Raw genomic sequence first — 227,801 nt, 5'->3', positions numbered from 1 at the left:
GCGGCTTCCTGTCCGTCACGCGCTGAACCAGCCCGCGCCATGGAGACTGCCATGAACTTCACCCACGCTTCCCACGCGCAGGCCGCGCCGGCGGGAAGCGACACGCAACGCGCGGCCGCTGCACGGCCGGGCGCCCTGCGCCGCCTGGCGCAGCAGCGCTGGTTCATCGCCGTGCGCGCCTTCGGGGTGTTCACTGCCCTCTGGTACGCGGCGTACCTGTGGAATGCCAATCCGCTGCAGCTGCCCTCGCCGGTGGCGGTGGCGAGCGCGCTGTGGAACCTGGCCGCTGGTGGCGAGTTGCTGCAGCACGCCGGCATCAGCTCCGCACGCCTGCTGATCGCGCTGGCCATCTCCATTGCGCTGGCGGTGCCGCTGGGATTCTGGATGGGCCTGAGCCCCACGGCCGAGGCCTACGTCGACCCGGTGGTCGAGCTGCTGCGGCCGATCTCGGGCATCGCGTGGCTGCCGCTCGCGCTGTTCATCTTCGGCATCGGCGACACGCTGCCCGTGTTCATCATGGTGTACGTCGGATTCTTCCCGATCCTGCTCAACACCATCTCCGGCGTGCGCCAGGTTGACCGCAAGCTGATTGCCGCTGCCAGCACGATGGGTGTCGGGCGGGCTGCGCTGCTGCGCTACGTCATCGTGCCCGGGGCGCTGCCGATCGTGATGGTCGGTATCCGCCTCGCCTTGGCCGCCTCGTGGGCCGCCATCGTGGCGGCGGAGCTGATCGGCGCGCCCAGCGGCCTCGGCTTCGCCATCGAGTGGTACCGCGAACTGCTGATGACGTCCAAGGTTTTTGCCTTCATCGCCGTGATCGGCGTCGTCGGCTACCTGTGCGACGTCGCGCTGCGCGCGCTGCAGCGCCGCCTCACCCCCTGGTCCGAAGGAACGGAGCTCGCATGAACACTTCCGCCATTGCCTTCCGCGCCGAGCCGCGCTGGCGTCCCGCCGCGCGCGCCGTCACCCTGCCGCTGGTGCTGCTCGCACTGTGGCAGGCCTGGGCCGCGACGCTGCCCGCTGACAGCCCGGCGCCGGCGCCGCTGCGCGTGGTGCACGCCGCGGTCGAACTCGTCACCACCGGCGGCCTGCTCAGTGCCACGGCGCAAAGCCTCGGCCGCGTGGTCCTCGGCTTCCTCTGCGCGCTGGCGCTGGGCGTCACGCTGGGGCTGCTGATGGGGTCGAGCCGGAAGGTCCGCGAGAACCTCGACCCGATCATCGAGAGCTTCCGCCCCGTCGCGCCGATGGCGCTGCTGCCCGTCGCCATCCTGTGGTTCGGCACCGGCACGCCGACCGCGCTGGCCATCGTGAGCTACGCCGCCTTCTTCCCGGTGGTGGTCAACACGGTGCACGGCGTCAGCCGCGTCGACCGAAAGCTGGTGCTGGCCTCCCTGACCATGGGCGTGCCGCGCCTGACCATCCTGACGCGAGTGGTCCTCCCGGGTGCAGCCCCCAGCATCCTGCTCGGCGCGCGCCTGGCGATGGGGGTGGCGTGGACCGCGATCATTGCCGCCGAACTGGCCGTAGGAGCGAAGTCCGGCGGCGGCGGCTCCGGCGGCATCGGCCAGATGATGTTCGTCTTCTACTCGTACAACATCGACCTCAACGCGATCGTCGTCTGCATGATCGTGGTGGGCGTCGTCGCGCTCCTCATCGACCGTATCTTTCGCGCCGCCGAGACCCGGCTGCTCCCCTGGAGGCATTGACATGACGACCACTCCCGCGCCCAAGCTGCACCTCAAGGGCATCACCAAGAGCTTCATCGCGCCTCGTTCGGGCCAGCAGACGCTGGCGCTGGCCGACGTGTCGCTCGACATCGAGGACGGCGAGTTCATCTGCATCGTCGGGCCTTCGGGCTGTGGCAAGTCCACCGTCCTGAACCTCATTGCGGGCCTGGACACGCCGAGCGCCGGCGTGCTGGAGAAGGACGGCAAGGCGATCGCCGGTCCCGGTGCCGACCGCGGCGTGATGTTCCAGGACTACGCGCTGATGCCCTGGCAGACCGTCCAGGACAACATCGGCTTCGGCCTGCGCCACGGCACGCCGGGCAAGCAGTTCACGCCGCAGCAGCGCGAGGAACGCATCGTTCACTTCATCGAGCTGGTGGGCCTGAAGGGCTCGGAGAAGAAATACCCGCACCAGCTTTCCGGTGGCATGCGCCAGCGCGTCGCCCTCGCGCGGCTGCTGGCCAATGGCCCCGACATCCTGCTGATGGACGAGCCGCTGGGTGCGCTCGACGCGCAGACGCGCCTGATCCTGCAGATCGAGCTGCTGCGCATCTGGGGCCAGACCGCGCCGCGCTCGCAGCGCAAGACCGCCGTCTTCATCACGCACGACATCGAGGAAGCGGTGTTCCTGGCCGACCGGGTGGTCGTCATGAGCAGCCACCCGGGCCGCGTGCGCGCAGTGCTGGACATCGACCTGCCGCGCCCGCGCGACGAGCACGTCCGCGCTCAGCCCCGCTTCGGCGAACTGAGCGAACAGATCTGGCGCCTGATCCGCGATGAAGCGTACCGCGCCATCGACGGCTCCGAACCGACGCGCACCGAGCCCGCCGAGAGCGCCGCGTAAGGCGCGGACCCCTCACCACCCAAGGAGATTTCCATGTCCAATCCGACTTCCATTTCCCGCCGCCAGCTGGTGTTCGGCGGCGCCGCGCTCGCGAGTGGCGGTGCCCTCGTCGCCGGCGGTCTGGTCGCCGCCCCCGGCTACGTGCGCGCGCAGGGGTCGCGGCGCGCGCTCAAGGTGTCGATCGGCCGCATCCCGTGGGCTGCAGGCAACTCGCCGATGACGCAGTACATGATCAACAACAAGCTGCTGGAAAAGCGTGCCGCCGACTACGGCTACGACCTGACGATCGACTGGCGCGAGTACCCGACGGCGCTGCCTATGGTGGAAGCGATGGTCGGCAACAACCTGGACATCGGCATGTGGGGCAACACGCCGATCATCCGCGCGATCTCCACGGGCCTGCCGATCAGTCCGCTGGTGGTCGGCGAAGGCCACCTTCGCTTCCTCATCACGACGCGCAAGGGGTCGCCGATCCGCAACGCGCAGCAGCTGCGCGGCAAGACGATCGGCGTGTCGCTGGGCGGAGACCCGCAGAGCGCGCTGACCGAGATGCTCAAGTACGAGCTGGGCGTGCAGGACCCGCTCAAGGACGCAGGGATCAAGTACATCAACATGCCCACCCATGCCCAGGCCGCCTCGGTGCCGACCGGAGTGGATGCCACCTGCACGATCTCGCCCGCGTACTACGCCGCGCAGGCCAACGGGACGGTTGCGATCATGAACTCCTTCGGCTACACGGAGGACTACTACGACGGCCCTGCCGGCAAGGGCGCCGGCCACCTGCTGGCCTCGGTGAAGAAGTCGCAGTTCTACCCGGACGGCTATTACCTGCACCGCTCGTTCTGGATCGGGCGCAACGGGCTGATCGAGCAGCACCCGCAGGCGGTCACCGCGTTCCTCGTCGCGCAGCAGGAGGCCGTCGCCGCGCTGTCCGCGATGGACCCCGGCGCGGTTTCGCAACTGGTCAAGCAATACTGGAAGCTGGACCCCGTCTCGGGCGCCAAGGTGGTCAAGGACGACGTGCTGTTCTCGCGCGGCTGGTCGTGGCCCACCGAGAAGGACGCGCTGGCGATCCTGGCCTCCTCGCGCTACATGGCCGGGAACAAGCAGATCGAGAAGGCGCTCACCTGGGAGCAGGTGCGAGCGCCCTTCCAGCGCACTGCGCCGCTCGTGAAGGCTGCCTACGACAAGTTGGGCGCCAAGCCGGCGGCCGCCGAATTCCTCCGTACCGACGTGCCCGACCTGCGCGGCCGCCCGGTGTGGGAGATGAACCAGTGGGGCAATCCCGCCTGAGCGGGCCCCGGTTTCCAGAGCAACCCTCCAACCTGAAAGAGAAGTGATCATGAAAGTCGGATTCATCGGCCTCGGCGTGATGGGCGCCCCCATGGCGCTGAACATCCTCAAGGGCGGCCACGAGCTGACCGTCTACGACAAGAGCCCCCAAGCGATCGCCCGCCTGGTGCAGGCGGGTGCCAAGGCAGCGAAGACGCCCAAGGAAGTCGGCGCGGCCAGCGAGATCGTCGTCACCATGCTGCCGGAGCCGCAGCACGTCGAGCAGGTGGTGCTCGGCGACGACGGCGTGATCCAGGGCCTGCGCAAGGGCGGCCTGGTCATCGAGATGAGCACCATCGACCCCCAGACCTCGCGCCGCGTCGGCGACGCGCTGCGCGCGCGCGGCATGGAACTGGTCGATTCGCCGGTGGGCAAGACGTCCGAGCACGCGGCGACCGGCACGCTCACGCTGATGGTCGGCGGCAACCAGGCCGCGATCGAGCAGGCGACCCCGGTGCTCAATTGCATGGGCACCGACACCTTCTACTGCGGCGGTCCCGGCACCGGCCACGCGATGAAGATCACCAACAACCTGCTGGCCACCACGATCATGATGGCCAACACGGAGGCGTTGGCAATCGGCGTCAAGTCGGGCCTGACGCTGGAGCTGATCCAGCAGGTGATCCGCACGACGATGGGCTGGAACCAGCAGCTGGCCGTCGCCATGCCGAAGAAGGCCTTCGTCGGCGACGACAGCCCCGGCTTCGCGATCAAGCTCGCGTGCAAAGACGTGCGCCTGGCGTGCGACCTGGCCGACAAGCTGGGCTTCGAGCCGCTGGTCGGCCGCGCAGCGCAGAAGACGATGGAGAACGCGATCGCGCAAGGCCTCGGCGACCGCGACACCGCCGCCATCATGTTCCAGCGCGAGAAGGAACTCGGGATCGAGGTGCGGCAGCAGCCGGCCGAACCCACGCCGCTGCGCAAGGCAGCCTGAAGCAGCGGAAGGAGCCGGCCATGCCCGCCTACGTCATCAACGACATGGAAGTCACTGACCCGCAGCTGTTCGAGGAATACAAGAAGCTGTCGCCGCCCACGGTGCTGCAGTACGGCGGCAAGTTCCTCGCCCGCGGCGGCCGCGCGGAGACGCTGGAGGGCGGCTGGTCGCCGAGCCGCTTGGTAGTGCTCGAGTTCCCGAGCGTGCAGCAGGCGCAGGCCTGGATCGACTCGCCCGAGTACGCCCCGGCCCGCCGCCTGAGGCAGCTGTCGTCCAACTCGAACATGATCGTGGTCGAAGGGGCAGCGCCGTCGGCGTGAGGTGTACTGCCCGACTGCGAAGCGCAGAGTGAAGAAGCCCGGCATGCCGGGCTTCTTCTTTTTGCGGGTGGCACGCCAAAAAAAGGCCCGGCCTGGGCCGGGCGTCGAAACCGACTCCTCTTAGTCTCCGCTGACCTGGACCACCTCGGGCTCGGGCAGCGTGCCGTGCTCGCCGATGCCGGGTGCGCTCGGGAATCGCGGTTCGTCCCACTCGGTCACGTAGGGCGGCGCCGGCACCTCCACGATCCTGCCGTGCACGTCCATGCGCCGCGTGCGCAGCTGCGGATGCGTGATCAGGTCGTGCACCGAGTTGATCGAGCCGTAGGCGGTCTGCGCCTCGGTGAGGCGGTCGATCGCCTCGGCATAGGTGAGGCGGCCGAACACGGCCTGCACCGCGGCTTCGAGCGCCGCGCGATTCTGCGTGCGGACCGTGTTGTTGTTGAAGCGCGTGTCGGTCGCGAGCTCCGGCTCGCCCAGGACGATGCGGCAGAAGCTGGCCCACTCGCGCTCGTTCTGGATCGACAGCACCACCTCGCGACCATCGGAGCAGATAAAGGAACCGTAGGGCGCGATGCTCGGGTGCTTCAGGCCGACGCGTTCCGGAGCGCCGGCGCCGTAGCGGGCCTGCAAGTAAGGAACGGCCATCAGTTCGGCCGCCGAATCGAAAAGCGAGACCTTCACGCCGCTGCCGAGGCCCGTGCGCTCACGTTGCAGCAGCGCCTGCTGCACGCCGATCAGGGCGTTCATGCCGGCCGTGATGTCGCAGATCGACACGCCGATGCGGCCCCACGGACCGGGCGCGCCGCTCACCGCCACCAGCCCGCTCTCCGCCTGCACCAGCAGGTCGTACGCCTTGAGCTGCTGCAGCGGCCCCGAATCGCCGTAGCCGCTGATGTCGCAGGTAACGAGGCGCGGATGCTCCGCGCGCAACTCCTCGGAGCCGAAGCCCAGGCGGGCAGCCGCCCCGGGCGCGAGGTTCTGGATGAACACGTCCGCGATGCCGAGCAGGGCGCGCAGTCGCGCCTTGTCGTCGGTGCGCGCGAGGTCGAGCACCACCGACTCCTTGCCGCGGTTGATCCAGACGAAATAGGACGACTCGCCGAAGACGGCGGTGTCGTAGCCGCGCGCAAAGTCGCCGCCCGGTCGCTCGATCTTGATCACGCGCGCGCCAGCATCGGCAAGGCGGCTGGAGCACCAGGGCGCGGCGACAGCCTGCTCCAGCGCGACGACGACGATGCCTTCGAGGGGTTTGCTGCTCATGGTGAAGGTCCTTCCTGGCTTCGGGACGAGTGCGCGTCAGCCGTAGTAGTTGACGACCGTCTTGGTCGTGCTCACTTCCTCGAGCGCGGCGAGGCCCTTCTCGCGGCCGTGACCGCTGCGCTTGGTGCCGCCGAACGGCAGCTCCACGCCGCCGCCGGCGCCATAGCAATTGATGAAGACCTGGCCCGAGACGATGCGGCGCGCCAGGCGCTGCTGCCGGGCACCGTCGCGCGTCCACACGCCGGCGACCAGCCCGAACTCGGTGCCGTTGGCGAGCGCCACCGCCTCGTCCTCGCCCTCGAATACCTGCAGCGCAAGGACCGGGCCGAACACTTCCTGGCACACGAGGGGATTGTCGGCGTTGACCGGACCGAACACCGTCGGCGGTACGAAGTAGCCGTTGGTGTGCTGCGTGGGCACCTTGGCCTGCGTGATGACGGGCAGCCGGTCACGCTTGGCGTTCTCGATGAAGTCGAGCACGCGGCGCTGCTGCGTGGCGTTGATCAAGGGGCCGAGGTCCGCGTCTTCCTCGGGCACGCCGATCCGCAGCGCGCCGAAGCGCGCGGCGAGCAGCCCGACGAAAGGATCGAGCACGCTGCGCTCCACCAGCACGCGACTGCCTGCGGAGCACGTCTGGCCCGCGTTCTGCGTGATGGCCTTGCACACGCTGGTCGCCGCTGCGTCGAGGTCTGCGTCGGCGAACACGACTTGCGGCGACTTGCCCCCGAGCTCCAGCACGACCGGGATGTGGTGGATGGCAGCGGCTTCCTGCACCAGCCGGCCCACTTCGGGCGAGCCCGTGAAGGAAACGAAATCGATGCCCGGATGGCGCGTGAGCGCGGCGCCGGCTTCCTCGCCCAGGCCGGTGACGATGTTCAGCGCTCCCGCCGGGAAGCCCGCGTCGACGGCGAGGGCGCCGAGTTCGAGGCAGACCAGGCAGGCTTCTTCCGCCGGCTTGAGCACCGCGGCATTGCCCATCGCGAGCGCAGGCGCCAGCGTGCGGCCGAACATCTGCGCGGGATAGTTCCAAGGCGTGATGTGCGCCGTCACGCCCAGCGGCTCGCGCACGACAGCGACGTTGTAGTCGTTGAGGTAGGGGATGACCTCGCCGTGCACCTTGTCGGCGGCCTCGCCGTAGAACTGGAAGTAGCGCGCGACGGCGCGGATGTCGGCGCGCGCCTGCGAGATCGGCTTGCCGGTGTCGTGCGCCTCCACCCAGGCGAGCCGCTCGCAGTGCGAGAGCACCAGCGCCGCGAAGGCCTGTAGGATGCGGCCACGTTCGGCGGCGGTGCTGCGGCCCCATGCGCCTGCGAGCGCGGCGCGCGCGGCAGCCACCGCGTCGTCGATCTCCGCGGCGCCGCCTCGGCCGAGCCATGCGAGCGGCCGGCCGGTGGCCGGTGCGGTCACGCCGATCACGGCGCTCGCATCGCGCCACGCGCTGCCGATCAGGTGGCCGTACTGCGGCTGGTGGTCGCGCCAGCGGCGCGCGTGCGGATAGAGATCGGGCTGGGCGGGCTGCATCGAGAAGCTCCTTGGGTTGCGGGCTGCCCGCGTCCTGCACGCGAGTCAACCATGGGAGCGATTCTTCGAGTTGCAGCCGCCAGCGTCCATGGGAATCTGGGCAAGCCGGACTTGTGGATTTTCGAAGCGCGCGGCCAGCGCGCATGTGATCAGGAAGGGCCCGTCGAAACGAGGTATTCGACCAGCTTGGCCACCGACGTGTTCGAGGCGCGCTCCTTCTTCACGCAGACGAGCATGTTGCGTTCGGCCCAGGACTCGGAAAGCGGCCGCACCATCAGGCCAAGCGCGCCGCCCATCACGCTGGCGCCTTCGAAGGGCAGCAGGCCCAGTCCGAGGCCCGCCTGCACCATGCGGCACACTGCCTCGAAGCTGCGCACCTGCACGCGCAGCTGCAGGGTGCGTTCCTCGATCACGGCCTGCTCGGTCAGCAGGCGCATCATCGACGCGCTCGACTCGAGCGCGACGAGGTCGTCGTCGAGCACGTGCGCAAACTTCATTTCGGGCACGTTGGCGAGCGGATGGCTCGCCGGCATCACGACGGCGATGCGATCGGTGCGGTACACGCGCGTTTCGAGCCCGTCGGTCTGCAGGCCCTCCACCACGATTCCGATGTCCGCCTCGCCGGCCTGCAGGTCGTGCACGATTTCGCTGCTCCAGCGCTCCTGCACCAAAAGGCGGACATCGGGGTTGAGCTTCTGGAAAGCGGCGAGGTCGGCGGGCAGCGACTCGGTCATGGCCGAGGTATTGGCGAGGACGCGCAGCGCCCCCTTGCGGCCATCAGCGTAATCGCGCATCTCGGCCTGCATCTCGTTGATCTCGTGCAGCAGGGCCTTCGCGTGCGGCAGAAGCGAGGCGCCGGCCGGCGTGAGCTCCACGCCGCGCGGCGAGCGCTCCAGCAGTGCCGTCTTGAAGCGGTGCTCCAGCAGCGCCATGCGCCGGCTGGCGGCGGCGAGGCCGATGTGCGACGCCTCGGCAGCCTTGGTGAGGCTGCGCAATTCGGCAGCGCGAACGAACAAGGCCAACGAATCGATGTCAGGCAGCATCCGGCACCTCGGCAGTTTTCGCCAGTATGCCCGGGGGACGCGGCTATGCGATCAGGGTTTCGTAGGGGTCGATGCGGATAGGCGCACTGCCGGCAGGGCCGTCGAGCTTGACGTCGACCGCGGTGTCACGCAGGTTGGCGAGCAGCGTGGCTCCTTCCAGTGCCAGCACCGCGATCGATGCCGGGTCGGAGGACTCGCATCGGCGCCAGCGCGTGCCCTGCGTGATCCGACGCAGCACGTCGAACGCAGGCACGGGGCCCTCGGTCAGGTCGAACAGCGTGATCGCCTGAGCACCCGCTTGTGCGAACTGCGCGATATAGCCCACGGCCCAGGCGGCGCCGTACAGTCCGCGCGTGCGTGGATCGCGCCGAGCGAGCGCGAGCCGGCGCGTGCCGTCGGACGCCGGCTGCGCTCCCAGCGGGCTGCGCCACGCGCCGATGCCGCTCGGGCCGACGTGCACCGGAACCTCGCCGTGCCGCTCGCGCAGGGTCGCGGTCATGGCCGGCAGGCTCTGCAGGCCAGCCATGATCTCCTCGTCGTCCGCCCCGTGCACGACCGCGGCGGTGCCGAAGCAGAGGAAGTCGCAGGCGCCGAGATCTTCGATGCGATTCAACTGGGTGAAGAAGAAGGGCGTGCCGCCGCCGATACGGCATTGCGGAAAGGCACGCCGTGCGGCGGCCAGCACGGGCGTCGTGCTGGGGAAGACCGCGACTGCGTGCGGCACGATCGGCTCCAGGGATTTCGCAATGTATGCGAGCTGCGCCGATGCATCCTTTTCAGCCAGGCCCCGGATCTCCAGGTGCAGCGCAGCGTTCTCCGCCGCATCGAGCAGGCCACCGAGCGCGAGCGCGTCGACCGCCTGGCCCGCTTCCAGGCACAGCTGCAGGTGGGCCGGCGCAAGTGCCCGCAGAGCAGATGCGTGCTTTTCCGCTGCGCGCAGATCCGCGCCCGAGAGGGCGGTCCCGATCGAGGGCAGGGCGCCCGCGATCTCGCCGATGCGCACCCGCACGGGGCGGCCTTCGCGCTCGCGCCGGACGGCAGGGGTCGATTCGATTCGTAGCGTGACCGATTGGCGCAGCACGGTCCCGGCACGCAGCACGTAAGGCCTCGGCATCAGGTTGGACCTGCTGTAGGTCTTGAACGAGGCATCGGCGTTGTTGCGCTGGTCCTCCAGCTCGAAGTCCTCTCCGGCGAAGCGGCAGGACGCCCACGCGCCGTCCGCGTACTCGTGACGGACGGCGCGCACCAGCGTGAACGGCGGCCACGGCGCGATGAGAGTCGGGAAGGTCGACATGCTCAGACGTCCGTCCGTGTGCTCGACGTCCACACGGCGGCCGCACACCGCAAGCGGGTGCATGAGCACGATGCCGGTGCGGTTGGTGGCGAGATCGCTGGCCATCGTCGCCGTGGCCTCGTATCGCACGCTGCGTACGTCCGCCTCGATGTGGATCTCGAACGCGATTTCGGCGGCGGCGATGCTGCCGCGCAGGCGGGCGCGGAAGGCGTCGGCCGACTGGCTGTGCTCGAGTGAATCGACCGCAGGCGCCGGCGTGCCCCAGTCCGCATCGCGGTAGAGGAAGTCGATGCCGTGCCAGACCTCGTGTCCCTCGCAGGTGACGGGACCCAGCCGCGTGCCGCGCAGCCGCGCGATCAGCGAGCCGGCGCGCAACTCGAGAGACTCCGCGAGCGCTTCGTCGGTCCCGAACAGCCGCCGCGACTCCAGTGGGTTCATGCGGCCCGGCGCAGCTCCGCCCGGCCGGCGCCGGCAAGCACGTCGCGCACCCGGCCTGCGGTGGCCGCGTCGATGCGCGCGCCATCCAGCGCGAGCAGCACGGTGCGCTCGCACAGTTCCCGATACAGCGGCACGCTCCCGGCATCGAAGGCTTCGAGCGCGGCCACATGCTTGCGCACCGAGGCCACGTCGCCGCGCGAGACCGGCCCCGGCATGCCTTGTACCAGGCCCGCCTGGTCGATCGATGCGACGGTGCCGCGCACCAGCGGCAGCAGCGCCTGTACTGCGGCCTCCTCGCTTGCGCCCCAGGACTGCCACATGACAGCCGCTTCGCGCAGCAGCGCATTGATGAACTGCGAGGTGTAGCCGGCGGCCGCGTGGTAAAGAGGGCGCGCACCGGGCGGCAGGCGATTGACCGCGCAGCCGAGCCGTTCGGCCAACGCGACCAGTACTGCATCCAGCGGGTCCTGCCCTTCCACCGTGACGGTGCAGCCGGGCAGCGACAGCGCCGCGGCTTCCGGGTCGCCGAAGGTCTGCAGCGGATGGAAGCCGCCGATGGACGCGCCGTCCTCCTCGGCCTTCGCGAGGTCCGAGACCTCGGTGGCGCCGCTGCAGTGCACCACGAAAGAGCCGGCACGCCAGCGCACGCTTTCCGCAGCGCGTCGAATGGCTTCGTCGGGTGTCGTCACGAAGACGAGGTCACAGCGGTCGGCCACCTGCTGGGCCTCGAGCACCTCGCAGCCGGGCAGGCGCTGCGCGAGGTCCTCGGCCTCGGAGCGGACGAGGCTGGCGACCGCCGTGACGCGCAGGCCGCGCCGGCCGCAATGCCAAGCCAGGGCCTTGGCAAGGCGGCCGCAGCCGATGAAGCCGATGTGCAGTGCGTCGAGGTCCATCAAGTGCCTCAGAGCATGAGGTGGTCTTCGACCACCAGGCCTTCGATCTTCTCGACGAAGTTGGGCAGGTCGGCCATCAGCGTCACGCCTTCCGGGCTCTTCAGGGCGGCGTTCAGCGCTTCCTCGGAGTCGAACCACAGCTCGGAGAAGCCGTCGTACGGGAAGTTGGGGAAGCGGCCCGGCTCGAGCAGGTTCACCGAATAGCGGCGCATGCCAGGCAGCTTCTTGCACAGCTCGGCGTGCGTGTTGAGCCAGTGGTCGAGGAACTGCTCGCGCGTCATGGATTTCTTGCGCTGCACCAGGCCGATGCGCTTGTACAGGATCTGCTTCGCCATCTTGTCGTCTCCGGTTCGGGTGGGAAGGGATGCTACGGCGGGGTCGTCCCGCGGTCCATCAACTTTCGGGATATGCGGTGTTCGACGAAAGCGAACGCCGATGCCCGCGAACTCAGCCATGGGTCAGGCATCTCCGGATTTCGGAATCGGCGTTCCCCGCGTTGCCGAAATTCAGATGGCGTCCGCCGGGGCCGCGATCTACATTGCCTCGCACCACCAAGGAGACGAACGATGCAGGATCGCAAGCCAATGCCGGGCCAGCAGGCCAAGATTGCGTTCACCGGCGTCAACAAGTCCTATGGGAGCCAGGGTGCGCGCGGCGGCAGCACGCTGGCGCTCGCGGACTTCGACCTGCACATCGCGCCGCAGGAGATCGTATCGATCGTCGGCCCGACCGGCTGCGGCAAGTCCACCTCGCTGAACATCCTCGCCGGCTTCGAGCAGGCCTCGGCCGGCACGGTCACCGTCGACGGCCAGCCGGTGAACGGCCCGGGGCCGAATCGCGGCGTGGTGTTCCAGCAGCCTTCCCTGTTTCCCTGGCTGAACGTGCTCGCCAACGTGGTGCTTGGCGTGAAGTGCCGCGGCGTGCCGCGCGAGGAGTACGAGCCGCGCGCGCGCCGCCTGCTGGAGGAGGTAGGCCTCAAGGGCTTCGAGAATCATTTCCCCTACCAGCTCTCCGGCGGCATGCAGCAGCGCGTGCAGATCGCACGCGCGCTGATCAGCCAGCCCGACATCCTGCTGATGGACGAGCCCTTCGGCGCGCTCGATTACCAGACGCGCCTGCTGATGCAGAAGCTGCTGCTACGCCTGTGGGAGCACTTCCGTCCGACGATTCTCTTCATCACCCACGACGTCGGCGAGGCCATCTTCATCTCGGATCGCGTGATCGCCATGTCGCGCCGGCCGGGGCGCGTCAAGCGCGAGGTGCGCGTGCATGCACCCAAGCCGCGCGACTACGAATTCCTCGCCTCCAGCGAATTCACTTCGCTCGAACACGAGCTGGTGCTCGCGGTGCAGAGCGAAGTCGAAGGCCGTGAGGCCGCCCCCGTCTAAAGGAGCACGCGATGCAACTGCGCAAGCTCTTCTCCGCCGCTGTCACCCTGCTGCTCGCCTGCAGCGTGGCCGGCGCGCAGACCGGCAAGCCGATCGAGTTCAACTACGGCATCCCCAATGCCGACCACGTGACGGTGTTCGTTGCGCAGGACCTGGGGCTGTTCGAAAAGGTGGGGCTCAAGCCGAAGTTCTTCACCTTCACCTCGGGTGCGCCGCTGCTCGCCGGCCTCAAGAGCGAGAGCTTGGACGTCGTGACGGCAGGCCTCGCGCTCACCTTTGCGCTCGGACAGGACATCCCGCTGAAGTTCCTGTTCTGGGAAGCAAACAACGCCGCCGCGGAAGGCCTCGTCGTCGATCCGAAATCCGGCATCAAGAGCTATCGCGACCTCGGGAAGGCGAAGAAGATCGGCGCGGCCGTCGGCACGTGTGCGCAGGTGTCGCTGTACCTGATGGCGCAGAAGGCAGGCATCCCGTGGGACAAGCTCAATGTGGTCAATATCCCGGCGCCGCTGTTCCGCAACTCGTTCCTGAGCAACTCGATCGACGCTGGTGTGGCCTGGCCGCCGTTCTCGCTGCAACTGCAATCGGAGGGTTATCCGGTCGCGAGCTTCGACGAGGCCTACACGCCCGAGGGCGGCGTCTGTCCCGGGCTGACTGCCGCACGGCCCGACTTCCTGAAGCAGCACCCTGAAGTCGGCGTCAAGCTGATCCAGGTAGAGGCGATGGCGCGGGAAGCGCTGGCGAGGAACCCGCAGCTGGGCGTCGACGCCTTCGTCAAGCGGCTGGGCGTCACGCCCGAAGTCGCCAAGGCCACGCTGGCGCGCGAATGCTGCGGCCGCGTGCCGAGCTTCGAGGCTCAGGCCGACCCCCATTCGCCGTACTCGATGACCTCGAAGGAAGGCGGGCTGGCCGGCAAGCTGCTGCTCGCGAGCGACGTGCTGCACGCGACGAAGGCGATCCCCGAGCCGATCCCGCTCGCCAAGATCCAGGCCGCGATCGACCTGGCGTACATCCTCGACTACCTGAAGCAGAACCGGAAATGAACACCATGACCGCCCCCCTCGACCTGGCCCGCTCCGCGGATGTCGAACCGGTTGCGTCCAGGAAGCAGCCAGCTTCCGAGGCGAGCGCGCGGCGGCGCGTGCCCGACGTTGTCTATTCCATCGCCTCGGTAGTGTTCCTGCTGCTGCTGTGGACCGTTGTGTCGCATTCCAGCTTCGTCAAGCCCGGTTACCTGCCGACGCCCGAAGCCATGTGGACCACCTTCCTGGAACTGCTGCGCGACGGCTACCAGGGCCAGCCGCTGTCCGAGCACGTGGAGGTGAGTCTGCTGCGCACGCTGGTGGGCTTCGCCGCGGGCGTTGTCGTCGGCGTGCCGCTCGGCCTGTTGAGCGGCTACAGCCGGCGAGCCGGCGCGATGATCTCACCGATCATGGCCTTCATCCGGCCGATTCCGCCGATCGCGTTCATCCCTATGGCGGTGCTGTACTTCGGCCTCGGTGAGGTCGGCAAGATCGTGCTGATCTTCTTCGTCTCGTTCAATTACGTGCAGGCCAATGCGCACGCGGGCGCCGCGAACTTCCCGATCGCCTACCGGCGCGCTTCGGAGTCGCTGGGCCTCACTCGCTGGCAGACATTCATGCGCATCGTGCTGCCCGGCGCGCTGCCGCAGATCTTCACCGGCCTGAAGGTGGCGCTGGCACTCAGTTGGGCCGTCGTCGTCGCCGCCGAACTGGTCGGCGCGCAGAAGGGCCTGGGCTTCATGATTTCCGACGCCGCGACGCTGTTCCGCATTCCCGTCGTCTACATCGGCATCGCGTTGATCGGCGTCATCGGCCTGGCGATGAACCTGACCCTCAACTGGCTGGAAGCCTGGATCGTTCACTGGAAGGGGCGCTGAAGCGTGTGCACCGAAAACCCGAAGGAGACAACCCCATGAAGTTCAAGCACCTGTTCGCCGCGCTGCTCGCCGCGGCTGGCTTCCTCGCCGGCGGCGCATCCGCGGCCACCGCCTCGGCCCCGATCGAGTTCAACTACGGCTATCCCAACTCCGACCACGTGACGCTCTACGTGGCACAGGACCTGGGCCTGTTCGAAAAGGTCGGCCTCAAGCCCAAGTTCTTCACCTTCACCTCGGGCGCGCCGCTCATGGCGGGCCTGAAGAGCGAGAGCCTCGACGTGGTGACCTCGGGCCTCGGATTGGCCTTCGCGCTGGGGCAGAACGTGCCGCTCAGCATCCTGTACGTGAACATGAACGACGCGACCGGCGAAGGACTCGTCGTGAACAAGGACAGTCCGGTCAAGTCGTGGCACGACATCGGCAAGGCCGGCAAGGTGGCCGCGGCCTCCGGCACCTGTGCGCAGGTGGCGCTGTACCTGATGGCGGAGAAGGCCGGCGTGGACTTCCACAAGCTCAACATCGTGAACATTCCGGCGCCGCTGCTGCGCAACTCGTTCCTGAGCAACTCGATCGATGCCGGCATCGCCTGGTCGCCGTACAGCGCCCTGCTCGCGAACGAAGGCTTCAAGGTGGTGAACTACGACACCGACTACACGCCCGGTGGCGTCTGTCCGCGCATGACCGCCGTGCGTCCCGACTTCCTGAAGAAGCACCCCGACGTCGGCGTCAAGCTGCTGCAGGTCGAACAGATGGCGGTAGAGGCGGTGGCCAAGAATCCGCAGCTCGCGATCGATGCCCTGGTCAAGCGCCTCGGCCTCACGCCCGCTGTGGCCAAGGCGACGTTCGAACTCGTGTACCGGCAGCGTCCCTCGCTCGCCGAGCAACTCGATCCCAAATCCTCGCATTCGATCGTGTCGAAGGACGCCGGGCTGGTCGGCAAGCTGAAGCTCGCGATGGACGTGTTCTACAAGACGAAGACCATCCCCGCGCCGATCCCGCTGTCCGTGATCCAGCAAGCCGTGGACCCCACCTCCCTGGAGCGCTTCGCGGCGGAGCACAAGGCGGACCTGGCGGCGCGTTAGCACCCTTTGGGCGGAGAACTGCAAATGAAGAAAATCGGCATGGTCGGCATCGGCCTCATGGGGCACGGCATCGCCAGCAACATCATCAAGCACGACTACGAGCTGGGCGTGTTCGAGCATCCGGGCAACCAGCCGCTCGATGACCTGAAGGCGGCGGGGGCGAAGGGCTTCACGAGCCTGAAGGACATGGCGGCGCGCTCGGATGTGGTGATCACCGTGCTCACCGGGTCGCCGCAGGTGGAGGCGGTGCTGACCGGCGAAGATGGCATCCTTGCGGGGCTGAGGCCGGGCTGCACCGTGATCGACTGCTCCACGGCGATTCCGTCCTCCAGCGCGCGCATGGCCGACGCCGTGCGGGCCGCAGGCAGCCGCTTCCTGGACGCCCCGATGACGCGCACGCCGAAGGAAGCCGCCGAAGGGCGGCTGAACCTCCTGGTAGGCGGCGACGCCGCGCTGCTGGAGGAATGCCGTCCGCTGCTCAGGTGCTTTGCCGAGAACATCACGCACGTCGGCCCCGTCGGCGCTGGCCATGGCATGAAACTGTTGCACAACTACGTGTCGCTCGGCATGGTGACGCTGCTCGCCGAGGCCGCTGCCTGTGCGCAGGCCAACGCCGTGGCGCCCGAGGCGTTCGTCGATGTGCTGGCCAAGGGCGGCGGCGGCGGAATTGCGCTGGAGCGGATCAAGCCCTACCTGCTGGCGGGCGACCCGTCCGGCCTGCGCTTCTCGATCGCCAACGCGCGCAAGGACCTGGACTACTACAACGTCATGGCAGCCGATGTGGCTGCGCAACGGCAGGTAGCCGCGGCGGTGCTCGCCACGCTGGAGCTCGCGCTGCAACGTTCCGGCCCCGAGGCGCTCGTACCGCAACTCGCGTCGCTGCTGCGCGCGGCGCCGTAAAGTCCCCCTGAGGTCGCTTGCGCTAGCGGCTCCGCGCTGGTTTTCACACAGCCTCGGTCGCAAGCAGCTGTCAGGAAAAGCGATGGCGGCGCAGCATTGAATTCATTGCGTGGAATCGGCAGGGATCAAGCTGCGCAGAGTCGACCTGCGGATTTCTAGTCCGCAGGCTGAAAGTCACATTTGGCCGATTTCGAGCAGCGCCTTAAGGCTGTCGTGGGGCCGGTGACTTCACTTTCTCCCGGGCTCGCGGACGAGGGTCACGGCCGTAGCTTTAGCGAGCGTCTGCCGAGCTTCACCTCCAGTGCGAGCAGACCGGGCTCAATACTTCGACGACTACGAGCGCGGGTCCTGCCAGCTGCGGCCTCAACCGACGCCAGGCATTCGCCGAGCTCCGGTGTGTCCTCCTAAAGGAGGATTCAAGCCCGGAGTTCATTGACCGGAATACACAAGAAGTTCACTATCTCCGGCGCTGTGCTTGGGGGAACGACGGAACAGCTCGATTTCTTGTCGAGGAGCCCTGCGTGCTGTGCGTCTAGGTCGCGGACTTCACGTGAGCTGAATGCTTTGGGACGTTAGTGGTGCGTATTGCCGTGTCTTCCACGGCAAAGCGGAGGAAACACATGACAGAACCCGCTCAGAGCCGGATCACAAGGCTAATTTCCCGTTTGAAGCGACACCCTGTCGTGATTCTCTTGGCTGCCGTAGCTGCCACGGCAACGACGGCCTTTAGCGTCTTTGATGGTTGGCACAAGTTCTCGGAGGCCCAACGGCCCCAGGAGACACCTCCGCCATCGTTTCGCGTTCGTTACTTCGACATCTCGGGTCATGGCATCTCATTCCTGCTGATAGGAAAGCTCGACGCACACCTGCAGGAGGTTCTCGGGGGTCGACCGGTCGTGTGGCAGAACGCTGTGTATGCGGAGCTGCGCGAGCTACACAATGAATTTGCTCAGAGTGGGATGGACCCCGGCTACGAGTTCAGGTCGGAGGCCCTTAGCCAAAAGCAGCTCGCCGAGCTGCCGAAGAATGTTGCACTCTTACCCTACGCAGCGAGCGAGGATATTGATCTTGAGCCCGTTCCTTTTATCGACGAACAAAAGCCATGGACTTCGCGCGATTGGGTCGTTTCTTTTCGCGAGCAGGCCACTCCAAACGAGATCGACAGCGGGCTAAAATCGGGCGAGTTTCCAGCCAGCAGCTTGCTTTTCTCTCGGGATGCTACGTGCTCCGAAGTCGCGGACCTCGTGAGCCATGGGGCAGCTGAGAAGGATGATTTCTTGAAGCATGTAAGCGCAGCTTGCGGGCCGTTCCGTATTCCGTTGCTCGCCTACTTCAAGGACGCGGGGTGCGGCGAAGGGGGTTGGGCGCTGACTGCAATCCTTCCGCGGTTGAGCTTGCGAGTGGCTGTAATCGAGCCAATAGGTGGTAAGCCGATCCGGATTTCGAAAATCGAGCAGGAGCAAACGTTTGGACCGCTCTCAGCCCGGGCAGGTCAGAAGGAAACCACTCTAGGCCGAGTCGGCGACGGTACCTTGGCTCCAGAGGAGCGACTCGTCGTCCCCCTAAACCTCACTTTTGAGGCAGGGGCCCGTGCGGGGACTCCGGAGATCGCCAAGACCATCCCACGGCAGCGGCTGAAGCACACGGAGGGCTATCCGGACCAGGAAGTGAGTTTTGTCGGTGACCTTGTATTCGTCAAGCCGGAGGCTACGGGCCCAGCAGCAGCGGCTTCCGGTGGCTCCGAACCAGGTGCACAGTCCGACCAGCCGGGTGCTGACCAAAAGGGCAGCGAAATATTCAGGATGAAGCCGGCGACACTCTTCGCACGCTATGGAGTTGCACCCGCGATAGACACAAGGGTTAGTCCGGGAATTACTAGCAGTGTGAAGCTCACCGGGATGGTTGTGAACAACGTTAAGTATCCCGTCGAGCAGGTCAAAGCGGGAGCCACCTACATAACTGCGGAGTTTGAGGGTGGCAGCTGTCCGCGTGTGTACATGGAAGGTTTGAACGCGCCAATGGTGCAAGTTGGCAAGATCCTCACTGGCCGAGACTCTCTGGCTAAAGCGGGCAGTAACCGGCTTCATCTGGCTTACTGGCCATCCAGACTTCAAATCGTCGAAAGCGAGCCGGAGACAACACACCTAGAGGATCTCAAAGTCGTCTGCGAAGGCCAGGACGGTGCACGTGAGGTGATCGAAGCCGTTCGAGATGACAAACCCATGACTGCCTGGCCAGTGGTTTTGGAGAAAGGGCAGAGTGCCGCCTTCGTTTTCGAACCTGAGCCTCACGACTGCACGACGATCTTCGTCGACGCGCGCGGGTATTACATTCCATATTCGATCTCCTCAATAAAGCCTCCTTGGGCTTTCGCTCGCCCGGCAGGGCAGCGCTGACGATGTGGGGAGTTGCACTTGGGTGATCAGAGCGTCGGTGATCGGGGCCAGTTGTTGCACCAAAGGGGTGGCTCAGATCTTCGCGGGTACAGTGACACAGCGGCTAGGAGGCTTGCCGGGACCTGGCGGTGACGAGCTGAGAACTCACGGCTGTCAGGGCGCGTTCTCCTTCCCCATCCCGACGTGTTCCCCGTGCGAAAGAGCGCCGTGCGGATTGATACTCCGGCGGTCGGTGGATTGCGCCACGGCCGCCGCTGTTAGAAAGTTGCCGTCACGGCAGCACGGAGGGTTCGCTGGCAATCCCCTCGCCATCTGTTTCTATTTCGCGCTAGGCTTCCCTTTTCGCGAGGAGAACCGCCGTGATCGAAGCCGTGAGCCGGATCCTGTCGCAGTGCGGTGAGCCAGATTCGCCCCTGCCGGCCACCGAGCTGTACAACGAAGGCTGGATGCTGCGCCTAGTGTTGGATTGGCTGCAGCGCCATCCGGGGATCAATCACGTTCTCTCGCCGGTCGCCGGTGCGCGCTGGGCGTCCGAGGTGCTGCTGGCCTCACGATTCCTGCCCACTCGCCGCGGCGATCCCCTCGGGGAGGGCTTCACGCACGCTGACGGTGTGGTGGGGCATTTCGACGTGCGGCCGGCCCGAGGCGACCTGGTGCTGCGGCCGGATGCCACGCAGCTGATCGTCATCGAAGCCAAGCTGGGAAGCCCGCTCTCAGCCGGCACTCGCAACTCTCCGGATTACGATCAGGCAGCACGCAACGTGGCCTGCATCGCCCACGTCGCGCCGCAACTGCAGCGGCCTGCCTTCTTCGTCCTGGCTCCCAAGGAGCAGATCGGCGCGGGCGTTTTCGGGGAGCTTATCAGTCGGGACAGCATCAGTGCGAAGGTAAGTAAGCGCTGCCGGGCCTATGAAGGTGTCCATGACGGTTGGCTCGCTGAGGTCTTTGAGCCGGCGCTCCGGCGCATCGAGCTTGGCCTGTTGTCATGGGAAGATGTGCTGGCGGGCCTCCCCAATGGAGATGGCGGCTCAGAGCTGCGCGAGTTCTACGCGCGCTGCCTGGATTTCAACCCGCTCAGGATGTCCCGCAATGCGGGCCCTGTTCCTTGTTGACGAATCAGCGGACGCTCGGCAGCGCAAGTGTCCTCAATCGGAACCAGGCGCCCTTTCACCTTGACGACTCCTTCAGCTCGAAAGCGTACCGATTGGCGAATTGCCTCTCCGGTTCGAAAATGGAATGAGTACGCGGGACCGCGGATTTGTAGTCCGCTCAGTATCTCTGCTTCCGGCCAGGTGCAGGGATTCCTCCTTGGTTCGAGGTTTCCGTCGCTCATCTGTCGCCTTGGCCGGTGAGCGTTTTGGTGTACATGGCTGCGGGTCTAAACCTATCTGCTTCCGCCAAAGGGCGTGGAACATGGCAGATCGTCGGCGGAGCGTGCGCTAGCTTGTACATTCAGACGCGGAGGTGTTGTGCCGTGAGATCTCGAAAACTGTTTGTCGCGCTCGTGTGTACCGCCATTGTGCTTATGGGGTGCGGAGGAGGAGGGGGTGCCGGAAGCCAGACCAGCAGCTCTGAGAACCCAGTGCCGCAGACAACGCCCACCACCCCGAGTGGGTCCCCGACCTCAAACCCGCCTTCACCTGTAGCGCCTATTGCAATGGCGGGGTAGACCAGGCGTTGAGGGTCGGATCTGTTGTGTCGCTCAACGCTGCCGGAAGCGCGGCCGCCGATGGTGGGCCGGTGACCTACTCCTGGACGCTGAAATCCAAGCCGAATGGAAGCAACGCCGCGATCACTGGCATGGCGACGCAGGCTCCGACATTCTTTGCTGATGCAGTAGGCACGTTCATCGCGGAAGTGACTGTAAAGGACTCGGCGGGCATTGCCACGACCGATTCGGTGCAGATCACTTCGCAAGCGACGTACAAGGCGACGGTTCTTGAGGCAGCGAATGCCACCTTGCACGCGGTCGGCGATTTTAAATGGGGACGGCAGGACGGACTTGGTGGTTGAAGTTGGCTCTGGCAGTCAATTCATTCCCTCCAAGCTGTACGTCTACTTTCAGCAGGCGGATGGAAGCTACGTCCGCTCGAGCGAGTTTGCGCAAGGACCCATTCTCGTTGCGGCAACGGGCGATGTGAACGGCGATGGCCGAACGGACCTGCTCCTGCACGACTTTTCGGGCAGCTCGAAGGTGATGATCTACCTCGCCAGATCCGACTTCACTTTTGATCCACCCCAGAGCGTGCAACTCCTCACGGGCGCTTTCCCAGCGCTGTGGATTGGCGACTTTAATGGAGACGGGTGGACTGACCTGGTGACGCTGCACATGGACGCCACCGCTTTCTTCGGCAGTCGGACGGGAGCGTTCACGCGAGTCATGCCCACGCTTCCGTATGCGTACCAAGGGCGCACCGTGGCCGTTGGCGATCTGGATGGGGACGGTGTGAAGGACCTTCTCGCAATCGGCCCCAACTCCCCTTCTTGGACGCTGTCGATTGCGCTCGGGGCAGGCGCAGCCGACTACAGCAATGTAGCCAACTGGCTCAAGCCGATGACGAGTGGCTGGTCGTCCGAACCCATTGCACACCTTGCGGACGTGAACGGCGATGGTCGACTTGATCTGCTGTATGTCACCGGCGGACGCACCTTCGCAACTCTACTCTCCACAGCGCCCGGTAAGTTCGATGGAGATCCGACGTATTCGAGTATGGACGCTCCGTTCGACTACGCCTTTTCCGACATTGATGGAGACGGCAGAGTGGACGCCGTCGGTGGCTCGTTCATCTCACCCGTTCAAATTCGACGCGGCGACGGCGCTGGCGGTTGGAGTCTGCCTTTCTATTCCCTGCCGGCGCTCGCCACCCCTACAGGCTGGACCGTCAAGGCTTTGGTCGGAGACAAGGATGGGCAGGGGAATGCCACTCTCCTGGTGAGTAACTCGGGAAAGCTGTCCGTCCTGACGCCGCGATAACAACTTGCTTGCATTGCAGGAATCGTAAAGCGCTGTGCCTGTCTGGGCGTTCAGTTTCTCTGAGATCCCAAGTAGCCCACCACGGGCGGGTGTTCGTTCTCTGTGCCTCGTTCGCTGCCGAGAAATACCGGCTCTTCACAGGTTCTGAATCAAGTCGCAGCGGGTAGCCGCCCTGTGCTCGCAATCCCCTGAGCTAATCCAGCAGCTTTCGGAATAGAGTGCAGCCGCAACCACTGGTTTATGGAGCTGCCCATGTTCAACCGGAACATTGCTGTCGCGCTTCTCAGCACGTGCGTCGCGCAAGCGCTCCCTGCCGAGACGTCCAGAGACAATGCAATGCTGGCCAGAGCCGTGTGGGCTGCCTTCGAATGCACATCCTTGGCGTCGGAAGTGAGCGATTCAGCGGAACAGGAGAGGCTATTCCTCTACGGCTACAACGCCGGCAAGCGCTTCATCGCCGCCGTGCGGGCACACCAGATCCAGGAAGATGACTTCAAATCCGAAGTTCCTTGGATCATGGGACTTCTGCTTCAAGGGCCGAGTGCAGACTTCATGCTGGGCAGGATCTATGCAGCTGCCGAACACGAAGCGCTCAAGGACGTGCTCGCGACGGATGGGCGTGTGAACCGTGACGAAATGAAGCTAATGCTGGCCAAGAGTTCCTTTGAAAGGAAGAACTGTCGGCTGCTTGGAAGGTGACGGCGGGTGGAGTGCAGTTCGGCGGAGTCCGGGCGGAAGCCCCCGCCGGGAAAGGTGCGACTGATTATGGGAGCGTGGGACGAGCACGGGCGCGAAGTTCTGATGCTGGAGCGCCTAGCCAATCTCGTTTAGCGCAGAATGTGCCGAAAGGAGGGAGAGATCATGAAGGCTGCCAAAGCCATTCAATTCGCCGCATTCTTTGCCGCAACGTCCCTTGCTGGCTGTGCCTACCACGTAACTATGATGCCCCGCGATAGCGGCCAAGTGCTGGCGGGGGAATTGCGCGGCGCGGGGGGCCAAGGCACGATGACCATGAATATGGCCGGGGGCATTACGTGCACCGGGCCGGTCGCGAGGGTCGGTTCGACCGACACCTTCGGGCTGGTGACAACCTACGGAGCGAACACCCGCGGCGGCGTCGGCACCGGGCTGGGCACAGTGCACAGCATCGGCACGCAGTACCTGAAGGCCATGCTCACGTGCACGGACGGCACGGGCCTGCGCTGCGACATGAGCGGCCAAGGCGCTTCTGGTGGAGGCGTGTGCGCGGACGACCGAGGCCGCGTGTACGACTTCATCGCCACGGTGAAATAGAGGCCGCCGCGCGCGCGCCCGGATGCATGTGGGATAGCCCTTACTCTTCGATTGACCCTGCGTAAGGCGTCGGTGAACGTCTGCTATGAGGTGCTTTGCCGTGTCCAGCCTCTGAGCGAAACGTCCCAGGCCAGACGCCGGGCCACCAGCAGCCTTGGAGCGACGGGCCACTCGCTCAAGTAGATCCTCCTCAGCTCCCGAGCGGTGTGCCCGAGGGATTCTGAGTCCGTCGATTCCATGAGCGTCTCGTCTTGTTGCGCTCACAGCGGCTTGGTCTTTCCACCTGCGCGATCACCGGCACGGCTGCAGTACGGTCTGCCGTTCACTGGCGGGCGCACTCTCCGTCCGTCCGCTGGGTGTTCCGCTGGCGTGCCGGCTTCAACAGACGCACCGCCGCGATGCCTGCCGTAGGAAAGGCCGGTGCACTCAACCTTTATTCACTGATACGCTGTCACAGCTGGTGGGCGACCCTGTGCTGGTCTTTTTGAACAAATCAAGCGTTACTCAATCCCGGGCGCATGGTAGCGGCCATGGCCGGCGAGCTGGAGATCGAGTCCGAAGCACTTCCGAGCTCCGCTAATGCAACCTCAATCCAAACGAATCGGGAGGAACGATCCCTGCCCCTGCGGTAGTGGGACGAGATACAAGCACTGCCACGGGCGTCTGGATCAACCCAGCGTGGCGGTTCGACCGCTGCCGCCTGACATGGGCCAGACCATAACCCGCAGGCACGTCGCAGAGGAGCGGCGGGTGGCCAGCCAAGGCAGGGGCCGCAGTATTAACACTGCCGAGCTGTACGGTTATCGGGGCGTTAGCGTGGGCAACGCCGTGCTCCTCGGCGTGTGGCGCACGTTCCATGAATTCTTGTGGTCTTACCTCTGGCACTGCTTCGGAGGGGAATGGAGGGAGGCGGAGGAGAAAAAACCCGAGCCCGAACGGCACGTCCTTCTCCGGTGGGAGTCGCTGTGGGTGGAACAGATGAGCGCGGGGTCGGCAGAACCGCGGAAGACGCGCTACACGGACATGACCGGAGCTGGGGTGGCATTGCAGACGCTTGCGTACAACCTCTACCTGTTGAAGCACAACGCTGAACTGCAGCGGCGTCTGATCGATCGCCTAAAGCACAGAGATCAATTCAACGGCGCCTACTACGAAGCGATGGTGGCGAGCTGGTGCATTTTGGCCGGCTTCAAGCTGACGTTGCTCGATGAAGTGTCGGGTAAGTCGCGCAACTGCGAATTCAACGCGACTGCGCCGTCCGGCCGGGTGTTCGCGGTAGAGGCAAAGGCCCGCCAGCCAGGCAAGGCTCACACTGACGTTGGGAATCAGCTTGTGGATGCGCTGAGAAAGCATACTGAGCACGAGCGCATCGTGTTCATTGAACTGAGCAGCGAGGATATTCCGTCCAAACAGCTCGTGGAAGAGGTGTCAAAAGCGATCCGAGGGCGGGAAGCGCTGACGTTAGGGGGCAAGCCTGCCCCGGCCGCTTATGTCTGCGTAACCAATCATCCGTATCACCAAACCCTAACAGGCACGGCCATCAAGCGTTTGATGGTGGCCGAGGGCTTCAAGGTGCCGGACTTTGGTACGACATGGTTCCCTACCCTGATCGAGCAGTTCAAGGCGGAACAGCGCCACGCTGAAGTTCTAGCCCTACGCGACGCATTCAAGAACTACCAAGTCCCCGCGACTTTTGACGGCGAAGTGCCCGAGGTGGCGTTTGGTCAGATCGAGCGACGATGGTTAATCGGCGAACAATACGACCTGAATAGATTCGGGTTGGATTGCACTGGTCTGCTCGAATTCGCCTACGTCGATGAAGAATCGGCGGTGGTCGAACTCCGGTTCCGGCTTCGAGAGGGCGACGAAAGGGTGTTTCAGGATTCGCTGAGCGCCATGGAGCTCGCCGCGTATCGGCATCACCCTCAGTCATTTTTCGGCGCCCTTATTGATTTGCCGCCCGAGGTCGACACCCCGTTTGACCTGTTTAAGGCTGTCTACAACGACTGCAAAATGACCCGGTCGCAGATTCTCGAGTTCTGTGCGGCGGCGCCTGACTTGGCTCGGCTGGGGGAGCTCCCGGAGGAAGAGTTGCGGCTGGAATTCTGCGATAGGTACACCCGATGGTTAATGCACAACGGGTTCCTCGACGCAGAGACGGACGCCGGCGACGCTGAGGAGGCACCCCCCAGTGACGGCGCCCGGCCCGTTGCTTAGCCAAGTGCGTCCACACGCCGGAACATGCGGCTGCCGCGCAGAGACCCTCAACATTCCGGTGGCGTTATTTGATCTCTCGCGATTTCGAGCTCGGTACGCGCACGCACGCGAGGTGTCGCACATGAAGTGATGGGCCCGCTGATGGGTCGCGGCCCCAGTGGTCCCGGTCCCGCAGGCCGCGCCAGTGCTGACATGCAGGCGGAGTCCTGCGGCGTCAGAGCCGACGGATTGTTGATCCGATGATCGCTTGGCAAGGCAGGGATGCCACGGTTGACCGAGCGGCGTTGCCAGATGCGGGGGATTCAGACGCCTAGCCCGCTCGGCGCATTCCGTTTGCCACCTGAGAGAGATTTTCAATGCTCTCCAGTAGGCGCTTCAACTGAACATCGCGGGCCTCAAAGAGGGCGCTCAGGCGCTCGATCTCACGCTGCATCAGTCCGAGATCCCAGTCGGCCATCTCCGCGGTTTGGAAGTGCACGCCACATGCCTCGCAAATCTTTGCTCGTCTTCGGAACGTGATCTCACCAACTGTCGGGTTCATCGGAGGGGAGTACGTGTAGACAGCCGGATCCGTCGAAGCCACGGGATGGTGGTCAATGCTCCCGCAATGTGGACACTTCATCCCCAGCGCGGGCTTTCCATATGGATTGGGCATGGCTGAAACCTATTGGTCGGTCAGATCTGCATTCTTCCCCAGTCCTGCTACTTCGAGCGCAACCGCCTAGCCTCCAACCGCTAGGATCCTGTATATCCCGCGACTCGCGCCAGCACCTAGATGACCTTCGCGAGGATGATGCCCATAAGCACCTAACATGGGCGTATTCATTGGATGGCCCTCAAGGCTTGTCGGCGCCGCGGCAGGCGTTCACCTTGGTGACCTTGCCCCCGTCGCCCCGACCAGGGCGTGCACCTGCTGCAGTGCATCGTCGCTGTCGCTAGCGAAGATGTGGTGCTGGATGCTGGAAGCTTCGTCCCAATGGTGCCGCCGGGAACTTGACATCCGCGTTGACTGCAAAGCTCTTGTTCATGGTTGCCCGTGCGTGATTGCATCGACCTGACGGCGTGCTCCAGCACGCGGCGGCGCTAGTCCCACGTTAGCGAGAGATATCAGTGAGGTTCACCTCAGGCTAGGTGATCATTCCGATCACCTCCACGGTCTGCTTCTCGACGACGTGCCGCGTCTCATGCTCGGGCTGAGCATGCGATATGCATCGCACATGACGTCGATCTCGTGCGTCGAGCGCACGCTCACTTCGTAGGCGTCGGGCGTGCCCGTGGCGATTGCGACGATGTAGATGATCGTGACGTTGCCGGGGTTCTCAGCAGCGAGTGCAGGCGGGCGCTCGCCGTGCTCGCAGCTTTAGCGCGCCGTCGGGGAGCGGGGGAATTTCGGCGGGGTGCTCAGGGTCGGCGGCGGTGCCAGACAGTAGAGGTTTCGGGCTTCCGTCCACGCGTCGCTTCGTCCAGGCCCACTGCCTTGAGGCTGTCCATCTCCGCCCGCGTCAGGCGCGCGCAGGCCCTGGATTGCGTGAGCATCTGTTCCCTGCTCATGGCACGCATGCTGCGGGGGAAGTTCGTCCTCCAAAAGTCCAGCGTAGCCTGCTGCATCTCTTCCAGTGTCATCGTTGGCTCCACATTGGGCATGTCTTGCATCTGCGCGATGCGAAGCTCTCGCTCCGACGCTACATGGTGGCCAGCCTTCCGCTTCAAGAACATCCTAGCCGCTCGGCCAACAATTTCTGATCTGACGGTTGCTTCTGCGGAGTGCAGACGCTATTTGGTGAGAGCCTCACAAACTTTCAGCACCGAGAGCGGATCCGGTGGTGAGTCGATCCAGAGCGCCTCAGCCACTTGGCGCAATGGTAGGTCCGAATAGTAGACCTGGTGAAGAACTTGCGCGACGCCCCACGGACTTAAATCGGTTAGGTCTGAGTCTTGGCGCGCCTTGCGCATCGCCGCCGACTCGCCGGAAACTGGGTCTACTTCGATTCGAGCATCCCTGAGCCGCGGCGCGTGGGCGATGCAGTACGCGCGCGTCACCCAACTGGACGCGGCAAAGGTCCGGGGGTACTGCGCTCGACATGATTCTGCGGTGTACCGGCCTGGGTATGTGGCCTCGACGCCTCCCGACATTCGAAGATGCTGACTCCAGCTGCGAGCGGTTCTTTCGCATTGCTCCAAATCGACGGGACCGAAGCGCTGATCGCAAGCTGCTAGCTGGGCGCGTGCTGCGGATTCCGTGCGGGCCGATGATGCTGCGCGAATGCACTCGGCTCGGGTGGTCGGCTCGCAGCCGAATGGATTCAAACACATTGAGTTCGCCGTTCCAGCGGTAGCAATGGCGGCGGCGATGACGATACGCACCGAGCGCTTCACGTTTATCCCCCGGCGCCTTCGATTCGGATCCGGCGCGCTTAGAAGAATACCAATCGCGCACGAGTTTGTCACTCATAGAGCGTGGACCGATAGTGCTCTGATTTTTAGGATGCCCAGCCATGGGGTCCCCTGCGGAAGACGATGTGAAAGTGCGGTTCGGCCGGAGGTTGGCCGAACTGCGCAAGAGCATCGGTTGGTCGCAGGAAAAGCTCTCGTTGGGGAGCGGCGTTGCGCGTAGCTATCTCGGCGGGGTTGAGCGCGGCCAGCGCAATATCGCGTTGATCAATATCTGTAGGCTCGCCGCCACTCTAGGTGTTCCCGCGTACGCACTCCTCGATTTCGACGGGGATCTCGACACCTAACCAGCCACTCCCATCCGTGACGTTGCGGTGGGGCGCTCTGCGGGGCCGGTTTGCTAATAGGAGCAGGACTAGGCGCCCATGGCCCCGTCCCGGATAGAGGCTTATGCAGCACCCGCCGGAGTGTTCATGCGTCCGTTCGCATTGTGGCCAGTGATGCCAGCAGGTCGTCGGATCAGTCGGGATCGGCTCTTTGGGCGTTGAAAGCCGTCCCCGGCGGGAGTGCGTCGGGCCACGGACACCTCGCCCTGCAGTTCGAGCCTTCGTCCGCGCGCTGGGCTGGCGTAGAGACACGGGAGCCTTATGACCGACAAGACTCCTCCACACCAACCGCAAACCTCCTGCCCATGTCAACAAACCACGAGATCCACGCGCAAGGGCAATTTGTAGGGCAGCTTGTGGGGCGCCTCGGAGCGCGGGCACCAGTTGCAGTCTCCTCGGGCTGTAGGAGCGATGAACTCGCTCCCATCCCCCCCAACAGCCCCGGTTCGCAAACTCCCATGACCATTCAGAAGTGCAGCCCGGATTTGGTTCGACTCCCCGTTTTGTATGAACTACACTACATCCTCGCGCGCGCACACGTAGTTCTCAGGTTTGTAAAGCCGGCCGATGAAGACGATCGGTTTGGTGGCATGCTGCGCCACCATAAGCGCATCGCTTTCCCAGCGCGAACGCCCCCGGTTTCCTCGTCTGCGGCCGCGTGTAGCAGGTGGCTGCAGATTGGAGGCATGCCCCCTGAAGTTAGAAGACTACCGTCTCCTGCGCGTGCCGTTGGAGCGCGAGAGCGCGTCGGAGAGTGCGCGTGCCGGAGGTAGCGCACGCAAGTCCCTTAAGGACCTCGCCGCGCCGATGAGTGAAGTCGCAGGATGGCGCACTTGCTGCGCTCTGGGCGGCATCCCACCGTCATGCTGCCTTCCTTGGCTGTGGAACGACCGTTAGTTGAGGGACAGTAGCGGAAGAGGACGTCCGTTGGTCACGATCTGCATTCACTACCCGAGCTTTGTACTTCGGCCAGTCTTCCTGCACCGGGTCCCACAGATCAAAGCCAAGCTCCTGTGCTCGACGCTCAACTCCCGACTGCCTGTCCGACCAGTGCGTACGTTCTGATCCTGGCGGTGCTGCAGGTCGATTAAGCCAATTAGCGCTAAACGTACGCCAAGAGTTCTCGGTGATCAGTCGAATAACGTCTTCCAGCTGTATGCCGGCCTGATCAGCGCTTCGCCTGAATCCCTCCAGGACGGTCGTTGTGATGGGTAGCCTTTGCTTGATTCGAAGTTGTTGAAAGTCGTGCAGCAGCTGTGGCGGAAGGCCTTTGAGGGCACCGTCGACTGCGGACGTTTCCTTGATGGTTCCTGATCGTTGCTTATGGTTAGTGTGCCGCGGTGTCAGCGCTCCAGTGACCGTAGGGCAGTAGGCGGATGACTCAGGGGCATGACATTGAGTTTGCGCGTCACAGGTGCCGCTTTGGCACTCGTGTCCCGATGGCACCGGTTGTAGACAACCGTTAGGCTGGACGATGTAAGTCGAGTGCCGACCATTTGATCGATCGGCCCTCAGTAGATTGGCTGCCTCGAGTTCTTTGATGCCGCGAATGACCGACCTTGTCGAAAGGCAAGTACGCTCGGCTGTCTTCTTTATCGCGGGCCAGCAACTGCCCGCATCGTCAGCTTGATCAGCCATCGACATCAGAACAGCCTTTGCGACCGCAGACACAGTTCGGATTGGCCAGCATTGGGAAGAGATCTTGATGCTCATCTCATTCTTTTGCGCGTGCGATCCGATCCAGGCGTGGCCCTCTGGCGTGAACGTGGCCTCTCACCGTTGAACGGGTCACCACCCTAGTCACTCCCCCGCGTGATGCGACGCATCTGCTCGCAGCAATGCGCTTGCGCGTGCGATCTCGAGAACATACGAGTCGAAGTGGCCCGGTGACGCAAGCCAACGGCCTCCGACCATGAGCAATGCTCCTGCATGAACGAGATTTGCTCGATGCCTTCGCAGGAACCAGTCCAGTGACGTGTCTGATGGGAAAAGGTGCTGGCGACTTTCCCTGTATTGGGCGAGCGGCAACAGGGCCTGCATCTCACAAATCCTCGAAAAGACGGGCCTGACAGTGCCCCACCGCAACAAATTGCGGCGTCTCGAGAATCTCAGAGTGCGGGTGTGTTGGTCAAAGACATAGCCCAGTTCTGCCATGACATAGCCACGGCTATGACATCACTTTTTCGGGATGCCCTGTGCGAACTTGCGTGCGATGTGCCGCGGGCTGTATCCGAAATGCTCCGCAGCCTGCCGCACTGCGACTTCGTACTTCGGGCCCCCCTTCCGGCCGTACCCGAGATCCTCATGTATGAATCTCACGACCGCCTCAGGCGTCGCCTGCTTTGCTGCTTCCGTAGGAGGTCGGGGCTTCCGCCCCACTGCCGACTGCCGAAGCTGACGCAACTCTAGGCAAAGAGTGAACGCGCGTGCGAGAAAATTCGCTCGCGCCGACCCAGGGCCGAAGTGCATAACTCGTTCTCCGGCGCGCCTCGGGACCTCGGCGGCGGCCTCCAGCGTCTCAACAATTTCTACGTACAGATTTTGAGCATCAGAAGTGAGCGCGTCCCAATCGATGCCGGTGTCTTCGCAGGATTTCCGGCACCGGCCGATGGTCCGCACGTAGCCGCGAGCCTGTTTGAGCAACTCGCGCACCGCAGACAGGATCGCCTCTTCCTGGGCATCTTCAGCGGCTTGGGGGCCGATGTAGCCCCGGAGTCCGGTATAGGGTGGGGCAGGGCGCCTGTGGAGGGAAGGCACCTGCAGCCAGTTGTCCGCGCGGTGCCTGTCATCTTCGGGTACTTCGGCCGGCAGGATCGGCGCCCTACCGAAGGGGACGAAACGGCTGAGGTCAATTGGCCCAGTCAGAACCTGCATCGAAGCCTCCCATCATGCGATGTCACCAAGAACGCGATGGAGCAGAGCACTTTTGTGCTGAGTAGTCAGGTGACTGTATCGCTTAGTAACCTGCAGCTGCCTGTGGCCCAACACGTCCGCGATTTCTAAGAGCGTGGCGCCGTTCTGCGCCAGCATAGATGCGCAGGTGTGGCGTAAATCATGGAACCGGAACTCGCGAATGCGTGCAGTGCGGAGTGCGGCGCGCCAGCGACCCTCGTACGAGTACGGCTTTCCGGGGCTCTTCCGTGATGGAAATACGAGGTCTGAAGGTTTGGCGTTCGCGCGATGAGCATTCAGCTCTTGTATGACTCCAGGCAACAAGGGTAAGCCGCGCGGATCCCCGTTTTTCGTGCGCGCGCAGTAAGCAACTTGGAGTTCCAGGTTCATGTCTTGCCAGCGGAGGCGAAGAATTTCGCTCTTGCGAGCGCCTGTGGTCAACGCTAGCAATACAAGGAGATATAGCTTCGGCCACCTCGACTCCCTGCAAGCCTGCAGCAGCCGATGCCGCTCTTCTTCCGTCAGAAATCGAGTCTTCTCGTTGTGCTCTCGCGGTCGGTCCACCGTTTTGCAGGGATGCGCGTACCCCTTCGGAGTGATTCGACGCTTAATAGCCCAAGTAACAACGGCCGCCAGTGCCGCGGCGTAGCGATTCACGCTTGCCGGTGAGAGGGGGCGCCCCTTCGACTTGAAAATCGAGCGACCGTCTGCGTCCTTGCCCATGTAGTACCGAGCCGGCTGCTTAGCGAGTCCGTCCAGAGCGGAATGGACATGATCATCCGATAAGTCAGAGAGCGAGAGCCCTCCGATGCGGTCGACCCACCATTCAAGCCGTTGCATGCGACTGCTGTCGCGGCCGGAATAGCTCGAAAGATAGAGATGTACCAGTTCACGAACCGTCAGCGCGCCGTCGCGCAAGGGGAACTGGGACGCGTTCCCGCCGACCGGGGGCATCCGTAGATCGCGGTCTCGTGCCATGCTGTCAGACATTGCACAGTCACCGCTGGACTGTTTGAACGTTGCCATTTGAGTACTCCAGGTATCAGAGAACCCGCCGTGACCGGCGGACTGAACGTGGAGCCCCGAAAGGCCCGTCCTATCGAGGTAAGTGGTGGGTCCTGTAGGATTCGAACCTACGACCTACGGATTAAGAGTCCGCTGCTCTACCAACTGAGCTAAGAACCCACTGCTTCGAAAATGGTTTGTGGTGGAGGGCAGGAGGATCGCTCCGCCTTCCGCCGCGTGTATCCATGGGCCATGTGCGACAAGGATCCGGCTTGGTTCGGCCAGCCCGTCGACGTCGGCGAGGACAACGCGTTGAAGTGTATCACACGAGGCGGGCCGGCTCGCTGCGGCTCATCAGCGCCGCAAGGGCCCGGCTTCCACAATTTTCACGGCGTCCGCCAACACCGGCGAGCAGATGCGCAGCTTGGGAAGCCTGCCGCTGAGCTCTGCCTCAGATCGGGGTCCGGTACCCATAGAACTCGTGGTCTTCGTTGTAGCCACCCTGGCCGGAGCCGAGGTCGCCGTAATCAGCCACGAACTCGATGGCCGCGATCCACTTGACCATCTTGAAACCGAGCTCGTTCTCGCAGCGAAGGCGCAGGGGCGCGCCGTGCAGGACCGTGAGCGGGCCGCCGTTCATCTCATACGCCAGGAGCGACAACGCGTGCTGCATGTTCGATGTGCTCTGCACGTCGTAGTAGCGGCCACCGCTGCCGCCATCCGCGAGTGAATAGAACACTGCGTAGCGGGCTTGTGCCGTGGGCTGCACGAGCTCGATGATGTGGCGCATGGGGACGCCGCCCCACTTGGCGACGCCGGACCAGCCCTGGATGCAGAAGTGCGTCGTGATCTGTTCCTGCCGCGGCATCGCCTTCAGGTCGGCCAGGGAAAACTCCGCCGGCTGTTGCACCATGCCGCCGACCCGCAGCCGGTAGTCGGCGAAGCCGCCGGCCAGCAGGGCCTCGAATTCCGGCGAGGCGGGCATCGTTCCATTGGGCCAGAAGTGGGGCGAGATATCCTTTTCGGTGAGCTGGCTGGTCGCGTCCCACCACTGGGTCACCGCTCCGAAAGGCCGGGCCATGAACGTCCCGGCTTTCTGCACCACGCGTGCATGGGCCAGCGTGAACGGCGTGGCCCACCACCAGGCCAGGGCGACCAGCAACATGGCCGGGGCGAACACCAGGGACCCGCTCCACGATGCATCGCGAACTCCGGCAAACATCATGTTCAGGTTCGCACGTGCGCCCGTGACGAACACCAGGGTGACATGCGCCAGGATGAACAGGAGGAACCAGCACAGGGCCATGAAGTGGATCGACCGCGCCCGTTGCCGGTTCAGGGCGCGCCCGAACCACCCGAGCGAGTTGGAGATGGCGGGGCTTTGCATCAGGCCGGTGAGGATCGACGTCGGTGCCGCAATGAACACCGTGGCGAAATACGCCAGCTGCTGCAGGCTGTTGTAGCGCGTCCAGCTTTCCTCGGGCGGAAACGTCAGCGACAGGTATTGCAGGGCCGTCGATACCGCATTGGGAAACACCTCCCAACTGTTCGGCACCAGCCGTTGCCATTGGCCGGTAGCGAACAGGAGCACATAGAACACGAGTCCGTTGACCATCCACAGCAAGGTCGTCGAGAAGTGCCACCACCGCGCGAGCCCGATGGAGTGGCGGATGCCCGGAAGACCCAGCCACCCCGGCAGGGTCACGGAGTCGTCCTTGGCCGTCCAGATCCGCCCGGTCGGCACGGCCTTCTGGAAGCGGAACCACTCGGTTCCGGGAGTGCAGTCGCGTTTCCAGTACAGGCGGGGATGGTCCGCCAGGATCTGGATGCCGGCGCGCACGATGAAGACCATGAGGAACAGGTTCAGGAAATGCAGCGACCTGAGCCACGCCGGGAATCCGGTGGTGACGACCGCGGCAGTTGCCGGGACGCCCGGGTACCGCGCCAGAAATTCCCGCACGCTCTCGAGTTCACGCAGCCCTCGGGCGGCCGCCACTGCGGACACAAGGAAGACAAACGCCAGCGGCAACAGCCACAGGACGTTGATCCAGCGCTCGCCGATCCTGATCCTGGGGATCACGCCGGCCTGCGGCGGCAGCCACTCGCTGAGGCGGACGCGGTCATCCGCGCCTTCGAGGCGCGACGCCAGGGCATCGTGTGGGCGCGGATTCGGAGGGTCTTCCGGGGCGGTCGAGCGCATGGTCGGAGCTTCAGCGCGCGTCGCGACGACGGGACTTCTTCGCGAGCTGGCCGCGTTCGAGCAGGTGGATCATCTGGTCACCCCGTGGCTAACGGGGCGGTCTGGGGGAATGCACATCGAGCCCGCCGCGGGGCACAGGAAGCCCTGCGATCATCATCCGGATCTCCTCGATGGCATGCGACGGCTCCAGTCCCTTCGGACAGACTTCCGCGCAGTTCATGATGGTGCGGCAGCGGAACAGCCGGTAGGTATCGTTGAGGTCGTCCAGGCGCTGGCGCGTCGCCTGGTCGCGGCTGTCGACGATGAATCGATAGGCCTGCAACAGCCCGGCGGGCCCGACGAATTTCTCCGGATTCCACCAATACGAGGGGCATTGGCTGCTGCAGCACCCGCACAGGATGCATTCGTACGCGCCGTCGAGCGCTTCGCGCTGCTGCGGCGACTGCAGCCTTTCCCTTTCGGGCGGCGGGTCGAAGTTCTCCAGGCACGGGTTGACCGAGTGGTATTGCCGGAAGAAGTTCGTCATGTCGACGACAAGGTCGCGAATGATCGGGAATCCGGGCAGCGGCCGCAGGACGACCGGCTGCTTCAGGTCGCGCACGCGCGTGATGCAGGCCAGCCCGTTGCGCCCGTTGATGTTCATCGCGTCGGAGCCGCAAACACCCTCGCGGCACGACTTGCGCAGTGTCAGGGTGGGGTCCTGCTGTTTCAGGCGCAGGATCACGTCGAGCAGCATGTGGTCGGCGGGACCGGGCTCGATTTCGTAGTCCTGCAGGCGGGGCCTGGAATCCTCATCCGGGTTGTAGCGCGAGATGGAGAGTTTCATCGGAAGATCCGCAACGGGCGATCAGGCGCCTGCAACGAACAGGATGACGACGACCCATCCCGCGAGGACCGCGAGTGCGGCCGCAAGCAGGGCGAGCAAGCCGTTGCGCACGGCGGCGGGTCTCGCATAGTCGATCAACACGTCGCGAAGCCCGACCCACATGTGGCTGCAAAGCGCGAGAAAGAACACCGCCGCCGCGGCGCTGACGGCGGGGCGGTGAACCCACCCGGCCCACTCCACGAAGGTCACGCGTGGGTGAAGACCCAGCGAAACGAGGGCGACGATCAGGAAGGCCAGCATGTACACGGCGCTGCCACGCTGGACGAACCACGCGGGGAGGCGGGGGAATTGATTCTTCACCACAGCAGACCCGCGGCCACGACGGCAACAGCAAGCGCGCCGAGATTCACCAGGTACGCCGTCTTGCGCGCGATGAGCAAGGGCGAGCCGACGCCAATGTCGGACAGCATGTGACGGATTCCGGCGAGCAGATGATGGGCCAGTGCCCACGCCAGCAGAACGGCGGCGGCTTTCACCGGGAGCGAGCCGGCAAGCGCAAGCGCGTGCTCGAAGCCTGCTTCGCTGCGCAGTGACATGGCGAGCAGGTAAACGGCAGCTGGAATTCCGGCAGCGAGAAGAACGCCCGACACGCGATGGCCGATGGATGCGAGCGCCCCGACCGGCATCCTGATCTGGAGCAGGTTGAGGAAGACGGGTCGGGACGAATGCTGCATGGAGAAGCGTTGGATGCCGGATTCAGCTGCGCTGCAGTCGTCCAAGGTGAACAGGATCGCGTCGGTCGGCCGCATTCAACTCGCTCGACCGCGCACCTTCTTCAGCACTGCACCCTTGTGCATGGCGACGTGCGCGGTCTTGTCGCTCTGGATTTCGTACTGCGGGTCATCGGGGGTGGCGTGGTGGGTGTATCCCTTGTAATCCGTGTCCCTCACGTGAACCCTGGTGATCCTGCCGCTGACCGTCCCGGCTTCGGAGTTCCAGGTCACGTGGTCGCCCACCTTGAATGTCGCAGCCATGTGCTATCTCCCGTGTGCGCGGCGTGCCGCCCCAACTGGCAGCGAAGCTGCGATGCACCGGGGCGAATGATCACAGCGTACTCGCGTCGTGCTCGGCAATGCGAGCGCATCCAGGCCACCGCCTGCAACGCGCAGCGGCCTTCGACGCGCTCACACGCTGCCAGTGAACGCCGATCGGGACGACGGGCCATTGATCCAGCGCAAATGGCGCCCACCCTCAATGTGCGCCAGCGAACAGAGCGGATGCCGCGGTTGACGCACATTGAACAGGCTCGAGAACCACAGTTCATCCAGCAACGACCCAACGATCGGAGGTCAACCATGCACGCCCGCCGTCCTCTTCTCGCAGCCCTTTGCGCGCTGCTCCTGCTGGCCGCCTCCGGCTGCGCCGTCACCCGCGGCCAGGAATCGGCAGGCGCCTACGTCGACGACGCCACGATCACCACGGAGATCAAGAGCCGCTTCGTCGAGAACAAGCAAGTCGATGCCAGCAGCATCCACGTGGAAACGCTGAACGGTACTGTCATGCTTTCGGGCTTCGCGAAGAACCCGGCCGAGAAGTCGACTGCAGAAGCGATCGCGCGCGACACCAAGGGCGTGAAGTCGGTGAAGAACGAGATCGCCGTGCGGCCTTGAGCTTCACGGCCGTCGGGCCCGCAAGGATTGGAAACCCCTAGGAGAAGCACATGAGTATCGGAACCATATTGCTGATCGTCCTGGTCCTGGTGCTGATCGGAGTGATACCGACCTGGCCCCACAGCAGGAGCTGGGGCTACGCGCCCAGTGGTGTGGTGGGTCTGATCGTGGTGGTGCTGGTCGTGCTGCTGCTGATGGGCCGCCTGTAGCAGGCAGGTCGCTCGATGTGACGAGGACGGCCCGCGCCCCGATGGTGGGGACGGCGCCGGTTTCCCGCGTACACGCCGCCGGTGACGACCGCTCAGGGCGGTGGACACCGGCTTCTCCGAAGCGTGCCTGGCTGCATCCTGGGCCATGCACAGCGATCTGTCGCGCGTCGGCTGGTTCGCACGGCTTCGCTGGGTTAGCATGCAGTCCGGAGTACCTGTTTGTGCTTCACCGTACAGACTGTTCGGGGCCGCGCCAGTAGTCTGACCTAGCCGAGCAGTCCGCTCCGCGCCCGGCAAGGAAGCTGATGAACACCGCACCGATCGCGCTGACGGGTGAATGCAGGAAGCACGGAGGCAAGGGTGCGGCTCGCCCGGATGGCCGGGGACCTTGCTTGCCCAACGCCGCTTCCATCGAGGAGCCCTGATGGTGGTTCCCATTTCCATTCGCGGCAACGACGACGCGTCGCGAGTCGCCGAAGCGATCGTTTCGCGCTGGCGCGACATCGAGGAAGCGCTTTCGCCCATCGTCGGCACGCTCGGGGTTGCCACGCTCTATCGTCGCTGCATCTTCCTGGCGGGCAGGACCCATCCCTGGCTGATGCACGGTGAAACCGGCGACACGCCGACCCTCGACCTCGGGGCGCTCCATGCGCTGCTTGCGGGCCGCGACAGCGCCGAGGCGAGCGCAGCGGGCCAACTGCTGCTCTCAACTTTCAACGACTTGATCGGGCGATTGATCGGCACCTCGCTGGCCGATCGGCTCCTGAGCGCACATCCGGACCCATTCGCCGCAGGCGAGGCCCCGCAGGACACATCCAAATGAATCCGAAGGTGAAGATCAACCGCATGGCCACGGGCGTTCCGGGGCTGGACGACGTCCTGGGTGGCGGGCTGCCCGAGTTCTCCTTCAACCTGATCGCAGGCCTGCCCGGCTGCGGCAAGACGACGCTGGCGCACCAGATGATGTTCGCGCTGGCCACTCCCGAGCGGCCGGCGCTGTACCTCACGGTGCTGGGCGAGCCTCCGCTGAAGATGCTGCGGTATCAGCAGCAGTTCGAATTCTTCGATCTCGAGCGCGTCAACGATTGCATCCACTTCGTGAACCTGGGCGACGAAGCACTGGGCGGGAACCTGGACAAGGTGCTGGAGAGCATCGAGGCGCAGGTGCATGCGCACGCGCCGGCCTTCGTGTTCGTGGACTCGTTCCGCTCGGTGGCGATGACCGGCACGACGGACTCCAGCCTGCAGCACTTCATGCAGAAGCTGGGCGTGCTGATGACGAGCTGGGAGGCGACCACCTTCCTGATCGGCGAGTACGCAGCCGACACGGTCACCAACCCCGTGTTCACGGTGGCCGACGGACTGATCTGGCTGCACCAGAGCGTTCAGCGCAATTCGATGGTCCGCAAGATCGAGATCATGAAGATGCGGGGACAGCCGACGCTCGCCGGCATGCACACGTTCCGGATCGGCGCGGCGGGCATCGAGGTGATCCCGCCCGCCAGCGCGCTGGTGAGCGCATCGCCCGCACCGAGCCGGCCGCCGACCGAACGCGCGTCCCTCGGCAACGCCGGGCTCGATGCCATGCTCGGCGGCGGCCTGCCTCGCGGGTACTCGCTGCTGGTCGCAGGCCCTTCGGGGTCGGGCAAGAGCATTCTCGCGGGGTCGTTCCTGCAGGAAGGCGCGCGCAATGGGGAGGCGGGCGTCATCGCGGTGTTCGAGCAGCGCGCCAACCGATCGCACAACGCGGTGCTCGCGCAACTGATTGCAAGCGGGCGCGTGGGTCTCGTGGACAGCCGGGCTGCGGACCTGTCGATCGATGACATCGTCCAACGGCTGATCAAGGAGGTGCGGCGCCTGCATGCGACGCGTGTGGTGATCGACTCGCTGTCGGCCTTCGAACTGTCACTCGCGCCCACCTTCCGCGAGGACTTCCGCGAGTCGCTGCTGCGGCTGGTCAGTGCGCTGGCGCAGGAGGGGCTCACGGTGCTGCTGACGTCCGAGCTGGAGGACCGCTACACCGACCTGCGGTTCAGCCCGTTTGGCACCGCCTTCCTCACTGATGCCATCGTGGTACAGCGCTACATCGAGGTGGACAGCCGGCTGCGGCGCGTGCTGGCGGTGGTGAAGGTTCGAAACAGCTGGCATTCGGACGAATTGCGCGCCTACTCCATCGACGCGGACGGGATTCACGTCGGCGAGATGCTGGCGGACCAGGAGGGTCTCCTCGGCGGCCGCCCGACCCGCAAGGTGGAAGTGATGGACGCCGCGGCGTCGCCGGCCTCCGGCCCGCTGCCGGCGGGCGCAGGCAGGTCGTCGTGAACGCCGCCCGCGCCGCGCAGTTGCTCGAGGCGAACGAGCAATTGGTCCTGGCCGTCATCCGGGCCCAGGACGAAGCCGCGACCGCGGCCCAGGCGCTCGCGGAGGTGAGCCGATGCTGGCACCTGGTGGAGTTGGCCGAGCGCGCCGCCGGCGTGATCCTGTTCGACCGGCTCACTCACGCCATCACCCTCGCCCGGCGCAGCGGCTCCCGCCTGGGATTGCTGTTCGTCAGCATCGACAATTTCAAGGAAATCACGGATGCGATGGGCCACGCGGTCGGCGACCAGGTTCTCACGCTGGCGTCGCAACGCCTGAATGCCGGTGTGCGCGCGTCCGACGTGGTCACCCGCCACGGTGCGAGCGACTTCCTGATACTGCTCGGTGCGATCTCCGACGCCGCCGATGCGATCGCCGTGGCGGAGTCGCTCGTGGCTGCCCTGGCCCTGCCGGGGGTCGTGGGGAGCGCGTCGCCGCGCCTGAAGACGAGCGTCGGCATCAGCGTCTTTCCCGACGATGGCGATGATCCCGATGGCCTGATCGACCGCGCGACCGCGGCGATGTACCGGGCGCGCCGGCGCGGGCTGGGCAGCTTCTTCTTTCGCGGCGAAATTCCCAGCAGCGCCCGCAGCCTGGAACTGCGAGGCCAGGAGGCCGCGAAGTCGTCGGCGGTTGGCCCAGCCAACGCCAAGGATGCCGGCTCGCAAATGCTGCAGCAGCGGGAGGCCAACGAAAACCTGCTGCAGGCCGCACTGCACGCGCACGAGTTGCTCGAGGCCGCCGAGCTCGTCAATCGGCGCCAGCTGGAATTCATGGGCATCGTCGCCCACGAATTGCGCAACCCGCTGGGCCCCATCAGCAATGCCGCGGCGTTGCTGGAACACGCAACATCGGGCGCCAGCGTGCTGCGCACCGTCAAGGGTGTCATCGAACGGCAGGTCGCTCACATCTCCCGGCTGGTCGCCGACTTGCTCGACCTCACGCGGGTGAGCACCGGCAAGATGCGGCTGGAAATCAGTCGCCTGGACATCGTCGAATTGATCGGCGACGTGGCGGACGATAGTCGCGCCGCCGTCAGTGCGCGCGGGCAGAGCTTCGACGTGCGCCTTCCGGACGGCGCCGTGATCATCAATGGCGATCGGGTCCGCCTCGGCCAGGTCACCGCCAACCTGATCGGCAATGCCTCGAAGTACACGCCGCAGGGCGGCGCCATCGAGCTGTCACTGGAAGTGGTCGGCCGTTCCGTGGTGATGACCGTCGCCGACAACGGGATCGGGATCACGCCGGAAGCACTCTCGCATGTCTTCGAGCCGTTCGTGCAGGAGCGGCACGCCACCGAATTCGACGGATCGGGCCTGGGGATCGGCCTCGCGCTCGTCCGCGAGCTCGTTCAAGGGCACGGGGGCGATGTGGCCGCCAGCAGCGCGGGTGCCGGCCAGGGCAGCCGCTTCACGGTGACGCTGCCGGTGCTGCGCGCGACGGAGTGAGGACGCGCACGAGCGAAGGCACGACGGGCAAGCCTCCGGTCGGAGTTCATCGCACGTGCGCCGTCCTCGGCCGGCGGAGCATCTCCACTACCTCGAACAGGACCATGCCGCCGACCATGGCGATCACGAAGATGATCGCCTTCGGTTGGCCCATGCCGAGATCCACGAGCGCCGGTCCGGGGCACAGGCCCACGATCCCCCAACCTACGCCGAACAGCACGCTGCCGGTCACAAGCCTGCGGTCGATATGGCGCTCGGTGGGAAGCCGCATCGGCAGGCCGAGAAAGGACAGGGTCCGTTTGCGAGCGATCGCGAACGCCAGGGTTCCGACGGCGATGGCCCCGACCATCACGAACGCGAGCGACGGATTCCAGGCTCCCCCGAGGTCCAGGAAGCCCAACACCTTGGCCGGGTCAGCCATGCCGGAGACGATCAGGCCCACGCCGAACAGGGCACCAGCGAGCAGCGAAAAGAAAACGGTCATCGAGAAGTCCTGGCTCAAGAGCCCAGCAAATGGCGGGCGACGAAAACGGTGAGGAAGCCCGCGGCCATGAACGTGGCCGTCGCCACCATGGAACGCGGCGAAAGTCGCGAGAGCCCGCAGACTCCATGCCCGCTGGTGCAGCCGGAGCCGTAGCGCGTTCCCACACCGACGAGCAGGCCGGCGCAGATGAGCGCGCCTTGGCCGGCGTTGATTTCCACGCGTGGCACTGCCGCGAACAGGGCGTACAGCATGGGAGCGCCGACCATGCCGGCGATGAACGCCGCGCGCCAGGCCACATCTCCGCGCACGGGGTTCAACAGCCCGCCGAGAACGCCGCTGATGCCCGCAATGCGGCCATTCAGCAATACGAACATGGCCGCCGCCAGCCCGATGAGCACGCCGCCGGCCGTGGCAGCCCCGGGGGTGAATGCATTCCAGTCGATCGTCACTTCTTCTTCACTCCTTCGGACAAAAGGTGCGGTACAGGGCCGCGAGAATCTGCATCAACGTCGGATCGGTCACTTTGTAGAAGACGTTCTTGCCGTCCTTGCGGGGGGCCACTACGCCTTCACTGCGCAGCACCCCGAGTTGCTGGGAGAGGCTGGGCTGGTGAAGGTCCAGCTCTTCCTCCAGCTCACTGACGCACATCTCACGCTGGCTTAGCGTGCACAGCAACAGCATGCGGTCCGGATGGGCCAGCAGCCGCAGCGCCGCGGTGATCCTGTCGGCCTCGGCACGCATGCGGGCCGGATCCATCGTGGTGCGGACTGTCATCGGGCGTTTCACTTTGATTGCATCGTTAATATTATATTGCAAGGTATAATATTGGTCAACCAACGAGCTTCTCAGGAGCATTCCAATGAGCCGACGCATCCTGGTGGAACCATTCTTCGACCCGAAGACCTGGACCGTTTCTTACGTGGTTTCGGACAAGGCCAGCGGAAGGGCAGCGGTGATCGACCCCGTGCTCGATTTCGAGATGAAGTCGGGCAGCACGAGCACGGAATCCGCGGACAAGGTGCTTGCCTATCTCCGCGACAAGAGGCTGAAGGTGCAATGGATCCTCGAGACCCATGCCCACGCGGACCACCTGTCCGCCGCGCGCTATATCCAGCAGGAGGCCGGCGGGCTGGTCGCCATTGGCGAGCACATCCGCGAAGTGCAGGCCGTGTTCAAGAAGCTCTACAACCTGGAGCGCAACTTCCTGCCCGATGGGAGCCAGTTCGACCACCTGTTCAAGGATGGCGAGGTCTTTCGCATCGGTGAGGTGGAGGCGACTGCGCTGCTCGTGCCCGGCCACACACCGGCAGACATGGCGTACCTGGCCGACGGCGACGTGTTCGTCGGCGACACGCTCTTCATGCCGGATGTCGGCACCGCGCGCGCGGATTTTCCCGGCGGCGACGCGCATGCGCTTTACCGATCGATCCGCCGCATCCTCGACCTGCCGCCGCAGACCAGGATGTACGTGTGCCACGACTACCCGCCGAAGGGACGCGGGCCACAGTGGGAAACGACGGTGGCCGAACAGCGTGCGAAGAACGTCCACGTGCATGACGGCGTCAGCGAGGATGAATTCGTGGCCATGCGCAAGGCGCGAGATGCGACATTGGAGGTTCCCACGCTCATCCTGCCGTCGATCCAGGTCAACGTGCGGGCCGGCCACCTGCCGCCTGCGGATGACAACGGCGTGGCCTACCTGCGGATCCCGCTCAACGCGCTGCCACGGACGAAGTGACTGTCGCTGGAGCTTCGCGCTGCGCGTGAGTGCCGCTGCGTTGTCGACATCTCGTCGAAGAGGCGGCGGCGGAAAAGAAAAAGGCCTTGACGGGTCAAGGCCTTGGGAATCGTGTGGTGGAGAGGAGGAGGATCGAACTCCCGACCTTCGCATTGCGAACGCGACGCTCTCCCAGCTGAGCTACCCCCCCACAACGATCGTTATTGTAGCAAAGCCGCGGAGCAGTTTCCGGCGTCCGGACCAGGCTAGCCCAGCCCGTTGCGCGACGCGAGCTCCACGAACAGGGCCGAATGGTCCAGGTCGGCGAGGCCGTGCTGCTCGCTGGCCTCGGCGTAGAGCCGCTCGAAGAGGGCGGTGATCGGAGCGTCGAAGCCGATCTCCTCCGCCGTCGAGAGTGCATTGCGCATGTCCTTCAGCTGCACGGAGATCCGCGCCCGCGGCGTGAAGTCGCGCTCCACCATGCGCTGCCCGTGCAGCTGCAGGATGCGGCTGTCGGCGAAGCCGCCGGCGATGGCCGTGCGCACCTTCGCCATGTCGGCGCCGCCCTTGGCGCAGAGCAGCAGCGCCTCGGCCACGGCGCCGATCGTGATGCCGACGATCATCTGGTTCGCCAGCTTGGCCAGTTCGCCCGCGCCGCTGGGTCCCACGTGCGTGGCCCGGCCGAGCGCCTGGAAGACGGGAGCCGCGCGCGCGAAGTCCGCTGGCTTGCCCCCGACCATGATGGCGAGCGTCCCGTTCTCCGCACCCACCGTACCGCCGGAGACGGGCGCATCGAGCTGGCTCACGCCGCGCTCGGCCAGGCGTGACGCATGGTCGCGCGCTTCGCGCGGCTGGATGGAGGCCATGTCGATGAAGAGCGTGCCCGGCTGCATGGCGTCGGCGGCTCCGCGGCGGAACAGCACGTCGTCGATCACGGGGCCGTTCTCCAGCATGCACACGACGATCTCCGCGCCGCGCACCGCATCGGCGGCGTGCGCGTGGACCGTCGCGCCGAACGCCGCGAGGGGATCGGCCTTGGGGCGGCTGCGGTTCCAGGCGTGCACCGCATGGCCCGCTTCGCACAGCCGGCGCGCCATGGGAAAGCCCATCGCGCCGGTGCCGAGCACGGCGATCTGCATGGCTTCGTCTCCTTCGAAGGTGGTGCGGCCATCATGCGGCCGGACCGCCCCGCGCGCCTGTCACGCGGCTTTCAGCAGCGGCGGCGCGAACCGCGTTTCCAGCTCGCGCCGGATGCGGTACGCGTGCGTTCCGGTGTCCATGGCGACGTCCGCCCAGGCGAGGCTCTGGCCCTTCTTCACGGCGCGCACGACCTTCACGTCGTGCGCCAGCCCGAGCGGCAGGCCGCCCATGCGCAGCGAGGTCTCGGCGGGCAGCAGCTTGCCCCACACGGTGTAGCCGCCTTCGCCGTCGAGGATCTCGCCGGGCTGCAGGTCGCGCTTGGCGGTGGCGACGACGTCCGCGTTCCAGCAGGTCGCCACGCCCGTGGCTTCGCCGCGCAACGCCACGCTCGCGACGGACATGCCGACCTCCAGCCCGATCAGGTGCCAGCGCTTGTAGAGCGTGAAGTAGCGGCCGCTGGGGTCCGTGTGCGCGTTGTATTCCTCGAAGCAGTTCCTGATGTATTCCGTCTCCGCTTCCACCGTCACCCATACGCCCATCCGGATGTCGTAGGGCAGGACGCGTCCGTCGGGCTCCAGCGACGAGATCACTTCCACCATGCCCTTGTGCTCCAGCACGCCGCCTTCGCTGCGCGGGCGCGTCACGAACGGAATGTCGGGCACGCTCGCCGGCGGATAGAGCAGACCGTTGCTGGGGACGGTGAGCCCGGTCGCGTTCGCCACGGCGGTGCTTTCGATGGAGGGCTTGGAGCCGTCCAGGAAACTGTTGAACATCTTCGGGTTCAGGCCGCCGCGCTTCGCCTGCTCTGGCGTCAGGCCGTAGTAGCCCCAAACCGTCTCGGGCGTGGACTCGCAGAAGTGAGGCAGCCACTTGTGCCCGCGCCCGGCGGCCACCACCGGAAAGCCGCAGGTGCGCGCCCAGTCGACCAGGTCGCAGATGAGGGCCGGCTGGTCGCCGAAGGCGAGCGAGTACACGACGCCCGCCTCGGCCGCCTTGCGCGCGAGCAGCGGGCCGCAGAACGCGTCCGCTTCCACCGTGACGTTCACCACGTGCTTGCCCTGCGCGAAGGCTTCCAGGCAATGATCGACCGCGGAAATCGGGTGCCCCGTGCACTCGACGATCACGTCGATCGCGGGATGCCGCACCAGCGCCTGCCAGTCGCCGCCCACGTGCGTGGCACCGGTCTTCAGCGCCTCGTCGAGCGATGCGGCCTGGCTGCGCTCGGCTTTCCAGCCGACGCGCGCGAGGTTGGCGCGAGCGTTGTCCGGCGAAAGGTCCGCGATGCCGACCAGGTGCACGCCGGGCGTGCGGGGCACCTGCGCGAGGTACATGGAGCCGAACTTGCCGGCGCCGATCAGGCCGACGCGGATCGGCTTGCCTTCGGCGGCGCGTTGCTGCAGTTGCGCGTGCAGGGACATCTCAGGCTGCCTTCTTCATCTGGTCGATGGGCCCGGGCGAGGTGACGAGTGCGCTGGCAGGCATGCCGTTCTTCCAGGGCAGGTCCACGGGATAAGGCTTCAGCAGGCAGTCGTCCGGCAGGCACTCGATGGGCGTGAAGTCGCGGTGCGCGATGAACTCCGGCCGCTTGAAGCGCCGGATGTGATTCGAGACGGCGCACAGGCTCAGGTACACGCTCACCCGGTTCCACGGCGACAGGTTGCTGCTGGACGCGTGGACCAGGCAGCTGTGGAACACGATCATCGAGCCGGCGGGCCCCTTCGGGCTGACGATGCCGCCGTTCTTGCCGCCGGCGCGTTCGACCAGCTGCGCGATCAGCGCGTCGTCGACGGTCCACAGCGGATAGCTCGTGGTCGTGAGGTCATGCTTCGCGTCGACCACGCCCTTCTTGTGGCTGCCCGGGATGAACATGAGCGGGCCGTTGTACTCGTTCACGTCGTCGAGGAAGATGGCGACGTTCATGGCGCGCTCGGTGGGCATCAGGTCGTCGTTCAGCCAGGTACCGTAGTCCTGGTGCCATTGCCAGACGTCGCCCTCGAAGGCCATCTTCCCGTTGATCTTGAACTGGTGCATGTAGACCTGCTCCTGGAACAGGTCCATCACCGGCTCCACCATGCGCGGATGGCGCGCGAGCCGCGCGAACGGTTCGCTGTACAGGTGCGCGGCGAAATTGGTCCGCACGGCGTCGCTGTTCTTCTCGCGCACGTTGAACGCCTCGCGCCGTGCGTACAGCGCGGGCACGGCTTCGTTGAGCGTCCGCGTCTCCTGCGGCGTGAACAGGCCGGGGAAGAACAGGTAGCCGTCGCGGTCGAATTGCTGGAGTTGTTCCGGCGTCAGTTTCACGTGGGCCTCCTTGGGTGGCTGGTGTTCGCTGTGGCCGTGCCGAGCACGGCGTCCAGCCGCTCGCCCAGGACGCGGCTGGCATGGGAGCCATGCTCCTCGATCAGGCGGGCGGCGCGCTCCGCGTCGCCGGCAGCGATCGCATCGGCGATCGCCTCGTGTTCGTCCCAGACCGCTTCGCGCTGCCCGGTCTGTTGCAGCACCGCGCCCATCACGCGCTTCAGGTGCTTCCAGTGCAGCTGCGCGGTTTCGGCGATGAGGGGGTTGCCCGCCGCTTCGTACAGCGCGCGGTGGAAGGCGAGGTCGGCATCGATCATCGCGGCGACGTTGCTGCCGCGCGCGGCGAGGCGGCCTTGCAGGATCAGGGCGGGATCGATGCGGTGGCGCCGATGCGCGGCAAGCCGCGCCGCGAGCGCATCGAGCGCACCGCGCACCTGGTACATGTCGCGCGTCCACTGCGCATCGAGCGCGGACACCTGCAGCCCGCGGCCGGGCGCGTCCTGCACGAAGCCGTCCTTCTTCAGCAGGCGCAGGGCCTGCAGCACCGGCTGGCGCGACACCGCCAGCTGCTGGGCGATGTCCTCCTGCGTGATCCGCTGGCCGGGGGCGAGGGACCCATCGCTGATCGCATCCAGCAAACTGCGGTACACCCGGTCCACCAGGTCGGGGGCCGCTTCGAGCTGCAGGAGCTGGGCTGGCATGTCCGTACACTGTATACAGAACGAAGCGGCTTCAACCGCCAAATACCGCACCGACAATCGAAACAGGATGTGTCAAGATGTTGCGAAGAGTGGAACCGGAGACGAAGTTGAGGGATGGAGCCTGGCACGACGCGATGTACAACAACCGGCAGCTGGTCCCGGAGTACGCCGACTATTTCGCCCGCTGGACGAGCGAATCCGCCCGGGCGCGGGCCCAGGGGCCGTGCGAGCTGGACATCGCGTATGGCAGCGGCGCCGGCGAAACGCTGGATGTCTTTCCCGCTCCGAGCGGTGACGCGCCGGTGCTCGTGTTCGTGCACGGCGGCTACTGGCGTGCCATGGACAAGAGCGAGCACTCCTTCGTCGCGCCGGCATTCACGCGCGACGGCGCCTGTGTCGTGCTGCCGAACTACGCGCTGTGTCCCGCGGTGACCATCCCGCAGATCACCTTGCAGGTCGCGCGCGCCGTGGCCTGGACCTGGCACCACATCGGCCGATTCGGCGGCGACCGCCGTCGCATCGTGGTGGCGGGGCATTCGGCGGGCGGGCACCTCGCCACCATGATGCTCGCGTGTCTGTGGCAGCAGCTGGACCCGGCGGTGCCGCGCGACCTGCTGCGCAGCGCTCTCGCGATCTCGCCGCTGAACGACCTCGATCCCATGATGCGCACGCCCTTCCTGCAGGAGTCGCTGCGCCTGACGCCGGAGCAGGTCGCGCAGGCGAGCCCCGCGCGGCTGCCGGCGCCCCGCCAAGGCACGCTCTACACCGTGGCGGGAGCCGCCGAGAGCACCGAGTTCCATCGGCAGAACCGAATGATCCAGGACGCGTGGGGGCCGCGGCGCGTCCCGGTGTGCGAACTGCTGGCCGGACGCAACCACTTCAGCGTCCTCGATGCGCTGGTCGAGCCGCAGCACCGGCTGCACCAGCTGGCGCTGGACCTGCTGCGGGCCTGAGCGGGCGCGGGCACGAGCAATTGCAAAATCCGCCCGCGGAGGTCGAAGCCGAATTTGTAGACGGGCGGTGAGCCGCAGGCGAACCCCAGCTTGCTGCGCGACGCTGGATCGCTGGGGTTCGCTCCGCTCACCGCCAGCCTACACACACCCAGCCACGCCGCGCCAACGACAAGGGGCGCCGAGCGCCCCCTGTTGTTCATCGCAGCCGGCCGCTTACATCAGCAGGTGTTCGCCGGCGTTGTCGCCGCCCAGGATGACGTAGTTCACCTTGCGGATGTCGCCGAGCCTGGTGCCGCCGGCGTAGCTGATGGAGCTCTGCAGGTCCTCCTCCATCTCGCGCAGCGTGTCGGCCAGCTTGCCCTTCACCGGCTCGAGGATGCGCTTGCCTTCCACGTGCTTGTACTCGCCCTTGTTGAAGTCCGAGGCGCTGCCGTAGTACTCCTTGTACAGGCGCCCGTCCACTTCGACGGTCTGCCCGGGCGATTCCTCATGGCCGGCGAAGATCGAGCCGATCATCACCATCGTGGCGCCGAAGCGGATGCTCTTGGCGATGTCGCCGTGTTCGCGGATGCCGCCGTCCGCGATGATGGGCTTGGTCGCCACGCGCGCGCACCACTTCAACGCCGACAACTGCCAGCCGCCCGTGCCGAAGCCCGTCTTCATGCGCGTGATGCAGACCTTGCCGGGTCCGATGCCGACCTTGGTGGCGTCAGCGCCCCAGTTCTCGAGGTCGATCACCGCCTCCGGCGTGCCGACGTTGCCGGCGATCACGAAGGTCGACGGCAGCTTCGCCTTCAGGTGGGCGATCATGTTCTTGACCGTGTCGGCATGGCCGTGCGCGATGTCGATCGTCACGTACTCGGGCGCCAGCCCCTCGGCCGCCAGCCGGTCGACGGTGTCGTAGTCGGCCTTCTTCACGCCGACCGAGATGGAGGAGAAGGCGTCCGCTTCCTTCATGCGCCGCACGAACTTCACGTTGTCCAGGTCGAAGCGGTGCATCACGTAGAAGTAGCCGTTCTGCGCCAGCCAGAGCGCGACGCGCTCGTCGAGCACGGTCTTCATGTTGGCCGGCACCACCGGCAGCTTGAAGCGGCGGCCGCCGAATTCGATCGAGGCGTCGCATTCCGAGCGGCTTTCCACGCGGCACTTGCGCGGCAGCAGCAGCACTTTGTCGTAGTCGAAGATTTCCATGGTTCCAGGCTCCGGAGGTCTGTTGGATGAACAGGTGGACGCTTGGACTGGGACCCGGCGGAATGAAGGCGGCGCTTCAAACGCGAACCGGGCCACAAATGCTTGGGCCCGGTGCCTGATTCTATCGAGGCGTACCTACGGGGTACATGCGGTGCGGCTGATAGCCCTGATATGTCCGCGTGCATCGGCCAGCACCGCGACCAGCCGCAAGCGCTCGGGGCGGGTGCCCGGGTGGATCTGCATCGCCCGGGTTTCCGCCAGCGCGCCGGCCGAGCGCCCGGCCGTCGTCCCCCACTCGGGCCGGAACACGTTGCGGACCAGATGCCGTTCCACCGGGCTGCCCTCGGTGCCGGCCGGGAGGTCCTCCACCAGCAGCAGCCACGCCTGCCATGGCTGGCTGCCTGGCGCCCGCAGCACCATCGACGTGCCGATGTAGTCGTTGAAGGGCTCGCCTTGCGCCAGCCGCAGCGGCACCGGCTTGCCCTGGCGCCGTCCGAACACGGCATCGCTGCGCGCCGGCAGCGGCTTGCCGAGCACTTGCAGCCGGTCGCGCCCGTCCTCCAGGGCCACCGCCGACAGCGGCGCGTCCTCGCCTTGGGCTCCAGGTACCACCCAGTCGACGGCAATCGTGCCCGCGGCGGGTTCCGGCGTCGTGCGGTCGCGCCAGCAGTCCGCGCAATCGGCGCTCACGAAGCGCTCCAGCACGGCCGCAGGTTGCGCCACGCCGTCGCTGGTGCACAGCGCGTGTGCAGCCGGGGGCAGGGCGAGCGCAAGCGGCAGGAGCAGGGCGGCAGGCGATGAGGTTGGCACGGCAGGGGCTAAGGATGGCGGCGGGCCGGTTCCCGCCCGGCTTCCTACAATGCCACATGTTCCCAGAAGTCGCCGCCGACTCGCCGCTGCTGCAGCACCTCAACCCCGAACAGCGCGCCGCCGTGGCGCTGCCGGCCGAGCACGCGCTCATCCTCGCGGGGGCCGGCTCCGGCAAGACCCGCGTGCTGACCACCCGGATCGCCTGGCTGCTGGCCACGGGCCAGATCGGCCCGGGCAACGTGCTGGCCGTCACCTTCACCAACAAGGCCGCCAAGGAGATGATGACGCGCCTGACGGCCATGCTGCCGGTGAACGTGCGCGGCATGTGGATCGGCACCTTCCACGGCCTGTGCAACCGCTTCCTGCGCGCGCACTACAAGCTCGCCAACCTGCCGCAGAGCTTCCAGATCCTGGACACGCAGGACCAGCTCTCGGCGATCAAGCGCCTGATGAAGCAGCACAACGTCGACGAGGAGCGCTTCCCCGCCAAGGAGCTGCAGTGGACGATCGCCGCCTGGAAGGAGGAGGGCCTGCGTCCCAACATGGTGGAGGTGCGCACCGAGGAAGACCGCCGCAAGGTCGAGGTCTACCAGCTGTACGAGGAGCAGTGCCAGCGCGAGGGCGTAGTCGACTTCGCCGAGCTGATGCTGCGCAGCTACGAGCTGCTGCGCGACAACGACCCCATCCGGGAGCACTACCGCCGCCGCTTCCACCACATCCTGGTCGACGAGTTCCAGGACACCAACAAGCTGCAGTACGCGTGGCTGAAGATGTTCGCGGGCGAGGGTAACGCGGTCTTCGCGGTGGGCGACGACGACCAGAGCATCTACGCCTTCCGCGGCGCGCGCGTGGGCAACATGGCGGACTTCGTGCGCGAGTTCCACGTGCAGCACCAGATCAAGCTGGAGCAGAACTACCGCAGCTTCAGCAACATCCTCGATTCGGCCAATGCGCTGATCGCGCACAACAAGACGCGCCTGGGCAAGAACCTGCGCACCGACCAGGGGCCCGGCGAGCCGGTGCGCGTGTACGAGGCGCCCACCGACATGGCCGAGGCGCAGTGGATGGTGGAGGAGATCCGCAACCTGGTGCGCGACGACGTGCCGCGCCACGAGGTCGCCGTGCTCTATCGCAGCAACGCCCAGAGCCGCGTGATCGAGACCTCGCTGTTCAATGCGGCCGTGCCTTACCGCGTGTACGGCGGCCTGCGCTTCTTCGAACGCGCCGAAATCAAGCACGCGCTCGCGTACCTGCGCCTGCTGGAGAACCCGAGCGACGACACGAGCTTCCTGCGCGTGGTGAACTTCCCGGCGCGCGGCATCGGCGCCCGGTCCATCGAACAGCTGCAGGACGCCGCGCGCGCGGCCGGGTGCTCGCTGCACGACGCCGTCAAGGCCACCACGGGCAAGGCGGGCGCCAACCTGGCCGCCTTCGTGCAGAAGGTCGACGAGATGCGCCGGGAAACCGAAGGCCTCACCTTGCGCGAGATCATCGAGGTGATGCTGCAGCGAAGCGGCCTGCTGGATCATTACAAGGCCGAACGCGATGGGGCCGACCGGGTCGAGAACCTGGAAGAACTGGTCAACGCGGCGGAGAGCTTCGTCACGCAGGAGGGCTTCGGCCGCGACGCCGTCGCCCTGCCCATCGACGAACTCGGTGCCAACGTGCTGCGCCAGTCTCCGGCGAGCCAGGGGCTGGACCCGAGCCTGCCGGAAGTGAACGAGCCCGCACCCGACTACGTGCCGCCCGATGCCGACACCGGCGAGACGCTCTCGCCGCTGGCCGCCTTCCTGACCCACGCGGCGCTGGAGTCCGGCGACAATCAGGCGCAGGCCGGGCAGGACGCCGTGCAGCTGATGACGGTGCACGCCGCCAAGGGCCTGGAGTTCGATTGCGTGTTCGTCACCGGGCTGGAAGAAGGCCTGTTCCCCAGCGAGCGTTCGCTGGCGGACTACGAGGGGCTGGAAGAGGAACGGCGCCTGATGTACGTCGCCATCACGCGCGCGCGCAAGCGGCTGTACCTGAGCCACTCGCAGACGCGGCTGCTGCACGGGCAGACCCGCTACAACGTGCGCAGCCGCTTTTTCGACGAACTGCCGGAAGGCGCGCTCAAGTGGCTGACGCCGAAGAACCAGAGCTTCGGCGGATCGGCCTTCGGCTTCGGCATGGGCTACCCCACGTCACGTGCGGGCAATTCGACCGCGACCGGCTACGGCCGCGGCAGCGAGACCTTCGCGAGCCCGCCGGTGCCGCCGCAGAGAGCGGAGCCGGCGCACGGGCTGAGGCCGGGCATGAAGGTCTTCCACACCAAGTTCGGCGAGGGCACCGTGCGCACGCTGGAAGGTTCGGGGCAGGACGCGCGGGCGCAGATCGACTTCCCGCGCCACGGCCAGAAGTGGCTCGCCCTCTCCGTGGCGAAGCTCACGCCGGTGACCTAGGAGCCTGCTCCTGGCGCCGCGCGCCAGTGGGGCGCACGCGGCTCAGGCCACGTACCAGTCGACGTCGCGCAGTGTCTTCAGGTACTCGTGGACCGGGGTGAGGCAGTGGTTCCGGTCGGCCCATTCCAGCTGCTCGTGGAAGGCCATGCGCTTGGCCAGCGGCGGCGTGGAAGCCCAGGCCGAACCCACGACCGGGTCCGGGGGCAGTCCGTCGCGACCAGGCTGATCCTGCAGGATGCGGTACATCTCCAGCCAGCGCGAAGGCTGGGGGCAGACGCGGTTGTCCTTGCGCGTGAGCCCGGTCACCTCGTAGAGCGTCACCTCGATCGGAGCGAGCTCGAGGCCGCCGTACGCCGGCATGTCCATCAGGCCCATGGGCTCGGTCGGCGCGTCCAGGGACGCTTCGAATTCCATCGGCACCGTGATCGGCTGGGTGTCCGGAAAGTCCTGGCTTATCGATGGCTTGATCATCGCTCCCCCTCACTCGCTCGCATCCGGCCAGTCTAACAAAGTCTTACAGTTAGCCAAGGGGGAATTTGCGCTTTCACGTCGACTCCGTCGCGGCAGCCCCATTCCCGTGCCGCCGCCGACGAACGGCCACCGAAGCCTCAGCGCGCCAGCGGGTGCACGTGGCCGGGATCCATGTAACCGGCTCCGTCCTTCACGCCCTTGCGACCGAGTTCCTGCCAGGCGGTGCGCTGGTCGGTGAGGGCCGCGAGCCGCTCCAGCTCTTCGTCCGTGTGGTTGATCGCAGGCGCGGCCGCCAACTGGCGGCCGGCGCGCGGCTGCGGGTCGACCCAGAACGACTGGTGGTACTGCGACCGGGAGAGCGCGCGGTCGGTCATGGTGGAGAGTTCCACCGTGCCGTAGCAGTTGCAGAAATAGGTGCGGCCGTCCGGTGCGATCTCGGTGTACACGCCGGTGCCCCGGATGCCGGCGGTGAGCGTCGGCGTGGTGATCTGGCGCGAGTTGCCCTTGCTCCACACGCTGACGATCGCGCCGGTGATCAGGCGCAGCACGCTGACCGCGTTCAGGGTGGCGCCGCGCTCCACCGTCATGCGCGAGTTCTGCCGCACCAGGAAGGCGGAGTTGCCCATCACGAACACCAGGTGCGAGTCCGGCCCGGTCTCGATCTGGTCGCCGGTCTGGATGTACTGGTCCTGCAGCAGCTTCTGGCCGTTGACGAAGGCATCGCCCGCCAGCTCCACGACGTTGCTGCGCTGCTGTGCGAGTGCGGCGCCATAGCCCCCCATCGCCGTCCAGGCCGCCGCCGCCTGCAGGAAGCTGCGCCGGCGATGCCAGAGCACTTCGGCTTCGGTGCGTCCTTGCAGGATGTGGTGGCTCATGGGTGGCTTTCTTCTCCGGGTGGGCCCGCTTCGCCCGTCGCGTCGTCGGCGCGGAAGCTGTCGCGGAACGTGAAATAGAGCGAGGTGGAAAACATCGCGACCAGGATCAGCACCGTGGGCACCATGATGCTGCGCGCCACCGCCAGTCCGCCGAGCATCAGGCCGACGCTGCTGACCAGGAAGCCGATGGCCACGAACACCATGACCCAGGCGACGCCGTACACCGCCAGCGCGCCGAAGTTGCGGAAGCAGGCGACGACGCTGAAGAACAGGCTCTTCACGGGCGTGACGCCGTGCCAGTGCACGAGCGCCGGCGCATGCCAGAACATCACCACCAAAGGCGAATGCAGCAGCAGGATCAGCAGCGTGCGCGTGTCCACCTCGGGCATCTGCGCATCGGCGGCCGCGCCGCTGCCGGCATCGCCGACCAGCAGCGTGCCCAGGCCGGTCGCGACCAGCGACCCCGCGGTGTAGATCGCGCCCAGGACCAGCATCGCGCGTGCGCGCTGGCGCCCGGCACGGAAGGCGCTGAGCAGCACGGTGGGCATGGGAAAGCGCCCGCTCGACGCCTCCGCGGATGCCGCCATCAGTCCCAGCGTGGCCGCCGGCACCAGCATGGCCCCGAGCATCGGGCCGAGAACGGGGATTTGCGAGATCACCAGCACCACCGCCATGTACATGAAGAACAGCCCCGTGAGCGCGAGCGGCTGCCGGAAGAACGTCCTCATGCCCAGTTTCACCCACTGGAGGCCGGTGCGCGCAGGAACGATGTTCAGTTTCACGGAAGGAGGCTCGGGTGTCGTTCTTCGATCACGGCGCAGTGACGGTTGTCCGCCCGCGTGCCGGCGCGGCGTGACGGATTTGGCGCAGGCCTGCAGCCCGGGTCGCCGTCGCAGTGGCCGTGCGCCGCATCAGGCCAGCACCGCAGCAGCGTTCACCGGACGGCGCACGCGCTCGCGCAGCACGCGCTCGAAGTGGCTCGGGTCGTGCGGCTTGAGCAGCGAGGCTTCGCGCGGAAGGTGGAAGTCCCACAGGCGGGAGATCCAGAAGCGCAGCGCGCCCGCCCGCAGCATGGCGGGCAGCAACTGGCGCTCCGCCGGCGTGAGGGGGCGCACGGCGGCATAGGCTTCGACGAACGCGCGCGCACGCGGAGCGTCGTGCGCGCCGGTGGCCAGGTCGATCGCCCAGTCGTTCAGGCACACGGCCAGGTCGAACAGCCAGCTGTCCACGCCCGCGAAATAGAAGTCGAAGAAGCCGCTGAGCCGCCCCTGCTCGAACATCACGTTGTCGCGGAACAGGTCGGCGTGCACAGGGCCGCGGGGCAGGGCCGCATAGGCGGCGCTCGCTGCCACATGGTTCTGGTACGCGAGTTCGCCGCGCAGGAGCATCGCCTGTTCCGGGCTCACGAAGGGCAGCACCACGGGAACGGTCTCGTTCCACCACGCCAGCCCGCGCAGGTTGGGTTGCCGCCGCTGGTAGTCGCGGCCCGCCAGGTGCATCCGCGCCAGCATGGCCCCGACCTGCGCGCAATGATCCGGCCCCGGCGCGAGTTCGTGCTGGCCCTCGAGCTTGTTCACCAGCGCCGCCGGCTTGCCGCAGACGGTGTGCAGGATGTCGCCACTGCGGTCCGCGGCCGGGTCCGGCACGGGGATGCCGTGCTGGGCCAGGTGCTTCATCAGGTGCAGGTAGAACGGCAGCTGCTCGAACGTGAGCCGCTCGAACAGCGTCAGCACGTACTCGCGCTGGCCGAACATGTCTTCGGCGGTGACGAAATAATTGGTGTTCTCGATCCCGCTCTGGATGCCGCGCAGCGTGCGCAGCTCGCCGAGGTTCAGCGCGCGCAGCAGCGCGCGTGCCTCGTCTTCCGAGACCTCCGTGAAAACAGCCATCTAGAAGCCGAAGACGTTCCAGACCCGCTGCTTGCGCTGCGCGAAGCCGTCGTGGCTGTCGGCGGCGCCAGCAGCGCCGGCCCCGCGCGCCAGGTCGGTGGGCTGCATCTCGTAGGCCGGCGCGCCCTTGGGCTGCACCTTCACGCTCTGGCTCTGCCCGCCGACGCGCACCTCGTCGATGCGGTTGCTCTTGTCTTCCACGGTGAGGTGTTCGATCTTCTGGTTCTTGCGCGGATCCAGCTTTTCGCGCTCCGCCGGCGCCTGTGCGAAGGCGGGCAGGGCGGCACCGAGGAGGACGAGCAGGACGAGACGCGTGCGCATACCCTGATTGTAGGCCGGGGCGAGGCGCGCGCTCCCGGACCCGCGTGGGCCCGGCAGGCACAATGTCCGCCATGAGCGAGACGGACGCAGTCCCCCAACCCGAACCCAAGGTGCTGCTGCTGGTGGACGGATCCAGCTACCTGTACCGGGCCTACCACGCGATGCCCGACCTGCGGGCCGTTCCCGGCGATCCGACCAGCGCCGCCACCGGCGCGATCCGCGGAATGATCAACATGCTGCAGAAGCTGCGCCGCGACATCCGCGCCGACTACGCGGCCTGCGTGTTCGACGCGCCCGGCAAGACCTTCCGCGACGAGGTCTTCCCCGACTACAAGGCGACGCGCTCGCCCATGCCCGACGACCTGCGCGCCCAGATCGAGCCGATCCACGAGGTGGTGCGCCTGCTCGGTTGGAAGGTGCTGAACGTGCCCGGCGTGGAGGCCGACGACGTGATCGGCACGCTGGCCTGCATGGCCACCCAGCGCGGGCTGGTGACGGTGATCTCCAGCGGCGACAAGGACTTGTCGCAACTGGTGAACGAGCACGTGACGGTGATCGACACCATGAACGACCGCAAGCGCGACATGACCGGCGTGGAGGTGGAGTTCGGGGTGCCGCCGCGCCTCATGGTGGACTACCAGACACTCGTCGGCGACTCGGTGGACAACGTGCCCGGCGTCGACAAGGTCGGGCCGAAGACGGCCGTCAAGCTGCTGAAGGAGTTCGGGTCCCTGGACAACCTGATCGAGCGGGCGCACGAGGTGAAGGGCGCGGTGGGCGAGAACCTGCGCAAGGCGCTGGACTGGCTGCCCAAGGGCCGGCACCTGCTGACCGTCCGGACGGACTGCGACCTGAAGGACCACATCCCGGGCTTCCCCGAGCTGGAGGACATCGTCATCGGCGGCCAGGACGTCGAGAAGCTGAAGGAGTTCTACGAACGCTTCGGCTTCAAGGGCCTGGTGAAGCAGCTGGAGGAGCACGCGGTGCCGCCGGAGCTGCTGGAGGAGCACGCGAAGGCGGGCCGCGCACGGCCGGTGCCGATCCAGCGCGGCGGCTACGAAGAGCCGGACCTCTCCGGGCTGTCGCAGGCCACGACGCTGCACTACGAAACGATCTTCACGTGGGAGCAGTTCGAGACCTGGCTGGGTCGCATCGAGGCGGCCGCGCTGGTCGCGCTCGACACGGAAACCGATTCGCTCGACGAGATGCTGGCGCGCATCGTGGGCCTGTCCTTCAGCACCGAACCGGGCCTGGCCGCCTACATCCCGCTGTCGCACGACTACCAGGGCGCGCCCGACCAGCTGCCGCGCGAGGAAGTGCTGCAGCGCCTGAAGCCCTGGCTGGAAAACCCGGACAAGCACAAGCTCGGCCAGCACGTGAAGTACGACCGCCACGTGTTCGCCAACCACGGCATCGAGGTGCGCGGCTACGTGCACGACACCATGCTGGAAAGCTACGTGCTGGAAGTGCACAAGCCGCACGGTCTCGCGAGCCTCGCCGAGCGGCACCTGGGGCGCACCGGCATCGACTACGAAACCGTTGCGGGCAAGGGCGCCAGCCAGATCGGCTTCAACCAGGTGCCGATCGACAAGGCCGCCGAATACTCCTGCGAGGACTCGGACCAGACGCTGGACGTGCACCTGGCGCTCTGGCCCAAGCTGGAGAACGACCGCAAGCTGCGCTTCATCTACGACCTGGAGATGGAGTGCAGCGAGGTGCTGTTCCGCATCGAGCGCAACGGCGTGCTGATCGACGCGCAGGCGCTCGCGCAGCAGGGCAACGAGCTGGGCAACCGCATCATGCAGCTGGAACGCGAGGCGCACGAACTCGCGGGCCAGCCGTTCAACCTGGGCAGTCCCAAGCAGATCGGCGAGGTGTTCTTCGTCAAGCTGGGGCTGCCGGTCGTGAAGAAGACGGCGAGCGGGGCGCCGAGCACCGACGAAGAGGTGCTGGAGAAGCTGGCGGAGGACTATCCGCTGCCGGCCAAGATCCTCGAGCACCGGGGGCTCTCGAAGCTGAAAGGCACGTACACCGACAAGCTGCCGCAGATGCAGCACCCGCGCACGGGGCGCGTGCACACGCATTACGCGCAGGCGGTGGCGGTGACGGGGCGGCTGTCCAGCAACGACCCGAACCTGCAGAACATCCCCGTGCGCACGGCGGAAGGACGGCGCATCCGCGAAGCCTTCGTCGCGCCGCCGGGATCGCGCATTGCGAGCGCCGACTACAGCCAGATCGAGCTGCGCATCATGGCGCACATCAGCGAGGACGAGGCGCTGCTGCGGGCCTTCCGCGAGAACATGGACGTGCACCGCGCCACCGCCTCGGAAGTGTTCGGGGTCGGCCTGGACCAGGTGTCGAGCGAGCAGCGCCGTTACGCGAAGGTCATCAACTTCGGCCTGATCTACGGCATGAGCAGCTTCGGGCTGGCGCGCAACCTCGGCATCGAGACGGCGGCGGCGAAGAGCTACATCGACCGCTACTTCCAGCGCTACCCCGGCGTGAAGCAGTACATGGACGAGACGCGGCTGTCGGCCAAGAGCAAGGGGTACGTCGAGACGGTGTTCGGCCGCCGGCTCTACCTGCCGGAGATCAATTCGCCCAACGGGCCGCGGCGCGGCAGCGCGGAGCGGCAGGCCATCAACGCGCCCATGCAGGGCACGGCCGCCGACCTGATCAAGCTGGCCATGGTGAAGGTGCAGCAGGTGCTCGACGCCCAGCAGCGCCGCACGAAGATGATCATGCAGGTGCACGACGAACTGGTGTTCGAGGTGCCCGAGGACGAGGTGGAGTGGTTGCGCGTCGAGATCCCGCGCATCATGGCCGGCGTGGCGGAACTGCGCGTACCGCTGCTCGCCGAGATCGGCGTCGGCGCCAACTGGGAAGAGGCGCATTGAGCTGGGGTTCGCTGGCGCTCACCGCCAGCCTACCGAATCCGGCCTCTCCCGTAGGCTGGCGGTGAGCGCGAGCGAACCCCAGCGAACCCCAGCCATCCAGCGAGACGTAGGCGCGCACCCACACTGCCCTGCGCGAAACGCGCGCCGCTGTCGCACGACGCCTGCCTAGACTGGGCGCTCCCATCGGGAGAGTCCATGGCAGAGAAAGATCGTCCCGAAGGGGACACCCCGTTTGAATCCACGACGGCCCTGGTGCTGCGCCCCGCAGCGCCGCCCGACGCGATCAACGTCCGCCTGAGCATCAATGGCCAGGTGCGCGAGTTGCAGCTCGACCCACGCACGTCCCTGCTCGACGCCTTGCGCGAGCACTTGCAGCTCACCGGCACCAAGAAGGGCTGCGACCACGGCCAGTGCGGCGCCTGCACGGTGCTGGTCGGCGGCCGCCGCATCAACAGCTGCCTCACGCTGGCGGTGATGCACGAGGGCGACGAGGTCACCACGATCGAAGGCCTGGGCCAGCCGGGCCAGCTCCATGCGCTGCAAGCCGCGTTCCTGAAGCACGACGGCTTCCAGTGCGGCTACTGCACGCCTGGGCAGATCTGCTCCGCGCAGGCCATGCTGCAGGAGCTGCGCGACGGCATGCCCAGCCACGTCACCGCAGACCTGCAGCAGCCGCCCGCATTCAGCGACGAGGAAATCCGCGAGCGCATGAGCGGCAACCTGTGCCGCTGCAGCGCGTACCCCAACATCGTCGCGGCGATCCGCGAAGTGGGGGAAGCGCGATGAAAGCCTTCACGTACGAGCGGGCGAGCAGCGTGGAAGCCGCCGCGCAGGCGGTGACGGGGCGCGAGGGCGCGAAGTTCATCGCCGGCGGCACCAACCTGCTGGACCTGATGAAGATCCAGGTCGAGACGCCCGTGCACCTGGTGGACGTCAACCGCCTGGGCCTCGACCGCGTCGAGGACACCCAGGAGGGCGGGCTGCGCATCGGCACGCTCGTGCGCAACAGCGACCTGGCCGCCGACGCACGCGTGCGTTCGCGCTATCCGGTGCTGAGCCGGGCGCTGCTCGCCGGCGCCTCGGCGCAGCTGCGCAACAAGGCCACCACCGGCGGCAACCTGCTGCAGCGCACGCGCTGCTACTACTTCTACGACCCCGGCAAGCCCTGCAACAAGCGCACGCCCGGCTCGGGCTGCGCCGCCCTCGGCGGCTTCACGCGCAATCACGCGATCGTCGGCACCAGCGAGCAGTGCATCGCCACGCATCCTTCCGACATGGCCGTGGCCATGCGCGTGCTCGATGCACAGGTGGAGACCGTCCAGGGCAGTGGTCGCAGGCGCGTGATCCCGATCGCCGATTTCTACCGGCTGCCGGGCGACACGCCGCACATCGACACCAATCTCGCCCACGGCGAGCTGATCACCTCCGTCGTGCTGCCGCCACCGCCGCCCGGCAAGCAGGTGTACCGCAAGGTGCGCGACCGCGCCTCGTATGCCTTCGCGCTGGTGTCGGTCGCGGCCATCGTCGACGCCGCCGACGGCGCGATCCGCAACGCCCGCCTCGCCTTCGGCGGCATCGCGCACCAGCCCTGGCGCGTGCCCGATGCCGAGCAGGCGCTCGCGAAGGCCCAGCCGCAGCAAGGGGCCGCGCAGGCCGCCGACGCGGTGCTGCAGGGCGCGCGCGGCTACGGCGACAACGACTTCAAGATTCCGCTGGTCCGCCGCGTGCTCGCCGGCGTGCTCCAGGAAGCAAGCGCCTGAGGGGACCCGCATGCAGATGAACCAACCGGCGCCGCGCAATGCGCTGGACGTCAACCGGCAAGGCCTCATCGGCCTGGCCCTCGATCGCGTCGATGGTCCGCAAAAGGTCAGTGGCACCGCGCCCTACGCCTACGAGGTGCAGGAGGCGCCGCAGCCGCCGCTGTACGGCTGGCTCGTGGAGGCCGCGATCGGTTGCGGCCGCATCGTTTCGGTGGACACGCGCGAAGCCGAGCGCGCGCCCGGCGTGGTCTTCGTGATGACGCACCTCAACGCACCGGAGCAGGCGGGCTTCCGGCTCACGGAGAGCCAGCGCTTCGATCGCCCGCATCCCAGCTTGGGCGATGCGGTGGTGCCGCACTACGGCGTGCCGGCGGCCTTCGTGGTGGCCGAGACCCTGGAGCAGGCCCGCGCGGCCAGCTTCCTCGTGCGCGTGGAGTACGAGTCCATGGCCGGCGAGTACGTGATGAAGGAGCATCTAGCCCAGGCCGAGAAGCCCGGCGAGGACGAAGGCAAGCAGCCGGACACGAGCGAAGGCGATTTCGAGACGGCGTTCGCCAGCGCCGATGTGCACGTGGATGTGCAGTACACGACGCCCGTGCACATCCACGCGCAGATGGAGCCGCACGCCACCACCGCGTGGTGGGAGGGCGACCGCGTCGTCGTGCATTGCTCGACGCAGCTCCTGGACAGCGCGCAGAAGCGCGTCGCCAACACGCTGCAGATTCCGCCGGACAAGGTGCGCATCGTCAGCCGCCATATCGGCGGCGGCTTCGGCGGCAAGCTGCCGGTGTGGGACGATGTGATCCTGTCCGTGCTCGCGTCGCGCGTGCTCAAGCGGCCCGTGAAGACGGCGCTCACGCGCCAGCAGATGTTCCACGTGACCAGCCACCGGCCCGACACGATCCAGCGCGTGCGCCTGGGCGCGGGCCGCGACGGCAAGCTGGTGGCGATCGCGCACGAGGGCTGGTGCCACTCGGCGCGCCTGGACGACTACCTGGAGCCGATGTGCACGTCCACGCGCTCGCTCTACGCGGCGCCCAACCGCATGACGCGCATGCGCCGCGTGAAGCTGGACCTGCCGGTCGCGGACTCCTGCCGCTCGCCGGGCGAGGCCGTCGGCATGCCGGTGCTGGAGTGCGCGATGGACGAACTCGCGTGTGCGCTCGGCATGGACCCGGTGCAACTGCGCATCGCCAACGAGCCCGAGGAGGATCCGGAGAAGCACGTGCCCTACTCGACGCGCCAGCTGGTGGCCTGCCTGGAAGAGGGCGCGCGACGCTTCGGGTGGGACCGGCGCAATGCGACGCCGGGTCAGGTGCGCGACGGCCGCTTCCTGGTCGGCATGGGCATGGCTTCCGCTTCGCGATCCAACAAGCTGCAGAAAGGCAAGTGCAAGGTGAAGCTGGGCGCCGACGGGGTGCTGGTCGCGCGCATGGCCATGACCGACATCGGAACGGGCAGCTACACGGTGTTGACGCAGATCGCCGCCGAGATGCTGGGCCTGCAGCCCGGGCAGGTGCGCATGGAGCTGGGCGACAGCGACTTCCCGGAGACGGCGGGCTCGGGCGGCTCCTTCGGGGCGGCCACCGCGGGTTCGGCCTTGTTCGAGGCCTGCGAGGCGCTGCGGCACAAGCTCGCCCAGTCGGCCGGCATCGCGCCGGAAGATGCCGTGTTCTCCGACGGGCAGGTGCACGGTAGTGGCAAGACCGCCTCCCTCGCGAAGCTCGCGGGCGCGGACGGCATCGAAGCCGATGGCGAGATCCAGCCCGGCGACATGGAGGAGAAGTACACGCAGATGTCGTATGGCGCGTTCTTCGCCGAAGTCGCGGTGGACACGCACAGCGGCGAAGTACGCCTGCGCCGCATGCTGGGCGTGTTCGCGGCCGGGCGCATCCTGAACGCGAAGACGGCGCGCTCGCAGTTGCTGGGCGGGATGGTGTGGGGAGTGGGCATCGCGCTCGAAGAGGAAGCGGCGATCGATGGGCGCTACGGCTACTTCGCCAACCACGACATCGCCGAGTACCACGTGCCCGTCCACGCAGACATCCCTGCCATCGAGGCGATCCTGCTGCCGGAAGTGGACGACAAGACCAATCCGCTGAAGATCAAGGGCCTCGGCGAGCTGGGCATCAGCGGCGCCGCCGGGGCGGTCGCCAACGCGATCTACAACGCCTGCGGCGTGCGCGTGCGCGATTTTCCGATCACGCTCGACAAGCTGCTGGCCGGCCTGCCGGAGTAGCGCCAGCGTCCCTTACGACTTCGGCTTGTCCGACCAGAGCACGCCGCCGGTGGCCCAGTCGGACGGCTTGATGTCGAACAGCAGGATGTCCACGGACTCGGGCTTGCTGCCCAGCGTGTCGACGCAGGCTTGCGTGAGTGCCTTGACGAGGTTGCGCTTCTGTTCCGGGGTGCGGCCTTCGAACAGGTCGACGCGAATGGTGGGCATGAGTTCTCCTGGTTGCAAAACCCCGTAGTCTGCTGCAGTCCGGACGCGGCGGGCCGAGGAGTCTGCCCGTCTCTCTGCCGCGTAGACTCCCAGACTCGCCGCTTTGTCCAGGAACGAACTCCCATGTCGAACGCCGACTTCGAGAACGATTTGCGCGCCCTGCTGCCGGGTGGCGCGCCCGCCAGCCGGCGCACGGCCCTCAAGGCCGCGCTCGGCGTGGGCTACGCCGCCGCGGCGGGACGGCTGGCGGCGCAGACGGCCATCCGCACGCCAAGCGAGGGGCTCGTCGCGGGCGAGATCACCTACCAGGTCAACGGCTTCCAGGTGCCCGCCTATCGCGCCGCGCCGGCGGGCCGCACCAACCTGCCCGTGGTGCTGGTCGTCCACGAGATCTTCGGCGTGCACGAGTACATCGCCGACACCGCACGCCGCCTCGCGCACGCGGGCTACCTGGCCATTGCGCCGGAACTGTTCGCGCGCCAGGGCGACCCCGGCGCGTACGGCGAGCTGGCGAAGCTGCAGTCCGAAGTCGTGGCCAAGGTGCCGGATGCGCAGGTGCTGGCCGACCTCGACGGCGCGCTGCACTGGGCGGCGGGCAACGGCGGCGATGCAAGCCGCGCCGGCATCACCGGCTTCTGCTGGGGCGGCCGCATCGCGTGGCTGTACGCCGCGCATGCGCCGGTGAAGGCCGGCGTGGCCTGGTATGGGCGGCTGGTGGGAACGACCAGCGAAGTCACGCCGCGCAACCCGATCGACCTGGGCGCGGCGCTGCGCGCGCCAGTGCTGGGGCTGTACGGCGGGGCCGATCCCAGCATCCCGCTGGAGACGATTGATAAGATGAAGGCGGTGCTGGCGAAGGGTTCGCCGGCGGCCCGTGCTTCGCACTTCGTGGTGTATCCCGATGCGCCGCACGCCTTCCACGCGGACTACCGGGCCAGCTATCGGCAGGGGCCGGCGGAGGACGGATGGAAGCGCGCGCTGGACTGGTTCCGCCAGCACGGCGTGGCCTGAGTGCGGCCAGCAGGAACAACAACAACGAACGGATGCACCGGCGCCGGTGCCGCAACGAGTCCTTGAATCTCCTCATCATCCTCCTTGCCACGTTGTGCGCCGGCATCGGCAGCGTGTGGCTCGCGGCTGCGCTGATGCGCCTGGGCTGGCAGCAGGGCACGGGCGGAGAGTCCCGCGGGCTGGCCGAGCAGCACCTGCTGAGCCTGGCCGCAGGCGCCTTGCTCTCCACCGCGTTCATGCACCTGCTGCCCGAAGCGATGCAGAGCGGGCGCGCGGCGCAACCGCTGTTCGCCACCTTGCTCGTGGGCCTCGTGTTCTTCTTCCTGCTGGACAAGGCGGAGCTGTGGCACCACGGGCATGAACACCACCACGGCGTCGAAGGCGAGCACCAGCGAGTGCACGACCATGCGCATGGCCACGACCATTCGCATTCGGATTCGCATGCACACGCGGACGCGCAGGCGCCGCGCCGTGCCGGCGGCTGGGCCGTGCTCACGGGCGACAGCGTGCACTGCTTCGGCGATGGCGTGCTGATCGCATCCGCGTTCGTCGCCAATCCGCGGCTGGGGCTGGTCGCCGCCTTCGCCGTGCTGGCGCACGAAGTGCCGCACCACATCGGCGACCTCGCCGTGCTGCGCCAATCCAGCGCGAGCCGCCGCGCCGCCCTGGTGAAGGTGTCGCTCGCCGGCGCCGTGACCCCGCTCGGAGGCCTGACCGGGTGGTGGATCATCGACCGGCTCGCGGGCTACCTGCCTTTCTTCCTGGTGGTGGCGAGCAGCAGCTTCATCTATGTCGCGCTGGCCGACCTGATTCCGCAACTGCAGAAGCGGCTGGGCGCGCGCGAAACGCTCGCGCAGATCGCGTGGCTGCTGCTGGGCATCGCGCTCGTCATCGTCGTGAGCACGCTCGCGCACGAGTAGGTGCGACGCGGCACGCCGCGCACCAAGGTTCCGTGTGCACAGGAACGCAATCGCAGTCCTACATGCCATCGGAGCTTGTCCGACAGGAGGGCCTCCTGCGCGGTCCTACGCTGAGTGGTCGATGGAGGACACGGCCCTTTCCATGAGCTGCAAGAAGCCTTCGTCGCAAATGAACCCACATTCATCGAAGGAGAGCATCAACATGGCGTCTCGTGACTACGAAGACCGCGAGCGGCAGGGCCGCTGGGGCAGCAGCAGCGGCAGCGGCAGCGACCCGCAGCAGGATCGCGGACAAGGCTACGGCGGCAGCGAATTGCGCAGCAACTGGCAAGGACAAGGCGGCCAGGGCGCCCAGGGCTCCGGCGGAGCGCAGGGCCGCTCGGGCTCCGAATTCGGCTCGCAGCAGTCTTCGGGCTATGGAGGCTATGGCGGCGAAGCCCATGGCTACGGCCGCGGCTCGTCCGGCTCCGACTACGGACAGGGCCAGGGCGGCCAGGGGCAGGGCGGCTGGGGTCGCGAGTCCGGTGGCATGCAGTCGCCCGGCTACGGCGGCTCGGGTGGCAGCTACGGCCAGGGCGGCCAGACCTACGGCCAGTCCTCTTTCGGCCAGGGTGGTCAAGGTGGCCAGGGTGGCCAGGGCAGCTGGGGCGGCCAGGCAGGCCAGACCGATTGGCAGCGTTATGGCGCCCAGCAAGGCGCCTGGAGCGGTGGCCAGGGCGGCGGCATGCACGGCAGCTACGGCCAGGGCAGTGGCATGGGCGGCAGCAGCTACGGCCAGATGGGCAGCAGCGGCGTCGGTAGCAACAGCAGCTACGGCCAGATGGGCGGCGGCACGTATGGTCAAGGCGGTGGCGGCTATGGCGGCAGCCCGGGCTACGGGCAGGGCGGCGGCGGCTACGGCAGCACGCAAGGCTGGCAAGGTGGCCAGGGGCACAACCAGCCGCCCGGCTACGGCGGCCAGGGCGGCTACGGCAGCCACGGCGGCGGCATGGGCAGCATGGGCCAGGGCCCACAAGGCCAGGGCTACGGCGGCGGCACGAGCGGCGGCTACGGCAGCAGCCAGGGCAACTTCGGCGGCGGCGGCATGGGCAGCTACGGACAGGGCGGCTACGGCGGCAGCCACAGCCAGGGTGGCAGCCAGGGCGGCAGCTACGGCGGCAGCGGCGCGGGCTATGGCCAGAGCGACTGGGGGCAGGGGGGTGGCGGGTACGGCAACCAGGGCTCCAGCTACGGCCAGGGCGGCACGGGCTCGCACACGCACGTCGGCGGCCAGCACCACGACCCGGACTATCACCAGTGGCGCGAGGAACAGATTCGCAACCTGGACAACGACTACCAGAACTGGCGCCAGGAACGCTATCGCAAGTTCAGCGACGAGTTCACCAGCTGGCGCAACAGCCGCAGCGGCGGCCAGGGGCAGAACAGCATGGCCGGCTCGTCCGGTTCGGGCAGCAGCGGCTCGCAGGGCAGCCCGGGCGCGGCCGGCTCGCAGCAAGGCTCGGGCTCATCGGGGGGTTATGGCTCCACCGGCCAGAGCGGCTCGAGCAGCCTTGCCGGCTCCAGCGGCATGGGCGGCGCGGGCAGCACCATGAGTGGCGGCAGCGCCGGCAGTAGCGGCAGCGCCGGCAGTAGCGGCGCCAGCGGCAGTAGCGGCACCACCGGCAGTAGCGGCAGTAGCGGCAGCGGCAGCACGGGATCGAGCAGCACGGGCAGCAGCGGCTCAGGCAGCAGCGGCTCGAGCAGCACGAAGAAGTGAGGCACTGAGCGAGCAATCCGGCGGCGCCGCGCAAGCGGCGCCGCATTTCTTTGTCCGGGGAGAGACCATGCAACAACGATTCATCGCCGCGCCCGTCCTGCTGGTGCTGGCACTCGCACTGCCCGCGGCGCATGCACAGGCAGGCGCGGGCACTTCCATGACCGGCGGACAAGCCGCACCCGCGGCGCAGCCCGGCACCGGCACGCGCAACACCCCGCCGCCATCGCAGAAGATCGCGCGCGGCGACCGCAAATTCATCGAGCAGGCCGCGGACAGCGGCATGTTCGAGGTGCAGGTCGCGCAGCTCGCGGCCAGCAAGGCCACCGACCCGCAGGTGCGCAGCTTCGCCAACATGCTGGTGGACCAGCACACGGCTGCGAACAACGAGCTGGTGAAGATCGCCAACGCGCGCGGCGTGGAGCTGCCGCCGGCGCCGCGTCACTCACTGCGGGGGGAGATCGACAAGCTCGGCAAGAAGAGCGGCGCGGAGTTCGACCGCGACTTCGTGCGCCAGGTGGGCATCAAGGCGCACGAGCAGGACATCAAGACCTTCGAGAAGGCCAGCAAGGACGTCAAGGACCCGGAGCTGAGGGCCTTCGCGCAGAAGTCCCTGCCCACGCTGAGGGAGCATCTCGCCGCGGCGCAGAAGCTGCCCGAATCGGGCCAGAATGCGGCAACGATGGGCGGCAGCAAGCATTGACGCCCGCGCGCTCGTCGGCATGACCCGGAGGTCCCCCATGCCCCGTCCCTCTCTCCCCGCGCTTGCAGCCGCGGTGCTTTTCACGCTCGTGTCCGCAGGCGCTGCCGCGGCCCAGGCCTATGCGCCCTCGGCCGCCGCGCAGGCGAAGCCCTTGCCGACGGTGCAGCGGCTGGAGCGGCGCTTCCTGCAGATCGCCGCAGCCAACCTGCGCTTCGAGGCCGAGGCTTCCCGCCTCGCGCAGGACCGCACGAACAATCCCGCGGTCAAGGACCTCGCCAGCACGCTGCTCTCGCGCCAGCAGACGGTGCAGCCGGAGATGCTGCGCCTGCTGCACGTGCGGGGCATGGCGCCGCCTATGCCGAGCAACCGGCAGTCGAAGGTGCTCAAGCAACTGGGCAAGCTCAACGGCGCCAAGTTCGACCGGCTCTTCGTCGACGAGGTGGTGCTGACCTCCGCGCAGGCGGACATCGCCAACTACGAGAAGGTGGCGGCGCAGGCGGAGGACCCGGTGCTCAAGGCCTGGGCCGAACGCCAGCTGCCGTCGCTGCGCTTCTCCTATGCGAAGGCCGGCAAGGCCCTGCCCAGCGCATCGCTGCGCGGGCAGCGCGCAGTCTGAGCGTGCCTACTCGACGCCGTAGCCGGTCACGCGCCAGTGGCCGTCGGACTCGCGCACCGTGGTCACCAGCTCGATGACCTTCTCCTTCTTGGCGAACTTGGACGTGAAGGCGATCGTCACGTAGTCGCCCGCGGGGCGACCGGGCAGGGTCTTCCGGTAGATGGGGACGCCGGGCTCGCGCTCGACGAAGGCCCCGAAGGGGTCGCGCAGCTTGGGCACGTTGTCCATCCAGGTGCCCAGGGGGACGGAGGCGCGGAACACCTGGCTCGACGCGTCCCAGGCGGTGCCCCAGTCCTTGCGATCCAGCAGCAGCAGCCAGGCGTGCGCCGCGTTGAGGCCGGCCTTCTCATACTCCGGGTTGCTGACAATGCCGTTGTCGGCAGGCGCGGTCGCGGACGCTGCGGCAGCGGCCGGCTTCGCCGGCGTCTGCGCATGCGCGGCCAGCGCGCAGGCCACCAGGCCGGCGGCCACGAGGGAACGGCGGAAACTCGACTTCATGCAATGGCTCCAGGGAAACACGGGGTGCAGTCTAGCGGCTCGCGCCCGCCCTCCTGCCGGGCTGGGATCATTTACCGGGCGTTTACCGCGAGCAGCTCGCGCATCATCCGGGCGCCGACCTGGCCCTGGTCCTCGTGGTTCGTGTTGAAGATCACGTGCACGCGCCGGGCCTGCGTGGAAAGATGCGCGATCTCCGGCAGCATGGCCGCGAGTTCGTCGGCGCTGTACTGGTAGTCGAAGCGGCTCGACGAGGCGGCCAGCCCTTTCTTGTTCCAGGTCTCCTTGTTGCGCCCGTGCAGGCGCACGATGGCCAGGCGCGGATTGGTCACGTCCCACACGCAGGGCACGCAGTTCGCGAAGCCCTGGGGCGAGTCGACCACAGTGTGCACGAGCCCCAGTTCGCGCTCCCAGGCGAGCGTGCGCTCGAGGTGCTCGCCGAAGAACCAGGTGTCGTGGCGGAACTCCGCGGCCACCAGGTGTCCCTGCATCTGTTCGGCGCAGTGCTCCACGTGCGCCATGCTCTCGCGGTTGCGCAGCAGCCAGGGCGCGAACTGGAAGTGCACGGCCCCCAGCTTGCCCGCGGCCTGCAGCGGCGCGAGCGCCGCGCGGAACCGCCGCCACAGCTCCGCGCGGATCTCCGTCGGCAGCTTGTCGTAGTAGAGGGTGCGAGGGAGCTGCGGACCGAGCGCCTTCTGCAGGTCGCGATCGAGCGCCGTCGGCAGCGCCTGGTGGCCCGTGAACAGGCGGAAGGCCTTGACGTTGAAGGTGAAGCCCTCGGGCGTGCGGTCGGCCCACAGCTGCGCGGTCTGCGGCAGCGGCATGGCGTAGTAGCTGGAGTCGACCTCCACCAGCGGGAACTCGCGCGCGTAGAAGCGCAGGCGCTGTTCCGCCGTCGTGCAGCCCCGCGGATAGAAGCGGCCGCAGGCGATCAGCGTCTTGTCGGTCCACGATGCGGTGCCGACGAGGATGTTGGAGTCCACTGGATTAATATACAGCCATCGAGCGCTGGGGTTCGCTTCGCTCACCACCAGCCTACGAGACACAACCCGCATGCAGTCGCCCGACCCCCTCGCCGCCCTCAATTCGCAGCAACGTGAAGCCGCCACCCATGGCACCGGCGACAGCGCGGCCGACACGCGGCCACTGCTCGTGATCGCCGGCGCGGGCTCGGGCAAGACCAACACGCTCGCGCATCGGGTCGCCAACCTGATTCGCCACGGCGCCGACCCGCAGCGGATGATGCTGCTGACTTTCAGCCGGCGCGCGGCGCAGGAGATGGAACGGCGCGTCGGCACCGTGCTGCAGCAGGCGCTCGGGCTCGCCGGCAAGCAGGCCTTGCCCGGGCTGCCCTGGAGCGGGACCTTCCACGCGATCGGCGCGCGCCTTCTGCGCGAGTACGCGGCGCGCATCGGCCTGGAGGACAGCTTCACCATCCACGACCGCGGCGACGCCGAGGACCTCATGGGGCTGGTGCGGCACGAGATCGGGCTGTCCGAGGCGCGCAAGCGCTTCCCGCTCAAGGGCACGTGCCTGGGCATCTATTCGCGGGTGATGAACACCTGCGATCCGCTCGGCCTCGTGCTGCAGTCCACCTACCCGTGGTGCACGCAGTGGGAAGACGAGCTGAAGAAACTGTTCGGCGCCTACGTCGAGGCCAAGCAGCAGCAGAACGTGCTGGACTACGACGACCTGCTGGCGTTCTGGGCCGACATGATGGCCGAGCCCGCGCTCGCACAGGAGGTCGGTGCGCGCTTCGACCACGTGCTCGTCGACGAGTACCAGGACACCAACGCGCTGCAGGCGCAGATCCTGCTCGCGCTGAAGCCCACCGGCCAGGGCGTCACGGTGGTCGGCGACGATGCGCAGAGCATCTATTCCTTCCGCGGCGCCACGGTGCGCAACATCCTCGACTTTCCCCACCGGTTCGCGCAACCGGCGCGCGTGGTCACGCTGGAGCGCAACTACCGCAGCACGCAGCCCATCCTCGACGCGAGCAATGCCGTGATCGCCGCCGCGCGCGAGCGCCACAGCAAGAACCTGTTCACCGACAAGACGGCCAGCCAGCGCGCGCAGCTGGTGCTGGTGCCCGACGAGGCGCAACAGGCGCGCTGGGTGGCCGACCAGGTGCTGCGCCAGCGCGAGGCCGGCACCGCGCTGAAGGGGCAGGCCGTGCTCTTTCGCGCCAGCCACCACAGCGCCGCGCTGGAGCTCGAACTGGCGCGGCGCGACATTCCCTTCGTGAAGTTCGGCGGCCTCAAGTTCCTGGAGGCCGCGCACATCAAGGACCTGCTGGCGGTGCTGCGCTTCGCGCACAACCCGCGCGGGCGCATGGCGGGCTTCCGGGCCGTGCAGCTCGTGCCTGGCATCGGCGCGGCGAGCGCCACGCGCCTGCTCGATGCCATGGGTGAAGCCGGCGACCCGCACCGCGCCTTGCAGGAGTTCGAGCCGCCCGCCGCTGCGCGCGAGGACTGGAGCCGGCTCGCCAGCCTGTTTGCCAGCCTGGCGCAACCCGGGCTCGCCTGGCCGGCCGACATGGAGCTGGCGAAGGAGTGGTACCTGCCGCAACTGGAGCGCCTGCACGAGGACCCGCAGGTGCGCAAGCTCGACATCGAACAGCTCGCGCGCCTGGCCGCCGGCTACGGCAGCCGCGAGCGCTTCCTGACCGAGCTGACGCTCGATCCGCCCGAGGTCACCAGCGACCAGAGCGGACCGCCGCTGCGCGACGAGGACTACCTCATCCTGTCGACGATCCACAGCGCCAAGGGACAGGAGTGGCACGCGGTGCACGTGCTCAACGTGGTCGATGGCTGCATTCCCAGCGACATGGCCACCGGCACGACCGAGGAGATCGAGGAGGAGCGGCGCCTGCTCTATGTGGCGATGACGCGCGCCAAGGAGCAACTGCACCTGCTCGTGCCGCAGCGTTTCTACGTCACGCAGCAATCGGGTGGCGGCGACCGCCATGTGTACGCGGGCCGCACGCGGTTCGTGAGCGAGGGCATGCTCGCGCATTTCGAGCAGGTCGCGTGGCCGCCGGCGCCGGCATCGCTGGGCGCTCCCGGCGTGCAGCCGCAGGCGCCCTTGATGCAGGTGAGGGCGCGCGCCCGCGCGGCCTGGAAGTAGCGGCCACCGGGAAGTTCCAGGCCCGGGCGCATCCAACGATGCCGTCCTACATCGAGCCGCGTGCCGCGCCGACACGAGGCAACAGCACCGTCCCTACAGTGCCGCAGTTGACGGCACGGTGCTGCGCGCCCATGCGCTCCGGAGCATGCGCACCTTGCCCACCCGAGGATCGCCACGGGCAGGGCGATTCCTACGCGGAGCCACCGGGTTGATCCGACAGGGTCCGCGCATGGTCTGCCTAGTGTGAGCAGGTGGCCGCCGGAAGTCATGTGCGGCCGATGATGCATGCAACCAAAGGAGCAAAGCTATGGCATCTCGTAGTTCCTCGCCTTCGGGTTCTTCCAAGTCGTCCTCGTCGTCCTCCTCCGGGAAGTCGAGCCGCGCGCAGGCCGCCAGCAAGGGCGGCAAGGCGAGCACGCAGAACAGCCGCGCCCAGAGCGAGCGCGCCAGCGCCAAGGGCGGCCGCAGTTCCAGCTCCGGCAGCAAGTCTTCGCGCAGCAGCAAGTAAGCTGGAGACGCGCGCGCCCACCGGCGCGCGAGGTGCCTGGCCGGTGCGAACCGCCAGGCATTTTCATTTCCGGACACCGGCGCGCGACAATGCAGGGATGCGTTTCGCCAGTTCCTCGAATTTCCGCCACGTGGGCGAGGCCCGCGGCCCCGGCCTGCCCCTGCGCCATCTCTACCGGTCCGACCATCTCGGCGCGCTGGATGCGCACGACGCGGCGCAGATCCGCGCCCTCGGCATCACGCGGGTGCTCGACTTCCGCGGCGTGCACGAGCGCACGTCGGCGGCGTGCCGGCTGGAAGGCGTGACGGTGCACTCGCTGCCCATCGAGCCGACGATCGTGCAGAAGCTGAGCGAGCTGGTCGCCTCCGGCCACGCCCTGACCGGGGCCGACGTCACCGCGCACATGCAGGACACGTACCGCGGTTTCGTGCGCGACAGTACGCCGCGCTTTGCGGAGTTCTTCCACCACCTGCTCGCGTCGGACGAGCCCACGGTGTTCCATTGCACGGCCGGCAAGGACCGCACCGGCTTTGCGGCGGCGCTGCTGCTGAAGGCGGTCGGTGCGTCGGATGCGGCCGTGATGCACGATTACCTGCTCACGAACGATCGCGTGCGCCTGCCCGACGCCAGCAGCATGGGACTGCCGCGCGAGGCCATGGAGGTGTTGTGGCGCGTGCACCCGGAGTTCCTGCAGGCGGCCTTCGACGAAGTCGATGCCGCGTATGGCTCGCTGGAACAGTACTTCGCGGAGGGGCTCGCGCTGCGCGAGCCGGAGCGCGCACGCCTGCGCCACCTGTATCTCCACGCCGGCCCGCGCTAGCGTAGTCCTTCCTGCCGGGCCTCGCGCCGGCCTCCTACGCGAGCCGCCGGGCAGAGCCGACAGGTCTGCCTTGGCGGCTCACCAAGACTCGGTTGTCAGGACGGGCGACTCAGCCCGGATCCGCAGCAACAAGGAGTCCGTGATGCCCAACCAGGAACAGTCCCGAGACGGGATGCCTCGCAAGGACCAGGACCGCCCCTCGCCGGACGTGGGCCGCTCGGCCACCGAAGGCCAGGCCTCGGCGCGTGGCACCGGCATCAGCCCCGACCTGCAGGAGCCGCGCACCATAGCCCGACCCATGGCCGGTGACGAGAAGGGCATGCCCATGGCCGACGAATCGCCGGCGGACCAGGATTACCGTGGCGACGGCCCGGCGAAGATCGGCGTCACCAGCGACAACCAGCCCGACCTGGTCGCGCCCTCCGGCGTCAACGAGCGGGACCACGGCGCCGCCGACGACAAGCCGATGGGTGGCGGTGCGCTGAACTTCGACGACGGCACGGACGAGATCCATCCGCGCGGCAAGGTGACCGGCGCCGGCGGCACCTGGAACGACAAGAACCCCAGCGATGCCGGCGAGCTCGGCGCCCCGGGGCCGGGCATGTCCGACCGGAATGGTCCCAGTGACCCGGACAACAAGCGCGGTCGCTAAGGCGGTGCGGGGGGGAGGCAACATGGTCTACGCAATCTTCTCCGCATCGGTCCTGCTGGCCATCGGCGCGATCTATGTCGGCGCCATCGGGTGGCTCTACTTCCGGCAGGAACGCCTGCTGTTCGAACCGGCGCCGCTGCCGCTCGACGAGCCGATCTGCGACGACGAGGACACCCGCGAATTCTTCGTCGAGGTGCCCGGCGCGCGCCTGTCGGTCGCGCAGCTGATGCGGCCCAACCCGCGCGGCGTGTTCTTCTTCCTGCACGGCAACTCGGGCAACCTGAAGAAGTGGTTCGTCGAGCTCGACGCGTTCCGCCAGGCCAACTTCGACGTGGTGATGCTGGACTACCGCGGCTTCGGCAAGAGCAGCGGCCAGATCGAGAGCGAGGAGCAACTGCGCTCGGATGTCGTTGCGGTGTGGCACCAGCTCGCGCCCATGTACGAAGGCAAGCGCGTGGTGATCTCGGGCCAGTCGCTCGGCACGGGCCTGGCCGCGGGGCTCGCCGCGCAGCTCTCCTCGGAAGGTCACGCACCCGACCTCACGCTGCTGGTGTCGCCCTACAGCAGCATGAAGGTGCTGGCCGCGGAGCTGTACCCGTGGGTCCCGCTGCAGGTCCTGCGCTATCCGCTGCACACACTGGAACATGCGGCGAAGCTGCTGGGCCCGGTGATGCTGATCCACGGCGAGAAGGATGAACTGATCCCCATCCGCCACAGCGAGACGCTGGTCAAGTCCATGCGCTCGGCCCAGCTGCTGCGCGTCGACGGCGCGGGCCACAGCGACGTGCACCAGTTCCCCACGGTGCGCAAGGCGCTGATGTCGGCCCTCGGCCGCCTCTGAGCAGCGACGCCGGGCCGCCCCGCGCGCCCGGCGTGCCGCTGAAGGTCCTCTTTCCTACATCACCGGCGTCCGCACACTGACAGCGCCCGGCGGGCGCATCTCTAGAGTAGGTCTTCACCGTGAGGCACCCCATGAACGACAGCAAGCGCAAGTCAACGACCCCGCCCGAAGCGCCGCGCAAGGAGCGCGCGCGCTCCGAGCGGCCCGAGGACCTGCAGCCCGCCGCCACCGGCGGCAACCAGGGGTCGCCTGCTGCCCCCGTGATGCCGCAGTTCGTGAAGACCCGCCACGAACGCGGCGGCCGTTCCTGACCCGTCAATCCACAGAGACGCACATCCATGAAGAAACAAGCGCCCGACGCCATCGACCTGCTGGACGCAGACCACCTCGCGGTGCACGCCCTGTTCCAGTCCTACCGCGAGCTGGTGAAGAACCACGCCCCCGCTCTCAAGCGGCGTGCGCTCGCCGAGGAGATCTGCATGGAGCTGACGATCCATGCACGGCTCGAAGAGGAGTTGTTCTATCCGGCCGTGCGCGAGGCGCTGCAGGACGACGACGTGATGGACGAGGCCGAGGAGCAGCACGGCAGCCAGCGCGAATTCGTGGCGCAGATCCTCGCGACCTCGGCCGAGGACGAGTTGTACGACGCGCGCGTGGCGGTGCTCGCCGAATACGTGGAGCGCCACGTCCGCCAGGAACGCGAACAGGTGTTCAACCGCATCATGGCGTCGCGCCTGGACCTGCAGTCGCTGGCACGTTCGCTCACGGTTCGGAAGGAAGAATTGCGCGCCGTTGCAGAAGCGTTGCGTGAGGATGCACTCGCTCACGCACTCGCCTGATCGGCCCGACGCAGCCTTGTCCCGTCCTACAGTCATCGACAGTACGAGACGACACGGCAGGGGAAGCCCCCCACTAAAGTGAGCCGCAGGCAGCGGGAGCCGCTGCCAGCTCTCTCAATACCAGTAGTCCAACACTCAAGGAGTTCCTGATGATCAAGTCCCCGATCGCGCAATGTGCCGCGCTCGCGCTGATGGCGGCGCTGTCGCTGAGCGCCTGCAGCAAGAAGCATGATGACACCGGCGCCAGCTCGTCGAGCTCGAGCACGATGCCGTCCACCTCGACGTCGCCGAGCGACACGACCAGCAGCACCACGGCCAGCGGCACCGGCTCCACGTCCGGCAGCACGGCCACGACCCCCAGCACCGGCACCACCGCGGGCGCCAGCGGCACCGGTTCCGCGACCGGCAGCGGCACCTCGATGGGCGCGAGCGGCACCACCGGCTCCAGCACGGACACCACGTCGTCCACGCCCGGCAGCGCCAGTGGCACCACGGGCAGCACGACTGGCACGGGCACGACCGGCAGCGCCGGCACCGCTGGCACGTCTCGCTGATCGACGATGCGGCGCTCCTGGCCTCTCCTGACTCTCGCCGCTGCTTGTTCGCTTGCGCTCGGCGCATGCAGCAAGCACGCCGAGAACAACGCCGTGGCGCCGGGCAGTCCCGGCACCGGTAACGGCGTGGAGGTCGTGAAGCCCGCAGCACCGGACAGCCCCTCGGGCGGCCCCTCCGGCATCGCCGGCTCCACGTCGCACTCCGGTTCGTCCGGTGGCGACGCGCCGCCCGGCGCCTCGGGCTCCGGCACGCAGGGCAGCAACGTGCCCGGCACCGGGCTCAATGGCGGCCTGGGCACGGGCGCTGCGCAGTCCGCGCAGGGCACGGCCAGCGCCGGCAGTGCGGTCGCAGGTGGTGGATCGCCGAACACGACGACGGGTTCGTCCTACGGCAACCGTCCCTGAACGATTTCGGTGCGTTATCGAATGCCGGGCACTGCCCGGCTTTTTTTTGGCTCTTCGCCGATCTCCGAGACGCACGTAGAGGTTCGCTCTTCGGAAGTCCGTGGGCGTCGCGGCAGGCGGCGTGCGGTGCAGGCCCGCTGGGCATCGGTCGGCGGCTGCGCGCGCCGGCTTCCAGGCGATGCCCTTCATGCGGGCCCGCACCGCACGCCGCCTGCCGCGACGATGGGCAGTCGGGCCCCTGCGGGGAAGACGACGGGCGCCGCGACGGGCGCTCGTAGGCTGGCGGTGAGCAACGCGAACCCCAGCGATCCAGCGTAGCGCAGCAAGCTGGGGTTCGCCTGCGGCTCACCACCAGCCTACCGCGCGACGTCTAACATGGTCATTCCCTCGTCATCCGCAGGAGCCACCATGTTTCCCAAGAATGCAATCTGTCTCTGGTACGACGGCACCGCCCTGGAAGCTGCCGAGTTCTACGCGCGCACCTTCCCCGACAGCAAGGTCGGCGCCTTGCACCGCGCGCCCGGCGACTATCCGGCCGGCAAGGAAGGCGACCCCTTGATGGTCGAGTTCACCGTGCTGGGCATCCCCTGCCTCGGCCTCAACGGCGGCCCCGGCACGCCGCACAACCAGGCGTTCTCGTTCCAGGTCTCGACGGAGGACCAGGCCGAGACCGACCGCTACTGGAATGCGATCGTCGGCAACGGCGGCAAGGAGAACGTCTGCGGCTGGTGCCAGGACAAGTGGGGCATCTCCTGGCAGATCACCCCGCGCGTGCTGATGGAGGGCGTCACGAGCGCCGATCGCGCGGAAGCGAAGCGCGTGTTCGAGGCGATGATGGGGATGGGGAAGATCGACGTGGCGGGGGTGGAGAGGGCGAGGAAGGGGTAGGTCTCGATCGCACGCCCCCGCGCGTGCGCTCAGCCCTTTTCCACCGGCAGCCCCGGCGTGCGCGACCACTCGCTCCAGCTGCCTGCATACAAGCCCGTGGGGGCGTAGCCAGCGAGCTCCATCGCAACGAGGTTCGGCACGGCGCTGACACCGCTGCCGCACTGGTGCACGACGCTGGCCGGATCGCGACCCGCAAGCAGCGCGTCGAATTCGGCGCGCAACGCTTCGCGCGGCTTGAAGCGTCCGTCCGCCCCGATGTTCTGCGCGAACGGCCGGTTGAGCGCGCCGGGGATGTGGCCCGCAACCGGATCGAGCGGCTCGACTTCGCCGCGGAAGCGCTGCGGTGGGCGGGCATCGATCAGCGTCAGCGCGGATTGGCCGAGCGCCTGCGCGACCTCCTGTGTGACGACCAGCCGGCGCAAGGGCTCACCGAGCTCGAAGTTCGACTGGAAGTGCGAAGGCTCGGTGCCCGAGCGCACCTCGCCCCCCGCGGCCTGCCAGGCCTGCAGTCCGCCGTCGAGGATGGCGACGGCCTCGTGGCCTGCCCACTTGAGCATCCACCACAGCCGCCCGCAGTAGTTCGCGCCATTGCGGTCGTACACCACGGCCTGCATGTCGTTGGCGAAGCCCACGCTGGACAACCACATGGCGAACTTCTCGCGGCTGGGCAGCGGATGGCGTCCGCCCGATGCCGCACCAGGATGCGGCTGCGGCGCACCGCTCGCGTCGGGCGTGCCCTTGTCGCTCAAGGCGTGGTCCAGGTCCGCGTACACCGCGCCGGGAATGTGCGACTGCAGGTAGTGCTTCTCGCCGGCGGTGGCGTCCATCAGCTCGAAGCTGCAGTCGAACACCATCACGCGGGCCTTGGCGGCCTGCAAGGCCATCAGTTGCTCGGGGGAGATGAGGGTGGGGTACATCGCAGGGGCTAGGGGCTAGGGGCTAGGGATCAGGGCTGGCGGTATTGTGGCTGTTTCCCTCGTCCCTAGCCCCTAGCCCCTTACCCTTCAATGCTCCTCCGCCGGCGCATCCGGGGCCGCCCCCGAGCGCAGCACCGTGGCGGCGATGCCGCTCGCGCAGATCAGGGCCATGCCGCCCCAGCCGGCCAGCGGGATGCGGTCGCCGAACAAGGCGAGGCTGTACAGCGCGCCGAACACGATGCCGGAGTACTGCAGGTTCGCCACCAGCAGCGTCGCGCCGTGGCTGTAGGCGCGGGTCATGCACCACTGGCCCAGCGACGCGAGCACGGCCATCGGCAACAGCCACGCGGCATGGCCCCAATCCCACGGCGACACGCCGGCCAGCGTCATGCCGATGGCACCGGCGACCGCGGAACCGGCGGCGAAGTAGAAGACCGTGCGCACCTCCGGCTCGCCGATGCGCCCGAGCGCCATCACCTGCAGGTAGGCGAAGGCCGAGAGAACGCCCGAGAGCAGCCCCACAAGTCCGGCGAACACCTGCTGCGAGCCGATCGTTGGCCGCAGCATCAGCACGACGCCCGCAAAGCCCGCGAGCACGGTCAGCGCCAGCGGCCCCTGGCGCGTGATGACAGCGGTGCCCGCGCGCGGATTCCACGCCACCAGCGCGCCGCCGACCAGGAAGGCCGCGATCCAGACGCTGCTCATGTAGTTGAGGGTCATGGCGGTGGCCAGCGGCAATCCGGCGATCGCATAGAACCAGGCGCCCAGCGACAGCACGCCGACCAGGCTGCGCCACGCGTGCATGACCGGATAGCGCGTGGCGAGCGACGTGCGGCGCGAGCGCGCCCACAAGCCCATCACCACCATGCCGAGCAGGCCGCGCCAGAACACCAGCTCGGCGGCGTTGAACCAGGCGGATGCGAACTTGATGCAGACCGCCATGCTCGCGAAGAACAGGGAGGCGGCGAGCATCCACAGCGCGTCCATCAGCGGCCCGGGAACATGCGCGCGAGCCAGGGCTGGCGCGCGAGGCGCTCGGCCTCGAAGGCCGCGATGCGATCGCGCTGCGCGAGCGTCGCGCCTATCCAGTCCACGTCCTGTGTCAGCAGCAGGCGCTGCCGCGGCGTGAGCTGGAACGCGAACGCGTGCGGGCCGGCCGCAAGCCGGCCCTCGTGCACGTCGATGAGGACCTCCAGCGGCCCGAGTTGCGCCAGGTCGAACAGTGCGCGGACCTCGCGCGGCGCCAGGACGATGGGCGCGACGCCGTTCAGCGCGCAGTTCTGGCGGAAGATGTCGCCGAAGCTGGGCGCCACCACCGCGCGGAAACCGTAATCCCGCAGCGCCCACACGGCGTGTTCGCGGCTGGAGCCGCAGCCGAAGTTCTCCTCGGCCAGCAGCACCGTTGCGCCGCGCAGCGCGGGGTCGTTCAGCACGAACCCGGGGTCCGGCCGGCGCCGCGCGTGGTCGCTGTCCAGGTCACCGGGATCGAGATAGCGCCAGTTGTCGAACAGCACGGGCCCGTAGCCGCTCTTCGCGGTCGAGCGCCCGTACTGCTTGGGAAAGATCGCGTCGGTGTCGACGTTGCGCCGGTCCAGGGGCACCACGATGCCGCGGTGCAGGCCTTCGGGAAAGGCCGGCACTCAGGGTCGGGCCGGGCGCGGGCCCATGGCGTCGCCGTACCACTCGTGGAAGTGCTGCATGCCGTCTTCCATGGGGCTCTGGTAGGGCCCGGCCTCGTTGTCGCCGCGCTCCATCAGCGCCTTGCGGCCCGCGTCCATGCGCAGGGCGATCTCGTCGTCCTCCACGCAGGTCTCCATGTAGGCGGCCTGCTGGGCTTCCACGAACTCGCGTTCGAAGGCGGCGATCTCCTCGGGATAGAAGAACTCCACCACGTTCAGCGTCTTCTGCGGGCCCTTGGGGAACAGCGTGGAGACCACCAGCACGTTCGGGTACCACTCGACCATCACGTTGGGATAGAGCGTGAGCCACACCGCGCCGTGCTTGGGCATGCGGCCGTCCTGGTAGCGCAGCACCTGCTCGTGCCATTGCCGGTACACGTCCGAGCCCGGCTTGCCGAGCTTGCCGGCGACGCCCACGGTCTGCACCGAGTATTCGGGGCCGAATTCCCAGCGCAGGTCATCGCAGGTCACGAAGTTGCCCAGGCCCGGATGGAAGGGGCCGACGTGGTAGTCCTCGAGGTAGACCTCGATGAACGTCTTCCAGTTGTAGTCGACCTCGTGCAGCTGGGTGCGGTCGTACACGTAGCCGCTGAAGTCCAGGTCCGCCCTGGGCCCCAGCTTCGCCAGCGCGCGCTGCACGTCGAAGTGCTTGCCGCCGCCTTCGAACACCAGCCCGTTCCAGGTCTGGACCGCGTAGTTGTTGAGGTTGAGGCAGGGGTCCGTCGCGAAGTGCGGCGCGCCCAGCAGCGTGCCCGCCTTGCCGCCCTGGCCGGCGCTGTAGGTCCATCGATGTAACGGGCACACGATGTTCCCCCCGGACGAAGGACTCGCGTTCACCGAGCCGCGCCCGCGCAGCATCACCGCCTGCCGGTGCCGGCACACGTTGGAGATCAGCTCGATGCCGTTGCGGGTGCGCAGCAGCGCGCGCCCCTCGCCTTCCTGCGGCAGTGCGTAGTAATCCCCAGCCTCGGGAATGGCGAGTTCGTGCCCCAGGTACCGGGGCCCGTGCTGGAAGATCAGCTCCATCTCGCGCTCGAACAGCGCTGGGTCGAAGTAGCTGGAAACGGAAAGTTGGCTTGCGGCCTGCTGTAGCTGAAGACTTAAATCAGACATTTCACCTGACCTAGAGACTCCCCCTATGAAGGGGCAGGGCCACGCTTGGAGCGCGACAGAGAAGGGAGGGCGATTCTACCCTCCGGCTGCACTTGGGGGGCGCTCGCCTAAAATCCATGGTTGACCGGAAAAGATTGCATGCCCAAGCCGCCTTTCAAACCTCCTGCCAGCTACGAAGCGGCGATGGAAGAACTCGAACAACTCACCGGTCTGATCGAGTCGGGCCAGCTGCCGCTCGAACAGCTGCTGGCCGGCTACGAGCGGGGCGCCGACCTGCTGAAGTTCTGCCGCGAGAAGCTGCAGGCCGTGGAGGAACAGATCAAGGTGCTCGACGCCGGCGTGCTCAAGCCGTGGGCGGGCGAGTGAGCGCCGCGGCGCTCGGGCCCAGTGACGGCTCCGTGTTCGACCTGAAGTCCTGGTCGGCCGAACGGCTCGCGCGGGTGGAACAGGCCTTGTCGGCGTGGGTTCCGCACGACGCGCCGGTGCGCCTGGGGGAAGCGATGCGGTACGCCGTGCTGGACGGCGGCAAGCGCCTGCGCCCCCTGCTGGTGCTGGGCGCAGCCGAAGCCGTGCGCGGGAACCTGGACGCAGCCCTGCGCGCCGCCTGCGCCGTCGAGCTGATCCACGCGTATTCGCTCGTGCACGACGACATGCCCTGCATGGACAACGACGTGCTGCGCCGGGGCAAGCCCACGGTGCACGTGGCGTATGGCGAGGCCACGGCCTTGCTGGCCGGCGATGCGCTGCAGGCGCTGGCCTTCGAGCTGCTGGCACCGGCGGATGCCGGCATCCCCGATCGCACGCAGGCCCGCCTTTGCCGCCTGCTCGCGCAGGCCGCGGGCGGCTCCGGCATGGCGGGCGGGCAGGCCATCGACCTCGCGGCGGTCGGCCAGAGGCTCACCGAAGATGAATTGCGACACATGCATCGCCTGAAAACGGGCGCGCTGCTGCAGGCCAGTGTCATGATGGGGGCAGCTTGCGGCGAGGCGGCGCCCGAGGCCGCGAGCGGACTTGCGGAATATGGCCGGGCCCTGGGCCTGGCCTTCCAGGTGGTCGACGACATCCTCGATGTGACCGCGGATTCCGCTACCCTTGGCAAGACGGCGGGCAAGGACGCGCTGCAGGACAAGCCGACCTACGTGTCGCTGCTGGGCCTGGACCGGGCCCGCAACCATGCCGCCGAATTGCTGGAACAGGCGCGCGCCGCGCTCGCGACCACCGGGCTGGCCGACACGCAGGCACTGCGCGCGCTGGCCGAGATGGTGGTGCACAGGGACAACTAGAAATGGCAACGCTGCTGGAAACGATCAACGATCCCGCCGACCTGCGCCGGCTGGGACGCGCACAGCTGCCCGTGCTGGCCGACGAATTGCGCTCCTACGTGCTGGAGTCGGTGGCGCGCACGGGCGGGCACCTGAGCTCCAACCTGGGCACGGTGGAACTGACCATCGCGCTGCACTACGTGTTCAACACGCCCTGGGACCGCGTCGTCTGGGACGTGGGGCACCAGACCTATCCGCACAAGATCCTCACCGGCCGGCGCGACCGCATGGCCTCGTTGCGCCAGCTGGGCGGCCTCGCCGGCTTCCCGCAGCGGGCCGAGAGCGAGTACGACACCTTCGGCACGGCGCATTCGTCCACCAGCATCTCCGCGGCGCTGGGCATGGCGGTGGCGGCCAAGCTGAAAGGCGAGCAGCGCCACTCGATCGCCGTGATCGGCGACGGCGCGATGAGCGCGGGCATGGCGTTCGAGGCTCTGAACAACGCGGGCGTGACCGACACGGACCTGCTGGTCATCCTGAACGACAACGACATGTCGATCAGCCCGCCGGTGGGCGCGCTGAACCGCTACCTCGCGCAGCTCATGAGCGGCCGCTTCTACGCCGCCACCAAGGAGCTGGGCAAGAAGGTGCTGCACGTCGCGCCGCCGCTGTTCGAGCTGGCCAAGCGCATCGAGGAACATGCCAAGGGCATGGTCGTTCCGGCCACGCTGTTCGAGAAGTTCGGCTTCAACTACATCGGCCCGATCGACGGGCACGACCTCGAATCGCTGGTGCCGACGCTGGAGAACATCCGCCAGCTCAAGGGCCCGCAGTTCCTGCACGTGGTGACCAGGAAGGGCCAGGGCTACAAACTGGCCGAAGCGGACCCGGTGGCCTACCACGGGCCTGGCAAGTTCGATCCCGCGGTCGGCCTGGTGAAGCCGGCGACGCCGCCGAAGCCCACCTTCACCCAGGTGTTCGGCCACTGGCTGTGCGACATGGCGGCCCAGGACCACCGGCTGGTCGGCATCACGCCGGCCATGCGAGAAGGCTCGGGCATGGTGGAGTTCCACCAGCGCTTCCCGGACCGCTACTTCGACGTCGGCATCGCCGAACAGCACGCGGTCACGTTCGCGGCGGGCATCGCCTGCGAAGGCCTGAAGCCGGTGGTCGCGATCTATTCGACCTTCCTGCAGCGCGGCTACGACCAGTTGATCCACGACGTGGCGCTGCAGAAGCTGCCGGTGGTGTTCGCGCTCGATCGCGCGGGCCTCGTCGGCGCCGACGGTCCCACGCATGCGGGCGCCTACGACATCGCCTACCTGCGCTGCATCCCCAACGTGAGCATCGCCTGCCCGGCCGACGAGAACGAGACGCGCAAGCTGCTCACCACGGCCTACCAGCAGGACCATCCGGTGGCGGTGCGCTATCCGCGCGGCGCCGGCGTGGGGACCACGGTGGAACCGGGCCTGCACCCGCTGCCCTTCGGCAAGGGCGAACTGCGCCGCCAGGGCCATCGCGTCGCGGTGCTCGCCTTCGGCACGCTGCTCTACCCGGTGCTGCAGGCGGCGGACCGGCTGGACCTCACCGTCGCGAACATGCGCTGGGCCAAGCCCCTGGACACCGAACTGCTGCTGCAGATCGCCGCCTCGCACGACGCGCTGGTCACGGTGGAAGAGGGCGCCATCATGGGCGGCGCGGGCAGCGCGGTCACCGAGGCGCTCAACGCCGCCGGCATCGTCAAGCCGGTGCTGCAACTGGGGCTGCGCGACGAGTACGCGCCGCACGGGGACCCGGCGAAGCTGCTGTCGCTGCAAGGCCTCGACGCCGCGGGCATCGAGGCTTCGATCCAGGCGCGCTTCGGCGAGCTGCTGGAACGGCCCGCCCCCAACCTGAAGGTCGTCGGCTGAGAGGGAAAAACCGAACAGCGGTTTCTCCCGGCGCCCGATAACATCCCCGCGCACATCGCACGTCTTGCGATGACGAGGGGGGTGGATGAAGCAGTTCCTGGTGCGGGCGACGCTCGCTTTCGCGTTGCTCTGGATGCTTGTTGGCTGCGGAGGCGGCGGCAGCGGCGGGACCAGTGCAGTAGGCACGTCGTCCAGCCAGACCGCGGACCCGGGCCCCAGCCAGAACGCGGTCAACACGCCGCCCGCCAGCCCGGCGCAGGTGCAAATGCAGCTGTTCGTGACCGATATCGGCCAAGGCACGCTCACGGCGCTGCCGGCGTGGACGTCGAACTCCGGGTCCAGCTTGTCGGCGCAGAAGAATCTCGCCATTTCCAACTTGCGCGACCCGCTCGCCTACGACTCCAGCCACGACCTGCTCTATGCGATGTCGGCGGCGTCCGTGCTTGTCTACGCCCAGGCAAGCGCCCTGACCGAAACCGCGACGCCAGCCCGGACCATCACGCTGCCATCGGACTGGCTCTGGGGGAACGCGATGGTCCTCGATGGCGCCCACGACACCCTGTACGTGGCGGGCAGCCGCAGATACGACGACCAGGTCCTGGTCGTGCCGCAGGCAAGCGGCGCCAGCGGGCCCGTGGTGCCTGCCCGGGTCCTCACGATCAACGACGGCGCGCACGGCATCGCGCTGGATCCCGGCCGCGCCACCCTGTACGTCATCGGATCCACCACGGGAGTTCATGTGTTCCCGAACATCGACTCCGCCAGCGGCACGGTGTTTGCGGCGCGGCACCTGCTCTTGCCGATCGCAGTGACCGGAATCGCCATCGACCCCGGCCGCGACCGGCTGTATGCAGCCGACCCGTCCGGTGGTGTCACGATCGTGAACGGTGCCAGCGCCGCGTCGCCGGTCACGGTCGGGACCGTGGCGCTGCCGAACGCGCGAGTGGTCGCGGTCGATGCCGCCCAGGACCGTTTGTATGTCGGTGCGTATGACAAGGCCTATGTCCTGGGCCACGCGAGCACCCTGGCCGCGGGTACCTCGGTTCCAGGGGCAGCGCTGGTCGGGGCATCGGGAAGCTCGGTCGGCGGCTTCGCCTTCCCCTGAGAAACGTGACGGGCACAGCAGGCGGCGCGACTCCGGACTGCAGCCACGCGATCCGCGCAGGCTGCGTTGCGTGAACGACTGCCTTGCGTGCGTTGTTCACGCAGGGAAAACCCCGGCCTGACGGAATCCTGTCATTCCTAGAATCGGGCGACTCTCGCGCGTCAATACGAAAGTTTGGCAAACGGGGCTCATGCAACCCGAACTTCTTAGAACCAGGAGTCTTCATGGACCGTCGTTCCCTCATCAAGCAGGCCGGCATCGCGGGCGTCCTCGCCACGGGCATCGCGCCAGCCGTGCACGCGCAGGCCGCGATCCGCTGGCGCCTGGCTTCGTCCTTTCCGCGTTCGCTGGACACGATCTTCGGCGCGGCCGAAGTGTTCTCCGCGCGCGTGAAGGCCCTGTCCGGCGGCAAGTTCGAGGTCAGCACCCACGCCGCCGGCGAGCTGATGCCCGCGTTCGGCGTGGTCGACGGCGTGCAGCAGGGCACGGTGGAAATGGCGCACACGGCGCCCTACTACTTCTTCGGCAAGAACGAGGTGTTCGCCCTTGGCTGCGCGATTCCCTTCGGCCTGAACAGCCGCCAGATGACGGCGTGGATGTTCGAGGGCAACGGCCTGAAGCTGATGCGCGAGTTCTACGCCAAGTACAACATCGTCAACTTCCCCGGCGGCAACACCGGCTGCCAGATGGGTGGCTGGTACCGCAAGGAGATCAAGTCCGCCGCCGACATGAAGGGCCTGAAGTTCCGCGTCGGCGGCTTCGCGGGCAAGGTGATCGAGCGCATGGGCGGCGTGCCGCAGAACATCCCGGGCGGCGAGATCTACCAGGCGCTGGAGAAGGGCACCATCGACGCGGCCGAGTGGGTGGGTCCGTATGACGACCTGAAGCTCGGTTTCAACAAGGTCGCGCCCAACTACTACTACCCCGGCTGGTGGGAAGGCGGTCCGCAGCTGGACTTCTTCGTCAACGACAAGGCCTACAACGCCCTGTCCGCGGAGAACAAGGCCATCGTGGAATCGGCCGCGACCGAGGCGCACGTGATCATGCAGGCGCGCTACGACGCCCGCAACCCGGCCGCGCTGAAGACGCTGGTCGCCGGTGGCACCAAGCTGCGCGCCTTCTCCAACGACCTGATGTCCACCGCGTTCAAGCACTCCATGGCGCTGTACAGCGAGCTGAGCGCCAAGAACCCGGACTGGAACAAGATCTACGCCGACTACTCCAAGTTCCGCGCCGAGCAGAACCTCTGGTTCCGCTTCACCGAAGCCACCTTCGACCGCTTCATGCAGGCCCAGAAGCTCTGACCCGGCCCGCGGCGGCTTCGGTCGCCATGGGAACCTTATGATCCGCCCCGGTCATCCGCCGGGGCGTTTTTTTTGCAGGCGGCGTCGATGATCCGCCGCGCCACCGCGGCAGCAGAAGGAGAAAATTCGCCATGGATCGTCGTTCCGTCCTGAGGCGCACTGGCATCGCCGGCGTGCTCGCCGCCGGCATCGCCCCGGCGGTGCACGCGCAGGCCACCATCCGCTGGCGGCTGGCATCGTCGTTTCCCAAGTCGCTGGACACCATCTACGGCGCCGCCGAGGTCTTTTCGAAGCAGGTGAAGGCCATGACCGCCGGCCGGTTCGAGATTTCCGTGCACCCGGCCGGCGAGCTGATGCCTGCGTTCGGCGTCGTGGACGGCGTGCAGCACGGCACGGTCGAGGCCTGCCATACCGTGCCCTACTATTTCTTCGGCAAGGACGAGACCTTCGCCATCGGCGCAGCCATCCCGTTCGGCCTGAACAGCCGGCAGATGAGCGCGTGGATGTTCGAAGGCAACGGCCTGAAGCTGATGCGCGAGTTCTACGCGAACTACAACATGGTCAGCTTCCCGGGTGGCAACACCGGCTCGCAGATGGGAGGCTGGTTCCGCAAGGAGATCAGGTCGCTGGCCGACATGAAGGGCCTGAAGTTCCGCATCGGCGGCTTCGCCGGCCGGATCATCGAGCGCATGGGCGGCGTGCCGCAGAGCATCCCCGGCGGCGACATCTACCAGGCGCTGGAGAAGGGGACCATCGACGCGGCGGAGTGGGTGGGTCCCTACGACGACCTGAAGCTCGGGTTCAACAAGGTCGCGCCCTTCTATTACTACCCCGGCTGGTGGGAGGGCGGCCCGCAGGTCGACTTCTTCATCAATCGCAAGGCCTGGGCCGCGCTGCCCGCGGAGTACAAGGCGATCGTCGAGGCGGCCTCGGGTTTCACGCACGTGGACATGCAGGCCAAGTACGACGCGCGCAACCCCGCGGCGCTGAAGACGCTGGTCGCGCAGGGCGCCAGGCTGCGTCCGTTCCCGAACGACGTGATGGCCCAGTCGTTCAAGGTGTCCATGCAGGTGTACGAGGAGCTGTCCGCGAAGAATCCGAACTGGAAGAAGGTCTACGCGGACTACACCCGGTTCCGCGCCGACCAGAACCTCTGGTTCCGCTTCACGGAGGCGACCTTCGACCGCTTCATGCAATCGCAGAGGTTGTGAGGAGGGCCCCGCGCAGGTTTCGCGCTCCTGTCGAGATGCCAGCTTCCTGACAGCTTTGTGACGCCGGTCGGCGCATCATGCGCGCCACACATTTGTCGATTGCAGTCAGGAGCCGCTTTCCATGGACCGTCGTTCCCTCATGAAGCGCGCCGGCATCGCCGGCGTGCTCGCTTCCGGTGTCGCACCCGCGGTGCACGCGCAGGCCGCGGTGCGCTGGCGCCTCGCTTCCTCCTTTCCCAAGTCGCTGGACACCATCTTCGGCAGCGCCGAAGTGATGTCCAAGACGGTGAAGGATCTCTCCGGCGGCAAGTTCGACATTTCCGTGCACGCCGGCGGCGAGCTCATGCCGGCCTTCGGCGTGGTCGATGCACTGGAGAACAGCACGATCGAGATGGCGCAGACCGCGCCGTACTACTTCACGGGCAAGGACCCGATCTTCGCCTTCGGCTGCGCCGTGCCCTTCGGGCTGACCGCGCGCCAGATGGACGCGTGGATGGAGCACGGCAACGGCCGCAAGCTGATGGACGCGTTCTACGCGAAGCACAACATCAAGAGCTTCAGCGCCGGCAACACCGGCACGCAGATGGGCGGCTGGTTCCGCAAGGAGATCAAGAGCGTCGCCGACCTGAAGGGCCTGAAGATGCGCATGGGCGGCGGCCTGCTCGGCGAAGCGATGGCGAAGCTGGGCGTCGTGTCGCAGAACATGCCGGCCGGCGAGGTGTACCAGTCGCTGGAGAAGGGCACGCTGGATGCCACCGAGTTCGTCGGCCCCTACGACGACGAGAAGCTGGGCTTCAACAAGGTCGCGCCGTATTACTACTATCCGGGCTGGTGGGAAGGCGGGGCGGAGCTGGAGTTCTTCGTGAACACCAAGGCCTATGCCGCGCTGTCGCCGGAGAACAAGGCGATCCTGCAGGCTGCCTGCAACGTGGCCGCGCGCGACATGCTCGCGAAGTACGACGCCGTGAACCCCATCGCGCTGAAGCGCCTGGTGGCCAACAAGACGCAGCTCAAGGCCTTCCCCAAGGACGTGCTGCAGGCCGGCTACAAGGCCTCGATGGAAGTGTTCGCCGAGCACGAGGCGAAGTCGCCCGAGTTCAAGACCATCCACCAGGACATGCGCGCCTTCCAGCGCGACCAGCTGCTGTGGAGCCGCTTCTCGGAGTACTACTTCGACAGCTTCATGATGTCGACGAAAGTCTGAGAGCCGACCCGCGTCGCGAAACGGCCGCCCTCGGGCGGCCTTTTTCTTTTCGCTGCCCGTGTAGGCATCTGCGCCAGATCAGTCTCTTTGGAACGCAGAGGACGCAAAGGTTACGCAGAGGGCGCAGAACATCCTTCTTCAAGGTTTTCTCTGCGTCCTCTGCGTAACCTCTGCGCACTCTGCGTTCTCCTTTTCGATCATCCGTCCCAGCTCCCTCAAAGGCCGCCCAGACCCCGCCCCCAGCCCCCCATCGTTCTAAGGGATCACCCTCATGCGCTAATTCACCAGTTAGTGAATAGTGGCGGGATGACGGAAGCTGCCAAGGACCTGCCCGCGCGCATCGCGGACGTCACCGCGCTGGAGGAATTGCTGAGCCGGCCTTCGCCGGAACTGGTGCAGGCGCTGCAGCAGGTGCCCGGCGACATCATGGTGCTGGGCGTCGGCGGCAAGATGGGCCCGACGCTGGCGCGGATGGCCAAGCGCGCCAGCCCCGAGCGGCGGGTGATCGGCGTCGCGCGTTTTTCCGAACCGGGCCTGCGCGAGCAACTGCAGGCGGCCGGTGTCGAGTGCATCACCGCCGACCTGCTCTCGCGCGAGGCGCTCGCGGGGCTGCCCGACGCACCCAACATCGTGTTCATGGCCGGACGCAAGTTCGGCTCCACCGGCAGCGAGTGGCTGACCTGGGCGATGAACGCGCATGTGCCCGCCTTGGTCGCCGAGCGCTTCCCGCGTTCGCGCATCGTCGCCTTCTCCACCGCCTGCGTTTATCCCTTCGTCCCCAGCGACGGCGACGGCGCGCCGGAGTCCATGCCGCCCACCGCGCCCTCGGGCGAGTACGCCAATTCCTGCGTGGCGCGCGAGCGCATGTTCGAGCACTTCTCGCACGAGCTCGGCACGCCGGGCCGGCTGCTGCGCCTGTCGTATGCCATCGACATGCGCTACGGCGTGCTGCACGACATCGCGCAGAAGCTGCTGCGCAAGCAGCTGATCGACCTCTCCATGGGCCATGCGAACGTGATCTGGCAGGGCGAGGCGAACGACTGGACCCTGCGTTCGCTCGCGCACTGCACCGCGCCGACCTCGCCGTTGAACCTGAGCGGCCCCAGGGTGAGCATCCGCGAGCTCGCCTGCGAGCTGGGCGAGCGCATGAACGTCGCGCCGGTGTTCACCGGCTACGAGGCCAAGACGGCGTGGCTGGTCGACTGCAAGGAAGCCTTCCGCCTGTTCGGCGAGCCGCGGGTGAGTCTCTCGCGCATGCTGGAGTGGACGGCCGACTGGGTGCAGCACGGTGGCGCTTCCCTGAACAAGCCCACGCACTACGAAGCGCGCGACGGAAAGTATTGACCCGCCCTGAAGCGCCTCGGGCGCCTCCCCCTCGCGGAGGCGCCCCAGCGGCCCGGCCAAGCCGGTTCCGCGGCGGCACCGGACACTAGCCTTGAGATGATCGACCATGCGTTGGACTGAACTGCCACCGGAAAGCCTCGCCGTCCTGCGGCGCGGCGCGGCCATCCCCGCGCACCTGCTGGCGCTGGATGCCAACCGCAAGCTCGATGCGCGCCGCCAGCGCGCGCTGACGCGCTACTACCTCGACGCCGGTGCGGGCGGCGTCGCCGTCGGCGTGCACTCCACGCAATTCGCGATCCGCGACGTCGGGCTGTACGAGCCGGTGCTGGAGCTCGCGATGCAGACCGCGCGCGAGTGGGAGCCGCTCGGCGGCCGCAGGCCGCTGTTCATGGTCGCGGGTCTCGCCGGCAGGACGGAGCAGGCCGTGCGCGAGGCGCGCATCGCACGCGGCCTTGGCTACCACGCGGGGCTCCTGAGCCTCGCCGCCATGAAGGGCGCGAGCGAGGACGAACTGGAGGCGCACTGCCGTGCGGTCGCGGCGGAGTTCCCGCTGGTGGGCTTCTACCTGCAGCCTGCGGTCGGCGGCATTGCGCTCTCGATGGATTTCTGGCGCCGGTTCGCGCTGATCGACAACGTCGTCGCGATCAAGATGGCGCCCTTCAACCGCTACCGCACGGTGGACGTGATCCGCGGCGTCGTGGCTGCGCGCGCGGAGGAACGGGTGACGCTCTACACCGGCAACGACGACCACATCGTGCTCGACCTGGTGACGCCGTTCCGGTTCGTGCGCGATGGCCAGCCGGTCACGGTGCGCGTGAAGGGCGGGCTGCTCGGGCACTGGAGCGTCTGGACGCAAGCAGCCGTGCAACTGCTAGCTCGCCTGCACCTGGCCGTGGAGTCCGGCGGCGTGCCGCTGGACCTGCTTGCACTGGACAGCCAGGTCACGGACTGCAATGCGGCCCTGTTCGACGTGGCGCACGACTTCCATGGCTGCATCGCGGGTTGCCACGAGATCCTGCGTCGCCAGGGACTGCTGCAAGGCACGTGGTGCCTCGACGCCGGCGAAGGCCTGAGCCCGGGGCAGGCGGAGGAACTGACGCGCGTGCAGCGCGACTACCCGCACCTGACGGATGATGCCTTCGTCGCCGCGCATCGTGAGCGTTGGCTGGCCTGAACAAAGTGCCTGCGCATCCGGGCAAGCGGCGTTGACAGGCTGGTGGCCCTCACCTTTTAATTAACCAATTAGGGAATTAACCCGGAGACCTCGATGAACAAGCGCTTCTTCCTCCATGCCCTCGCCGCCGGCGCGGTGCTGGCCATTTCGCTGCCGGCTGCCGCACAGAACTGGAAGCCCACGCGTCCGATCAACCTGATCGTGCCCTGGGCGGCGGGCGGCTCGACCGACCAGGTGACGCGCGTCACCGCGGCCGAACTGGAGAAGGCGCTGGGCCAGACCATCGTGATCGTGAACCAGCCGGGCGCATCGGGCGCCATCGGCACCAAGAGCGCGCTGGACGCGCCGAAGGACGGCTACACCTGGACGGCCGGTGCGGCGCAGGACCTGGGCGCGTACCAGTCGCTCGGCTCGGTGAACACCAGCATCAAGGACTGGCACCTGTTCCTCAACGTGGCCAACGTGCAGGTGATCGGCGTGAATCCCTCGCGTCCCTGGCACACCGCGAAGGAGCTGCTGGACGACATGCACAAGCGCCCGGGGCAGATCAGCGTCGCCACCGCGGGCGTGACCTCCGCCGCGCACGCCGCGATGGACGAGATCGTCAAGGCCACCGGCGTGAAGTACAAGGAAGTCTCCTATGACGGCGGCAATCCCGCCGTGGTCGCCACCGTCGCCGGCGAAGCCGACCTCACCACGCAGCTCGCCGTGGAGCAGGCCGACATGATCCGCGGCAAGCGCCTGCGCCCGCTCGCGGTCGTGAGCAACAAGCCGCTCGAACTCGAAGGCTACGGCACCATCCCGCCGCTGTCGGCCACCGTGCCCGGCTTCCATGCCCCGGCCAACTACTTCGGCATCTTCATTCCCAAGGGCGTGCCCGACGAGGTGGTGAAGACGGTGGAGCGCCTCTGGGCGCAGAACATCGCCAAGAGCGAGGCGCTGAAGAAGTACGCGACCAGCCGCGGCGCGCTGTTCGATCCGCTCTACGGCGAGGAAGCGCAGAAGGCCGTGTGGCCCGCGGTGCAGGCCAATGCCTGGAACCTGCATGCGAGCGGCAAGACCAAGGTCTCGCCCGACACCGTCGGCATCCCCAAGCCCTGAGGACGCAGCACCCATGACCGATCCCGCCCTCGTGCCCGAGCACTCGGTCGCCCTCGGCACCGACGAGGAGCCCGCGTCCGCGCGCGCCGACCTGCACGATGCGATCGGCTGGATCGTCCTGGGCGCCGCCGTGCTGGTCGGGTCCATCACCATGGACCGCCTGCAGTCGCAGAACATCAACCCGGTCACGGTGCCCGGCCTGCTGCCCGGACTGCTCGGGATCGCGATGATCCTGCTGGGCGGCGTCATGGGCCTGCGCAGCTGGCGGCGGGGCGCCGCGCACGAAGCGATCGCCGCAGCGACGCCGCACCGGCGCGAAGAGCGCAAGCGCGTCGTCATCGCGGTGCTGCTGTGCGTCGGCTACGGCGTCGTGCTGGTGGGCCACGGCATCCCGTTCTGGCTCGCATCCTCGATCTACGTCACCGCTTCCATCCTGATCTTCCAGCGCATCAGCCCGGACCCCGCCGAGCGCCGCCTCGACGCGAAGTCGTGGGCCAAGGCGCTGGTGATCGGCGTCGCTGCTTCGGCGGTCACCTGGCTCGTGTTCGAGCGCGTGTTCCTGGTCCGCCTGCCCTGACGGGCCCTCATTCCGTTTCCCATGCTGCAAGGACTGCACGACCTCGGCGCCGCGTACTGGAGCTTCATGAACCCGCTCACGCTCCTGTACGGGCTGGGCGGGGCGTTCGTGGGCATCATCATGGGCATCCTGCCGGGGCTGTCGGCGACGCTGGCCATCGCGCTGCTCACGACGCTCACGATCAAGCTCCAGGCCAACGACGCGATCCTGGTGCTGATCTGCTCCTATGTCGGCGCGCTGTACGGCGGCTCGCGCACGGCCATCCTGTTGAACATCCCGGGAACCGCGGCGAACGCGGCTTCGTGCGCGGACGGCTACGCGCTCGCGCAGCAAGGGCAGGCGGGCCGCGCGATCGGCATCGCGACCTCCGGCGCCTTCGTGTCGACGCTGATCGGCGTGCTGTGCCTGGCGCTGTTCACGCCGACGCTGTCGGAAGTCGCCCTGCAGTTCGGCGCTTTCGAATTCTTCTGGCTGGCGCTGTTCGGCGTCACGCTGTCCGGCAGCATCGTCGGCGGCGACCCGCTCAAGGGCTGGCTGATGGGCCTGCTGGGCCTGTTCCTCGCGCAGGTGGGGCAGGAAAGCCTCTATGCGTACAACCGCTTCACGTTCGGATGGGACGAACTGGCGGGCGGCATCGCCCTGATCCCGGCGCTGGTCGGTGCCTTCGGCCTCGCCGAAGTGCTGACGACCCTGTCCGATCCCATCGAGCGCAAGATCGCGGACCTGAAGGACTCGGTGCTGCCACGCTGGCGCGAGATCCTGCAATACCGCTGGACCGTGCTGCGCTCGGGGATCATCGGCGTGCTCACCGGGCTGCTCCCGGGGGTCGGCGAGGACGCCGGCGCCTGGATGTCCTATGCCGCCGCCAAGGCGCTGAGCAAGGAGCCGGAGAAGTTCGGCAAGGGCTCCATCGACGGCCTCATGGCAGCGGAGACCGGCGACATGTCCTCGGTTCCCGGCCACATCATCCCGTGCCTGGCGCTCGGCATCCCGGGCTCCGCGCCGTCCGCGGTGCTGATGGCCGCGATGATCATCCACGGCGTGCAACCCGGCCCGATGCTGATGATCGAGCATCCGCTGTTCATCTACCACGTGGTCGCGATGACCACGCTGGCCTCGATCACCATCCTGCTGTTCGGCCTGTTCGGCGTGCGGCCGCTGCTGCAGGTGCTGAAGGTGCGGCGCGGCATCCTGATGCCGATCGTGTTCCTGCTGTGCACGGTGGGCGCGTTCGCGACCGCCTCGCGCCTGTTCGACATCTACGCCATGCTGGCCATCGGCATCGGCGCGTATTTCCTGCGCCGCCGAGGCTACGAGATGGCGCCGCTGGTGCTGGGCCTGGTGCTCGGTCCGTTGCTGGACAAGAGCCTGCGCCGCGGCCTCGTGCTCTCCGACGGCAGCCTCGCGCCCTTCTTCACGCGGCCGATCGCCGCCGTGTTCGCGGCTGTCACGATCTTTACCATCCTGCTGTATGTGCCGCCTTTCAAGGCGGGCGTGAACCGCGTGCGTGCCGGCGTCATGCGCCTGCTGCGCGGCGGGCGGCCGCGACGCGCGTAAGCTGCGTCCATGCGATTCGCGCTCTGCAACGAGGTCCTGCAGCCTCTTCCATTCCCGCAGCAATGCAAGCTGGCGGCCGACCTGGGCTACGACGGCCTGGAGCTCGCGCCCTTCACGCTGGCCGACGACCCGACCGAGCTCACCGACGCCGAGATCGCGGGCTACCGCCGCACGGCGGAGGACCACGGCCTGACGATCTTCGGCCTGCACTGGCTGCTGGTCGCGCCTGCGGGTCTCTCCATCGTGTCGCCCGACGCGGCGCTGCGCCAGCGCACCAAGGAGGTCATGGTGCGGCTGGTGGAACTCTGCGCCGCGCTCGGCGGCAGCTACCTGGTCCACGGATCGCCCAAGCAGCGCAGCGTGCCCGAAGGCAGCACGCGCGAACAGGCGCTGGAGCGCGCGCGTGAGTGCCTCTCCGGCGCTGCGGCAGCAGCTGCGCGCTGCGGCGTCACCTATTGCCTGGAGCCCCTGGCGCGGCGCGAGACCGACCTGTTCAACACGGTCGAGGAATGCGCGGCGCTGGTCGAGGAGATCGGTTCGCCGGCCCTGCGCACGATGGTCGACTGCAGCGCCGCCGGCCAGACCGAAAAATTGCCGGTGCACGAAGTGATGGCGCAGTGGATGCCGCGCGGCGTGATCGGCCACGTGCAGGTGAACGACCCGAATCGCCGCGGGCCGGGGCAGGGCGCGCTCGACTTCGGCCCGGTGCTGCGCGTGCTGCGCGACATGGAAGCGCAAGGGCACTTCCCCGGCATCCTCGGCGTCGAGCCGTTCGACTACGTGCCGGACGGCCCGGGCTGCGCCGCGCACTCCATCGGCTTCCTGCGCGGCGTGCTGCAGGGTCTGCAGGCCCATGGCTGAAGCCCCGTCGTTCACGCTGCGCTCGCTCGAACTGTTCGAGCGACCCGTCACCCTGCGCATGCCGTTCCGCTTCGGCGTGGTCACGCTGCGGGAGGCGCCGCAGGCCTTCGTGCGCGCGGAGATCGCCCTGCCCGACGGGCGCAGCGCGGTTGGCGGCGCCGCGGAACTGATGGCGCCCAAGTGGTTCGACAAGAACCTGGCGCTCTCCAACGAAGACAACTTCGAGCAACTGCGCAGCGTGCTGCGCATGGCGCGCGACGCCTACTTGGCGGACCGCCAGCCCGCGACGGCCTTCGGCCACTTCGCCCGCCACCACGAAGCGCACGAGCGCGCGGCCGCCGCGCAGGGGTTCAACCCGCTGCTCGCGAACTATGGGCCGGCATTGGTCGACCGCGCGATCCTCGACGCCTTGTGCCGCGCCCTCGGTGTGTCGTTCTACTCCGCGATGCACGCCAATCTCGCGGGCATGGGCGCCGTCCTGCCGCAGTTCGCAGGCTTCGCCTGGAACGAGTTCCTCGCCGGCCTGCAGCCCGCCGCGAGCATCCACGCGCGCCACACGGTGGGCCTGGTGGATGCGATCACCGCGGCGGACCAGACGGAGCGGGTCGGCGACGGGCTGCCCGAGACGCTCGAGGACGTGGTGCGCGTGTACGGGCACCGCTACTTCAAGCTCAAGGTCGCCGGCAAGGTGGACGCGGACCTCGACCGGCTGCAGGCCATCGCCGCCGTGCTGGACCGCCTGCCGCATCCGTACTACGCATCCCTCGACGGCAACGAGCAGTACGAGAGCGCGCAGGGCGTGCAGGAGCTGGTGCGCGGCATCCAGGGCCGCGCGTCGCTGCGCAGGCTGTGGGACGCCATCCTCTTCATCGAGCAGCCGATCGCGCGCAAGCTCGCGCTCGACGTCGACCTGCGCAGCGTGGACCTGGGCAAGCCGGTGATCGTCGACGAATCGGACGGCGAGCTGCAAAGCTTCGTGCAGGCGCGTGCGCACGGCTACGCAGGCATCTCTTCGAAGACCTGCAAGGGCTTCTACAAGTCGGTGCTGAATGCGGCGCGCTGTGCGGCCTGGAACCGGGAAGAGGCCACGCCCCGCTACTTCCTCTCCGCCGAAGACCTGACCACGCAGGCGGGCCTCTCCGTGCAGCAGGACCTCGCGCTGGTGAACCTGCTCGGCATCCGCCACGTGGAGCGCAACGGCCACCACTACGTCGACGGTATGGCGGCCTTGCCGCAGGCGGAGCAGGACGCCTTCCTGCACGCGCACCCGGACCTGTACGAGCGCAGCCACGGCGCCGTGCGACTGCGCATCCGCGACGGCGAAATCGCGCTCGCGTCGCTCGCTGTGCCGGGCTTCGCGAGCGGCGTGCTGCCGGAGTTCCGGGACATGCGCGCGATCTGAAAGACCAACAACCGGACGCAGAGGACGCAAAGGTTTCGCAGAGGACGCAAAAGAATACCCTTTCAAGGTTTTCCTTTGCAGGTTGGTTTTCCTTTTGCGTCCTCTGCGTGATCTCTGCGTCCTCTGCGTCCGGTTGTTTGGTTTGTACTGCCTGATCAAAGCACCAGAAACGCCAGCGCCGCAATCGCCGTCGGCCCCAGCGCGCCCAGCAACAGCCCGCCCGCGCCGACCGTTGCGTCCTGGAAGCCGTTGCGCAGCAAGGCCACGCCGGCCGGATTCGGTGCGTTGGCGATGACGGTCAGGCCGCCGCCCGCCACCGCGCCGGCGACCAGTGCATAGCGTGCTGCGGACGACAGCCCCTCGATGAGCGATCCGAGATAGGTGAGGGCGGCGTTGTCGGTCACGGCCGTCAGCGCGAGCGCGCCGAAGAACAGCGACTGCGCATCGAGGCCGGAGACCAGCGGCTCCAGCCACCAGTCCTGCATTCCGCCCAGCACCACCAGGCCCGCGAGGAAGAAGGCCACCAGCAAGGCCTCCTTGATCAGCAGCGGCCGCTGGAAGCGCGCATACGCAGTCGTGAAGCCGAGGAAGAACAGGAACAGCGCGAAGAAGACGACCCGGTGGTGCGCCGTGAGCACCACGGCGGCCAGGAATGCCAGGTGCACCAGCCGCACCGTGGCGGGCACGGCCGGCCCGTCGTCCTGGGTGGCGGCCGGCGGCAGCTCGCGCAGGGCGTTGCGCAGGAACCAGCAGGCGATCGTCGCGTTCACCAGCACCGCGAGCGCCGCCTTCCAGCCGAAAGTCGAGGCCATGAAGGCCGAGTCCCAGTCCCACGTGCCCGCGACCATCAGCACCGGCGGTGCGGCATACGAGGTGAGTACACCGCCGATCGAGACGTTCACGAACAGCACGCCGAGCGCGAGGTACTTGTGCCGCTCCGCCACCTCGATGCGGAACACGCGCGGGGCGAGCAGCAAGGCGGACATCGTCATCGCCGCCGGCTCCGTGACCAGGGAGCCGAGCAGCGGCAGCACGGCCAGGCAGACCCAGGCCACGGCGAGTTCGCGCTGCACGGGCAACAGGCGCGCCAGCCAGTCCACGGCGGCCCGCAGCGTGACCAGCACGGGATGCGACGCTGCGATCACCATGATGACGAACACGAACAGGGGCTCGGTGAACTCGCGCGTCTCGACGTAATCGACCGCGCTGCGCCAGCTGGTGAGCGCGGTCAGCACCAGCACGAGCACCATAGCCCAGAAGCCGAACACCACCTCCACTTCGCCCAGCAGGTGGAACAGCCCTTCGTGCTGGGGGAACCGGTGCCCGAGCCGCACCAGCTGCCGCGCGGCGAAGGTGTGGAGCAGGGCGACGGCGAACAGGACGGCCGCGGCGATCTCGATGCTGTGCAATGGGATCTCCTGGAAGACGAAGGGCCCCGCAGGGCCCCTCGTCGTGGTCGCCGGCTCCTACTTCTTCTGCGTTCCGAAGAGTTCGTCCATCTTCTTCTGTTCGTCGTCGCTCGACGAAGGCGAGGCCGGCGCACCCGGTTGCGCGTCGGGGGACGGCGGCGCGAACGGGTCGCTGCTGCCCGGCGCCGCGCCCGGCGCGTAGTTGGGCATGTCGGTGGGCATCTCGATCTTGACCTTGTCGAGGTCCACCGCCTTTTCCACGTCACGCGAGACGATCTTGGGGAAGGCGATGATCAGGCCGACCATGATGATCTGGATGATCACGAAGGGCACCGCACCCCAGTAGATCTGCATCGTGCTCACGCCCGCGATGGTCTTGCGCGTGAGCTTGTCCACGTACTCCTTGTCGGGCGCGACGCTGCGCAGGTAGAACAGCGCAAAGCCGAACGGCGGGTGCATGAACGAGGTCTGCATGTTCACGCCCAGCAGCACGCCGAACCAGATCAGGTCGATGCCCAGCTTCTCGGCCACCGGGCCGATCAGCGGCACCACGATGAAGGACAGCTCGAAGAAGTCCAGGAAGAAGGCCAGGAAGAAGATCAGCAGGTTCACCACGATCAGGAAGCCGACCTGGCCGCCCGGCAGGCTGGTGAGCAGCCGCTCGACCCAGCGCGGGCCGTCCACGCCCTGGAACACGAGGCTGAAGAAGGTGGAGCCGATCAGGATGAACACCACGAAGCAGGAGAGCTTGGTGGTCGTGTTCAGCGCCTGCTTCAGCAGCGAGAAGCTCAGGCGCCGGCGGGCGAACGCCATCACCAGCGCGCCGAGCGCGCCCATGGCGCCGCCCTCGGTGGGCGTGGCGATGCCCAGGAAGATGGTGCCCAGCACCAGGAAGATCAGCAGCAGCGGCGGGATCAGCACGAAGGTGACGCGCTCGGCCATCTTCGACAGCAGCCCGAGGCGCGTGACCTTGTTGATCACCGCGATGATGAAGGCGAGCATGACGCCCGCGCAGAGCGACACCACGATGGTCTCGTCGGTCGGCGCCGGCGTGACGGTGTCCGCGTGGTTCATCCAGGCGACGATGCGCGACCAGTTCTCGCCCATCCAGAACGCCAGGCCCGCGGAGATCGCCACCAGCACCAGCAGCGAGACGTTGCCGGTCTTGCCGTTGTCCTCGCGGATGGTGCGCGCCTCCATCGGCAGGGCCGGGGCCCAGGCGGGCTTGAAGATCGCGCAGCCGATCACGTACGCGACGTAGATGCCCGTCAGCGCGAAGCCCGGAATGAAGGCGCCCTTGTACATGTCGCCGACGCTGCGACCCAGCTGGTCGGCCAGCACGATCAGCACCAGCGACGGCGGGATGATCTGCGCCAGCGTGCCCGAGGCCGCAATGACGCCGGTGGCCAGGCGCCGGTCGTAGCCGTAGCGCAGCATGATGGGCAGCGAGATCAGGCCCATGGAGATCACCGAAGCCGCCACGACGCCGGTGGTGGCCGCGAGCAGGGCGCCCACGAAGACCACGGCGATCGCCAGGCCGCCGCGCACCGGCCCGAACAGCTGGCCGATGGTGTCCAGCAGGTCCTCCGCCATGCCGCTGCGTTCCAGCACGAGGCCCATCAGCGTGAAGAAGGGAATGGCCAGCAGCGTGTCGTTCTGCATGATGCCGTAGATGCGCAGCGGCAGCGCCTGCAGCAGCGACTCGGGCAGGATCCCCAGCTCGATACCGACGATGCCGAAGAACAGGCCGCAGGCACCCAGGCTGAACGCCACCGGGAAGCCGAGCAGCATGAACACGATCAGGCCCGCGAACATGATCGGGGCGATGTAGGTCGTGAGGAACAGGATCATCGTTGTGGTCTCCGTCCGCGGGGATCAGGCCTTGGCCTTGGCTTCGGCCAGGCGGCGGATCTCCTCGGCGAGCTCCTCCTCCGCCGATTTCGCATGCACCTTCAGCGTGGGATCGGGGATCAGCCCGCGCAGGAACGCGATGCGCTTGATCAACTCCGACCAGCCTTGCAGCAGCAGCAGCGCGAAGCCCAGGGGCATCATCAGGTAGACCGGCCAGCGGATCAGGCCGCCGGCGTTGGACGACATCTCGCCGGAGTGGAAGCCTTGCAGGAAGAAGGGCACGCCGAAGATCAGCACGACCACGCACATCGGCGTGAGGAAGAAGGCGAAGCCCAGCACGTCGATCCACATGCGCGTGCGGGTCGAGAGCCGCCCATACAGCACGTCGATCTTCACGTGCTCGCCATTGAGCAGCGTGTAGCCGGAGGCGAGCAGGAAGGCCGCGGCGAACAGGTACCACTGCACTTCGAGGTAGGCGTTGGACGAGACGTTGAAGGCCTTGCGCACGGAGGCGTTGATGCCGCTGATGACGGTGGAGCCGAGAATCAGCCAGATCACCCACCGGCCGACCAGGCCGTTCAGCCAGTCGATGGCGCTGGATAGTTTGAGCAAAGCGCGCATGGAGTCTCCGTCGAAGGCCGAGCGAGCCCCGATTGTCAGGTAGAGTAGTAAGAAGGAAATTCTAGGAAGGCCCCTCCGGCCAACCTGACAGCATCGTGACGCTGGGCTGGACCCGTATCGGTGTTTGTACCGGGTGGACTTCCGCACACCTCTCCATGTCCGCCGCTTTCGCCGCCATCGACACCCCGGGCATGCGCCGCGCCACGCGCGAGCAGCTGTCCCTGGCCCTCATGGACGCGCGCAACTACACCCTGCAGTTGCTCGCGCGTTTCGAACACGCCCTCGGCGCGTCGCTCCGGGTCCCGGTGCTGCCCGAGATCGTGCCGCCGCTGTGGTTGGCAGGCCACGTTGCGTGGCTTGCGGAGTACTGGATCGCGCGCAACCCGCAGCGCGCGCTCGGCCCGCGCTGCCCCGCCGACACGGTGCGGCTCGCCTCGGTGGAACCGCAGGCCGACGAGTGGTTCGACCCGCGCCTCGTGGGGCATGCCGAGCGCTGGTCGCTGGCGCTGCCGGAGGCGGAAGCGGTCCGGGCCTACCTGCTGGACACGGTGGAGACCACGCTCGAACTGCTGGAGCGCACGCCCGACGAGGACGAGGCGCTGTACTTCTTCCGCATGGCGCTGTTCCACGAGGACTTGCGCGGCGAGGAACTCGTGACCATCGCGCAGACGCTGGGCATCCCGCTCGGCCTCGAGCTGCCCCCGGGGATGGCGACGCGTGCGCCGCTGGCGCTGCCCGCGACGAAATGGACGCTCGGCTGGCCCGACGACCACAGCTTCGCCCTCGACATCGAGCGCGGGCACGAGGCGGTGCAGGTGCCGGAGTTCGAGATCGACGCCCAGCCGGTCACCTGGGCGCAGTACGTCGAGTTCATCGACGACGGCGGCTACGACCGGCAGGACCTGTGGCAGCCGCGCGGCTGGGACTGGCTGCAGGCCGAGGCGCAACGCGAGGGCCGGCGCGGCCCGCGGCACGTGGAGCAGATCGGCATCGCCAGCGGCGCGGTGATGCAGGGCTTCTTCGGCAAGCCGATGCGCATGGGCGCAACGCAGGTGGCGATGCACGTGAGCTGGTGGGAGGCCGATGCGTGGGCGCGCTGGTCCGGACGCCGCCTGCCCACCGAAGCCGAATGGGAGATCGCCGCCGTGCAGGCCGCGCGCCGCGGCTGGCGCTGGGGCGAGGTGCGCGAATGGACCGCCGGCACGCTGCGGCCGTTCGCGGGCTTCCGCCAGGACGCCTGGGCGGCGCATGCGGAGCTCGATGCCGAGACGATGTTCGGCGCGGCGCGCGTGCTGCGCGGCGCCTCGTTCGCCACCCGTGCGCGGCTGCGCCATGTGCGCGCGCGGGCCTGGGCCCTGCCGGGGCGCGACGACGGCTTCTTCGGCTTCAGGACCTGCGCGCCGTGAGCTTGCGCTTGGGCGGCAACTGCCACCAGGGCAGCTCCGCCTTCAGGCTGAGGACCTCGCCGCAGCGCCACGGCGCGTAGCCCGGCAAGGAGGCGAGCGCCTCCTGCCACGGCGCCGACTGGAGCACCCGGCGCAGCGCCGCGACCGGCGGCTGGTCGAGCGCGTCCTTCAGGCACACCAGGTAGTAGTGCTCGCGCAGGAGGGGCTCGAACGCGAGCCCCCGGGCGCGCGCCGCGGCTTCGATGCCGAGGCCCGCATCCGCGCTGCCCGAGGCCACCGCCTGCGCCACGGCCGCATGCGAAGGCTCCTCGCGCTCGTAGCCCGCGACCTCCCCGGGGCTGAGCTCGTCGCGCGCGAGCAGCTCGTCGAACAGCAGGCGGGTGCCGGTGCCTGCCGGCCGGTTCACGAAGCGGGCGCGCCAGCGCACGACGTCGCGCAGGGAGTGCAGCCGCATCGGGTTGCCCGGCGCCACCATCAGGCCCTGGCTGCGCTCGGCGAACCCGATCAGCTTGTGCTGCCCCGGTTGCAGCAGCGGCTGGTAGGCCCGCTGCGTGAAGCTGCCCAGCCCGGGCTGCTGCGAGCTGTGGAAGCCGGCCAGCGTGCAGCGTCCCGCATTGAGCGCGGCGATCGCGTCCACGCTGCCGAGGAAATGCACGTCCAGGTGCAGTTGGGCCTGCTGCACGGCGACGTCGCGGAGCAGCGAGAGGCCGTCATCGTGGCTCGCGAACAGCGTGAGCACCAGGGCCTTGTCGTCGAACGCCACCGCGAACGCGCGCTCGAGGTCCGCGCGCAGGGACTCGATCTGCGGCGCGAGCCGCGCCTGCGCCTGCCGCTCGGCCCACAGCAGCTTTTCGCCGAAGGGCGCGAGCCGCGCGCGCTGGCCCTTCTCCCACAGCAGCAGCGGATGCCCCAGCTGTTCTTCCCAGCGCCGCAGTTCGCCCCAGACGTGGCGATAGGAGAGGCCGAGCACCCTGGCGGCCGCGGCGATGGAACCTTGTTCCTGCACGGCATGCAGCAGGTCGATCAGCGCGTTGCGGACCCAGCCGTCCTGGCGCCGCGCGCCGAATTCGTACGAGAGTTCCACCTTGCGCATGACGCGAGTATGCGGGCACGCGAGCGTCACCTGGGCAGGGGCAATGGATCGTAGGCTGGGGTGACGCAGGAACCCCAGCGATGCGCGCAGCGCTGGGGTTCGCTTCGCTCACCACCAGCCTACGTGTGACGGAACCCCCGCGCACGCCCGGTGCTATGCACCTGCGTTCATAGCTCGCAAGCCCCGCCTGTCTCCCGCCGCGGATGCCAGTAGCATGGCGGCCCCATGAACACGTTCCAGGAGAGCCTCGGGCAGGCGGCACGCCTCGTCCTCGATGCGGATCCCGTCCTGCTGTCCATCGTCGCGCGTTCGCTCGCGGTGAGCGGCACGGCCTGCGCGATCGCGTGCGTCGTCGGCATCGGCCTGGGGGCATGGTTCGCGGTGGTCCGCTTCCCCGGACGCGACGCGCTGCTGACGGTGCTCAACACCTTCCTGGCCGTGCCCTCAGTGGTGGTCGGTCTCGTCGTCTACCTGCTGCTCTCGCGCAGCGGGCCGCTGGGCTCGCTCGGCTGGCTGTTCTCGTTCAAGGCCATGGTGCTGGCGCAGTCGCTGCTCGTGTTGCCGGTGGCGGCCGCGCTGACGCGCCAGGTGGTGGAAGACGCCGACCGCGCCAACGGCGAGCAGCTGGCCTCGCTCGGCGCGCACGGGCCGCTGCGCAGCCTGCTGCTCGCGTGGGACGAGCGCTTCGCGCTGCTCACCGTGATCCTCGCGAGCTTCGGCCGGGCCATCTCCGAGGTCGGAGCAGTGATGATCGTCGGCGGCAACATCGACGGGTTCACGCGCGTGATGACCACCGCCATCGCGCTGGAGACCAGCAAGGGCGACCTGCCGCTGGCGCTCGCGCTCGGCGTGCTGCTGCTCGCGGTCGTTCTGGCGCTCAACGCCGCGATCTCCCTGGTCTCGCGCTGGCGCGGCGCGCACGCCGAAGGCGTGGTGCTGGCGGGAGCCAGCTGATGAGTGCCTGGGTGCAGCTGAAGGGCGTCGACCTGCGCTACGGCACCGTGGCGGCCTTGCGCGGCGTGGACCTGCGCATCGCGCCGGGCGAGCGCGTCGCGCTGGTCGGCCCGAATGGCAGCGGCAAGAGCTCCCTGCTGCGCGTGCTGCACGGCCTGCTGGCGCCGAGCGCCGGCACGGTGCTGCGCGACGGCGCCATGCGCCAGGCGATGGTGTTCCAGCGGCCGTTCGCGCTGCGGGCCTCGGCGCTGGCGAACGTGGCGCTGGGGCTGTGGCTGCGCGGGACGCCCTGGCGGCAGGCCCGGCTCGATGCGATGCGTGCGCTGGAGCGCGTGGAGCTCGGCGCCCGCGCGCTGCGCAATGCGCGCACGCTCTCCGGTGGCGAGCTGCAGCGGCTCGCGCTCGCCCGTGCCTGGGCGCTCGACCCGCACGTGCTGCTGCTCGACGAGCCCACCTCCGCTCTCGACCCGCATGCCAAGCGCGAGGTCGAACGCCTGATGGCGGAGTTCGCCGCCGGCGGCACCACCCTGGTGTTCGCCAGCCACAACCTGGGCCAGGTGAAGCGCCTGGCCAGCCGCGTCGTGTACCTGCAGGAAGGCCGCGTGCTCGCGGACCTTTCGCAGTCGGCATTTTTCGATGGCCCGTTGGGACAGACGTCGCGCGAGGCCGAGTTGTTCGTCAGAGGAGAGTTGGGATGAAGTTCACCCGCCGCATCGCCTGCATCGCGCTGCTCGGATTCGCCGCTGCCACGGCGGCCCGCGCCGAGGACACGATGGTCATGGCATCGACCACGTCCACCGAGCAGTCCGGGCTGTTCTCGCACCTGCTGCCCGCGTTCACCAAAGCCACCGGCATCACGGTGAAGGTGGTGGCGGTCGGCACCGGGCAGGCGATCGACATGGCCAGGCGCGGCGACGCGGACGTGCTGTTCGTGCACGACCGCGCGGCGGAGCAGAAGTACGTCGCCGAGGGCTATGCGCCGCACCGCTACCCCGTCATGTACAACGACTTCGTGCTGGTGGGCCCGAAGTCCGATCCGGCAGGGGTGAAGGGCAACGACATCGTCGCGGCCCTGAAGAAGATCGCGGCGGCCAACGCGCCCTTCATCTCGCGCGGCGACAAGAGCGGGACCGACGCGGCCGAAAAGCGTTTCTGGGCGCAGTCGGGCCTGGCCAGCCGCGGCAGCGGCTACAAGCAATGCGGCTGCGGCATGGGACCGGCGCTGAACATCGGCGCGTCCAGCAATGCCTACGTGCTCACCGACCGCGGCACCTGGCTCAGCTTCAAGAACCGCGGCGACCTCGACATCCTCGTGCAGGGCGACAAGCGCCTGTTCAACCAGTACGGCGTGATGCTGGTGAGCCCGCAGAAGTTCCCGCACGTGAAGGTGGCGGAAGCGCAGAAGTTCATCGACTGGGTCACCTCGCCCGCCGGCCAGCAGGTGATCGCGAGCTACCGCATCAACGGCCAGCAGCTGTTCTTCCCGAACGCCGGCACGGAGAACTGAGGCGGGCTCAGGCCCCGGGCAAGGGCGGCAGCACGCGCAGCAGCGTCGCGGTCATGAGCGGCTTGGCCAGGAAATGGTCGAAGCCCGCCAGTTCCGCGGCGACGCGGGACTCGGCGGAGGTCGAACCGGTGAGTGCGATCAGGCGCATCTTCGAGCCGTCCGGCTGGCGGCGGATGTGCGTGCACGCCACCAGACCGCCCATGACGGGCATGTGCAGGTCCAGGATCACGGCCGCCGGCTGGTGCTCCAGGCACAGCGACACCGCGGCTTCCCCGTCGAATGCGAGCAGCGTGCGGTAGCCCACCAGCTCCAGCACTTCGGCGACGTGCCGCGCGCTCTCGGGCTGGTCGTCGACGACCAGCACCAGCGGCGCGTTCCCGGCAGGCTGTGGAGAGGGCGGGTTCATCGAGGCGAAGCGGGTCCTGCGGCAGTGCGTGCCATGGTGGCAGGCGGTCCGGACGGCCGCTTGATGCAGCGCAAATCCGGGCGACGTCGCCGCGCCGTCACAACCACCCCTGCTGGCGTCACGTATGCGGCCAGGCGACGGAGACGTGTACCAGCACGACGCATGGGACGGGACTCTACCGGCGCTGCCGCAGCGGGCCAGTAGGACGAAGGCTCAGCGGGTACGACGGGGGCGCGCGTTGGCAGCCGGGGTGGGCTCTCCAGCAGGAGAACGCAGAGGACGCAAAGGTGACGCAGAGCGCGCAGAGGAACATCCTTTCAAGGTTTTCTCTGCGAAGGTCTTCTCTGCGTCCTCTGCGTCACCTCTGCGCACTCTGCGTTCCATTGCCCGGTCGCCCACTCGTCTCATGGACGGCAACGCCGCCAGCCCGCAAGGGAACGTGCCCGCTTGGTGTCCAATGGCGGCATGACGGCAGGACACGACCACGACGGGCACGCACACGGCCAAGACCACGGCCATGACCACGGCCATGACCACGGCCGTGGCCGTGGCCATGACCACGGCCATGGCCATGGCCACGGCCTGGGCCACTCGCACGCGCACGCGCCCGCCTCCTTCGGCCGCGCTTTCGCGATCGGCTGCGTGCTGAACATCGGATTCGTGATCGCCGAATGGACGTTCGGCGCGCTGGCGCATTCGCTCGCCCTGATCGCGGACGCGGTCCACAACTTCGGCGACGTGCTGGCGCTGCTGCTGGCCTGGGGCGCGGCCGGACTGGCGCGCCGACCGCCCAGCGAGCGATTCACCTATGGCTTGCGCGGCAGTTCCATCCTCGCCGCATTGATGAATGCCGGGGCCCTGGTGCTCGTGACCGGCGCCCTCGGCTGGGAGGCGCTGCGGCGCCTGCCTCACCCCGGCACGGTGGACGGCGTCATCGTGATCTGGGTGGCCCTGGCCGGCGTCGTCGTGAATGGCGTGACGGCCTGGCTCTTCATGGGCGGCCGCGACGACCTCAACATCCGCGGCGTCTACCTGCACATGGCGGCCGATGCGGCCGTGTCGCTGGCGGTCGCGATCGCCGGCGCGGCCGTGATGTTCACCGGCTGGAACTGGCTCGACCCGGCGCTCACGCTGGCCGTGTCGGCGGTGATCCTCTGGAGCTCCTGGGACCTGCTGCGCCAGTCCCTGCGCCTGGCCTTGCAGGCGGTGCCGGCCGGCATCCGCACGGGCGAGGTGCGCGACTGGCTGGGCGCCTTGCCCGGCGTCACCGAGGTGCACGACCTGCACATCTGGGCGATGAGCACCTCGGAGAATGCCTTGACGGCGCACCTGGTGATCCCCGCCGGCCACCCCGGCGACGCCTTCCTGCACGACGCCTGCCAGCGGCTGTCGCAGCACTTCGCGATCCACCACGCCACCCTGCAGATCGAGGTGGCCAGCACCGGCGCCGCCTGCGCCCTGGCGCCCCAGCACGTCGTGTGAGCGCGACGGGGCGGCCCGAACCGGGAACTTCCCCTTAACGCCGCGGCCGCGCTGCAGTACAAGGAGCACAGCGGCAGGGCGCCGCGCCAAGGGGACGCGTATGGGCAAGTCGGAACGCGAACGCCGGCACCAGGCCAACCTGGATCGCATCGACCGCGTGCAACTGGTCTGCGGCAGCGCCGATGGCCTGCGCATCGACCACGAGGGCACGCTGTTCGAACGGGCCCGCATGCTGGGCGAGGAGATCAGCGCCCACCAGGCCACCGAGCTGGGGCTGGCCGCCCTCGACCGGCTGCTGCGCCGGGTGGAGGGCCGCGACCCGCGCCACCGGCGCGACATCCTGGCCTTCATCGCGGCCGTCTGGAACAACAAGCCGCTCGCGCTGGCCACCCTGCGCGGCCTGGAGCAGTCCGTCGGCGACGACATGGTGGCCGTGCTCGATGCCTTCCGCTACGGTCGCCTGAACCTGGTGGAACACGTCGAAGGCGGCCCGCGCCGGGTGACGCGTGCGCTGAGGGACTGGACCGGCGCCAGCGTGTGAGGGCCGGAACCGGCTCCATCGCCGGGGCTGACTTTATTTTCGGCCCGCTGTAACCGGGACGGGCTTTCGTCCGAATCACTCCACGAAGGATGGCCACGAGCGACGTCGAGGCAGAACTGCACGGCCTGTTCGTGCGCGGCCAGGCCGGCGACGCGGCGGCGTACCACGCCTTCCTGCGCCGGCTGGGCGCGCACCTGCGCGCCTACCTGCGACGCCGGCTGTTCGGCTGGCCCGATGAAGTGGAAGACCTCGTCCAGGAGTGCCTGCTCGCGATGCACAACCAGCGCCACACCTACCAGCCCGAGCAGCCGCTGACCGCCTGGGTGCATGCGATCGCCCGCTACAAGATGATCGACCTGCTGCGCGCCAAGGCGGCACGCGAAGACCTGCACGAGCCGCTGGACGACGACCTCCCGGTGTTTGCCGCGTCGCTGGAGGAAGCCGGTGACGCGCGCCGCGACCTCGCCGGGCTGCTGGACACCTTGCCCGACCGCCATCGCCTGCCGATCGTGCACGTCAAGCTGGAAGGACGCTCGGTCGCCGAGACCGCGCAGCTGACCGGCATGTCGGAGTCGGCCGTGAAGGTCGGCATCCACCGCGGCCTGAAGGCGCTGGCGGCCAAGCTCGGACGCCCGGCCGCATGAAGACCGACGAGCTCGTCGCGCTGCTGGCCGCCGACGCACAGCCGGTGCGTCCCCATGCGGCGCGCCGCACGCTGGCCCTGGCGGTGCTCGCGGGGTTGCCCTTTTCCGTCGCGCTCATGCTCGCGGGCTACGGCCTGCGGCCGGGACTCGCGTCCAGCCTCGTGCACGAGCCGATGGCGCTGTTCAAGGTACTGATGCCGGCGGCCATCGCCATCGCCGGCTTCGTCGCGACCGAGCGGCTGGCGCGCCCGGGCGTGCCGGTGCGGCGCGCCTGGCTGGGCGTGGTGGTGCCGGTGCTGCTGGTGTGGATCCTGGCCGCGATCACCTGGGCCGGCGCGACGCCGGCCGAACAGCCCGCGCTGCTGTGGGGCCGCACCTGGCGCACCTGCGCCCTGAACATCACGGCCATGGCCTTGCCGGTGTTCGCGGCCTCCGTGCTCGCGCTGCGCCGGCTCGCGCCCACGCGACCCACTCTGGCCGGTGCGGCGGCGGGTGCGCTGGCCGCCGGCGCCGGCGCCGCGGTGTACGCGCTGCACTGTCCCGAACTGGCCGCGCCCTTCCTGGCCGTCTGGTACGTGCTGGGCATGGCGATCCCGGTGATCGCAGGGGCGGCGCTGGGGCGCTGGCTGTTGCGGTGGTGAACGGGCGTTAGCGCGCAGCAGCACCCGGTTTTCCTCCCTCTCCCCCTGGGAGAGGGTCGGGGTGAGGGCATGCGGCGCTGGTATCGCGGTCCGCCGGGCGCCCCCACCCCAACCCTCCCCCGGAGGGGGAGGGAGTTTGAAGGCGCGGCGCTCAGGCGGCCAGGCGGCGGCGTGGACGCGGACGCGAGATCTGGCGCGTCGGTGCGTCGGCCGGGTCCGCGGCTTCCGGCGCATCGTCGAGCATGGCCAAGCCCGACGCGTGTCCGCCGCTGCGCGTGTGCCGCGCGAACAGGCGCGCGTAGTAACCGCCTTGCGCCAGCAACTCCTGGTGCGTGCCGATCGCGTCGACCCGGCCGCCGCGCAGCACGACGATGCGGTCGGCGTCCATGACGGTGGAGAGACGGTGCGCCACCACCAGCGTGGTGCGGTCGCGCGTGAGGCGGTCCAGGGCCGCCTGCACCAGGGCTTCGCTCTCGTTGTCCAGGGCGCTCGTCGCTTCGTCGAGCACGAGGATCGGCGGATTCTTCAGCAGCGCGCGCGCGATCGCGATGCGCTGCTTCTGGCCGCCGGACAGGCCGGCGCCGCGCTCGCCCACGACCGTGTCGTAGCCCTGCGGCAGCTTCGCAATGAACTCGTGCGCGTTCGCCGCGCGTGCTGCGGCTTCGGCCTGGTCGCGGGTGGCGCCGGGCGTGCCGTAGCTGATGTTCGCGAGGATCGTGTCGTTGAACAGGTGCACGTCCTGCATCACGGTGCCGACCTGGCGGCGCAGCGACTGGCGCGTGCAATGGGCGATGTCGACGCCGTCGACCAGGATGCGCCCGGCCGTGGGCGCATGCAGGCGCTCCAGCAGCGACACCAGCGTCGTCTTGCCGCAGCCGCTCGGGCCGACCAGGGCCACGGTCTCGCCGGGCTGCACGGTCAGCGAGATGTCGCGCAGCACCGGGCGGCCTTCCGTGTAGCCGAAGGAGACGTGCTCGAAGGTGACGCCGCCCGCCGTGACGGCGAGCTCCTGCGCATCCGGCCGGTCCGCGACCGGGTCGGGCGCATCGAGGATGGACGCCACGGTCTCCAGCGACACGCCCGCGCGGCGCACCGTGGCATACACGTTCGTGAGGCCCTGGATCGGACCGAACAGGCCGCCCACGTACTGCAGCGCGGCGACCAGCGTGCCCACGGTGCCGTGGCCACGCAGCACGAGCCAGGCGCCCAGGGTCGCGACGGACAGGCGCGCGGCCGCGGCCGAGAGGCCTTGCAGCGAACCCGTGCGGGCATCGCGGCGGGCGCCTTGCGTGACGCGCTCGTTGCCCTTGGCCACGGCGTCCAGGAAGCGCTGCTGCTCCGCGTGCTCCATGGCGAAGCCCTTGACGGTACGGATGCCGGAGAGCACCTCGGACCAGCGGCCGAAGGTCGCCGTCCAGTGGTCCAGCAGTACGCGATCGCGCTGCGTCTGCTCGCGCGCAGCCCGCATGCCGATCACGGCCGGTAGCGGTGCGAACACGCAGACCGCGAGCGCGAGCCGCCAGTCCAGCTCCAGCAGGGCGGCGACCGCCAGCCCCAGGTAGGCGATGGCGGGCAGGGCGTTGAACGCGAGGTCGCCGATGGCGGAGACGAAGCCGTTGATGGACGTGTTGACCCGGCTCACCGTACCGCCCACCGTGTGCTGCTGGTGCCAGGTGAGGGGCAGCTCGTGCAGCTTCGAGGTGACGCGCTGGCGCAGCGCGAAGTCCATGTCCAGGCGCACGCGCCAGCTGCGCGCGGCCAGCAGGCGCGCCAGCCAGACGTTCGCGAGTTCCGCGCCGGCGACGAGGCCGAGCGCGACCAGGATGGTCAGGCCGGTGTCGGGCCGCAGCCGCCCCGGCGCCGTCGTCGCGACCTTGGTCAGCACGTCCACCAGGCGCATGACCGCGAGCGGCGCCGCGGCGCTGACGGCCGCCAGCACCAGCGCGAGCGCCACGACCTTGGCGATCGGCCGCTCGAAGCCGCGCAGCCAGGGCAGGGCCCGGTGCAGCACGGTGTGCGCGTCGCGCATGGGGGTCGCCAGCGGCGCGCGCTCGCCCGACCGGGCGGCAGGCTCGCGCGACTGCGCATTCAACAGGTGGGGCAAGGAGGCGCGTGTCACAAGGCTTGCCAACGGATGAGCAGGCCCGGGAGTTGACTGGCCGAGGGCTGGTGCCCGCCGCCTTGTCAGCTCTGCGAAGGAATCGGCGCCAGCCCGTAAATTTCGCACGGACGCCCCGCCCGCGCGGCCTTCGGTTCAGGCTAGTGCTGGTCCTGCTGGCGAGCATGGGCTCGCGCTGGGGAGTGCGGCGATCGCGGCCGCATCGGTGGATCGCGGGGGGGCGGGCAAGTAGAACGCAGAGGTTACGCAGAGGACGCAAAGGAAAACCGGAAGAAGGGGGGAAAGCGCAGCGGGAAGGCAAGGGAAACGAGAAAACCTTCATGTGTTCTCTGCGTCCTCTGCGTAACCTTTGCGCCCTCTGCGTTCTCCTGCGCGCTCTCGCACTAGCCAACTTCCGCGCGCCCCTGCGTTCTCCCGCCCGCTCCCGCGCTATCCAACCTCTGTGCGCTCTGCGTTCGCCTGCTGCCCACGCACCACCCACCGCTCCACCCCGTCGAACAGCCACTGCATCGCCAGCGCCAGCAATGCCGCCGGGACCGCCCCGGCCAGCATGGTGTTCGTGTCGTTCACCGCCAGTCCGGCCACGATGCGTTCGCCCAGGCCGCCGGCGCCGATGAAGGTGGCGACCGTGGCCATGCCCACGTTCCAGACGGCGGCGGTCTTGATGCCGGCGAGGATGGTGGGCGCGGCCAGCGGCAGCTCGATGCTGCGCAGCACCTGCGGCTCGCGCAGGCCCAGCGCGTACGCGGCGTCGCGCACGCCCGGCGCAAGGCTCGCCAGTCCCGCGTGCGTGTTGCGCACGATGGGCAGCAGCGCGTAGACGACCAGCGCCACCAGCGCCGGCACGAAGCCGATGCTGCCGACGATGGCGATCAGGAACGCGAGCAGCGCCAGCGACGGAATCGTCTGCGCCATGCCGACGGCGCCCATGAGCACTCCGGCAATCCGGGGCCGGCGGAAGGCCAGCACGCCGAGCGGCAGCCCGATCACGATGGCGATGGCCACCGAGCCGAACACCAGCACCAGGTGCTGGCGCAGCAGGCGCGGCAGGTCCGGCGCGAACAGGTGTTGCCAAAAGCCCTGGCGCTGCGCCGGCGCGGCGCTCGCGGCGGCTGCGGCTGCGGGCTGCGCCCCCTGGCCGCGTGCGAGGAAGTCGCGCGCGACCGCCGTGAAGGACTTGCCGTCGATTTCGGCCGCGCCGTTCATGGCCCGCATCGCATCCTCGTCGATGCGGCCGGCCAGCGAGGCCAGCGGACGCTCGTCGACTTCGGCACGCATCAGCAGCACCGCGTCGTAGCGCGGAAAGAACTGGCGGTCGTCGCGCAGCACGCGCAGGTGCAGCCGCTGGATCTGCGCATCGGTCGTGTACGCATCGACCACGTCCACCTGCTTCGCCGCGAGCGCCTGGTAGGCGAGCCCGTGGTCCAGCCCGCTGCCGGGCGTGAAGGGCAGGCCGTAGGCCTTCTTCAGCGCGTTCCAGCCGTCGGCGCGCACCAGGAATTCGTGCGAGAGCCCGAAGCGCAGCGGCTCGCGGCTGCGCGCGAGGTCCGAGATGCTTGCGATGCCCAGGCGGGCGGCGTCGTCCTCGCGCATCGCGAGCGCGTAGCTGTTGTTGAAGCCGAGCGGGATGCCCGCCTTCAGCCCGTGCGGGGCCAGCCAGGCGTTGATCTGTTCGAGCGTGGGCGCGGGCGCGTCCTTCTTCAGCAGCTCGCGCACGATGGTCCCGGTGTATTCGGGGTACAGGTCGATCCCGTGCGTGGCGAGCGCCTGCTCCATGACCGCGGTGTTGCCGAGGCCCTGGCGGTGTTCGGCCGCGATGCCGGAGCGCTCGTAGGTCTGGCGAACGATCTCGCCGAGCAGGTAGCTTTCGGTGAAGCGCTTGGAGCCGACGACCACCGGGGCGGCAGCGGAGGCGAGGCTGGCGCACAGCACCAGCGCAGCCAGCAGGATGCGGGCGAACAGGCGCCCCGGACGATCAGCCATGGCTTTGCTCTTCCTCCTCCTGGGGCGTGTCCCAGCCGGGCAGGCGATCGTCGCTGCGATGGCGGCGCGCCTCGGCGTCGGCGCGCTCGCGCGCCATCTGCGCCTCCAGCTGCTGCCGGCCTTCCTTGACCACGGCGATCATCTTCGCCCGGTCGCGGTGGTAGGGATACATCCGTTCGAACAGCGCCAGGTTGTGGCGGCGGAAGCGCATGGCCTGGCGGCGCGCCTCGTGCGGCGTCTGCCCCAGCAGCTCCAGCACGCGCCGCCCGGTGCGCAGGCTGGATTCGAACAGCTCGCGGTCGACCCGCATGACGCCGCGGTCGCGCAGTTCGTTCCAGTGCGTGACGTCGCGGGCGCGCGCGACCAGTTGCAGCTTCGGAAAATTCTCCTGCACCAGGTCCACGATGCGCAGCGACTGCTCGCGGTCGTCCACCGCCACCACGAACACCTGGGCCGACGCCGCGCCGGCGGTACGCAACAGGTCCAGCCGCGTGGCGTCGCCGTAATGCACCTTGTAGCCGAACGCCCGCGCCGCTTCAATCATGTCGGCGTCGTGGTCCAGCACCGTGGAGGCAATGCCTTGCGCATTGAGCAGGCGTCCCACCATCTGCCCGTAGCGGCCGAAGCCCGCGATGATCACCGGCGCATGCTGCGGCTCGCTGAGCTCGGGCAATTTCCTGCGCGCCGCGCCGTCCAGGCGCGGCATCACCCACCTGTCCACCACCACGAGCAGCACCGGGCCCAGCAGCATGGACACCGCCACGGCGCCGATCAGCAGCGACGCGGTCTCCGCCGGCAGCACGGAGCCGTTGGCTGCGGCCTGGAACACCACGAACGCGAACTCGCCGCCCTGCGCCAGCAGCACCGTGAACACGGGCCGCTCCTGCAGCGGGATGCCCATCGGCTTGGCGATGAACCAGACCACCACGGCCTTCAGCGCCAGCAGCGCGAGCACGATGGCCGCCATCGCGAGCGGGGCGTGGGCCAGCGCGGCGAAGTCCACGCTCATGCCGACCGCGATGAAGAACAGGCCCAGCAGCAGGCCCTTGAACGGTTCGATGTCGGTCTCGAGTTCGCGCCGGTATTCGCTTTCCGCCAGCAGCACGCCGGCGAGGAAGGCGCCCAGCGCCATCGACATGCCGACCAGTTGCATGAGCGCGGCGATCGCGACGACCAGCAGCAGCGCCGCGGCCGTGAAGATCTCCGGCGTGCGGCTGCGCGCGATCCACCGCAGCAGCGGGCGCAGGGCAAGCCGGCCACCGAGCACGATGGCCGCGATCACGCCGACGATCTTGGCCGCGCTTTCCCACGCGGGCGTCTCGCTGTGCGCGTCCTGCACGCCGATGGCCAGCAGCGGCAGCAGCGCCAGGATCGGAATGGCCGCGACGTCCTGGAACAGCAGGATGGAGAAGCCGGCCTGGCCGCTGCTGGTGGGCAGCAGGTTGCGCTCGCCCATCACCTGCAGGGCGATGGCGGTGGACGACAGTGCGAGCCCGAGCGAGGCGACGAGCGCGACGCGCCACGGCGCCCCCGCGAGCAGGCCCACCCCGAACAGCAGCGCCGCGCAACCGAGCACCTGCGCGCTGCCCCAGCCGAAGATCGGCTGGCGCAGGCTCCACAGGCGCCGCGGCTCCAGTTCCAGCCCGACCAGGAACAGCATCAGCACCACGCCGAACTCGGCGAAGTGCAGGATGTCCTCGACGTTGCTCACGAGGCCGAAGCCGTAGGGGCCGATCGCGATGCCGGCGGCGAGGTAGCCGAGGATGGATCCCAGTCCAAGGGCACGCGACAGCGGCACCACGAATACCGCGGCGCCGAGGTAGATCAGGCTGCTGGTCAGCCAGCCGGGAAGGTGCGGCTCCATTCAGGCCTCCGTGTGCGGATCCGGCAGCGGCCGGTCGGTGGTCGGAACGTCCACGACGGGGCACGCCCCCAGGTCCTCCAGCTCCGGCCAGTCCGGGTAACTCGCGAGCCGCTGCTGGAACACGCCCACGTGCGCCTCGATGTCCGCGTGGCTCGCGCGATGCGCGCCGTGCAGCAGCAGCGGCGGCAGGAAGCGCATGCCGCACAGCGTGGCGGTCTGCTCGTACGGCGGCAGGAATGCGTCGAAGAAATAGCGGTTGTAGCCTTGCGGGTGGTACGAGGCCTCGGGCCCGCCGGTGCTCGCGACCAGCCAGACGTCCTTGCCGGTGAGCGCCGTGCCGCCGGGTCCATAGGCCCATCCGTAGGCGAGGACCTCGTCGCACCAGAGCTTCATCAGCGCGGGCATGGCGTACCACTGGATCGGGTGCAGCAGCACCAGCAGGTCCGCCGCCTGCGCCAGCGACTGCTCGCGCGACGCGTCGATGTCGTAGTCGGGATAGGCGCCATACAGGTCGCGCACCTTCACGTGCGGCACCTGCCGCGCCGCCTCCAGCAACAGCCGGTTCACGCGCGACTCCGACCAGTCCGGATGCGCAGCGATCAGGTAGACGCGAGGCGCGGCAGCCCGCGGTTCGGAATCTGGCATGCCGCGAACATAACGCAATCGGGAACCGGGCGCTGCGGTTGGCCGATGGCCGAGAGGAAGCGACAGAGCGAATGCGGACAGGAGAACGCAGAGGACGCAGAGAAAAACAGCCAAGGTACGCAGAGAAGACCCTTTTCGATGGAAGTCCCTCTGCGTCCTCTGCGCAACCTCTGCGCCCTCTGCGTTCACCAGCTCGCGCCCGCCCGCTCCTCGCTCAAGGCGCCGGCGTTTGCGTGCGCAGCAGTTCGGTTGCCGTGGGGTCGGCGAAGCGGGCGCCGGCGGATTCGACGAGGGCTGCGGCTTGCAGCAGCAGGTCCTCGCGGATGGCGAGGAATTCGGGCAGGTCGCTGGTCAGCACGTACGCGTACAGCTCCAGCTCGATGCCCAGCGGCGCGAACTCGATCAGGCGCACGCGCGACAGCGGGTGCTCGAGGCGGGGATGCGCATCCACCAGCGCGCCGAGCTGGGCGCAGATCGCGCGCAACTGCTCCACCGGCGTGCCGTACGCAAGACGCAGCCGGTGTTGCGCGAGGATCTTGCCGCGCGATGCGAAGTTCTCCAGGTCGGCCTGCGCCAGCACGCCCGCGGGGATGGACAGCAGCGTCTGCTCGATCGTGCGGAAGCGCACGGAGCGCAGGGTGATGTCTTCCACCGTGCCCAGGCGGTTGTTGATGCGGCACACGTCGCCCACCGCGATGGCCTCGTCGCCCAGCAGCATCATGCCGCCCAGGATGTTCTCGATGGTCTTCTGCGCGCCGAGCGCGACAGCGATGCCGACGATGCCCAGCCCCGCCAGCAGCGTCTTCACCTCGAAGCCCGCGAGGGACAGGACGGTCAGCACCGCGAGCAGCACCAGCAGCACGTTGAGCAGCCGCTCGCCCAGCATGAGGACGGAGCGCACGCCGGTGCGGCCATGGTGCTCCACGCGAACCGACACGCGGCGCAGGGCCAACGTGATCAGGCGGTGCAGGCCCCACGCCAGCACGATCACCAGCACGACGAGCACGACCTGCGTGTAGGCGAAGCGGAACGACACCGTCGGGCCGAACCAGGGCAGCGCCACCAGCTGCAGGCCGACCAGCAGCGCGAGCACGATGGGCCAGTGCAGAGCGTCGTGCCAGAGCTGGAGCGCCTCGCGCCGCCGCGGCAGCACGCGGCACGCCACCACCAGCAGCAGCCGCAGCAGCAGCGGCAACAGCAGCAGCGGCAGGGCCAGTGATGCGACCCAGACGAGCATCTCCGCGAACGAGAAGCCGAACGCGGCGGGCGCGAACAGGCGGTCCGGCAACCAGGCCTCGACCCAGGAGCGCTCCTCGTCGTCGAGCATCGCGGGCACGCGGGCCAGCGTCTCGGAGGAGATCAGCCACACCGGGCCCGAGCTCGGGTCGTTGACCCGCACCAGTTCCAGGTAGACGTCGCGCCGGCCGATCTTCAGCGGCCCGATGCGCTCGCGATCGAGCGGCAGGCCGTCGTCGAGCGAGCCTTCGGGTGCGTCGCTGATGGAGGCCAGCGGCTGGTGGAAGTAGCGGTCCATCAGCCCGTTGAGGCCGTGCACCAGGTCTTCCGCGCGAGCCTGCGACCGTCCGCCCGCCTGCACGTAGCGCAAGGCGGCGACCATGTCGTTGCGGTGGGCGGCTCGGATGAAGGCAGCGACGGCGCGGCGGGGCGTCCCGCGGTCCAGCGGGTCGCGGTGCACGGCATCGGGCTCGCTGCCCTTCGCAGCGGAACCGGCCAGCGCAGGGATCTGCGCGAAGGCGGGATGCGGGAGCGCGCCGCAAACGAGCACGCAAAGCAGCACCAGGTGCGCCCAGGCGCGGATCCAGCCCACGGTGGCGGCGGTCGCTCGCACTTGTCCTCGCATTTCCTGATTGCCCGCGGTGCGCAGAAGGTCCAGCGGGAATCGGGCATGGTCGCAGGGCGGCGCTGCCGCCGCCATCCGGGTGCGGGGCAATGGCCCTGCACGCAGGGGCAGCGTGCGCGCCCGGCGCGCTAGGCGACCAGTGCGGCGGACTTCACCTGGGCCCAGACGCTGCGGCCCGGCGCGAGCTCCAGTGCCTCCACCGAGCGCGTAGTGACACGCGAGAGCAGCAGCGTCGGCCCGCACGCGAGCTGCACGAGCGCCTGCGAGGGATGGCCGCCGGGCGCGATGGCGCGGACGATGGCGGGGAGCACGTTCTGGATCGAGCTCTGTTGCGGCGGCACCAGCGCCAGGCTCACGTCGCGCGCCAGCACGTGCACGCGCACCGGATGCCCCGATGCGAAGCCCGGGTCGGCGATCCACAGGGCGCCGCCCTCGAAGCGGACCTCGGCGAGCTGCCAGCGCGCGTCGCGCTGGCCGATGGCGCCGTGCAGCAGCGCGCCCGCTTCCTCGCCGGGCACCGCGGGCAGGTCGATGCGCGCCAGCGTCTCCGCCAGCGGCCCGGAGGCGCGCACGCGGCCCGCGTCCAGCAGCACGAGGTGGTCGGCCATCCGCGCCACCTCGTCGCCCGCGTGCGTGACGTAGAGCATCGGGATCCGCAACTCGTCGCGCAGCCGCTCCAGCCAGGGCAGGATCTCGCGGCGGCGCGCGAGGTCGAGCGCAGCGAGCGGCTCGTCCAGCAAGAGCACGCGAGGGCCCGTGGCCAGCGCGCGGGCGATCGCCACCCGCTGGCGTTCGCCGCCGGACAGCTCACCGGGCCGCCGCCCTTGCAGTCCGGCGATGCCCAGGAGTTCGAGCAGCGGCTGCAGCGGGGCTGCATCGCGTCCCGCGCGCCGGTGCGCGAAGCGCAGGTTGCCGGCCACGTCGAGGTGGTCGAACAGGCTCGCCTCCTGGAACACGTAGCCCAGGGGCCGGCGGTGCGTGGGCAGGCGCAGGCCGCGCTCGCTGTCTTCCCAGGTCTCGCCCTGCAGCACGACCCGCGCCTGCGCCGGCCGCTCCAGTCCGGCGACACAGCGCAGCAGCGTGGTCTTGCCCGAGCCGGACGGACCGAACACCGCCGTGATGCCGCTGGCGGGCAGGTGCAGGTCGCAATCGAGCAGGAAGTCCGGCCGCGGCAGGCGCACGCGGATCGCGAGGCCTGTCATCCCAGCACCCGCGCGCTGCGCCGGTTCAGCAGCGCCAGCGAGAGCAGCACCACGAACGAAAACGCCAGCATGGCCGCCGCGAGCGAGTGCGCCTGCGTGTATTCCAGGGCCTCGACGTGGCCGTAGATCTGGGTGGAGACGACGCGGGTCTGCTGCGGGATGTTGCCGCCGATCATGAGCACCACGCCGAACTCGCCCACCGTGTGCGCGAAGCTCAGGACGGCCGCCTGCACGAAGCCGCCGCGCGCGAGCGGCAGCACGACGTGGACGAAGGAATCCAGCGGGCCGGCGCGCAAGGTGGCCGCGACCTCCAGCGGCCGGCGCCCCACGCCTTCGAACGCGTGCTGCAGCGGCTGCACTGCGAAGGGCAGCGAGTAGAGGACGGAGCCGAGCAGCAGTCCGCCGAAGGTGAAGGGCAGCAGCCCCAGTCCCAGCGCCTGCGTGAGCTGCCCGCCCCAGCCCTGCGGCCCGAAGGCGACCAGCAGGTAGAAGCCCAGCACCGTCGGCGGCAGCACCAGGGGCAGGGCGACCAGCGCCGACACGGGGCCGCGCCAGCGCGTTTGCGTGCGCGCCAGCCACCAGGCGAGCGGCGTCGCCAGTACCAGCAGCAGCGCCGTGGTGGCCGTGGCCAGCTTCAGCGTGAGCCAGATCGCCTGCAGGTCTTCTTGCGTGAACACGATGCGTCAGGTGACATAGCCGTAGCCGCGCAGTGTGGCGCGGGCGGCATCGCCACGCAGGTAGTGCAGCAGGGCGGCGGCGGCTGCGTTGGACCGGCCGGGGGTGAGCACGATGGCGTCCTGCCGCAGCGGCTTGTGCAGGTCCGCCGGAACGATCCACGCCGAGCCGCTGGTGATGCGGCCGGCGGCCATGACCTGCGCGAGTGCGACGAAGCCCAGGCGGGCGTTGCCCGTCGCGGTGAACTGGTAGGCCTGGCCTATGCTTTCGCCCTGCACGAGATGCGGCGCCCAGGCGGAGGCGACGCCGAGTGCTGCCAGCACCTGCAGGGCAGCCGCGCCGTAGGGCGCGAGCCGCGGATCGGCGATGGCCAGCTTGCCCTGCGGCGGCTGGCGCAGGACCTGGCCTTGCGCGTCCACCGCGGCCGGGTCGGCGCTCCACAGCACGAGGCGCCCCGTCGCATACGTGAAGCGCGTGCCGCGGACGGCGAGTCCTTCGGCCTCCAGCCGCGCCGGAGTCTCGTCGTCGGCGGCCAGCAGCACGTCGAAGGGCGCGCCCACGCGGATCTGCGCATACAGCTTGCCGGTGGAACCGAGCACGACGACCGCGTGGTGTCCCGTGGCGCGTTCGAAGTCGGCGGCGATCTGCTTCATCGGCGCGGCCATGTTGGCCGCCACGGCCACCTGCACCTGCGCGGCCTGCGCCGATACGGCGGCCAGCGCCAGCATCCACGTCGTCAGCCAGGCTCGCAGCACGGGACCCCCGCTATTCATCCAAGGAATAGCGCTAGTATAGGTGCATGCCCCGTCGACCCCTGCAGCTCGCCGGCGCGCTGGTGCACGCGGTGGCGGACAAGCGCGTGGAGATCCTGCGCCGCGTCGGCGCGCTCGGCTCCATCTCGCAGGCCGCGCGCGATGCGGGGGTGAGCTACAAGGCGGCCTGGCAGGCGCTCGACACCTTGAGCAACCTGGCCGGCGCGCCGCTCGTGGAGCGCGCGGTCGGCGGCGCCGGCGGTGGCGGTGCGCGGCTCACGCAAGCCGGCATGCAGGTGCTGCAGGCCGCCGACGAGGTCGCGCGCGCCCGCGAGGCGGTTCTCGATCGCCTGGCGCAACGTGGCGGGCTGCCGGCTAGCGTGGCGGCCCTGGGGCTGCGCACCAGCATGCGCAATCACCTGCCTTGCCGGATCTCCGCGCTGAAGCGGTCCGGTGGGGCGTACGACGTGACGCTCGAACTGCCCGGTGGCGCCACGCTTGTGGCGCGCATCACCGGCGAGAGCGTGCAGTTGCTGCAGCTGGCGAAAGGGCAGGAGGTGCTGGCGCTGTGCAAGGCGACGGCGGTCGACGTGCTTGCAGTCGCCGACCCGGCGCGCGCGAACGTGCTCGCGGGCACCGTCAGCCGCGCAACGCGCGCGGCCGCGGCCGGCGAAGTGGCGCTGTCGCTGGAAGGGGGCGCGCAACTGGTGGGATTCGCCCCGGCCGCGCAGGGATTGCGCCGAGGTGATGCCGCGTTCGCTCACCTCGATGCGTCGGCGGTGGTGATTGCGTTGGCAGGTTAGAGGGGCGGACGATTTCGGCCACGCACTCGTTGCCTCTGCGGAGCGCGGTGGGCGTCGCGGCAGGCGGCGTGCGGTGCAGGCCCGCTGGGCATCGGTCGGCGGCTGCGCGCGCCGACTCCCCTGCAAGCCGGTCCGGGCGGCGTCGCGCGGCACAACTCGCAGAGAGTTTGCCCGCGCAGCGGTCAAACTCTCTGCTCGGACAAGTGCCGCGGTAGCATGAAACGTACGCGCGGTTCGATACGCTGCGCTCTCGTAACCGCGCTCCGCCGCCCGGACCGGCTTCCAGGCGATGCCCTTCATGCGGGCCTGCACCGCACGCCGCCTGCCGCGACGATGAACAGTGTGGCCCCTGCGCGTAAGCCTCACGGACCCTCGTACTCGTAGGCTGGCGGTGAGCACCGCGAACCCCAGCGATCCAGCGTAGCGCAGCAAGCTGGGGTTCGCCTGCGGCTCACCACCAGCCTACGGTTTCCGATTCAATCACCGTGACACGGGGCCAGTGTCGTGAACGAACCGCTACTTCCCCGTCTTCTGCGCCAGCTTGCGATACACCGTGGCGCGGCTGATGCCGAGCGAGCGGGCCGCTTCCATGACGTTGCCGCGGGCGTCGCTCACGGCCTTGCGGATCATCGCGATCTCCACGTCGCGCAGCGGCATGCGCATGCCGGCACCGGTGCGCGCTTCGCCGGCGGGCTGCGGCAGGCAGGACAGGCGCAGGCCGGACCACAGCGCCAGGTCCTGCGGGACCTGCTCCGCGCGGTGCGCCTCGTCGAAGAGCGGCTCCCACGGTTGCGCGAACAGTTCGCTGCAATGCACCGGCCCGCGCGACGGAGCGAGCGCCGGAATCATCTGGCGCGCGGCGCCATTGCTGCCGGTCACCCAGCCCTCGTCGTCCAGGCACAGCAGGCCGTCGTCGTCGTCGCCCAGCAGGCGACCCGGCCAGTTCAGGCGCAGGACCAGCCGGTGCGGGCGCGAGACGGCCAGGGCGTTCTCGATGCTGCGCGCGGACTGCGCGACCAGGTGCTTGAGTTCGGGCCGCTCGGCCGCGTCGATCCCGGTCAGGTCCAGCATGCCCACGCAGCGGCCGTCCGGGCCGAACAGCGGCGCGCCCGCGCAGCTGTAGCAGCTGGTCTCCTGGAAGAAGTGCTCGCCCCGGTGCAGCCACACCGGTTGCAGCTCCGCGAGCGCGGCGCCGATCGCGGTGGTTCCCACGCTGCGCTCGGAGAGGTCCACGCCTACGCGCGTGATCAGGGCGGCCCTCGGGTCGGCGCGGTCGATCGGCCCGTGCGCGTCGACCACGACGCCTGCTTCGTCGGTGAGGATGGCGAAGTAGCGCGTGCTCGCAATGGCCCGGCCCAGTTGCTCGAGGACCGGGCGCGCGGCGGTGACGAGCGCGCGGCTCCCTTCGGCGGCGCGGCGCATCTGCTGGTCGGGCACCGCGGCGAAGGTGACGTGGTCGTGCGGCCGCTGGCCATTGACCAGGCAGCGCCGCCACGAACGCTCGATCCAGCCGGCGTCGTACCAGCCCTGGACGAGCACATCGGTCATCGACCGGCCTTCCTCCATCACCGCCTGCCGCGCGCGCGCGATCTGCAGCAGCCGTTCCGCGCCGGCACTGGCGCCTGCTGGGTTCATGGACGTTCCTTGGATCTCCTGCCCGACAGTGTCCTGCACTGCCCGGGGGCCATTGTTCCATTTTGAGAATTTCCCGCCAGTGCCCGGCCCACCTAGGGTTTGGCCTGAGCAGGGGAGCGGGGCGCAATTCAACAATGCCAGTCCGTCCCCAAGGAGACAGATCCCATGCTGGTAGCACTCAAGGTCAACGGGAAGGCGGCGAACGTCGACGTCGCTCCCAACACGCTCCTGGTCACCGCCTTGCGCGAGCACCTGCGGCTGACAGGAACCCACGTGGGCTGCGACACCGCCCAGTGCGGCGCCTGCACCGTGCTCGTCAACGGCCGCGCGATCAAGTCCTGCAACACGCTGGCCGTGCAGCATCCCGGCGCCGAGATCACCACCATCGAAGGCCTGGCCGCCGCCGACGGCACGCTGCATCCCATGCAGGCGGCGTTCAAGGAATGCCACGGACTGCAATGCGGCTTCTGCACGCCGGGCATGGTGATGAGCGCGCTGGACCTGTGCCAGCGCCATCCCAACGCCAGCGAGACGCAGGTGCGCGAGCAGCTGGAAGGCAACCTGTGCCGCTGCACGGGCTACCAGAACATCGTCAAGGCCGTGCAGATGGGCCAGGCGGCCCTCGCCGGCAAGTCCTAGGAGGCCGCCATGGGTGCCAACGACAACTTCGCCAAGCTGCCCCACATCGGCGAGTCCCTGCGCCGCAAGGAAGATGCGCGCTTCCTGATGGGCGACGGCCAGTACACCGACGACATCAACCTCGCACACCAGCGCTACGCCGTGTTCGTGCGCTCGCCGCATGCGCATGCGAGCATCAAGCGCATAGCCACGGCGCGTGCTTCTGCGATGCCGGGTGTGGTGCGCGTCTTCACTGGCGACGACATCGCCGGCAAGATGAACGGGCTGCCCTGCGGCTGGCTCATCACCAGCACCGACGGCCAGCCCATGAAGGAGCCGCCGCATCCGGTGCTGGCGCAAGGCAAGGTGCGCTACGTCGGCGACCACGTCGCGATGGTCGTGGCCGATACGGTGGAACAGGCGCGCAATGCGGCCGAAGCGGTGGAAGTCGAATACGACGTGCTGCCCGCGGTCGTGGACGTGCGCGACGCGGCCAAGGCCACGGCGCTGCACGACATCGCGCCGGACAACCGCTGCTACAAGTGGGCGATCGGCGACAAGGCCCAGGTGGACGCGGCCTTCGCCAAGGCCGCGCACGTGACCAAGCTGGACCTGGTGAACAACCGCCTGGTGCCCAATCCCATCGAGCCGCGCTCGGCCATCGGCTCGTACAACCGGGCGACGGACGAGTACACGCTTTACGTCGCCAACCAGAACCCGCACGTGGAACGCCTGCTGATGACGGCCTTCGTGCTGGGCCTGCCCGAGCACAAGGTGCGCGTGATCGCACCCGACGTCGGCGGCGGCTTCGGCTCCAAGATCTACCTGTACGCCGAGGACGTGGCCCTCACCTGGGCCGCGCGGCAGTTGCAGTGCGCGATCAAGTGGACCTGCGACCGCAGCGAGGCCTTCCTGTGCGACGCGCACGGGCGCGACCACGTCACCCACGCCGAGCTCGCCGTGGACAGCCAGGGCAAGTTCCTGGCCCTGCGCGTGCACACCGACGCGAACCTGGGCGCCTACCTGTCCACCTTCGCGACGGCGGTGCCCACCATCCTGTACGCGACGCTGCTGGCGGGCCAGTACACGACCCCGCAGGTGTATGTGGAAGTGGACGCCTGGTTCACCAACACGGCGCCGGTGGATGCGTACCGCGGCGCCGGGCGGCCCGAGGCAACCTACCTGCTGGAGCGCATCGTCACGCGCTGCGCCTGGGAGCTGGGCCTGCCGCAGGACGAGATCCGCGAACGCAACATGATCACGTCCTTCCCGTACCAGACGCCGGTGGCGCTCCAGTACGACACGGGCGATTATCTCGGCGCCATGTTCAAGGCCAATGCGCTGGCCGACGTGAAGAACTTCGAGCAGCGGCGCAAGGCGAGCGAAGCCAGGGGCCTGAAGCGCGGCATCGGCTACAGCAGCTACATCGAGGCCTGCGGCATCGCCCCGTCCAACATCGCCGGTGCGCTCGGCGCGCGCGCGGGCCTGTTCGAGGTCGGCGAGATCCGCGTCAACCCGACCGGCAGCGTCACGGTGTTCACCGGCTCGCACAGCCACGGGCAGGGCCACGAGACCACGTTCGCGCAGGTGGTGGCCGCGCGGCTGGGCATCCCGGTGGAGAACATCGACGTCGTGCACGGCGACACGGGGCGCGTGCCCTTCGGCATGGGCACCTACGGCTCGCGCTCGATCAGCGTCGGCGGCGCGGCGATCATGCGCGCGCTCGACAAGATCGAGACCAAGGCGAAGAAGATCGCCGCGCACCTGATGGAGACCGGCGAAGGCGACATCGAGTTCAGCAACGGCGAGTTCCGCGTCAAGGGCACCGACAAGAAGGTGACCTTCGGCCAGGTGGCGCTGACGGCCTACGTGCCGCACAACTATCCGCTCGACAAGCTGGAGCCCGGCCTGAACGAAACGGCCTTCTACGACCCGACCAACTTCACCTTCCCCGCGGGCACCTACATCTGCGAGGTCGAGATCGATCCGCAGACCGGCGTGGTGCGGGTGGACCGCTTCACGGCGGTGGACGACTTCGGCACCATCATCAACCCGATGATCGTCGAGGGCCAGGTGCATGGCGGGCTGGTGCAGGGCATCGGCCAGGCGCTGATCGAGAACTGCGTCTACGACAAGGAGAGCGGCCAGTTGCTGACCGGCTCGTTCATGGACTACGCGATGCCGCGGGCGGACGACTTCCCGAAGTTCCAGCTCGACACCGTCTGCACGCCCTGCACGCACAACCCGCTGGGCACCAAGGGCTGCGGCGAGGCCGGCGCCATCGGCTCGCCGCCGGCCGTGATCAACGCGGTGCTCGATGCGTTGCGCGACCTGGGCGTGAAGGACATCGACATGCCCGCCTCGCCCAGCCGCGTGTGGGAAGCCATCCAGGCAGCCAGGCCCTGAGAACCGAAGGAGACGAACACCATGTATGAATTCACCTTCGAACGGCCTGCCTCGCTGGCCGACGCCCAGCGCGCGGCAGCGGCCGGCGGCGCCAAGGTGCTGGCGGGCGGCCAGACCCTGCTCGCCTCGATGAAGCTGCGCCTGGCCAACCCCGAGAAGCTGGTGGACCTGGGCGCGATCGCGGAGCTCTCCGGCATCCGCCGCGAGGGCAATGCCATCGTGATCGGGGCGATGACGCGGCACGCCGACGTCGCCGCCCACGCGGAAGTGAAGTCCGCCATCCCCGCACTCGCGGAGCTGGCGGGCGGCATCGGCGACCGGCAGGTGCGCGCGATGGGCACCATCGGCGGCTCGCTGGCGAACAACGATCCGGCGGCCTGCTATCCCGCCGGCGCACTGGCGCTGAACGCGACCATCCAGACCACGCAGCGCAAGATCGCGGCCGACGACTTCTTCCAGGGCATGTTCGCCACGGCGCTGAACGACGGCGAGCTGATCACCTCGGTGAGCTTCCCGATTCCGAAACGCGCGGCCTACCTGAAGTTCAAGCAGCCGGCCTCGCGCTTCGCGTTGATCGGCGTCTGCGTGGCGCAGACCGACAGCGGCGTGCGCGTGGCGGTCACCGGCGGTGGCAACGGCGTGTTCCGGCACACGGGGCTGGAGCAGGCGCTCAGCAAGAGCTTCACGCCCGAGGCGGCCGCTGGGGTGAGGATCGATGCGGGCAACCTGTCCGCGGACCTGCATGGCAGCGCGGCCTACCGTGCCAACCTGATCTCGGTGCTGGCGCAGCGCGCGGTGGCGAAGGCGCTGGGCTGATGCGCCGGCCGGGGCCGGTCCGCGTGTCAGCCTCCGAGGGCGATCACGGCCAGGATCAGCACCGCGCCGAAGACCGCCATCGCGAGGCCGGTGTGGGCCGGACTCGCGTGGCCTGCATACCGGCCGAGGGCGGCGCCGGAGAGGAACAGCATCGCCAGCGCCACGATGCGCGACATCTGCATCGCCGCATCCAGGTCGTGCAGCATCGCGAACGGCAGGACGACGGGCAGGGTGGCGACCACCACCAGCAGGAAGATCGCGAACGCCCCGCCATAGTCGGCGGCCCGCAGCACGGCGCCTGCCGCCGGCGGCGCGGCCAGCAGGCGCTGGCGCATTGCCTCCAGCTCCTGCGGGCCCGCCAGCGCCACGAGCTCGCCGGGCAGCGCCTGCTGCATGAAGTGGCGCGCCGACTCCGCATCGGTGGCGGCGAGGACCTGGCGCGCCAGGCTGCGCATGCGGCTGCGCTCGGTGAGCGTGCGCACGAGGAACATGACGGCGTCGACCAGGCCCCAGGCAATGTTGCAGCCCAGGGCCGCGGCCATGGCGAGTCGCGCATCCTGCCTTCCCGCCGTCGCGACCGACAGCGAACCGACGATGGTCACGGCCATGATCAGCCCGAACAGCACCTCCGAGATGCGGTCGACGGGGCTCAGGAGACGCGTTCGCGCCGTGCGGTCTTGTTCCGGCATGGAGCCCCTCTTCCTCGTTCACCCGGATCATCGCCGGGTCGTCCCCACCCGCCAAGCCCTGCGCCGGAGCGCGCAGGGGGACAATAGCCGCATGACCGCTTTTCCCTCCATCGAGGCGCTGCAGCAGGGGCTGCAGGCTGCCGGCTACTACGCGGAACGCCGGCTCGCCACCGCTGTCTACCTGGCCCTGCGCCTGCAGCGTCCGCTGCTGCTGGAAGGCGAGCCCGGCGTAGGCAAGACGGAGCTGGCCAAATCGCTCGCGACCGCCTTGCAGCGGTCCCTGATCCGCTTGCAGTGCTACGACGGTCTCGAGCTGCGCGAGGCGCTCTACGAATGGAACTACGCCGCGCAGCTGCTGCACATGCGCGCGGTCGAAGGGCGCGAGAGCGCGGACCAGATCGAGCGCGAGGTCTACCAGGACCGCTACCTGATTCGCCGGCCGCTGCTGCAGGCGCTGCAGGCGCCCGAGCCCGGCGCCGTGCTGCTGATCGACGAAGTGGATCGCGCCGACGAACCGTTCGAGGCCTTCCTGCTGGAGTACCTGGGCGAGTACCAGGTGAGCATCCCGGAGATCGGCACGATCCAGGCGCGCGCCACGCCGGTGACCATCCTCACCAGCAACCGCACGCGCGAGCTGAACGACGCGGTGAAGCGGCGTTGCCTCTATCACTGGCTGGACTACCCGGATCGCGAACGCGAGCTCGCCATCGTGCGCGCGCGCGTGCCCGAGGCGAGCGAGGCCTTGTCGCAGCAGGTCGCGGCCTTCGTCGGCCGGCTGCGCAGCCAGCCTTTTGCGAACGCGTTCCAGCGCGCGCCCGGGATCGCCGAGAGCGTGGAATGGGCCAAGGCGCTGGTGGCGCTCGACACGCTGGCGCTCGACCCGGAAGTCGTCACCGACACCGCCGGCATCCTGTTCAAGCAGCGCGAGGACGTGGCGGCGCTCACCCACGAACTCGCGACCGAGCTGCTCAAGCCGGAGCCGCAGGCGGCCTGAGGCCGCCGGCCTTCGACCATGGCCACCCTCGGGGACGCACGCAGGGGCAAGCTGGCCGACAACATCGCCGGCTTCGGTCGCGCCCTGCGCCGCGCCGGGCTGCGCGTGGACAGCGCGCGCATCGCGCTGGCGCAGGAAGCCGCGCAGCTGGTCGGCGTCGGCCGCAAGGACGACCTGTCCGCCGCGATGGAGGCTGTGCTGGTGAGCCGCGAGGACGAGCGCACCATCTTCCGCGAACTGTTCGACGCCTTCTTCCGCGACCCGGAAGTCGCGCACAAGCTGCTCGGGCAGATGCTGCCCACCGCACAGGGCCGCAGCGAGCCGTCCAAGCGGCCGCGCGTGAGCGAGGCGCTGTCGCCGCAGAAGCGCTTCGGCGACGCACAGCGCAAGCCGGACCAGGAGATCGAGTTCGACGCGGCCATGACCGCCAGCGACCTCGCTCGCCTGAAGCACGCCGACTTCAACGCGCTCACGGCCAGCGAGTTCCGGCTGGTCGAGCGGCTCGCGCGCGAGATCGCGCTGCCGGTGCCGGAGATCGAGCTGCGGCGCACGCGTCCCGGCACGCGCGGCACCCAGCTGCACTGGTCGCGCACGCTGCGCCATGCGGGCCACACGGGCGGCGAGCTGCTGGTGCTGCGCCGGCTGCAGCGCCGGCGCGCGCCGCTGCCCTTGCTCGTGCTGGTGGACATCTCCGGGTCGATGGAGCGCTACGCGCGGTTGCTGCTGGCGTTCCTCCACGCAGCCACGCGTGCGCACCGCCGGCGCGACGTGTTCGCGTTCGGCACGCATCTCACCGACCTCACGCCGGCCTTTCGCCTCGCCGACACCGACGCGATGCTCGCGGCGGCGAGCGCGGCCATCGACGACTTCGCCGGCGGCACGCGCCTCGGCGCCTCGCTCGCCACGCTGCGGCAACGGCATGCGCGGCGGCTCGTCGGCCGGCGCAGCCTGGTGCTGGTGATCAGTGACGGGCTGGACACCGGCGAGCCGGAAGAGCTCGACCGTGAACTGGACTGGCTGACGCATCGCTGTCGCCGCCTGCTCTGGCTCAACCCGCTCCTGCGCTTCGAGGGCTATGCTCCCCTGGCGCGCGGCGCGGCCGTGCTGCATCGTCATGCCGATGCGATGCTCGCCGTGCACAACCTGGCCAAGCTGCAGGATCTGGCACTCAGCCTCGCCGCGCTGCTCGACAAGTAAAACGAGGGAAGGAAGGCAGGAACATGGACATGCAAGGCAGCCGCCACCTGGCGGTCACGCAACAACAGGCCTGGGACGCGCTCAACGACCCGGAGGTACTCAAGACCTGCATCCCCGGTTGCGACAAGGTGGAGCCCACGGGCGAGAACCAGTACGCGATCGGCATGGCGGTGAAGATCGGGCCGGTGTCCGCGCGCTTCGCCGGGAAGATCAACCTCGTCGACGTGATGCCGCCCAACAGCTACACGCTGGCCTTCGAGGGGCAGGGCGGCGCCGCGGGCTTCGGCAAGGGCACGGCCAAGGTGAACCTCTCGCCCGCGGCCGAGGGCGCCGGTTGCGAACTGGCATACACCGCGCAGGCGCAGGTCGGCGGCAAGATCGCGCAGGTGGGCCAGCGCCTGGTGGACGGTGTCGCCCGCTCGATGGCGGAAGACTTCTTCCGCCGCTTCGACGAGGAGATGCAGCGCCGCTATCCCGAAGCCACCGCCGCCGAGGCCGCGTTGCCGCCGCTGCAGGCGCCCGCGGCCGAGCCGGCGAAGGGCATCCCCGTGTGGGTGTGGATCGCTTTCGCGGTGGTAGTGGTGCTCGGGCTGCTCCTGCTGGCACGCTGAGGAGAACGATGGCCGCACTGCGCAGCACCCGCTGGACCCGTCGCGTCGTGCTGGGCACGTCGGCGAGCCTGCTTGCGCTGCCCGCCTTCGCCTTTGCCCAGCAGGCGAGCTATCCCGCGCACCCGATCAACCTGATCGTGCCCTGGCCCGCGGGCGGCCAGACCGACATCACGATGCGCATCCTGGCGGAACTCGCCGGGCAGCGCCTCGGTGTGCCGGTGGTGGTCGACAACCGGCCGGGCGCGGCGGGCACCATGGTCGGTCCGGCCCTGCACAACGCGGCGCCCGACGGCTACGTGATCGGGCAGCTTCCGCTCACCTTGTACCGCGCGCCGCTGCAGCGCAAGCTGAGCTGGGACCCGCTGCGCGACATCACGCCCATCATCCAGATCTCCGGCGTCACCTTCGGCATCGTGGTGCCGGCGGACAGCCCGTTCCGCAGCATCGCCGACCTCGTGGCCTGGGGCCGCGCCCACCCGGGCCAGCTCACGGTCGGATCGACTGGCGTCGGCAGCACCGCGCACATCGCGATGGAAGATGTTCTGTCGCGCGAAGGCGTGCAGTACATCCATGTGCCGTACAAGGGGACGGCGGACCAGATGCTCGCCGTCGCCAACAAGGTGTTGATGGTGGGCGTCAACTCGACCGGCTTCGCGCCCTACGTGGAGCTCGGCAAGCTGCGGCTGCTGGCGAACTTCGACGCCGAACGCAGCAAGCGCTGGCCCGACGTGCCGACCATGCGCGAGCTGGGCTACACCGATTCCGTCTACACCTCGCCCTACGGCATCGGCATGCCCGCGGGCGGCGACCCGGCGGTGGTCCGCAAGCTGCACGATGCCTTCAAGCTCGCCCTGTTTGACCCGCGCCACCTGCGGGAGCTCGCCAAGTACGACATGGACCCCGAATACCTGGACACCGCCGACTACGGCCGCTTCGTGCAGGCAGCGACCGCGCGCGAGCGCGTGCTGCTCGCGCGGCTGGGCCTGGGGCCGCGCACCGAATGAGCGGCGACGACGCAGCAGCGATGAACAGCGCACCGGTCCTGCGCTGCCACGAGGTTTCCAAGCGCTATGGGCGCACGCAGGCGCTGGACCGGGTGTCGCTCGCCGTCGCTGCGGGCGAGATGGTCGCGCTGCTGGGCCCGAACGGCGCGGGCAAGTCCACGCTGTTCCAGCTGCTCACCGGCCTGTTCGTCGCCGACAGCGGCAGCGTGGAAGTGCTGGGCGCGGACATGCGGCGCGAACCGGTGCGGGCGCTGTCGCGGCTCGGGGTCGTGTTCCAGCAGCCCGCGCTGGACCTGAACCTGTCGGTGCGGGCCAGCCTGCGCTTCCACGCGGACCTGCATGGGCTGCCCGGCGCGGTCTCGCGACCGCGCATCGAGGCGCTGCTCGCGCGCTTCGGGCTCGCGGACCTCGCGCGCAAGCCGGGGCGCGAACTCTCCGGCGGCAACCGGCGCAAGGTGGAACTCGTGCGCGCCCTGATCCACGAGCCGCGCCTGTTGCTGATGGACGAGGCGACGGTGGGGCTGGACCCGGGGTCGCGCGCGCAGTTGCTGGAAGACGTGCTGCAGGCGCGCAGCGAGCACGGCCTGGGCGTGCTGTGGGCCACGCACCTCGTCGACGAGGCGGAGCGGGCGCAGCGCGTGATCGTGCTGCACAAGGGACACGTGCTGTGGGACGGCGAGGCGCGCGCGCTGTGCGCGCAGGAAGGCGTGCCCACCCTGCAGGGCGCGTTCCTGAAACTCACGGGAGGACAGAAAAATGCGATGGCGGCTTGAGTGCGCGGCACTGGCACTGGCGCTGGCTTGCCTGGCCGGCGCGGCGCATGCGGCGGTCGGGGGACGGCTCTTCGTCTCCTCGGAGAAGGACAACGCGATCGCGATCGTCGATGCCGCGAAGCTGGAAGTGACGGCTTCGCCGGTCGTCTGCAAACGGCCCCGCCACATGCAGCTGTCGCCGGACCGCAAGCTGCTGTACATCGCCTGCGGCAACGACCAGGCGGTCGCCGTGTGGGACGTGGCGGCGAACAAGGTGGTGGCGCGGCTCGACGTCGGAGAAGACCCGGAGATGTTCGACCTGAGTCCGGACGGCCGCATGCTCTACGCCTCGAACGAGGAGGACTCCGCGCTCACGGCCTACGACCTCGCGGGCCGCAAGAAGGCGTTCTCGGTGCACGTGGGTGGCGAGCCGGAGGGCGTGAAGGTCAGCCCCGACGGCAAGCTGGTGTACGTGACCTCCGAGGTCGCCGGCGTCGTGCACGTCATCGACGTGGCCGGCCGCAAGATCGTCAAGAACATCGCGGTCGGCAAGCGGCCGCGCCGCCTGCTGCTGGTGGGCGGCGAGCTGTGGGTCACCAACGAGCTCGATGGCGGCGTGAGCCTGATCCGCGTCGCCGACCACACCGTGCAGGGCCGCATCGATTTCCTGCCCCCGGGCATGCGCAGCGAAGACGTCACGCCGGTGGGCATGGCCTTGTCGCCTGACGGCAAGACAGCCTACGTGGGGCTCGGCCGCGCCAACCATGTGGCCGTCGTCGACACCGCGACCCACAAGGTCAAGGGCTACGTGCTCGTGGGCCGCCGGGCCTGGGGCCTCGCAGTCTCGCGCGACGGCAGCCGGCTGTACGTGGCCAACGGCCTGTCCGACGACCTGACAGTCGTCGACACCGCCGCCATGAAAGGCATTCGCACCCTCCGGGTGGGGCGGGTTCCCCACACGGTGGTGGTGGACGAATGAGCGCCGCCCGGCCGCCCGAAGGCGCGATGCGACGCCGCTCCCTTCTCCTGTCCTCCCTCGCCGCCGTCGCTGCACGCAGCGCGCTGGCGCAGCCGCCGCACGCCCTGTCCCTGGGCCTGATCACGCAGGCCGATGACGACCGCTACAGCGCGTCGGTGCTGCAGAAGGGCTATCCCGACGCGCCCTCCGGCCGCTCCGAGCCCGCCGCGCAGATCGCGCTGAACGACAGCGCGATCACCCTGCAGATGGCGGGCTGGACGTCCGCGCACCTGCTCCCGGTCGAAGCGCCCGACGCCGCCGGCCTGCCGGCCGCCTTGCAGCAGTTGCTGCGCCAGGGGGTCCGCCACGTGCTGCTCGAACTGCCGGCGGCCGGCGTCGCCGCCGTGAGCGCCGCGGCCGCCGGCAAGGACGTGATGCTGTTCAACACCGCCGCGCCCGAGGACGCCTTGCGGGCCGCGCAGTGCGCGCCCTGGCTGCTGCACACGCTGCCCAGCCGGGCGATGCAGATGGACGCCATCGCGCAGCTGCTGGTCGCGCGCAAGTGGAACCGCCCGCTTGTGCTGTTCGGGCCGACGCCGGGCGATGGCCTGCTGCATGCGGCGTGGCAGCGGTCGGCGCACCGCTTCGGCCTGCGGCCGCAGGCGGAGCATCCCTTCAAGCTGTCCAACGACCCGCGCGAGCGGGACCTGGGCAACGTGCGCCTGCTCACCAGCGACCGCGATTACGACGCAGTGGTGGTACTGGACGCGCAGGGCGAGTTCGCGCGCGACGTGCCGTACCGCACGGTGCTGCCGCGGCCCGTGCTGGGCAGCAACGGAATCACCGCGCAAGCCTGGGACCCGCTGTGGGAACGCGACGGGGCGCCGCAGCTCACGCGCCGCTTCCTGCGCAAGGCCGGCCGGGCGATGGGCAGCTACGACTGGGCGATGTGGATCGCAGCGCGCGCGGCGGCCGAGGTCGCCTCCGCTTACGACAAGGCGGGCGTCCCGCAACAGCTGCAGGCGCTGCGCCAGGGGGCCGTCACGGTGGACGGCTACAAGGGGCAGCGCCTGAGTTTCCGCGCGTGGGACGGGCAACTGCGCCAGCCCATGCTGCTCGCCTACGGCAACGGCGTCGCCGACGTCGCGCCGCTGGAGGGCTTCCTGCATCCGCGCAGCACGCTCGACACGCTGGGCTACGACCTGCCCGAGACGGGCTGCAAGGCGCGATGAAAGCCGCCCACGCCCTGCGCGCACTGCGTGCCGTCGCCGGCCGCGAGATCCACAGCTTCGCGCGCCAGCCGGGGCGGCTGATGTCGGCGCTGGTGCGGCCGCTGCTCTGGCTGCTGGTGTTCGCCGCCGGTTTCCAGAACGTGTTCGGCGTCGCGATCGTGCCGCCCTACGAGACCTACATCGAATACCGCGTGTACCTCGCGCCCGGGTTGCTGGGCATGGTCGCCCTGTTCAACGGCATGCAGAGTTCGCTCGCCATGGTGTACGACCGCGAGATGGGCGTGATGCGCCTGCTGCTCACCGCGCCGCTGCCCCGCTGGTGGATCCTGGCCTGCAAGCTGCTGGGCGGCGCCACGCTGTCGCTCGCGCAGATGCTCGCCTTCCTGCTGGCCGCGTGGATCTTCCGCATCGACCTGGAGTGGCGCTTCGTGCCCATGGCGCTGCCGGTGTTCCTCCTCTCCGCGCTGATGCTGGGCGCGCTCGGGTTGGTGCTGTCGGTGTACGTGAAGCAGCTGGAGAACTTCGCGGGCACGATGAACTTCGTGATCTTCCCCATGTTCTTCCTGAGCACCGCGCTCTATCCGCTGTGGAAGCTGCAGGAGTCGGGCGCCTGGCTGGTGCACGACATCGCCCGCTTCAACCCGTTCACGCATGCGGTGGAGGCGATGCGCTTCGCGCTGTACGGCCAGTGGCAATGGGACAGCCTCGCGATCGTCGCCGGCTGCGCCGTCGGGTTCTTCCTGCTCGCGCTCTGGGGCTACGACCCGCAGCGGGGGGCGCAGAAGCGCGGGCCGCCCGCAGCCGCCTGAGTCCGCGCTGTCCGCTTGCGGGACAGCGTGTTCCATTTTGAGAAATTCCGGCGAATGAGCCCGCGTCTGCGGGTTTGACCCAAGCCGCGCGCGGAACTCGCCTCCAAGAATGGGCGCGGACCGGGCGATCGGCGCGGTCGACCCCAAACCCTCGGGAGGCTCCATGAGATACCCAGGCTTTACCTGTGCACTGGCCCTGGCCCTGTGCGCAGTTGCGGCGGGTGCCGCCGCGCAATCCATCGACGACCTGCGCAAGGACGGGACGCAGGCCGGCAACATCGCCACATACGGCATGGGCTGGTCGCAACAGCGCTACTCGCCCCTGCGCCAGATCAACACGGAGAACGTGCAGCGCCTCGTGCCCGTGTGGAACCTCAGCCTGAACCACTCGGCGAACGCATCGACGCAGCCGCTGCTGGTGAACGGCACGATGTACATCTCCCTGCACGACGCCACCGTGGCCGTCGACGCGCTCACCGGCAGGCAGATGTGGCGCACGCCGGTCAAGCTGCCCGCCGACATCAACGCCTACCTGTGCTGCGGCATCCAGAGCCGGGGCATGGCGATGCTGGATGGGGTGCTGTACCGGACCACTATCGACGCGCACGTCGTGGCGCTCAATGCGGCCGACGGCAAGGTGGTGTGGACGAAGCAGGCGGCCGACTACCACAACGGCTACAGCATGACGCACGCACCGCTGATCGCGGGCAACGTGCTGATCACGGGCATCTCGGGCGGCGAGTACGGGGCGCGGGGCTTCCTCGATGCCTGGGACCTGAAGACCGGCGAGCAGAAGTGGCACCGCTGGACCACGGCGGCACCGGGCGAGAAGGGCGGCGACACCTGGGGGCCCGGCAAGTACGAGACCGGTGGCGCCACCACCTGGCTCACCGGAACCTACGACCCGGACCTGGACCTCGTGTACTGGGGCACCGGCAACGGCAGTCCGTGGAATGCTGCCGCGCGCGGCGGCGACTCGCTGTACATCGGCTCCGTGCTCGCGCTGCGTCCGTCCACCGGCGAGATCGTCTGGCACTACCAGTTCTCTCCCGGCGATCCCTACGACTACGACGGCACCAACGAGCTCGTGCTCGGCGAACTGCCCATGGGGGGACGCCCCACCAAGGTGCTGATGCAGGCCAACCGCAACGGCTTCTTCTACGTGCTCGATCGCACCAACGGCAAGCTGCTGTCCGCGACGCCCTTCGTGCGCAAGATGACCTGGGCCAAGGGCGTCGACATGGCGACCGGCCGGCCGATCGACACCGAGCTCACGGCCATGGTCCGCAAGACCGAGCAGATGACGAGCGCGGTGGAGGTGTGGCCCAGCGCCTTCGGCGGCAAGAACTGGATGCCCATGAGCTTCGACCCGCAGCGGCGCGTCGCCTACTTCAACACGCTGAACCTGGGCATGAAGGTGAAGTACGTGCAGCAGCCACGGCCGCCGCAGCCGACCTGGTACCTGGGCCTGGAGCTGGAAGGCTTCGTTCCGCCCGAGGACGGCATGCGCGGCGCCCTGGTCGCGTGGGATCCGGCCACCGGCAAGAAGCTGTGGGAAGCGCCCAGCAAGGCGCCCTACTGGGCCGGGGTGGTCTCCACGGCCGGCGGCCTCGTGTTCACCGGCGCCCAGACGGGCGAGTTCATGGCCTTCGACGCGAAGACGGGCAAGAAGCTGTGGCAGTTCCAGACCGGCTCGGGCATCAGCGGCCTGCCGATCGTGTGGGAGCGCAATGGCAAGCAGTACGTGACGGTCACCAGCGGCGCGGCCACGGTGTACGGCGCGCTCGCCGGGGACCCGGAGCTCGCGAACGTGGTCCCGGGTTCGTCCCTGTGGACCTTCGCGCTGCAATGAGGCACCGCATCCGGCAAGCCGCGGCCGCGGCCGCCGGACTCGTCGCTACGGCCTGGCTGGCGGGCCTGGCCGTCGCGGCGGCGCAGCCCGCTTCGCCCGCGCCGTCGCCCGAGCGCGGCAAGCAGCTGTACAACAGCTACTGCGCGCGCTGCCACGGGATCAACATGGTGAACTCGGGCGCCGCCTTCGACCTGCGCACGCTCGGGCCGGACGAACACGCGCGCTTCGAGCACTCCGTCACGCAGGGCCTGGGTGCCATGCCGGCCTGGGGCAGCATCCTCAAGCCGGAGGACATTGAATCGTTGTGGACCTACGTGATGGCAGGGAAGTGAGCGGCGCTGCCATTCCTCGCTACCATCCGGGCACAAAGTAGGAAGAGGAGACAGCATGAAGAAGCCGGCCTGGCTGGCCGCCACCGCGCTCGCAGCCTTGCACGCTGCCGCGCAAACGAACGGTGGCACCGAGGCGACGTTGCGGCCCATCGTGGTCACGCCCACGCCGGGCGTCGCGCAGCAGGCCTTCGACACGCCGGCGTCGGTGGACGTGGTCACGGGCGAGCAGATGCGCAACGCGCAGTTGCAGGTGAACCTGTCCGAGCCGCTCGCGCGCGTTCCTGGCGTGGTGGCGCTCAATCGCCAGAACTACGCGCAGGACCTGCAGATCTCGGTGCGCGGCTACGGCGCGCGTTCCACCTTCGGCGTGCGCGGCATCCGCCTGTACTCCGATGGCATCCCCGCCACCATGCCGGACGGGCAGGGGCAGGTCTCGCACTTCGACCTGTCCTCCGCCGGGCGGCTGGAAGTGCTGCGCGGACCGTTCTCGTCGCTGTACGGCAATTCCTCCGGCGGCGTGATCAGCCTGTTCACGGCCGACGGCCTGCCCGGCCTGCAGGCCGAGGCCGGTGCCGCCTTCGGCAGCGACGGCGTGCAGCGCGAGAACCTGCGCTTCGCCGGCGACGTCGGCGAATGGAACTGGAACCTCGACGCGGTGCACTTCCAGACCGATGGCTTCCGCGACCACAGCGCCGCCGAGCGCACCGGCTTCAACGGCAAGGCGCGCTGGCAGCTGGCGCGCGACACGCGCGTCACGTTCGTGGCCAACGCCATCGACATGCCGCAGGTGCAGGACCCGCTGGGCCTCACGCGCGCGGAGTGGCAGGCCAATCCGAGGCAGGCCAGTCCTGCCGCGCTGCAGTTCAATACGCGCAAGTCGGTCAACCAGCAGCAGGTGGGCGCGATCATCGAACAGCGCCTGAACGACGTGCACTCGCTCCGGCTCACCACCTGGGGCGGCCAGCGCAGCACCGAGCAGTTCCAGGCGATCCCGACGGCGGTGCAGGCGCCCATCACGCACCCGGGCGGCGTGATCGCGCTGGATCGCGACTACCGCGGCGTCGACGGCCAGTGGATCGCGAAGACGCGCGCCTTCGGCGGCCCGCTCACGTTGACGGCCGGTATCCTGTCCGACGAACTGCAGGAGCACCGGCAGGGCTTCCAGAACTTCTGGGGGCCGCCGGCCACGCCGTCGGCCGTGGGCGTGATGGGCGTGCGGCGCCGCGACGAGGACAACCGTGTGCGCAGCTTCGACCAGTATGCGCAGGCGGCCTGGGAGAGCGAGCGCTTCAGCCTCACGGCGGGCGTGCGGCATTCCGAGGTGAAGTTCGATTCGACGGACCATTTCATCGTCGGCGCCAACGGCAACGACAGCGGCTCCGTGCAGTACTCGGCGACCACGCCGGCCCTGGGCCTGGTCTGGCACGTGAACGACCGGCTCAACGTGTATGGCTCGGCGGGGCGCGGCTTCGAGACGCCGACCTCCAACGAGCTGGCCTATCGCCCGGACGGCCAGTCGGGACTGAACCTGAACCTGCAGGCTGCCACCAGCCGGCAATGGGAACTGGGTGTGAAGGCGGAGCCCGTGACCGACTGGCGCGTGAACGCCGCGCTGTTCGAGGCCCGCACGGCCAACGAGATCGTCGTCGCCACCAATTCGGGCGGCCGGAGCACCTTCCAGAACGCTTCGGACACGCTGCGGCGCGGGCTCGAGCTCGCGCTCACGGGCCGCTGGGCCCAGGCGTGGTCCACCTATGCCGCGTACACCTGGCTCGATGCCACCTATCGCACCCCCTTCACCTGCGTGTCCACGGCCTGCCCGCCGCCCAACAACCAGGTGGCGTCGGGCAACCGCATGCCCGGCATCCCGCAGTCCACCGCGTATGCGGAAGTGGCCTGGACCCACCAGCCCTGGGGGTTGGAGACCGCGCTGGAGATGCGCTATATCGGCAGGATGGCGGTCGACGATCTCAACAGCGACTTCACGCCAGCCGCGACGGTGTTCAACCTGAGGCTGAGCGTGACGCAGAAGCGTGACCGCTGGACCTTCCGGGAATTCCTGCGGGTGGACAACCTCGCAGACCGGAACTATGTAGGCTCCGTGATCGTCAACGAGGGCAACCGGCGCTACTTCGAATCGGCGCCCGGCCGCACCTTCCTGCTGGGTGCGAACGCGGTCTACGCCTTCTGAGGCGCGCAAAGGAGAGGCGATGGAAAACCTGGACGTGATGGTGCTGCGGACCTTGCGCGACTGGCGCCGGGCCGGCAAGCGCGCGCTGCTGGCGACGGTGGTACGCACCTGGGGTTCGTCGCCGCGGCCGATCGGTTCGATCATGGCGCTCGCCGAGGACGGCGCCGTCGTCGGCTCCGTGTCCGGCGGCTGCATCGAGGACGACCTGATCTATCGGCACACCCAGGCCTATGCCGGCAAGGAGCCGGGCCACGAGATGCCCTCGGGCGCGCCGGGCTTCGTGAAGTACGGCGTCACCGCGGACGAGGCCCATCGCTTCGGCCTGCCTTGCGGCGGCACGCTGGAACTGCTGCTGGAATACGACCCCGACGCGCAGGCGCTGGAGCAACTCGTGCAGGCGCTGGAGAGCGGCAAGCTGATGCGGCGCACCGTGCGCCTCGCCGACGGCGCCGTGGCGCTGCAAGAGGCGCATGCGCCCGAGGAGCTGAGCCTCGCGGGCGGCGTGCTGGTCAACACCTTCGGCCCCGAGTACCGCATGCTCCTGATCGGCGCGGGCCAGCTGACCGAATACCTCGCGACGATGGCGCTCTTCAGCGGCTTCGCCGTGACGGTGTGCGATCCGCGCGAGGAATACCGCGGCACCTGGAGCGTCGCCGGCGCGCGCGTGGTGAGCGAGATGCCCGACGACGTGGTGCTGTCCTTCAAGCCGGACCGGCGCAGTTGCGTGATCGCGCTGACGCACGACCCGAAGCTCGACGACCTGGCTTTGCTGGAGGCGCTGAAGACGGACGCGTTCTACGTCGGTGCGATCGGCAGCCGGCGCAACAACGAAGCGCGGCACGAGCGCATGGTGGAACACTTCGAGATGTCCGCCGCCGACCTCCAGCGCCTGCGCGGCCCGATCGGCATCTACATCGGCAGCAAGACCCCGGCCGAAATCGCGGTGAGCATCATGGCCGAAGTGCTGGCGGTCAAGAACGGCGTCACCCTGCCGCGTGACATGGAAGTCGCGCAAGCGAAGAACCTGCGGGCAGTGCAGGCGAACGACCCCGGCACGGTCGTGTGCGGCGTCGCCGGCGGGCGCTGAACGCCGGCACTACCCTCCCGCGCTCGCGTAGCGATGCGCCTGGCATTGCTGGCTGGCCTCGCCGTAGGTGGCGCACGGCGAGCCGTCGGAGCGCGGCGGCGGCATGTCGCCGCATGCGGCCAACAGCAGCGCCAAGGCGGCAACGATGCAGGTTCTGGACATCTGGCTTCCTTTCGGGTCCCTCTGCACTGAGCTTCCCACCGCCGGCTGCCGTGGGCTATTGGCCTTACGGGCAAGGCGTGTCCCTCTGAGGGGCCGGTAGGAGCCAGGGAGTCGCACGAGGAAGAGGAACGCAGAGTGCGCAGAGGTTACGCAGAGGACGCAGAGAAAACCTTTGAAGGGGTTTCGTATTCCCTCTGCGTTCTCCTGCTCAAACGAAAAAGGACCGCGCATGCGGCCCTTCTTGCGTCAGGTTCGAGACGGACTTACATCTTCCGATAGCTGTCGACCAGCTGCTGGCCTTCCGCCCCGGCCTTCTCCAGCCATTCCTTGAGCATCTGGTCGCCGACCTTCTTCATGTCGGTCTTGAGCTGCGCGGACGGCTGCAGGATCTGCATGCCGTTGGCCTTCAGCTTCTCCAGCGTCTCGGTGTTCGCCTTCCTGCTCATCGCCCAGCCGCGGGCCTCGGCCTGCGCGCCGGCTTTCAGCAGCGCGTCCTGCGTCGGCTTGTCGAGTGCGGCGAAGGCGGCCTTGTTCACGATCACCGCGTTCTTGGGCAGCCAGGCCTGCGTGTCGTACCAGTTCTTGATGTACTCGTAGGTCTTGGTGTCGTAGCCGGTGGCGCCCGACGACATGTACGAGTCGATCACGCCGGTCGCCATGGCCTGCGACAGCTCCGCCTGCTGCACCGTCACCGGCTGCGCGCCCACCAGTTCCGCGATGCGCGCGGTCGCGGGGCTGTAGGCGCGCCACTTCAGGCCCTTCATGTCGGCCGCGGAATTCAGCGTGCGCTTCGTGTAGATGCCTTGCGGGGGCCATGCCACCGCGTACAGCACCATCAGGCCCTGGTCGGCCAGCTTCTTCTCCAGCATGGGCTTCTGCGCGCGCCACAGCTTCATGGACTCGTCGTAGCTGTCGGCCAGGAAGGGAATGCCGTCGGCGCCGAAGATCGGCCATTCGTTCTGGAAGTTCACCAGCAGGATCTCGCCGATCTGCGCCTGGCCGCCCTGGACGGCGCGCTTGATTTCGGGCGCCTTGAACAGCGACGCGTTCGCGTGCACCTGGATCTTGAGCTTGCCGTTGGTGGCCTTGTCCACGTCCTGCGCGAACTGCTCGAGGTTTTCGGTGTGGAAGTTGTTGGCGGGGTAGGCGGCGGGCAGGTCCCACTTGGTCTGCGCCGACACCGAACCGGCCAGCAGCAGGGCGGCGGCGGCCAGGGCGAACTTGGCGTTCATGAAAGCTCCGGAAGGATGAGTTTTGGAATGCGGGGAGCTTACGTGCAATTCCCACGCCGCCGGATGCGGTCTTTCCCGGGGCGCACGTGCACCTGCTGCGCTGTCCGACGCGAGTGCGCAGGGGCGTTTGCTACAGTGGGTCGATGCCCGCACAAGCGTTCGACCTGCCCACGTCCTGGGGCTGCCTCTCGGGCACGCTGGAGCTGCCCGAGGGCGACGGCCCGTGGCCGGGCGTGCTGCTGATCGCAGGCTCGGGGCCGACCGACCGCGACGGCAACAACGCGCTGCTGCCGGGCCCCATCGACAACCTCAAGCGGCTCGCCCAGCAACTCGCGGGGCGGGGCGTGGCGAGCCTGCGTTACGACAAGCGCGGCGTGGGCGGCAGCGCCTATCCGGGCCTGAGCGAATCCGCGTTGCGCTTCGAGGATCTGGTCGCCGATGCGGTGGTGCTCGCGCACCAACTTGCCGCCGACGAACATATCGCGCGGCTCAGCCTGGTGGGGCACAGCGAGGGCGCGCTGGTCGCGGCGCTCGCGGCCACGCAGGCCCATGCGCAAGGCGTCGTGTCCATCGCGGGCGCGGGCAGCCGTGCCTCGACGCTGATGCGCACGCAGATCGAGGCCCAGCTGCCGCCGGACCTGGCGCAGCCCGCCGTCAGCGCCTTGCGCGCGCTGGAAGCGCAGCAGCCGGTGGCCGACGTCCCCGACGCGCTGATCCTGCTGTTCCGCCCTTCGGTGCAGCCTTACCTGATGTCCTGGTTCCGCCACGATCCGCCGCAGGTGCTCGCCGGCCTCGCGCTGCCGGTGCTGCTGGTGCACGGCACCGCGGACACACAGCTGGCCGTGGAGCATGCGCACTGGCTGCAGCAGGGCCGCCCCGACGCGACGCTGAAGATCGTGGACGGCATGGACCACCTCCTCTCGCTGGGCGGCGACATCCCGGCCGGCACGCGCCTCGTCGCCGACGAGGTTGCGAGCTGGCTGCAGCAGCTGGACGTGCGCGTGGCGGCGTGATCTCAAAGGCCCGCGCCGGCGGGCTACATGTGCGAGGGCAGCCAGGTCGCGAGCTGCGGCACGAACCACAGCAGCAGCACCATCCCGCACATCAGGAAGAAGAAGGGCATGGTGACGCGGGCGATCCAGGTGATCTCCCGGCCCGTCATGCCTTGCAGCACGAACAGGTTGAAGCCCACCGGCGGCGTGATCTGCGCCATCTCGACGACGATCACGATGAAGATGCCGAACCACACCAGGTCGAAGCCGGCGGCCTGCACCGTCGGCAGGATCACGCCCATGGTGAGCACCACCATCGAGATGCCGTCGAGGAAGCAGCCGAGGATGATGTAGAAGATCGACAGCGCGATCATCAGCATGAAGGGCGTCAGGCCCAGCGAACGCACGAACTCCGCCAGGTGGCGCGGCAGGCCGATATAGCCCATCGACAGCGTGAGGAACTGCGCGCCCGCGAGGATCAGCGCGATCATGCAGTACAGGCGCGTGGCCCCCAGCAGCGACTCCCGGAAGGTCACCCAGTTCAGCGAGCGCTGCACGCCGGAGAGCACGAGCGCACCCACGACCCCCACCGCGGCAGCCTCGGTGGCGGTGGCGACGCCGGCGTAGATGGAGCCCAGCACGGCGCCGATCAGCAGCACCACCGGGATCAGGTGGCGCGACTCGCCCAGCTTCTGCGCGAAGCTGAGGACCTGGTCGGGTGGCGGAACGCGGTCCTTGTTCAGCATGGCCCACACGCCGAGGTACAGCGAGAACAGGCCGGCGAGCACGATGCCGGGAAGGATGCCCGCGACGAACAGGTGGGCGATGGACACGTCTGCCGTCACGCCGTACACGATCATGATGATCGAAGGCGGGATCAGCAGGCCCAGCGTGCCCGCACCCGCGAGCGATCCGACGGTGATGTCGTCGGGGTAGCCGCGCTTCGCGAGCTCGGGCAGCGTCATCTTCCCGATCGTGGCGCAGGTGGCAGCGGACGAGCCCGAGACGGCCGCGAAGATGGTGCAGCCGATCACGTTCGTGTGCAGCAGCCGGCCGGGCAGGCGTGACACCCAGGGCGCGAGCCCGCGGAACATGCTTTCGCTGAGCTTGGTGCGAAACAGGATCTCGCCCATCCAGATGAACAGGGGCAGGGCGGTGAGCGTCCAGCTCGATGCGGCGCCCCAGACGGTGACGGCCATCGCGTCGCCGGCGGGCCGGGACGAGAACAGCTGCATGCCCACCCAGGCGACGCCGGCCAGCGTGAGGCCGATCCAGATGCCGCTGCCCAGGAGCAGGAAGAGCGTGACGATCAGCAGCGTGGTGACGAGGACGTCATTCATTGTGCAAGGCCTCCTCGCTGTCGACCACCTGGCGCCGGCCGCGCAGTTCCAGCACCCATTCGTCGACGAAGGCGATGAACAGCACGATGGTCCCCAGCGCCATCGTGAGCTGGGGGATCCACAGCGGCGTGGCGTCGTTGCCGGTGGAGACGTCGTTGATCGCGTGCGACACCCAGGCGAGCCGCACCGAGTAGAAGGCGAAGAGGGCAGCGAGCAGCAGGCCCCCGGTCAGGGCCCACATCTCCAGCGCGTGCCGCTTCGCGCCCTGCAGCCGGCCGAGGATCAGTGTCACCCGAATGTGTTCATTGCGCTTCAGGGTGTGCGCCAGCGCGAGGAAGCCCGCCGCCGCCATCGCGTAGCCCGCATAGGCGTCGGTGCCCGGCACGTTGAACCCGAGCTGCCGGCTCACGATGGAGGCGAGCACCGAGACGAGCACGCCGATCATCGCCAGGGCCGCAAGCCAGGCCGAGGCATCGTAGAGAAGATCCAGCCAGCGACGCATGTCCGCCTTTCGTTGTTGTAGTCGAGCGAAAGTGTAGGGGCAGCAAGCGGCGTGCCCGCGCCCAGGCCGCCGCGATTTACCCTAGGGTTTGCGAGCGGGCGCTAGTGCCTTCTTCATAATGGCCGCCATGAACACGAAGGCGAAATGGCAGTTCTGGATCGACCGCGGCGGCACCTTCACGGACGTCGTGGGACGCCGCCCCGACGGCACGCTGGTCACCCACAAGCTGCTGTCCGATAACCCCGAGCAGTACCGCGATGCCGCCGTCGCGGGCATCCGGCACCTGCTGGGGCTCGCGCCCGGCGAGGCGATCCGGCCCGAGCAGGTCGAGTGCGTGAAGATGGGCACGACGGTGGCGACGAACGCCTTGCTGGAACGCAAGGGCGAACCCACGCTGCTGGTTACCACGCGCGGCTTCCGCGACGCGCTGCGCATCGCGTACCAGAACCGGCCGCGGCTGTTCGACCGGCACATCGTGCTGCCCGAGCTTTTGTACAGCGAAGTGATCGAGGCGCAGGAGCGCGTCGACGCCCATGGCGCGGTGGTGCAGCCGCTCGCCGAGGCGCAGCTCGGTGAAGCGCTGCGCGCCGCGCACGCGCGCGGGCTGCGCAGCTTGGCGATCGTGTTCATGCACGGCTACCGCTATCCGGCGCACGAGCAGGCAGCGCGTGTGCTGGCGCAGCAAGCGGGCTTCGTGCAGGTGAGCACCTCGCACGAGACCAGCCCGATGATGAAGCTGGTGAGCCGCGGCGACACCACGGTGGTGGACGCCTACCTCACGCCCATCCTGCGCCGCTACGTGGAGCAGGTGGCCGGCGAGATGCCGGGCGTGAAGCTGTTCTTCATGCAGTCGTCCGGTGGCCTCACCGACGCGCACGCCTTCCAGGGCAAGGACGCGATCCTCTCCGGTCCCGCGGGCGGCATCGTGGGCATGGCGCGGACGGCGCAGCTCGCGGGCCACGACAAGGTGATCGGCTTCGACATGGGCGGCACCTCCACCGATGTGTCGCACTTCGCCGGCGAGTTCGAGCGCGAGTTCGAGACACAGGTGGCCGGCGTGCGCATGCGCGCACCGATGATGAGCATCCACACCGTGGCGGCCGGCGGCGGCTCCATCCTGGAGTTCGACGGCGCACGCTTCCGCGTCGGTCCGCAGAGTGCGGGTGCGAATCCCGGGCCGGCGAGCTATCGCCGCGGCGGGCCGCTCGCGGTCACCGACGCGAACGTCATGCTCGGCAAGATCCAGCCGAAGTACTTCCCCCGGGTGTTCGGGCCGCGCGCGGACGAGCCCCTGAGCCAGGAAGCGGTGGTCGGAAAGTTCGACGAGCTGGCGCAGCGCACCGGCCGCAGCGCCGAAGAGGTCGCAGAAGGCTTCATCGCCATCGCCGTGCAGCAGATGGCCAACGCGATCAAGAAGATCTCGGTGGCGCGCGGCTACGACGTCACGCGCTACACGCTGCAATGCTTCGGCGGCGCCGGTGGCCAGCACGCCTGCCTGGTGGCCGATGCGCTGGGCATGTCGCGCGTTTTCATCCATCCGCTCGCGGGCGTGCTGTCCGCCTATGGCATGGGCCTGGCGGACCAGAACGCGATCCGCGAGCAGGCGGTGGAAGTGCTGCTCGCACCCGGCGAACTGCCCGGGATCGCGGGGCAGCTCGAAGCGCTGGCGGCTGCTGCGCGAGCGGAACTGGAGCGCCAGCAGGTGAGCGGCAACGCGGTGCAGGTGCGCCGGCGCGTGCACGTGCGCTACCAGGGCAGCGACTCCGCGCTGGTCGTGCCCTTCGGCACGCTGGAGGAGATCGTGGCCGGCTTCGAGGCCGCGTACCGGCAGCGCTTCTCGTTCCTCATGCCGGGCAAGCCGATGATCGTGGAGGCGGTCTCGGTCGAAGCGATCGTGGCCGGCGACGCGCCGGTGGAGCCGCGGCTGGCCGAGCACGCGCAGCGCGAGGTGCCGCGGCGCGAGACGGTGCGCATGTACTCCGGTGGCCGCTGGCACGAGGCTGCGTTGTGCGTGCGCGAAGACCTGCGCCCGGGCGACGTGATTGCCGGGCCCGCGATCATCGCGGAGAAGAACGCGACCACCGTCGTCGAGCCGGGCTGGCGCGCCCGCATCACGGCGCTGGACCACATCGTGCTGGACCGCGTCACGCCGCGCGCGCAGACCTTCGCCGCCGGCACGCGGGTGGACCCGGTGCTGCTGGAGGTGTTCAACAACCTGTTCATGAACATCGCCGAGCAGATGGGGCTGCAGCTGCAGAACACGGCGTATTCGGTGAACATCAAGGAGCGGCTGGACTTCTCCTGTGCGCTGTTCGACGCGGAGGGCAACCTGATCGCCAATGCGCCGCACATGCCGGTGCACCTGGGCAGCATGGGCGAGAGCATCAAGACGGTGATCCGCGAGAACCGCGACACCATGCAGCCGGGCGACGTGTACGTGCTGAACGATCCGTACCACGGGGGCACGCATCTGCCGGACGTGACGGTGATCACGCCGGTGTATCTGTCCGGGGCGCGCCCCCACCCCAGCCCTCCCCCAGAGGGGGAGGGAGCGAAGGCCGCGGGGGAGGCCCGCCCCAACGCCGCCGCAGGGGCGCGGGGACTGAAGACGGGAGCCGCGGGGAATTCACTCCCTCCCCCCCTGGGGGAGGGCGGGGGTGGGGGCACGCGCGAGCAACCGCTCTTCTACGTCGGCTCCCGCGGGCACCACGCCGACATCGGCGGCACCACGCCCGGCTCGATGCCGCCGTTCTCCACCCGCATCGAGGAGGAGGGCGTCGAGATCGACAACTTCAAGCTGGTCGATCGCGGCGTGCTGCGCGAGGCCGAGATGATCGCGCTGCTGAAGAGCGCCAAGTACCCCTCGCGCAATCCCGAGCAGAACATGGGCGACCTCAAGGCGCAGATCGCCGCCAACGAGAAGGGCGTGCAGGAACTGCGGCGCATGGTCGACCAGTTCGGCCTCGACGTGGTGCAGGCGTACATGCGGCATGTGCAGGACAACGCGGAGGAGTCGGTGCGGCGCGTGATCACGCGGCTGAAGGACGGCGAGTTCACGCTGCCGCTGGACAACGGCGCGCAGATCCACGTGGCGATCCGCGTGGATGCCGCGGCGCGCAGCGCGGTCATCGACTTCACCGGCACCTCGCCCCAGCAGGTGAACAACTTCAACGCGCCCAAGGCGGTCTGCATGGCCGCGGTGCTGTACGTCTTCCGCACGCTGGTGAGCGACGAGATCCCGCTCAACGCGGGCTGCCTCAAGCCGCTGGAGGTGATCGTGCCGGAGGGCTGCATGCTCAACCCGAACCCGCCGGCCTCGGTCGTCGCGGGCAACGTGGAGACCTCCACGTGCATCACCAACACGCTCTATGGCGCGCTGGGCGTGATGGCTGCGGGCCAGTGCACGATGAACAACTTCACCTTCGGCAACGCGCGCTACCAGTACTACGAGACCATCTCGGGCGGCAGCGGCGCGGGCGGCCTGTACGACGAGCAGGGGGCGTTGTGCGGGGGCTTCGACGGCACGAGCGTCGTGCAGACGCACATGACCAACTCGCGGCTCACCGATCCGGAGGTGCTGGAGTTCCGCTTCCCGGTGCGCCTGGAGAGCTACGAGATTCGCGCGGGATCGGGTGGTTCAGGCCGCTGGCACGGCGGCAACGGCGGCGTGCGCCGCGTGCGCTTCCTGGAGCCCATGACGGCCAGCATCCTGTCCAACGGGCGCAAGGTGCCGTCCTTCGGCATGGCCGGCGGCGCGCCAGGGCAGGTGGGCATCAACCGCGTCGTGCGCGCGGATGGCCGCGTGGAGGAACTGGCGCACATCGGCTCGGCAGAGATGGAAGCGGGGGACCTCTTCGAGATCCACACGCCGGGGGGCGGGGGCTTCGGGAAGGCCAGCGCGTAGCGAAGACGAAGGCGGGAGCGGGAGCGGGCAGCCGGACGCAGAGGTCGCAAAAAGGAGAAAGGACGCAAAAGAATCCTTCAATGGATTCCTTTGCGTCCTCTGCGTCCTTTGCGTCTTCTGCGTCCGGTTGTCCGTTCCCGCCCCCGCCTTCAGGACGCTCCCGCGGACGACTACTTCTTGGTGGCGGAAGCGGCCGGCTTGGCGGCGGCGGTCTTCTCGTCCTTCTTGGCGTCCTTGGCAGCGGCCTTCTCATCCTTCTTTTCGGCCTTGCTTTCCTTCTTCTCTTCCTTGGCGGTGGCCTTCTTGTACTCGGCGCCGTTGACGGTCAGGCCTTCCTTGGAGAGCGACGAGGCCTTGGTCTCGCCGATGCCCTTGGTGCGGGAGATGAAGTCTTCCCAGCTCTTGAAGTCGCCGTGCTTCTTGCGCTCGTCGACGATGGTCTTGGAGGTGGACGGGCCGATGCCCTTGACGCTGTCGAGCTCGGCAGCGGTGGCCTTGTTCACGTCCACGGCCGCGAAGGAGGCGGCGGCATACAGCAGGGCCAGCACGGCCAGGATTTTCTTCAGCATGCGATGTTCTCTCCAATGGTGCGTTGCTCCGGTCCGAAGCGGCCGGCCCGCTTCTAACGGCGCAACGCGCGCGTCCGTTGACGCACCGCCCGAGGGTGAACCCGGGCCGCGGTTCGCCCCCGGATCCGCCGCCGGCTCCTAGAATCCGGCTCCCGCCGTCCCGGAGCTTCCGATGCAGTTGAGCGCCTCGCTGTTCAAGGCCTACGACCTGCGGGGCATCGTCCCCGCGACCCTCACGCCCGACGTGGCCGAAGCACTCGGCCGCTCGTTCGCGCAAATGGCCAGGGCGGAGGGCGAGCGGGTGGTCGCAGTGGGACGGGACGGCCGCATCAGCGGGCCCGAACTCTCCGCTGCGCTGGTGCAAGGCCTGCTCGCGGGCGGCGTGGACGTGATCGACGTGGGCCGGGTCACCACGCCACTGCTGTGGTTCGCAGCCAGCACCTTGTGCCGCACGGGCATCCAGGTCACGGCCAGCCACAACCCGCGCGACCACAACGGCTTCAAGCTGATGCTCGCCGGCCGTTCGCTGTTCGGCGAGGACCTGCAAGTGTTGCGGCGTGCCATGGAAGCCGGCGTGCCGGCCGCGGCCGTGCCCGGCACGCTGCGGCATGCCGACGTCTACCCTCCCTACCTCGCGCGCATCACCGGGCACATCCGGCTCGCGCGGCCGCTGAAGATCGTGCTCGACTGCGGCAACGGCATCGGCGGCGCCTATGCGCCGCAGGTCTTCCGCGCGCTCGGCTGCGAGGTCGTGGAGTTGTTCAGCGAGGTGGACGGGGCGTTCCCGAATCATCATCCCGACCCCAGCAAGCCCGAGAACCTGCAGGACCTGATCACTGCCGTGCGCGACAGCGGCGCCGACCTCGGACTCGCGCTGGACGGGGACGGCGACCGGCTGGGCGTGGTCACGCGCTCGGGCCAGATCGTGTTTCCCGACCGGCAGCTGATGCTGTTCGCGCAGGACGTGCTATCGCGCGTGCCGGGGGCGCCCATCCTGTTCGACGTCAAGTGCACGCAGCGCCTCGCGCCCGCCATCGAAGCAGCGGGTGGGCGGCCCGTGATGGGCAGCAGCGGCTATCCACTGATGAAGGCGCGCATGTTCGAGCTGGACGCGCCGCTGGCCGGCGAAATGAGCGGGCACGTCGTCTTCCGCGAGCGCTGGTGCGGCTTCGACGACGGCACCTACGCGGGTTGCCGGCTGCTGGAGATCCTCTCCCGCCACGAGGACCCCAGCGCCGTGCTGGAATCCCTGCCCACCAGCTACTCCACCCCCGAGCTGAACATCCGCTGCGCCGAAGGCGAGCCGCACCGCATCGCCGAGGAACTGGTGCAGCGCGCGCGCTTTCCCGGCGCACAGGTCTGCACCACCGACGGCCTGCGCGTGGACTGGAGCGACGGCTTCGGCCTCGTGCGCGCATCCAACACCACGCCGGTGCTGGTGCTGCGCTTCGAAGGCCACACGCACGAGGCGATGCGCCGCATCGAGGCCGACATGATGGCGCTGCTGCGCACCGTGAAGCCGGACGCGTCGCTCAACGCGACGCCAGGCGCAGCGTGAACATCGGCCGGTCCGCGGCGCCCCAGCGGTACTTGTAGGGCTCGGCGCCGCGCAGGAAGTCGAAGGCCACCGCGCCTTCGCCCTGCGCCTGCTCTATCGCGTGCGCGAGCAGCAGGCTGCCCGGACTGAAGAAGGCGTGGCCCGGATCGAAGCCGGAGATGTAGTAGTAGTGGCTGCGCGCGGCGCGCTGCGGCGCATCGGCCAGTGCATGCAGCACCGCGACGGTCTCGCCGGCCAGCCGCAGGACGTGCAGGCGCAGCAGGCCCGCGGCGTGCAGCAGGGGTGCGCTCTCCGAGTGCGCCGCGCGCACGGCGGTGCCGGCCAGCACGCCGGGCTCGCCGCGCTGCGTCCAGCGTTGGGCGTGCAGCCGCTGCAGTGCATCCAGGCAGGCCGGAATCTCCTGCGCGTTGGCCGTGGCGAAGGAGAGCGATCCGATGCCGGCGGCGCGGTTGCGGCACGTGCGCAGGTTGGCGAGGGTGGAGCGCGGAATGCGGCCAGGCGCGTCGAGTGCGAGCACCGGGTTGGGCTCGCCCGCGAGCACGTGCGCGCGCGGGTGCGCGGCCGCTGCAGCCAGCAAGGGACTGCCCGCGCGCTGCTGCGGAAAGTGGAGAACGTCCCAGCGCTCGTGCAAGTCGTGCAGGCGTGCGAACAGGTCCCGCGCGACCACCTCTTCGCTGCCAGGCCGCGCCAGCACGTCGAGGTAGTCGGTGGTCGCGATGCCCAGCGGGAACAGCTGCCTGCGCCCGTCGGCGTCCGGCCAGACATAGAGGGGCGCGAGCCCCGCCAGCGCACCTTGCGCGTCGCGCCACGCGAGCGTGAGCAGCGCGCCGCGGCCGATGTGCCGCCACCAGGGCAGCAGCCAGCGGGGCGACTGGAAAGGCGTCGCCCGCGGATCGGCCCGCCACAGCTCCTCCCACTCCGGGACCAGCCGCTGCAATTGCGCCGCGTCCGTGAGGACCTGCGCCTCAAGCAGCCGCGGCGGCGAGCTGACGGTAGACATGGAGGTACTCCCGCGTCATGCGCTCGGAGGAGAAGCGCTCGCGGGCGACCGCGCGGCAATGGTCCGGGGCTATGCGGTCGCATCGCGCGATGGCGTCCGCCATGCCCCCCGCGTCGTGCACCAGGAAGCCCGTTTCGCCGTGCTGCACGATCTCCGGCAACGCGCCGGCGGCGAATGCGACGACAGGCGTGCCGCAGGCCAGCGCTTCCATCGCGACCAGCGAACTGGTTTCCGGCGCCAGCGTGGGCAGCAGCAGGCAGCGGGCGGCCGTGAGCAGGAGGCGCTTGCGCCGGAAGTCCAGCGGGCCCAGGAAGCGGCGCCGTGCATCCAGCCTCGGCACGATCTGGTCGCGGAAGTAGCGCTCGTGCGCGTCGTACGGAAAGACCTGCCCGCCCAGCAGCACGGAGACGCCCGCAATGTGGCCCGCATCCAGCGCCGCATGCAGGTTCTTCTCCGGGCAGATGCGGCCCAGCGCCAGCGCGAAGTTCCGCTTGCGCACGCGGGCCTGCAAGTCCTGCACCGGCACGCCGTTGGCGATCGCCGGCAGCAGGCGCGCGCCGGCGGGGCAGGCACGCTGCTGCGTGCGGGACACGCACTGCAGGTGCAGGTCGGCCCGCTGCGACGCGAACACCTCCGGCGGATACCAGGAAGGCGGCAGGTGCAGCGTGACGAGGAGAGGCACCGCGCCGGGCGGCGGCAGGTAGTGGGCGAAGTCGATGCCGTGCAGGTGCACGACATCGACGCGCTCGCTCGCGAGCACCTGGGCGATGGCGCGGCGCTGCGCGTCCCAGGTCCTCTGGCGCTGCGCATCGTCGAACGGGGCAGCGGGCGCGGCGATCGGCACCAGCGTGCCCGCGACGCGCGAGCCCGCGCTCGCCACGACCAGCGAGCGGTGGCCGGCGCGCACCAGCGCCGCGTCGATCTGCGCCAGCACCTGCTCGGCGCCCCCGGGCGTGTCCCGCGACACCGGCGCGAACGGGTACGCGACGCTGAGGACGGTCAGGCTCACAGCGGGCCTTCCAGTCCGAGCTGCGCCATCGCCTCGCTCGCGAGCTCGCGGAAGCGCTCGCCCGTCATGCCCCACGGATAGTTCTCGTAGTGCAGCTTGCCCGGATGCGGCGGAGCGCGGAACTCGTAGTGCGGCGCGGGCCGGAAGCCCTCCGCGTCGACCGGAAAGCCGCGCAGGGTTTCGCGCTGCGTCGTGAAGCCGGCGATCAGTTCGGCCTTGAAGCGCTGCTCCTCGGGGGCTAGCGACAACATCATGGCGGCATCGTCGCCGCCGTCCGGCAACGGCAGGAAGGCGCAGGTGCGCACGCCGTCGGCACCGCGATGGTAGGAAGCCATCTCCACGACATCGGGGGCCGTCGCACCGCGCGAGCGCAGCAGGGCGACGGCCGCATGCACCGCGAAGGCGGTCGCGTCGTGGTCCGGGTGGCCCCCTTCATAGGGCTGCGTGAGCACGACCGCGGTCCCGTCGGCGGCCATGAGATCGGCGAGCGAACGCGCCAACGGTGCAAGTTGCAGGGACGCTTGCTGGTCGGGGCAGGCCAGGGAATGGAGTCGCTGCGCCGGGATGCCGCAGCGCGCGAGCACGGCTTCCAGCTCGTGCCGCCGCGCCTGCGCGTACTGCTGCGGTGTCAGGCCGTGCCGCGAGGCATCGTGGCCGTTGCGCGGCGCGCCGTCCGTGACGCAGACGAAGCGCGCGTCGGCCAGCCGCGGCAGGCGCGAACCCACGCCCACGGTCTCGTCATCGGGATGCGCGCCGACCACCATCGTCGCCGGCAAAGCGCCGGTCGCCTGGCCGGCCGGCGCGCCCAGCACCGCCAGCAGCGCCGCCTGCGCGGGACTCATCCCTGGCGCGCTTCCTTCTCGCGCTGCGGGTACACCGCCCGCGCCGGTCCAGGCGGCAGTTCCACGCGCTGGCAGAGGAATACTTCCTCTTCGGGGTGCGCAAGCACCTGGAAGCCGGCGCTGCGCAGCATGGCGGCGCTGCACGCGGCATTGGGCACCCACCAGTTGGTCTCGTCGTGCGAGTACTTCTGCTCGACGAAGTGCAGCTTCGGGTAGCCGGGCCGGTGGAACACCTCGGTCTCCCAGAAGTCGTAGTCGTCGGCCAGCGGCTCCACCTCCGGGCTGCCGCGCTGCAGCGACTGGTAGACCAGCAGGTCGCCGGCCACGTGCTCGTGGATCAGGTCCAGCGCGAGCAGCGGGTGGCGCAGGTGGTAGACCAGCCCCATGAACAGCACGAGGTCGAAGCGCTCGCGCAGCGCGGCGATGTCGTAGACCGTCATGCGCCGGAACTCGATGTCGTCGTGGCCCAGCACCTCGGCGGCGAAGCGGGCCTGGTGCAGGTAGTAGTCGTCGAACTCGATGCCCACCACGCGGCTGGCGCCCCGCTTCTTCATCTCGAAGGAATAGAAACCGGCATTGCAGCCGATGTCCAGCACCGACTTGCCGGTGAGGTCCTGCGGGATCACGTGCGAGAAGCGCTTCCACTTGGTCATGGGGAAGTCGCCGAGGAAGTGCGCGGGCGCCGTGCGGACGCCGAACAGGTCCAGGTTCTGGAACCAGTCGCCGCGCCGGCGCACGCCCTCCTCGATCTCGGCGCGGGTGAAGCTGCGCCGCTCGAGCGGCGTGGCGCCGCGCGCGCGCGGCGTGTCCGGACGGTCCGGGTGCCCGGTGAGTGCGGGCGACCATGGCGACGTTCCGGGCACCACGGCCTGCATCGACAGCGGCGTGCCTGCGTTGCTGCAGACCGTGGGCGCGCGGGTGGCGGCCTCCTGTGCAGGGGCTTGCGCGCGAGCGCTGAGCAGGGCGAGCGCCTCGCGATAGCCGTGCACGGTGCCCACGTCGACGTAGGCCTCGCCGCGCCGCACGCCGACGGCGCGGCCGCCCTTCTGGATGTACGCGTTGACGAGCGTTCCCATGTACTCGTCGCGCCGGCCGCGCTCCTCCCACAAGGCCTGCAGCGCGTGCAGCACGTGACCCGGCATCTTGAAGGCGCCCCAGATCCAGTTCGAGCTCGCGTCCGGGTGCTTGACCTGGATCTCCTGCACGTTGCCCGCAGCGTCGGTGACCACGGCGTCGAAGGCCTGCGGCCGCTCCACCGGGAACAGCAGGAAGGACAGCACGTCGTCGGGCAGCGCCGCCAGGCCGTCATCGGGGAACCAGATCGTGTCGGGCAGGCCCACCACCACGAGCTCGTCGGCCCGGATCAGCGGGCAGGCGCGGAAGATCGCGTCGCACAGGCCGCCGGCCTTGGGCTGCACCACGTAGCAGAGGTCGGTCTGGCCGGTGCTGGAGCCGTAGTACTGGACGATGTCGGACTTGCCCGGGCCGATGACGAAGCAGATCTTGTCGGTGCCCGCCTTGACCATGCGTTCGACCAGGAACTCGCTGACGGCGCGCGGTCGCTCCACGTCGCCCACGAGGCTGCTGCCGACCGGCAGCAATTCCTTGGAAAAGCCGAGCGGCTGGATGCGCGTGCCCATGCCGGCCGCGGGAATGATGCCCCACATGCTGGACTTTCTCCTGCTGGTCGTGATGTCGGTGACTGCCGCGGCCTGCGCCGGTCGCGGTGCCCGCACGCCTTCGACGAGGCGCTCGAGCTCTTCCACCCGCCGCTCGGAGGTGTGCTCGGCGAGCGTGCGCTCGCGCGCGTCCGCGGCGATGCGCGCAACCTCGGCGTCGCTGAGCTCGAGCGCGGCGATGGCGTCCGCGGTCGTGCGGGCTACCAGGATCTCGCGGCCCGGCGTGAAGAAGGTGTCCAGGCCGTCCCACCAGTCGCTGAGCACCGGCGTGCCACAGGCCGCGGCCTCGAACAGGCGGCCCGAGGGACACCACCCGTTCTCCGCCATCGCGCGCCGCGTGACGCTGAGCGTCAGGCGCGAGGAGGAGAAGAAGGCCGGGTGCTCGGGCGGCGGAAGGTGGCGCACGAAGCGGATGTTCGCGGTCCAGGGAAAGTCCGGCGGGTACTGCGCGCCGCCTATGAGGAAGCTGCGCTGCGCGAGCCGCCGTGCGGGCTCGATGAAGAGCGACTCGAGTGCGGCCTGGCGGTCCGCCGCATAGGTGCCGAGATAGGAGAGGTCGCTCACGTACTGCGGCTGCGGCTCGACCCGGTGATGCTGCGCGGGATCGACATGGCCATAGAGCGTGCCCACGCGCTTCGCGTGCAGCAGGGTCTGCAGGTCCGCCAGGCAGGCGCCGCCGGTGTAGCTGAGGACGAGGTCGAAGTCGGCGAGTCCGCGCGGGCCGATGTACGCGACGTCGCGGCCCGCACGCACGTTCTCCAGCGTCACCGGCGTGTCCATGTCGTAGAAGAGCTTGACGGCCGAGGGCGCCGCGTCGCCGAGCAGCGCGGTCGCGGGGACGCCGTCGGGACAGTAGGACGTGACCATCGCCACGTCCGCGTCGCGCAGGGCGCGCCGCGCGCGTTCCAGGTTCTCTTCCCAGTTGCGGTACAGCACGAGCTCGCCGCCGGGCAGGGCGCTCACGTCGCGGTGGTCCGCGTAGTACGGGACGTCGCGCTCGAAGAACACGATGGAGTGGCCGCGCTTCGCCAGCGCCCGCCACAGGCCACGCCACAGCGTCGCGTGGCCGTTGCCCCAGGAAGAACTCACCGTCAGGCCGAAGATCACGAAGCGCATCGCTTCGATTAAGCCGTCGGCCGATCAGGCTCCCTGTAGGTTCAGGATGACACGTCCGTAGGAAGTGGCGGACGCTGCCGCGCACTCTTCAGACGAAAGAACTGCTTTTGCCGTCGTGCTGCAGGCGTGCTCAGGCGTTGCGCGCGAGCTCCTGCATGTAGCGCGCTACGCCCGTCGCCACGTCGGCGAACTGGTGTTCACACCCCGCGTCGCGCAGCGCGGTGAGGTCCGCCTGCGTGTAGCACTGGTACTTGCCACGCAGCGCGTCGGGGAAGGGGATGTATTCCAGCAGCCCGAGGTCAATGGCCGTGGCTGCATCGCGCACGCCGCCCGCATGCAGCGCGTTGACCACGGCGACCGCGACGTCGTTGAACGGCTGCGCGCGGCCCGTGCCGAGGTTGAAGATGCCGGACTTCTCCGGATGGTCGAAGAACCAGAGGTTCACGGCCACCACGTCGTCGACGAACACGAAGTCGCGCGTCTGCTCACCCGGCCCGTAGCCGCCGTATTCCCCGAACAGCTTGACCTTGCCCTGCTCGCGGAACTGGTTGAACTGGTGGAACGCGACGCTCGCCATGCGGCCCTTGTGCTGTTCGCGCGGACCGTACACGTTGAAGTAGCGGAAGCCCGCCACCTGCCGCTTCAGGCGCCGGAAGTCGCCGCACTCGCGCCGCATGCGCTGGTCGAACAGCAGCTTGCTGTAGCCGTAGACGTTGAGCGGCCGCTCGAACTCGGGCGTCTCCTTGAAGGTCGCGGAACCCCCGTACACGGCCGCCGACGACGCGTACAGCAGGCGCGTGCCGCGCTGCTGGCAGGAGTCGAACAGCGAGCAGGACACGCTGTAGTTGTTGTCCATCATGTACTTGCCGTCCGGCTCCATCGTGTCGCTGCAGGCGCCTTCGTGGAACACGGCCTCGACCTTGCCGAAGCCGCCATCGGCGAAGATGCCGTAGAAGTCGTCGGCGTCCATGTAGTCGGCGATCTGCAGGTCGGCGATGTTGCGGAACTTGTCGCCCTCGGTGAGGTCGTCGACGACGATGATGTTGTCGATGCCGCGCGCGTTGAGCGCCTTGACGATGTTGGAGCCAATGAACCCGGCTCCGCCGGTGACGACGACGCGGGTCATTGGAACAGCTCCTCGTAGGACACGGTGGCCGTGCCGAACTTGCCGACGACGATGCCGCCGGCGCGGTTGGCGATGGGGACGGCCTCGCGCAGGCTCAGCCCCGCCGCGACCATGGTGGCGAGCGTTGCGATCACCGTGTCGCCCGCGCCCGTGACGTCGAACACCTCGCGGGCCTGCGCCTTCACGTGCAGTTCGCCCTGCGCGTCGTACAGCGTCATGCCTTCCTCGCTGCGGGTGACCAGCAGGCCGGTGAGGTCCAGCGACGTGCGCAGCTCCTGCGCGCGGCGGCGCAGGTCGTCCTCGCTGCTCCAGCGGCCCACCACTTCCTGCAGCTCGGCGCGGTTGGGCGTGATGATGGTGGCGCCGCGATAGCGCGCGTAGTCCTCGCCCTTGGGGTCGATCAGCACCGGCTTCTTTGCCTTGCGCGCCGCCTCGATCATGGACGGGATGTGGGCGAGGCCGCCCTTGCCGTAGTCGGAGAACAGCACCGCGTCCTGCTGCGGCAGCAGCTCGGTGAAGGTGGAGGTCTGCAGCGCCAGCACCTCGTGGTCCGGCTCGTTCTCGAAGTCCATGCGCAGCAGCTGCTGCTGCCGGCCGATCACGCGCAGCTTCACCGTCGTGCGCAGGCCGGGGTCGCGCTTGAGGTGCGCTGCGATGCCGGTGTCCTTCATCAGCCGCTCCAGCCGCTGGCCGGGCTCGTCGTCGCCGACCACGCCGAGGAAGCTGGCCCTGGCGCCCAGCGTGCTCACGTTGTAGGCGACGTTGGCCGCCGCGCCGATGCGCTCTTCCTCGCGCGTGACCTTCACGACCGGCACCGGCGCTTCCGGCGAGATGCGTTCCACCGCGCCGTGCCAGTACCGGTCCAGCATCGCGTCGCCCACGACGAGGACGCGTGCGCGCGCGAGTTGCTGCCTGCTTGGATTGCTCATGATTGCTCTGCCTTCTTCAGTGCCACCGCGGAACCGGCTTTGCCGGGCCGCTGGTGGCGCCCCCTTGAGCGGGGTCTCCGGGAAATCGCCAGGCGATTTTCCGGGGTGCGTTTGGGGGAGGCGACCGCAGGTCGCTTCGGGGGTGGGTCATAACTCTTCCACGCGGCGTGGCGGATAGGAGTCCCACGCCTGGCAGCCGGGACACTGCCAGAAATGCTGCTTGGATTCGAAGCCGCAGGCCGCGCAGCGGTAGCGGGTGAGCGGCTTCACGGCATGGTCGAGTGCGCGCTGCACGTCCGGATGAAACTGCTCGTGCTCGAGCTTTTCGCCGGCGAGCCACCGCGAAGCCGCGACCAGCGATGGCTCGCGCTGCAGGTGCTGCACGTAGCGGTCGCGCGCCACCGCGGGGTCGGTGTCAAGCGCCGCCAGGGCGTCCAGCACGTCCAGCGTCGGCGTGGCCTCGTAGCTGGTGCGCAGCAACTGCGCCGCTTCCTCGCGGCGCTCGCTGGCGAGCGCGGCCTGCGCCATGGGTTGCGCCAGCAGCGGGATGGAGGTCGGCACCGCTGCGGCCGTTTCCTTCAGCAGCTCGAACGCCGCGCGCGGGTCGCCCGCGCGGTGGCGCAGCGCGGCCAGTTCGATGCGGGGGCGCGGCGACCGCGGCGCGGCCTTGATGGCCTTCTCCAGCAGCTGTTCGGCCGCGGCCGGCGCGGCGCTCGCGGCCTGCTCGCACAGGTAATGCGCCTGCCGGGCCGCGAACTGGCCGGGACTGGCGGCGTCCAGCTTGCGGGCAATGTCCGAGGCCTGCACCCAGTCGCGCGAGCGCTCGTAGATGGCGAGCAGGGCGAGCAGCGACTGCTCCTCGTAGGCGGTGCCTTCCAGCTTGCGCAGCGCCTCTTCGGCGCGATCGAGCAGGCCCGCCTTCAGGAAGTCGAGCGCGAGCGCGTGCTGCGCGCGGTGCCGGTCCTCGCGCGAGAGGTCTGCGCGCGAGAGCAGGTGCTCGTGCACGCGCACCGCGCGCTCGTACTCGCCGCGGCGGCGGAACAGGTTGCCGAGCGCGAAGTGCAGCTCGGAGGTGTCCGGGTCGTTCTGCACCGCCTCGATGAAGGCGTCGATGGCCTGGTCCTGCTGTTCGTTCAGCAGGAAGTTCAGGCCGCGGAAGTAGGCCTTGGGCGCGAGCCGGTTCTCGATGCGCAGCTGCCGCAGGTCCAGGCGCGAGGCGAGCCAGCCCAGGCCGAAGGCGATCGGCAGGCCCCACAACAGCCAGGTGAGGTCAAAGTCCATTCGGAGGCGTGCCCTGGCCGATCAGCGTGCTCGGCGCGTGCTGCGTGTCCGCCGGCGCGGCGACGCGCGCCGCCTTGCGGTGCTTCCACCAGCGCGGCACCATGCCCAGCGCGCCCACCACCAGTCCGGCCGCGAAGGCGACCAGGACGACCAGCACCAGCGGCGCGGTCCACGCCGTGCCGAAGAAGAAGTGCACGGTCGCGTCCTGCTGGTTGTTCAGCGCGAAAGCGAACAGGGTAAAAAAAATGGCTGCCTTGAGCAGCCATGCGAGATATTTCAATTCGGCTCCTGGGCTCCTCGGTCGCCCGGAATTGTAGGCTGGGGCGGCATGCGAGGCATTCGCCAGCGGCTCCCCCACCACGCTACGCCGCCGACTCCATTTCCTTCGTCCGCTCGTCCACCGCCTCGCGCAGGGCCTTGCCCGGCTTGAAGTGGGGAACGCGCTTTTCCGGAATGTGCACGCTTTCGCCCGAACGGGGATTGCGGCCCATGCGCGGAGGACGCCGGTTGATCGAGAAGCTGCCGAAGCCGCGGATCTCGATGCGGTGCCCGCGCACCAGCGCCTCGCTCATCGCGTCGAGGATCGTCTTGACGGCGTATTCCGCATCGCGATGCGTGAGCTGGCTGAAACGGGCCGCCAGTTCTTCGACGAGGTCTGATCGGGTCATTGCTTGAGGAGGGGCTAGGGACAGGGACTAGGGCTTAGGGCAACAGCCAAACAGCCGTGCCTCTCCCTAGTCCCCAGCCCCTAGGCCCCAGTCCCTTACTTGTTGTCCGCGTTATCCAGCTTGGCACGCAGCAGCGCACCCAGGCTGGTGGTGCCGGCCTGCTCGCGCGAGGACTGCTGCGACAGCTGCGCCATCGCGCCTTGCTCGTCGATCATGTCCTTCTGCTTGATGGACAGCTGGATGTTGCGCGTCTTGCGGTCGATGTTCACCACGACGGCGGTGACTTCGTCGCCTTCCTTCAGCACGTTGCGCGCGTCTTCCACGCGGTCGCGGCTGATTTCGGAGGCACGCAGGTAGCCCATGATGTCCTGGCCCAGGTCGATCTCGGCGCCCTTCGGGTCCACCGTCTTGACCTTGCCCGTCACCGTGGCGCCCTTGTCGTGCACCGAGGTGAACGTGGCGAACGGGTCGCCATCGAGCTGCTTGATGCCCAGGGAGATGCGCTCGCGGTCCACGTCCACGCCCAGCACGATCGCCTCGACTTCCTGGCCCTTCTTGAAGTTGCGCACGGCGGCTTCGCCGGTCTCGTTCCAGGACAGGTCGGACAGGTGCACCAGGCCGTCGATGCCGGCGGCCAGGCCCACGAAGATGCCGAAGTCGGTGATCGACTTGATCGGGCCCTTGACGCGGTCGCCGCGCTTGGTGTTCTGCGCGAATTCCTGCCACGGGTTGGCCTTGCACTGCTTCATGCCCAGGCTGATGCGGCGCTTGTCTTCGTCGATCTCGAGGACCATGACTTCGACTTCGTCGCCCAGGGACACGACCTTGGACGGGGCCACGTTCTTGTTGGTCCAGTCCATTTCGGAGACGTGCACCAGGCCTTCGATGCCGGGCTCGAGCTCGACGAACGCGCCGTAGTCGGCGATGTTCGTGACCTTGCCGAACATGCGGGTGCCCGGCGGGTAGCGGCGGGACACGCCCAGCCACGGGTCGTCGCCCATCTGCTTCAGGCCCAGGGACACGCGGTTCTTCTCGGTGTCGAACTTGAGGATCTTGGCGGTGATTTCCTGGCCGGCCTGCACCACCTCGGACGGGTGGCGGACACGGCGCCAGGCCATGTCGGTGATGTGCAGCAGGCCGTCGATGCCGCCGAGGTCCACGAACGCACCGTATTCGGTGATGTTCTTGACCACGCCACGGACGATGGAGCCTTCCTTCAGGGTCTCCATCAGCTTGGCGCGCTCTTCGCCCATGGACGCTTCCACGACCGCGCGGCGCGACAGCACCACGTTGTTGCGCTTGCGATCGAGCTTGATGACCTTGAATTCGAGGGTCTTGTTCTCGTAGGGCGACAGGTCCTTGATGGGACGGGTGTCGATCAGCGAGCCGGGCAGGAAGGCACGGATGCCGTTGACCAGGACGGTCAGGCCGCCCTTGACCTTGCCGGTGGTGGTGCCGGTGACGAACTCACCGGACTCGAGCGCCTTCTCGAGGGACATCCACGAGGCGAGGCGCTTGGCCTTGTCGCGCGACAGGATGGTGTCGCCGTAGCCGTTTTCGATGGCGTCGATGGCAACGGAGACGAAGTCCCCGGCTTGCACTTCGACTTCGCCCTGGTCGTTCTTGAATTCGTCGATCGGAATGTAGGCTTCCGACTTCAGGCCGGCGTTGACGACGACGTGGTTGTGCTCCACGCGGACGACTTCGGCGGTGATGACTTCGCCGGCGCGCATTTCGGCGCGTTGCAGCGATTCCTCGAACAGGGCGGCAAAGGATTCAGACATTGAGTTTGCGGTGTGACCCGCGGGGGTTAGGGTTGATGATCCCCGACACCGGTGCGCTGCTGCGCGGAGGGAGTGGCGGGGGCCTCGGTACTGCTTCTTCGCTGGGGTTCGCTGTGCTCACCGCCAGCCTACGGAGCAGCAGACTTCTTACCTGGGGGCGAAAGCCTGCTTTTCATCCCACCACTTCAGGACCTGTGCCACCGATTCTTCAACCGACTGGCCCGAGTTATCGAGGAGGAGGGCGTCTTCTGCGGGCTTGAGGGGGGCGACGGCGCGATTGGAATCGCGCGCATCGCGGGCCTCGAGGTCCGCGCGAAGAGCGGGGAGTGTAGCCGGAATGCCCTTTGAAATCAATTGCTTATACCGGCGCTCGGCGCGCTGGGCGGCGCTGGCCGTGAGGTAGACCTTCAGCGGGGCGTCCGGGAAGATCACCGTGCCCATGTCCCGGCCGTCCGCGACCAGCCCGGGCAGCTTGCGGAACGACTGCTGCAGGGCCACGAGCGCCGTGCGCACGGCGGGCAGGGCGGACACCTTGGACGCGTTCATGCCTGCCTCTTCGGTACGGATGGCATCGGTCACGTCGACGCCATCGAGCAGCACCCGGTCGGCGTGGAAGACGATGGGCAGGGTCTCGGCCATCCTGGCGATGGTGTGCTCGTGCGCCACGTCCAGCGAGAGGCCGGCGTGGACGGCGGCGTGGCCGGTGATGCGGTACAGCGCCCCGGAATCCAGGTAGTGGTAGCCCAGCCGGTGGGCGACCTGCGAGGCCAGCGTACCCTTGCCGGACGCGGTGGGCCCGTCCACGCAGAGCACCGGGATGTGCGGAGCGTCGGTCCGGGTCACGGAGAACAGCGCCTCGAAGTAGTCGGGGAAGGTCTTGGCCACGCACTTGGGGTCCAGGATGCGCACGTGCGTGCCGGCCGGATTGAAGGCCGCCAGCGCGAAGCACATGGCCATGCGGTGGTCGTCGTAGGTGTGGATCGCGGCCGAAGTCCAGGTGGCGGGCGGTGCGACGCGCAGGAAGTCCGCGCCTTCCACCACCGTTGCACCCAGCTTGCGCAGCTCCGCCGCCATGGCGGCAAGGCGGTCGGTCTCCTTGACGCGCCAGCTCGCGATGTTGCGCAGCGTGCTGATCCCGTCGGCATAGAGCGCCATCACCGCCAGCGTCATCGCTGCGTCGGGGATGTGGTTGCAGTCCAGGTCGATCGCCTTCAGCGGCCAGGCGCCGCGCTTCACTTCGAGCCAGTTGGGGCCGCTGGTGACCTGCGCTCCCATGGCCTGGGCGGCGTCAAGGAAGCGGATGTCCCCCTGGATCGAGTCCGCGCCCACGCCTTCGATGCGTACCGGCTGGTCGACGGCGGCCAGCGCGCCCAGGGCCACGAAGTAGCTGGCCGAGGAGGCGTCGGCCTCGACGTGGATCTCGCCCGGCGACTGGTAGCGGCTGCCGGCGGGGATGATGAAGCGCTGCCAGCCGTCGCGGCGCACGGCGATGCCGAAGCGCTGCAGCATGTTCAGCGTGATCTCGATGTACGGCTTGGAGATCAGGTCGCCGACCACTTCGATGACGATGTCCTGCGTGGCCACGAGGGGCAGGGCCATGAGCAACGCGGTGAGGAACTGGCTGGAGACGTCCCCGCGCACGGAGATCGGCGCGGCGAGCTGCAGGGCGTCGGCCGGGTGGATGCGCAGCGGCGGGTAGCCCTCGTTGCCGAGGTAGTCGATGCGGCAGCCGAGCTGGCGCAGGGCATCGACCAGGTCGCCGATAGGGCGCTCGTGCATGCGCGCGATGCCGGAGACTTCGTAATCGCCGCCGAGCAGGGCGAGGGCGGCCGTGAGGGGCCGCATGGCGGTGCCGGCGTTGCCGAGGAAGAGCCTCTTTGCTCCCTCCCCCTTTGGGGGAGGGTTGGGGTGGGGGCGCTCCGGGGCCGAGCGCCCCCCACCCGACCTCCCCCCAGAGGGGGGAGGAGAGAAGCCCGTGATCTCGAGTGAAGGGCCACTGTGCACCACGCTGCACCCCAAGGCCCTCAGCGCATCGAGCATGACCTTCGTGTCATCCGACTCCAGCAGGTCGTGGATGACGGTCGTGCCTTCCGACAGGGCCGCCAGCAGCAGCACGCGGTTGGAAATGCTCTTGGAGCCGGGCAGGATGACCTTGCCGGCGGCTTCCTCGAGCGGCGGCAGGTCCAGGAATGCGGTGGCGAACATGCACGGGCCCGGTGGGCCGCTCCCTTGTTACTTCAGCTTCTGGCCCATGCGCCAGTGCGCGCGGGCGTTGCTCGCTTCGGTGATGAGCTCTTCGAGCTTCTCGCCCTCCCCGTCCTCGGCCAGCTTCATCATGGTCATCAGGCTGCGCTGGAACATCTTGGCCTGCTCGACCAGCTCGACCCGGTTGGCCAGCAGGATGTCGCGCCACATCTTGGGGTCGCTGGCGGCAATGCGCGTGAAGTCCTTGAAGCCGGGTCCGCCGAGACCGAGGAATTCCTTGCCGTTGTACTGGTGCAGGATCCCGTGCATCAGCGCGAAGGCGATCAGGTGCGGCAGGTGGCTCACGGCGGCGAAGGCGGCGTCGTGCGACTCGGGCGCCATCTGGTGCACGTGGCAGCCCAGGCCCTCCCACAGCTCCTGCGCGCGCCGCACGTGCGCCGGCAGCGTCCGCTCCGTCGGGGTCAGGATGACCTGCTTGCCCTGGTACAGGTCCGGGTCGGCATGCTCCACGCCCGAGACTTCCTTGCCGGCGATCGGGTGCGCAGGCACGAAGGAGGCCACGTGGTCCCGCAGCACGCGGTGCGCGGCTTCGACGACGTCGCGCTTGGTCGAGCCGACGTCCATCACGAGCATGTTGGCCGTGACGAGGTGCCGGATCGCCTTGAAGGTCGCCTCGGTCGCCGCGACCGGCACGGCCAGCAGCACGATGTCGGCGCCCGAGACGGCGAGCAATGCCGAGGGCGCCTCGACGTCGATCACGCCCATCTGGCGCGCGCGCTCGGTCGTGGACGGGGACTTGCTGTAGCCCACCACCCGCTTGACGAGTCCCGCGCGCTTCATCGCCATGGCGAACGAGCCGCCCATGAGGCCGCACCCGATCAAACCCAACTGCTCGAACATCGCCATGTCGTTATTGCCTTATTCGCCCAGTGGGTAGGTGCCCAGCACCTTGTAGAACGCGCACAGTGCCTGCAGGTCCTTCAGCGCCGCCGCGACGTGCGGCTGCGAGGGATGGCCCTGCAGGTCGATGTAGAAATAGTATTCCCACTGGCCCGAGCGGGCCGGACGCGACTCGAAGCGCGTCATCGACACCCCATGCTGCTTGAGCGGGACCAGGATGTCGTGGACGGCGCCCGGCTTGTTGGGCACCGACACGATCAGGCTCACGCAGTCCTTGCCCGAGGCGTCCGGCGCGGCCAGCACCTGCGGCAGGCAGACCACGGCGAAGCGCGTGCGGTTGAACGGGTCGTCCTGGATCGCCTGCGCCGCAATGTGCAGCCCGAATTCGTTCGCCGCCCGGTCGCTGGCGATCGCCGCCCACTCGGGATGTTCGGCCGCCAGGCGTGCGCCTTCCGCGTTGCTGGAGACGGCGCGCCGCTCCACGTCGGGCAGGTGGTTGTTCAGCCAGCCCTGGCACTGCGCCAGCGCCTGCGGGTGGGCCACGACCACTTCGATGCCCTGCAGCGAGGCGTCCTTGCGCAGGAGGTGGTGGCGCACCAGCAGGCTGGTCTCGCCGATGATGTGCAGCGGCGTGCCCAGAAACAGGTCGAGCGAGCGCGTCACCACGCCCTCGGTGTTGTTCTCCACCGGCACGACGCCGAAATCGGCGGCGCCCGAAGTGGCGGACTGGAACACCTCGTCGATGCTCACGCACGGCACGCGGGCGATGCTGGAGCCGAAGAATTGCAGCGCCGCCTGCTCGCTGTAGGTGCCGGCCGGCCCGAGATAGGCCACGCGCTGCGGCGCTTCCAGCGCGCGGCAGGCGGACATGATCTCGCGCCAGATGTGGGCGATGTTGTCGTCCTTCAGCGGCCCGGGGTTGGCGGCCTGCATGCCGTTGATGACCTGCGCCTCGCGCTCCGGACGGAACACGGGCGAGCCCTCGGCACGCTTGAGCTCGCCCACCTCGTTGGCCAGCGCGGCGCGCCGGTTCAGCAGCGTCAGGAGTTCGCGGTCGACCTGGTCGATTCCGGCGCGGAGTTCGGAGAGTGTCTTGGGCATCAGGAGGTGGCGTTGTCGCCGCCGTTGGTGTCCTCACCTTCGGCCGCGCCTGCGTCATTCTCCACGATGCGCTGCAATCCGCTCAACTTGGACCCTTCGTCCAGGCCGATCAGCGTCACGCCCTGGGTGGCCCGGCCGAGCTCGCGGATCTCGCTCACGCGCGTGCGCACCAGTACGCCGCGGTCGGTGATCAGCATGATCTCGTCGTCGGCATGCACCAGTGTGGCGGCCACGACCTTGCCGTTGCGCTCGCTCTGCTGGATGGCGATCATGCCCTTGGTGCCGCGGCCGTGGCGCGTGTATTCGCCGATCGGGGTGCGCTTGCCGTAGCCGTTCTCGGTCGCCGTCAGCACGCTCTGCGTCTCGTCCTCGGCCACCAGCATCGCGATCACGCCCTGGCCTTCGTCCAGCATCATGCCGCGCACGCCGCGCGCGTTGCGGCCCATCGGCCGCACGTCGTTTTCGTCGAAGCGCACTGCCTTGCCGCCGTCGGAGAACAGCATCACGTCGTGCTTGCCGTCGGTGAGGGCGGCGCCGATCAGGAAGTCGTCCTTGTCCAGGTCCACGGCGATGATGCCGGCCTTGCGCGGGTTGTTGAACTCGTCCAGCGCGGTCTTCTTCACCGTGCCCATGCTGGTGGCCATGAACACGTAGTGGTCGGCCGGGAAGCTGCGGAACTCGCCGGTGAGCGGCAGCACCACGTTGATCTTCTCGCCTTCCTGCAGCGGGAACATGTTGACAATCGGCCGCCCGCGCGAGCCGCGCGAGCCCGCGGGCACTTCCCACACCTTCAGCCAGTACAGCCGCCCGCGGTTGGAGAAGGCGAGCAGGTAGTCGTGCGTGTTGGCGATGAAGAGCTGGTCGATCCAGTCGTCTTCCTTCGTCTGGGTCGCCTGCTTGCCGCGCCCGCCGCGCTTCTGGGCGCGGTATTCGCCCAGCGGCTGGCTCTTGATGTAGCCCGCGTGCGAGAGCGTCACCACCATGTCGGTGGGCGTGATCAGGTCCTCGGTGGCCAGGTCCTGCGCGTTGTGCTCGATGATGCTGCGGCGCGCGCCCAGCTTGGTCTGGCCGAACTCCTGCTTCACGGACGTCAGTTCGTCGGTGATGATGGCCGAAACGCGCTGGGGCTTGGCCAGGATGTCCAGCAGGTCCTCGATCTCCGCCATCACCTCGCGGTACTCGGAGACGATCTTGTCCTGCTCCAGGCCGGTCAGGCGCTGCAGGCGCATCTGCAGGATCTCGGAAGCCTGGGTGTCGGAGAGGTGGTACAGGCCGTCGGCGCCCAGGCCGTACTGGCGCTCCAGGCCTTCGGGCCGGTAGTCGTCGGCGTTGATCACGCTGCCGTCTTCACGGGCGCGGGTGAGCATCTCGCGCACCATGGACGAATCCCAGGCCTTGGCCATCAGCTCGGTCTTGGCCACCGGCGGCGTGGGCGACTCGCGGATGATGCGGATGAACTCGTCGATGTTGGCCAGCGCCACGGCCAGGCCTTCCAGCACGTGGCCGCGCTCGCGGGCCTTGCGCAGGTTGAACACCGTCCTGCGCGTGACCACCTCGCGGCGGTGCTCCAGGAACACCTGCACCAGGTCCTTCAGGTTGCACAGCCGGGGCTGGCCGTCGATCAGCGCCACCATGTTGATGCCGAAGGTGTCCTGCAGCTGGGTCTGCTTGTACAGGTTGTTCAGCACGACCTCGGGCACCTCGCCGCGCTTGAGCTCGATCACGAGCCGCATGCCGGACTTGTCGCTCTCGTCCTGAATGTGGCTGATGCCCTCGAGCTTCTTCTCGTGCACGAGCTCCGCCATGCGCTCCTGCAGCGTCTTCTTGTTCACCTGGTAGGGGATCTCGTCGACGATGATCGCGGTGCGCTGGCCGCGGTCGATCTCCTCGAAGTGGCACTTGGCGCGCATCACCACGCGGCCGCGGCCGGTGCGGTAGCCCTCCTTCACGCCGGAGATGCCGTAGATGATCGCGCCCGTGGGGAAGTCCGGCGCCGGGACGATCTCCATCAGCTCGTCGATGGTCGCCTCCGGGTTGCGCAGCAGGTGCAGGCAGGCGTCGACGATCTCGTTGAGGTTGTGCGGCGGGATGTTGGTGGCCATGCCCACCGCGATGCCGCCCGAGCCGTTCACCAGCAGGTTGGGCAGCTTCGAGGGCAGCACCAGCGGCTCCGACTCGCTGCCGTCGTAGTTGGGGCCGAAGTCGACCGTCTCCTTGTCGATGTCGGCCAGCATCTCGTGCGCGATCTTGGCCAGGCGGATTTCCGTGTACCGCATGGCCGCGGCGTTGTCGCCGTCGACCGAGCCGAAGTTCCCCTGGCCGTCCACCAGCATGTGGCGCATCGAGAAGTCCTGCGCCAGCCGCACGATGGTGTCGTACACCGACTGGTCGCCGTGCGGGTGGTACTTGCCGATGACGTCGCCGACGATACGGGCCGACTTCTTGTACGGCCGGTTCCAGTCGTTGTTGAGCTCATGCATCGCGTACAGCACGCGCCGGTGCACCGGCTTGAGACCGTCCCGCGCATCGGGCAGGGCGCGCCCGACGATCACGCTCATGGCGTAATCGAGGTAGCTGCGGCGCATCTCCTCCTCGAGGCTGACGGGCAGGGTTTCTTTCGCGAAGGAAGTCATTGGGTTCCGTCAAGAGGCGGGAAACCGAAGATTTTACGTTTTTGCTCGGATGTGGCGACGCGGCAACATCGGGAGAGGAATTGGGCTTTCGTCCTACGAACTCCCAGCGGTCGAGCCGGCCAAGGCATAAGGCCCTATGGCACAATGAGCCGAACGTAACTGGTGAATAGGTCACGCAGGACGTAGTGTTGGCGCAGCGCTGCTGCGAAATCTTTTCCCCAAGAGGAGAACCATGAAGAAACTGAACAAAGTGGCGCTGATGTTTGCCTCCGCTGCGGCCCTGACTGGCTGCGGCAGCATGCACATGCCGATGGCCTCCACGGCCGCGGCGCCGATGCCCGCAGGAACGCGCGTGGTTGCGGCCAACGGCGGCACCCAGGTCGACAACTGGCAGAACGGCACGGGCGAATACGTCTGGCGCAACGGCACCAACGAACTGTGCTGGCGCGATGCCAACTGGACCCCCGCCACTGCTGCGGTCGGCTGCGACGGCGCCCTCGTGGCTGCCGCCCCGGCCCCGGCTCCGGCGCCCATGGCTGCCCCGGCGCCCGCCCCGGCCCCGGCTGCGCAACCGCCGGCCCCGGCTCCCCAGCCGCCCGCCGCCACCAAGGTGACCTACGCCGCCGACGCGTTCTTCGACTTCGACAAGGCCGTCCTGAAGCCCGAAGGCAAGGCGAAGCTGGATGACCTGGTCGGCAAGATCCAGGGCATCAACCTCGAAGTGATCATCGCCGTGGGCCACACCGACTCCGTCGGCACCGACACGTACAACCAGAAGCTGTCCGTGCGCCGCGCGGAAGCCGTGAAGGCCTATCTCGTGTCCAAGGGCATCGAGAAGAACCGCGTGTACACGGAAGGCAAGGGCGAGAAGCAGCCCGTCGCCGACAACAAGACCGCCGAAGGCCGCGCGAAGAACCGCCGCGTGGAAATCGAAGTGGTCGGCACGCGCGCCAATCAGTAAACGCCAGCGAGAAAAGCTGCACAAAGGGCCCGCGCTGCGGGCCCTTTTTCATTTACTCACGAGCCAGCTGACTGACAATCTGCCCCAGCCATGAACGAAGCCCTGAACGCCGACCCGGTCGAACTCGCCAAGTTCTCCGAGCAGGCCCACCGCTGGTGGGACCCGGACAGCGAATTCGGGCCGCTGCACGCGATCAACCCCTTGCGCCTGGGCTGGATCGACGGCCTCGCGCAACTCGCGGGCAAGCGCGTCGTGGACATCGGCTGCGGCGGCGGCATCCTGGCCGACAGCATGGCGCGCAAGGGCGCCAGCGTCCTGGGCATCGACCTCTCGACCAAGGCGCTGCGCGTGGCGCAGCTCCACGCGCTGGAGGCGGGAACGCCCAACGTCGAATACCGCGAGGCCAGCGCCGAGATGCTGGCGCAGGAGCAGGCGGGCCAGTTCGACGTGGTCACCTGCATGGAGATGCTGGAACACGTGCCGCGCCCGGAGTCGGTGGTGCAGGCCGCCGCCACGCTGGTGAAGCCGGGCGGCTGGGTCTTCTTCTCCACCATCAACCGCAACGCCAAGGCGTTCCTGTTCGCGATCGTCGGCGCGGAGTACGTGCTGAACCTGCTGCCGCGCGGCACCCACGAATACCTGAAGTTCATCAAGCCCAGCGAGCTGGCGGGCTGGGCCCGCAGCGCGGGCCTGGACGTGCTCCAGACGCAGGGCATGGAATACAACCCGCTCACGCGTCGCTACCGGCTCAGTGGCGACACGAGCGTCAACTACCTGGCGGCCGCCCGCAAACCCTGATCATGATGATCGCGCACGACGTGAAGGCCGTCCTCTTCGACCTGGACGGCACCTTGATCGACAGCGCCCCCGATCTCGGGGCCGCGGCCGACCAGATGCGCATTGCGCGCGGCCTGCCGTCGCTGCCGTACGAACGCTACCGCCCCATGGCGGGCGCCGGCGCCCGCGGCATGCTGGGCGTCGCCTTCGGCATCACGCCGGACCATGCGGACTTCCCGGCGCTGCGCGAAGAGTTCTTCCGCAACTACGAAGCGTGCATGACCCAGCGGACGTATGTGTTCGAAGGCGTCAAGCAACTGATCGACTCGCTGGTGGAACGCGACGTGCCGTGGGGCGTCGTGACCAACAAGTCCATGCGCTTCACCGGGCCGCTGACCAAGGGCATGCCGCTCTTCGCGAGCGCGCGTGCGGTGGTGGGCGGCGACTCGACGCCGTATTCGAAGCCGCACCCTGCGCCGTTGCTGGAAGCGGCGCGGCAGGTGGGTGTGAAGCCGATCGAGTGCCTCTACGTGGGCGATGACGTGCGTGACGTGCAGGCCGGCAAGGCCGCGGGGATGGGCACCGTCGCCGCCACCTACGGCTACCTCGGCGCCACCGACGTGAAGGACTGGGGCGCGGACGTCCACATCGAGACACCGCTGGCCCTGCTGCCTCTCCTGAAGTTCCGCGTCGCGGCCTGATCGGTTGATCCGACCCTCCGGGGGAGGCGGCGCTCGCCTGCTGCGCTTGCTGCCTCTGCCTCCGCGAGAGGCCTCCGCGAGAGGGCTGCGGTGAGCGGCGCTCGACCTGATCCATTGCCCCAAGGTCCCTTTCCCGACGCCCTCCACCCGCGCTAGAGTGGCCACCAGCATTCCCGGCGGGCGCCCCGCCGCTGCCAACGCTGCGAGGCTTGTTCATGTGGCGACGCGTTGCCGGTTTCCTGCGCAGCCTGCCCTTCCTCATCGTGGCCGGAGCGTTCGGGCTGTACCTGCTCTTCGGCTTCTTCCTCGTCGACCCGCTCGCGCGGAAGGTGCTTCCCTGGGCCGGTGAACGCTTCCTGGCCAGCAAGCTGTCCGCCGAGCGCGTCGACTTCAACCCGCTCACGCTGGAGCTGCGGGTGCAAGGCCTCGCGCTCGCCGAGCCCAGTGGTGCGCTGCTGGCGGGCGCCGACAAGCTCTACGTGAATCTCGACGTCGACGGCGTCACACGCTGGGCATGGCGCCTGCGCTCCATCTTGCTGGAGCGCCCGCGACTGCGAGTGGAGGTGCGACGCGGTGGCGCGCTGAACTGGGACGCCTTGCTCGCGAAGACCAACGGGCCGCCTTCCGATCGCATGGTGCGCGTGCTGATCGATCACCTGCAGGTGGCGAACGGCGACATCGAGTACGTCGATGCCGACCGGCCGGGCGATCCGTACAAGGCGGCGTTCACGCCGCTGGGCGTGGAGCTCGACAGCCTGTCGACGCTGCCCGAGGACAGCGGCGACTACCTGCTCGCGGCGCGCCTGCCGGAGCAGGGCGGCACCTTGCGCTGGAAGGGTCAGCTCTCGGTCAATCCGCTCTCGTCGGAAGGCGAGCTGGAGCTGCAAGGGGCACGCATCGGCCGCGTGCTGGGCGCCGTGCAGAACCCGCTCGCCGCGGTGCCCTCGGGCACGCTCGCGGCGGCGCTGCAGTACCGGTTCGCATTGCTGCGCGGGCCGGGCCGGCAGGCCGTCCCCGATCTGGAGATCTCGAAGGGCAACCTGGTCCTTCGCGACTTCGCGCTCACGCCGCGCGGCGGCGGCGCGCCCTTGCTGCAGCTTGCGACGGCACGCTTCGACGACCTCTCGTTCGACCTCCTTCGGCGCGAGTTCCGCGCCGGCGCGGTGACGCTCGAAGGCGGCGCACTGGCGGCCACGCGCGATGCGCACGGCGCGCTGGACTGGGCGGCGGTGTTCACGGCGCCGGCCGAAGGCGGCGCGGACCGTCGCGGCGCCGTCGTGAAGGCCGCGGCGCAGGCCCGGTCGCCGTGGAAGTTCGCGGTCGGCACCGTGCGCCTGGCCGGCTGGTCCGCGAAGTGGACGGATCTCGGTTATGCCAAGCCGCTCTCCGCGACGGCCCAGGCCTTCGAGCTGAGCGCCTCTGTCGCGGGCGAGCTGGGACCGCAGACCATGGTCGATCTGGGCTCGGTTCAAGCTTCCATGGGCCCGGTGGAACTTCGCTCGGGCGACGAATCGGTCGCGCAACTGCAGCGCGCGACGCTGGTGAATGCGCGCATGGCCCTGCCAGCCAATCGCGTCGACATCGAAGCCATCGGGCTCGACGGTGCACGCGCACTGGTCCGCCTCGACAAGCAGCAGCGGCTGAACTGGAGCGACATCCTGCGCCGGACTGCGCAGGCGCCGCCCGCACCTGCAGCCGTGGCGCCATCGACCGCGCCCGCAATGAAGATCGTGCGCGTCGCCGCCGACGACCTGCAGTTGCAACTGGTGGACGCGTCCTCCGCGACGCCCGTGACGCTCGACTTGGCGCAAGGCACCGTGCAGTTGCGCGATGTGGGACTGGACCTCTCCCGCGCGATCCCGGTGGAAGCCGCATTCACCGTGAAGCAGGGTGGCCGGCTGGAGGCGAAGGGCACGATCGTCCCCGGCACGCCCTCGGGGCAGCTCGAACTGCGGCTCGCCGGCCTCTCGCTCAAGCCGTTCGCGCCCTACGTCAACCAGTTCGCGCAGCTGCGCCTGGATGCGGGTGCGGCGAATACGCGCGGCAAGCTGGTGTTCGGCCCCGGCAGGAAGGGCATGGCGCTGGCCTACACGGGCGGCTTCGCGGTGGACGGCCTGGCCATCACCGAGGAGGACACGGGCCAGCCCTTCCTGGGATGGAAGAAGCTGTCGTCCGACGCGCTGCGGCTGACGCTCGGCCCGGACAGTGCCCACATCGGCGAGCTGGTGGCGCGCGAGCCCTTCGGCAAGGTGATCATCTTCGAGGACCAGACGCTGAACCTGCAGCGCATCCTGCGCACGTCGGCGAAGAAACCGGCGCCTGCCGTGACGCCCGTAGTTGCGACGTCGAGCGCTCCTCCATCGACCGCCGCACCTCCCGCGTTCCCCGTCACCGTGGAGCGCCTGCGCGTCATCGGCGGCAGCGCCGAATTCGCCGACCTGTCGCTCACCCCGCAGTTCGGCACGCGCATGCACGACCTCTCCGGCGTGGTGACGGGGCTGTCGACCGACCCGGCGTCCAATGCGCAGGTGGAGCTCGATGGCCAGGTCGACGACTACGGCTCGGCGCGCATCCGCGGCGCGATCCAGCCGTTCCGCGCGACCGAGTCCACGGACCTGACGCTGGCGTTCCGCAACCTGGAGATGACGCGGCTCACGCCGTACTCGGGCAAGTTCGCCGGCCGCAAGATCGCGTCGGGGCGGCTGTCGGTGGACCTCGAATACAAGATCAGGCAACGCCAGCTGGCCGGCACCAACAAGTTCATCGTGACCAGGCTGCGCCTGGGCGAGCCAGTGGACAGTCCCAGCGCCAGCAAGTTGCCGCTGGACCTGGCCATCGCCCTGCTGGAGGACAGCAACGGCGTGATCGACCTCGACCTGCCCGTGTCGGGCAGCCTGGACGACCCGCAGTTCAGCTATGGCGCGATCGTCTGGAAGGCCCTCGTCAACGTGCTCACCAGGATCGTCACGGCGCCCTTCCGCGCGCTGGGCGCACTGCTCGGCGGCGAAACCGAGAAGTTCGAGGCCGCAGGGTTCGACCCGGGCAGCAGAGTGCTGCTGCCGCCCGAGCAGGAGAAGCTGAAGACGCTGGCGGAAGCGCTCGCCAAGCGACCCTCGCTCACGCTGACCATCCAGCCGGGCTACGACCCCGCGGCGGACCGTCGCGCCCTGCAGGACGCCGCGATGCGCAAGGAGGCGGCCACCGCGGCCGGCCTCAAGCTGGCGCCGGGCGAGCCGCCCGGGCCCGTGGACGTGAACAACTACAAGGTGCAGACCTGGCTCGAGGACCGCTACGCGCAGGTGGCGGGCGCCGGCGAGTACCAGAAGCTGCGGGCGAGCTACAAGGACAAGGATGCAGGCGGTGTGGCACGCGTGATGGACAGTGAATTCGTCGAGCGCCTGGGACGCCGGTTCAAGACGCGCGACGACGGCGCGCCGTCCGCTTTCCATGCGGAGCTGCTGGACAGGTTGACGAAACAGGTGCCCATCGCCGATGAGGGACTCGTGGAACTGGCGCAAGCGCGTGCCAACGCCATGCGCGACACCATAGTGAAGCTGGGCCTGGACGCGAACCGCGTGACCATCGCAGCGCCCGCGGCACGGCCCGCGAAAGACAAGCTGGTGGGCAGCGGCCTGTCGCTCGGCGTCGGGAAGCTGGCGACGGCGCAGCCTGAGGGCGGACCGGACGCGACGCGCAGCAACTAGCGACCTCTTCCCTCCCTTCCCTTTGGGGGGAGGGCGGGGGCGCTCAGCGCACCTCGGTCACCAGCGTCCCCACCAGCTCCTTCATGCTCCGCGCGGCGTCATCCAGCGCCAGCGTATCGGGCACCCACTGCAGTCCGCCGGCGAAGCGCGGCTCGCTGTAGTCGGTCGCCGCCGGGATCACCTGGAATCCGGCCCGCCCGAATTCCGCCGCCGCGCGCCGCATGTGCAGCGCGGAGGTCACGAGCAGGATCCGCGGACGTGGCGATCCTGCAGGAGCCTTGCCGTGAATTGCGCGTTCTCGTAGGTCGTGCGGCTATCGCGCTCCTGCAGGATCGCCGCGGCCGGCACCCCCAGCTCCTGCAGCAGGCCCGCGATCACCTGCGCTTCCGGCACGGCGGCGAGCGCCGGATCGCTGCCGCCGCTGGCGACCAAGATCGGCGCCTTGCCCGCGCGGAACACGCGCGCTGCATGCCAGATACGATCGGCCGCCGGACTGAGATTGGGGTAGGGCATGCCGCGGCCCGGCGGCGCCACCGCACCTCCGAGCACCACGATGGCATCCGCGCGCGGCAAGGCCGCGGCCAGTCGCGGCGGATAACGGTGCTCGAGGTGGTGCAGGAGCGAATCGCTCACGACCGGCGTCGACCAAAGCCACAGCCAGCCCAGGCCGAGGACCAGCAGGGAGATCGCCGCCCGGCGCGCCGTGGCCAGGAGCAGCAGGCCCACGAGCCACAGGAGGAGCGCCGTCCCCAGCGGCGAGATCAGTGCGATGGCGAGCTTGGAGACGACGTAGGGGATCAACGCCGTCTCAGCCCGCGTATCCCTTCGGATTCGCGCTCTGCCAGCGCCAGGCATCCACGCACATGTCCTGCAGGCTGCGCTTCGCCTCCCACCCCAGCAGCTTCTTCGCCAGCGACGGGTCGGCATAGCACTGCGCCACGTCGCCCGGCCTGCGCTCCACCAGCTGGTAGGGCACCTTGCGCCCGCTCGCCTGCTCGAACGCGCGCACCACGTCCAGCACGCTGTAGCCGCGTCCCGTGCCGAGATTCACCGTGAAGCTCTCGCCGCGCTCGAGCAGCGTGCGCAGCGCAGCGACGTGGCCCTCGGCCAGGTCCATCACATGGATGTAGTCGCGCACGCCGGTTCCATCGGGCGTCGCGTAGTCGCTGCCGAACACGCTGAGCTGCTGCCGCTGTCCCACCGCCACCTGCGTGACGTAGGGCATGAGGTTGTTCGGAATCCCCGCCGGGTCTTCGCCCATCAACCCGCTCGCATGCGAGCCCACCGGATTGAAGTAGCGCAGGATGCCCACGCGCCAGGAAGGCTGGGCCTGCTTCACCGCCGTGAGCATGTCCTCGATCACGAGCTTGGTATGCCCGTACGGATTGGTGTGGCTGCGCGGGAAGTCCTCGGTGATCGGCACCCGTGCCGGATCGCCGTACACGGTCGCGCTGCTGGAGAACACGAGCGTCGGCGCTCCGGGTGATTGCGGCCCCAGGTACACCGCCTCCATCGCCTGCAGCAGGCTGATGGCGCCACCGAGGTTGTGGTGGAAGTACTTGAGCGGCTGGGCCACGCTTTCGCCCACGGCCTTGTCGCCGGCGAAGTGGATCACGCCCGCGGGGCGGTGACGCCGCAGCACCGCTTCGACGAAGGGCCGATCGAGCACGTCCCCTTGCTCCAGCACCGGTCGCGTGCCGAGGATGCGCTCCAGCCGGTCCAGCACGGCCGGGTGGCTGTTGGCGAAGTTGTCCAGGATCACCGGCTTGAAGCCAGCCTCGTGGAGCGCCACCACGGTGTGGCTGCCGATATAACCGGCTCCGCCGGTAAGGAGAATGGGAAGAGTGGGCTGCTCCTGGGTCATGGCTCGGGACTATACGGTCTTCCTCGCCCGCCCAGTGCCCAGGACGGGGCTGCGCCGCACTTGCGCACGCCGCCCTTGAAATTTGCCGCCATGGCGTAAACTAGGCTCTCCTGGGGCTGCACCGGTTTCGACGTGGGTTCGGACACGCAGCAGGGCATGTCGAGGCTCAGTTCCCTCGTTAATCCAGCTGAAACAAACTAACTGCGAACGACGAACGTTTCGCCCTCGCCGCTTAATTGCCGGTGAGCCTTGCAACAGTTGGCCGATGGGCTGGGTCAGGGTCGTAAGGTCCTGACTGCAAGGGTCATTACATTGGCTGGTTTCCGACCGGGTGCCTTGGTCGGAAACGAGAAAATAGGGCACTGGCTGCCCTCTCAGCGTGCGACTGCGCGGTGAGGGCGGTGAGAACCAAACCAGATCGCTAAACATGTAGAACTGCTCGGAGAAGGCTTGCGGACGCGGGTTCAATTCCCGCCAGCTCCACCATCTCACCTGAAAAGGCCGCTCGCCTACGAGCGGCCTTTTTTCATTTGGGCGTCGTGCATCGCTGGGGTTCCTGCGTCACCCCAGCCTACGGGGGCGGCGCGGCCGCCGTTCCGGCAGGGGGACGCAAAGCAGAGAGGTTGCTCGCAGGCTGGCGGTGAGCGACAGAGAACCCCAGCGCCTCTGCCGCAGGCCGCCGCCCCTGCAAGTGCACCACGCGAGAGCCGTCGACGCTTCCCCAGCACCAGCGGGCCCGCTAGCTACGTGATTATTCCCGCATCGGCCGTAACGGTTTCTGCCCAGCCGTAGGATTGGGTGACACGCCTTTGTAGGACGCGACGCCGTACCTCTTCAATTCAGAACGCAGCAGCCGTAGGGGCGCACCGCCATCGAGCGATGCGAAAACGTGCGGAAAAGCACGCTGAAGGGCCTTTCCGCTCTGCAATTACGAAACGGGTTGGGGAAAACCCGCCGTTAAAGTCGCGCCCAGCTTTCGTGCCCCGGCCCATCCATGCGGTCGCAGGTCCCTCCCCCCAAGCAAAGGTGAAATGAAACTCAAGCTCGTCCTCTGTACTGTTCTCTCCGCTGCGCTGACGGCCTGTGGCGGCGGTGGTGGTTCCTCTCCGGCCCAGGTTGCGAGCGATTGCACGGCGGGCAGCGCCTGCAGCACGTCCCCAGGAACCGGTTCGTCCGGCACGTCGACATCGTTCTCCCCCTCCGCCGCGGTACAGCTGGGCGTGTGGCCTTCCACCATGTTGCAGGCCGGGACCGACTCCGACGCGTACTGGCTGCAGGACGGCGTGTGGGGACCCGGGACGCTCACGCGCGGAACGTACACAGGATTGAGCGGCTCGCAGTACGAGCAGAGCATGGGCGTGAGCCCCACGACCGGGGCGAATGGCGAAGTCACTGGCCGCATCAGCTGGGGCTGGCCGACCGGCACCACCGAGGTCAAGAGCTACATGGCTTTCCTCGCCGGCAACAAGCCGGGCTGGGCGAACTCCTGGACCACGCCGGGTGGCTACGCGGTGCAGTTGCCCGACGGCAAGCAGAGCGACAAATTCCCCAGCGGCAAGACGCCGGGCTCGATCTTCCCGCTGCAACTGCCGATCCAGTCGCTGAAGACGTCGGTGGAGTACAAGCACAATGCGACCCCCACCGGCCGGGGCCACCTCACCTACGACATCTGGCTGCAGAACACGCCCGACCAGCCGACCAGCTTCAGCGCGCCCCCGATCACGCATGAGATCATGATTCCGCTGGATTACTGGGGCAACTACGGCGCCTACGGCTATCGCAACCCGGACTGGTACAGCCATGACGCGACCATCGACGGGCGCCTGTGGCACGTCTACTTCGTGCGCAACTTCCCGAGCGGCCAGCCGGGCACGGGCTGGAACTTCACGGTGTTCGAACCCGACCAGCCCGGAATCCAGCCTGGCACCCTCGACCTCGCGGCGTTCATCAATTACCTGACGACGCAGAAGGACAGCTCCGGCTCGTGGGCGAAGGGAAACGAGTACTGCGTGAGCGTCGAACTCGGCGTCGAGCCGGTGGAGGGCACTGGCGACATCACCATGGACAAGTTTCGCGTCTGGAAGTAGCACGCACTGGCGGGAGCACGCTCCCGCTTCGACGCAGACATGCAAACGAATGGGCCGCTCACGCGGCCCATTTCTATTGGTGCCCTCACCGAAGCCGTCGCAGGCGCGCCTGGCGTGATAGCCGGTCGCGGGCAGCGGACCTCTGCAGGGCGAGCGGACCGACCTCTGCGCCGCCAGCGAATCGGCCTTTGCTCGACGCGCGAGGACAGGCCGATCCGGCCTCGATTCCGAGGCTTGACGACTTTCGCGCGTCTCGCCGCCGCCACGAACTCCCTGTGAGTTCTTTCGGATCCGGGTAACGACCCTTCGCTCCGCGTAGGAATGGGTAAACCTGACGTGTAGGACAACGCGCCACGCGGTTGTCGGCCAATTCCAGCGGTGGCGCGACTTTACGGCCCGCTTCGCATGTTGGAGCCGCGCAAAAAAACACGCTTGAGCCGCTTATCGGCTCTGCATTTTCAAACGGTTGAGCCTCGGATGGCCCCTAGAGTCCGGGCTGCCGGCCTAGCTGAGCCGCAACGAAGAGTCCGGCACACCTCGCTACTACCAACCGTCGAATGAAAAGCAGTTTCACCCTTTGTACCCTTCTCTCGCTCGCCCTGGTCGGCTGCGGCGGTGGGGACGATTCCTCCGTCAGCGCCCAGGCCGCCTGCGCCCGCAGGGTCCCCAATGCCTGCGCCACCGGCGGGTCCTCCAATTACAGCAAGGGCTCGACTTCGACGGGCACGACCTCCACGAGCACGACCTCCACGAGCACGACCTCCACCACGACCGCGGGCTCCGCGTTGGCGGCTCCGACCGACATCAGCATGGCAGCGTGGCCGACCACGATTCTGCAGACCGGGTTCAACACGGACGCCTACTGGCTGCAGGACGGTGTCTGGGGAGCAGCGGGACTCACCCGCGGAACCTACACAGGTGTCACCGGCACTCAGTACCAGCAGAGCATGGGCGTGAGCCCGACGATGGGCCCGAATGGCGAAGTCGCAGGCCGCATCAGCTGGGCCTGGCCCACTGGCACCACCGAGGTCAAGAGCTACATGGCGCTGCTGTCCGGCAACAAGCCGGGTTACGCGAACTCCTGGACTCTGCCGGGGGGCTTCGACGTGCGCCTGCTCGATGGCACGAACAGCCAGACCTATCCGAGCGGCAAGACGCCCGGCTCGATCTTCCCGCTGCAACTGCCGATCGCTTCGTTGAAGGGCTCGGTCGCTTACAAGCACAATGCCGCGCCGACCGGCCATGGGCACCTGAGCTATGACATCTGGCTGCAGAACACGCCGGACCAGTGCCATGGGTTCGACAACTGCAACGAGATCACGCACGAGATCATGATTCCGCTGGACTACTGGGGTGGCTACGGCGCCTATGTGGCCGGCGGCGGTGGACGCAACCCGGCCTGGTACAGCCACGACGCCACGATCGATGGGCGCCTGTGGCACATCTACTACGCGCCGGACTTCAATGGCAAATGGAAGTTCATCGTGTTCGAACCCGACCAGCCCGGCATCCAGCCCGGTACCCTGAACCTGGCCGCGTTCATCAACTATGTCGCGACGCAAAAGGACAGCGCCGGCACCCCCTGGGCGAACGGCAACGAGTACCTCACGAGTGTCGAACTCGGTGTCGAGCCGGTCGACGGCACGGGCGACATCACGATGTTCAACTACCGGGTCTGGAAGTAGCGCGCGCCGCGGGAGCCGCTCCCGCTGCGATGCTCGCCAGGAAAAAGGGCCGCTTGCGCGGCCCTTTTCACTTTTCAGCTGGTACCGATCAGTGCGTCCCGAGCAGCAGGTAGGACTCGATCACGCCCATCTCCGCTGAAGTCGGCGTCCCCTTGCCCGTGACCGCCGCGACCAGGTAGCCCCCGAAGCTCTGTTGCGGAAAGTCGTAGTTGAAGCCGCTGCCGAGCAGAAGCTGATCGAACTGGGCCGACGGAAGCGTCACCGCCTTGCTGGTCGCGGCGGCGCCCACGCGCAGCGTCTGCGTGGAGCCGGTGGACAGGAGCGCCACGGTCGTCGGCGTGCCCGGTGTCAGCGCGGTGAGCGCGGGCACCACTGTTTCAGTCCCTGCCGGATCCACCCACCTCGCCTGCGGCTTACCCGCCTTCAGTTCCAGCGCGGCAAGGTGTCCGTAGTCGGCGGCACTGGCCTGGAAGATGACGCCCGAGGCGTCCGCAGACGGCACCGAGATCGCGGCGATGGCGAACTGGGGATCGTTCAGCCCGTACGGCACGACCTCGATGGGCGTGGGATCCGCGGTGAACGTGGTGCTGCTCGTGAGCGGAACCGCAAACCGCTTGCGGCACCAGAGGCCGAACACCTGGACCCGGTAATCGGCATTCGTCAGGTCGGCCGCCTTGCGCGTACCCACCATCGCCATCTTGGGAGTGACGAACAGGCCCATGCCGGGGCCGGTGTTGAACCAGTTCACCATCTCCATCTCGTTGCCCGCCGACGATCCGAAGCCGGAGTCGGACACCGCACGGAGTTCCTGGCCGACCGCGCACGGCGCGCCGTAAAGCGGATCCGTGTAGCCATCGGCCATGTCCCACTTCGCCGCAGCGTACTTGGCCAGGAGCGCCATGGCGGCATCGGGGAGGTTGCTGGTTCCGTCCGCTCGGGTAGTGGCCGAGTACGCCACCGGGTCCGTCAGCGAGTACACCTTGCGCGGCGGCGGCAGGTTCGGCGCGGAATTGCTCGAGTAAGTGAGCGTGGTGACTGCATTCGCCTTCGGCGTGAAAGTGAAGCTGTCGGACCCGTTGGCGCCGGCGGGAATGATCAACGTCGTCTTGTTGAACGTGCCGCCGTTGTCCGAGCTCACGGTGATCGTCACGGACTGCTGGAGGGCGCCTCGCGCATACACCGTGATGGTGACGGGCGCAGGCGCGCCCGCATCCGTCCTCGCCCAGCCCGGACCCGCGTCGAAGATCGATGCCTTCCAGCTTTCCGCGACCGCCATCATGGCTCCGGCTTGCTGCGACTGGGCCGGCTTGTTCTGGTACCACGTGGGAATGTGGGTGACGTGCTGCCCGCGGTGCTGCCAGTGCGAGCCACCGGCCCACGAATACACCTCGACATTGTTCTTCTTCGCGAGCTGGATCATGTTCGTCCAGGACGCCTGCCAGTGCGCATCATCCGCGGGCATGCCGGTCTCGGTGAGCGCGATCGCCATCTTGCGCGGCAGCGCGAAGTCCAGCGCCTGCTGCAGGCGCTTGGCGCCGGTCATTTCGTCGATCGGCGCCTTGTCGTTCACGCCCACGCTGAAGTTCGAGCCCACCTGGATGTTCCAGTTCGCACCCTGTCCGCTGTTGGTCGCGTCCAGGTAGCAGTGCACTTCGTACACGATCTTCTCCGCGTTCAGCGGCCAGCCCGGGTTCTCGGTACCGAGGCCCCAGGCGTCGCTGAAGTTGTTGCCGCCCAGGTAGATCAGGGTATCGGCATCGATCGCGCGAATGGCCTTCACGGCAGCAGCGGCGAACGTCGGCCAGATGGTGAGGTCCTGGCCGTTGTAGATGGGGGGCAGGTTGGGATCGTTGCCGAGGGTGTCGCCGGGCTTGGGCATCGCGTTCGGCTCGTTCATCATGCCGTAGCCACCCAGGCCCGGGTGATCCTTCCACTTCTTCGCGATGCGGCTCATGAAGTCGACGTAGTTGTCGATGGTGAGCGTCGCACCGGGCGCCAGCGCCATGATGCGGAACTGCACCTGGGAGGAATCCGTCGTGAACGCCTGAGCGACGCTGTTCGGCTTGGTCAGCCCCTTCACGTCGCCGTTGGCCTGGTACACGAAGTCCGTGTAGCGGCAGTAGTTGTGCACGTCGATGATGCACTTCGTGCCGGCCTTCGCATGCGCGTCGAGCACCTGCGTGATGAACGCGGCGTATCCGGGATGGAACTCGCCTGGACCGCTGACGCCGATCTTGGAGAGGGTTTCGGCGCTCGGCTTCGCATCGTGCAGGATCGGCTGCAGCATTTCCCAGCGAATGGGAAGCCGGGACTTGCCGAACCCGTTGGCCTTCAGGTAGTCCACGTCCTGCTGGCGCGGGACTGCGAAATTGACATTGGGCAAGGTGCTCGGCCCGAACCGGAGCGCGTCTCCGAGTTCCATGCTCGCGAGGTTCGTGCCGATGGCGAACTGCATGGCCACGGGTGCGGGCCCGGTCGGCCCGGATGAGCCACCCGGAGCAGGAGCAGGGCCGGAGCCCGGTGTCGGCGCTGCGCCCGGCGCCGGAGACGGGGTTCCCCCGTCAGAACTGCCGCCACCCCCGCCACCACAGGCGGTGAGCACGGCTGCTGCGCCGAGCGACAAACTAAATTCACGCCGCTTCATAAAAGTGACCTCCATAACGATGTGCCAGCGCAGTATGGGAGCTGTAGAGGTCGCTCGGTGACGAACCGGTCGCGCTCACGCGAAAATTGGGAGGCGTCCTACACTCGACAATTGCGTAGTTCACACTCAGCGATATCGCTGCGGCGGAACGTCGACGCGAGAGCCGATCAACGACTGCGAAGTAACGGCGGATATCCTGGATGCATCAGCGGGTGCGACCCACGTACCTCGCGTCAGAAAAATAACAACTTACTTCCGGACGTTAACGAGAGGTAAAGATGCTCCGGCGCGCACGCGAGTCACGCCACACCGCTGCTAAAGCAATACGCGCGTTGCTGCGTCAGGCCATCGACGACTCGTGCCTGCGTGCCGCACTCACCGCTTGAATTCCACCAGCTGCGGCGCGCTGCTCGCCTGGAGCAGCTTGGGCCTGGAACCCAGGCCGGCCTCGATCTTCCTTGCGATCGCGTCCGCGAATTCGGGCGCAGCCTGCGTGGACACGTGGCTTCCATCGAAAAGAAGAACCCGTCCGCCGCTCACGACAGGACATCTCGCGTCCTGGCAAAGCAGGTCGCGTCCGTCCACCTCGGTGAACTTGGAGGGGTCGAGGCCGGACAGCAGGGTGCGCCGGACCATGGTCGCCTGTGCGTAGTCGCCCAGGATGGCATGCAAACGCCCTGCGAGCACCTCATGGCGTTGCCGGTCGAAGTCTTCGACCGTGGGGTGCGGCGTGACCAGGATCACCTTGGATCCGGAGGCCGCGATCGCGTCGATGGTTTGCCCGAGACGCGCCGACATGAACTGGCGCGGACCGAGCGACGGGTTGTCGCGATCGAGGAGGATCGGGCGACCTTCCGTGTTCACGCCAGTCAGGTACCAGCTGTACGCGCTGGTCAGGATCACGGAGTCGAACTTCTGCTGCTGGATCGTTGCGACCGAGGCGTCGTTGTGGCGTTCGCAGTCGGAAGCGAATCCCACGCCCGTCGTATGGGGCTCGTTGCGGCGCGTGCCGAGGATCGAGGGGCAGCTCTGCTTGATGAAAAGGTGCAGCGAGATGTTGTCCTTCGCCAGCCTGCGCGCCAGGCTGATGGCAAACGCATCTGCGTAGCTGTCGCCCCAGAGCGCGACCCGGGCGCGCGGCGCCGGCAGGCGGAAGCAGTCGCTTGCCGAAAAGTTGCAGCTGTCGGCGGTTTGCTCGACCTGCACGTCGCTGGGCATCACCGATGCCGCCACCGCGCCGATGGCGAGCATGGACGCCGTGCTCGCTGCCGCCGCCCGCAACACCCATTGCCGGCTCAGGCCGCTTCTGAACGGGCGCTCCACGAAGCGCCAACTCAGGGTGGCGAGCACCAGGCTCATCACGGTCAGGCCGAACATCACGGGGAAATCGGACTGCTCCACACCGTAGTTGCGCGCGAACGCGAAGAGCGGCTGGTGCCACAGGTACGCGCTGTAGCTCACGAGCCCGATGCCGACGAAGGGCCGGGCGGAGAGCAGGCGTCCCGCGAACGTGCGCGGTCCCGCGCCGGCGATCACTGCGGCCGCGCCCAGGGTCGGTACGAGTGCGTAGAAGCCGGGGAAGGGCGTCGTCTTGTCGTAGAGTGCGACCGCGGCTGCGATGGCGATCAGGCCCACGGTGCCGAGAATGGGTACGCCTGCTTCGCGCTTTTCGAGGTAGAAGGCGAGCAGGCAGCCGACGATCAGCTCCCACGCGCGGGGTGGCAGGAGATAGAACGCGGGCGTGGGCCGCACGAGTGCGAGCCACTGTGCCACCAGCAGGCTGCCCACCGCGGCCAGCGTCAGCATCACGACTATCGCACGCCGGCCGAAGCGCCAGGCAATGCCGAGGAACAGGGGGAAGAACAGGTAGAACTGTTCCTCGACGCCGAGGCTCCACATGTGAAGCAGCGGCTTGAGGTCCGCGTTGCGACTGAAATAGCTGCTGGTCTTCCAGAGATAGATGTTCGACGAGAAGAGCGTCGTCGCCGCCATGTTCCTGAAGAAATCCTGGCGGTCCGCGGGCAGCAACCAGACGAGTGCGAATGGAATGCAGCACGCAAGCACGAAGAACAGCGCCGGCAGGATCCTTCGCGCGCGCCGCTCGTAGAAGCGGGCGATCGAGAACGTTCCCTTCGTCTTCTCATCGAGCAGGATGCCGGTGATCAGGTAGCCGCTGATCACGAAGAAAACATCGACACCGACGAATCCACCCGCGTACGCCGAAAAACCTGCGTGATAGAAGATCACCGGCAATACGGCGACCGCACGCAAGCCGTCTATTTCAGGTCTGTGCTTCACGAAGCGATCCTTCCGGTGGGGGCGAGGCGCTCGCGCAGCAGTTCCATCGGCGCGTCGGCGCGTGTGATGAGCACGCGGATGGCGGCGTTTGCTGCTGAGTCAAACGCGTGTCTGTGAAGTCCATGGCGGCCAATCTTGCACGCTTTGGGCACTTGACTGTGCGGTGCATGGCCTGAAAGAGCCACCTGCGTCCCCCCCGCATGATCTCGACCGCAGAGGGCGCAGCGCTAGTTCAGCAGTTACGGTGACGGTGCGGCGCACCGCTGTTGACCCTGCGCGGCCGCAGCGCACCTCGCGCTTGCGATGGTGACGAAACTCGCGTGGAGCGCGCGTCCTCTTTTTTGAGGTGCGAGCTGCGGTTCGCAGCGTGGCGAGCAGGAAGAAAAAGCCGGTTTGGTTCCCCGTCGAAGCGTCGGCGACGGCGGCCTTCGCATGTAGGACATCGACGCTTCAAACCATCGATGAAAGATGGCACCGCACAGCGCGTCGCGCGAGCACTTTTCATTGGGAAGACGGCACTCCAACCTTTCGCACACTGTGCGGCTTTGCGTGCGTTACATGGCCTGAAAGAGCCACCTGTCCGACCCCCCGCGGCTGAAGTGCTGACGCAGAATGAATTCACTTCGTTACTTCAACTCACATCACCGCACAGAGAACGAGATGCGCAACTTGCTATTGACCTTGGTGCTTTGCGGGGTCGCCCAGTTAGCGTCTGCCGCAACGGGCTGCCCGGCCACGGTGGTCGCGCAGCCCGAGACACCGCCAGCAGCGGAGCTGATCTCCTCGGCCGCCGCGCAAGCCCCGCTCGGAGCGGCCGCTGCACAGCGGGCGCCCATGATGGTTCCCGCGTCCGTGCATGCGAGCGGCACGCAGGTCATGGGCGGCCCGCCCAGCGGCGCGATCACCGAGGCACCCCACCGCGGCTCGCGCCTGGCGATGGTGCTCGCCGCAGTCGGCGTAATGGTGGTGATGGTCCTGCGACGGATCGGCGCATCCGACTGATGAAGAACGACGAACTGTCGGCTTCCGCCGAGCGTGCGGTGAAGTGGAGCGTCTTCACGACGATGGCACGCTTCGGCCTGCAGCTGGGTTCGCAGATTGCGCTGGCCCGCTTGCTCGGCCCCGATGTCTACGGTGTCTATGGCATCGGCATGACGGTCCTGACCTTCGTCGCCTTCCTGTCGGGCGCGAGTTTCAGCTGGAACCTCATGCTGCTGCCGAAGGTCACGGACGAGGACATCCGGCTCTCGTTTACCTGGCAGATGCTGATCGGCGTGGCCTGCGCGGTCGCCATGTGGCTTGCCGCGCCCTGGATCGCAAGCTTCTTCTCCGACCCCCGCGTGGCCGGCATGGTGCAGCTGCTGGCCATCGCCAGTGCGTTGACCGCCGCCAGCGCGACTGCGACATGCCTTCTGCAACGGGAGCTGGACTTCCGCAGCCTTGGGCTGATCCAGATCGGCAGCTACGCGATCGGCTACCTCGGGGTGGGGGTGGTGCTGGCATTGCGCGGCTACGGCGCGACTTCGCTCGGCGTTGCGGCGGTCGTGCAGGCTGCGGTCGTCCTCGTGGCCACGTGCGCGGTGCGACGGCATCCGGTGCGCCCGCTGCTGAGGCATGCGGGCTCCGACACGCTGTCGACCGGCCGCATCGTGTTCTTCACGAACGTGGTGAACTGGTGCCTGAACAACCTGGACCGCGTGGTGATCGGCCGCGTGCTCAACACGCATTCGGTGGGCGTCTATAACCTCGCCTACAACGTCGCGTCCATTCCCAACACGCTGCTCGTCGGCGCGGTGCAGCCGACGCTGCTGTCCACCGGCGCGAAACTGCAGGACGATCACGGCCGCCTCGGCGAGGGGTGGTCGAGGGCGGTCGCCGCGGTGCTCGTGATCGCGACGCCGATGGCGGTCGCGGCTGCGTTGCTGTCCCACGATCTCGTGGCGTTCGTGTACGGCCCTGCATGGGGCGACGCCGGTTGGGTGCTGGCCGCGCTGTTCCTGTGCGTGCCGGCGTGGGCGAGCTGGGGCATGTCCACCCCCGTACTCTGGAACGCGCAGCGCAAGTCGTCCGAGTGCCTGCTGCAATTGCCCGTGCTGGCGGTTGCGGCGGGCCTGTGGTTCTGGGCTGCGCACGAGGGCGTGCGCTACGTTGCCGCGGCTTCGGTGCTGGTCATGTTCACGCGTGCGGCGGTCATGGTGGTCGCCGTGCTGCGCAGGCTGCACCTGCGCTGGACCGGGGTGGGCGTCGCGCTGCTGCGCGGTGGCTCGCTTGCCTTGCTGTGCGGCGCCGGTGTGCTGCTGGGCCAGCACCTGGCCGGCAGCGACGCTGCGCCGCTCGCGCGTCTGCTTGCCGGTGCGGTCGTGGGCACTGCGCCGGCGCCCTTCGTGCTGATCCTGGCGCCGCAGTGGCTCGGTCGGGATGCACTGGCCGTGCTCTCGCGAATGCTGCCCTTCCTTTCCAAACCCACTTCCCCGCTGGCCGCTGCGGCGGTACCGGGAGCGAGCTGATGAACATGCGCAGACGCAACAAAGACTTTCCCTCCCTGCTGCACTGGGTGCTGCCGTTGATGCTGGTGGTGGTCGCCGTCGGCATCCTGCTCTCCGGCCGTGTGCTGTCGCAGAACTTCGCGGACCTCTCTCGCGGACCGATGATCGACAGCCGCGTCACCGACTGGCTGCAGCGACTGGCGTCCGTGGTCATCATCGGAATCTGCCTCGAGCGTCTCTACTCGTGGTTTGCCGGCGGCCGCAAGGGTGGCTCGCCCGTGCTGGCCGGGGCCTACATCGTGTACTGGCTGGGCACCGTCGGCTCGCCGGCCTTGTTCAGTGCGCACCCGCACCTGCAGCACGACTACTTCTACTCGCTCCTGATCGGAACGACCGCGGCGCTCTCCCAGCCGGACGAATTGCGCCGCGTGGTCGAATGGGTCAGGACGTCCCTGCTCGTGTTCCTGGTCGCCAGCGCTGCCCTGGTCCTCGTGGATCCCGTGCTGGTGCTCGATACCAGCTACGACCAGGGCCTGCTGCCAGGATTGCCGCGTTACGGCGGCCTCGCGCCGCACCCGGTCGCCATGGGCATTTTCTGCGAGGTGTTTCTCCTGAGCCTGTGGGCCTTCCCGTTCGGCCGCCGCTGGCTCAACGTGGCGGCGTGGGGCCTCGGGCTCGCCTCGCTGTTCTTCGCGCAATCCAAGACGTCCTGGATCGGGTTCATCGTTTGCGCCATGGCCATGCTGGCGGTCCGCAACCTGCCCGGCATGTGGCGCCGCCTCGCCGACCCGAAGGAGCGCGAGTACGGCCTCGTGGTCTGCACCGTCGGCATCCTCGGCATCGCGGCCGTCACGGGCGTGCTGCTCTTCTCCGATATCGGGGTGAAGGCGGCCAACTTCACCTCCAGCGAGGAAGGCTCGCAGCTGCTGACCCTGACCGGCCGCGACCGCATCTGGGAGATCGCCCGGGAGGAGTGGCATGCGAACCCGGTCTTCGGCTATGGCCCGGGCCTGTGGGATGACGCGTTCCGGGACAGCATCCAGATGCCCAACGCGACCAGCGCGCACAACCAGTTCTACGACACGCTGTCCCGGTCCGGTGCGGTCGGCGCCACCGCGCTCATCGCGTACACGCTGGTGCTGCTGGTGCTCGCCATCTCGACGGCCCGCGCGACGCGCGGGCTCAGCCTGGCGTTCTTCCTCGCGATCGCGCTGCGCAGCGTGAGCGAGATTCCACTCATGATCTTCGGCTACGGCATGGAGCTGTTCGCCCACCTGCTGCTGATCATCACGCTGGCCGCGGCGGTGCGGCGGCAACCCGAACCGGTCGTGCGGCGCGCACCCGCATCGCTCGCCCATCCCGCATGAACTTCTCGATCGTCATTCCGCTGTACAACAAGGCGGGGCTGGTCGAGATGGCGGTGCGCTCCGCGCTCGCGCAGTCGTTCGCGCCGCTGGAGGTCATCGTCGTCGACGACGGTTCCACCGACGACGGGCCCGATCGGGTGGCGGCGATCCCGGACGGCCGCGTGCGGCTCGTGCGCCAGGCGAATGCCGGCGTTTCGCAGGCGCGCAACCGCGGCATCGCCCTGGCGCGTGGAGAGTGGATCGGCTTCCTCGACGCGGACGACTGGCAACACCCCGACCTGCTGCGCAATTGGGCGCGTGCGCATGTGAGCGTTCCGCAGGCGGACATTCTCGCCGCCGGCTTCCGCTGCATCGAAGGCACGCAGGAACCGGAGCCGTGGAGCGTCGCGGCGATGAACCCGGTGGAGGTCGTCGCCGACCTGCACCGGCGCTGGATGCGCGACATTCCCTTCTTCACGGGCAGCGTCGCCATCCGTGCGCAGCGGCTGCGGGCGATGCAGCCATGCTTCCCACCTGGCGAGTCCTGCGGCGAAGACCTGGACGTGTGGTTCCGGGTCGCGGAGGACAGCCCCGTGGCCCTGGTGCGCGAGCAACTCGCTGCGTACCGTACCGCCGTGGCGGGGTCGCTGTCCTCGGCGCATGGAACGACGCTGCCTCCGTTCCTGGAACGCATGCGCGCGCGCGCGCTTGCGGGCACGCTGTCCGCTGACCAGCGCCGCTCCGCCTTGTGGTTCGTCGCGCAGCAGGAGATCACGCTGGCGCGGGCCCAGCTGGCCGCAGGGCAGCGTGCCGAGGCCAAGCAGTCGCTGGCCCGCGCGCGCTACGCCGGCTTCGGCACGCGCTGGATGCTCACCGCACTCATGCTCGGTCTGCCGGGTGCCGTCGCCAGCCGCTGGCAGAGCTGGCGCCTCGCCGCCAGCGACGTCTATTCGCACCAGGGATCCGCACAGTGATCGCAGCACAGCCTTTCAGCCCCATCCGCTCGCGTTGCCGCGTCTCGGTCATCATCAAGGCCTACAACGAGGAACGGCGGATCGAGCAGGCGCTGCGCAGCAGCCTCGCCGCCGTCGCCGAAGTGGGCGGCGAGGTGATCCTGGCCGACGGCCACTCCACCGACAACACCGTGGCGATCGCGTCCACCTTGCCGGTGCGCATCGTGCGGCTGCTGGACGGAGCCGAGCGCAGTTGCGGCATCGGACCGCAGCTCGGCTTCCAGCACTCGTTCGGCGAATACGTCTACGTGATGGACGCCGACATGCAGCTGCAGCCCGGGTTCCTGCGCGCCGCGCTCGACTACCTCGACGCGCACCCGCAGGTCGCGGGAGTCGGCGGCCGCATCGTGGAGATGAACCTGCACTGCATGGAGTACCGCGAGCGCGCACTGCGCAATGCGGCGCACCTGGCGCCGGGCGAGGTCGACCGTCTCGACGGCGGGGGACTCTATCGGCGCGGGGCCGTGGAGCAGGCAGGCTGGCTGTCGGACCGCAACCTGCACGCCTATGAGGAGTTCGATCTCGCCGTCCGCCTGCGTGCGGCCGGCTGGAAGCTCGTTCGCATCCCCGTCGACGCGGTCAGCCACTACGGCCACGACGCGCCTCCCTACCAGCTGCTGCTGCGCCGGTGGCGCAGCAAGTACGTGTGCGGGCTCGGCGAGCTCCTGCGCGGCGCCGCCGGGCGGCCGCACTGGTGGCTGGTCTGGCGCGACCTGCGCGAACTGAAGCTCTACGTCGCGGTGGTCGCGTGGTGGCTGGTCCTCCTGTCTTCGCCGGCCTGGCCGCTGCCTGCGCTCGCGCGCGCACTGGCGGTGCTCGCCGTCGGCCTGCTGCCCTTTGCCGCCATCGCCGCGAAGAAGCGGTCGGTCACGCGCGCCGTGTATTCCGTAGCGTCCTGGAACCTGCACGCAGCGGGAATGGTGCGCGGCCTGTTCCGCCCGCGCACGGCGCCGAACCTGCGCATCGCGGTCGCCGTGCAGCACGGCCAGGGACTTGCCGCCAACGTCCCGTCGCTGGCGCCAGCGCGCTCGCCAGCCCACGACGCCCCCGTCTTCGCATCCACTGAATTGCCCGAGCATGCAACGAGCACCGTCTCCGACTGAACCGAGCGCCCAGGGCCGCTTCATCTACGTTGCCTGCCCGTGGTCGCCCGCGGGCGGCGGCATGTTCAAGGTGGCCGACTACCTCATTTCGGCGCAGCTCCAGTTCAACGATGGCGACGCGGCCACGCTGCGGCCGCTCGACACCCGCGGCCCGGGCAGCGCGGTCGCATCGCTGCTGTTCCTCGCCCTCGCGCTGCTGCGCATCCTGCGCGGGCGCCTGTCGGGGCGGCTCGCGGGCGTGCACGTGAACATGGCCGAGCGCATGAGCATCGTGCGCAAGGGCAGCGTGGTCGCCACGTGCTGGCTGCTGCGCGTGCCGGTGATCATCCACCTGCACGGCGAGATGCGCACCTTCTACGGGCGCCTGCCCGCGGCCGCGCAGCGGCTCACGCGCTGGATGTTCTCGCTCGCTGCCGGCGTGGTCGTCATCGGCGCGAACGGCCGGCGCTTCGTCGCCGAGGAACTCGGCGTGCGCCCCGAGCGCATCGACGTGGTGGAGAACGGTGTTCCCGGTCCGGCCGTGGCACCGGTGCGGCCCGATCCCGCCGAGCGGCCCGTGCACCACGTGCTCTTCGTCGGCCGCATGTGCGACCCCAAGGGCGTGGTGGACCTGCTCGAAGGTGCGGCGCGCGCCCACGCCGGGGGAACGGCGCTGCGCCTGACCTTCGCCGGTGGCGGCGAGATCGAGCGCTACACGCAGCTCGCAGCCAGCCTGGGCATCGCGGAGATCACGCAGTTCGCCGGCTGGTGCGACGAGGACGTCGTGCGCGGCCTGCTGTGCGACGCCTCCGTGCTGGTGCTGCCCTCGCACGACGAGGTGCTGCCGCTGGTGGTGCTGGAGGCGTTCGCGCACGGCGTGCCGGTGATCTGCACGCCCGTGGGCGAACTGCCGCACGTGCTCGAGGACGGTGTGCATGCGCGCTTCGTTCCGATGCGCGATCCCGAGGCGCTCGGCGCCGCGCTGCGCGAGACGCTGGCCGACGCCGACTTGCTGCGCACGCTCAGCGCCACCGGGCGCAGGACGTATGAAGAGAGGTTTTCCATGGCGCGCTTTTTCGCCCGCATCGCCCGGGTGCATGCTGACCGGTTCGGCACCTCGGCCGGTGGATCCGCGGCGCAAACCGGCTCGGAGGTGAACGCGTGATTTCCGATGCCGAAACCATCGAGCAGGGCGCTTGCCTGCGTCCCGACGTCTGCATCGTCGGCGCCGGCGCCGCCGGCATTTCGCTGGCCTTGTCGCTGATCGGCCAGGGCCTGCAGGTGCTGCTGCTCGAGTCCGGGCGCATGCAGGAAGATGCCACCACGCAGGCGCTGTATGCCGGCGAAGTGGTGGACGAGCGCCTGCACAGCCCGCCCGACAAGTACCGGCAACGCCGGCTGGGCGGCTCCACGGCCATCTGGGGTGGCCGTTGCGTGCCCTTCGACCCGATCGACTTCGAGAAGAGGGACTGGGTCGCGGACAGCGGCTGGCCCATTTCCCACGACGACCTGGAACCGTTCTATCCGCAGGCGAACCAGATCGCCGAGGCGGGCCGCTACGCGTACGACGCCGACGAAGTCTTCGGCCCCGGCGGCGCGCCCCTGATCCGGCAGCTCGTGAGCAAGGTCGTGCGCACGAACAGCCTCGAGCGCTTCTCCTGTCCCACCAACTTCGGCGAGCGCTACGAGGCGCGCCTGCGCGTCGCGCGCGACATCGAGGTGCTGCTCGGTGCCAACTGCACGCGCGTCGTGCTGGAAGCGGGCGGACATGCGGTACGCGAAATCTCGGTGAGCACGCTGGGCGGCAAGCGCTTCCGCGTCGCCGCGCGCAGCACCGTCCTGGCGCTGGGCGGACTGGAGACGGCGCGGCTGCTGCTGGCGAGCCGCGACGTCGCGCCGCTGGGCGTGGGCAACGACCACGACGTGGTCGGCCGCTACTACATGTGCCACATCGCGGGCAACGTCGGCCAGCTGACGCTGTCGGGGTCGCCCTCGGAAGTGCAGCATGCCTACCTGCGCACCCCGGAGGGCATCTACTGCCGCCGGCGGCTGTCGATCGCGCCGGAGGAGCAGCGTCGCTGCCACCTGCTCAACGCGGTCGCGCGCCTGCACTTCCCGCGCATCGCCGACCCGGCGCATGCCAATGGCGTGCTGTCGGGCCTGTTCCTCGCGCGCAATTTCATCAGCTACGAATACAGCAAGCGGCTGCGCGACGGCGAAGAGGGCGGCCTGGCGCTGCAGGCGAAGCACCTGCGCAATGTGCTGTGCGATCCGCTCGACACCGCCGCATTCCTGGGGCACTGGGCGCTCAAGCGCACCCTGGCGGCCCGCAAGTACCCGTCCGTGATCCTGCGCAACCGCACGAACCGGTTCAGCCTGGAGATGCATGCGGAGCAGGCGCCGCGGCGCGAAAGCCGCGTGACGCTGACCGATTCGGTGGACGCGCTCGGCGTGCCGCGCTTGCGCGTGGACTGGCGCTACCACCCGCAGGACATCGCCTCGGTGCGCCGCATGCTGGACCTGATCGCCGTCGAACTGCAGCACACCGGCGCCGGCCGCCTTGAATACAACCCGGCGACGCTGGAAGAGGAACTGATGCGCTTCGGTGCCTACGGCGGCCACCACGTCGGCACGACGCGCATGGGGGTCGATCGGCGCACCAGCGTGGTGGATGCGGACTGCCGCGTGCACGGGGTCGACAACCTCTACATCGCGAGCAGCTCGGTGTTCCCCACGTCCAGCCAGGCCAATCCGACCTTGACGCTGGTGGCGCTGACGCTGCGGCTGGGCAAGCACATCGGTCAACGGCTTCGGGCCGTGGTCCCGTCGGGCGAGCAGGAGGTACAGGCATGAAAGTCCTGGTGTTGGGAGCGTCGGGCTACATCGGCAAGCGGCTGGTCCAGCGGCTCCAGGAGAGCGGCTGGGCGACGCCCGTGGCCGCCTCCAGGAGCGCCGCACGCGGACCGCGCGCAGTGCGCCTGGACGCAACGGATGCGCGGGCCCTCGAGCAAGCCATGAGCGACGTGGACGCAGTGGTGAACTGCGTTGCGGGCAGCGCCCGCGCGATCAGGGATGGTGCGACGGCACTGGTGCAGGCAGCCAGCCGCAGCGGCTGCAGGACCATCGTGCATTTCAGCTCGATGTCCGTCTATGGAGAACAGGAAGGCGAGCTGGACGAGGACGCAGCGAAGGATTCCTCGATCGGCTGGTACGCGCGCGCCAAGAACGATGCCGAGCAGGTGATCGAAGGATTCGCCGCCGGCGGCGGTTCCGCGGTCATCCTGCGCCCGGGTTGCGTGTGGGGCCCCGGCAGCGAGCTGTGGGTGGGCCGCATCGCGCGCCTGCTGGAGTGGCGCCGCCTCGGCGACCTCGGCGCGGCGGGCGACGGCTGGAGCAATCTCGTGCACGTCGAGGATGTCTGCAGCGCGGTGCTGGCCGCACTGCGCCAGCCGCCTGCAGGCGGGACGACGAAGGCGTACAACCTCTCGGCGCCCGACAGTCCGCGCTGGAACGAGTACTTCGTGGACCTGGCGTTGCACATCGGGGCGGTTCCGGTCGCGACGGTCGGGCGCAGGCAACTGCTGGCCGACTCGCGCTTCGCCGCGCCCCCGCTCAAGCTGCTCGAACGCGCGGTCCAGCGCGTGGGCGGCAACGCGCGTTGGGTGCCCGAAGTGTTTCCGCCCGGCTTGCTCGCGCTCTTCGGCCGGCACCTGCGCCTGCGCAGCGAGCGCGCCGAAAAAGACCTGGGGGTGAGCTGGACGCCTTACGCGAAGACACTGCCCAAGGTGGCGGAGTGGTGGACTTCGACGGGCCATCCGCTGCGGCACGCTGCGCCGCTCGCCGCGCGCTAGATCCGGGGGAAGCGGGCCCGAGGCGGCCGCCCCCGCCGCGGGCCGCGCTCCGCCTTTCGTACGCTAGTGTTGAGCGCAGTCTTGCGTAGGCTGGCGGTGAGCGCAGCGAACCCCAGCAAAGTGCGCGGGGATCCCGCTGGGGGTCCCTGCGGTCACCTTCCGCGGCCCGGGGGCCGCGCCAGCCTACGGAGACCCTGCCGCGGGCCGAGCAGCGTACAGAGGCCCTGCCGCGGGCCGCGCCAGGCGGCCCTTGAGCGCAAGCTCAGGCGGTCCCGCGTCCGATCACCGGCGCTGCCAGGCTGAAACGCAAGGCCCGCGCCAGGAACAAGGGGTTGCCCAGCACGTAGCGTGCGAACAGCCGCCGTGGCTCCAGCGCGAGCCGGTAGCACCACTCGAGTCCCGCCGTCCGCATCCATTGCGGCGCGCGCGGGGTCTTGCCGCCCAGGAAGTCGATGATCGCCCCGCCGCACACGATCAGGCACGGATGCGTGAGCGTGGCCCGCAGGCGGTGCGCCAGGATCTCCTGCCGCGGCATGCCCATGCCCAGCACGATCAGGTCGGGCTGGTGCTCGCGCGCGAGCCGCAGGTACTCGGCGTCCGGCAGGAAGCCGTTCGCCCAGATGCAAGGGCTTTGCGGCGCCAGCTGCGACTCGACCTGCGCGCGCGCCCGTTCGAGGTAGGGCTCACGGGTTCCGAACAGCGCGATGGTGCCCCCGTCGAAGCGCCGCAGCAGCTTCGGGATCAGGTCCGTGCCGTTCAGGTTGAGCCCCGGCTCCTGCCCCAGCAGGCGCATCAGGATCGCCACGCCGCTGCCGTCGCGCAGGAGCACGTCGCAGCCCGCAAGCGCTCGCGAGAAGTCCGCGTCTTCCGCCGCCGAATTCATCGCGTGCGCATTGGCGAAGCCCAGCACCGTCGGGTAGACGGGCGAGGCCAGCGCCCGCAGGAGTTGTGACTCCTGGTGCGTGCTGTCGATGGAGGAAAGCCGCTCCAGCAACTTCCTCCAATCGCCGATCCAGGCCTGCCGCTCAGTGGCGTCGGCCATGCGCGGGTGCTCCGTTCAGCACGGCGCCGGTGACGGTCACCCCGAAGTTCCCGAGGTTATCGCACAGCGACGTGAGGGCGGGAACCGAGGACACGTCACGGCAGGCGACCACCAGGGCCCCGCCGGCGCGCGCCGCGATGGTGTCCGCATCGCCGCCGAAGGAAGCGGCCGGCGTGTCCAGCAGGATGATCTCGTAGCGGGCCCGCAGCGCGTTCAGCAGGCGCTGGAACAGCGGCCGCGAGAGCAGCTCCGTCGGATTGGGCGGCACGACGCCTGCGGGCAGCACCGTCAGGTCCGGGATGCCCGCGATCTCGACCAGGCTGTCCAGGCCGGCGCGGCCGGCTAGGATGGCCGAGAGGCCGTTTTGCGGGGAGATCCCGAACAGCGCATGCTGGCGCGGGCGCCGCAGGTCCGCGTCGATCAGCAGCGTGCGCTTGCCGGTCTGCGCGAACAGCACCGCGAGGTTCGCGGCGATCCAGCTGCGGCCTTCGCCGGAGCCGGGGCTGACGATGGCCAGCGCGGACTGCCGCTCGTGGCCTTCGAACCAGCGCAGCGTGAGCTGCGTGCGCAGCGAGCGCAGGTGCTCCACCGCGGAGTCATCCGGGTCGCGCGCGGCGATCACTTCGTCGGCGATGCCGCTGTCCGGGGCGAGCAGCACCTGCCCGAATTCGGCGGCGTGCACCGCGCGCAGGTCCGTCACGTCCAGCAGACCCAGCGAGATGCCGGCGTCGGCGAAGCTGGCGCCGGTGCGGGCCTGGTAGTCCTGGATCAGGCGCGTGTCGTCCGCGGAGAGCCGCCCGATCTCGACGAGGGTCTGGCTGACCGGCCTCGGCTTGTCATGGACGGTGACGTGGAACTCGGGCTCGCTGCGCAGGGCCACGTCTTCGGACTCGGCGCGGTTGGGCAGGGGATAGACCTGGCTGTTCATGCTGCACTCCTGGAGAACGACAACTGGGGACGGCCGCCGCCCATGGGCAGGAGCCTGACGCGTGCGGAGGGTGCCGGCACCATGCCGAGGATCGGCAGGCCGGTGATGCTCTCGAGGTCTTCCTTCGAACGCACGCGACGGTTCGCGATTTCAGCCAGCAGGCTCCCCAGCAGCGCCAGGATCAAGCCGCACACCGCTGCGAGGGCCAAGGCCACCGTGCTGCTCAGGCCGACAGGTTGCAGCGGCGCGGAAGCCGCACCGAGGAACACCACGTTGCCTTGCGTCGAGAGACTCTGCAGGCGCGACTGCGCGGCATCCGCGGCCACCGTGTCGAAGGCCTTCTGGGCCGCCGTCACTTCCTGCTCCAGCACGTTGAACTCGCCACGGTCGCGGGCCAGGGACAGCACGCGCGCCTTCTGCGCGTCGAGCTGCGACTGCAACTCACGAACGCGCGCGGCGCTGGCCTGGCCGGCACCGGCCACGACCTGTCCGGCGCGAGCCGATGCCTCGGCCAGCCGCGACTGCATGGAGCGCAGCTCGGCGTTCATCTGGATCATCTTGGGATGGTTGGGCCCCAGGTTCTGGCTCGCCTCGTCCACCTTGGCCTGCAGGCGACTCACTTCGCCGCGCAGGTTGGAGACTTCGGCGCTGTCGCCCCCGCTCGCGACGGGGCTGGTGCGATGGCCTTGTGCGGCCAGCAGCTGCGTCGTGAGCTCGGTGAGGCGTTGCTGTTCATAGTCGGCCTGGCCGCTCGTGGAGATCAGCCCCGACTTCTGCTGGAACTGGGCCAGCTTCGCCTGCGCGGCCTGCAGACGCTCGCGGGCCTGCTGCATCTGCTGGTCGAACCAGGCCGTGTACTGCTTGGCCGGCTTCGTCTTCAGATCGACGTTGGTGGCCATGTACGCCTCGGCAAAGGCGTTCGCGACACGGGCGGCCTCCTGCGGCGAGCGACCGGTCCAGCCGATCTGGATGATGTTGCTCTCGCGGGCGGGCGTGACCTGCAGCCCCTGCTGCAGCGCGCTGATGATCGCCTCTTCAGGCACCGGGCCCTTGCCCGGGTCGCCCTTCAGCCGCAGCATCGGCTCCTGGTCCGCGGGCAGGAGCTTCGCCGCGCGTTCCGCCACCGCGCGGCTCTTCACCACGTCGATCTGCGTCGCGACATAGCCGGGCGTGACCATTCCCTGCACCGGGGTGCTGCCGACGGGGTCGGTCCGGACGTCGACCAGGACGGGGGCGCGCGCGACGTAAGACGGCGTCCGCACCACGAGCCAGACCGCGGCCAGCGCGAGCACGCCGAGGAAAATGGCGATGCCAAGACGCGAGCGTGCGCGAACGATGGAAAAGAATTGATGCAGCCTCATTGAGTCCTCCCTGGGTCCTTGTTTAGAACAGGCTTTCCTTGACGAACAGCACGTCGCCAGGCTGGACCACATCGGTCATGCGCGGCTCCACCTGCTGTACGTGGCCATCCGGGCCCTTGCGGTCGAGGCGCATGTGCTCGCTGCCGCGTGCGTTCGGGCCCCCCGCAACGGCGAGTGCCTGCTGCATGGTCATGCCGCGTTCGATCTTGTAGGTGCCGGGACGCTGGGCTGCACCGTAGATGTAGAAGGTCGGTGCCTTGGTGACGTACAGCGTGTCGCCGGGAGCGAGCAGCACGTCATCGTTGGCGCCATCGGGGCGGAACAGGCTGGGCACGTCGATGGCCTTGCGATACGGCTGTCCGTTGCGCGTGCCGCTCACGAGCACCTGGTCGGCGCCCTGCGGATTGATGCCGCCGGCGGTGGCGAGCATGTCGCTCACCCGCACCGTCATGGTCTCCAGCGGGAAGCGGCCAGGGCGCTGCACTTCACCGAGCACCGAGACCTGGTTGCCCCGCACCTGCAGCAGCACGATGTTGACCTGCGGCTGCTTCAGGTACTTGCCCTGCTCGAGGGCGCGGGCAACCTTCTTTTCGGCCTGGGGGATGCTCATGCCGCCGATGGCGACGCTGCCCACCAGCGGGTAGCTGATGGTGCCGTCCTCGGAAACCCGTGCTTCCACCGTCAGGTCCGGGCTCTGGTAGACCTGGACCTTGATGGAATCCCCCGCCGCCAGCTTGTAGTCCGGTGGTGGTGTAGCGGCCAGTGTGGCGGCCGCAGTGAGGGCCGACAGCACCAGGGCTATCGTGTTTCGAAACAGGTTTGGCATGAGCGCACTCCCTTCATGGCTGGTTAGAAAAATGCCTTCACGGCAGCCCCCACGGTGGTGTTGTGGTAGCCCGTGTTGGCGTTGGACGTCTGCCGCTCTCCGCGGACATATCCGGACACCGACATCCAGCGCAGCGGCTGCCATTCGACAGCTGCGGACAGGACGTTGGCGGTTTCGTCGCGACCCGCGTTGAACGAGCCCGAGGGAATGTCTTCCCAGGCGCGGTGCACGTGGTCGTAGCGCAGGTTCACGGCCACCAGCGGGGTCGCCCGCCACAGCGGCCCGATGAACACGCGATCGCTGGTCACGCGGCCCCCGACGATGTCGCCGGTGCCATTCAGGTCACGGCTGACGCCGCCGGCGATGGACGTTTTGCCGGTGACGGCCCAGTTCACGACGGCGGAGCCGACGGCGCCGGAGAAGTCGCGCTGCTTGTTGGTGTCGTGCTCGCGGCGCAGGTGGCCCAGGCGCGCGTCGAAGGAGGTCTTGCCGGTCGCAGGCCACTTCAGCACCATGTCCGTCTCGTCCTCGTGGAAGTCGCCGCCGCCGGCGGCGTTGTCGCCGTACGAGCCGGAGCCGTGCCGGTAGCGGCCGTACACGGACGCACCGGAACCGAACTCGTAGCCCACGCCGACGCGGCCGTTGGTCAGATCCGGGTTGCCGTTCCAGCTGTTCGCCAGCGAGGAATGGGAGTGCGTGTGCGACACGTCGCCGGTGACACGCCAGGCGGCGCCGATCTCGTAGACGCCCTGGAGCAGTTCCTCGCTCTCGGTGCGGCGGCCGACCTGGTTGGTCAGCGTCACCGGGTCGAGCTGCACCTCGCGGTACTGCTGCTGGTTGGCGCCGAGCGTGCCGTGGAAGCGCGGCGTCAGCGACCAGTCCCACGCGGCCGCGTAGTTGAAGATGTTGTAGTCGAGGGACGAGTCGTTGTGGTAGCGGTAGGCGTTCGCTTCCAGGTCGGCGCGCACGCGCTGCAGGCCGAAGTGGCGGTCGGCGGCCAGGCCGACGCCCAGGTAGGAGGCCGTATCCGACTTGCCGCCGGTGGCGACGCGCGTGACGTTGCTCTCGTGCTCCATGCCGGCCAATACGCGGAACCGCAGCGCCGGCCCGACCTCCTCCTCCGTCACCGTCGACGCCTGCGTGCCCGCAGGAGCGAACGCGGCGTTCGGGTAGTACAGGCCCGAGGGATACGGAATGCCGGGCGCCTGCGACGGCGTGCCTTGCCACAGCGCCGACTGCGGCACCGAGGGCGTGGACGGCGAGGAGGGCGTCGACGCCATCGAAGGCTGCGACGGTTGCGCCGGCCCCTCGGGCTGCCCGCCTTGCGCATGTACCGCGAACGGCAGCGCGCACAAGGTGGCCAGCACCGGCCGGAAGGTGACTAGTTTCTTCATGGAATCCTCAGGCTTTTGGTGAAATTGCCCCCGAAATCGGGGCTTGCGTCCGTGCACGTGGCCACGCTCATCGCGGTCCACGCCAGCGGAGTCTCCACCATCCACCAGGGGCGCCGACATCACTGCTCCCATGTCAGTAGGCCGCACCGTCCCGGAACACCAGGCGGATGGTCCTGAGGATTATGTAAATATCCAGACGCAACGACCAGTTCCGCAGGTAGTCGAGATCGCAGTGCACGCGCGCTTCCATCTTCTCGATCGACTCGGTTTCGCCGCGGAAGCCGTTCACTTGCGCCCAGCCCGTGATGCCGGGGCGCACTTTGTGCCGCACCATGTAGCTCTTGACCAGGCGGCGGTACATCTCGTTGTGCGCGATGGCGTGTGGTCTCGGACCAACGACGCTCATGCGGCCTTGCAGGACGTTGATGAATTGCGGCAGCTCGTCCAGGGAAGTGCGGCGCAGGAAGGCGCCCACGCGCGTCACCCGCGAGTCGTTCTTGCGCGCCTGGGCGATGGCCGGGCCGTCCTCGGTCACGGTCATCGAGCGGAACTTGTAGACGATGATTTCCTGGCCATTGAGGCCATAGCGCCGCTGCCGGAAGATCACCGGGCCGGGCGAGCTGAGTTTGACGGCGAGCGCGATGACGATCATCACCGGCGAGATCAGCAGCAGGATCAGGGAGGCCAGCACCAGGTCGCTGATGCGCTTGATCACGCCCGCGGGACCGCGGAACGGCGTATCGCACACGGACACCACCGGCAATCCGCACACCTTGTCGGCGCGGCCCTGGATCATGTCCGTCACGAACATGTCCGGCACGAAGTACACGGAGGCCGTGGTGTCCTTCAGTGCGTCGAGCAGGCGCGTGGTGCGGGACGACGCCGTCATCGGCACGGAGAGGTACACGCGGTCGACGCGATGCTCCTTCACGTAGGCAGCGACATCGCTGGACTTGCCCAGCGTGGGGCAGCGGCCCGCGAGGCCCTCGGGCGCCGGGTGCGCTCCGAAGATACCCATCAGCTCGATCGCGGAGTCCGGCGCGTTCGCCAGCCGTTGCGCCAGCAGCCAGCCTTGTTCATTCGTGCCGACGATCACCGCCCGCTGCACCTGGCCTTGCAGGCGGGCCAGCTTGGGCGCCGCGCCGCGCAGCGCCCAGTGCGTCGCGAGTTGCACCGCGGGGGCGAACCAGAGCCAGTGCCCGACGACCACCGGATCGAAGTTGTCCATGCGGCCGCTGGCGAAGCCCATGGTGAGCAGCAGGCCCGCGGTCCACACCCACATGACCAGCGTGCCGATCACGACGCTGCGGGGACTGAGTTGCAACTGCCTGCGCCCGGGATAACCCAGCGCGAACACCAGCACCGACGCCACCACCCACCCGACACCGAGGTCATCGTCGAACCACCAGATCAGGAACCACAGCGAAGCCACGCTCGCGAGCGGCTCGAGGATCATCTCGAGCGCGACCAGCATGCGGTTGTCCAGGCTCGGCGCCGGCATCCAGTGGGATGCCTGCTCGATCCGGCTGGGGAGCAGTTCGGCGCGGACTTCAGGCATAGGTGTTCACGCGATTGAGCTTGGCCACCGCTTGCGCGCGGTTGCTGACATCGAGCTTCGCGAAGATGCTCTTGATATGGTTCTTCACCGTGAATTCGCTGATGTGAAGAATGCAGCCGATCTCGGGGTTGGTCTTGCCGAGAGCGATCCAGTGCATGATCTGGCGCTCGCGCTCGCTCAGGGCGCGGCACACCGCGCCATCCGCGTGGAAGGCCACGGGCGCCGGCGTGCTGCGCACCGCGCTGTCCAGAACGGAGATGAACAACTTCAGCGTGCCGGTGGCCGGGTCGGCCTGGAAGTAGTCGGGGCCGAGGGCGGCGAACACGCGGCGCGTGCCGGCGTGCCGGTCGACGACGCCGTGCACGAGTGCCGAGCGGGCGCGCTGCTGCAAGGCCTTGATGTCGGGGCCGAGCAGGGCTTCGCAGCCGGCAAGGGGGACGCGCGTGGGCGTGTGCTGCGCGGCGATCCAGCAGTCGGCGAAGTACGCCATCAGCTTGGGCACCCAGGCCCCGCCGCCGATGGAGTCGCGCAGGTGCGCGGGGGCGGAGAGCACGGCGCAGTCGTCGATGCCGTCGCGGAACTCGGCCCACAGCAGCATCTGGTGCGGGATCCAGGGCTGCACGTCGTGCTGCAGCCAGTGCGCGAGTTCGGCCCGGGTCGCCAGCGCTGCTCCGCGAGTCAACACGCGGACCAGGTCGGCTTCATTGCAGGTCAAGTTGGAGGTTCTTTCTTTCATTCTCTGCTCCCAATCGATGTGTCAGAGAACGTCGACACAGGAGCGGCAGTTTGGAACTCGCGGTAGAGGCCGCTTGTGACTCCCTGTAAAACAGGGGCGCTACGCAATCTCACGATCGTGATGCGTTTCTTACGCTCCTCAAGAGCTAGGGAAGCGCGGCGGAAGCAGGGAAGAGGCTCACAACCCCGTGTCTGCGGCGCATTACGCGCGCTGCAGTCTGGTAACACGCTGAGCTAGACAAGTTACATCAAGTCGTATATGGGACGCATGAGCCCCTGAATCATGCGGGCCGCACTCACATTTACATAGCGTCCTGTCCCACATGAGCACTGCACGTTTGCCTCTGGTTCAACTGTTATTCGCTGCTGTGCTTGCGAATTCCACCCCGGCAAGCACAGCAGCACAGGCGCACAACGCGATCGCACCGCCGTCCTGTACTGCTGTGGCACGAGAGACCTGCACCGTCGCGCGAGAGCTCGGACGCGGCATCAACATGGGCAACATGCTCGAAGCTCCACAGGAAGGAGACTGGGGCCTGCGCGTCGATCCCGAGTACATTCGCATCACAACAAGCGTCTTCTCCAACGTGCGCGTGCCTGTGCGGTGGAGCAATCACGCGGCCCCCACGGCCGACGCCACGCTCGACGAGACATTCGCCCGGCGCGTGGACGAAGTCATCGATGCATTGCTCGCCCGAGGTGTCTACGTAGTCCTCGACCTACATCACTACAGCCAACTGGTCGGCGCGCCCCTGTTGCGTGAACAGCAGGTGGACCCTTCCGTGCTGGAGATACGTCTCGTGAACATGTGGCGGCAGATAGCGCAGCGGTACCAGAACCGCTCGCCCAAGCTTATCTTCGAGTTGCTGAACGAGCCGTACGGGCGGCTCGACGCGCCCGCCTGGAACGCGCTGGCCGCGCGCACGCTCGCGGCAGTGCGCCAGTCCGATCCCGATCGCACCGTGCTGATCGGGCCGGTGGGGTGGAACAGCACCGTCGCCTTGAAGGGCCTCAGCGTGCCGCCGGACCGGCACGTCATCGTCTCCATCCACGTCTATGAGCCCTTCGAGTTCACGCACCAGGGCGTGCCTTACCTGGGCCGCAACCTTCCGGTCGGCACGGTCTGCTGCAACGGACGGCAGAAGGGCGAGATCGTGAAATCGCTCGACACGGCGCGTGCATGGAGCGTCAGGACGGGCTACCCGCTCTACATCTCCGAGTTCGGCTCCCACGAGAAGGCGGACCTGGACTCGCGCGTGGAGTTCACGCGCTTCGTGCGCGACGAAGCCGAGAAGCGCGGCATTCCCTGGGCGTATTGGGAGTTCGCCTCCAACTTCGGCGCCTGGTCGCCCGAAGCGGGCGCCTGGATCGAGCCGCTGCGCCAGGCGCTGCTGGATTGATGTGATGCACAGAACCGGACTTCGTGGACTTCGTAGGCTGGCCTTTCGCAGGCTGGCGGTGAGCGCAGCGAACCCCAGCGACTTCGCTTGCCACCGGGACTGCGCTCACGGCGCACGCACACTTCTTTCCGGCGCACCGCGCGCCGCAGCACGGCCCGTGACGCCGATGCCGGGCCGGTGACGGGCATGGCATACATGATCGAACCCCACGACCTCCTGCTGCCCGCGGACGTTGCCCCGGTCCTCCTGACCATGGCCGGCGCGGACGCGCTGCATGGCGACCTGCCGCCGCAAGAGCCGCCCAGGGAGCCGCAGGAGAAACCTCGGGAAGACTTGCTAGAGGAGCGGCCGGAAGAGGGCTTGCACGAGGCGGCGGAAGGGCGCGCGGAAGAGCCTGCGCACGAGCCGATGGAGGAGCGTGCGGATGCGCCGGAGCAAGGAGAGCAGCGCGAGCCTGTGCAGGACGCCGCGCAGGATGCCTTGATGCAAGAGGCGATGCAGGGCGCGGTGCAGGAAGCGATGCAGGAGTCGGCGCAGGAGGCGCCGGGCGATGCGGATGCAGAAGCGGTGGAGGTGGGCTTCCGGAAAGTGTTCCGGGCCGTGCAGCGCGCGCTGCAGATGGCCTCCTACCTGCCTGCGGAGCCGCCCGGCCTCACGCGCGTGGCCGTCGTCTCGGGGCAAGGGCGGTTGATCGCTAGCGCTGCGCTCGATAGCCCCTCACAAGCGCGCTTCCTGCTGGACCAACTGCAGGCACTCGGATTCGAGGAGCGCAGTTCCACCGAGGAAATCCAGAAGCTGGGATGCGACCTGCTGGTAGTGCATACGGCGAACCTGGAGGTCGGGGAGGTGCAGGGGATCGTGAAGGGGTTGAAGGGGGAGAGGTGGCCGCCGGAAGGGTAGGGGGACGCCTACGCGCCGCGGCGCACCTCTGAAGGCTCGATGCCGTAGGCCTTGCGAAACGCCTTGATGAAGCTGCTGCGGCTGGCGTAGCCGGCGTTGCGGGCGACCACTTCGATCGTCGCGCCGCCGGCCTTGAGCTGGTTCATCGCCTGCCGCAGCCGGAGCTCGCGAAGAACCTGCATCGGCGGCCTGCCGACGGCGCTGGTGAACCGGGCCGCGAACGCGGAGCGGCTGAGGCAAGCCACGTGGGCGAGGCTGTGAAGCGAGTGCTCGTCCCCCGGCCGCAAGGCCATTGCGGCCAGGGCACGCGCAACCAGCGGGTCGCTGAGCACCGAAAGACGCTCCACCCAGGCGTTCACGGACACGAGCGACCTGCGCAAGAGCATCACGATCACCTGCTTCAGCAAGGCGGCGCTCATCGCGCCGCTGCCGATCTCCTGCGCCATCAGCTCCGAGAGCGCTGCCTGCAGCTTGACGTCCACCTGGTCCTCGGCACTGAACTGCTCGAAGATGGGCTCGGTCAAGCCGCCGAAGAGATCCGCACACGCGCCGTAGGTCGCGTGGAAGTACCCGCAGACGAGAACGAGCGAAGGGTCGCCGCCCCCCGCCGTGACCTTGCGCACCGTGTCCGGCGATCGCTTGTCCGTCCGGCCATCGACGGGAAGCAAGCCGGAAAAGCCGTTGCTGCCTTCGACCTCGATGCGAAACAGGGCCTTCGGCGGAACGACGATGAGCGTGTGCGGCACCAGTGGCACGGGGTCCAGGTTGTCCACGATGGCCCGACCGGTGCCGACCAGGTTGTAGTGAATGCCTGGCGCATTCACGCCGCCCAGCTGGAGGCTGTAGCCCGTGCTGACCAGGCATTCGGTGAGCGCCACGAAGTTCACCTCCAGGGTCGCCAGCAGGCTCTCGAGATCGGCGGGTGAAATGCGCAGGACCGGATGTTCCTTCAAGCTGCAGGCTCCACGTGGCGCGATGAAGAAGTTCGCGCCGGAGCGGGATGGTACGCAATCGCCGCAGCATGCCCAGCTCCTGCGCAATGGACTCAGAGGCTTGGCAACTCTGCAGATCCATCCCGCGGACGAATCGACACGTTTGCCGGACGCGAGGATGAAGCGCGTGCCGACAATTCTCGCCAAGGCGTTCGACGCATGGATCGCCTGCCGGTGCAGGCGAGAACTCGACACGAGAGGTGGATGATGAAGGCAATCACGGTAACGTACCAGGCCGCCGGCGTGGCCGGTATGCAAGTGGCGCAGCGGCCCGAGCCGCAGGCATCGATCAACGACGTGGTCGTTCGAGTGCATGCGTCGGGATTCGTCAACACGGAGCTGACCTGGCCTTCGACCTGGGCCGATCGGCTCGGCCGCGAACGGGTGCCGACAATCCCCGGGCACGAGCTGGCCGGCGTGGTCACTTCCCTGGGCTACGGCACCACGGGCCTGTCGGTCGGGCAGCGGGTGTTCGGCCTCACGGACTGGTACCGCGACGGCACGCTCGCGGAGTACGTGGCGGTGGCGGCGCGCAACCTCGCGCCGCTGCCTGGCGATGTCGACTTCACCGTCGGCGCGAGCCTGCCGATCTCCGGCCTCACGGCGTGGCAGGGGCTGCACGAGCACGGGCGCCTGCGCGCAGGGCAGAGCGTCATCGCGCATGGCGCGGCAGGCGCCGTCGGATCGATCGTGACGCAACTCGCGCGTGAGTTCGGTGCCTATGTCATCGGCACCGGACGCGCCGCCGACCGCCAGGCGGCGCTCGATTTCGGGGCGAACGATTTCGTCGACCTCGACCACGAGACCCTGGAGGACGTCGGCCAGGTCGACCTCGTGTTCGATGTCATAGGCGGAAAGATCGGCGAGCGCTCCGCGCGGCTGGTCCGTGCGGGCGGAACGCTGGTGTCCGTCGTCGGGCCGTCGGAGGTGCGCCCGCCCGACGGCGTGGCGATCGACTTCGTCGTCGAGTCCGATCGCAGCCAGCTGCAGGAGATCGTGCAGCGTGTGCGCGACGGGCGCCTGCGCACGAACATCGGCACCGTGGCGTCCCTGGACGATGCCGTCGCGGCCTTCAGCCCGACGACGCGACGCCCGGGCAAGACCATCATCCGCGTGAGCCCATGACGGCCCTGCAAGCGCCGGAGGATCCGCACCCGGGCGGAAGGCTACGGCTGGCCTTCTTTTCCGCGGCGGTTTCGCTGGTGGTCGCCTTTGCCGCGGCGGCCGCGCCCATCCCCCTGTACAACATCTACCGGGCGGAGGACGGACTCACCAACGCCGCCATCTCGATGGCCGTCGTCACCTATGCGGTGGGGACGATCGCGGCACTGCTGGTGCTGGGACGCCTGTCCAATCACGTCGGGCGCCGGCGGGCGGCGATCGCGAGCCTCGCCGTGATCCTGCTCGGCTGCCTGGTCCTGCTGGACGTGCACGACATCGGCACCCTGCTGGCCGGCCGTCTCCTGGTGGGCGTGGGGACCGGCCTGGCGAGCAGCAGCCTGAGCGCCTACATCGTCGACGCCGCAGCGGGCCAGCCCGAATGGCTGGCCACCGTCGCGTCCAGTCAGGCACCCATGCTTGGCCTCACCGTGGGCGCCATCGCCTCCGGAGCGTTGGTGCAGTTCGGCCCCTGGCCACGCGAGCTCGTCTACCTGGTGTGCGTGGGCTTGCTGCTGCTGTCTGCCGTCCTCATTGCGATCAGCCCGGAAACGGCGGCCCCGATGCCGGGTGCGTGGCAATCGCTGCTGCCCCGCGTGCGCGTGCCGTCGCGGGTCATGCACCTGCTGCCGGCCGCGACGGCGGTGTTCCTGGCCACCTGGGCGACCGGCGCCTTCTACCAGGCGTTCGTGCCCGCGCTGGTGGTGGACCAACTGCACACCCGCAGCCCGCTTGTCCTGGGACTGGTGTTCTCGGCGTACATGACGCCCAGCGTGCTCGGCGCCCCCTTGGGAGGACGGTTCACGTCCGCGGCCGCCCAGCGCGTCGGCATGGTCGTCTTCCTGGCCGGCATGACGGGCGCCATCGCCGCCATCACCGCTGGTGCACTGGTGCTGTTCATAGGCGCAACCATCGTCGCGGGCGCCGGCCAGGGCATCGCCATCAGCGCCGCCACCCGTGGCCTGCTGCAGGGCGGCGCCGTGGCCGAGCGCGCGCCCATCTTCAGCACGATCTACCTGCTCTGCTATGGCGCTGCCGCGTTCCCGAGCCTCGTCTCGGGCCGGCTGTCCAACACCTATTCGCTGCCGCAGATCGCACTCGGGTACGGCGCACTGGCCATCGCGGCCACGGTGTTCACGCTGGTCGGGGTACGCGATCCGCGCGTCGAGGCGACGAGCCGCAGGACGAGGAAGTACATCGTCGAGGAAAAGGAGTTGGCGTGACCCAGGTGATGACGGGCGAGCATGTGCGGGGCGCGCCCGGTGCGGCTTTGGTGCTGGAGGAGTTCGGGGACTTCGCGTGCCCGTATTGCAGGAAGGCGTTTCCCATCGTGCGGAGACTGCTGGAAGGGAAGGAGGACTGCATTCGGCTGGTGTATCGGCACTTTCCGAATGCGGAGGCCCACTCGTACGCCGAAGTGGCGGCGGAGGCAGCGGAGGCGGCCGCTGCGCAGGGCAGGTTCTGGGAGTTTCACGATCTGCTCTTTCAGCGGACGGGCGAGATCGATGGCGAGCTGCTGGTGGAAATTGCGCGGCGGCTTGGGCTGGACCTAGTTCGGTTCTATCGTGAGATCGAGATGCATGTGCACCGGGGGCGGGTGCTGCGGGACCTGGAAGCTGGTCGGGCGCGCGGTGTGCGGGGGACGCCGGGGTTCTATCTCGATGGGAAGTTCGTGGACACGTCGGTTGGGTTGCATCATTTTGCGGGATGCGGTGCAAGGAGGTTTGGCGGCCGGCCGGCGAGCGTCTCCTTCAGGGTCGGCATGCTGGTAAGGTGCCAATCGCGGCGGAGGCGTTTGCTGCGGCGGCGCAGCCGTTGGAGGATGCGGCGGTCACGCGTGACGAACGACCGCCCTCGAGCGGTGGTGAAGCCGACCGCGGCGCGGATTCAGGCGCCCTGTGGCTGCAGGCTCACCGTCCCACGAAGGCCCAGCAGCTTGAAGTACGCGTGCCCTATTGCGTCCCAGGTGTATCTTTCCTGCGCAATCCTTTGCATCTCCGCAGCGACTTTCTCCGCGCGTTCCGGCGAAAGTGCAGCTACGGCGGCGCGCAGTGAGGCCGCGTCCGTGAAGTAGATGGCCCGCACGTCCGTCGTGCATCGATTGAAGCTGCAGTCGAAGGCCAGCACCGGAACGCGAAAGTGCATCATTTCGACGAGCGACGGATTCGTTCCGCCCGCCGAGTGGCCGTGGACGTACAAGGCCGCGCCGCTACGGATCGTGCGCAGCACTCCGGCGTCGTAGATGGGATCCAACAGCCGCAGGCCGGAATTAGCGCCAAATCTCGCCAGCAGGGCGAGTCCGTAGTCGCTGTTCTTCCAGTTTCCGATGAAAACTAGCGGGAGTTCCCGGTTCTCGGCGAAAGCCTCGAGAATGGTTGCCACGTTGTTTTCGGGCTCGATCCGACAGAGTGCAAGCGCGTAGCGGGGCGGAAGCGGCTCACCTTCAAAGGCCTGCCCGGTCGCCTGCACCGCGTGATCGCCGCCATATGCGATCACCTCGCAGGAGCGTCCGTAACACTCGGCAACGTGACGGGCAATCCCCGCGTTATCCGCGATCACTTCGTGGGAGTAGCGCACCGCCCAGTATTCGGATTTACGCAGCCACCAGCGAGCAAATCCCTTCCATTTCTCACGTTTCCATTCGACTCCATCAATGTTCGTGACGATTCGCGCCCGGGAGAAGAGCCTCAGGAAGGGCAGCGCAATCGCACCAGACACACCAAGGAGCAGGATCACCTCTGCCCCACGTAGCGCAGCGGAGATCAGCGAGAGAATGTCGTACGGCACGCTCGATGCGCCATTGGCGTCTAGGTTCACGTACCGGAGCGACGCTCCGAGGTAGGAGGGAGCTCTCTCGGGGAAGGTCTTTGCGCTGCAGTACACCACGATTTCGCCGTCGATATCGTGCTCTTGGTGATAGCGCACCAGATTCTCTGCAAGGGTTTCGAAGCCACCATAGCTCGCCGGCAGTCCGACCGTTCCGAGTATTGCGACGTTCTTCAAGATTGCTTCCGATGGGGAGTGTCGAGTTCTAGCGCCTCGCGCAGGCCGGCGACGAATGCTGCTCGCGAGAAATTTAATGCCCGGTGTCGCGCCGCCTCGGAGAGGCGTCTCGAAAGGGGTTCGTCGTCAGCAAGTCCGAGCACTCTGGTGACAAGCTCGTCCATTCGCCGGCAATCTAGGAGAAAACCTTCGCGTCCGTCGGATATCAACTCGCAGGGCCCCCCCACCGGAGGTGCAATCACCGGCACGCCGAAAACCATGGCTTCCAGCAAGGTGAGCCCAAAGGTCTCGATCCACTGGTCAGGCCTAGAGAGGTTGATTACGAGGCTGGCCTTCGCGTACCAGGGCGTAAGGTCGCTCGTACGTGCATGGACAGTGACATTCCCCGGGACCTTCCGACTGGCGAAATACCGCACCACCGCTTCTTCATCGTCGTTCGCAATGAGGTCAAAGTTGATGTCCTCGCGTTCGGAAACGCGACGTGCCAATTCGATGAACTCGGGAATCCCTTTGTAGTCCCGCAGCGAAGCGAGCATGAGCACCCGGAACGCACCATCGCGACGATGGCGGTAATGAGCCTGCTTCCCCTTTTTCACGAACGCCGGGTCGAGCGCGTTGAACACGGTAGTGGCCGGCACACCCGGAATCGGTAGGCAGTGTCGGTGAAATTCCGATACGTAGATGAGATGTGCAGCAGTCCAGCGCGCGACCGTTGTCAAGAACCACTGGAGCGGCCACGGCGTGAGCGATACCTCGTGCAAGTGATACACCACCTTCCTGCCGGTGAGCCGGCCGTACACGGCCGCTCCGAACGGAAGCAAGGTGTTGGCATAAACGATCGCGTCCTTTGGGATGCCGCGCGAGAGCAGCAATTTGCCGAACAGCGCGAGCTGGCTCGCCACGTATGCAAAGAGTGTGGTCAGTCTGTGCGCACCACGACGGTACCAGTAACGGGTGGTGGGCACGCCCACGTCGTCGAGACATCCCGAGCCGTCGCTTCCTACGAAGAGGGCGGTGGGCTGGCCGGCAGAGGACAGGCCCTCAATAGCCTCCGCCAGTACCTTGGGGCTTCCAGACCGGTCGTTCAGCAGATGCGCGAAGACGATCATTCGGCGACGTGTTCGATATCCCGAAACACAGCGGCCATGAACTGCCGCTTGTGCTCCCATCGGAACTGCTCCTCGATCCTCCGGCGGCCGTTCGTCCCGAGCTGAATTCGGAGTTGCGGCGATTCCGCCAAACGGAGGAGGGCGTCGACAAAGCCCTGCATCATGGCCTCCTCTGAAGTGGGCACGACGCGAATCGCGCAAGTTTCATCCGTGATGACACTCATTCCGGATCCATCGACGCAAACGACCGGAAGACTGGCTGCCATCGCTTCCATGAGCGACCACACGCCGCCTTCCTTTAGGCTAGGGAAAAGGTAGGCGTCGCTCTCGCGGAGGCTTGCCAACACATCGGCCTGCGGCATATTCCCGAGGAAGTCCACGAATTCCGCAATGCCTTCGTCGTGGGCGAGTTTCTCAAGGCTCTTCCGGAGCGGTCCATCGCCCACGACGGTCAGGCGGACGCCTGCCCCATGTCGGCGGGCCATTGCTACGGCGCGAATACCAAGCGCGAGGTTCTTTAGAGGAATGAGCCGCCCGGTATAGATAACGCGTAGGTCAGGGGCATTGCTGCGGGCCTCTGTGCGCATGGTAGAAGCAAGAATATCGTCCGCCATCGAGGTCTCAAGCACCACGCGTACCTTCTCCGAGTAAGCATCAGGAATCAGGCGAGCCGTCTCGTCGGTGCGCGCCAGGATCAGCCGTGCCCGGCGAATCACCCCCATCAACAGTGGATTTAACCCGATGGTCGCAATCAAAAAATAGCGGAGGTACTGAGACGCGCGGCCCTTGACGGACAAGGTCCGAATGAGTGCGAAGGGGACCCCCTCTCCGCCGCCAACCGGCCCCCAAATGAAGGGAATGGGCAGCAGATGCATGAACGTCGGCATCCAGATGCTGCCGAATGTGAGATGCATGGCGTAGTCGAATCGCGACTGGCGAGCGAGGACGCGTGCACGGCGGTACGCACCCCACTGCCAGAAGAGGTAGAAGAAGTAGAGCCCCCTTTCCTTGCGCTTCAGCTTCCGTGCGGCTGCAGGGAGGTCGTAGAACTCAAAGCGCACGTTATCGGCGACTTCGGGCGGCAATGCGCCACGAATAGCCTCTTCATTGTTGCTGCGGGTGAGGACGACGAGCTCGCTGTCGTGAGCGAGCTGCATGGTCCAGTGCCATCCGACGCCCTGCTCCGAGCCCTTACCCGGCTCGCAGCCATAGGCGGATATCAGCAAGCGCCTCCTGCCGTTCCTGGATTGTGAGCTTTGGGCGGCGTCCAAAGTCATCGCCTGCCTTGGCCTGTGGCCCCATCCAGCCTGCGCAGGTATTCCGCCGAGACGTGAGCAAGCAGTTGCTTGAACACTTCCGTCGCGCTCGCGTTCCCGTCCAGAACCACTGCTTGGCTCAGTTCCGCTGTGCGGAGATAGCCTGCGCGAATCCGCGTCGCGTTCTCCAAGGTCAGTTCACCCTTACGCTGGACAACGCAGTCTGGCGAAGCATCGACAAAACAAAGCACCCCTTTCGGGACAAGAACCCGCAAAAGCCAGTCGGGCAATTGGGCGTGAGGAATCCGTGCGCGACTCAGATCCGATGCAAAGTCGAAGAAGCTCCGATCGGAAACGACCACGGCGCCCCGAAGCGTCTGCCAAGCCAGCGCGGCCCGCGCAAGGGCGAACGCAAGACCATAGAAACCGAGACGCAGGAGCGCACTTGACCTCGATGTCACAGGCGGCTCGGAGTAAGGCTTGTGATACGCGGTCGCAGTCTTCTTTCGCCGCAGAATCTGGTGTGGCATCGGGATCCACGAGGGCAGGAGGTGCAGTTCCTGGGGCTGAATGCCGCCTGCCGTCCTGAATGTGGTCATCAAACGGCCGACGAGCGTGCTCTTGCCGGATCCGTCCAAGCCGGACACGGCCACCACAAGGCCCGCGTGCGTGCCCATTCCGGACTTGAAGCGAAGGTGCGCGCCGGCAGCCGAAAGGAACCACGAGAGCGCAGACAGCGGACCTTGCGCCCCGCCGGATGCGGCGCGGAGCTTCCACTTCGCAAGACCACTTGGCCCTCGTGTGCCGAGTTGTTCAGCGGTGAGCGGCAGGCCACAGTTGCTTGCGACCGCTAACAAATATGGTTTGTCGGCGCCGGTCGCCTGAACCCGAGCCCAGTCGCGTTCCGAGCACCGGCCGACCGTCATCGTTTTCTGAAAGAAGCTGACTGCACCGACTACCTTCGGGTCTCCTCGCATCGAGGCGGTCTGCTCAAGGAGAGTGCGCCCTGCGTCGTCGCGTCCGATTCCGTACCAGCGCAGTCCGTCAAAGAAGTCGACCTTAATGGCGTGGTCCTCGCCGGTGTCCGAGGGGCGCACCAAGACGATCTGCGCGAGGTAACCAATATCGCGGAAGAAGAGCAAGTACCAGCCAGCGTCCGTCGCCGCGCGGGCTGCAGTCCGGCACGCCTCCACCGCATGTCCGGCCGGAACTATGAAATCCAGATCTCCGCCCACCCGGGCGAAATCGTCTGTACCTCGCAACCCGAGCACCGGCATCACCGCCGAAACGCTGCCCGTCACGAGCGCACTAAGCTCCTTCTTCATCATTCCTCGCGATCACGGCCTCATACTCGTTCAGGAGCTTCGAGGCGGAAACATCCCAGTTCAAAGTTTCCGAGATCAGCTTCATGCCGTTCTCGGAAATTACCGGCCATTGGTCCTTGCGGGACAATGCGTCTCGAAGACCGGCCGCGAGACCGTACGACGTCGGCTCGCACATCATGAAAGCGCAGCGGTCCGCGAAATACGACACCTTCGATGTGCGGGTGATCAGAAGCGGCGTTCCGAGAGCGAGCACCTCCATCGCCGCGATGGAGAAGACATCGCACAGCGACGGATGCACGAACAAGTCCAGGTCGCGAATGAACTGCGTCTTCTCTGTCCCGTACTTTGGTCCGACCAGTTCAACACCATGCTGGCCATAGCGCGTGCGGAGCGACTCACCATACGGATTGACGGGGCCGGCCAGCAGCAGGCGAAGTTTGCGGTCGCCATTGACTGCCACGAATGCCGAGCACAATGCGTCCAGGTTCTTCTCCGGAGAGAGTCGACCGAGATAGCCGATGTGCCGCAGGTCCGTTCTTTGCAAAATCGGCTGGCGAGGATAGTCCTCCAGGTCGATGCCGTTGGGCACGCAGAAGACGTGGTTCACGGGCGCGAAGCGAAGCAAGTCCGTGCCTTCTTCCTGCGTGAGGACGTGGATTGCGGAAGCAGTCGATAAGTGGCGCCTTTGGATCACGGCGTCGTACGCACGCTTCTTGACCTTGCCACGTTCGGCACGTTCCGGCGCGAGGCCGTCGTGCAGCGTGATGATGTGCGGCGTGCGCACGCTGCGAGACAGCGCCGCCACCCCGAAATTCCAGGGGGCGTATGTGCCGTGGAGATGGACCACGTCCGCCCATCGGACGGCATCCTTCACAGCGCCGGCCAAAGCCGTGCTCCAGCGCGAATAGACTCGTACATCGAAACCGTCCCTGTGAACGATCTCACCTTCAGCGTCCGCGCTTTCGGCCTTCCCGATCACGCGAACTTCCGCTCCGTTTCGCGCTGAATACTTCGCCAGACCAGCAATGACCTGGTTCACGCCATTGGCCCGATCCTTGTTGGCCTTGCCCAAGATGAAGTGGAATACCTTCATTCGATTCAGTGCATCGTGAGACTTTGGGCTGGCAGCGCGGCCGGCGTGAGCTGCCCGCCGGTGAAGCGACGCCGCAGCATCCCCGTAATCGGCCGCTCAAAAAGCACATACGTCAGGTACGCGGCACACGTGCTCGCGACGAGAATCGCGCAGATCGCCGCAAGAGGCGTGGAGATGCCTGCGCGGTGAAGAATGACCGCAACGAGAACGCCAACCATAGGGTGCACGAGATAAAGGGAATAGGACGCGTCCCCGCCGATGACAGCGATACGTGGAACGCGCTGGCCCCACTTCTCTTCGAGGAAGACTGCGCCTCCAATCGCCAGCGCGTACTGCAAACCAAGCAGCGGAAATTTGGGGAGCGCGAACACGATGGTCAGGCCGACCACAAGACAGACGAGGCTCACATGCGGCGAGACCCTCACTCCGCGAAGGTACAGATGGCCAATGGCAACGCCCCACAGGAAATCGAGTAGAAGGGGATTCAGCAGGAAGGTCACCGCCGGCCAGTGCTCCTGGCGATACGGCGCGACCAGCACGGCGGGAATCAAGACCGCAGCCATGAACATGTAAAGGGGGATGCGCCGGAACATCAAGGCAATGGCCAAGACCGCGTAGAAGAACATCTCGAAGTCGAGAGTCCAGCCAACACCATAGAAGGCCTCGACGGCGCCCTCCGCGTTTCGACTCGGGATGAAGAGCATCGAGAGCACCACGTTCCACACATCCGGCTTAGCGAAGGCAAGCGCCGGGAGCGCCAGGATTTGCGCAAGCTTCAACAAGTTCAGCGCCCAATAAAGGGGAACGATGCGGATCAGGCGGGATGCGACAAATTTCCGTGCGCCCAGAGTTCCTCGCGGCAGCGAGGCGGTGGAGAGGGTCATGACAAACCCGCTTATCACGAAGAACAAAGGCACACCCTGCGTGCCCGAATCCCAAACGGGGAAGCCATTGGAGAGCCGAGTGGATACATAGAACGTCGCGTGAGTGCAGACAACCATGACCGCGGCGAGAAATCGCATTGCTTGCAAGCCCGCGAAAATCCGTGGTGGGCGCATTCCCATACCCATGATTTCGGAGACCCCGGCCCGCTTCTGTGGTAGTTCTCCAGTGTTCGTGCAGACCATCTCATCCCACATCCACAGCTCTGATGAGCTCCTTGCGCTTCGAAGGCGAAGCCCGCCTCAAGTTAGGTCTGGAGGGTGTCGCATGCGATGCTAGGTAGATACAAGACATCCAAAACGAGAACGCGAGCGGATTTCCGAACGAGAACAGCCATGATTCGAAGGAGGCGTGCACTAAGCTGCCAAGAACCAAACCCGCCGGGACCAAGCGCATTGCGGCGTTCGCATATTTGTGGCCATGCACGTAAGCAGCGTAGAGTCTTTGGGCAAGCTGCGGAAGAAGAATGAGGAAGAAGGGAATGGCAAACCAGAGTCCCAGTTCCTCGGGAAGGCTGATATAGGAACTGCCCTTCTCGGTATCCGCGAGATAGTTGTAGCCCGGCGCGGTGTAGAGCTTGAAGTCCACTGGGTTGATGCCAATGCCCCAGCCAAGCTGCGGTCGTTGTGTTATTGCGTCCAAGTGGATTTGCCACAAGTAAAGACGTGTCCCGACGGTGTCGACGCCCTCGTACTTGTTCGTCGCAAATTGAACAAAGACGTAGAGAGCGAACGCGATTCCGGGGGCGAGGATCAGCAGGTTCATCGGAGTAATCACTCGCCGTCGCGACCCAAAAAATACGATCAGTGAACTCAGTAGCACAGCCGCAAACGCCGCACGCGACCTGGAGTCCAGTAGCACGTACACAAGGTAGACCAGAGTGAGTAGCGCCACTCCCCGAATCCTTCTTGAGCGCTGCAATAATCCCGCGCAACACAGTGGCGTTGCGAAGGCAGCATAGTGCGCGAGGCTATTAGAGTTGGAGAAATAACCGCGAAAGTTGCCTTGGAAGTACGCTGATGCAGGTTGCCCGACGTATGCGGGGAGGCTCGCAAGGATGACGACAATGATGCATGCTGCGGAGAATGCCAAGATGACTCGAAGTTGATCCTCTGCGGAGGCACACTTCGAGAACACCCACAGAACGCCGACGGCAGCAATATTTAGGAAGGCGCGTTCAAGACTTATGCTGGGGTCAATGCTCCAAAGCACGGATGCGAGTCCAAAAAATGCAAAACAAGCTAGGGGGTAAAGCACACCGCCCGGACCAGATGTTCTGCGACTACCCAAAGGCATGCTTAGGGCGGCAATACATACCAAGGCCATTCGAACGGAACTCGGAAGTACCAACGCCGGGAAAAGCTCGGACAAACTGCTGATGAACAGACTCGGAATTGCAATTAGGCAGAAGAGGGTGATGGGACGCACGCGAACCATAGCTACTCCTCTGCCTCATACCAGTACCGCAAGATCGGCTGAGTCAAGTGGGCGAGCAGCCGGTTGCGCGAGCACCGTGGGCGCGGCGGCTTCGGGCGTCGAGCAACCGCAGATGACAAGTCGGCTCTGACAGTCATGCGGTCGCCCGGCGAATTAGCAAGATTCGCTTTGATACGGAGAGCAATGCGGAACCACAGCACAGGCATATGGTGGCCGCACGCCAAGCTAACGACAGGTCCAGTGCCATCGTCAACAGACATGCGGTTGCGACCGTAATTCCCGCCCAGACGACCTGCACAGACCGGCGCTCGATCATTCCCGCCAAGTGGAACATCGCCGCGGATTCGATGATCCCGCGCGCGACCCAGGCGGCCGCAACCCCGGTAAGGCCAGTCGTGCCGGCAGCGGTCCAGGCGAGCAACAGGTATAGAGGTAGTTCAATGATGTGCAGTTTCGCAATCAGGTCGGGACGGCCCCGCGCCTGTAGGTAGAAGTAGGGGACGTGCGCGACTCCAGTCACCCAAACGCCAAGCAGCAGCAACTCCCCGATCGGGGCAGCAGTGCGCGAAAACTCCGGGCTTATCCAGAGCGCCAGAAATGGTTTCAGTGCGAATGCGCCGATGCTACAGCCGAGCGCGAGCAGCCAGGCGAGAGAGCAGGCCGACTCGGCGGCGAGCCGTGAACTCTCCTCCGCACTTGAGGACGACAGCGACGGGAACAGTGCGCGGCACAACGCGCCGGGGAGGACCTTCGCCTTGGTGACCAGTTGCATCGGGATTGTGTAGTGGGTCACCGCGGCCGGACCGAGCACCATGCCCACAATCATTCGCTCGCCCGTTTCCAGTAGGGGCGCTGCAATCCCGGTGACCGCCACCCAGCCCCCGTACGAAAAGAGGGACTTGAGCCGTGCCCGGGACACGCGGGGGCGGCCCTGAAGCGGCACGCGTCGCCAGCACGCGAAGAGGAAAAAGAAGTTCATTCCCGCGCGCGACAGCACCGCGGCCGGAATGACCCACCCGAGATCGGGCGAGTACCAGTACGCGACCGCGAGCGGCGCGATCTGGAATATCGTGTTCGTCGCGACCTGAAGAACATTGAGAATAAAAAACTCGCTTCGGCCTTCCAGCGCCCCGTTGAGCACCGACGACACGAGCGCTAGCGGGAACGTCGCGACCAGCCAGGGAAGTGCATCCCTGCTTTCCATCCGAAACTGCGGTGCGAGGCCGGGCAGTCGGTCGATCACGGTGCTGCCCGCGATCCAGAGCACGCAGCCACCCGCCGCTCCCATCGCTAGGTTCACGATCACCGCCGTCCAGAAGATTTCGGAACGTTCTTCGGCGGACGCTTCCGCCGCCTTGGCGAGCTGGTTCGCGGTTGCCTTCCCCAGCCCGAGCTCGAGGAAAGAAAAGTACCCAAGCACGAGCCATACGAGCGACAGAACACCATAGCGCGCTTCGCCCAGGATCTTCACATACAGCGGGACCGTGACCAGCATCACGGCCATCGGAGCCGCTGCACCCAGGATGTTCAATGCGGTGTTCTTCTTGACGCTCACTGGCGACCTTCTTCTTTCAATGCAGGGGGCCCACCAGGTGCGACAGCATCCGAGCCTGCTCGTGTTCTCCGTCCCAGCCGGTGAGCGTGCCGACGGCGCGCTCCACCTGCAGCAGGACCTGCCCCAGAACATAAGAGATCAAAACGGAACGGTGGCAGGAGCGCACGATGCCAGTCCACTCTTCGGCAAGTACCTGTTCTGCCGCCGCGAGCTTTGCTGCGGGCGGGAGCGCCTTCACTCGAGGCTGGTTCATCACGAAATGCACCACGTCGCTCCCGGCGAGTTGCACGCGATCCGCGTATTCCCAGTCAAATACGTAGAGCCGTCCGCCGGCTAGGAACGTGTTCCATGGCGTGAAGTCGCCCTGGGCGAAGCACCTCGACAGCGGCGGGCATTCCTCGGACCGCAGTGTCTCAATGGCCTTTGAAAACCGAGTCTGCCAATCGGTCGGAACGCGGTTCAGGAGCGTCCCAACTCTCGCCTCTAGCACGTCGGCGAGCTCCCAGGAGGACACGGGTGCGGCCCGTGTCCTGCTCGCTATCTCTTGGAGGAATGCCCGGTGTTGAGGGCCAAGGTCGATCGTGGTCCGCGTCGCGCGCGTCTTCAAAGTATCCGTCAGCAGCACCTCGCTTCCGCCCATCTCCCCGGAGAAAAGCACGTGCGGAACGAAGCCTTCGCGAAGGTCCAAACCGGCCACCTCGCGCAACATCTGCGCCTCGTATCGAAGGAGTGCGGCGACCTTCGGATCCCGAGTCACCTTTGCAAAGCCGAGAACCCTGCCCGACCTGTCCATCACCTGGATTGCGACCTTGCGGTGCGGGCTGTCCGTCCCCGTGAAAAACGCAAAGCTGAGAGAGGTCGCGCCAAAGAAGCGGCTGAAATCAGGGAAGTCTTGCACGTACACGCGCTTCCTTGCCCACAGCCCCTGCAAACCGAGTCGGCTTAAGAGCGTAGCCGCAGCTTTCATCTTGCGTGCGCTTGGGAGCAGAGGTTGGAACAAGGCGAGCCCACTCTCGGCCACGCGTCCGCTCTCGAGGGGAATCAGCCACCACCGTGCGTTGGAACGCCCCCCCACGACTCCGTAGACCCGCGCCCCCGGTGCGGAGGTGGCGAGCACGCGAATGCCAAGACTGCCGACGTCGGACAGCGCCGCCGTGAAGACGGGGTGGTCGAACATGGGGCTCAGGGAGGCGCCTGCTCCAACCGGCGGCGCCCCGTTGCCTCCCGCTGCAGGGCCTGGATCTCGCTTTTCAGTGCCTCGTACTCCGCCATTTTTCTTTGCAGGAATTTGCTCGTCATGCTGGCTTTGTGCGCGATCCCCGCGGGCGTGAGCAGGTACGCGTAGCCCAAGTGGTGTTTGGAGTGCGCGAAGTTGCCGAGCTTGACCAGGCCGCGCTCAATGAGAGCCCTCATGCAGTAATGCAGCTTCCCATTGCTCACTCCGAGCCTCTGCGCCAATTCCCGCTGCGAGATGTCTGGGCGATCCTGAAGAAGCTTCAGGACACGGAAGTGCAGGTCTTCGGTGTGTTCCAGGTGTTTGCTGGCCATGGTGCTCGTCCTGAGCCGGCTTGCCTGGCCGCAAACCGTTCAACTTTGAGCACTGTATCAGTGTGCAACCGACCGGGCAAGATTCTGACAGCTCTGTCGGCCACATTCGTACAAACGGACGAGGGGCGCATGCGCGTTGCCCAACAGTGCTGCAGCTTTCCTCGCGTAGCTCCCGCCGCCGCGGTGCCGCTACCACGCAGGCACACTTCGCTCCGTATGCAACTGCAGGACCTCCTCTACTCCCAAGGCTTCGGCCCGCGCCGCGTCTGCCTCGGTCTCATCCAGCAAGGCCTCGTCACCGTCTCCGGTCAGCCCGCCACCGACCCGTACGAGGACGTCACGCCCGAAGGCCTCGCCTTCACAGTTGAAGGCACCCACTGGACCTACCACGCCAAGGCCTACCTCCTGCTCCACAAGCCCGCAGGCTACGAGTGCTCGCAGAAGCCCTCCGCCTGGCCCAGCATCTACGCGCTGCTGCCCGGCCCCTTGCGCCAGCGCCCGGTGAAGGGCGGCCAGCCCGGCGTGCAGGCGATCGGGCGGCTGGACCAGGACACCACCGGCCTGCTGCTTCTCAGCGATGACGGCGCTTTCATCCACAAGATGAGTTCACCGAAGCATCACGTGCCCAGGGTCTACCAGCTCACCACGGCCGATCCGGTCGATGACCGCCAGGTGCAGCGGCTGCTGGCGGGCGTGGTGCTCGATGACAGTCCGAAGCCCGTGCGCGCGGCGGCCTGCGTGGCGACCGGCAGCCACACCCTGGACCTCACGCTCACCGAAGGCAAGTACCACCAGGTGAAGCGGATGCTGGCTGCGGTGGGGAATCGGGTGACCGCACTGCATCGCGCGCGGATTGGGCAACTGGCCTTGCCGGCGGATCTCGCGCCGGGAGAGTGGCGGTGGTTGGGGGAGGGGGAACTGGCGGCCGTGCAGGATAAGAAGGCGTGAGGGAGAGCTGGGGTTCGCTGCGCTCACCGCCAGCCTACAGCTCTGTGTGCTCACCGCCAGCCTACCGCGCAGCGCCAGGCTCCGGCCCGCAGCTTCAGCGCAAGTTGCCCGTATGCCCCAGCGAATACCGCCCCGGCTGCGGCCACACCGTGAGGCCGTGCGGCTCCTTGCCCACCTTGATCCTGGTGACGGCGCCGCTGTAGGTGTCGATGCGGTAGACCTCGTCGTCGAAGCGGCCCGACAGCCACAGCCACTTGCCGTCGGCGCTGACGTTGCCCATGTCGGGGCTGCCGCCGCCGGGGATGGGCCAGTTGGCGACGACCTTCTCGGTGGCGAAGTCGATCACGCTCACGCTGCCGGGGCCATGGGGCTTGCCGTGGATCTTGTGCGTGCTGCGGTTGGCCACGTACAGCTTCTTGCCGTCGCGGCTGGGATAGAGGCCGTGGGTGCCGAGGCCGGTGACGATGAAGCCCACCTCGCGGAAGCTCTCTCCGTCCACCACGTGCACGCCGTCGGCGTCCATGTCGGCGATGTAGAAGCGCTTGCCGTCCGGGGAGCTGCGGATGTCCTGCGGCATGCCGCGCGTGATGGTGCAGATCTCGGTCTGCGGGTCGATCACCGAGGAGCCTTCCTTCAGGCGGCGCTGCGGCATCATCAGCTTCAGGTAGGCCACCACGTGGCGGTTCACCAGGTCGATCTTGGCGATCTGGCCGCTGAACTCGCAGGTGAAGATGGCGTAGCGCCCGTCGATGGAGAAGTCGGCGTGGTTGATGCCGCCGCAGCCGGGCGTGTCGATGGAGTACTGCAGCTGCATCGTGTGCGGGTCGCGGAAGTCCAGGCGCTTCTTGGCTTCCGCCACCACGATGGCCGACTTGCCGTCGGGCGTGAAGTACATGTTGTACGGGTCGTCGACGGGCACGGTCTCGCCCGGCTTGCCGGTGAGCGGGTCGATGGCGGTGAGGCTGCCATCGGTGCGGCCTTCGGCGTTGTTCGCCACCCAGAGCGTGTGCAGGTCCCAGGACGGCACCACGTGCTGCGGGCTGCGGCCCACCTTGAAGTTGTAGAGGACCTTGGCGCTTTCCGGGTCGATGACGGTGACGTCGTTGGAGCGCAGGTTGGGCACGTACACGCGTTCCAGCTGGCCCTTCACCGCGGGGCTCATGTGGCCGGCGGCCGTTTCCGAATAGATGTTCGACGGGTCGATCACGGGCGGCATGCCCGGCACCGTCTGGATGCCGTGGGTGGCCTGCACGGGCTTGCCGTCCTGGGGCGCCGCCTGGCTCAGGGTGGTGGACAGGCCGGCGCCGAACACGGTGCCGACGATGGCGGCAGTCCCCAGCGCGAACAGGGCGAGGGAGGAGAGGAGGCTTCGATCGAATTTCATGGAGGGCAGGGAGAGGGCGTTCGGTCTCTAACGCTTGAGGGCCGTCGCCCGTTGAATGGCGGCGACCGAAGTGTTGACGATTTCCTGGACGCCGAGTTGACCCACCTCAGCGGTCGCCCGTCGCGGGTCGCCGTGGACGCCATGCGCGGCATCCAGCTGCGCGCCTTGCGCCAGCACGTCGGCGCGGACCAGCGACTTGTCGACAGCGAGCGTCAGTGCGGTGTCGTTCAGGCCGGCATGGGTGCCGATCTCGGCCGGGCTGTAGCCCTTCTTCCTGAGCGTGTCGACGAAGGCGGTCTGGGTGACGTCGTAGTACTCCAGCAGGGCGTGCACGCGGCAGGCCGGATCCTTCGCCCACTCGCGATTGAGCTTGTCGGCCACGCGCTGCTCGCTCTTCTGGTAGCCGCCGTGGTCGCCCAGGAAGAAAACGTCGTGGAATCCGTGCTGCTTGAAGCTGCGGGCGGTGGACTCCAGCAGCGACTCGAAGGTGCTGTCCGGGATGGAGATCGTGCCGGTGAAGCGCATGTGCGCCGCCGGCGGGTTGATCGAGCCCTCGGGGACGTAGGCGATCACGGGCGCGACGACGGCGTTGCCCAGGCGGCGCGCGATTTCGTCGGCGAGCACGTGGGCGCGCACGTTGTGCTTGCCCAGGACCATGTGCGGTCCGTTCTGTTCGGTCCCGCCGATGGGGACCAGCACGGTCGTGGCGCCGGCGGCGAGGCGCGCCTTGAGCTCGGGCGAGGTCATTACCTCGATATCCACCGGGGCCGGCGCGGCCGCGTGGGCGAGGGCGGCCGCGAGCGCCGCGCAGATGAAACCAGCGCGTCCGGCGCGCATCAGGAGGACGACGGGAAACCGCATCGCCGCGAGTGTAGTGGATGGGTTGCGGCGCTTCGCACGCGCTGAGCTGGCGAAGCGAATTGTTTCCCCTCTGTGACGGATAACATGCTTGCTGCATGGCGCATACGACACATCAGCGGCGGGGAAGGCTTGGAGCAAGGTTGCTCGGCGTGCTCGCGCTCGTCGCGCTCGCGTCGGCCTGGCTGCGCACCACCGAGGCGGGCGCACGCGTGATGCTCGCGGGGCTCGAGTGGCAGTCCACGCCGGTCGATCCGCAACGGGTCGGCGAGCAGGCCCAGGCGATCGCCGTCCTGGGGGGCAACCTCGATCGAATGGACTACGGCGCCAGGCTGCACCAGTCCACCCGGGTTCCCCTGCTGGTGGTGGGCTGGGGCCGCCCCAGCGCGAGGCCGGCACGGGCGGCGCGCGCCGACCCTGGGACGGCTTATCTGCTGCACAAGTACGGCATCGCTCCCCGGTGGGTGGAGACCCAGTCCACGAACACGCTGGAGAACGCCGTGTATTCCGCCTGCCTGGTCTCCGGCATGGGCGTGAAGCGGATCGCGCTGGTCACCGACCCGTACCACATGCCGCGGGCCAGCTACCTGTTCCGGGCTGCGGGCTTCGTCGTCATTCCCGCGCCGGTTCCGGGCGGTGGGCCGCCGCGGCCCCGCATCACGCTCGCGAGCTTCGTTCCGAGCCAGCGGGGATGGGACCAGGCGCGCGGACCGGCCCACGAATGGCTCGGACTCGTCTTCGGTCCCGTGCAGCGGGCGATCGAGGGGCCGCGGACCTGTCCGTCGCAGGACCGGCGACCCAGCGACAAGGAGGGACTGCGCGCGGGCTGGATGCCCCCAGGCTCCGCAGGCTAGGCGGGTTGCCGGCCGTAGTGGGCCATGTACCAGGCGTAGAAGCGCGCCACGCCCACGTCGACGGGCGTGTCCGGCTTGAAGCCGACCCAGGCGTCGAGCTCGGAGGTGTCGGCGCTCGTGGCGGGGACGTCGCCGGGCTGCATGGGCAGGAATTCCTTCTTCGCCTCGATCCCGGACGCCTTTTCCAGGGCGACGATGTACTCCATCAGCGGCGTGGGCTGGCTGTTGCCGATGTTGAACACGCGATAGGGCGCGTCGCTGGTCGCCGGGTCGGGTGAAGCCGGATCGTACGCAGCCGACGGCGTCGCCGGCTTGTCGACCACCCGCAGGACGCCTTCGACGATGTCGTCGACATACGTGAAGTCGCGCACCATCTTCCCGTGGTTGAAGATGGAAATGGGCCGTCCTTCCAGCATGGCGCGCGTGAAGAGGAACAGCGCCATGTCCGGCCGGCCCCAGGGCCCGTACACGGTGAAGAAGCGCAGGCCCGTGGTCGGGATCCGGAACAGGTGGCTGTAGGCATGCGCCATCAGCTCGTTGGCCTTCTTGGTCGCGGCGTACAGGCTCACCGGGTGGTCGACGTTCTGGTGTTCCGAGAAGGGCCGCGTCGTGTTGCTGCCGTAGACGCTGGAGGTGCTGGCGTACACCAGGTGCTCCACCGCGTGGTCCCGGCAGCCCTCCAGGATGTTCATGAACCCTTTCAGGTTCGCGTCGACGTACGCGTGCGGGTTCTTCAGCGAGTACCGCACGCCGGCCTGCGCTGCCAGATGGATGACGCGCTGCGGCCGCTCCGACGCGAAGAGGCGTTCCATGGCGTAGCGGTCGGCGATGTCGATCCTGTGGAACGCGAAGCGCGGGTCGGGCGCGAGCTGGGCGAGCCGCGCTTCCTTCAGGCTCACGTCGTAGTAGTCGTTGAGGTTGTCCACGCCCACGACTTCGTCGCCGCGCGCCAGTAGGCGCGCGGCGGTGTGCATGCCAATGAAGCCGGCCGCGCCGGTCACCAGGATCTTCATGAAACGCGGATGTCGTTCTGCTCGGGCGGGCAATGTAGCACGCGCTCCCGCAGGGGCAGGCGGTAACATGCGCCACCCATGTCCCTGCTGATCGATTCCTTCTGGCGCGCCGTCGCCTACTGCCTGCACCCGCGCGTGATCGGGCTGTCGCTGCTGCCGCTGCTGGGACTGGTGCTGACCGCGGGCGGCATGTCGTATTTCTTCTGGGACAGCGCCGTCGACATGGTGTTCCGCTGGCTGGAGTCCAGCGCGTGGCTGACGACCATCACGCAGTGGCTCACCGACATGGGCATGACGGGCCTGAAGAACGCGCTGGCGCCGCTGCTGGTGATCTTCGCCGTGACGCCGGTGCTCGTGGTGCTGGTGCTGTTCTTCGTGGCCGTGCTCATGACGCCCGCGGTCGTGCGGCTGGTCGCCCGCCGGCGCTTCCCTGACCTGGAGCGCAAGCACGGCGCGTCCTGGCTGCACAGCGCGGTGTGGTCCTTCGGCTCGACGCTGCTGGCGGCCGTGGCGCTGGTCATCTCGATTCCGCTGTGGCTGATCCCGCCGCTGATCCTCATCCTGCCGCCGCTGATCTGGGGCTGGCTCACCTACCGCGTGATGGCCTTCGATTCGCTCGCGGACCATGCGAGCCGGGAAGAGCGCCGCCAGGTGTTCAAGCAACACCGCCATTGGCTGCTGATCATCGGCGTGACTTCCGGCTACCTGGGCGCTGCGCCCAGCCTGGTGTGGGCCTCGGGCTGGTTCTTCGCGGCGGCGTTCCCCGTGCTGATCCCGGTCGCGATCTGGATCTACACGCTGGTGTTCGCGTTCTCGTCGCTGTGGTTCACGCACTACTGCCTGGCGGCGCTGGAGCGGTTGCGGGCGGAGCGGTCTGCACCGGACGCCACGCCGCCGCCCGCTGTGACGGCCACACCCGCTTCGCCGGTCCTACCCGCTTCGCCGGTACACCCCGCCCCGTAGGCTGGCGGTGAGCGAACCGAACCCCAGCGACCCGGCGTCCGCAGCAAGCTGGGGTTCGCCTGCGGCTCACCGCCAGCCTTGTATGTTTCTTTCCTAGACTCTAAGAGTTCGGGGCAACCCGGGCGGAGCGGGTGCACGCCGTCGCCAGCCTTTGGGCTTGGA

The 227,801-nt window shown here is 68.0% G+C and carries 202 protein-coding genes, 2 tRNA genes, 1 other RNA gene and 4 pseudogenes (1 of these 209 running past the window's edge); 111 read left to right on the top strand and 98 right to left on the bottom strand.

Annotated features, from left to right (window positions below):
* The 7 genes in view from JJB11_RS12250 to JJB11_RS12220 are tightly spaced (at most 49 nt apart) and all read left to right on the top strand, a layout consistent with a single transcriptional unit that may run on beyond the window.
* Positions 1-26, top strand: partial view of an SDR family oxidoreductase gene (locus tag JJB11_RS12250; RefSeq protein WP_201171152.1) — the 3' end only. It extends 799 nt beyond the left edge of the window; 26 of the gene's 825 nt are visible here — the last part of the coding sequence; its start codon lies off the left edge, out of view; it ends in the stop codon at positions 24-26.
* 25 nt (positions 27-51) lie between these two features.
* Positions 52-906 carry an ABC transporter permease gene (locus JJB11_RS12245; protein ID WP_201171149.1) on the top strand — a complete coding sequence of 285 codons (855 nt, stop codon included), beginning with the start codon at positions 52-54 and terminating at the stop codon, positions 904-906.
* Positions 903-1,706: an ABC transporter permease gene (locus JJB11_RS12240; protein WP_201171146.1), complete on the top strand. Its 804-nt coding sequence runs from the start codon at positions 903-905 to the stop codon at positions 1,704-1,706. The genes JJB11_RS12245 and JJB11_RS12240 overlap by 4 nt, the downstream gene beginning before the upstream one ends.
* A gap of 1 nt (position 1,707) precedes the next feature.
* The gene (locus tag JJB11_RS12235) at positions 1,708-2,571 is read left to right on the top strand and encodes an ABC transporter ATP-binding protein (protein WP_201171144.1); all 864 of its coding nucleotides are present in this window, start codon (positions 1,708-1,710) and stop codon (positions 2,569-2,571) included.
* Positions 2,572-2,604: 33 nt separating this feature from the next.
* The gene (locus JJB11_RS12230) at positions 2,605-3,864 is read left to right on the top strand and encodes an ABC transporter substrate-binding protein (RefSeq protein ID WP_201171142.1); all 1,260 of its coding nucleotides are present in this window, start codon (positions 2,605-2,607) and stop codon (positions 3,862-3,864) included.
* 49 nt (positions 3,865-3,913) lie between these two features.
* Positions 3,914-4,837, top strand: coding sequence for an NAD(P)-dependent oxidoreductase (locus JJB11_RS12225; protein WP_201171133.1), 924 nt, complete (start codon positions 3,914-3,916; stop codon positions 4,835-4,837).
* A 20-nt stretch (positions 4,838-4,857) separates the two neighbouring features.
* Positions 4,858-5,157: a DUF1330 domain-containing protein gene (locus JJB11_RS12220; protein ID WP_201171131.1), complete on the top strand. Its 300-nt coding sequence runs from the start codon at positions 4,858-4,860 to the stop codon at positions 5,155-5,157.
* Between the two features lie 120 nt (positions 5,158-5,277).
* On the opposite strand, the gene JJB11_RS12215 is transcribed toward JJB11_RS12220, so the two are convergent.
* The 6 genes from JJB11_RS12215 to JJB11_RS12190 form a co-directional block, all read right to left on the bottom strand.
* Positions 5,278-6,417, bottom strand: coding sequence for a CaiB/BaiF CoA transferase family protein (locus JJB11_RS12215; RefSeq protein ID WP_201171128.1), 1,140 nt, complete (start codon positions 6,415-6,417; stop codon positions 5,278-5,280).
* Positions 6,418-6,453: 36 nt separating this feature from the next.
* Positions 6,454-7,938, bottom strand: coding sequence for an aldehyde dehydrogenase family protein (locus JJB11_RS12210; RefSeq protein ID WP_201171125.1), 1,485 nt, complete (start codon positions 7,936-7,938; stop codon positions 6,454-6,456).
* A 149-nt stretch (positions 7,939-8,087) separates the two neighbouring features.
* Entirely contained in the window at positions 8,088-8,981 is an 894-nt protein-coding gene (locus JJB11_RS12205) for a LysR family transcriptional regulator (protein WP_201171122.1), read from the bottom strand.
* A gap of 43 nt (positions 8,982-9,024) precedes the next feature.
* On the bottom strand, positions 9,025-10,713 hold the full coding sequence (locus JJB11_RS12200) for a D-apionate lactonase family protein (RefSeq protein WP_201171119.1): 1,689 nt from the start codon (positions 10,711-10,713) through the stop codon (positions 9,025-9,027).
* Positions 10,710-11,606, bottom strand: coding sequence for a Rossmann-like and DUF2520 domain-containing protein (locus JJB11_RS12195; RefSeq protein ID WP_201171116.1), 897 nt, complete (start codon positions 11,604-11,606; stop codon positions 10,710-10,712). Before JJB11_RS12195 ends, JJB11_RS12200 begins: the two co-directional genes overlap by 4 nt.
* Before the next feature lie 8 nt (positions 11,607-11,614).
* A complete protein-coding gene (locus tag JJB11_RS12190) occupies positions 11,615-11,941 on the bottom strand; it encodes an EthD family reductase (RefSeq protein ID WP_201171113.1) in 327 nt (108 codons plus the stop codon).
* A gap of 231 nt (positions 11,942-12,172) precedes the next feature.
* Here JJB11_RS12190 and JJB11_RS12185 point away from each other — a divergent pair, with 231 nt between their 5' ends.
* The 13 genes and pseudogenes from JJB11_RS12185 (at position 12,173) to JJB11_RS12130 (ending at position 25,756) form a co-directional block, all read left to right on the top strand.
* A complete protein-coding gene (locus JJB11_RS12185) occupies positions 12,173-12,994 on the top strand; it encodes an ABC transporter ATP-binding protein (protein WP_201171110.1) in 822 nt (273 codons plus the stop codon).
* 11 nt (positions 12,995-13,005) lie between these two features.
* On the top strand, positions 13,006-14,037 hold the full coding sequence (locus JJB11_RS12180) for an ABC transporter substrate-binding protein (protein WP_201171109.1): 1,032 nt from the start codon (positions 13,006-13,008) through the stop codon (positions 14,035-14,037).
* Positions 14,038-14,042: 5 nt separating this feature from the next.
* A complete protein-coding gene (locus tag JJB11_RS12175; RefSeq protein WP_201171104.1) occupies positions 14,043-14,894 on the top strand; it encodes an ABC transporter permease in 852 nt (283 codons plus the stop codon).
* A 35-nt stretch (positions 14,895-14,929) separates the two neighbouring features.
* Positions 14,930-15,976, top strand: coding sequence for an ABC transporter substrate-binding protein (locus JJB11_RS12170; RefSeq protein WP_201171101.1), 1,047 nt, complete (start codon positions 14,930-14,932; stop codon positions 15,974-15,976).
* A gap of 24 nt (positions 15,977-16,000) precedes the next feature.
* Positions 16,001-16,876: an NAD(P)-dependent oxidoreductase gene (locus JJB11_RS12165; RefSeq protein ID WP_201171083.1), complete on the top strand. Its 876-nt coding sequence runs from the start codon at positions 16,001-16,003 to the stop codon at positions 16,874-16,876.
* Positions 16,877-17,496: 620 nt separating this feature from the next.
* Positions 17,497-19,272 (top strand): hypothetical protein, encoded by a 1,776-nt coding sequence (locus JJB11_RS12160; protein ID WP_201171080.1) that lies wholly within the window; start codon positions 17,497-17,499, stop codon positions 19,270-19,272.
* A gap of 359 nt (positions 19,273-19,631) precedes the next feature.
* Complete coding sequence (locus JJB11_RS12155; protein ID WP_201171077.1) at positions 19,632-20,384, top strand: hypothetical protein; 753 nt, start codon at positions 19,632-19,634, stop codon at positions 20,382-20,384.
* Between the two features lie 562 nt (positions 20,385-20,946).
* Positions 20,947-21,285: pseudogene (locus tag JJB11_RS12150) on the top strand (PKD domain-containing protein); the annotation flags it as partial.
* Positions 21,278-22,246, top strand: a complete 969-nt coding sequence (locus JJB11_RS12145; protein WP_201171075.1) for an FG-GAP-like repeat-containing protein — start codon at positions 21,278-21,280, stop codon at positions 22,244-22,246. The pseudogene JJB11_RS12150 and the gene JJB11_RS12145, both read left to right, overlap by 8 nt.
* Positions 22,247-22,498: 252 nt before the next feature.
* A complete protein-coding gene (locus JJB11_RS12140) occupies positions 22,499-22,945 on the top strand; it encodes a hypothetical protein (protein ID WP_201171073.1) in 447 nt (148 codons plus the stop codon).
* A gap of 162 nt (positions 22,946-23,107) precedes the next feature.
* Positions 23,108-23,539: a hypothetical protein gene (locus JJB11_RS12135; RefSeq protein ID WP_201171071.1), complete on the top strand. Its 432-nt coding sequence runs from the start codon at positions 23,108-23,110 to the stop codon at positions 23,537-23,539.
* Positions 23,540-24,124: 585 nt separating this feature from the next.
* Positions 24,125-24,205, top strand: a pseudogene (locus JJB11_RS26660) (SEC-C metal-binding domain-containing protein); the annotation flags it as partial.
* An 84-nt stretch (positions 24,206-24,289) separates the two neighbouring features.
* Positions 24,290-25,756, top strand: a complete 1,467-nt coding sequence (locus tag JJB11_RS12130; protein ID WP_242528933.1) for a hypothetical protein — start codon at positions 24,290-24,292, stop codon at positions 25,754-25,756.
* 310 nt (positions 25,757-26,066) lie between these two features.
* Here JJB11_RS12130 and JJB11_RS12125 read toward each other — a convergent pair whose 3' ends face one another.
* The gene (locus JJB11_RS12125; RefSeq protein ID WP_201171059.1) at positions 26,067-26,213 is read right to left on the bottom strand and encodes a hypothetical protein; all 147 of its coding nucleotides are present in this window, start codon (positions 26,211-26,213) and stop codon (positions 26,067-26,069) included.
* A 2,038-nt stretch (positions 26,214-28,251) separates the two neighbouring features.
* Between JJB11_RS12125 and JJB11_RS12120 the strand changes: the two genes are divergently transcribed.
* Positions 28,252-28,494: a helix-turn-helix domain-containing protein gene (locus tag JJB11_RS12120; protein ID WP_201171056.1), complete on the top strand. Its 243-nt coding sequence runs from the start codon at positions 28,252-28,254 to the stop codon at positions 28,492-28,494.
* A gap of 900 nt (positions 28,495-29,394) precedes the next feature.
* Here JJB11_RS12120 and JJB11_RS26655 read toward each other — a convergent pair.
* The 9 genes from JJB11_RS26655 to JJB11_RS12075 all read right to left on the bottom strand — a co-directional run bounded on the left by JJB11_RS26655 (position 29,395) and on the right by JJB11_RS12075 (position 36,490).
* Positions 29,395-30,246, bottom strand: coding sequence for a helix-turn-helix domain-containing protein (locus JJB11_RS26655; RefSeq protein ID WP_201171053.1), 852 nt, complete (start codon positions 30,244-30,246; stop codon positions 29,395-29,397).
* Between the two features lie 462 nt (positions 30,247-30,708).
* On the bottom strand, positions 30,709-31,407 hold the full coding sequence (locus JJB11_RS12110) for a hypothetical protein (RefSeq protein WP_201171050.1): 699 nt from the start codon (positions 31,405-31,407) through the stop codon (positions 30,709-30,711).
* A 12-nt stretch (positions 31,408-31,419) separates the two neighbouring features.
* Positions 31,420-32,451: a tyrosine-type recombinase/integrase gene (locus JJB11_RS12105; RefSeq protein WP_201171048.1), complete on the bottom strand. Its 1,032-nt coding sequence runs from the start codon at positions 32,449-32,451 to the stop codon at positions 31,420-31,422.
* Between the two features lie 83 nt (positions 32,452-32,534).
* Positions 32,535-32,610, bottom strand: a tRNA-Lys gene (locus JJB11_RS12100).
* Between the two features lie 271 nt (positions 32,611-32,881).
* Positions 32,882-34,630 carry a molybdopterin-dependent oxidoreductase gene (locus tag JJB11_RS12095; protein WP_201171037.1) on the bottom strand — a complete coding sequence of 583 codons (1,749 nt, stop codon included), beginning with the start codon at positions 34,628-34,630 and terminating at the stop codon, positions 32,882-32,884.
* 88 nt (positions 34,631-34,718) lie between these two features.
* Complete coding sequence (locus JJB11_RS12090; RefSeq protein ID WP_201171034.1) at positions 34,719-35,456, bottom strand: succinate dehydrogenase iron-sulfur subunit; 738 nt, start codon at positions 35,454-35,456, stop codon at positions 34,719-34,721.
* A 21-nt stretch (positions 35,457-35,477) separates the two neighbouring features.
* Entirely contained in the window at positions 35,478-35,816 is a 339-nt protein-coding gene (sdhD, locus tag JJB11_RS12085) for a succinate dehydrogenase, hydrophobic membrane anchor protein (protein WP_340643149.1), read from the bottom strand.
* Positions 35,813-36,265, bottom strand: coding sequence for a succinate dehydrogenase, cytochrome b556 subunit (gene sdhC / locus JJB11_RS12080; protein WP_201171029.1), 453 nt, complete (start codon positions 36,263-36,265; stop codon positions 35,813-35,815). The genes sdhD and sdhC overlap by 4 nt, the downstream gene beginning before the upstream one ends.
* Positions 36,266-36,490: a hypervirulence associated TUDOR domain-containing protein gene (locus JJB11_RS12075; RefSeq protein WP_201171027.1), complete on the bottom strand. Its 225-nt coding sequence runs from the start codon at positions 36,488-36,490 to the stop codon at positions 36,266-36,268.
* Between the two features lie 321 nt (positions 36,491-36,811).
* On the opposite strand from JJB11_RS12075, the gene JJB11_RS12070 reads away from it, so the two are divergent.
* The 5 genes from JJB11_RS12070 (at position 36,812) to JJB11_RS12050 (ending at position 41,141) form a co-directional block, all read left to right on the top strand.
* Positions 36,812-37,126 (top strand): BON domain-containing protein, encoded by a 315-nt coding sequence (locus JJB11_RS12070; protein ID WP_201171644.1) that lies wholly within the window; start codon positions 36,812-36,814, stop codon positions 37,124-37,126.
* 50 nt (positions 37,127-37,176) lie between these two features.
* The gene (locus JJB11_RS12065) at positions 37,177-37,335 is read left to right on the top strand and encodes a DUF3309 family protein (RefSeq protein WP_201171025.1); all 159 of its coding nucleotides are present in this window, start codon (positions 37,177-37,179) and stop codon (positions 37,333-37,335) included.
* A 424-nt stretch (positions 37,336-37,759) separates the two neighbouring features.
* Complete coding sequence (locus JJB11_RS12060) at positions 37,760-38,158, top strand: hypothetical protein (protein ID WP_201171024.1); 399 nt, start codon at positions 37,760-37,762, stop codon at positions 38,156-38,158.
* Complete coding sequence (locus JJB11_RS12055) at positions 38,155-39,657, top strand: ATPase domain-containing protein (protein WP_201171022.1); 1,503 nt, start codon at positions 38,155-38,157, stop codon at positions 39,655-39,657. The genes JJB11_RS12060 and JJB11_RS12055 overlap by 4 nt, the downstream gene beginning before the upstream one ends.
* Positions 39,654-41,141, top strand: coding sequence for a diguanylate cyclase domain-containing protein (locus tag JJB11_RS12050; protein ID WP_201171019.1), 1,488 nt, complete (start codon positions 39,654-39,656; stop codon positions 41,139-41,141). Before JJB11_RS12055 ends, JJB11_RS12050 begins: the two co-directional genes overlap by 4 nt.
* Before the next feature lie 46 nt (positions 41,142-41,187).
* On the opposite strand, the gene JJB11_RS12045 is transcribed toward JJB11_RS12050, so the two are convergent.
* Genes JJB11_RS12045 through JJB11_RS12035 form a run of 3 tightly spaced genes read right to left on the bottom strand, consistent with a single transcriptional unit; the run spans position 41,188 to position 42,399 of the window.
* Positions 41,188-41,625 (bottom strand): YeeE/YedE family protein, encoded by a 438-nt coding sequence (locus tag JJB11_RS12045; RefSeq protein ID WP_201171642.1) that lies wholly within the window; start codon positions 41,623-41,625, stop codon positions 41,188-41,190.
* Positions 41,626-41,639: 14 nt separating this feature from the next.
* Positions 41,640-42,074 carry a YeeE/YedE family protein gene (locus tag JJB11_RS12040; protein ID WP_201171004.1) on the bottom strand — a complete coding sequence of 145 codons (435 nt, stop codon included), beginning with the start codon at positions 42,072-42,074 and terminating at the stop codon, positions 41,640-41,642.
* Positions 42,075-42,081: 7 nt separating this feature from the next.
* Complete coding sequence (locus JJB11_RS12035) at positions 42,082-42,399, bottom strand: ArsR/SmtB family transcription factor (RefSeq protein WP_201171001.1); 318 nt, start codon at positions 42,397-42,399, stop codon at positions 42,082-42,084.
* Between the two features lie 85 nt (positions 42,400-42,484).
* Between JJB11_RS12035 and JJB11_RS12030 the strand changes: the two genes are divergently transcribed.
* Complete coding sequence (locus JJB11_RS12030; RefSeq protein ID WP_201170998.1) at positions 42,485-43,363, top strand: MBL fold metallo-hydrolase; 879 nt, start codon at positions 42,485-42,487, stop codon at positions 43,361-43,363.
* 114 nt (positions 43,364-43,477) lie between these two features.
* On the opposite strand, the gene JJB11_RS12025 is transcribed toward JJB11_RS12030, so the two are convergent.
* The 5 genes from JJB11_RS12025 to JJB11_RS12005 form a co-directional block, all read right to left on the bottom strand.
* A tRNA-Ala gene (locus tag JJB11_RS12025) sits at positions 43,478-43,553 on the bottom strand.
* 55 nt (positions 43,554-43,608) lie between these two features.
* Positions 43,609-44,481, bottom strand: coding sequence for an NAD(P)-dependent oxidoreductase (locus JJB11_RS12020; RefSeq protein WP_201170996.1), 873 nt, complete (start codon positions 44,479-44,481; stop codon positions 43,609-43,611).
* Positions 44,482-44,541: 60 nt separating this feature from the next.
* Complete coding sequence (locus JJB11_RS12015; RefSeq protein ID WP_201170994.1) at positions 44,542-45,900, bottom strand: NAD(P)H-dependent oxidoreductase; 1,359 nt, start codon at positions 45,898-45,900, stop codon at positions 44,542-44,544.
* Between the two features lies 1 nt (position 45,901).
* Positions 45,902-46,783: a phytanoyl-CoA dioxygenase family protein gene (locus JJB11_RS12010; protein ID WP_201170992.1), complete on the bottom strand. Its 882-nt coding sequence runs from the start codon at positions 46,781-46,783 to the stop codon at positions 45,902-45,904.
* Positions 46,780-47,481: a GntR family transcriptional regulator gene (locus JJB11_RS12005; RefSeq protein ID WP_201170991.1), complete on the bottom strand. Its 702-nt coding sequence runs from the start codon at positions 47,479-47,481 to the stop codon at positions 46,780-46,782. Before JJB11_RS12005 ends, JJB11_RS12010 begins: the two co-directional genes overlap by 4 nt.
* A 77-nt stretch (positions 47,482-47,558) precedes the next feature.
* Here JJB11_RS12005 and JJB11_RS12000 point away from each other — a divergent pair, with 77 nt between their 5' ends.
* Positions 47,559-48,434 (top strand): alpha/beta hydrolase, encoded by an 876-nt coding sequence (locus JJB11_RS12000; RefSeq protein ID WP_201170989.1) that lies wholly within the window; start codon positions 47,559-47,561, stop codon positions 48,432-48,434.
* 213 nt (positions 48,435-48,647) lie between these two features.
* On the opposite strand, the gene JJB11_RS11995 is transcribed toward JJB11_RS12000, so the two are convergent.
* Positions 48,648-49,625: a GMP reductase gene (locus JJB11_RS11995; protein ID WP_201170988.1), complete on the bottom strand. Its 978-nt coding sequence runs from the start codon at positions 49,623-49,625 to the stop codon at positions 48,648-48,650.
* 135 nt (positions 49,626-49,760) lie between these two features.
* On the bottom strand, positions 49,761-50,435 hold the full coding sequence (locus JJB11_RS11990) for a hypothetical protein (RefSeq protein ID WP_201170987.1): 675 nt from the start codon (positions 50,433-50,435) through the stop codon (positions 49,761-49,763).
* A gap of 56 nt (positions 50,436-50,491) precedes the next feature.
* Here JJB11_RS11990 and JJB11_RS11985 point away from each other — a divergent pair, with 56 nt between their 5' ends.
* Positions 50,492-52,873 carry a UvrD-helicase domain-containing protein gene (locus tag JJB11_RS11985; RefSeq protein ID WP_201170986.1) on the top strand — a complete coding sequence of 794 codons (2,382 nt, stop codon included), beginning with the start codon at positions 50,492-50,494 and terminating at the stop codon, positions 52,871-52,873.
* Positions 52,874-52,915: 42 nt separating this feature from the next.
* Here JJB11_RS11985 and JJB11_RS11980 read toward each other — a convergent pair whose 3' ends face one another.
* The 5 genes from JJB11_RS11980 to JJB11_RS11960 all read right to left on the bottom strand — a co-directional run bounded on the left by JJB11_RS11980 (position 52,916) and on the right by JJB11_RS11960 (position 56,429).
* The gene (locus JJB11_RS11980; protein ID WP_201170985.1) at positions 52,916-53,344 is read right to left on the bottom strand and encodes a hypothetical protein; all 429 of its coding nucleotides are present in this window, start codon (positions 53,342-53,344) and stop codon (positions 52,916-52,918) included.
* A 137-nt stretch (positions 53,345-53,481) separates the two neighbouring features.
* Positions 53,482-54,219, bottom strand: a complete 738-nt coding sequence (locus tag JJB11_RS11975; RefSeq protein WP_201170983.1) for a FecR family protein — start codon at positions 54,217-54,219, stop codon at positions 53,482-53,484.
* A complete protein-coding gene (locus JJB11_RS11970) occupies positions 54,216-55,001 on the bottom strand; it encodes a BPSS1780 family membrane protein (protein ID WP_201170982.1) in 786 nt (261 codons plus the stop codon). The genes JJB11_RS11975 and JJB11_RS11970 overlap by 4 nt, the downstream gene beginning before the upstream one ends.
* Before the next feature lie 129 nt (positions 55,002-55,130).
* Entirely contained in the window at positions 55,131-56,108 is a 978-nt protein-coding gene (locus tag JJB11_RS11965; protein WP_201170981.1) for a homoserine kinase, read from the bottom strand.
* On the bottom strand, positions 56,109-56,429 hold the full coding sequence (locus JJB11_RS11960) for a hypothetical protein (protein ID WP_201170979.1): 321 nt from the start codon (positions 56,427-56,429) through the stop codon (positions 56,109-56,111).
* Positions 56,430-56,500: 71 nt separating this feature from the next.
* Here JJB11_RS11960 and polA point away from each other — a divergent pair, with 71 nt between their 5' ends.
* From polA to JJB11_RS11940, 4 genes are all read left to right on the top strand, one after another.
* Positions 56,501-59,326, top strand: coding sequence for a DNA polymerase I (polA, locus tag JJB11_RS11955; RefSeq protein WP_201170977.1), 2,826 nt, complete (start codon positions 56,501-56,503; stop codon positions 59,324-59,326).
* 195 nt (positions 59,327-59,521) lie between these two features.
* Entirely contained in the window at positions 59,522-60,112 is a 591-nt protein-coding gene (locus JJB11_RS11950; RefSeq protein WP_201170975.1) for a 2Fe-2S iron-sulfur cluster-binding protein, read from the top strand.
* Positions 60,109-61,086: an FAD binding domain-containing protein gene (locus tag JJB11_RS11945; protein ID WP_201170974.1), complete on the top strand. Its 978-nt coding sequence runs from the start codon at positions 60,109-60,111 to the stop codon at positions 61,084-61,086. The genes JJB11_RS11950 and JJB11_RS11945 overlap by 4 nt, the downstream gene beginning before the upstream one ends.
* A 10-nt stretch (positions 61,087-61,096) precedes the next feature.
* The gene (locus JJB11_RS11940; RefSeq protein ID WP_201170971.1) at positions 61,097-63,325 is read left to right on the top strand and encodes a xanthine dehydrogenase family protein molybdopterin-binding subunit; all 2,229 of its coding nucleotides are present in this window, start codon (positions 61,097-61,099) and stop codon (positions 63,323-63,325) included.
* Between the two features lie 12 nt (positions 63,326-63,337).
* Here the strand turns inward: JJB11_RS11940 and JJB11_RS11935 are convergent, their stop codons facing one another.
* Positions 63,338-63,550, bottom strand: coding sequence for a 4-oxalocrotonate tautomerase (locus JJB11_RS11935; protein ID WP_277988819.1), 213 nt, complete (start codon positions 63,548-63,550; stop codon positions 63,338-63,340).
* Between the two features lie 105 nt (positions 63,551-63,655).
* Between JJB11_RS11935 and JJB11_RS11930 the strand changes: the two genes are divergently transcribed.
* The 5 genes from JJB11_RS11930 (at position 63,656) to JJB11_RS11910 (ending at position 68,535) form a co-directional block, all read left to right on the top strand.
* Positions 63,656-64,543 (top strand): dienelactone hydrolase family protein, encoded by an 888-nt coding sequence (locus tag JJB11_RS11930; RefSeq protein WP_201170967.1) that lies wholly within the window; start codon positions 63,656-63,658, stop codon positions 64,541-64,543.
* 62 nt (positions 64,544-64,605) lie between these two features.
* Positions 64,606-65,463 (top strand): ZIP family metal transporter, encoded by an 858-nt coding sequence (locus JJB11_RS11925; RefSeq protein WP_201170965.1) that lies wholly within the window; start codon positions 64,606-64,608, stop codon positions 65,461-65,463.
* A gap of 202 nt (positions 65,464-65,665) precedes the next feature.
* Positions 65,666-67,219, top strand: a complete 1,554-nt coding sequence (locus JJB11_RS11920) for a hypothetical protein (RefSeq protein ID WP_201170962.1) — start codon at positions 65,666-65,668, stop codon at positions 67,217-67,219.
* A 67-nt stretch (positions 67,220-67,286) separates the two neighbouring features.
* Positions 67,287-67,919: a DUF4142 domain-containing protein gene (locus JJB11_RS11915; RefSeq protein ID WP_201170959.1), complete on the top strand. Its 633-nt coding sequence runs from the start codon at positions 67,287-67,289 to the stop codon at positions 67,917-67,919.
* Between the two features lie 37 nt (positions 67,920-67,956).
* Entirely contained in the window at positions 67,957-68,535 is a 579-nt protein-coding gene (locus JJB11_RS11910) for a DUF4142 domain-containing protein (protein ID WP_201170956.1), read from the top strand.
* A gap of 6 nt (positions 68,536-68,541) precedes the next feature.
* Here JJB11_RS11910 and JJB11_RS11905 read toward each other — a convergent pair whose 3' ends face one another.
* Both JJB11_RS11905 and JJB11_RS11900 read right to left on the bottom strand, forming a co-directional pair.
* Positions 68,542-69,033: a DUF4019 domain-containing protein gene (locus JJB11_RS11905; protein WP_201170954.1), complete on the bottom strand. Its 492-nt coding sequence runs from the start codon at positions 69,031-69,033 to the stop codon at positions 68,542-68,544.
* A 71-nt stretch (positions 69,034-69,104) separates the two neighbouring features.
* On the bottom strand, positions 69,105-70,013 hold the full coding sequence (locus tag JJB11_RS11900; RefSeq protein ID WP_201964786.1) for a DUF72 domain-containing protein: 909 nt from the start codon (positions 70,011-70,013) through the stop codon (positions 69,105-69,107).
* A gap of 70 nt (positions 70,014-70,083) precedes the next feature.
* Between JJB11_RS11900 and JJB11_RS11895 the strand changes: the two genes are divergently transcribed.
* The 7 genes from JJB11_RS11895 to JJB11_RS11865 all read left to right on the top strand — a co-directional run bounded on the left by JJB11_RS11895 (position 70,084) and on the right by JJB11_RS11865 (position 75,816).
* A complete protein-coding gene (locus JJB11_RS11895) occupies positions 70,084-72,156 on the top strand; it encodes an ATP-dependent helicase (RefSeq protein ID WP_201170950.1) in 2,073 nt (690 codons plus the stop codon).
* 307 nt (positions 72,157-72,463) lie between these two features.
* The gene (locus JJB11_RS11890) at positions 72,464-72,664 is read left to right on the top strand and encodes a hypothetical protein (protein ID WP_201170948.1); all 201 of its coding nucleotides are present in this window, start codon (positions 72,464-72,466) and stop codon (positions 72,662-72,664) included.
* Between the two features lie 97 nt (positions 72,665-72,761).
* Entirely contained in the window at positions 72,762-73,484 is a 723-nt protein-coding gene (locus tag JJB11_RS11885) for a tyrosine-protein phosphatase (RefSeq protein ID WP_201170947.1), read from the top strand.
* Positions 73,485-73,626: 142 nt separating this feature from the next.
* Positions 73,627-74,136: a hypothetical protein gene (locus JJB11_RS11880; RefSeq protein ID WP_201170945.1), complete on the top strand. Its 510-nt coding sequence runs from the start codon at positions 73,627-73,629 to the stop codon at positions 74,134-74,136.
* 22 nt (positions 74,137-74,158) lie between these two features.
* The gene (locus JJB11_RS11875; protein WP_201170943.1) at positions 74,159-74,977 is read left to right on the top strand and encodes an alpha/beta hydrolase; all 819 of its coding nucleotides are present in this window, start codon (positions 74,159-74,161) and stop codon (positions 74,975-74,977) included.
* 131 nt (positions 74,978-75,108) lie between these two features.
* Positions 75,109-75,288, top strand: a complete 180-nt coding sequence (locus JJB11_RS11870) for a hypothetical protein (RefSeq protein WP_201170938.1) — start codon at positions 75,109-75,111, stop codon at positions 75,286-75,288.
* A 27-nt stretch (positions 75,289-75,315) separates the two neighbouring features.
* Positions 75,316-75,816 carry a hemerythrin domain-containing protein gene (locus JJB11_RS11865; protein ID WP_201170937.1) on the top strand — a complete coding sequence of 167 codons (501 nt, stop codon included), beginning with the start codon at positions 75,316-75,318 and terminating at the stop codon, positions 75,814-75,816.
* Between the two features lie 73 nt (positions 75,817-75,889).
* Here the strand turns inward: JJB11_RS11865 and JJB11_RS11860 are convergent, their stop codons facing one another.
* Positions 75,890-76,360 (bottom strand): hypothetical protein, encoded by a 471-nt coding sequence (locus tag JJB11_RS11860; RefSeq protein ID WP_201170930.1) that lies wholly within the window; start codon positions 76,358-76,360, stop codon positions 75,890-75,892.
* Positions 76,361-76,463: 103 nt separating this feature from the next.
* Between JJB11_RS11860 and JJB11_RS11855 the strand changes: the two genes are divergently transcribed.
* Positions 76,464-76,775: a hypothetical protein gene (locus JJB11_RS11855; RefSeq protein WP_201170926.1), complete on the top strand. Its 312-nt coding sequence runs from the start codon at positions 76,464-76,466 to the stop codon at positions 76,773-76,775.
* A gap of 408 nt (positions 76,776-77,183) precedes the next feature.
* On the top strand, positions 77,184-77,663 hold the full coding sequence (locus JJB11_RS11850) for a VOC family protein (RefSeq protein WP_201170922.1): 480 nt from the start codon (positions 77,184-77,186) through the stop codon (positions 77,661-77,663).
* Between the two features lie 29 nt (positions 77,664-77,692).
* On the opposite strand, the gene JJB11_RS11845 is transcribed toward JJB11_RS11850, so the two are convergent.
* From JJB11_RS11845 to JJB11_RS11830, 4 genes are all read right to left on the bottom strand, one after another.
* On the bottom strand, positions 77,693-78,580 hold the full coding sequence (locus JJB11_RS11845; protein WP_201170919.1) for a sulfurtransferase: 888 nt from the start codon (positions 78,578-78,580) through the stop codon (positions 77,693-77,695).
* 87 nt (positions 78,581-78,667) lie between these two features.
* On the bottom strand, positions 78,668-79,567 hold the full coding sequence (locus JJB11_RS11840) for a DMT family transporter (protein ID WP_201170917.1): 900 nt from the start codon (positions 79,565-79,567) through the stop codon (positions 78,668-78,670).
* Positions 79,567-80,220 carry a 3-isopropylmalate dehydratase small subunit gene (gene leuD, locus JJB11_RS11835; RefSeq protein WP_201964785.1) on the bottom strand — a complete coding sequence of 218 codons (654 nt, stop codon included), beginning with the start codon at positions 80,218-80,220 and terminating at the stop codon, positions 79,567-79,569. Before leuD ends, JJB11_RS11840 begins: the two co-directional genes overlap by 1 nt.
* The gene (locus tag JJB11_RS11830; protein WP_201170914.1) at positions 80,221-81,372 is read right to left on the bottom strand and encodes an aromatic ring-hydroxylating oxygenase subunit alpha; all 1,152 of its coding nucleotides are present in this window, start codon (positions 81,370-81,372) and stop codon (positions 80,221-80,223) included. It abuts the gene before it with no gap.
* Positions 81,373-81,510: 138 nt separating this feature from the next.
* On the opposite strand from JJB11_RS11830, the gene xseB reads away from it, so the two are divergent.
* From xseB to JJB11_RS11760, 14 genes are all read left to right on the top strand, one after another.
* The gene (xseB, locus tag JJB11_RS11825; RefSeq protein WP_201170912.1) at positions 81,511-81,738 is read left to right on the top strand and encodes an exodeoxyribonuclease VII small subunit; all 228 of its coding nucleotides are present in this window, start codon (positions 81,511-81,513) and stop codon (positions 81,736-81,738) included.
* Entirely contained in the window at positions 81,735-82,655 is a 921-nt protein-coding gene (locus JJB11_RS11820) for a polyprenyl synthetase family protein (RefSeq protein WP_377372043.1), read from the top strand. The genes xseB and JJB11_RS11820 overlap by 4 nt, the downstream gene beginning before the upstream one ends.
* A gap of 2 nt (positions 82,656-82,657) precedes the next feature.
* Positions 82,658-84,544 carry a 1-deoxy-D-xylulose-5-phosphate synthase gene (gene dxs, locus JJB11_RS11815; RefSeq protein WP_201170909.1) on the top strand — a complete coding sequence of 629 codons (1,887 nt, stop codon included), beginning with the start codon at positions 82,658-82,660 and terminating at the stop codon, positions 84,542-84,544.
* Between the two features lie 85 nt (positions 84,545-84,629).
* On the top strand, positions 84,630-85,649 hold the full coding sequence (locus JJB11_RS11810) for an NHL repeat-containing protein (RefSeq protein ID WP_201170906.1): 1,020 nt from the start codon (positions 84,630-84,632) through the stop codon (positions 85,647-85,649).
* Between the two features lie 224 nt (positions 85,650-85,873).
* Positions 85,874-86,953 carry a TRAP transporter substrate-binding protein gene (locus tag JJB11_RS11805; RefSeq protein WP_201170904.1) on the top strand — a complete coding sequence of 360 codons (1,080 nt, stop codon included), beginning with the start codon at positions 85,874-85,876 and terminating at the stop codon, positions 86,951-86,953.
* Between the two features lie 131 nt (positions 86,954-87,084).
* Complete coding sequence (locus tag JJB11_RS11800) at positions 87,085-88,164, top strand: TRAP transporter substrate-binding protein (protein WP_201170902.1); 1,080 nt, start codon at positions 87,085-87,087, stop codon at positions 88,162-88,164.
* Positions 88,165-88,285: 121 nt separating this feature from the next.
* On the top strand, positions 88,286-89,368 hold the full coding sequence (locus JJB11_RS11795) for a TRAP transporter substrate-binding protein (RefSeq protein ID WP_201170900.1): 1,083 nt from the start codon (positions 88,286-88,288) through the stop codon (positions 89,366-89,368).
* A gap of 306 nt (positions 89,369-89,674) precedes the next feature.
* Positions 89,675-90,712, top strand: a complete 1,038-nt coding sequence (locus JJB11_RS11790; protein WP_201170898.1) for an NAD-dependent epimerase/dehydratase family protein — start codon at positions 89,675-89,677, stop codon at positions 90,710-90,712.
* Positions 90,713-90,818: 106 nt separating this feature from the next.
* Positions 90,819-91,886, top strand: a complete 1,068-nt coding sequence (locus tag JJB11_RS11785) for a dihydrodipicolinate synthase family protein (protein ID WP_201170896.1) — start codon at positions 90,819-90,821, stop codon at positions 91,884-91,886.
* Positions 91,887-91,979: 93 nt separating this feature from the next.
* On the top strand, positions 91,980-92,987 hold the full coding sequence (locus JJB11_RS11780) for a Bug family tripartite tricarboxylate transporter substrate binding protein (RefSeq protein ID WP_201170894.1): 1,008 nt from the start codon (positions 91,980-91,982) through the stop codon (positions 92,985-92,987).
* 13 nt (positions 92,988-93,000) lie between these two features.
* On the top strand, positions 93,001-93,564 hold the full coding sequence (locus tag JJB11_RS11775) for a tripartite tricarboxylate transporter TctB family protein (protein ID WP_201170893.1): 564 nt from the start codon (positions 93,001-93,003) through the stop codon (positions 93,562-93,564).
* Positions 93,565-93,585: 21 nt separating this feature from the next.
* A complete protein-coding gene (locus JJB11_RS11770; RefSeq protein WP_201170891.1) occupies positions 93,586-95,121 on the top strand; it encodes a tripartite tricarboxylate transporter permease in 1,536 nt (511 codons plus the stop codon).
* A gap of 9 nt (positions 95,122-95,130) precedes the next feature.
* On the top strand, positions 95,131-95,982 hold the full coding sequence (locus JJB11_RS11765; RefSeq protein ID WP_201170889.1) for a sugar phosphate isomerase/epimerase family protein: 852 nt from the start codon (positions 95,131-95,133) through the stop codon (positions 95,980-95,982).
* Positions 95,975-97,384, top strand: coding sequence for an enolase-like domain-containing protein (locus JJB11_RS11760; RefSeq protein ID WP_201170888.1), 1,410 nt, complete (start codon positions 95,975-95,977; stop codon positions 97,382-97,384). Before JJB11_RS11765 ends, JJB11_RS11760 begins: the two co-directional genes overlap by 8 nt.
* 155 nt (positions 97,385-97,539) lie before the next feature.
* Here the strand turns inward: JJB11_RS11760 and JJB11_RS11755 are convergent, their stop codons facing one another.
* The 3 genes from JJB11_RS11755 to JJB11_RS11745 are packed head-to-tail and all read right to left on the bottom strand — an operon-like array spanning position 97,540 to position 101,265.
* The gene (locus JJB11_RS11755; RefSeq protein WP_201964784.1) at positions 97,540-98,793 is read right to left on the bottom strand and encodes a putative Na+/H+ antiporter; all 1,254 of its coding nucleotides are present in this window, start codon (positions 98,791-98,793) and stop codon (positions 97,540-97,542) included.
* Between the two features lie 57 nt (positions 98,794-98,850).
* Complete coding sequence (locus JJB11_RS11750) at positions 98,851-100,644, bottom strand: TRAP transporter large permease (RefSeq protein ID WP_201170887.1); 1,794 nt, start codon at positions 100,642-100,644, stop codon at positions 98,851-98,853.
* Between the two features lie 24 nt (positions 100,645-100,668).
* A complete protein-coding gene (locus JJB11_RS11745; protein ID WP_201170886.1) occupies positions 100,669-101,265 on the bottom strand; it encodes a TRAP transporter small permease subunit in 597 nt (198 codons plus the stop codon).
* Between the two features lie 155 nt (positions 101,266-101,420).
* On the opposite strand from JJB11_RS11745, the gene JJB11_RS11740 reads away from it, so the two are divergent.
* Complete coding sequence (locus tag JJB11_RS11740) at positions 101,421-102,671, top strand: SUMF1/EgtB/PvdO family nonheme iron enzyme (RefSeq protein WP_201964783.1); 1,251 nt, start codon at positions 101,421-101,423, stop codon at positions 102,669-102,671.
* On the opposite strand, the gene JJB11_RS11735 is transcribed toward JJB11_RS11740, so the two are convergent.
* The gene (locus tag JJB11_RS11735; RefSeq protein ID WP_201170883.1) at positions 102,652-103,764 is read right to left on the bottom strand and encodes a substrate-binding domain-containing protein; all 1,113 of its coding nucleotides are present in this window, start codon (positions 103,762-103,764) and stop codon (positions 102,652-102,654) included. The two genes, JJB11_RS11740 and JJB11_RS11735, sit on opposite strands and share 20 nt — an antisense overlap.
* A gap of 225 nt (positions 103,765-103,989) precedes the next feature.
* Here JJB11_RS11735 and JJB11_RS11730 point away from each other — a divergent pair, with 225 nt between their 5' ends.
* Genes JJB11_RS11730 through JJB11_RS11720 form a run of 3 tightly spaced genes read left to right on the top strand, consistent with a single transcriptional unit; the run spans position 103,990 to position 106,225 of the window.
* Positions 103,990-104,718 carry an ABC transporter permease gene (locus tag JJB11_RS11730; protein ID WP_201170881.1) on the top strand — a complete coding sequence of 243 codons (729 nt, stop codon included), beginning with the start codon at positions 103,990-103,992 and terminating at the stop codon, positions 104,716-104,718.
* A complete protein-coding gene (locus JJB11_RS11725) occupies positions 104,718-105,416 on the top strand; it encodes an ABC transporter ATP-binding protein (RefSeq protein WP_201170879.1) in 699 nt (232 codons plus the stop codon). Before JJB11_RS11730 ends, JJB11_RS11725 begins: the two co-directional genes overlap by 1 nt.
* Entirely contained in the window at positions 105,413-106,225 is an 813-nt protein-coding gene (locus tag JJB11_RS11720; protein ID WP_201170877.1) for an ABC transporter substrate-binding protein, read from the top strand. Before JJB11_RS11725 ends, JJB11_RS11720 begins: the two co-directional genes overlap by 4 nt.
* A 7-nt stretch (positions 106,226-106,232) precedes the next feature.
* On the opposite strand, the gene JJB11_RS11715 is transcribed toward JJB11_RS11720, so the two are convergent.
* On the bottom strand, positions 106,233-106,631 hold the full coding sequence (locus JJB11_RS11715; RefSeq protein ID WP_201170873.1) for a response regulator: 399 nt from the start codon (positions 106,629-106,631) through the stop codon (positions 106,233-106,235).
* A 465-nt stretch (positions 106,632-107,096) separates the two neighbouring features.
* On the opposite strand from JJB11_RS11715, the gene JJB11_RS11710 reads away from it, so the two are divergent.
* From JJB11_RS11710 to JJB11_RS11695, 4 genes are all read left to right on the top strand, one after another.
* On the top strand, positions 107,097-108,113 hold the full coding sequence (locus JJB11_RS11710; protein ID WP_201170871.1) for a cation diffusion facilitator family transporter: 1,017 nt from the start codon (positions 107,097-107,099) through the stop codon (positions 108,111-108,113).
* A gap of 100 nt (positions 108,114-108,213) precedes the next feature.
* On the top strand, positions 108,214-108,654 hold the full coding sequence (locus JJB11_RS11705; RefSeq protein WP_201170869.1) for a DUF7673 family protein: 441 nt from the start codon (positions 108,214-108,216) through the stop codon (positions 108,652-108,654).
* 89 nt (positions 108,655-108,743) lie between these two features.
* On the top strand, positions 108,744-109,298 hold the full coding sequence (locus JJB11_RS11700; protein ID WP_201170866.1) for a sigma-70 family RNA polymerase sigma factor: 555 nt from the start codon (positions 108,744-108,746) through the stop codon (positions 109,296-109,298).
* The gene (locus tag JJB11_RS11695) at positions 109,295-109,939 is read left to right on the top strand and encodes an NrsF family protein (protein ID WP_201170863.1); all 645 of its coding nucleotides are present in this window, start codon (positions 109,295-109,297) and stop codon (positions 109,937-109,939) included. The genes JJB11_RS11700 and JJB11_RS11695 overlap by 4 nt, the downstream gene beginning before the upstream one ends.
* 151 nt (positions 109,940-110,090) lie before the next feature.
* On the opposite strand, the gene JJB11_RS11690 is transcribed toward JJB11_RS11695, so the two are convergent.
* The 8 genes from JJB11_RS11690 to modA form a co-directional block, all read right to left on the bottom strand.
* Complete coding sequence (locus JJB11_RS11690; RefSeq protein WP_201964782.1) at positions 110,091-112,043, bottom strand: ABC transporter ATP-binding protein; 1,953 nt, start codon at positions 112,041-112,043, stop codon at positions 110,091-110,093.
* A gap of 444 nt (positions 112,044-112,487) precedes the next feature.
* Positions 112,488-114,041, bottom strand: a complete 1,554-nt coding sequence (locus JJB11_RS11685; RefSeq protein ID WP_201170860.1) for an ABC transporter permease/substrate-binding protein — start codon at positions 114,039-114,041, stop codon at positions 112,488-112,490.
* A complete protein-coding gene (kefC, locus tag JJB11_RS11680; RefSeq protein WP_201170854.1) occupies positions 114,034-115,905 on the bottom strand; it encodes a glutathione-regulated potassium-efflux system protein KefC in 1,872 nt (623 codons plus the stop codon). The genes JJB11_RS11685 and kefC overlap by 8 nt, the downstream gene beginning before the upstream one ends.
* The gene (kefF, locus tag JJB11_RS11675; protein ID WP_201170843.1) at positions 115,906-116,550 is read right to left on the bottom strand and encodes a glutathione-regulated potassium-efflux system oxidoreductase KefF; all 645 of its coding nucleotides are present in this window, start codon (positions 116,548-116,550) and stop codon (positions 115,906-115,908) included.
* A 214-nt stretch (positions 116,551-116,764) separates the two neighbouring features.
* The gene (locus tag JJB11_RS26555; RefSeq protein ID WP_201170823.1) at positions 116,765-118,399 is read right to left on the bottom strand and encodes a mechanosensitive ion channel domain-containing protein; all 1,635 of its coding nucleotides are present in this window, start codon (positions 118,397-118,399) and stop codon (positions 116,765-116,767) included.
* Positions 118,400-118,539: 140 nt separating this feature from the next.
* Positions 118,540-119,613, bottom strand: a complete 1,074-nt coding sequence (modC, locus tag JJB11_RS11665; RefSeq protein WP_201170814.1) for a molybdenum ABC transporter ATP-binding protein — start codon at positions 119,611-119,613, stop codon at positions 118,540-118,542.
* Positions 119,610-120,293 (bottom strand): molybdate ABC transporter permease subunit, encoded by a 684-nt coding sequence (gene modB / locus JJB11_RS11660; protein WP_201171614.1) that lies wholly within the window; start codon positions 120,291-120,293, stop codon positions 119,610-119,612. The genes modC and modB overlap by 4 nt, the downstream gene beginning before the upstream one ends.
* A 3-nt stretch (positions 120,294-120,296) precedes the next feature.
* Positions 120,297-121,061, bottom strand: coding sequence for a molybdate ABC transporter substrate-binding protein (gene modA / locus JJB11_RS11655; RefSeq protein ID WP_201170811.1), 765 nt, complete (start codon positions 121,059-121,061; stop codon positions 120,297-120,299).
* A 26-nt stretch (positions 121,062-121,087) separates the two neighbouring features.
* Between modA and JJB11_RS11650 the strand changes: the two genes are divergently transcribed.
* Positions 121,088-121,843, top strand: a complete 756-nt coding sequence (locus JJB11_RS11650) for a TOBE domain-containing protein (RefSeq protein ID WP_201170809.1) — start codon at positions 121,088-121,090, stop codon at positions 121,841-121,843.
* A 516-nt stretch (positions 121,844-122,359) separates the two neighbouring features.
* Here the strand turns inward: JJB11_RS11650 and JJB11_RS11645 are convergent.
* Positions 122,360-123,478, bottom strand: coding sequence for a helix-turn-helix domain-containing protein (locus JJB11_RS11645; RefSeq protein ID WP_201170796.1), 1,119 nt, complete (start codon positions 123,476-123,478; stop codon positions 122,360-122,362).
* A gap of 165 nt (positions 123,479-123,643) precedes the next feature.
* Here JJB11_RS11645 and JJB11_RS11640 point away from each other — a divergent pair, with 165 nt between their 5' ends.
* From JJB11_RS11640 to JJB11_RS11630, 3 genes are read left to right on the top strand one after another with little or no spacing between them, the layout of a single operon-like run.
* Positions 123,644-124,117, top strand: coding sequence for a (2Fe-2S)-binding protein (locus JJB11_RS11640; protein ID WP_201170791.1), 474 nt, complete (start codon positions 123,644-123,646; stop codon positions 124,115-124,117).
* A gap of 9 nt (positions 124,118-124,126) precedes the next feature.
* Positions 124,127-126,502, top strand: a complete 2,376-nt coding sequence (locus JJB11_RS11635; RefSeq protein WP_201170779.1) for a xanthine dehydrogenase family protein molybdopterin-binding subunit — start codon at positions 124,127-124,129, stop codon at positions 126,500-126,502.
* Between the two features lie 21 nt (positions 126,503-126,523).
* A complete protein-coding gene (locus tag JJB11_RS11630) occupies positions 126,524-127,318 on the top strand; it encodes an FAD binding domain-containing protein (RefSeq protein ID WP_201170777.1) in 795 nt (264 codons plus the stop codon).
* A 26-nt stretch (positions 127,319-127,344) separates the two neighbouring features.
* Here JJB11_RS11630 and JJB11_RS11625 read toward each other — a convergent pair whose 3' ends face one another.
* On the bottom strand, positions 127,345-128,007 hold the full coding sequence (locus JJB11_RS11625) for a hypothetical protein (protein WP_201170775.1): 663 nt from the start codon (positions 128,005-128,007) through the stop codon (positions 127,345-127,347).
* Positions 128,008-128,098: 91 nt separating this feature from the next.
* Here JJB11_RS11625 and JJB11_RS11620 point away from each other — a divergent pair, with 91 nt between their 5' ends.
* The 12 genes from JJB11_RS11620 (at position 128,099) to JJB11_RS11565 (ending at position 141,026) form a co-directional block, all read left to right on the top strand.
* Complete coding sequence (locus tag JJB11_RS11620; RefSeq protein WP_201170773.1) at positions 128,099-129,001, top strand: AAA family ATPase; 903 nt, start codon at positions 128,099-128,101, stop codon at positions 128,999-129,001.
* An 18-nt stretch (positions 129,002-129,019) separates the two neighbouring features.
* Positions 129,020-130,198 carry a vWA domain-containing protein gene (locus JJB11_RS11615; protein ID WP_201170770.1) on the top strand — a complete coding sequence of 393 codons (1,179 nt, stop codon included), beginning with the start codon at positions 129,020-129,022 and terminating at the stop codon, positions 130,196-130,198.
* A gap of 23 nt (positions 130,199-130,221) precedes the next feature.
* Positions 130,222-130,809: an SRPBCC family protein gene (locus JJB11_RS11610; protein WP_201170768.1), complete on the top strand. Its 588-nt coding sequence runs from the start codon at positions 130,222-130,224 to the stop codon at positions 130,807-130,809.
* 8 nt (positions 130,810-130,817) lie between these two features.
* Positions 130,818-131,813 (top strand): Bug family tripartite tricarboxylate transporter substrate binding protein, encoded by a 996-nt coding sequence (locus JJB11_RS11605; protein ID WP_201170766.1) that lies wholly within the window; start codon positions 130,818-130,820, stop codon positions 131,811-131,813.
* Positions 131,814-131,833: 20 nt separating this feature from the next.
* Positions 131,834-132,586, top strand: coding sequence for an ABC transporter ATP-binding protein (locus tag JJB11_RS11600; RefSeq protein ID WP_201964780.1), 753 nt, complete (start codon positions 131,834-131,836; stop codon positions 132,584-132,586).
* Positions 132,570-133,544: a PQQ-dependent catabolism-associated beta-propeller protein gene (locus JJB11_RS11595; protein ID WP_201170764.1), complete on the top strand. Its 975-nt coding sequence runs from the start codon at positions 132,570-132,572 to the stop codon at positions 133,542-133,544. Before JJB11_RS11600 ends, JJB11_RS11595 begins: the two co-directional genes overlap by 17 nt.
* Complete coding sequence (locus JJB11_RS11590; RefSeq protein WP_201964779.1) at positions 133,541-134,755, top strand: type 1 periplasmic-binding domain-containing protein; 1,215 nt, start codon at positions 133,541-133,543, stop codon at positions 134,753-134,755. The genes JJB11_RS11595 and JJB11_RS11590 overlap by 4 nt, the downstream gene beginning before the upstream one ends.
* Positions 134,752-135,564, top strand: a complete 813-nt coding sequence (locus JJB11_RS11585; protein WP_201170763.1) for an ABC transporter permease — start codon at positions 134,752-134,754, stop codon at positions 135,562-135,564. Before JJB11_RS11590 ends, JJB11_RS11585 begins: the two co-directional genes overlap by 4 nt.
* Positions 135,565-135,727: 163 nt before the next feature.
* On the top strand, positions 135,728-137,416 hold the full coding sequence (locus JJB11_RS11580) for a PQQ-dependent dehydrogenase, methanol/ethanol family (RefSeq protein WP_201170762.1): 1,689 nt from the start codon (positions 135,728-135,730) through the stop codon (positions 137,414-137,416).
* Positions 137,413-137,748, top strand: coding sequence for a c-type cytochrome (locus tag JJB11_RS11575; protein ID WP_201170760.1), 336 nt, complete (start codon positions 137,413-137,415; stop codon positions 137,746-137,748). The genes JJB11_RS11580 and JJB11_RS11575 overlap by 4 nt, the downstream gene beginning before the upstream one ends.
* Before the next feature lie 55 nt (positions 137,749-137,803).
* Entirely contained in the window at positions 137,804-139,939 is a 2,136-nt protein-coding gene (locus JJB11_RS11570) for a TonB-dependent receptor family protein (protein ID WP_201170759.1), read from the top strand.
* Positions 139,940-139,958: 19 nt separating this feature from the next.
* Positions 139,959-141,026 (top strand): XdhC family protein, encoded by a 1,068-nt coding sequence (locus tag JJB11_RS11565; protein WP_201170758.1) that lies wholly within the window; start codon positions 139,959-139,961, stop codon positions 141,024-141,026.
* A 9-nt stretch (positions 141,027-141,035) separates the two neighbouring features.
* On the opposite strand, the gene JJB11_RS11560 is transcribed toward JJB11_RS11565, so the two are convergent.
* Together JJB11_RS11560 and JJB11_RS11555 are read right to left on the bottom strand one after the other, a co-directional pair.
* A complete protein-coding gene (locus tag JJB11_RS11560; protein ID WP_201170757.1) occupies positions 141,036-141,188 on the bottom strand; it encodes a hypothetical protein in 153 nt (50 codons plus the stop codon).
* A 263-nt stretch (positions 141,189-141,451) separates the two neighbouring features.
* A complete protein-coding gene (locus JJB11_RS11555; protein ID WP_201170755.1) occupies positions 141,452-142,420 on the bottom strand; it encodes a TRAP transporter substrate-binding protein in 969 nt (322 codons plus the stop codon).
* Positions 142,421-142,563: 143 nt separating this feature from the next.
* Here JJB11_RS11555 and JJB11_RS11550 point away from each other — a divergent pair, with 143 nt between their 5' ends.
* A complete protein-coding gene (locus JJB11_RS11550) occupies positions 142,564-143,433 on the top strand; it encodes an alpha/beta hydrolase (RefSeq protein ID WP_201170753.1) in 870 nt (289 codons plus the stop codon).
* A 23-nt stretch (positions 143,434-143,456) separates the two neighbouring features.
* On the opposite strand, the gene JJB11_RS11545 is transcribed toward JJB11_RS11550, so the two are convergent.
* Both JJB11_RS11545 and JJB11_RS11540 read right to left on the bottom strand, forming a co-directional pair.
* Complete coding sequence (locus JJB11_RS11545) at positions 143,457-144,752, bottom strand: TRAP transporter large permease (protein ID WP_201170751.1); 1,296 nt, start codon at positions 144,750-144,752, stop codon at positions 143,457-143,459.
* Positions 144,745-145,254: a TRAP transporter small permease gene (locus tag JJB11_RS11540; RefSeq protein ID WP_201170749.1), complete on the bottom strand. Its 510-nt coding sequence runs from the start codon at positions 145,252-145,254 to the stop codon at positions 144,745-144,747. Before JJB11_RS11540 ends, JJB11_RS11545 begins: the two co-directional genes overlap by 8 nt.
* A 127-nt stretch (positions 145,255-145,381) precedes the next feature.
* Here JJB11_RS11540 and JJB11_RS25995 point away from each other — a divergent pair, with 127 nt between their 5' ends.
* Entirely contained in the window at positions 145,382-149,158 is a 3,777-nt protein-coding gene (locus JJB11_RS25995) for a hydantoinase B/oxoprolinase family protein (protein WP_201964778.1), read from the top strand.
* Between the two features lie 170 nt (positions 149,159-149,328).
* Here JJB11_RS25995 and JJB11_RS11525 read toward each other — a convergent pair whose 3' ends face one another.
* Positions 149,329-149,727, bottom strand: coding sequence for a ComEA family DNA-binding protein (locus tag JJB11_RS11525; RefSeq protein WP_201170743.1), 399 nt, complete (start codon positions 149,725-149,727; stop codon positions 149,329-149,331).
* A 172-nt stretch (positions 149,728-149,899) separates the two neighbouring features.
* On the opposite strand from JJB11_RS11525, the gene JJB11_RS11520 reads away from it, so the two are divergent.
* The gene (locus tag JJB11_RS11520; protein ID WP_201170742.1) at positions 149,900-151,285 is read left to right on the top strand and encodes a phosphomannomutase/phosphoglucomutase; all 1,386 of its coding nucleotides are present in this window, start codon (positions 149,900-149,902) and stop codon (positions 151,283-151,285) included.
* Here JJB11_RS11520 and JJB11_RS11515 read toward each other — a convergent pair.
* From JJB11_RS11515 to gyrA, 14 genes are all read right to left on the bottom strand, one after another.
* Complete coding sequence (locus tag JJB11_RS11515; protein ID WP_201170741.1) at positions 151,260-152,285, bottom strand: GNAT family N-acetyltransferase; 1,026 nt, start codon at positions 152,283-152,285, stop codon at positions 151,260-151,262. The genes JJB11_RS11520 and JJB11_RS11515 overlap by 26 nt on opposite strands.
* Positions 152,251-153,294, bottom strand: a complete 1,044-nt coding sequence (locus JJB11_RS11510) for a glycosyltransferase (protein WP_201170740.1) — start codon at positions 153,292-153,294, stop codon at positions 152,251-152,253. The genes JJB11_RS11515 and JJB11_RS11510 overlap by 35 nt, the downstream gene beginning before the upstream one ends.
* Complete coding sequence (locus JJB11_RS11505) at positions 153,291-154,136, bottom strand: PIG-L deacetylase family protein (protein ID WP_201170739.1); 846 nt, start codon at positions 154,134-154,136, stop codon at positions 153,291-153,293. The genes JJB11_RS11510 and JJB11_RS11505 overlap by 4 nt, the downstream gene beginning before the upstream one ends.
* Positions 154,133-156,931 carry a TIGR04290 family methyltransferase gene (locus tag JJB11_RS11500; RefSeq protein ID WP_201170731.1) on the bottom strand — a complete coding sequence of 933 codons (2,799 nt, stop codon included), beginning with the start codon at positions 156,929-156,931 and terminating at the stop codon, positions 154,133-154,135. The genes JJB11_RS11505 and JJB11_RS11500 overlap by 4 nt, the downstream gene beginning before the upstream one ends.
* Before the next feature lie 130 nt (positions 156,932-157,061).
* A complete protein-coding gene (gene rfaD / locus JJB11_RS11495; protein WP_201170729.1) occupies positions 157,062-158,057 on the bottom strand; it encodes an ADP-glyceromanno-heptose 6-epimerase in 996 nt (331 codons plus the stop codon).
* On the bottom strand, positions 158,054-158,986 hold the full coding sequence (rfaE1, locus tag JJB11_RS11490; protein ID WP_201170727.1) for a D-glycero-beta-D-manno-heptose-7-phosphate kinase: 933 nt from the start codon (positions 158,984-158,986) through the stop codon (positions 158,054-158,056). Before rfaE1 ends, rfaD begins: the two co-directional genes overlap by 4 nt.
* A 147-nt stretch (positions 158,987-159,133) precedes the next feature.
* Positions 159,134-160,267 carry a lipopolysaccharide assembly protein LapB gene (gene lapB / locus JJB11_RS11485; protein ID WP_201170725.1) on the bottom strand — a complete coding sequence of 378 codons (1,134 nt, stop codon included), beginning with the start codon at positions 160,265-160,267 and terminating at the stop codon, positions 159,134-159,136.
* The gene (locus JJB11_RS11480; protein WP_201170723.1) at positions 160,257-160,547 is read right to left on the bottom strand and encodes a LapA family protein; all 291 of its coding nucleotides are present in this window, start codon (positions 160,545-160,547) and stop codon (positions 160,257-160,259) included. Before JJB11_RS11480 ends, lapB begins: the two co-directional genes overlap by 11 nt.
* An 82-nt stretch (positions 160,548-160,629) precedes the next feature.
* Positions 160,630-160,935 (bottom strand): integration host factor subunit beta, encoded by a 306-nt coding sequence (locus JJB11_RS11475; protein WP_201170720.1) that lies wholly within the window; start codon positions 160,933-160,935, stop codon positions 160,630-160,632.
* 95 nt (positions 160,936-161,030) lie between these two features.
* A complete protein-coding gene (rpsA, locus tag JJB11_RS11470) occupies positions 161,031-162,719 on the bottom strand; it encodes a 30S ribosomal protein S1 (RefSeq protein ID WP_201170717.1) in 1,689 nt (562 codons plus the stop codon).
* A gap of 147 nt (positions 162,720-162,866) precedes the next feature.
* Positions 162,867-164,924 carry a bifunctional 3-phosphoshikimate 1-carboxyvinyltransferase/cytidylate kinase gene (locus tag JJB11_RS11465; RefSeq protein WP_201170714.1) on the bottom strand — a complete coding sequence of 686 codons (2,058 nt, stop codon included), beginning with the start codon at positions 164,922-164,924 and terminating at the stop codon, positions 162,867-162,869.
* Positions 164,925-164,951: 27 nt separating this feature from the next.
* A complete protein-coding gene (locus JJB11_RS11460) occupies positions 164,952-165,824 on the bottom strand; it encodes a prephenate dehydrogenase (RefSeq protein WP_201171600.1) in 873 nt (290 codons plus the stop codon).
* An 18-nt stretch (positions 165,825-165,842) separates the two neighbouring features.
* Entirely contained in the window at positions 165,843-166,925 is a 1,083-nt protein-coding gene (gene pheA / locus JJB11_RS11455; protein WP_201170712.1) for a prephenate dehydratase, read from the bottom strand.
* The gene (gyrA, locus tag JJB11_RS11450; RefSeq protein ID WP_201170710.1) at positions 166,925-169,558 is read right to left on the bottom strand and encodes a DNA gyrase subunit A; all 2,634 of its coding nucleotides are present in this window, start codon (positions 169,556-169,558) and stop codon (positions 166,925-166,927) included. The genes pheA and gyrA overlap by 1 nt, the downstream gene beginning before the upstream one ends.
* 232 nt (positions 169,559-169,790) lie before the next feature.
* Between gyrA and ompA the strand changes: the two genes are divergently transcribed.
* The 4 genes from ompA to JJB11_RS11430 all read left to right on the top strand — a co-directional run bounded on the left by ompA (position 169,791) and on the right by JJB11_RS11430 (position 175,701).
* Positions 169,791-170,519, top strand: a complete 729-nt coding sequence (ompA, locus tag JJB11_RS26375; RefSeq protein ID WP_201170708.1) for an outer membrane protein OmpA — start codon at positions 169,791-169,793, stop codon at positions 170,517-170,519.
* 90 nt (positions 170,520-170,609) lie between these two features.
* Positions 170,610-171,317: a bifunctional 2-polyprenyl-6-hydroxyphenol methylase/3-demethylubiquinol 3-O-methyltransferase UbiG gene (gene ubiG, locus JJB11_RS11440; protein ID WP_201170705.1), complete on the top strand. Its 708-nt coding sequence runs from the start codon at positions 170,610-170,612 to the stop codon at positions 171,315-171,317.
* A 2-nt stretch (positions 171,318-171,319) separates the two neighbouring features.
* Positions 171,320-171,997, top strand: coding sequence for an HAD-IA family hydrolase (locus JJB11_RS11435; protein ID WP_201964776.1), 678 nt, complete (start codon positions 171,320-171,322; stop codon positions 171,995-171,997).
* Between the two features lie 215 nt (positions 171,998-172,212).
* Complete coding sequence (locus tag JJB11_RS11430; protein WP_201170696.1) at positions 172,213-175,701, top strand: DUF748 domain-containing protein; 3,489 nt, start codon at positions 172,213-172,215, stop codon at positions 175,699-175,701.
* Between the two features lie 43 nt (positions 175,702-175,744).
* On the opposite strand, the pseudogene JJB11_RS26725 reads toward JJB11_RS11430, so the two are convergent.
* A pseudogene (locus tag JJB11_RS26725) lies at positions 175,745-176,214 on the bottom strand (YdcF family protein).
* Positions 176,215-176,509: 295 nt separating this feature from the next.
* Entirely contained in the window at positions 176,510-177,565 is a 1,056-nt protein-coding gene (galE, locus tag JJB11_RS11415; protein ID WP_201170690.1) for a UDP-glucose 4-epimerase GalE, read from the bottom strand.
* Positions 177,566-177,677: 112 nt separating this feature from the next.
* Here galE and ssrA point away from each other — a divergent pair.
* From ssrA to JJB11_RS11400, 3 genes are all read left to right on the top strand, one after another.
* Positions 177,678-178,051, top strand: a transfer-messenger RNA (tmRNA) gene (gene ssrA / locus JJB11_RS11410).
* Positions 178,052-178,800: 749 nt separating this feature from the next.
* Positions 178,801-179,652 carry a glycoside hydrolase family 12 protein gene (locus JJB11_RS11405; RefSeq protein ID WP_201170688.1) on the top strand — a complete coding sequence of 284 codons (852 nt, stop codon included), beginning with the start codon at positions 178,801-178,803 and terminating at the stop codon, positions 179,650-179,652.
* An 809-nt stretch (positions 179,653-180,461) separates the two neighbouring features.
* Positions 180,462-181,337, top strand: a complete 876-nt coding sequence (locus JJB11_RS11400; protein WP_201170686.1) for a GH12 family glycosyl hydrolase domain-containing protein — start codon at positions 180,462-180,464, stop codon at positions 181,335-181,337.
* Positions 181,338-181,425: 88 nt separating this feature from the next.
* Here JJB11_RS11400 and JJB11_RS11395 read toward each other — a convergent pair whose 3' ends face one another.
* Positions 181,426-183,792, bottom strand: coding sequence for a glycoside hydrolase family 5 protein (locus tag JJB11_RS11395; RefSeq protein WP_201964775.1), 2,367 nt, complete (start codon positions 183,790-183,792; stop codon positions 181,426-181,428).
* 564 nt (positions 183,793-184,356) lie between these two features.
* Positions 184,357-186,279 (bottom strand): acyltransferase family protein, encoded by a 1,923-nt coding sequence (locus JJB11_RS26550; protein WP_201170681.1) that lies wholly within the window; start codon positions 186,277-186,279, stop codon positions 184,357-184,359.
* A gap of 834 nt (positions 186,280-187,113) precedes the next feature.
* On the opposite strand from JJB11_RS26550, the gene JJB11_RS11385 reads away from it, so the two are divergent.
* Genes JJB11_RS11385 through JJB11_RS11350 form a run of 8 tightly spaced genes read left to right on the top strand, consistent with a single transcriptional unit; the run spans position 187,114 to position 196,057 of the window.
* Positions 187,114-187,281 carry a hypothetical protein gene (locus JJB11_RS11385; RefSeq protein ID WP_201170678.1) on the top strand — a complete coding sequence of 56 codons (168 nt, stop codon included), beginning with the start codon at positions 187,114-187,116 and terminating at the stop codon, positions 187,279-187,281.
* A complete protein-coding gene (locus JJB11_RS11380) occupies positions 187,281-188,786 on the top strand; it encodes an oligosaccharide flippase family protein (RefSeq protein WP_201170676.1) in 1,506 nt (501 codons plus the stop codon). The genes JJB11_RS11385 and JJB11_RS11380 overlap by 1 nt, the downstream gene beginning before the upstream one ends.
* On the top strand, positions 188,786-190,132 hold the full coding sequence (locus JJB11_RS11375; RefSeq protein WP_201170674.1) for an O-antigen ligase family protein: 1,347 nt from the start codon (positions 188,786-188,788) through the stop codon (positions 190,130-190,132). Before JJB11_RS11380 ends, JJB11_RS11375 begins: the two co-directional genes overlap by 1 nt.
* The gene (locus JJB11_RS11370; RefSeq protein WP_201170672.1) at positions 190,129-191,085 is read left to right on the top strand and encodes a glycosyltransferase family 2 protein; all 957 of its coding nucleotides are present in this window, start codon (positions 190,129-190,131) and stop codon (positions 191,083-191,085) included. Before JJB11_RS11375 ends, JJB11_RS11370 begins: the two co-directional genes overlap by 4 nt.
* On the top strand, positions 191,082-192,227 hold the full coding sequence (locus JJB11_RS11365; RefSeq protein ID WP_201964774.1) for a glycosyltransferase: 1,146 nt from the start codon (positions 191,082-191,084) through the stop codon (positions 192,225-192,227). The genes JJB11_RS11370 and JJB11_RS11365 overlap by 4 nt, the downstream gene beginning before the upstream one ends.
* A complete protein-coding gene (locus JJB11_RS11360; protein ID WP_201170669.1) occupies positions 192,202-193,371 on the top strand; it encodes a glycosyltransferase family 4 protein in 1,170 nt (389 codons plus the stop codon). Before JJB11_RS11365 ends, JJB11_RS11360 begins: the two co-directional genes overlap by 26 nt.
* A complete protein-coding gene (locus tag JJB11_RS11355) occupies positions 193,368-195,059 on the top strand; it encodes a GMC oxidoreductase (RefSeq protein ID WP_201170667.1) in 1,692 nt (563 codons plus the stop codon). Before JJB11_RS11360 ends, JJB11_RS11355 begins: the two co-directional genes overlap by 4 nt.
* On the top strand, positions 195,056-196,057 hold the full coding sequence (locus tag JJB11_RS11350; RefSeq protein WP_201170665.1) for an NAD-dependent epimerase/dehydratase family protein: 1,002 nt from the start codon (positions 195,056-195,058) through the stop codon (positions 196,055-196,057). The genes JJB11_RS11355 and JJB11_RS11350 overlap by 4 nt, the downstream gene beginning before the upstream one ends.
* 262 nt (positions 196,058-196,319) lie before the next feature.
* On the opposite strand, the gene JJB11_RS11345 is transcribed toward JJB11_RS11350, so the two are convergent.
* The 7 genes from JJB11_RS11345 to JJB11_RS11315 all read right to left on the bottom strand — a co-directional run bounded on the left by JJB11_RS11345 (position 196,320) and on the right by JJB11_RS11315 (position 203,902).
* On the bottom strand, positions 196,320-197,099 hold the full coding sequence (locus JJB11_RS11345) for a WecB/TagA/CpsF family glycosyltransferase (RefSeq protein WP_201170663.1): 780 nt from the start codon (positions 197,097-197,099) through the stop codon (positions 196,320-196,322).
* A complete protein-coding gene (locus JJB11_RS11340) occupies positions 197,083-198,027 on the bottom strand; it encodes a polysaccharide biosynthesis tyrosine autokinase (RefSeq protein WP_201170660.1) in 945 nt (314 codons plus the stop codon). The genes JJB11_RS11345 and JJB11_RS11340 overlap by 17 nt, the downstream gene beginning before the upstream one ends.
* Entirely contained in the window at positions 198,024-199,388 is a 1,365-nt protein-coding gene (locus JJB11_RS11335; protein WP_201170651.1) for a chain length determinant protein EpsF, read from the bottom strand. The genes JJB11_RS11340 and JJB11_RS11335 overlap by 4 nt, the downstream gene beginning before the upstream one ends.
* 22 nt (positions 199,389-199,410) lie before the next feature.
* Positions 199,411-200,214, bottom strand: coding sequence for a polysaccharide export protein EpsE (epsE, locus tag JJB11_RS11330; RefSeq protein WP_201170646.1), 804 nt, complete (start codon positions 200,212-200,214; stop codon positions 199,411-199,413).
* A 23-nt stretch (positions 200,215-200,237) separates the two neighbouring features.
* Positions 200,238-201,608: an outer membrane beta-barrel protein gene (locus JJB11_RS11325; RefSeq protein ID WP_201170643.1), complete on the bottom strand. Its 1,371-nt coding sequence runs from the start codon at positions 201,606-201,608 to the stop codon at positions 200,238-200,240.
* 133 nt (positions 201,609-201,741) lie between these two features.
* A complete protein-coding gene (locus JJB11_RS11320; protein WP_201170641.1) occupies positions 201,742-203,166 on the bottom strand; it encodes an undecaprenyl-phosphate glucose phosphotransferase in 1,425 nt (474 codons plus the stop codon).
* A complete protein-coding gene (locus tag JJB11_RS11315; RefSeq protein ID WP_201170638.1) occupies positions 203,159-203,902 on the bottom strand; it encodes a LuxR C-terminal-related transcriptional regulator in 744 nt (247 codons plus the stop codon). Before JJB11_RS11315 ends, JJB11_RS11320 begins: the two co-directional genes overlap by 8 nt.
* A 502-nt stretch (positions 203,903-204,404) precedes the next feature.
* Between JJB11_RS11315 and JJB11_RS11310 the strand changes: the two genes are divergently transcribed.
* Together JJB11_RS11310 and JJB11_RS11305 are read left to right on the top strand one after the other, a co-directional pair.
* Complete coding sequence (locus JJB11_RS11310) at positions 204,405-205,301, top strand: glycoside hydrolase family 5 protein (RefSeq protein ID WP_201170636.1); 897 nt, start codon at positions 204,405-204,407, stop codon at positions 205,299-205,301.
* Between the two features lie 186 nt (positions 205,302-205,487).
* Positions 205,488-206,201 carry a hypothetical protein gene (locus JJB11_RS11305; RefSeq protein WP_201170633.1) on the top strand — a complete coding sequence of 238 codons (714 nt, stop codon included), beginning with the start codon at positions 205,488-205,490 and terminating at the stop codon, positions 206,199-206,201.
* An 8-nt stretch (positions 206,202-206,209) separates the two neighbouring features.
* Here JJB11_RS11305 and JJB11_RS11300 read toward each other — a convergent pair whose 3' ends face one another.
* On the bottom strand, positions 206,210-207,154 hold the full coding sequence (locus tag JJB11_RS11300; RefSeq protein ID WP_201170632.1) for an AraC family transcriptional regulator: 945 nt from the start codon (positions 207,152-207,154) through the stop codon (positions 206,210-206,212).
* Positions 207,155-207,400: 246 nt separating this feature from the next.
* Between JJB11_RS11300 and JJB11_RS11295 the strand changes: the two genes are divergently transcribed.
* The 3 genes and pseudogenes from JJB11_RS11295 to JJB11_RS26650 all read left to right on the top strand — a co-directional run.
* Positions 207,401-208,318, top strand: a complete 918-nt coding sequence (locus tag JJB11_RS11295; protein ID WP_201171591.1) for an NADP-dependent oxidoreductase — start codon at positions 207,401-207,403, stop codon at positions 208,316-208,318.
* Positions 208,315-209,574: an MFS transporter gene (locus JJB11_RS11290; protein ID WP_201170629.1), complete on the top strand. Its 1,260-nt coding sequence runs from the start codon at positions 208,315-208,317 to the stop codon at positions 209,572-209,574. The genes JJB11_RS11295 and JJB11_RS11290 overlap by 4 nt, the downstream gene beginning before the upstream one ends.
* Before the next feature lie 8 nt (positions 209,575-209,582).
* Positions 209,583-210,041: pseudogene (locus JJB11_RS26650) on the top strand (DsbA family protein); the annotation flags it as partial.
* A gap of 197 nt (positions 210,042-210,238) precedes the next feature.
* Here the strand turns inward: JJB11_RS26650 and JJB11_RS11285 are convergent.
* From JJB11_RS11285 to JJB11_RS11240, 10 genes are all read right to left on the bottom strand, one after another.
* Positions 210,239-211,354 (bottom strand): DUF1972 domain-containing protein, encoded by a 1,116-nt coding sequence (locus JJB11_RS11285; RefSeq protein WP_201170625.1) that lies wholly within the window; start codon positions 211,352-211,354, stop codon positions 210,239-210,241.
* A complete protein-coding gene (locus tag JJB11_RS11280) occupies positions 211,351-212,463 on the bottom strand; it encodes a glycosyltransferase family 4 protein (RefSeq protein ID WP_201170623.1) in 1,113 nt (370 codons plus the stop codon). The genes JJB11_RS11285 and JJB11_RS11280 overlap by 4 nt, the downstream gene beginning before the upstream one ends.
* Positions 212,460-213,689, bottom strand: coding sequence for a glycosyltransferase family 4 protein (locus JJB11_RS11275; protein ID WP_201170621.1), 1,230 nt, complete (start codon positions 213,687-213,689; stop codon positions 212,460-212,462). Before JJB11_RS11275 ends, JJB11_RS11280 begins: the two co-directional genes overlap by 4 nt.
* Positions 213,690-213,736: 47 nt before the next feature.
* The gene (locus JJB11_RS11270) at positions 213,737-215,047 is read right to left on the bottom strand and encodes a nucleoside/nucleotide kinase family protein (RefSeq protein WP_201170619.1); all 1,311 of its coding nucleotides are present in this window, start codon (positions 215,045-215,047) and stop codon (positions 213,737-213,739) included.
* Positions 215,028-216,137, bottom strand: coding sequence for a glycosyltransferase family 4 protein (locus JJB11_RS11265; RefSeq protein WP_201170610.1), 1,110 nt, complete (start codon positions 216,135-216,137; stop codon positions 215,028-215,030). The genes JJB11_RS11270 and JJB11_RS11265 overlap by 20 nt, the downstream gene beginning before the upstream one ends.
* A 5-nt stretch (positions 216,138-216,142) precedes the next feature.
* Positions 216,143-217,195, bottom strand: a complete 1,053-nt coding sequence (locus JJB11_RS11260; RefSeq protein WP_277988820.1) for an acyltransferase family protein — start codon at positions 217,193-217,195, stop codon at positions 216,143-216,145.
* A 70-nt stretch (positions 217,196-217,265) separates the two neighbouring features.
* Positions 217,266-218,375: an O-antigen ligase family protein gene (locus tag JJB11_RS11255; protein WP_242528939.1), complete on the bottom strand. Its 1,110-nt coding sequence runs from the start codon at positions 218,373-218,375 to the stop codon at positions 217,266-217,268.
* 274 nt (positions 218,376-218,649) lie between these two features.
* On the bottom strand, positions 218,650-220,071 hold the full coding sequence (locus JJB11_RS11250; RefSeq protein ID WP_201170604.1) for an oligosaccharide flippase family protein: 1,422 nt from the start codon (positions 220,069-220,071) through the stop codon (positions 218,650-218,652).
* A gap of 16 nt (positions 220,072-220,087) precedes the next feature.
* A complete protein-coding gene (locus JJB11_RS11245; protein WP_201170594.1) occupies positions 220,088-221,248 on the bottom strand; it encodes a protein kinase family protein in 1,161 nt (386 codons plus the stop codon).
* Between the two features lie 5 nt (positions 221,249-221,253).
* On the bottom strand, positions 221,254-221,619 hold the full coding sequence (locus tag JJB11_RS11240) for a MarR family EPS-associated transcriptional regulator (RefSeq protein WP_201170592.1): 366 nt from the start codon (positions 221,617-221,619) through the stop codon (positions 221,254-221,256).
* Between the two features lie 216 nt (positions 221,620-221,835).
* On the opposite strand from JJB11_RS11240, the gene JJB11_RS11235 reads away from it, so the two are divergent.
* Positions 221,836-222,567 (top strand): pseudouridine synthase, encoded by a 732-nt coding sequence (locus JJB11_RS11235; protein WP_201170590.1) that lies wholly within the window; start codon positions 221,836-221,838, stop codon positions 222,565-222,567.
* 94 nt (positions 222,568-222,661) lie between these two features.
* Here the strand turns inward: JJB11_RS11235 and JJB11_RS11230 are convergent, their stop codons facing one another.
* Together JJB11_RS11230 and JJB11_RS11225 are read right to left on the bottom strand one after the other, a co-directional pair.
* On the bottom strand, positions 222,662-223,951 hold the full coding sequence (locus JJB11_RS11230; RefSeq protein WP_201170589.1) for a YncE family protein: 1,290 nt from the start codon (positions 223,949-223,951) through the stop codon (positions 222,662-222,664).
* A gap of 27 nt (positions 223,952-223,978) precedes the next feature.
* Complete coding sequence (locus tag JJB11_RS11225) at positions 223,979-224,812, bottom strand: creatininase family protein (protein ID WP_201964772.1); 834 nt, start codon at positions 224,810-224,812, stop codon at positions 223,979-223,981.
* A gap of 149 nt (positions 224,813-224,961) precedes the next feature.
* On the opposite strand from JJB11_RS11225, the gene JJB11_RS11220 reads away from it, so the two are divergent.
* Positions 224,962-225,663 carry a YdcF family protein gene (locus tag JJB11_RS11220; RefSeq protein ID WP_340643150.1) on the top strand — a complete coding sequence of 234 codons (702 nt, stop codon included), beginning with the start codon at positions 224,962-224,964 and terminating at the stop codon, positions 225,661-225,663.
* Here the strand turns inward: JJB11_RS11220 and JJB11_RS11215 are convergent.
* Positions 225,660-226,676 (bottom strand): NAD-dependent epimerase, encoded by a 1,017-nt coding sequence (locus JJB11_RS11215; RefSeq protein ID WP_201170583.1) that lies wholly within the window; start codon positions 226,674-226,676, stop codon positions 225,660-225,662. The genes JJB11_RS11220 and JJB11_RS11215 overlap by 4 nt on opposite strands.
* A gap of 78 nt (positions 226,677-226,754) precedes the next feature.
* Here JJB11_RS11215 and JJB11_RS11210 point away from each other — a divergent pair, with 78 nt between their 5' ends.
* Positions 226,755-227,639, top strand: coding sequence for an EI24 domain-containing protein (locus tag JJB11_RS11210; RefSeq protein ID WP_201170580.1), 885 nt, complete (start codon positions 226,755-226,757; stop codon positions 227,637-227,639).
* The last annotated feature ends 162 nt before the right edge of the window (positions 227,640-227,801 follow it).

This window comes from Ramlibacter ginsenosidimutans (genome assembly GCF_016654015.1).
In the GTDB taxonomy this organism is placed as follows: Bacteria; Pseudomonadota; Gammaproteobacteria; order Burkholderiales; family Burkholderiaceae_C; genus Ramlibacter; species Ramlibacter ginsenosidimutans.
The sequence above is the reverse complement of the archived record's forward strand: the minus strand, read 5'-3'. Positions and strand labels throughout refer to the sequence as shown.

Bases quoted from the DNA above. Each gene is read 5' to 3' on its own strand.
- JJB11_RS12245 (WP_201171149.1), top strand. From the start codon at position 52: ATGAACTTCACCCACGCTTCCCACGCGCAGGCCGCGCCGGCGGGAAGC.
- JJB11_RS12240 (WP_201171146.1), top strand. From the start codon at position 903: ATGAACACTTCCGCCATTGCCTTCCGCGCCGAGCCGCGCTGGCGTCCC.
- JJB11_RS12235 (WP_201171144.1), top strand. From the start codon at position 1,708: ATGACGACCACTCCCGCGCCCAAGCTGCACCTCAAGGGCATCACCAAG.
- JJB11_RS12230 (WP_201171142.1), top strand. From the start codon at position 2,605: ATGTCCAATCCGACTTCCATTTCCCGCCGCCAGCTGGTGTTCGGCGGC.
- JJB11_RS12225 (WP_201171133.1), top strand. From the start codon at position 3,914: ATGAAAGTCGGATTCATCGGCCTCGGCGTGATGGGCGCCCCCATGGCG.
- JJB11_RS12220 (WP_201171131.1), top strand. From the start codon at position 4,858: ATGCCCGCCTACGTCATCAACGACATGGAAGTCACTGACCCGCAGCTG.
- JJB11_RS12215 (WP_201171128.1), bottom strand. From the start codon at position 6,417: ATGAGCAGCAAACCCCTCGAAGGCATCGTCGTCGTCGCGCTGGAGCAG.
- JJB11_RS12210 (WP_201171125.1), bottom strand. From the start codon at position 7,938: ATGCAGCCCGCCCAGCCCGATCTCTATCCGCACGCGCGCCGCTGGCGC.
- JJB11_RS12205 (WP_201171122.1), bottom strand. From the start codon at position 8,981: ATGCTGCCTGACATCGATTCGTTGGCCTTGTTCGTTCGCGCTGCCGAA.
- JJB11_RS12200 (WP_201171119.1), bottom strand. From the start codon at position 10,713: ATGAACCCACTGGAGTCGCGGCGGCTGTTCGGGACCGACGAAGCGCTC.
- JJB11_RS12195 (WP_201171116.1), bottom strand. From the start codon at position 11,606: ATGGACCTCGACGCACTGCACATCGGCTTCATCGGCTGCGGCCGCCTT.
- JJB11_RS12190 (WP_201171113.1), bottom strand. From the start codon at position 11,941: ATGGCGAAGCAGATCCTGTACAAGCGCATCGGCCTGGTGCAGCGCAAG.
- JJB11_RS12185 (WP_201171110.1), top strand. From the start codon at position 12,173: ATGCAGGATCGCAAGCCAATGCCGGGCCAGCAGGCCAAGATTGCGTTC.
- JJB11_RS12180 (WP_201171109.1), top strand. From the start codon at position 13,006: ATGCAACTGCGCAAGCTCTTCTCCGCCGCTGTCACCCTGCTGCTCGCC.
- JJB11_RS12175 (WP_201171104.1), top strand. From the start codon at position 14,043: ATGACCGCCCCCCTCGACCTGGCCCGCTCCGCGGATGTCGAACCGGTT.
- JJB11_RS12170 (WP_201171101.1), top strand. From the start codon at position 14,930: ATGAAGTTCAAGCACCTGTTCGCCGCGCTGCTCGCCGCGGCTGGCTTC.
- JJB11_RS12165 (WP_201171083.1), top strand. From the start codon at position 16,001: ATGAAGAAAATCGGCATGGTCGGCATCGGCCTCATGGGGCACGGCATC.
- JJB11_RS12160 (WP_201171080.1), top strand. From the start codon at position 17,497: ATGACAGAACCCGCTCAGAGCCGGATCACAAGGCTAATTTCCCGTTTG.
- JJB11_RS12140 (WP_201171073.1), top strand. From the start codon at position 22,499: ATGTTCAACCGGAACATTGCTGTCGCGCTTCTCAGCACGTGCGTCGCG.
- JJB11_RS12135 (WP_201171071.1), top strand. From the start codon at position 23,108: ATGAAGGCTGCCAAAGCCATTCAATTCGCCGCATTCTTTGCCGCAACG.
- JJB11_RS12125 (WP_201171059.1), bottom strand. From the start codon at position 26,213: ATGGCCGACTGGGATCTCGGACTGATGCAGCGTGAGATCGAGCGCCTG.
- JJB11_RS12120 (WP_201171056.1), top strand. From the start codon at position 28,252: ATGGGGTCCCCTGCGGAAGACGATGTGAAAGTGCGGTTCGGCCGGAGG.
- JJB11_RS26655 (WP_201171053.1), bottom strand. From the start codon at position 30,246: ATGAGCATCAAGATCTCTTCCCAATGCTGGCCAATCCGAACTGTGTCT.
- JJB11_RS12110 (WP_201171050.1), bottom strand. From the start codon at position 31,407: ATGCAGGTTCTGACTGGGCCAATTGACCTCAGCCGTTTCGTCCCCTTC.
- JJB11_RS12105 (WP_201171048.1), bottom strand. From the start codon at position 32,451: ATGGCAACGTTCAAACAGTCCAGCGGTGACTGTGCAATGTCTGACAGC.
- JJB11_RS12095 (WP_201171037.1), bottom strand. From the start codon at position 34,630: ATGCGCTCGACCGCCCCGGAAGACCCTCCGAATCCGCGCCCACACGAT.
- JJB11_RS12090 (WP_201171034.1), bottom strand. From the start codon at position 35,456: ATGAAACTCTCCATCTCGCGCTACAACCCGGATGAGGATTCCAGGCCC.
- sdhC (WP_201171029.1), bottom strand. From the start codon at position 36,265: ATGCGGCCGACCGACGCGATCCTGTTCACCTTGGACGACTGCAGCGCA.
- JJB11_RS12075 (WP_201171027.1), bottom strand. From the start codon at position 36,490: ATGGCTGCGACATTCAAGGTGGGCGACCACGTGACCTGGAACTCCGAA.
- JJB11_RS12070 (WP_201171644.1), top strand. From the start codon at position 36,812: ATGCACGCCCGCCGTCCTCTTCTCGCAGCCCTTTGCGCGCTGCTCCTG.
- JJB11_RS12065 (WP_201171025.1), top strand. From the start codon at position 37,177: ATGAGTATCGGAACCATATTGCTGATCGTCCTGGTCCTGGTGCTGATC.
- JJB11_RS12060 (WP_201171024.1), top strand. From the start codon at position 37,760: ATGGTGGTTCCCATTTCCATTCGCGGCAACGACGACGCGTCGCGAGTC.
- JJB11_RS12055 (WP_201171022.1), top strand. From the start codon at position 38,155: ATGAATCCGAAGGTGAAGATCAACCGCATGGCCACGGGCGTTCCGGGG.
- JJB11_RS12045 (WP_201171642.1), bottom strand. From the start codon at position 41,625: ATGACCGTTTTCTTTTCGCTGCTCGCTGGTGCCCTGTTCGGCGTGGGC.
- JJB11_RS12035 (WP_201171001.1), bottom strand. From the start codon at position 42,399: ATGACAGTCCGCACCACGATGGATCCGGCCCGCATGCGTGCCGAGGCC.
- JJB11_RS12030 (WP_201170998.1), top strand. From the start codon at position 42,485: ATGAGCCGACGCATCCTGGTGGAACCATTCTTCGACCCGAAGACCTGG.
- JJB11_RS12020 (WP_201170996.1), bottom strand. From the start codon at position 44,481: ATGCAGATCGCCGTGCTCGGCACCGGCGCGATGGGCTTTCCCATGGCG.
- JJB11_RS12015 (WP_201170994.1), bottom strand. From the start codon at position 45,900: ATGTCCCTGCACGCGCAACTGCAGCAACGCGCCGCCGAAGGCAAGCCG.
- JJB11_RS12005 (WP_201170991.1), bottom strand. From the start codon at position 47,481: ATGCCAGCCCAGCTCCTGCAGCTCGAAGCGGCCCCCGACCTGGTGGAC.
- JJB11_RS12000 (WP_201170989.1), top strand. From the start codon at position 47,559: ATGTTGCGAAGAGTGGAACCGGAGACGAAGTTGAGGGATGGAGCCTGG.
- JJB11_RS11995 (WP_201170988.1), bottom strand. From the start codon at position 49,625: ATGGAAATCTTCGACTACGACAAAGTGCTGCTGCTGCCGCGCAAGTGC.
- JJB11_RS11985 (WP_201170986.1), top strand. From the start codon at position 50,492: ATGTTCCCAGAAGTCGCCGCCGACTCGCCGCTGCTGCAGCACCTCAAC.
- JJB11_RS11980 (WP_201170985.1), bottom strand. From the start codon at position 53,344: ATGATCAAGCCATCGATAAGCCAGGACTTTCCGGACACCCAGCCGATC.
- JJB11_RS11975 (WP_201170983.1), bottom strand. From the start codon at position 54,219: ATGAGCCACCACATCCTGCAAGGACGCACCGAAGCCGAAGTGCTCTGG.
- JJB11_RS11965 (WP_201170981.1), bottom strand. From the start codon at position 56,108: ATGGCTGTTTTCACGGAGGTCTCGGAAGACGAGGCACGCGCGCTGCTG.
- JJB11_RS11960 (WP_201170979.1), bottom strand. From the start codon at position 56,429: ATGCGCACGCGTCTCGTCCTGCTCGTCCTCCTCGGTGCCGCCCTGCCC.
- polA (WP_201170977.1), top strand. From the start codon at position 56,501: ATGAGCGAGACGGACGCAGTCCCCCAACCCGAACCCAAGGTGCTGCTG.
- JJB11_RS11950 (WP_201170975.1), top strand. From the start codon at position 59,522: ATGGCAGAGAAAGATCGTCCCGAAGGGGACACCCCGTTTGAATCCACG.
- JJB11_RS11945 (WP_201170974.1), top strand. From the start codon at position 60,109: ATGAAAGCCTTCACGTACGAGCGGGCGAGCAGCGTGGAAGCCGCCGCG.
- JJB11_RS11940 (WP_201170971.1), top strand. From the start codon at position 61,097: ATGCAGATGAACCAACCGGCGCCGCGCAATGCGCTGGACGTCAACCGG.
- JJB11_RS11930 (WP_201170967.1), top strand. From the start codon at position 63,656: ATGTCGAACGCCGACTTCGAGAACGATTTGCGCGCCCTGCTGCCGGGT.
- JJB11_RS11920 (WP_201170962.1), top strand. From the start codon at position 65,666: ATGGCGTCTCGTGACTACGAAGACCGCGAGCGGCAGGGCCGCTGGGGC.
- JJB11_RS11915 (WP_201170959.1), top strand. From the start codon at position 67,287: ATGCAACAACGATTCATCGCCGCGCCCGTCCTGCTGGTGCTGGCACTC.
- JJB11_RS11910 (WP_201170956.1), top strand. From the start codon at position 67,957: ATGCCCCGTCCCTCTCTCCCCGCGCTTGCAGCCGCGGTGCTTTTCACG.
- JJB11_RS11905 (WP_201170954.1), bottom strand. From the start codon at position 69,033: ATGAAGTCGAGTTTCCGCCGTTCCCTCGTGGCCGCCGGCCTGGTGGCC.
- JJB11_RS11895 (WP_201170950.1), top strand. From the start codon at position 70,084: ATGCAGTCGCCCGACCCCCTCGCCGCCCTCAATTCGCAGCAACGTGAA.
- JJB11_RS11890 (WP_201170948.1), top strand. From the start codon at position 72,464: ATGGCATCTCGTAGTTCCTCGCCTTCGGGTTCTTCCAAGTCGTCCTCG.
- JJB11_RS11885 (WP_201170947.1), top strand. From the start codon at position 72,762: ATGCGTTTCGCCAGTTCCTCGAATTTCCGCCACGTGGGCGAGGCCCGC.
- JJB11_RS11880 (WP_201170945.1), top strand. From the start codon at position 73,627: ATGCCCAACCAGGAACAGTCCCGAGACGGGATGCCTCGCAAGGACCAG.
- JJB11_RS11875 (WP_201170943.1), top strand. From the start codon at position 74,159: ATGGTCTACGCAATCTTCTCCGCATCGGTCCTGCTGGCCATCGGCGCG.
- JJB11_RS11870 (WP_201170938.1), top strand. From the start codon at position 75,109: ATGAACGACAGCAAGCGCAAGTCAACGACCCCGCCCGAAGCGCCGCGC.
- JJB11_RS11865 (WP_201170937.1), top strand. From the start codon at position 75,316: ATGAAGAAACAAGCGCCCGACGCCATCGACCTGCTGGACGCAGACCAC.
- JJB11_RS11850 (WP_201170922.1), top strand. From the start codon at position 77,184: ATGTTTCCCAAGAATGCAATCTGTCTCTGGTACGACGGCACCGCCCTG.
- JJB11_RS11845 (WP_201170919.1), bottom strand. From the start codon at position 78,580: ATGTACCCCACCCTCATCTCCCCCGAGCAACTGATGGCCTTGCAGGCC.
- JJB11_RS11840 (WP_201170917.1), bottom strand. From the start codon at position 79,567: ATGGACGCGCTGTGGATGCTCGCCGCCTCCCTGTTCTTCGCGAGCATG.
- JJB11_RS11830 (WP_201170914.1), bottom strand. From the start codon at position 81,372: ATGTCTGATTTAAGTCTTCAGCTACAGCAGGCCGCAAGCCAACTTTCC.
- xseB (WP_201170912.1), top strand. From the start codon at position 81,511: ATGCCCAAGCCGCCTTTCAAACCTCCTGCCAGCTACGAAGCGGCGATG.
- dxs (WP_201170909.1), top strand. From the start codon at position 82,658: ATGGCAACGCTGCTGGAAACGATCAACGATCCCGCCGACCTGCGCCGG.
- JJB11_RS11810 (WP_201170906.1), top strand. From the start codon at position 84,630: ATGAAGCAGTTCCTGGTGCGGGCGACGCTCGCTTTCGCGTTGCTCTGG.
- JJB11_RS11805 (WP_201170904.1), top strand. From the start codon at position 85,874: ATGGACCGTCGTTCCCTCATCAAGCAGGCCGGCATCGCGGGCGTCCTC.
- JJB11_RS11800 (WP_201170902.1), top strand. From the start codon at position 87,085: ATGGATCGTCGTTCCGTCCTGAGGCGCACTGGCATCGCCGGCGTGCTC.
- JJB11_RS11795 (WP_201170900.1), top strand. From the start codon at position 88,286: ATGGACCGTCGTTCCCTCATGAAGCGCGCCGGCATCGCCGGCGTGCTC.
- JJB11_RS11790 (WP_201170898.1), top strand. From the start codon at position 89,675: ATGACGGAAGCTGCCAAGGACCTGCCCGCGCGCATCGCGGACGTCACC.
- JJB11_RS11785 (WP_201170896.1), top strand. From the start codon at position 90,819: ATGCGTTGGACTGAACTGCCACCGGAAAGCCTCGCCGTCCTGCGGCGC.
- JJB11_RS11780 (WP_201170894.1), top strand. From the start codon at position 91,980: ATGAACAAGCGCTTCTTCCTCCATGCCCTCGCCGCCGGCGCGGTGCTG.
- JJB11_RS11775 (WP_201170893.1), top strand. From the start codon at position 93,001: ATGACCGATCCCGCCCTCGTGCCCGAGCACTCGGTCGCCCTCGGCACC.
- JJB11_RS11770 (WP_201170891.1), top strand. From the start codon at position 93,586: ATGCTGCAAGGACTGCACGACCTCGGCGCCGCGTACTGGAGCTTCATG.
- JJB11_RS11765 (WP_201170889.1), top strand. From the start codon at position 95,131: ATGCGATTCGCGCTCTGCAACGAGGTCCTGCAGCCTCTTCCATTCCCG.
- JJB11_RS11760 (WP_201170888.1), top strand. From the start codon at position 95,975: ATGGCTGAAGCCCCGTCGTTCACGCTGCGCTCGCTCGAACTGTTCGAG.
- JJB11_RS11750 (WP_201170887.1), bottom strand. From the start codon at position 100,644: ATGATCCTGTTCCTCACGACCTACATCGCCCCGATCATGTTCGCGGGC.
- JJB11_RS11745 (WP_201170886.1), bottom strand. From the start codon at position 101,265: ATGCGCGCTTTGCTCAAACTATCCAGCGCCATCGACTGGCTGAACGGC.
- JJB11_RS11740 (WP_201964783.1), top strand. From the start codon at position 101,421: ATGTCCGCCGCTTTCGCCGCCATCGACACCCCGGGCATGCGCCGCGCC.
- JJB11_RS11735 (WP_201170883.1), bottom strand. From the start codon at position 103,764: ATGCGCAAGGTGGAACTCTCGTACGAATTCGGCGCGCGGCGCCAGGAC.
- JJB11_RS11730 (WP_201170881.1), top strand. From the start codon at position 103,990: ATGAACACGTTCCAGGAGAGCCTCGGGCAGGCGGCACGCCTCGTCCTC.
- JJB11_RS11725 (WP_201170879.1), top strand. From the start codon at position 104,718: ATGAGTGCCTGGGTGCAGCTGAAGGGCGTCGACCTGCGCTACGGCACC.
- JJB11_RS11720 (WP_201170877.1), top strand. From the start codon at position 105,413: ATGAAGTTCACCCGCCGCATCGCCTGCATCGCGCTGCTCGGATTCGCC.
- JJB11_RS11715 (WP_201170873.1), bottom strand. From the start codon at position 106,631: ATGAACCCGCCCTCTCCACAGCCTGCCGGGAACGCGCCGCTGGTGCTG.
- JJB11_RS11710 (WP_201170871.1), top strand. From the start codon at position 107,097: ATGACGGCAGGACACGACCACGACGGGCACGCACACGGCCAAGACCAC.
- JJB11_RS11705 (WP_201170869.1), top strand. From the start codon at position 108,214: ATGGGCAAGTCGGAACGCGAACGCCGGCACCAGGCCAACCTGGATCGC.
- JJB11_RS11700 (WP_201170866.1), top strand. From the start codon at position 108,744: ATGGCCACGAGCGACGTCGAGGCAGAACTGCACGGCCTGTTCGTGCGC.
- JJB11_RS11695 (WP_201170863.1), top strand. From the start codon at position 109,295: ATGAAGACCGACGAGCTCGTCGCGCTGCTGGCCGCCGACGCACAGCCG.
- JJB11_RS11685 (WP_201170860.1), bottom strand. From the start codon at position 114,041: ATGGCTGATCGTCCGGGGCGCCTGTTCGCCCGCATCCTGCTGGCTGCG.
- kefC (WP_201170854.1), bottom strand. From the start codon at position 115,905: ATGGAGCCGCACCTTCCCGGCTGGCTGACCAGCAGCCTGATCTACCTC.
- kefF (WP_201170843.1), bottom strand. From the start codon at position 116,550: ATGCCAGATTCCGAACCGCGGGCTGCCGCGCCTCGCGTCTACCTGATC.
- modC (WP_201170814.1), bottom strand. From the start codon at position 119,613: ATGACAGGCCTCGCGATCCGCGTGCGCCTGCCGCGGCCGGACTTCCTG.
- modA (WP_201170811.1), bottom strand. From the start codon at position 121,061: ATGAATAGCGGGGGTCCCGTGCTGCGAGCCTGGCTGACGACGTGGATG.
- JJB11_RS11650 (WP_201170809.1), top strand. From the start codon at position 121,088: ATGCCCCGTCGACCCCTGCAGCTCGCCGGCGCGCTGGTGCACGCGGTG.
- JJB11_RS11645 (WP_201170796.1), bottom strand. From the start codon at position 123,478: ATGAACCCAGCAGGCGCCAGTGCCGGCGCGGAACGGCTGCTGCAGATC.
- JJB11_RS11640 (WP_201170791.1), top strand. From the start codon at position 123,644: ATGCTGGTAGCACTCAAGGTCAACGGGAAGGCGGCGAACGTCGACGTC.
- JJB11_RS11635 (WP_201170779.1), top strand. From the start codon at position 124,127: ATGGGTGCCAACGACAACTTCGCCAAGCTGCCCCACATCGGCGAGTCC.
- JJB11_RS11630 (WP_201170777.1), top strand. From the start codon at position 126,524: ATGTATGAATTCACCTTCGAACGGCCTGCCTCGCTGGCCGACGCCCAG.
- JJB11_RS11625 (WP_201170775.1), bottom strand. From the start codon at position 128,007: ATGCCGGAACAAGACCGCACGGCGCGAACGCGTCTCCTGAGCCCCGTC.
- JJB11_RS11620 (WP_201170773.1), top strand. From the start codon at position 128,099: ATGACCGCTTTTCCCTCCATCGAGGCGCTGCAGCAGGGGCTGCAGGCT.
- JJB11_RS11615 (WP_201170770.1), top strand. From the start codon at position 129,020: ATGGCCACCCTCGGGGACGCACGCAGGGGCAAGCTGGCCGACAACATC.
- JJB11_RS11610 (WP_201170768.1), top strand. From the start codon at position 130,222: ATGGACATGCAAGGCAGCCGCCACCTGGCGGTCACGCAACAACAGGCC.
- JJB11_RS11605 (WP_201170766.1), top strand. From the start codon at position 130,818: ATGGCCGCACTGCGCAGCACCCGCTGGACCCGTCGCGTCGTGCTGGGC.
- JJB11_RS11600 (WP_201964780.1), top strand. From the start codon at position 131,834: ATGAACAGCGCACCGGTCCTGCGCTGCCACGAGGTTTCCAAGCGCTAT.
- JJB11_RS11595 (WP_201170764.1), top strand. From the start codon at position 132,570: ATGCGATGGCGGCTTGAGTGCGCGGCACTGGCACTGGCGCTGGCTTGC.
- JJB11_RS11590 (WP_201964779.1), top strand. From the start codon at position 133,541: ATGAGCGCCGCCCGGCCGCCCGAAGGCGCGATGCGACGCCGCTCCCTT.
- JJB11_RS11585 (WP_201170763.1), top strand. From the start codon at position 134,752: ATGAAAGCCGCCCACGCCCTGCGCGCACTGCGTGCCGTCGCCGGCCGC.
- JJB11_RS11580 (WP_201170762.1), top strand. From the start codon at position 135,728: ATGAGATACCCAGGCTTTACCTGTGCACTGGCCCTGGCCCTGTGCGCA.
- JJB11_RS11575 (WP_201170760.1), top strand. From the start codon at position 137,413: ATGAGGCACCGCATCCGGCAAGCCGCGGCCGCGGCCGCCGGACTCGTC.
- JJB11_RS11570 (WP_201170759.1), top strand. From the start codon at position 137,804: ATGAAGAAGCCGGCCTGGCTGGCCGCCACCGCGCTCGCAGCCTTGCAC.
- JJB11_RS11565 (WP_201170758.1), top strand. From the start codon at position 139,959: ATGGAAAACCTGGACGTGATGGTGCTGCGGACCTTGCGCGACTGGCGC.
- JJB11_RS11560 (WP_201170757.1), bottom strand. From the start codon at position 141,188: ATGTCCAGAACCTGCATCGTTGCCGCCTTGGCGCTGCTGTTGGCCGCA.
- JJB11_RS11555 (WP_201170755.1), bottom strand. From the start codon at position 142,420: ATGAACGCCAAGTTCGCCCTGGCCGCCGCCGCCCTGCTGCTGGCCGGT.
- JJB11_RS11550 (WP_201170753.1), top strand. From the start codon at position 142,564: ATGCCCGCACAAGCGTTCGACCTGCCCACGTCCTGGGGCTGCCTCTCG.
- JJB11_RS11545 (WP_201170751.1), bottom strand. From the start codon at position 144,752: ATGAATGACGTCCTCGTCACCACGCTGCTGATCGTCACGCTCTTCCTG.
- JJB11_RS11540 (WP_201170749.1), bottom strand. From the start codon at position 145,254: ATGCGTCGCTGGCTGGATCTTCTCTACGATGCCTCGGCCTGGCTTGCG.
- JJB11_RS25995 (WP_201964778.1), top strand. From the start codon at position 145,382: ATGAACACGAAGGCGAAATGGCAGTTCTGGATCGACCGCGGCGGCACC.
- JJB11_RS11525 (WP_201170743.1), bottom strand. From the start codon at position 149,727: ATGCTGAAGAAAATCCTGGCCGTGCTGGCCCTGCTGTATGCCGCCGCC.
- JJB11_RS11520 (WP_201170742.1), top strand. From the start codon at position 149,900: ATGCAGTTGAGCGCCTCGCTGTTCAAGGCCTACGACCTGCGGGGCATC.
- JJB11_RS11515 (WP_201170741.1), bottom strand. From the start codon at position 152,285: ATGTCTACCGTCAGCTCGCCGCCGCGGCTGCTTGAGGCGCAGGTCCTC.
- JJB11_RS11505 (WP_201170739.1), bottom strand. From the start codon at position 154,136: ATGAGTCCCGCGCAGGCGGCGCTGCTGGCGGTGCTGGGCGCGCCGGCC.
- JJB11_RS11500 (WP_201170731.1), bottom strand. From the start codon at position 156,931: ATGCGCTTCGTGATCTTCGGCCTGACGGTGAGTTCTTCCTGGGGCAAC.
- rfaD (WP_201170729.1), bottom strand. From the start codon at position 158,057: ATGACCCGCGTCGTCGTCACCGGCGGAGCCGGGTTCATTGGCTCCAAC.
- rfaE1 (WP_201170727.1), bottom strand. From the start codon at position 158,986: ATGAGCAATCCAAGCAGGCAGCAACTCGCGCGCGCACGCGTCCTCGTC.
- lapB (WP_201170725.1), bottom strand. From the start codon at position 160,267: ATGGACTTTGACCTCACCTGGCTGTTGTGGGGCCTGCCGATCGCCTTC.
- JJB11_RS11475 (WP_201170720.1), bottom strand. From the start codon at position 160,935: ATGACCCGATCAGACCTCGTCGAAGAACTGGCGGCCCGTTTCAGCCAG.
- rpsA (WP_201170717.1), bottom strand. From the start codon at position 162,719: ATGTCTGAATCCTTTGCCGCCCTGTTCGAGGAATCGCTGCAACGCGCC.
- JJB11_RS11465 (WP_201170714.1), bottom strand. From the start codon at position 164,924: ATGTTCGCCACCGCATTCCTGGACCTGCCGCCGCTCGAGGAAGCCGCC.
- JJB11_RS11460 (WP_201171600.1), bottom strand. From the start codon at position 165,824: ATGTTCGAGCAGTTGGGTTTGATCGGGTGCGGCCTCATGGGCGGCTCG.
- pheA (WP_201170712.1), bottom strand. From the start codon at position 166,925: ATGCCCAAGACACTCTCCGAACTCCGCGCCGGAATCGACCAGGTCGAC.
- gyrA (WP_201170710.1), bottom strand. From the start codon at position 169,558: ATGACTTCCTTCGCGAAAGAAACCCTGCCCGTCAGCCTCGAGGAGGAG.
- ompA (WP_201170708.1), top strand. From the start codon at position 169,791: ATGAAGAAACTGAACAAAGTGGCGCTGATGTTTGCCTCCGCTGCGGCC.
- ubiG (WP_201170705.1), top strand. From the start codon at position 170,610: ATGAACGAAGCCCTGAACGCCGACCCGGTCGAACTCGCCAAGTTCTCC.
- JJB11_RS11435 (WP_201964776.1), top strand. From the start codon at position 171,320: ATGATGATCGCGCACGACGTGAAGGCCGTCCTCTTCGACCTGGACGGC.
- JJB11_RS11430 (WP_201170696.1), top strand. From the start codon at position 172,213: ATGTGGCGACGCGTTGCCGGTTTCCTGCGCAGCCTGCCCTTCCTCATC.
- galE (WP_201170690.1), bottom strand. From the start codon at position 177,565: ATGACCCAGGAGCAGCCCACTCTTCCCATTCTCCTTACCGGCGGAGCC.
- JJB11_RS11405 (WP_201170688.1), top strand. From the start codon at position 178,801: ATGTTGCAGGCCGGGACCGACTCCGACGCGTACTGGCTGCAGGACGGC.
- JJB11_RS11400 (WP_201170686.1), top strand. From the start codon at position 180,462: ATGGCAGCGTGGCCGACCACGATTCTGCAGACCGGGTTCAACACGGAC.
- JJB11_RS11395 (WP_201964775.1), bottom strand. From the start codon at position 183,792: ATGCAGTTCGCCATCGGCACGAACCTCGCGAGCATGGAACTCGGAGAC.
- JJB11_RS11385 (WP_201170678.1), top strand. From the start codon at position 187,114: ATGATGGTTCCCGCGTCCGTGCATGCGAGCGGCACGCAGGTCATGGGC.
- JJB11_RS11380 (WP_201170676.1), top strand. From the start codon at position 187,281: ATGAAGAACGACGAACTGTCGGCTTCCGCCGAGCGTGCGGTGAAGTGG.
- JJB11_RS11375 (WP_201170674.1), top strand. From the start codon at position 188,786: ATGAACATGCGCAGACGCAACAAAGACTTTCCCTCCCTGCTGCACTGG.
- JJB11_RS11370 (WP_201170672.1), top strand. From the start codon at position 190,129: ATGAACTTCTCGATCGTCATTCCGCTGTACAACAAGGCGGGGCTGGTC.
- JJB11_RS11360 (WP_201170669.1), top strand. From the start codon at position 192,202: ATGCAACGAGCACCGTCTCCGACTGAACCGAGCGCCCAGGGCCGCTTC.
- JJB11_RS11350 (WP_201170665.1), top strand. From the start codon at position 195,056: ATGAAAGTCCTGGTGTTGGGAGCGTCGGGCTACATCGGCAAGCGGCTG.
- JJB11_RS11345 (WP_201170663.1), bottom strand. From the start codon at position 197,099: ATGGCCGACGCCACTGAGCGGCAGGCCTGGATCGGCGATTGGAGGAAG.
- JJB11_RS11340 (WP_201170660.1), bottom strand. From the start codon at position 198,027: ATGAACAGCCAGGTCTATCCCCTGCCCAACCGCGCCGAGTCCGAAGAC.
- JJB11_RS11335 (WP_201170651.1), bottom strand. From the start codon at position 199,388: ATGAGGCTGCATCAATTCTTTTCCATCGTTCGCGCACGCTCGCGTCTT.
- epsE (WP_201170646.1), bottom strand. From the start codon at position 200,214: ATGCCAAACCTGTTTCGAAACACGATAGCCCTGGTGCTGTCGGCCCTC.
- JJB11_RS11325 (WP_201170643.1), bottom strand. From the start codon at position 201,608: ATGAAGAAACTAGTCACCTTCCGGCCGGTGCTGGCCACCTTGTGCGCG.
- JJB11_RS11320 (WP_201170641.1), bottom strand. From the start codon at position 203,166: ATGCCTGAAGTCCGCGCCGAACTGCTCCCCAGCCGGATCGAGCAGGCA.
- JJB11_RS11315 (WP_201170638.1), bottom strand. From the start codon at position 203,902: ATGAAAGAAAGAACCTCCAACTTGACCTGCAATGAAGCCGACCTGGTC.
- JJB11_RS11310 (WP_201170636.1), top strand. From the start codon at position 204,405: ATGCTCGAAGCTCCACAGGAAGGAGACTGGGGCCTGCGCGTCGATCCC.
- JJB11_RS11305 (WP_201170633.1), top strand. From the start codon at position 205,488: ATGGCATACATGATCGAACCCCACGACCTCCTGCTGCCCGCGGACGTT.
- JJB11_RS11295 (WP_201171591.1), top strand. From the start codon at position 207,401: ATGAAGGCAATCACGGTAACGTACCAGGCCGCCGGCGTGGCCGGTATG.
- JJB11_RS11290 (WP_201170629.1), top strand. From the start codon at position 208,315: ATGACGGCCCTGCAAGCGCCGGAGGATCCGCACCCGGGCGGAAGGCTA.
- JJB11_RS11280 (WP_201170623.1), bottom strand. From the start codon at position 212,463: ATGATCGTCTTCGCGCATCTGCTGAACGACCGGTCTGGAAGCCCCAAG.
- JJB11_RS11270 (WP_201170619.1), bottom strand. From the start codon at position 215,047: ATGATGAAGAAGGAGCTTAGTGCGCTCGTGACGGGCAGCGTTTCGGCG.
- JJB11_RS11265 (WP_201170610.1), bottom strand. From the start codon at position 216,137: ATGAAGGTATTCCACTTCATCTTGGGCAAGGCCAACAAGGATCGGGCC.
- JJB11_RS11260 (WP_277988820.1), bottom strand. From the start codon at position 217,195: ATGCGCCCACCACGGATTTTCGCGGGCTTGCAAGCAATGCGATTTCTC.
- JJB11_RS11255 (WP_242528939.1), bottom strand. From the start codon at position 218,375: ATGCCTTTGGGTAGTCGCAGAACATCTGGTCCGGGCGGTGTGCTTTAC.
- JJB11_RS11245 (WP_201170594.1), bottom strand. From the start codon at position 221,248: ATGTTCGACCACCCCGTCTTCACGGCGGCGCTGTCCGACGTCGGCAGT.
- JJB11_RS11240 (WP_201170592.1), bottom strand. From the start codon at position 221,619: ATGGCCAGCAAACACCTGGAACACACCGAAGACCTGCACTTCCGTGTC.
- JJB11_RS11235 (WP_201170590.1), top strand. From the start codon at position 221,836: ATGCAACTGCAGGACCTCCTCTACTCCCAAGGCTTCGGCCCGCGCCGC.
- JJB11_RS11230 (WP_201170589.1), bottom strand. From the start codon at position 223,951: ATGAAATTCGATCGAAGCCTCCTCTCCTCCCTCGCCCTGTTCGCGCTG.
- JJB11_RS11225 (WP_201964772.1), bottom strand. From the start codon at position 224,812: ATGCGGTTTCCCGTCGTCCTCCTGATGCGCGCCGGACGCGCTGGTTTC.
- JJB11_RS11215 (WP_201170583.1), bottom strand. From the start codon at position 226,676: ATGAAGATCCTGGTGACCGGCGCGGCCGGCTTCATTGGCATGCACACC.
- JJB11_RS11210 (WP_201170580.1), top strand. From the start codon at position 226,755: ATGTCCCTGCTGATCGATTCCTTCTGGCGCGCCGTCGCCTACTGCCTG.